We start from the raw sequence: 215,398 nt of genomic DNA, 5'->3' as shown, positions 1-215,398 counted from the left end.
GCCTCCTGCTTACCGACGCGCTCGTGTTTTCTATTGACTTTTTGGTGTGGCTTCTCGCCCCCCCCCCCCCCCCCCGCCCCCCCCCCCCCCCCCCACCACAACACGAGATCTCAAACATGGTCTGGCGGGTCAGGCTGTCGCGGCCGAGTCACCATCGTGATCGCGCGGCTTCCGGCTTCCCACGGCTGCGACCGGTGACGGACGCCAAGGCCGAAAACTCCCCGCCACCCCCTGGGGCGTTCAGCGACGGCTGAAAAACCGTTGCCTCCTGGTCGCCGGCCTGCTGGGATGCAGAGGCTTCGACGGCGGGAGGGGACGGCTTGGCGGTGTTCGGGTGTGCCGGCTGCGGTGTGGTACTAACGGCGGCGGTGTCGAAGGTGGCACTGCCGATCCATCTGAGCGACGCCTACTGGGAGACGCTGCACCCACCGCTCCTGGAGGCGGGGACCTACGCCGTCGACCCCGAGCCGTACGGGCCGCCGTGGCGGCCGTGGGAGGAGGTCGGAGCACAGGAGGCAGCCACACGGGGGGTCTTCGCACCGCTCGGCGCACTGTCCGACGGACCGCCGGACACCGTCCTGCTCACGCCCGGCGACATGCGCGGTACCGGGCTGATACCGGAGCGGACCGAAGGCTATTGCATGGGGATCAACGGGAGCGGCGGACCGAACCTCGCCTGCCTGGGCTGCCGGCTACCGGTCGGATCACGGATCGACGACTGCGGGCAGTGGCAGGTGGTCCGACTCCTCCCGCAGGCGGTCGGACGGCTGCCCGGTCCGCTGGAGCGGCCTGTCATGGACTGGGCAGACCTGTCTGCCGACGGCCCGCTGTGGCACGGACTGAGCGAGTACCGGGACATCCCGGCGGGCGTGGCCCTCGCCCACGTGGTGATGGCCTCCGAGGGCGGGCCGGTCGAGCCGGCGCCCGGTCCCGTCACCGAGCTCCTCGGCCGGGCACTCGCCGCGCTGCTGCCCTCCGGGGAGGGCGCGAAGTGGCTGGACCTGGCGGGGCCGGGGCTCGGCGAGCCGGCCGCCGAGCTGCTGCTGGTGCCGGTCCACCCGCAGACCGCAGAGGTGTGGCAGCCGAGAGGCGGCGCGGTGGCCGTGCCCGTCGAGGCCGCGCTCTGGGCCGAGCTGGCCTTCCCACCCCACCGGACCCAGCTGCCGGCAGTCGGCGGCCTGCCGGCAGGCGTGGAGCGGGACGATCCACTGCCGCCGCACCCGCGCATGCCGTTCTGGCCGTCCGGCGATGCGTTCCGGCATACGCTGGCACGGATGCCCACCGTCCAGGAACCATGGCTGCGGGCAATCTACGACCACAGGTATTGACCCGTCAGACTGCTCAACGGACCTATAGGTTGCGTTCGATGTACACGGCGTGGCCGTGGACAAGCCGCCGACCGTCTAGCGTCCGGGCCGGTGCACGTTCCACCCCCGCAACAGGGCCTCATCGCAGAAGACGCAGACGAAGTTGTCGACGGTCATGTACTTCCCCATCACGAGCGTCAGCTTCCCCGCCCAGACGTTCGCCCCGTCGTCACACCATCGTGGTCGTTTCTCGACCGACCGGGAGGTGTGGCGAGGGCCGGTCAGTCCCAGTCGGACGCCGGCTGGTCGACCCGGCCGCCTTTGTGTGGTGTGGGGATGTAGTCGCGAGCACCGCCAGGCAGCGCGGCGACACACGCCGCCGAGCAAACGTTGACCAGCAGGGGCAGTACGTCAGTGGCCACGTGCAGTGAGATCCACACCTGATGAAGTCCGCGCTGTTCGATCGGGCGGTCGCAGACACTGCAGCTATGGGTGACGGTGGCACCCCACCGTCGGGGATCCAGGTTTCCCGGATCGAGGCCCGCAACCGAGCCCGGGGAAGGCCGTAGCCGCGGGAACGGCGGTCGCATCTTGTAGTTGCCGAACAACGCGCGCGTGCTTACCGTGCTGCGGGCCGGCTTCCGGCATCGGGTGATCTCGTAGGGGAACCAGCGCAGCCGGTAGGAGGTGTAGGGGGTGAGCTCCTCCAGGCTGGTCACGGCCCCGATCTCGGGCGGGCTCCGGACCAGATTGCTGCCGTAGAGAACAAGGTGCTTGACCGCCGTCAGCTGGGCGATGCCAGGTGGCAGAGCGATGATCTACCGCCGCTCTTCCGGACTGAGCCCGGTCAGGGGGCGAAACCCCTCGCGCCCGTCGGCGGCGGCCTCGTCGATCAGCTCCAGCAGGTGGCGCCAGCCCTGAGCCGAGGTGTCCTGCCGCTCGGCGTGGAATCCGACTCGGGCTCGTGGACGCAGCCTGGACTGATCGAAGCACGAGCACGCGTCCTGGCGGGCACCCCGCTGCTTTGGGGCCGGGTCCGATGTGTCGCCCCAGCGGTTCAAATTGAGCCTCGGCCCGGACGAGTCAAGTCGAATACACAGCTCCTACCGGCGGTTTCCCACAGATGTGCCCAGTGCGGGGCGACGGGTGGTTCTGTGCCTGCAAGTCCGCAGGTTCTTCTGTCTGGACTCTGTATGCGGACGGCGGACGTTCGTCGAGCAGATGCCGGGGCTGACCAGGGGATACAGCCGTTGGACCGAACGTCTGCGTTCGCCCCTGGCCATGGTCGGCCTCGCTCTCGCGGGCCGGGCCGGTGCCCGGATGGCAGGCGTCTTCGGAGTGTCTGTCAGCCGCAGTACGGTGCTGCGGCTGGTCGACGTGTTGCCTGAGCCGGATGTGCCGACCCCGCGGGTGGTCGGCGTCGATGAGTACGCCACTCGCAAGGGCCGCATCTACGGAACTGTGCTGGTCGACTGTGAGACCCGTCGGCCGATGGACCTGCTGCCTGACCGGGAGGCGTCCAGCCTGGCCAAGTGGCTGTCGAAGCGGCCGGGCATCGAGGTGATCTGCCGGAACCGTGCTCCGTTCTTCGCCGAAGGCGCTTCGGTCGGGGCACCCCAGGCGATCCAGGTCGCTGACCGGTGGCATCTGTGGCACAACCTCAGCAAGGCCGCCGAGCGAACTGTTGCCCGCCACCGCCAGTGCTTGTGCGTCCTGGCCCCCGAACCGGTCGAGGACGGATGCGACGAGCCCGCACCCTCCATGGTGGACCCGGCCTCGCCCTGGAAGATCGACCGGATCGCCAACCGCATCCGGGCCAGACACGCCAGGGTCCACGCGATGCTGGAAGCCGGCCACAGCCGCCGTTCCATCGGCCGCCAACTCCATATGACGCACCGCACCGTCAAAAGCCTTGCCGATGCAGCCAGACCAGAAGACCTCTTTGCCGGTCAGTACCAGTTCAACCGAGCCTCCGCGCTGGACGAGTACAAGCCCTACCTCGACAAACGCTGGAACGAGGGCTGCACCAACGCCTGGCAGCTCTGGGAGGAGATCGTCCCGCTTGGTCACAAGGGCAGCTACGGCATCGTCAGCGCCTACATCAGGAAGAAGCGCACGTCACCCCGGCCAGTTCCCGCACAGCCCCCGGCACCCCGCCAGGTGGCCAGATGGATTCTCAGCCGCCCGGAAACGCTCACGGAGATCGAGCAGCTCCAGCTCAAGGCCGTGCTGGCCGACTGCCCCGAGCTTGACGCCCTCACCGGCCACGTCCGGTCCTTCGCCGAGATGCTCACCGAGCGCCAGGGCGAACTGCTCCCCGAATGGCTCGACGCCGTCCGCCAGGACGACCTGCCCAACCTCCACACACTCGCCGCAGGAATCGCCCGCGACGCCGTGATCGCCGACCTCACCCTGCCCTGGAACTCAGATGTGGTCGAAGGGCACGTCAACCGGATCAAGATGCTCAAGCGCCAGATGCTCTGCCGCGCAGGCTTCGCTCCTCCGCAAGCGAGTCCTCCTCGCATAACAACCTGGCCGAGCATCACGCGCATCCAGATCCTGGTCGTGGATGTCGCGCGAGTGCCAGGATGCGTGTCAAAGCGCAGACGGATACGGAGGGGAACGTATGCGACCGACGTTGGCAATGCGTGAGTGGAGTACACGACGCAAGGTGACTACTGCTGCAGCACTGCAAATGCTGTGGCTGGGTCTGCTGATCACCGCCGTGATCACCTGGGACCTCTCGCTCTCCGTCCCCGTCGCCATCGGGATAATGGCCGGTCCGGCCCTGGGAGGAGTGGTTGGTACCTGGGCCGCCTCGAAGACATCTGGTAGGTGACGATCAGTCACCGTTTCACGGAAGGTGAGCCAGAACCACAACTGCTCGATAAAGCCACACGGCAGTTCCACGCCCGCGAAGGGCATCTTCGATTGCGTCGCAAGCACGTTGAGGAGCACTGGATGCGGGTGCAGTCCCGACAGGCCGTCAGGATGGCGCTGACGCGGTTGTTGCGGTCAAGCTCGGCGCCTGGCTCGGCAACGTCCGCAAACGCGCCATGAAACTCCCCGAACAACACCGCACCGACCTCGACCAGCTGGGCATGCGCTGGTAGACGGCCGAGGGCGGGCAGATGGTCAACGTGAGGGCAGCAGTTCGATGACGGCGCCGTCATCGAACTGCTGCGACGCCTCAGAGGCATGGGTTGCGCAGGCAGTAACGGAATCGCCAAGGCGTTCGGTGATCCGGTGTGTTGCGAGTTCGGCGCACGACTGTTCAAGCCGGTCGTAGGGCCAGCAGCGGGCTCGCAGCGCTACTTGCTGATCAGACCGTGATCAACCACATCAACCTGCTTCTACCCGTCGGCGGAGGCAATTGCCGAGGTCACCGGTCTGCTGGGGCCCAGGGATGCCCGCCGCTGACGCTACGTCCAAGCGCCCTGGGGGGCTCATCACGCTCCTGGCGGCGTCCTGCTGCTCTCATCTGTCCAGCAGCCATGAGGCCCGTTGTTCGTCGACGCCTCCACGCCATCCTGCGAGTGGCACCGTGATGTCCGAGCGTGGCGCGCCGCGTAGCCTGCGGAATGCGGTGTGCCTCTCGGCAGTGGGGACGAACCGGTCCCACATCGGCGGCAGGGCTGGGCTGGGAAGCACCCCAATCTCGGCAAGTCCGATAAGGATGCCGTACCGCTGATACTTGTCAGTACCAGGCACGATCTTCGCCCGCGCGACCTCCTTCTCCAACTCGCTCGGTCTCATCCCCGCCGGCGCTGAGCGGATGAGACCGAGCAACGCGCGCAGCCGCTCGCGGTCGTCCTCTTCCGGCCGAGGCAGCCCTTCCGCTGCGGCGGCTTCCAGGTCCGGCAGATAATGCTCCGGCACCTCGTTCCACGCCCAGCCGAGTGCGAGACGCAGCAGCACTTCTGTGACGTCGACCTCGGACACCGGCTTCAAACCGCAATCAGGGACACCGTCTTCGTCTCGCGGCGCCGTGCTGAGGAAGCGCGCCCATCCGTAGGAGATCACCGTCTGCCGCCCGCGCGGAGCGGACCCCAACCCCGCGACGAACGCCGGGAGCACCGTATCCTCATTCAGCACCGCGGCCGCTGAGACGGCACGCTCGACGATCTCAGGCGCAGCCCACTGTTCGTGCTCATGCACCGGCCACCCCGCGCGGTGAGCTGCCGCAACGTCTGCGGGGTCGTCAGACGGTTCGGCTCCCCTGACCGTTCCGGCCCGAGTGAAGCGATACCCGTAGCAGCGCATCAACGGCCCCAGGGCCATTTCCCCAGGAACCCGTCGTGACATGGCACTCATAAAGATCAAGTCTACTGCTCGGATTTCCACCGGATGTGGCGCTCCAGTCGGCGGGACCCCGCACAGTCGGGGAAGACAGTCAGCCCTCTATCGAATCCCGGCACCACGCCGTGCGGCCGAACGGCACCCCGTACGGGGCTGCTGCCGGGACAGTCACGCGCGAACGAGCACGCCTGACGCCTGGACGAACAGCACAGATGGAAGCCGGCGCACGGCCGCCACCATCCGTCCACCTCAAGCCCGAGCACGACGGCGACGCCGCCCAGGCTGCCCACGATGCCCGCGTCTTGGCCCACGGGCCACCTGGTTCAGGCTACCGAGCTGCCCCGGGCCGCCCGGCGCAGCCGATCGACGCAGTGCCCAGGATGGCGTCCACATGGGTTGACCGCGTATGTCACTGCGTCACCGCTCATGCATCATCAGGGCCATGCCGAGTTACGTGCCTTCTCCTGATGAAGTGACCGCCGCGCAGACTCCCGACGGCGGCTGGACGAGGAAGCAGCTTGCGGAGTGGGGGGGTCCCTGGCCCCCGCCACAGGGCTGGCGCAAGCACCTGAAAGCAAAGTGGGAGGGCAAGGACGTCCCACCGCTACAACGCCAGGAACCCAACCAGGACTCCCTGTTCTGAGCCAGCCGCCCCGGGGCCGCTGTACGCCGTCACCGATCCGGCCCCGCTTCGGGAACGGCCGGGTGCCAGACCCGGCCCGCGCGCGGCCCCGCCAACGCGCGAGAGGGACTTGCCGGCCGCCGGCCCCGCGGCGCTCCGCCCGCCCCGCCCCCACCCTCTCCCTTTCGGCGGTTCGGGCGGCAGGAGGTGCGCAGAGGGGATGTCAGCATCCCGACCACGCTTTGCGGGCTTGGTGACCTGCGTAAACACACGACGCCCCGGAGAGAGGGGGGCAACAGATAGTGCATGGAATCATGCAGGAGAAAGTGCGAGCGAAAGTGCAGGAGAACTTTGGGCCGAACTGGCCCAGCCGGGAGAGAAGCAGATCTCAGCCGGGATGGTGGGGCGGTTCCTCGTCGGCGTGGCCGCCGGTTCCGAGGGTCCGCCGCGGGGACGGTGGCGCGGCCGGGCGCGTGCCGAGCACGCCTCGGGCACGCAGTTCGTCGAGATCGGACAGACGTTCTCCGGGAAGTACGTCGAGCAGGTCGGCCTGGGCGGCGCGGATGCTGGGCGCGGGAGCCTGAGGGCCTGCGCCAAGAGCGCGGCGGACTGTCACGTCGGCCATCGTACGGGCGGGCGGCAGCCGAGGGCGTGTTGGCCCTGGCCTGCGGTGGTCGGTTCTGTGGTCGGCCCGTGGTCGGGCCCGACCACAAACCCGACCACAAGCCGCCTAGTTGAGGATTTCGATGCACGGCCTTCCGCATCCGGACAGCAACGCGGCACGCCGGGCGATCGGCATCGCCGCGCGCCGTGTCGCGTGCGTCATGCACTTCAGTGCTGACGCGACTTTTCGAGGAAGTCGGGGTCGGAGGCGAGGACGCCGCCCTGCGCCCAGTACTTGACCGGGTTGGCATGGAACAGGACGAGGATCTTGTCGCGCGGGATGTTCGTGACGCGGTGCACGGTCTCGGTCACCTCGGTCAGCAGTTCCTGCGTCTGCTCGTCGCCGGCGCCCTCCCAGGCGTCGATGTTGATGATGGGCATCGTGTTTCTCTCCTTCGCTTCTTCAAGGGGATGCCGCCGCACCTGACGCGCAGCGGCATCCTTGGTACTGGTCGCGGCCACTCGTGCCGTCCGGCTCTGACCGAGGACTTCGGTCAGGGCCTCCACCGGCATACGAGCCGGTCGGAGTACGTCACGGGGTGGATGTGTCCTGGAACCGACGGGCGAGGTAGCTGAACCAGGTCTGCTGGAAGGTGGCCGCGAGCCGCGACTCGGGTGCGAACAGGTCGAAGGCGTGGTAGGCGCCCGGGTAGAGGTGCAGTTCGACCGGGACCCCGTGGGCGCGCAGGCGCGCGGCGTAGTCGAGGTCCTCGTCGCGGAAGCAGTCGAGTTCGCCGACCGCGATGAAGGTCGGCGGCAGCGCGCTGAAGTCCTGCGCGCGGGAGGGGGCCGAGTAGGGGGAGACGTCGTCGGTTCCGGTGCGGTCCCCCAGGACCGCCTGCCAGGCCAGGATGTTCGTGGAGCGGTCCCAGATGCCGATGTCGGTGATCTCGTGGCTCGACGCGGTCAGGTTGCGGTCGTCCAGCATGGGGTACGTCAGTGACTGGAACACGGGGGCCGCGCCGCCGCGGTCCCGGACCAGCAGGACGGTGGCCGCCGCGATGCCTCCGCCGCCGCTCTGGCCCGCGATGCCGATCCGGGTGCCGTCCAGACCCAGCTCCTCTGCTTCGCGGACGAGCCACTGGTAGGCGGTGAAGCCGTCCTCGGCGGCGCCGGGAGCGGGTGTCTCCGGGGCGAGCCGGTAGTCGACCACGGCGACGGCGCAGCCGAGCTGCGAGCACAACGGCTTGAGCCAGGCATCGTCCTGGGCGGCGAAGCCGAGTACCTGGCCGCCGCCGTGGAACCAGAGCATCACCGGCAGTGGTCCCGGCGCGGTGGCGGGCCGCAGCAGGCGGACCGTCACGTCGGGGCCGTCCGCCCGTCCGATGCGGTGTTCCTCCGTTGTGACCGACGGGTCGTCGGGCTCGCTCGCGGCGGTCGACTCGGCCTGCGCGCGGAAGGCCGCGCGCGTTGCGGGGATGTCGGTGAGGTCGAACGCACCGTTGGGCGTCATGGGGACGCCCTCGAGTGCCTGGCTCAGTTCCCGGTCCATCAGCAGACGGGAAACGGGCATGGTCGTGCCTGCTTTCTTTCCATGGGGGTGCCGCCCGCGGGCGGTGTCGGGCGGGACGGCTCAGGCCTGGAAGTCGTCGATGACGACCACGCCGGTCGGCCCGTAGGTCGCCAGGGACTCCAGCACCCCGCTCGCCTCGTGGAGGCCGACGGTGCGGGTCACGATCCGGCCGGGGTTGAGGCGGCCGGCGGCGATCATGTTCAGCATGGTGCCGAACCGCTGGCCCTGCATGCCGAAGGCGCTCAGGAACTCCAGCTCCTTGACCATCATGACGTCGATCGGCAGCGCGACGTCCCCCTTCTCCGCGGCGGTGGTGTGCCCGAGCTGGAGGTGGCGGCCACGGTTACGCAGGGACAGGACGGAGTTGCGGCAGGCCTCGGCGATCCCGACGGAGTCGACCGACACATGCGCTCCGCCCCCGGTAAGGGTCTTCACCGCCTCCGCCGGGTCGTCCGTGGCGGCGTTGACCGTGTGGACCGCGCCCAGGGCCCGCGCGGCCTCCAGCTTCTCGTCCGTGATGTCGATCGCGATGACGTTGGCGCCCGTCGCCGCGGCGATCTCCACCGTCGACAGGCCCATGCCGCCGCCGGCGCCGTAGACCGCGACCCATTCCCCGCCGCGGACCTTCGCCTGGTCGACGACGCCGTGGAAGGCGGTCATGTAGCGGCAGGCGAGGGCGGCGACGTCCGTGAAGCCGACGGACTCCGGTACCCGGACCAGGTTGACGTCAGCGAAGCGGACCATGACGTACTCGGCGAAGGCGCCCCAGTAGGACACCCCGGGCACGAGCGAGTCCACGTGCTCGCACACCTGCTGGTTGCCGCTGCGGCACATCTCGCAGGAGCCCTCGCCGGGGTTCATCGGGAAGAGGACGCGGTCGCCCTCCCCCCAGTCCCGCACGTCCCGGCCGACCTCTACGACGGTGCCGGCGAACTCGTGGCCGAGGACGAACGGAGGCTTGACGCTCGGCCCGCCGGTCCAGAAGTTCCCGGCCCACAAGGCCCAGTCGGTCCGGCAGATCCCGTTGGCTCCGACGCGCAGGATCGCGCCGTCCGGCGGGCACACGGGGTCGGGCACGTCACGGATGACGAGCGGCTTGTTGAGTTCCTCGATAACTGCGGCGCGCATGGAAGCGGCCTCCTTGTGGCTCGTGATACGACGAAGGAAATCCAAGTCCACCGGTTCAACCGGTGGACTTGAAAGCTAGGCGCTTGCCCGGCGCGATGTCAACCGCATAAAGTGGTGGACATGGATGACAAGGACGGTCGACGCGAAGGGCGCCAGCGCGCCAAGGCCGACTTCCGCTTCGACGACGCGCGGCTCTGCTTCGCCTTCGCCTGCACCCTGGCCGACCGCGGCACCGGCACGCCCTTGGAACGGCTCGCCCGGCCGGAGGACCTCGGCCGGTGGAGCATGGAGAGCGGCTGCACCACGGTGGCGCCGGCCTGCACCAAAGCCGACCTGGGCCACGCCAGACGACTGCGCGAGGCGATCCAGCGGACGGGCCAGGCCCTGGCGGACGAAGCCGCGCCCGCCCGCGAGGACATCGCGCTGATCAACAGCGCCGCTGCCGAGTCCACGTCCGTGCCCGAACTCTCGGCCGACACGGCCTCCGTACGCTGGCACGGGGACACTGTCTCGGCGGCGCTCTCCATGGTCGCGCGGGACCTGATCGAGCTCTGCCACTCGGAACACCGCACACGCGTCCGCATCTGCGGAAACCCCGCGTGCGGCACACCTTTCGTCGACACCTCCCGTGCGGGCGCCCGCCGCTGGTGCTCGATGAAGACCTGCGGCGCCCTCGCCAAGAAGCGCACCTACCGGGCGAGGTCGAAGAGCGGGTCCTGACCCCGACCCGGGAACGGTGGGTGTCCTGGTCGACGTCACCCCGGACATCGACGATCACGGACGTGGCGAGGGGATCCCCGAGTTCCGCCTCGGTCCGAAGCCGGCGGAAGCGCGCGTCGCTGCATTCGGGGCCGAACACGGCATCGTCCTGCCCGGCGCCTGCAGGCAGTTCCTCACGCACGTCGGTGGCTCGGGCGCGGTACCCGTTCTACCGAGATCCAGCCGCAGGTCACACCTACTACGAGTCCCGCAAGGCATCCCACACGCTCGTGTCCGACGAGAGCGGCCGGCCCCTGTCTCCCGACCACACACACGTCTCCTACTTCCGCGGCCCGCGCTTCCACGACATCGCGATGGAGTTCGTCCAGGCCGCCGACGGCTTCGACGCCGTCGCCCTGACCTCTGAAACGACGCGGGGACTGGCCCTGTTCACCGACAGGACCCTGGCGGAGCGCTGGCACACCCACCACCAGGAGCACGCCGTTCTCGCCCTGCTGTCGGCCAAGGGGAATCTCCGCCGCCCGCGAGTGCAGCGCCCTGTCTCCCACCGCATCTACATGCCAGCGCCCGGAACGGGGCGGCCGCACTGACCCGGGCCACCCCCTGGCCGATTGGCGTCCCCGTCAGCGGTCCCGGCCCACTCCCCTGCCCTGTCCTGCTCAGGCTGCGTGGTGTAATGCTGCTGCCGGCGGGCGGGGTCGTCCGCATCCTTGACCGGCTGCTTCGGCCGCGGTCCGTCCGCGACGATGCGGCTGCGGGCTTCGGCGGCCTGGGTGAAGGCGGCCAGCCGGCCGAGGTTCTTCGGTGTGTGCAGCCACGTCGCGGGACCGGTCGTACGGCCCTCCAGGTACTCCTCGGGCATCGCGGCCTGCTGATGCGCAGGCAGGATCGGGAGCCTCACCCGACTGATCCGCCGAGCCGCGATCACCAGCATTCCTGACGGCACCGAACGCATCACCGAGGCGTCCCTGGACCAGATCCGCCTGGACCACCTCGCCGAAACCCACCACCACACCACACGAGACTGCTCACCCAACCCACGCTGACCAGGCAAAACACCACTGACCAGCAAAGACACAAGCACGGGCGGGCGCGGCTTCGTCCGCCAGGGCCTGGCCCGTCCGCTGGATCGCCTCGCGCAGTCGTCTGGCGTGGCCCAGGTCGGCTTTGGTGCAGGCCGGCGCCACCGTGGTGCAGCTGCGGCTGCACCACGTGGCCGGTGCCGCCGCCGCTGGCGCCGCCCTGTGCCTGACCGCCGCTGCTGCCGCAGGCGCCGCCGATGCGCACAGCCACGCGGCCGGCACACCACACAGCGGGCCGGCGAGGTGATCACCTGCAGCACGGTCGACGCGGATGGGCCGATCGTCTTCGGAAACACCCTCAACACCAACCACTGGGGGCCGCTGTCGAACTTCATCATCAGCGACCGGAACAACAAGTACTCCTGTCAGGGCGGCTGGGCCGAGGGCACCCTGTGGGTGAGCGGCCAGAACTGCCGGCAAGCCTGACGGAGCACGCTGTTGTTCGCGGCACCCTCCCGAGAGTGTCGCGAACCGCTGGCCAAGTGATGTCCCGTAAATGATCTCCGGGTTGCCTCGGGCATGAACGGCCGCGGTGTGGCCCGCTCGCCTATCCGGCGAGGGCGAGGTTGTGCACCCGGGCGAAGACGTGCTCGACGCGGGCTCGGACCTGCGTGTGGGACTTGTTGTGTTCTTCTTTCCAATCCGGAAGTTCGGCCTGGCCGCGCTCGCGGCGGTGCGGGATGACGAGTCCGGTGCCCGGGTAGCCGCCGTCAGCGATCGTCGTGGTTTTGCCGACGGCGGCCTTGGCGCCGGACTCCTCCCACGCCTTGCAGTCGTTGCGGTTCCCTGAGGCCGGCCGGCCACGACGACCAGACAGGTGTCGGCGTCGATGACGACCTGGTGGTTGGTGGAGTACCGATAGTTCTTCGACCGCTCGGCGATGGTGTGGTCGCAGGTGGGAACCAGGGTGCCGTCCACGATGAGAACAGTGTCCCTTGGCGAACGTTTTGCGGGGCTGAAGCGCCAGCATCGGCCCGAGTTGGACAATGACACGGTCCGCCGCCGACTTGGACACCCCGAACATCGGAGCAATTTGCCGCATGGTCAGGTTCGTGCGCCAGTACGCCGCGACCAGCAGTGCCCGGTCCTCCAGCGGAAGACTCCACGGCCGGGCCTTGCGGACGGCGTCCGCACCCTGGCGCCGCAGCACGGTCACCAGCTTCCCGAACTGCCGCGGGCTCAGCCCGCTGAAAGGGGCTATCCAGGACGGCGACGCCGTGATCACACCAGCCACGGCGAGATCGTCTCATCCTGATCACGCTGCGGGGCCGCCAGCCTCTGACGGGACATATCTCGGTCGCCTGGACGGATTCGGCATGAGAACCTCACGCCGGTGGCTTCTGAAACCGAGGTGGGAGAGCTGTTGCACCAGCGTGGCTGGCGAACGGCGTTCACGGTCGCTGAAAGGGTGAACGCGTGGGCTGCCCTGGTGAGCGTCATCGAGCGCGGCTACGACGACAACATCTACGAGTACACCAACGACCTCTACTGCCGAAACTGGCTGCACGAGGCGTGGCTCCTGCTGGACGAACACGTCGTCCAGCTCTGGACCCCGCGGATCAAAGCTCTGGACGACCAGTACAAGGCCGTGACCATCGACGACGACGGCCAAGCACTCGATCAGTTCCACAGACTGCCCGGCCCCGACCTGTGGTGGTGGCGGCGCCACCCCCGCATCCTCACCGGAGACCTCGGGCGTTCGCTTCGCTCGGCCGGTGCCATCGGCGCCGCCCCGGACACGGCATGACCCTCAGCCTCGTGGGACTACGGGACAGCGCTTACTGATCTTTTCGTAAGTTCAGTGGGTGTGGTGGGTGGATGGTCAGGCCCATGGGCAAGGAATGACCACGGCAGTCGGGGGTTGGCGTCGATGCGGTGGATGCCTTGCTCGGTAGCGTCGGCGACATCGGCGAGGTGGTCGTCGGCGAGGTTGGCGAGTTCGCGCTTCTTGAGCGAGGACCACAGCGGTTCCACCGGGTTCAGCTCGGGAGCGTAGGCGGGTAATCGTTCCAGGGTGAGCCAGTCCTGTTCGGCGACCCAGGACCGCATCGCCCGGCTCCAGTGGGCGGACAGGCCGTCCCGGACCAGGACCACTCGCTCGCCGCGGTGGAACACCTTCATCTGCTCCGGGACCTCGATGAGTCCGGCGGTGTCGTAGCTGCCTGGCTTGAGGTGGAAGCACAGGCGCGCGCCGCGATGAGGATCGGTGGAGTGGTAACCCAAGGCCCCGGCCATCGACGCGCGCTTCCAGTTCAGGCGGTGCCGCAGGAGCGGAGTCCGCCCTCGGGGCGAGTAGGTGCGGCGGATCCGAGGGAGTAGGGAGACGCCTGATTCGTCGAGGAAGACGATCCAGGCACGTGTGTTCACGGCCCCCTTTTGATGCGCGGCCACTCGTGCGCGATCCAACGCGCGATCTCCGACTCGTTCAGCTCGACCGCCCGCCGCTCGGGCCGTTGCAGGCTCCATCCGAGCCGGCCGGTCAGCTGCACGCGAGGACCGGTTCCCCAGCCAGTGCACCGAAACCATCCCGCCCCGGTCCCGGCAGGCAGCCGGGTTCGAAAAACCATCGCCCCACCGCCCGTCATGACGTGGGCAGAGTGCTCGCCACCGGCGAGGCATACAGCAGGCCTGCGCACCACAAGGTCGGCACCAAACCCCGCAGGACAGGCTGACAGCGACGGCCTTGTGCGAGCGGTGCTCGACGGAGGGCATGACCTCACGGTGGGCCGCTCCGTAGAAGCGGAGCCTGTCCATGACGATCACCCGTGGCACTGCGCCGGTCTTCGTCATCAGCCTGCGGAAGAAGCGTCTGGCCGCGGCCTTGTCCAGTTGGTTCTGCACAAGGTTGTCGAGGACGTCGCCGTCCTGGTCGACGACCCGCCACAGGTACTTCTGCTCGCCATTGATCTTGATGAGGACTTCGTCCGGATGCCACTTGTCGCCGGGTCGGGGACGCCGGCGGCGCAGCGCGTTGGCGTACTGCTGCCCGAACTTGCCGCGCCAGCGCCGAACGGTCTCGCAGGAGACGACCATCCCGCGATCGAGCATCAGCTCCTCGGCCTCGCGAAACGACATGGGGAACCGGAAGTACAGCCACACGCGGCGCGCGATGATCCCGTCCGGGTAGCGATGCCCCTCGACGGCGGCGCACTCTCCACGACGCTCTCCCCCGACACGGCCAACCTCAAGATCATCTCCGCGCCAGCCAACGTGACAGTGCCCTGTTCAGGGCTGGTTGCGGAGCTTCTTCCTGTCCACCTTGCCCAGGGCGGTGAGGGGGAGCGAATCGGCGAGCCGGAGCAGTTTCGGGGCCCAGAGCGCGCCCTTGTGGGCACGGACGTGGTCCGTCAGATCGGCTGGGGTGGCCTGCTGTCCGGGGCGCAGGACCACGGTGGCGGTGACGGCTTCGCCCCAGTGCGGGTCGGGTGTGCCGTAGACGGCGCTGGCGGCGACGGCCGGGTGTGTGGCGAGGGCGTCCTCGACTTCGCGCGGGTAGACGTTGAAACCGCCGGTGATGATGGTGTCCTTGATCCGGTCGATGATTGTGATCAGGCCGGTGTCGTCCCGGCGGGCGACATCACCGGTGTGCAGCCAGCCTCCGTCGAGCGCGATTGCGGTCTGTTCGGGCTTGTTCCAGTAGCCGTCCATCACGAGCGGTCCTCGGACGCACAGCTCGCCGGGCTCGCCTGCCGGTACGTGCCTGCCGTGCGGGTCGAGCAGGGCGATCTCCACGCCGGGCATCGGCCGGCCGCAGCTGCCCAGGACGTTCGGGTCGTCGCGGTGCTCGGCGGGGTCCAGGACGGTCAGCGCGTTGGGGGCCTCGGCCTGTCCGTAGTGCTGGCTGAGCACGGGGCCGAGGAGCCGGTGTGCCTGGGCGAGGCGGGCGGGGTCGGCGGGTGCGGCACCGTAGAGGACCCAGTTCAGCCCTGACAGGTCGGCAGCGGGAGGACGGGGGTGGTCGAGCAGGGCGTACAGCATCGTGGGGACGACGAACGTGGCGCTCACGCCGTCGCGTTCGATCGCGTCGATGACGCGGTCCGGGTCGAAGGAGGGGTGGAGTTCGAAGCTGGCGCCGTGGAGCAGGCCAGGTGCGACGAGGAGCCCGGCGGCGTGCGACATGGGGGTGGTGATCAGGAAGTGGGTGTCCGGTGGCCAGGCCCAGGTGGAGGAGGCCCAGGCGTTGGCGAGCAGTGAGCGGTCTCGCAGCATCACGCCCTTGGGTTCGCCGGTCGTGCCGCCGGTGTAGAAGAGGTAGAGCGCGGGGCCGCGCGGGTCGTTCGGGCCGGGGGGTGTGGTGGCGGTGAGACGGTCGAGTTCGGCGAGGGTGATCGCCTTGGTGCCGTCGGGACGGGCGCGCGCGGCGAAGCGGGTGTCGTCCACGACCAGGCAGTCGGACGCGCTGTCGCGCAGGATGGTCCGGTCGGTGTCCGCGGTGGCAAGCGGGTGCAGAGCGGTGTAGCGCAGTCCGGCCAGGCAGGCGGCGGCCATGACGGTGAACGCCTGCGGGCTCGGGCCGCACAGCAGGGCGATCCCGTCGCCGGGCGTGAGACCCAGCTGTCCGAACGCGGCCGCGGTGCGTTCGATCCGTTCCGCGGTCTCGCCATAGGTCCAGGTGTGCTTGGTCCCGTCGTCGCCGGTGAAGCGGAAGGCAGTGCGCTCGGGCCGCCTGCGCAGCGCCGACAGGATCAGGTCCGCGTATCCGGCTGTCATCGTATTCTCCCCAGGATGGTCACGGCGGCCACCGCCTCCTCGATTCCGTAGAGGCCACCGCCGTTCTCGGCGATGGCGATGCGCGCGTCCGGGACCTGGCGCTCGCCCGCCCGGCCGCGTAGTTGTGTGACCAGTTCGTGGATCTGCGCCAGTCCGGTGGCGGACACCGGATGGCCACGCGATTCGAGTCCTCCCGACGGGTTGACCGGGAGGGTGCCACCGAGCGCGCCGGCGCCCGAGGCCGACCACGGTCCGCCGTCGCCGATCGGACAGAATCCCAGGTTCTCCACCTGCTGGATCTCGCCGAAGGCGGTGGCGTCGTGGACCTCCGCCACATCGATGTCCTGCGGAGCGATGCCGGCCTTCTCGTAGGCGGCAAGTGCGGTCCGGCGGCCGATGTGCCGCCCGGTGTCGTCCGCCTTCCGGTCGGTGCCCGACAGCAGGACGCTGCTCAGCACCGCCACGGCCGACTCGTCACGGGTGAGGTCGGCCCGCGTCACGACGACGGCTGCGGCGCCGTCGCTGACCGGTGAGCACATCGGCACCGTCAGCGGCCATGCCACCCGCCGCGCGGCCAGGATCTCCTGCGTGGTGAACGCCCGGCGGAAGTGGGCCCGGGGGTTGTGGACGGAGTGGGCGTGGTTCTTCGCCGCGACCGCGGCCAGGTGGGTTTCGGTGGTGCCGAAGCGCCGCATGTGGGCGCGGCCCAAGGAGGCGTAGATCTCCATGAACACCGACCGGTCGCCGTCCACGGTCAGTTCGGGCGGCAGGGGATCGGTCAGGGCGGCGAGCGCGGCCAGGGTCTCCTCGCGGTGGGCTACGTCCATGGCTCCGTCGAACACCGCCAGTCCCTGGGCGGGATCGGCGCAGACGAGCTTGTCCACGCCGACGGCCAGGGCGGTGTCCGACAGGCCTGCCTGTACGTGGGCGATCGCCAGCCACAGAGCTGTGGCGCCGCCCGCGCAGGCGTTTTCCACATTCACTACGGGTACCCCGGCAAACCCGTGCGGGCGCAGGGCGACCTGGCCGGGGATCATGTGCTGGCCGTCGATCGCCTTCTGGCTGACCGTGGCATGGAAGACGGCGCCGACATCGGCCGGGGTGAGTCCGGCGTCGCGCAGTGCCTCGTGTGCGGCCTGGCCGGCGAGATCGCCGGCGGAGCGGTCGAGGTGGCGGCCGAAGGGGGTGGCGCCGACGCCGAGGATGAGTGCTTCGCGGTTCATGACACGACCCGGTTGCGCAGCACGCCCAGGCCGGAGACTTCGAGTTCCACGGTGTCGCCCGGTTCCAGGAAGCGGCCGTGTTCCAGCCCGCAGCCGGTGGGCACGGTGCCCGAGCACAGGACCTCTCCGGTGTGCAGCCGGGTGGACCGGGAGGCGAAGGCGATCATGTCGGCGAAGCTGTGGTGCATGTCGGCGGAGGTGCCCCGGCTGACCTCCTCGCCGTTGATGCGGGCGGTCATCGTGAGCCGGTACGGGTCGCCGATCTCGTCTGCGGTGACGATCCATGGGCCGAGGACGTTCGCGTCGGTGAAGTCCTTGCTCTTGCTCAGACCCAGGCCTGTGGCGATCTCCTCCAACTGGGTGTCCCGGGCGCTGAAGTCGTTGAAGATCATGTAACCGAAGATGTGCGAGGGGGCGTCCGTCGCGGGGATGTCCGTGCCGCCGCGGCCGAGCACGCAGGCGAACTCCAGCTCGTAGTCCCGCACCGAGGAGTAGTCGGGCCAGTGGATGTCGCTGTCGTGGCCGGTCACGGAGAGCCGGTTGGTCACGTAGTACAGCGGGCGTTCGAGCATGATGGCGGGAAGTTCGACCTGGTCGGCCGGGATGCCCTGGATCCGGGAGCGGGCATTGCGGAAGTGATCCATGAAACTGCCGAAGTCCCGGATCTGCACGGGCTGGGGCAGCGGGGACAGCCAGCGCACCTCGGACGCGGCGACGACCGCTTCGGGCGGGGCTTGTTCGGCGAGCCGCTCCAGGGTCTGCCGCACGGGTTCGCCGCCATCGATGATCGTCTGCATGGTGGTCAGCGCGGGGGCGTGCTCACCGGTCACCAGGCGATGGGCGCGGTCGAGCAGCAGCAGGCGCTCGCCCTGGTCGAGCACGAGCGCGGTCCGCTCGACACGGTCGTGCTCCACGGTTGCGAGTTTCACAGCCGGTTCCTCTCCTCAGCAGGAGCCGGGGATCAGGTCCTCAGCAGGGGCTGGGGGATCAGATCCTCAGCAAGGGTCGGGGGTGTCAGACGAAGGCCACGACGCGGGCCGGGGCGGCGCTCGCACGGGCGATCTTGATGGGGAAGAACGCCACCCGGAACCCCGACGGGGGCAGCGCGGCAAGGTTCGTCAGCTGCTGGACGATGAAGACCTCCCGCTCGCGGCCGGCCCGGTGCCCGTCCCACAGCACGGAGTTGTCGCCGCTTTCACGGAACTTGCCCGCCATCACGGAGAAGCTCAGGTCCCAGCCCGCCGCGTCGGTGCCCAGGACCTTGGCCCCGAGGCCGGCCAGGAACAGCGTCGACTCGCGGCTCATACCCGGGTAGCGGAAGAACTCGGGGTCGGACAGCCCGTACCGCTCCTGGCCGGTGCGCAGCAGGATCGCCCCACCGGCCGGAACCGGGGCGCCGTTGTCGGCGAGGGCGGACTCCAGTGCCCCGACGGTGATCGGGGCGTCCGGTTCGCACCGGCCGCGCAGGTCCAGCACGAGCGCCTCGCACCACAGCTCGTCCAGGGCGATGTCGGTGATGGTGCGGGCGGGCCTGCCCTCGCAGGTCGAGCCGTAGTGCAGCGGGGCGTCGACGTGGGTGCCGAGGTGGGTGTTGAAGTCGGTGAGCAGTTCCGCGCCCCAGCCCTCGCCGTCGGGCAGGTCCTCGACGCTGCAGTGCATGGCCGCGGCGAACTGCTCGCGGCCCTCGCCCGTCGGGTGCGCGTAGGCCACGGCAGGCGCGATCACCGGGGCGAGGGCGCGCAGCTGCTCGGGAAGCCGTTCGCGGTCGGCGGGGTCCAGCGTCCGGGTGAGGTCGATCAGTGCCATGTCGAACCCTTCTTGGTTATTGGACGTTCAGCATAGAACTGGATGGCTAACATAGGCAAGGTTCGTCGACCCCGGGCGTCGCCCGGGTGGCGTGACAGAATCGGCTGCGTCAAGCAGCCGCAACGTTGGGAAGGACACCGCGTGGGTGCGACCCGCAAGCAGGAGATCTCCGCCGAGACCCAGCGCCGGCTGGTGGCCGCCGCATGGGAACTCGCCGCCGAGGGCGGGGCTGCCGCAGCGTCGATCCAGGCCGTGGCGGAGCGCTCCGGCATCAGCCGGGGCTCCGTGGCCTGGCACTTCGGCTCGAAGGACGGGCTACTGAAGGCGGTGGTCGAGGAAGCGTTCCGGTGGGGCGCGGACTTCATGCGCGAACGCCTGGACGGCGCCGGACCGGACGCCGGAATCGAGGCGCTGATCGAGGCGAACTTCGCCCTGATGTCCCGACCCGAGGCGCACATCTTCTCGACACTCCTGATCGAGGCGGTGAGCCGCGAGTCGCCCTTGCGCGCGACGTACGCCGAGGAATACGCGAAGATCCGCGGCCTGTACACCGACCACCTGCGCGCGGCGGGCGCGCGCGTCGCCGACCCGGAGGCCGTCGCGACGGCGCTGCTCGGCGGCACCCTGGGCATCAACATCCAGCACCACCTGGACCCGGCCCTGGACCGCCGGCAGGCCGTGACCGCGATGACGGACATCTACACCGCTGTGCTCTCCGGCACCGCACCCCACGTTCCGACCGGCACCTGACCCCTACCTGTTCGCCCGGGCGGCCCGGACGGGCCGGTACTCCAACGGTGCTTGCCGTGGAGGGTTGTTCGGGCCGGCGTTCCGGTCCGCCGCGATGGTCGGTTGGTGATCCCCTTCGCTGTCAGCACCGGGGCCGCTGTGCGGTCAGGGTTCCGACCAGGGCCACGAGGGCTGCTCCCAGCACCGCGCCGAGCACCGGAGCGATCAGGTAGATCCACAGGTGGGTGGTGTCCTGGGCCAGGAGCGCCGGACCGAACTGCCGTGCCGGGTTGGCCGATCCGCCACTGAAGGGACCGAACGTCGCGATGACGACCGTGGTGGCGAGGCCCACCGCGTAGGGGAGCAGTCTGCGGCCGGCCGGGTGTGCAAGGAGCACGGAGAGCATCATGGTCACCAGGACGAGGACTCCGGTCTCCGCCGTGAGGATCGCGGTGGCGCCCCATGACGGGTCGGCATGGACGGTCGCGTAGTCGACGGGGCCGCGGGAGACTGCCGGTCCCCAGACAAGTCGGCCGAGCGCCGTTCCTGCGACGGAACCACCCAGTTGAGCCGTGACGTACGGGACGACGGCGCGGGCCGGGAAGCCGCCGAGCCGCCACAGAGCGATGGTGACGGCGGGGTTGAGGTGTCCGCCGGACCGCCGGCCGGGCGGGGATGCCATGAACACCATGAGAAGCACCCCGATGGCGACGCCGAGGATGGCGAGAGCGTAGTGGGTGTCATGGACAGAGATCGGTGAGTCGGGTGCGATGAGCCAGCGCACGCCGGTGACGACGAAGAAAAGCAGAATGCCGGTGAGGCCGAATTCGCAGGCTGCGCGACGCAGGATGCCGGATTCTGCTGTGGTGGGCGGGTCGGCCTGTGCCGGCACGGCCGAAGTTGTGATTGCCATGGGCATGGTCCTATCGAGGATCGCTGTTTGCCGGGCCGCGCCGAGGAGAGCCCGGGGCGCGGGGTCCACCTTGGCGGCGGGGATCCCCTGATCGCCAAGGGACCCCCGCCTGCGTGGGAGCTCACGCCTGGGCGTGCGCGCCTTCCAGCCAGTTGGTGAATTCGCAGGCGAAGTGCCACTGATGTCCGACGAAGACGTGCTCAGGGGCGTTGGCCGGGAACTGGATGGTCAGACGGATGCGCAAGCCGTCGGGGCCGTCACCGAACTCATGCATGACGCGGGCGATCTCCGTGCCGTCACCGAGGCGTCCGGTGCCGCCGATGCGTACGGGGTAGTCCTCGTGGCCTTCGTCCGCGATCTCGACACCGTCGTGGAAGGTGAGGAAGAACCGGAGGGGGCCGGATCCTATGGTCTCGATGATCTCGACCACTCCGTCGCTGGAGTCGGCGAGGTAGTGCTCGGGGTTGGCGGAGAGCAGCGCGGACCGATCGCCGCCCGCGAGCCGGCCCTGCCACCAGGTGAGGAACCGGTCCGCGTCGATCCCGGCGGCTGTCATTTCGGTGACGGCCGACCGCCAGGCTCCTCCGGACCCGTTCGGAAGCGGTGCCATCACCGCGTCTGCCACAGCGAGTTCGGGGGCGAGGAGTTCCCGCATCCGCTCGTCCCCGATCCGCTGCTTCAGCAGGGTGAGCGCGGCCCGTGAACGGTCGAGCTCCCACTGCCGAACGGCATCGTCCCCGTACTCGACACCGTCGATGACAGTGCGGACATTCAGCGCGTCGGCGTTCATGGCGAAGCCCCTTTCAAGGGAAGCGGAGAGCTTTTCTCCGCATACGGCACACTAGCACAGGCGGAGAGAAGTCCTCCGGTTCGTTGATGGAAGGTGGGTCTGATGCGGGCGGACGCCGAACGCGCCAGACGACGGATCCTGGATGCCGCCCGCGATGTGTTCCTGGAGCGGGGCCCGGACGCCCCGCTGGACCTGATCGTGCGCCGGGCGGATGTGGGGCCGGCCACGCTCTACCGTCGCTACGCCGACCGCGAGGCGCTCGTGCGTGATCTCACCGGTGACCTGCTCGCAGGCCTTGAGATCGCGGCCCACCAGGCGGCGCGAGAGGAGGGTGACGCGTACGACGCGGTGCGGCGCTTCGTCCACGCGGCAGCCGACCTCCGCATGGGCGCGGTGATCCCGGTACTGCTCGAACGGCTCGTTGTCGACCAGGGGTTGACCGAGAGCCGGACCCGCACATCGAGGGCGCTCGACGGTCTGTCCGCGCGGCGCACGAATCCGGCCGACTACGCCCCGGGGTGGGAGCGGGAGACCTGATCCTCCTGCGATCCGGCTGTCCCGCCCCTACCCGTTGGTCTCGTCGCGGTCGATGTACGGGGTCAGGGTGGGTGGCGTGGTCGAGGATGGCACGCATGCGCGCCACCTGGCCGTCCTCGACGGCGGTGCCGGGGTCGTTGGCGAGCAGTCGCGGGATCCCGGGGACGGCGGCGACCACAGCCAGGAGGCGGACTGGCTGTGGTCGGGGGCGAGCCAGTGCGCCGGCTCCGGCACCGCGTGGACGAGTCCGGCGAGCGTCTCCGCGGTGTCGTCATCGATGCCGCCCTTGCCGTGCTGGTCCACGCCATCGCGGCAGCAGGATCGAGGGACGTCATCGCCTTCTCGACGGCTTCGGCGAGCGGGGGCCGATGATCCACCGGTCGGTCTCGGGGGCGGGCAGGACCCTGTCCCAGTCCGCCGCGCGTCGGCCGGCGACCGCCAGGACATCGGCCTCGCCCTCCCAAGGCTCGCGCGGAGCCGGAGCGGCCGGATCGATGGAGAGACGGAGGATCGTCATGTCCGGCCAGGAGCGGTCCGGGCGGTCATGTGGCCGTCGCTTGATCTGCTCGTTGTTCCCACTACGGGGCGGGGAGAACGTGGTGATCTGCCGGACGCAGAGTGGGAGCGGCTGCGGCCGTTCCTGCCGGTGAGCAACGGACGGTGCGGGCGGTGACGTGATCACCGGCAGGGTGATCGACGGGATTCTTCACGGCGGCCTGCTCGCCGAAGTGCTGCGCCGCCGGCCGGGCCTGCACGCGGTCCTCCACGACCAGGCGTACGTCCTGGCCCGGCCACCGGCCCGGCCCCGAGGACATCGCCGGCCGCTGGTCGCTGTCGCGGGGCGACTTCTTCTCGTCCGTACCGGCGGGAGACTTCTGTCTCCTCAAGCGGATCCTCCACGACTGGGACGACGACGAGTCGGCCACGATCCTGCGCAACTGCCGGCAGGCCATGGCGCCCGGCGGACGCGTCCTCGTCATCGACGCCGTCGTGTGGTCCGGGAACCGGCCCCATCAGTCCAAGGCCGTGGACCCGATGATGATGGCTCCCTCACGGGAAGGGGCGCACGGCAGAGGACTTCGCACAGCTCTTCGGGGCGGCCGGGCTGCGCCTGCGGCGAATCGTGCCGACGCGGACCGTACTGTCCGTGGTCGAGGCGGTGAGCGCCCGGTAGGGCCGGAGGCGACGCCGTCGCGCGAAAACCTCGACGCCAGACCCTTCGGGACGGGAAACCCGGGTGAAACATCCCGCCGCCCCCACCGCATCTATAAGGCGTAGGCGACGAGGCAAGGAGAGAGCGGCGGATGAGACGGTCCCAGGAGAACGCCTTCCGGGAGTTCGCGGCGGCCCGCATGGGGCACCTTTTCCGTTCGGCGTGCCTGTTGACCAGCGGCGACACTCATCTCGCCGAGGATCTGGTGCAGGAGACGCTGGGCCGGATGTACGTGGTGTGGGGCAGGCCGTCGAAGCTCGGCAATCCCGCGGCGTACGCGCAGACCGTTCTCGTACGGGCCTTTCTGGCGCACCAGCGGCGGCGTTCGGCGGGAGAGCGGCCGAGCGACGAGATCCCCGAGGTCCCCCAGGCGGCCGCGCAGGGCGACACCCCGCTGCGGCTCACCCTCCTGGACGCGCTGCGGACGCTGCCGGCGAAGGACCGGGCGGTGGTCGTACTGCGGTACTGGGAGGACCGGTCCGTCACGGAGACCGCGGACGTCCTCGACCTGAGCTCTGCGGCCGTACGCACCCGCAGCACCCGCGCACTCGCCCGGCTCAGGGCACAGCTGGGCGACATCGCCGAAGAACTCGCCGCGCACTGATCGGCCCGAGCGACCAAGACGAGGAATGGTGGTGATCCGGCATGTCCGGAACGCAGAAGGACCTGGACGGCTTCGAGGACGGGCTCGGTTACGCGCTGCGCCGTGCCGGGGAGGAATTCACCGCGGAGGGGCGCTCGCTGGTGGACGGCGGCGTCGCACGCGGCAGGCGGCGGCTGCGGCGCAGGCGGGCCGCGGCCATGACCGGCGGTGTAGTGGCGCTCGCCGTCGTGGGGCTCGGGGCGCCGTACGCCACGGGGACGCTCGGCGGCGATGACGGGCAGGGCGAAGCGGGCGTGGCCGCGCATCCGAAGGCGGGGGCGTCACCCGGCAAGGGGCCGCAGCTCTCGGCGCAGCAGGTGATCGCGACGCTGGAGGGTCTGCTGCCCAGGGGGAAGGTCAGCGAGCAGGGCGGACACGGTACGGCAGACCGGGACGGCCCGTCGGCGCATCTCGTCCTCGACGACGGCAGGGGCAAGGCCGCGGTCGGCGTCAGCGTAGGCGCCGTCGACCCGCACGGCGCGGAGGCGAAGCAGCGGCTCGCCTGTCCCGACAGGACCTACGTCCCGTACGACTCCTGCCGCAACGAGACGCTCGCCGGCGGTTCGCGCCTGATGGTGCTGCGCGGGTACGAGTACCCCGACAAGCGCGTGGACACCAAGTGGTGGCACGCCTATCTCGTGACCCCTGACGGGTACACGGTCGACGCCAACGAGTGGAACGCGCCCGCGGAGAAGGGCGCCGAAGTGACGAGGCCCGAACCTCCGCTCACCGTGGGGCAGTTGAAGGCACTCGTCACCTCGCGTGCCTGGCGGCCCGTGATGAACGCCCTGGAGAAGGCGGCCCCGGAGCCGGTACCTCAGCCGCCGGCGCGGGGGCAGGACGGCCGAACGATCCTGCGGAATCTCAAGGCGCTGCTGCCCGCCTCCGCGAAAGTGGTCTCCGGGCGCGGTGACGACGGTTTCGCGTACGTCGTCGTGGACGACGGCAAGGGCGCGAGCCTGGTGCAGATCAATGTGCAGCCGGGGATGTCGGACCTGGGGGACGAGTTGTTCGGGGCCGGGGCCGAGGTGCTGCCGGACGGGACGAAGGTCGTCACGCACCGGGAACCGGGCGAGAAGGGCGGCGAGGGCGTGGTCATGTGGACCGCCGACACCCTCCGTCCGGACGGCCTGCGGGTCGTGGTGTCCGCGTTCAACTCCGGCGCCCAGAACACGAAGGCCACGCGGGAGACGCCCGCGCTGACCATGCGGCAGCTGAAGGCGGTCGCGACGAGCGGGAAGTGGGCCGTGAAGTAGGGATACCGGCAACGGGAGGGGAGGGTACGGCCCGCCGTACCCTCCCCTCCCCCACGCCATCAGGTCGAACGCCGGTCTGGAGAAAGGTGCGTGGCGGTCCGCCGCTTCGGGTTACGACGTGACGCGGGGCCGACGACATCGAGCGTGCCGCCGCGACGGCCGTCGAGCGCTTCGGAGGTCTCGACGGCGCGTTCGACAACGCCGGTTGCGCCGGTTCCGTCTTCGGCCGGTCGCACGAGCTGTCGAAGGAGGACTTCGACCGCGTCATGGACATCAAACGTAGGCGGGCTCTGGCACTGCCTGCGCCGCCAGATCCCCGTCATGCTGGACGCCGGGCGCGGAGCGATCGTGAGAACCGCCGGTTCGGCTGGGCTCATCGCCATCGGCGCCCCGTCCCCGTACGTCGCGGCGAAGCACGCCGTGCCGGGTCCGACGAAGGCCGTGGCCGCCGAGTACGGGGACAACGGCATCCGCGTCAATTCCCTGATCGCGGGCACCACCCGGACCGAGATGATCGACGCGGCGGTGGAGCGCAACCCGGCCCTGGAGGAGGCGTTCGTCGCGCGCCGGATCCAGAAACGGATGGCCGCACCACGCGAGGTGGCGGAGGCGGCCCTGTGGCTGCTGAGCGACCGCGCCTGGTTCGCCACCGGCAGCCATGTGGCGGTGGACGGCGGCATCCTGGCCGTCCGAGCGGCAGGAGCCCTGACCGCACGCACTCCACGGCCGCGACGGGCCGGCCCGCATCGCGGGCCGGCCCGGCCCTCACTTCGTACGGCCACCGCCGCCCGCCGTCATCGACGGCACATCAGGCAGGGCGGACGCGTCAGTCGGTGCGGTCCACCCAGGCACTCGCGACGTATTCCGCGCCCCAGGGGTTGGAGGCGACCGAAGCCTGGCCGACCGGGGCCCAGTTACCGAGGACGATGCGCTGCGGCAGTCTGGGGTCGAGCGGGTTGAGCACCGCGTGGATCCGGTGCTGACCCGTACCGCTGGTGCAGAGGCTGGAGAGGGTGCCGCTCCCGGACGAGACGGTGCAGTCGCCGGGCGCCGCCTGGGCGGCGGGCGCCATGGCCAGTACCAGGCCTGCCGTGGCCGCCGCGAAGGCCACGGATCCGGTGACGCGCTTGTGGGAAGGGGACTTCATGAACATGGGAACTCCTTCGTCCGATGACGACACGTGATGGGAAGGGGCGCATGCGCGGATGGGGCGTGGAGCGGAACGGTCCGGCTTCTACGTGCGGATCCCATGGGGTGCCACGGACGCCGCAGACGCCAAAACGCGATAAATAATGAGAATGCAGGTGATCGCCTGCTTGGTCGCGAGTCAGATCCTGCCCAGGTCCACGTCTTCCGGCAAGAGTTTCGCCAGATCTGGTACAGACCAATTTCGCCGCCTGCCGGGCGGTCGCGTGTCCTTCGCGGTACGTGGGACGCGTCGACGGGAATGCCTTGGTCCGCTCGTGGATTGGGAGTGAGTGGAGCGGCGCCGTCCGGCGGCCGGTCCGCCCGCCGAAGACGTCTCAAGGAGTGTGCCGCATGTCCTCACCGTCCGACCCCCGCGTCCCCGAAGGACCGCTGAAGGACCGTACGGTCGTCCTGATCGGCGGCGGATCGGGCATCGGTCTGCGGGTGGCCCACCAGGCCGTCGCCGCCGGATCGCAGGTCGTCCTGGGCGGGCGTACGCCGGACCGCCTCGCCGCGGCCGCACAGGAACTGGGCGGCGCCGCCCGGTGGCAGACCGTCGACGTGACCGACGACGCGTCGCTGGCCGCGTTCTTCGACGGACTCGACCGGGTGGACCACCTGTTCACCTCCGCGGCGTCCTACCGCGTCGGTGCGCTGCGGGAGCTGAGCCCCCAGGACGCCGAAACCCCCTTCACCTCGAAGTTCTGGGGGCAGTACCACGCGGTGCGGCACGCGGCGCCGAAGCTGTCGCCCGACGGCTCGGTCGTACTCATGGCGGGCGCGGCCGGGGCACGCCCGCCCGGCCCCGCCCCCGCCTACGCGGCCTGCAACGCCGCGATCGAGGGACTGGGCCGCGGGCTCGCCGTGGAACTCGCCCCGGTACGGGTCAATGTCGTCTCGCCCGGCACCATCGACGGGAACCTGTGGGCGGGCCGGCCCGCGCCGGACCGGGAGGCCGCGTTCGCCCAGTACCGCCGGGACACCGTGCTGCAGCGGCTCGGCACCGAGGACGAGGTGGCACACACGGTCCTGTTCCTCTTCACCAACGGATACACGACCGGATCCACGCTCTACCCCGACGGCGGGTACACACTGCGCTGACAGCCTGGGCCCCGAACCCACGATCCGCGGTGGCACGGGGCCGCGCGAACGGCACACTGTCCCGCGTGAAACGACGGCTGGTGGGTCGCGGCGGCATGCGGGCTCGACGGCGACCGGCTCCAGACCTGGAGCCGGTGATCACTCCGCTCGCCGCCATCGCCCGCCTCGGCGACGGTGGCGAAGGGCCGGCGACCGACGAACTGCTCGCCTTGTCCCGGTGATCCGCGCCTGCCGCTCCGGTGGCTCCACGAGACCCTTCACGTTCTTCCTTACCCGAACCGAGGGCCGGTCGTGCTCCGCGACCCGAAGAAGAGCTCGACCCGGATGTACTGCGCCGACTCCGTCGCGGCCCTCGGGAAGATCCTCGAAACCGTGCTGGTGGAAACGCCCGTGGTGATCGGAACCGGCTGCACCACGGTGGCCAACCCGATCGTCATCCGGGGACCGGCCGAAAGCGCCCGCGGAAACAACCGGGAGCCGCGGGGCCGCGGGGGCTGTTCCCGCGCTCTGTCAGGTGTGAGGAGTTCTGCCGCCCAGCCAGGGGTTCCCCAGGTCGGGGTGCACCGCCCTCTTCCCGATCCGCCGGTCCGGTTGTCGACCGGGCAGGTGAGGAGCGGGAGGCCGCAAGGCACACTCTGTGTGTCAGATGTTCCTGGTCCAGAGGATGATTCACACATGATTACGCTCAAGAAGGAAGACGGACCGGCCGATCTGGACGGTGTGACCCACCTGTCCATCGGGGTGTCCTGGGACCCGACCGCGGGCAGCAGCGGCGGGATGATGGGGATGCTCCGCCGCAAGTCGGGTACCGACCTCGATCTGATCGCCGTCGCGATGCAGGACGGGGATCCGGTGCGTCTGGCGGGGCTCGACTCCCTCGATCCCATGGGCAACGGGTCCTTGGTCCACAGCGGTGACAACCAGACCGGACACGGCGACGGGGACGACGAGACGGTGACGGTCGAGTTCGCGCGGATACCGCCCAACATCACCTCGATCGTGTTCGTCGCCGCCGCCTACAAGAAGGGGAGTTCCTTCCAGAAGGCGCGGAACATCAGTTTCAAGGTGTACGACGCGACCGGGGGGAGCTCCCAGCAGGTCGCCGACATCTGGCCGAGCCTGCTCACCCAGGACAACGGCTGCGCGGTGGCCAAGGCCGTACGTGTCGGCGGCGCCTGGAAACTCGAAGTGATCAACACGACGGGGAAGATCAAGCAGGGCAGCGAGCACGCCCTGATGCGTTTCGCCGTCAGCAAGTGAACTGAGGAGGGCGATCCGCGTCGACCGGCCCGGCCGTGTCCCTGTCCGTCCGGTGGAGGGCCGGGCGGCAGGCCGCCCGCCGTTCCGGGGCGGTGGGCTGCCGGAAGGACGGGCGGGTGGTTGGTGCGGGCGGTCGCCGTGGGGTCCTGGCAGGTGCGGTGGCGGGCCGGGGCGCGGTGTCAGGCGCGGGGGTCCACCAGGATCTTGACGGCTGTCTCGTTGTGGTGGATCAGGGTGTCGAAGCCCTGGGTGACGAGGTCGTCCAGGCCGATGGTCCCGGTGATGAACGGGGCCAGGTCCACGCGGCCCTCCCGTACGAGTTCGATGGTCTGCGGGTGGGAGTTGACGTACGCGATGGTGCCGCGCAGGTCGATCTCCTTGAGGACGAGTTTCTGCATGTCGAGCGAGGCGGGCTTGCCCCAGATCGAGATGACGGTGATGACGCCGCCGGGCCGGACGGCGTCCATCAGGGTGTCAAGGACCGCGTTGACGGAGGTGGCCTCGTAGGCGACGTCCGCTCCCCTGCCGTCGGTGAGGCGGTGTACCTCCTCGGTGACGTCGGTGGTGGCGGGGTCGATGACGTGGTCGGCGACCCCGGTGTCCAGGGCCTTCTGCCGCCGCAGCGAGCTGAGTTCGGTGACCGCGACCTGGATGCCCATGGCCTTGAGCACCGCACAGGTGAGCAGGCCGATGGGGCCGGCGCCGCCGACGAGGGCGAAGTCGCCGGCCTTCGCGCCCGAACGCTGGAAGGCGTGGTATCCGACCGAGAGCGGTTCGATGAGTGCCGCCTGGTCGAGGGGGACGTCGCCGACCGGGTGGACCCAGCGGCGTTCGACGACGATCTTTTCCGCGAGTCCGCCGCCCCGGCCGCCGAGTCCGATGAAGTTCATGTCGGGCGAGAGGTGGTAGGTCGGGTTGTTCTCGCTGGTGTCGACGTCGGGGCGCAGGATGTAGGGCTCGACGACGACACGGTCGCCCGGTTTCAGGTCGTCGACACCTTCGCCGACCGCGTAAACGGTGCCGGACATCTCGTGGCCGAGTGTGACGGGTGCGGATTCGCCGGAGACCGGGTGCGGCCGGCCTGCCGGCGGGACGAAGATGGGGCCGTCGAGGTACTCGTGCAGGTCGGTGCCGCAGATCCCGCAGTACGCGACGTCGATGCCCACGGTGCCCGGCCGTACGGCGGGCTCCGGGACGTCCTCGATGCGGATGTCACCTCGGTCGTAATAGCGTGCGGCCTTCACCTGGGATCGCTCCTTCGGCTGTGTGCTGCTCACACCCACGGGGGCGTCCTCCCGCCGTGGAGCGGGGTCCGCGCCTCGCGCGTCTCGTGTACGCCCTCGGTCAACGTTACGGTCCGGTCCGTCCGGGCGCCCGTCGTGGCACGCCATCGTGCCGCCGGGCTGCCCCGTACGGGGCACGGGCACGGTCGGCGCCGAAAACGGTGCGTCCCCGGCATCCGACCGACGTTGTCGCGCTGGTCTGGCGGCCACCGGATGTCCCCGGCGCCGTGGAGGGCACGACATCCGCTCGGGAGCGCCGGTCCTTCCCCCGCACCCGGATCCGTCGCGACCTCACCACCCCGGTCTGCCGGATCCCGACCCCGACCGCCGACAAGGTCCGGTGGGCGCCAGGCGTACGGAACTGCGTCTGAAGACGTCCTGGAGACCTTGGGTGAGCGGATCGGCAACAGGCAACAAGGCGGAGTCCGTGACCATCGGCTCGGACAGGACCGAACCTTGGCACATGCAGCACTGCGAGGCTGATGGGTTGCAGACGGTCGATGGACAGCGGCACTCCCCTCGCAGCCGAACGCCGTCAAGGCCACTCCCATTGATCGCCGAGAACAGGGCGTCCCCGTCGGAGCCATCACGTGCGGCCCCGCCAAGTGGTTGTCCGAACTGAACCGCTCGCCCGAGATCGTGCGGCGCAAGAGGGTCGAGCTCATCTCCACCGTGCACGGCCTCACCGTGGTCCCCGCCCACCGGAACCAGGGCACGGGGTGGACCCTCGTCGATCTGCGTAGCAGGCGCGGACGAGCAGCGCCGGAGATGGCCGGCCGAAGGAGGGCGACTGGGGCCGGGGGCCTTCCCGTTGAGGGCCGGCGGGTGTGGGTGCGCTCCTGACATGGAACGGGGGCGTCGCGGCCCTGCGCGGAGACCTGCCACACATGTAACCGCGCCCCGGCTTGACCATGGCCGGCCCGACCAGCTGCCGAAGAGTGGCGGCCCCAAGGCACTCACCGACCGGGCCGGTGCCCGCATGCTGAGGGGTGTGACGGGTATCGGCTACGGGTGGGTATCACGTGCAGTGCGACGCCGGGCAGGGCTGATGCTCCGGCGCGGAAGGGGGCAGTATGACGGGGGACGGGTTGCGTGCCGGACGCGTCGCGCGGCGGGTGGGTCAGTGGGCATCGCACCGGCCGCGCCCGGTGGGGGCGGCACTGGGCCTCGGCGCGGCGCTGGTGGTGACGGGATGTGGGCTGGCGTTCATCGTGAACGTGCAGAGCAGGCCGCTCGTCGCGCTGCCGCTGTTCCTGGTGGCGATCATTGTGGCGGTCACGCCCTCGTTCGTGAGGATGGGCATGTGGTCGCTGGCTCTGGGGCTCTGCCTGATGTTCCTCCTGCTTGTGGCGTCGTTGGGTGTCGGTCAAGCCGTGTTGAACTGGCGCGGCGAAGAGATGTCCGCGACGGTCACCAAGATCGTCCACTTTGAGCGTTCGGCAGGCACAGGTGAGAAGTACCACTGCAGGCTCCGTCTCCCCAACGGTCGCACGAGGTTCTTGACCGACAGGGATGCCTGCGGCGTGTCCACCCGCGTCGGTGACCGCGTCCGCGTATACGTCGACCCGTACAACCGCCTGGACTTCCTGACCGCGACGCCCCCTTGGCCCTGGCTCACGCCCGCCGTCGTCGGGACGGCCCTCGGAGTGCTCACGCTGATGGCGGCCGTGATGGCGTCCCTGACGATGGGAAGCCGGTAGCGCACCCTCGACCAGTCACCCGGTTCGAAGTCATCCGTTGGGGACGAACGCGGTGAAGGAGCTGAGTGAACTCGACGTTCTCGATCAGGCCGGTGGGCCCAGGACGCGTTCACCGCCTCCCGCCCGAACCAGGCCCAGATCGACTTCCTGGTCAAGGGGTCGTTTTCTCCGAGTGTCTTGTCCCGGGATCTTCTGTTTGGTCTGTGGTGTCGGGTCGCGCCAGGAAATGGTGGCTTCGCCGGTGAGGCGGTGGGCCATGAGGTCGGTCATGGCGACGTGGATCATGGTTTCGGACGGGTGGGCAGGGCTTCGTAGTCGCGGGCCGGGCGGCGGTGGAGCATGAGCCGGCCATGGGTCCACTCGACCGCCCATCGCTTCGGAATGGGGGTGAAGCCCCTGGTTTTGGGGATGCGGGCTGTGATCTCCATATCGATACCGAGTACGGCCGCGTGTCCCAAAGGTGCCGGCGGTGGCCTCCGTCGACCCGGCCCTTGCGGATGCCGGGGTGTTCGGCGGAACCCTGGGGCCGGGTGCACCCACGGCTCACCCACCGGGCCGACCGGCTGGGCCATCAGGGCGAACTGCCCTTGGCAGACGGCACGTTGATCCGGTTGGAGGTTGAGCATCTGTCGAAGGACCGGGAGGCGCCGACGGTGTGGTTGTGGTCCTCGAAGTCCGGTGCCACCGAATGCGACGTCGACCGGGCCCGGCAGGCGTTCCTGCGGCGCTTCGATCCGGAGCACACCTTCCGGCTGTTCAAGCCGACGCTGGGCTCGACCGAACCGCGACTGCGATAGCCGGAGGCGGCCGACCGGTGGACCTGGCTGATCATCGCCGCCTGCACCCAGCTCCGGCTCGCCCGGCCCCTGTCCCAGGACCTGCGGCATCCCTGGGAGAAGCCGGCCGCCCCGGGACGGCTCACCCCGGCCCGGGTCCGCCGGACGTTTCGGCACCTCCGCCAGCGCATGCCCTGTCCCGCCAGTGCACCGAAACCCCACCGGCCAGGCCCGGGACGACCACCCGGTACCAGGAACAGGCGCCGGGCACGCCGCCACGACGTGGGCAGAAACGTCCACCGCGGGAAGACGCTCATCACTCTGCAACGGTTGAAGGGTTGAAGCACAAGCTGAGCGCTGCAGCGACCCCGAATGCCTTGCTCTGAGCCTTCAGCGAAGATCCGACTGGACCTCGGTCAGTCGATGCCTTCGACGATGCGGAAGTCGCGCTCGACGCCGTCGGAAAGGGCGACCAGCGCCTTCTGGTAGGCCGCACTTTCGTGCGCCGCGACGGCCTGCTCGAAGCTGTCGAACTCGATCAGGACGGTGCGCTCGGCGATTCCGGATTCATGCGCCACGACCCGACCGCCACGGGCGAGGACCCGACCGCCGCCGGCCTTGACGGCCGGAGGGGCCAGCTTGTTGTAGGCAGCCAGTTTCTCGGGGTCTGAAATGGTGCGGTAGACGCTGACCCAGTAGCCCTTGGGCATGGAACCTCCGATGTCGGGATGAGTGCATCTGACTTACGGGTTGGTCTCGGACGAGCGTCGGCGGGCGAGAGCGAGGCTTGTCAGCGTCGTGATCGCCATCGCGCCGATGCCGACCAGCGCCGCGGTGGTGTAGGCGCTGTCGTCGGGGAAGAGGTGGCCGGTGCCGGTGCCCGCGGCGAGGATCAGGCCACCGATGGCGCTGCCCAGGGAGTACCCGACGCTGCGGACGACGTAGTTGAAGCTCATGGCGCTCGACGTCTCGCTCTTGGGGGTGACGGCCAGGATGACGCCGGGCATCGCGGCCGAGAAGCCGCCGACGCCGAAGCCGAGCACGCCCATCGCCGCGAACAGTTCGGCCAGTTCCGACCGGGCCGCCGCGAACAGTGCGAACCCGCCGCCGACCACGACGGCGCTGCCGGCCAGGAGCAGGGGGCCGGCGATCCGCGTCCGGAACCGCGGCGTGAGCCTGCCTGCGACGAAACCCAGCACCGAGAACGGGATGAGGACCAGCCCGGCGACGAAGGTCGTCAGTCCGAAGCCGTAGCCGGCGCCGTGCGGCGTCTGCGCGTACCGGGTGATGAGTGTGAGCAGGAGATACATGCCGATCCCGCCGACGAACATGGCGAGGTTCGCCCCGGCGACCGCCGGGTGCCGCACCGCCCGCACATCGACCAGGGGCGTCGTGCTGCGCAGCTCGATGACGGCCCAGACGCAGAGCAGCACCACCGCGACGGCGGCGAGGCCCGCCGCCACGGCGAGGTGCCGGCTCCACAGATTCCGTTCGCCTGCGAGGAACAGCACCAGGAGCAGCGCAGCGGCAAGGACGACCGCGCCTGCCACGTCCACGTGGGCGGAGCGGCCTTCGGGGGCTTCGGGCATGGAGCGCCACGCGGTCAGGAGGGCGGCGGCGGTGACGACCAGGCCGAGGCCGTACGCGGCCCGTACCCCGCCGAGCTCGGCGAGCAGTGCGGCCAGTGGGTAGCCGACGCCGGCCCCGATGATCGAGACCACCGAGATCAGGGCGATCACCGCCGTGCTGCGCTCCTCGGGAAGGTGGTCCCGGGCCACGCCCATCATCAGCGCCGTCAGCCCGAGTCCGACTCCCTGGGCCGCCCTGCCGGCCAGCAGCCACGCGAACGGCAGCGGCAGCACGGTGAGCGCGCTGCCGGCGACGACGACCGTCAGCGTGACGAGGATCGTGGCCCGCCGGTGCGGGCCGGATCCGAGCCGGCCCAGGACCGGCGTGGCGACGGCGCCGCTGAGCAGCGCGATGGTCAGCGTCCACTGCGCGCTGCCGAGCGAGACGTGGAACGAGGTCGCCACGCTGGTGATGAGAGGTGTCCCGAGGCTGGCGACCGCCGCCACGACCAGAGCGATGAACATCAGGGCGGGGACCAGCAGCCGCGCCTCGGAACGCGCCACCGGGAACGCCTTCACCGCGGCCCCGTCGACCGGCTGCCCGGTCACTGCTTCGGCCCTTCGCGGTCCTGGCTTTCGAGCTCTGCCAGATGCTTCAGCGCCGGAAGGGCCGCCACCAGCGCCTCGACCTCGTCGCCGGCGAGCTCGCCGATCAACCGCTCGAACGCGTGGACGCCCGCCTGACGCCGCGTCCGGGCATAGGAGGCACCGGCCTCGGTCAGGCACACCAGCGTGACCCGCTTGTCGGACGCGTCGCCCCGCCTCTCGACCAGGCCGGACTCCTCCATCACCCGGACCAGGGCGGTCATCGCGGGCTGGGTGACGCCTTCGACCGCGGCCAGATCGGTGATGCGCCGTGGGCCGGTCCGGTCCAGGGTGGCCAGGGTGGCGGCGGACGTCAGGCTCATGTCCCGGGGCAGGCGTCTCGCGGCTCTGGTGGCCAGGCCGTAGAGGGCTGCCCCGATGGCGGCGGACGTGCCAGGAGCGGTGTCTTGACGACTCATGCCCGAAGCATAGCGTTTTTATATTCATAGTTTATGTAAATGAAAATGGTCGGCCCGGCCCGGCGCTGGCAGCCGCTCGCCCGACCGGACGAGCGGCCACGCGAAGGCCTTCTGCGGCCGACGGTCGCGTGGTTCGTAGCGGCGGTGGCGGGGGCACCGGCCCTGACGCCATTCGGTGAGGCGCCGACCGAGAATACGGCGGCTCAGCCGCTCCAACGCCAGTACAGTTCGGGCCGGGGCCGTGTGCCGCAGCCGGAGAGCTTCAGCTCGGGATTCTGCCGGTCGCGGTCGTCCCAGCGGGTGGGGAGTTCGCGGTCGTCCTGGAAGAGGCAGCGACGGTCACTGCTCGTGATCCGCCAGGCGCTACGTTTCCAGGTCGTGCTCTGCCACGGCTCACGGATCCACCGCTGGCTCCCGCGGCCTTCCTCGCACCGCTCAAGCCCGACAGCCGTCGAGTTCGCGGTCAGACAGGAGTCGAGGTCGATCCGGGGCCTGATCGTCCCGTCCTTCCTCATGTCCCACTTCTGCGCGGCCGACCCGTCACAGCCGCGGATGTCGGCTGTACCGGAGGCCGCCGGCCCGATGGCGGCGTGGAGGCACTGTGACGGGTCCCTGCCGGTGAAGTACGTCGTCCGGCCGACGTCCCCGAGGATCTCCCCGGCGCGTGGGGGCCGGTGGATCTGCTGGTACTGCCTGTGGATCCACAGGCTCCAGTCCTTCTGGAGCGGGCCTTTGTAGGTGGTGGCGTTCGCGCACGTCCCGGTGGCCCGGCACTTCCGGTTGGCGAGATACCAGCGCGCCACCTCGTCCTTCTCGGCCGAGGCTCCGGGGCTGAGATTCGGTGTCAACGGCGACATGGTGTAGCCGAGGTAGGCCGACACGGGAACCCCGAGCGCGTAGCCCACCCTGCGGAAGTACCGGGCGCCGACTCCGTGGTCGGCGTGGTCGACACCGCCGCCGAGCCCGAAGGCGAACGAGGCATTGTCAGGATCCATCGTCAGGATGCGCTCTGCCCGGCTCAGCCGGACCAGCGCGGAGACCACCGCGAGCAGCCGGTCCTCCGTGTAGCTCGCGGTGCTCTGGAACGGCTCAATGCTCTTCTTGTCCTGGTCGAACAGCCTGAGCAGGCTGTTCGCCTCCTGGCCGCGCGGCAGTCCGTCGTGGAGGTCGAGGAACGTCAGCCGCACATCGGTGTTTCTGGCGGCGTCCGCCAGCCGGTAGGACCTGACCCGGACGCCGTCCGCCCGCACATCCGACCGTTCCCAGCGGTTGGCCGCCTCCGCCATCTCTGCGTAGGCCGCCCTCACCCCGTACTCCCTGCGGTCCACGTACTCGAGTGCCTCGACCCGGTTCTTCTTGCCGCCGTCACCGGCGGTCAGATACACCGTGTCCACCGGGCACCCGGCGCGGATGGTCTGTCCGATCTCCGGATTCAGAAAGAACAGGTCGTCATCAGGATGCGCCACGCCGACCAGGGTGCGACGGCACTGCACCGGGTCTTTCGGGTGCGCGGCCGGACGGGACGACCCGGCTGTCGTGCCCGTGCCGGGAATCGAATCGGGCATGGCCGAGCAGGCGGACCCCAGCAGGGCACAGACGATCAGCGCCGCCGCAGTCTCCGGCGTGCGGGAGGGCCGGCCCGGGTGACGCCTTCTCCAGCCCACCGAGGGCTCCTTTCGCCGCCGCCGATCCCCTGAAGGAGGATCTTCCAACCGACCGAGCAGAAGCAACCGACACACCGACGAGCAGCCCGGCAACACGGAGGGGGCTGCTCAGGAGCCGAACGACGCGACACGTTCCCGCGATGGCTGCCCACCTGCAATCACCACCGCGGACACACCGCACTCGCAGGCCGCGTCCCCGACCTCACAGGGCAGTACACCTGGCCCTCGCCGACAGCCGGGCTGCCCGGATGCAAACGGCGTTCTCCGACGGGACGGTACTGATGGTGTCAGCGTGGTGCGGACGCGTACACCTCTCTCACATCGTCCACGAGCTCTGGCCTGTTCCGGCCACACGGGCCCGCCGCGAAGGCGTGGAGCAGATTCTCCGTGCTGCGGGTGACGAATGCTCCCGTACGGGCATCCATGCCGTGGTTGCGTCCGTTCTCGCGGGTTCCCGCCATCAGGGCCTCGACCCACCGCATCGTCCCGGAGGCGAAGACGCCCGCCCCGCTCGGCACGGTGTAGTAGGCGGAGTCGGCATAACTGGGCCTGCCATTACAGACGAGGGGGGAATGGGCGATGATCTCGATCGGTGCCGGGGTGGGCATGCCGGGGGTGACCCGGTCGTACTCCACCCCGACCAGATGGTCGAAGGAGGCTCCTCGCTTCACTCCTGTCCCCTCGAAGAGCCAGTGGTCGCTCCGGCGGACGACATACGGGGCGTCCACGGGATAGCCCTCGTAGAGGACGCCGGTCAGAGAGGACTCGGGGGAGGCGCCGGGTGGCCGGCGAAAGTCGTTGGTCGGCATGTCCGGGTGGTCGGCGAGGTGGGGGTCGTTCCGGTAGTCGGTCTTGTAACAGACGACGGTGCGGTCGGCGCCGGTGCCGTCCGGCTCCAGCCTGACTCTGCGGAAGCAGGCGTTGGCCCCGAGGAAGGCCACGTTCGTACCTGTGTCGCGTGCCCGGGTGACGCGCGCCCGTTGCTGCGGCGTCCAGTACTCGTCATGTCCCAGCGAGACAGCGCCGGCCGCGTTGTGGAGAATGCCGGGGTCGCGATGGATGTCCAGGCCAGTGGTGTAGGCGAGCGGGATACCCAGCTTCTCCGCCAGGACCACCACCGCCCGTTCGTAGACCATGAACTTCTCGGCGCCGATGCCGTCGTAGGGCCGGTCGAAGCTGACTGCCAGCGACCGCGTGCCGTACGCACCGTTCTCGCCCTGGTAAAGGCTGTAGCCGCCCCACAGGTTGTACGCCTGCCACGTTGCCGGGGCGTGCATCAACACGATTCTCCCGGCGGCGCTCGCCGAGCGGACGATCAGCGGCACGTAGCGCTGGTGGGCGTCTTCCGAGTCCAGCCGGAGCAGATACGCTCCCTCCGGCCAGCCGCCCGTATGGACGGGGAGTGTGCGGAGCCAATCCGCCCGTACGGTACGGGTTGCCCGGACCAGCCGGGGACTGGCCTGGACCGACCCGGTCACACGCTGCGAACGCCAGACCAGTCGCGCCTGCGCCCCGTCGTACCAGCCGACGCGGTAGGCCGAGACCCGGAACGCCGTGGCGGTGGTGGAGACGTACAGGCCGAACTCCTCCCCCGGCAACACGCTCACCTTGTCGGCATAGCCCTCGATGGCCCCGGGCAGACCCATCGAACGGACCCGCCAGTCGGCGTCCCCCGCCCGGGAGCTCTCCCTTCTCTCGGCACGGCGGCCGGCGCCCGGCGGGGTGGGCGCGCCTGCCCCGGCGGAGTGACAACCGGTCACTGCCACGCCGCCCGCCATCGCCCCGCTCGCTGCCGCAGCAAGGAAGTGCCTGCGGTCCAGCCGGCCAAAAATTCCGGCGTCCTGCCTTTCCCCGTGCTTCATAGCGTCCGCCGAACCCGTTCCTCAACGCTGTCACCAGCCATCGTCCCCCGCCCCGGGCTCGAAGACGACAAGGCAGCGCCGAACGGGGGCGCGCCGCGTCGTGGTATCGCACATCTCCCGACCCCAGGCTCTCGGCGCGCTCGCGGGGCACTCGCAGGTGCTTCTCACGGGCGTGGAACTGCCGCCCGGCTCCAGGCTGCGACTCGGCACCACATGGCTCGGCGAAGTCCTCGGAGTCCTGGCCCGGCAACAGCCCGGTGGCAAAGGGGCACTCCGCGGGAACGAGGACGATCAGTCGGCTCAGTATCTTGGCTCGGGTACGGATCCACTTCGTTCCGCCGATCTGGCGCGAATTCTGCGGAGCCCGGCACAACAAGCGCCGGTAGTCCGCCACCCTGCTTCGTCGACCGCCTCACTTTCAACCGCAGAAGCATTGAGGCCGACACTGACTCCTGCCGCCCCGCCGGCATCCGAGCTCAAGCCGAGGCCCAGGTGTGGTCTGCCTCTTGGAGATCGCGGAAGACCGGTTTGTGGCGAGCACCGCTTCAACGTGGAAGTCTGCCTGCGCGGCGCGGCGTGCGAGGTCGTGTCCGATGGTCGCGTGGCGGACCACTTCTGTGTGGACGCCGCCGACATCGAGCAGCACGCCCTGTCCCAAGTGCGCGCGCCGCCCCGGCTCTCCCTGCCGCTCGCGCCGCGGCGGTGCGGTCGTCTCCGCCCACCACACCCACGCTTCCACGTACGGCCCGCCTTCGAGGAAGCGCTGCGTACGGCGCGGGAGATCAAAGCTCCCACCCCGCGCCCGGGTCGCGCTCACCGTGTACGAGAGGAAGCGGCTCGGCCGCGAATGCCGCCGAACGCACCAATCACGGCATGCCTCGCCTCCCGGGCCGGCATGGCTGCGGCCCGTCCGTTCGGCCGGGGCCCTGAGTCTTCCGCTTCTCGGGAGGCCCTGCTCACAACAGGGCAGTAGGACCGTTCAGGGCAAACACATCTGAACTTTCCCAGAAGACGACCAAGCACCCCACGATTCAGCACAACATGAGCACACGTGCCGTTGATGGAGCCGAGTCTGCACAACTCTCCGCTCGGAGAACACCGCACTGCACAGGGAAGAAAACACCGCCGACCTGTCAGGCCGCACCGCCAAGGCCCCTTTCGGCCGGCGGCAAGACAGATGCTTCACCCATTCGGTGCCATCTCGTGTCGTGATTCGTCCGGAAGCATCGCCAAGAGCAACAGGGTCTACAGAATCGTTTGACGGACGCCAGGTCGAGATATTCCAGTAGACACGGACTCATGCTTGTCCTGACCACACCTGCCAGGGATGCGAATGACGGAGTGCCAGGTTTCGATCGTAGTTCCTTGTTTCAATGAGGATGAGGTGATCGGGCGATTTCACCGAACACTGATTGTCGTCCTCGGAACGACTCGACACAGCTTCGAAGTCTGTTATGTCGACGACGGCAGCCGGGACGCGACCGGGGATCAGCTGCGCGCTCTCGCTGCCGCGGATCCGCGGGTCCGCTACACCTCCTTCAGCCGGAATTTCGGCAAGGAGGCCGCGATGCTCGCCGGATTGCGTATGTCCCGGGGCAACGACGTGATTCTCATGGATGCCGACCTTCAGCACCCGCCCTCACTCGTTCCCCGGATACTGGAGCTGAGACAGCGGGGATACGACCAGGTCGTCGCGCGGCGGGACCGTTCGGGGGACGGCCTGGTGCGCAGCCTGGTCAGCACGGCCTACTACCGCGTGATGGGGCACTGGATGGATGTCGACATCACCGACGGCGAGGGAGACTTCCGGCTGCTGTCCCGTCCTGCCGTCGACGCGGTTCTCGCCCTGCCCGAAGCCAACCGGTTCTCCAAGGGAATCTTCTCCTGGATCGGCTTCGACACCGTCAGCTTCACCTACCACAACGTCAGCCGCGCCGCCGGTACGTCTAAATGGGGCGGGAGACGTCTGCTCAACTACGGCATCGACGGAATGATCTCCTTCAACAGCCGCCCGTTGCGCCTGGCCGTCTACATCGGTCTCACGCTCTTCTCTGCGGCGTTGGTGTACGCGCTGTGGATCATCGTCGGCGTCGCCCTGCATGGTGTGCGCGTCCCGGGATTCGCCACCCTGCTGACCGCTGTCGTCGCACTGGGCGGTATCCAGCTGGCCACGCTCGGCATCATCGGTGAATATGTTGGACGCATCTACCGCGAAACGAAACACCGGCCGCTCTATGTGGTGCGCGAGACGGAACTAGGTGCCCGACATGAGCACCACACCCTTACAGACCCTCAACCGTCTGAGATCCCGTCAGCAACCTCCGTGGAATCCTCCACGACCGGTTCGACCAAGGCGCGTACCGTGCGCCAATTCTTCGTGTTCGCATCGATCGGAATCGTCAACACGGCGGTCTATCTGGCGGTGTACGTCTCGCTGAACCGGTGGATCCCCTACCTGATCGCGCATGTCATCGGTTTCGCAGTCAGTATCGTGGGGTCATTCTTCCTCAATACGTACATTACCTGTCGCACGAAGCCGACATGGCACGGATTCTTCCGGTATCCCCTCTCCAGCCTCGTCAACCTCGCACTCACCGGCGTTCTTCTCTTTGCCGGTGTACATACCCTGGGTATGGGCAAGAACGTCGCCGCCGTAGCGGCGGGGCTCCTTGCGACCCCGCTCTCGTTTCTGCTCGCCCGATGGGCAATCAACTCCGGGGCCGACCTCGCCGAGCAACGGGCCCGCTGACCGGGAACCCACGCCGCCCGGATCCGCACGACGCCTCCATGAAGGGCACCAGGACGCATGACGGCAGACGAATCGAAGGCCCCTGCCCTCCCCCACCCGGAACGCAGGTCCAGTACAGGGATCGACAAAAGAACCGCGTCACGGGGGACGACCGTCTGGACCACCGTTCTCGTCCTGCTGCCGCTCGGCCTCCTGAGCGCGGCGGTCTGGATCGGCCGCCTGGTCCGCCCGGGAGCGGACGACTGGTGCTTCCTCCCCGTCGTCCGGGACGACGGTGCATCCGGTCTCATCGGCAAGTTCTACTTCCAGGACAATGGGCGTGTCGCCAACGCGCTGCTCGTCGTCGCCTACGCCGCGTTCGGGGTCCCGGGCCATAGATGGTTCGCACTGGTCACCGGCATTCTCATCCTGGGCATTCTCTGGGCAGTGACCGCCTCAGCGCTCCGCAGCGTCGGGATGCACACGGCCCGCGCGATCCCGCCGCTGGTAGCGGCGATGATGACAGTCGTCTTCCTTTTCGCCACGCAGAACACCTACAAGACGTTCTACTGGCCGGCTTCCTCCGTCTCCCACACTCTCGCGCCAGTTCTGGCCGCCGGCTCCGTCATTCCGCTGCTGCTCGCACGCACCCGGAAGGGCCGCGCCCTCGCCCTCGGGACCGCGCTCATGGCCGGAGTCTTCATCGGCACATTGTCGGAGGAGACAGCGGTCGTGTTGTTCGTCGTTCTCACCCTCGCACTGCTGACAAGTTTCTGGGTCTTGCCGGGCCGCGGCCGGACGCTTGCCCGCTGGTGGTGCGCGCTCGCCTTCATCGGTACCGCGATCGGCACTGTCGCCCTCTACACGTCGCCCGGCGCACGCACCCGGCGCGAGCGGTTCGGTGCCGACACCACGTCAATGCTCAGCCCGGACGCGCTCATGGCATCTCTGCGCGCGTTCGCGGACATCCTGGGAACGATCCTCTCGACGTGGCAGTACGCCGGGGCCGTCGCCGCCGGCCTCCTCCTGGGACTGCTGGCGCGCGGAGACGGTCCACGGGCGCATGGGCTTCTATGGCGGCGGCCTCTCATTCCGGTCGTCGTCGGGGCAATCGCGTTCCTGATTTCCGGATATCTCTGCACTGTCGTCGCCCGCCCGGCATTCGGAACGAACCTGACCAGCGCCTCCCGCACCTGGAACGACTATCTGCTGCTCTACGTCATGCTCCTGGTCACCGTCGGTGCCTTGCTGGGCCGCGTCCTGCGCACACGGCAACGGCTGTCCGCCCCCACGACGGTGGCCGCGGCAGTTGTCTGCGTCCTGGCCTGCACCGGACTTGCCATCCCTCTGGCCCATCTGGAGGGGGAGATGGCGGTACGGGCCCAGCGCTGGGACCGCCAGGACCAGTGGCTGCGCACCCACGCGGCACACGGCGACCAGGTCCTGCCCTACACACCGGTCTCGGTCAGCGGGCTGGGCGAACCATTCGGCCAGCACGGTCAGAAGCCGTGGCCGGCCAAGTGCGTCGCCCAGTGGTACCACCTCAAGCGCATCACCTACTCACCCCGGCTTCCCTGACGGGGCCCGGGGCGCTGTCACGTTGTCGGACGGCTGTGTCTGACGGTGTGTCGGGGTGTGGTGGGCTTGCGGACCGGGTCTGTGTTCAGGCTCTGGTGAGCCGCCCGACAGCGCCGGTGTTCTGGTCCCAGACAGCGAAGCGGACGGTCGTCTCGGCTCGCTCTTCTTGATGGCGTTTGAACGGTCGACGGAGCGAGCGTAACCCCTCGGTGAACCAGATCCGCGAGCGTCTGAGCAACGGCTTCTTTGTACTCCTTCGTGTTCCGCACCTTCGCATCGCAGGCGTGCTGAATCAGTTTGGGTGAGGTGGGGCTGGAGGAGATCGTCAAGGGCTACGACACCGGCGGCAAGTACGTGATCGTCGAACCCGAGAAGGTCGACGACATCGCGCCGGGACGATCCGAACAGCATCTTGCCGCATCAGCGAATGGCCATGTGAGACAGACCAGCGACCACCGCGGCCAGTGCTTCAGCATCCCGAAAGATCGCCCACACGTCCGCGTGACCACCGATCCATCGGAAGTGTTCAAGCGTCAGGTCACGCGCATTTGTAAGCACGAGCGGATGTCTTCCGATCGCCGAACAACGCAGCAAACCCTTGTCGACCACCCAGGCATCCGAGTCTCGACATCGACCCGAGCCCGAAGACAAAGAACAAGCTTACGAGCTGGTGCGTGATTGCATTGGAGACGTGGGGGCCTGAGCCGGGGGTATGTGTCAGCCGGTGGTGTTGCGGTCGGAGACGAGGCCGGCGATGGCCCGGTAGGTGACGGGCAGGGTCTCCCGGCGGTGAGTCCAGCGGACCAGCTGCTTCCAGCATTTGTGATCGGGCCCTCGCCCAGCTCATCCGCCAAGCTGCCATCACCGCCATCTGCGACGGCGCTGAACGGATCACCAAGGCCACACGAAGGCATCCGCCTCGATCACATCGACGAAACCCACCACCGCCCCCGCACCCGAGACCGCTGAACCCAGACAGCAAAAGCAACGTGCCCAGCACAACACCAACCAGGCCATTACGCGCTAGCACTGCCTACAACGAACGAACCCTTCCGCCCTCAACCCAGAACACATACCCCAGCTCTCTCCTCCCCGATCGAAGCACCAGTTCCGCCTCTCAGCGAACCAGCAACACACCAGTCCAGCCAACACTCGACACACCAGCACCCCCCTTCCAGCGTCAAGCCACTACCTCACAGCGGCCTCCCTGGCGGCCTGTTCGATCTTCGCGCAGTAGGCTGCACGGGCTTCCTCGTCGATCTGCTGCTCGTGTTCGGGGCGCACCCCGGTCCGGCCGTCGAGTCCCTCGCGCAGGATGTCGGCGTGCCCGGCGTGCCGGTTGGTCTCGCCGAGGACATGGACCAGGACGGCGAAGAGGTTCGTGTTGGGGCCGGGCTCCGGCCACCACGGCACGTGGCCGGGGGCGTCGAGGGGAAGCTCGTCGATCGTCGCGTCCGCGTGTTCCCACGTGCGCCGGTAGAACCCGATGATCTGATCTCGGGTCTCGTCCTCGGCCGCCCACTGATCATTGCCGTCGTGGTCCTGCCACCGGGGCAGCGGTTCCGGAGAAGGCCGGTCGAAGACCTCGCCGAAGTACCTGGCCTCGACGGCGGCCACATGTTTGACCAGGCCGAGGAGGTTGGTCCCGGTCGCTGTCAGAGGTCGGCGGACGTCGTATTCGGACAAGCCGTCGAGTTTCCAGAGCAGCGCCTCGCGGTCCCGCCGCAACCTCCTGCGCAGGTTGTCCTTCGCGAATTCATCGATCATGTGGCATGAACCTTCCATGAGCTGTTGGTGGTCTCAAGATCCCGTACGTGGTCCGCGCCCACCGGCAGAGCCGGGGCTCAGGACTCCTTACACAATGGGCTACCGGGAATGACTGTCTGTCGGGGAGGCGCGGGGGTGAAGTGGGGCGGGGTGTGTGACGGCTCGCGGCCGACCCGACCTGCGACGGTTACCGCGCAGGAGAGCCGCTCGCATGCTGTTCGGGACCGTTCTCTCATCCCGTCGAGTAGTTCGGGACGGGGGCCGGGGAAGTGGGCGGGTGCCAGGTGTGAATCCAGCCGGCGGTGAGCACCGCCGCGCCGCCTGCCAGGGCGATTGCGCCGCCTGTTCCGATGCCTGCGGCCACCGAGCCGAAGCAGGCCGGCCCGACGCCCTGCAGCGTCATGCTGCCGGAGCCGAGCAGACCGAATGCCTGGCCCTGGCCATCCTTCGGCAGGGCGTCCAGGAACGGCCGTTGCAAGCCGAGACCGTAGGCGAATCCGAAGCCGCAGAGCAGCAGCAGACAGGACGAGAAGACCACCCCGGGCTCGGCGGCGAAGCCGACCAGCGGCAGTCCCATCAGCGCGATCAACGGGACTACCAGCCGCTCCCGGGTGAGTGGCCGCAGCAGTCGGCCCACCAGCAGGTCGCCGACAAACATGCCGACCGGCAGACAGCCCATCAGCACCGCGTACCAGCCGGGCGCGAAGTGGCGTTCTCCCGCGTAGGCGACGATCAGGCCTTCCGCGCCCGCTACGCACGCGGCCGGTAGCCACTGGGCCAGCATCAGTCGTCGTACCGTGAGTCCGCGCAGCAGCAGGCCAGCACCGTGCAGGCTTGCCCGGACGGCCCCGCCATCGCCCCGAGCGCTGCCGGGTGTGCCGCCGGACTCTCCCGGCTCCAGCCGGGGCAGCCGGACGCGGATGGCGAGCGCGCACCCGAGGTAGAGGGCGGCGCTTACCGCCAGCGCCCGGTGCGGGCCGAGTACCGCGACAACCGCACCTCCCAACGCCAGACCGAACAATTGCGCGCCGGAGGCAGCGATGTTGTTCAGTGAACGGCCCAGTACATAGGCGTCACCCTCCAGCGACTGTGCGACCAGCCGACTCGACGCGCCGCTGAACACCGGTGTGGCGAGGGCGACCAGCGCCACGACAGCGAGGCTTGCCGCGATCGGCATCCGCACCAGGGCGAGCAGCAGGGCGGCGACGCACTCCACGGCGTAGCCGCCCGCGATGAACGCGCGGGGCGCCAGTCGGTCGGCCAGTGAGCCCAGCAGCAGCGAGCCGAACAACTGCGGGAGAAAGCCGATGCCGAAGGCCAGCGCGCTCAGCAGCGCGGAGCCGGTGGCCGCGAAGACCAGAACCGAGAACGTGGTGATCCGTAGCGAGCCCGCAGTGATCGCGACAGTGCGGGTCGAGAAGAGCAGCCGGAATCGCGGCTCGGCCAGCACCTCCCGATAGGTGGCGTGGTGGTTGACCTGCGCGGGTTCGGCGGTTGGGGTCATGACGCCCAGCCTCGCCGTGCGTCCACGCCACTCACCAATGATTCGTCGCTGGACGAATCGGAACAGACGTCGCGCGTAGCCTGGCAGGATGCTCCGCTTCGAAGTCTCCGTCGAGGACCTGCTGCGCAGCCGCTTCGCGCTGTCGCCCGCGCTGGACCTCTGCTTGCTGCTGCGCTCGCTCGCCGGCCAGGACCGGCCGCTGCCGCGAGCCTGGGCCACCCGGCTCCTGCCGGCCTTTGAACGGCTTCGCCGCGAGACCGAACTGAATGCCGCCCTCGCTCTGCAGACGCCGCAAGGCGGACCGAACTTCGTCGCCCCGCCCCCGCGCGGCCTCAACCAGACCTGGGCAGACGACCTGGCCATGATCCGGGCCACACCGCTGGAAGCGGCCCGCCACGAATTCGTCACCACCGCGACCGGCCCGTTGGCCCGTGATCCCCGCGTACGCGCAGTGCTGGACTCCACGGACGCCGTCTCCAGGGTCGCCGAGGCGATGGACCAGGCGTGGCACGAGCTGCTCGCCACGGACTGGCCGCAACTGCGCGCGATCTGTGAGCGCGATGTCGTCCACCGGGTGGGTGTGATCGGCGAACACGGATGGGCCTCGACCATCGAGAGCCTGCACCCGAGCGTCGCCTGGCGCGCCGGCGGTATCGAGATCGGCCACTTCCGGGACGGAACAGTCCGCCTCGCCGGCGACGGGCTCCTGGTGATCCCTTCGGTCTTCGTCGCGAATATCGGCGCGCACCTGGAAGATCCCTGGCCCAGGACCTTGGTCTATCGCGCCCGCGGCACCGCTGCCCTGTGGGGCGAACAGGAGACCGTCCGCCAACCGGACGCGCTGACCGCTCTGGTCGGCCGGGCCCGGGCCCGGCTGTTGTTGGCGCTGGACGCCCCGGCCAGTACCAGCCACCTCGCCCGAAGCCTCTCCATGGCACCCGGCGCGGTAGGAGACCACCTCGCCATCCTGCGAAGCGCGGGGCTGCTCGTCCGCGCCCGGTCCGGACGGTCGGTGCTCTACCGGCGCACCCCGCTCGGCGAGGCACTGGTCGCCGGTTCGGGCTGAGGGCTCAGATCAGCACTGGACACTGTCACGTTGACCGACCGGTCTGGGATGATCTCGGAGCGGCGTCTCGTGGTCTCCTTCCCGTCGCGGCCCCGCCGGTCGCCCCTCGTACGGTGAGGCCATGCCCAACCCGGTTCGTGAGCAGCGCCCGGCCCGCCGCGAGGCCCTGCTCGACGCCACCGTGCGCCTGCTCGCCCACGAGGGCGCCCGCGCCGTGACGCACCGGGCAGTCGCCGAGGAGACGGGCACCACCCACGGGTCGGCCCGGTACTGCTTCGGCACCCTCGACCGGCTCCTCGACGAGGCCCTGCGCCGACCGGCCACGCGTCAGACCGTCGAGGTACAGAACCGCCTGTCCCCCATCCCCCGGCGCTGCACCGCACGCCCACGCCGCCCACCTGGCTCACTACCTGGCCGGCGCCGTCGGCGACGACCGGGACCCGTGCACCGCCCGCTACGAACTGTTCCTGGAGGTCGCCCGGCGCCCGCATCTGTGCCCCGCCCTCGACGCGTGGGAGCGACGCGCAGCGCCGGGCGTTCGCGGTCGCGCCGGCCGCTGCGGAGGCCGACGACCCCGAAGGTGACGCCGCGCACCAGCTGACCCTGCTCGACGGGCTCATCCTGGAGCAACTGGCCGCTCCCGAGTTCGACTTCGAGCACGCCCGGCTGCGCGCGACGATCGAGCGCTACCCGGTCGGACCGGGATCCGGCGGCGCGATGTAGCGGGCGCCGGGAAACGCGTGCGCCGGTGGCGTGTACGCGCCCCGCTCCACCAGCCGCCGGATGTTCGCGCGGTAGATCTCGTCCGCCTCGGCGTGCCGGACCGGTTCGTCCGTCAGCCACAGGTTGGCCGGATGAATCGGTTCGTCGTACATCCGCCGGAAGACCTCGGTGCGCAGGTCCTTGAGCCAGTTGCTGTTGAGATTCATCGTCCGGAACTGCCGCAACGCCTCGATGTCGACGATCCCGGACACGAAGGAGTTGTACCCGGAGGCGGTGTGCCCGAGCACCGCCCCGTGAAAGTCGACGACGTGCGCGTTGCCGCCCGCGATGTCGTAGGGGTGGCGGGATTCGGGCGTCGGATATACCGGTCCCGCGTTCGGGCAGACCATGTACAGGCTGTTGAAGTGGGCGTGCGCCCGGTTCTGCAGTAGCCAGGTGCCTCCGGGGTCGGGACCGGCCTGGGTCATTGGCACCGCCTCGCTGGGGCGGTACACCACCTCGGCGCCCTGGAGGGCCAACGCCCTTACTGCCTCCGGGTATTCGCCGTCGCTACAGCAGATCGTGCCGAGGTTGCCGATGTCGTCGGTGCGCAGCACCGGGTAGAACGCGTCGATGCCGTCGCCGAAGAGTTCCACCCACCGGTCGTACACGTCGTGCGGCGTGCAGGAGCGTTCGCGGCACCATAGGTGGTTCTTTGCGGCACGGTGCACGATCTCGCCCGCCGGGGAGATGACGAACAGCGTGTTGAAGAACCGGTCGGGCAGGATCTCCGGCCAGCGCGCCTTGCACTGCGCGACGATGTAGGTGTCGTAGTGCCGGGCCAGTGTGGCCAGTCGCTCGGTCTCCGGACCGGGGATGTCGATGAACAGGTCGCGGGCCGCGGTGACGTGCGGGATGTCGAGGATCTCGTCCGCGAATCCGGTCAACGCGCCCTCGGCCAGCGCGATCAGCTTGACCGGCATGTTGATGCCGACGACGGAGACCGCGGCATGCACGGCCTCCTCGACGATGTCGAGGTTGTGCGCGATCTGGGCGCGCGAGGTGATGCTGCGGACCACCGTCGACAGGCCGACGGTCAGGTACGGTGCGACCGGCTCGCTCATGATCCGCACCAGTCCATCGCGGCCAACGCGTACGCGCGCGCGGCGCAGACGATCTCGTCCACCGCGCAGCGCTCGTCGTACGCGTGCGCCATCGCGAGTTCGCCCGGCCCGAGACCGACCGCGGGGACCCCGGCGGCACACAGCCACGTGGAGTCGGCCGCGGAGGGAAACGCCGCCACCGGCGGGCGGCCCGCCAATGTCGTTCCGGCGGCGGCGAGTTCACGGGCTTCGGTGACCGCGGCGCAGAGCGGATGGGCCGCGTCGACCCGCGAACCCGGATACCGCAATGGCCATTCCACCACCGGCGGATGCGCGCGCAGCCAGGGGTCGGTGGCGGCGACGTGCGCGATGTGGCTCTCGATCTCCTTGCGCACGACCGCCTGGTCCTCCCCCGGCGGGTGGAACACCGCGTACACCATGCTCATCGAGTCCGGGATGAACGCCCCACTGCGCGAGTGGCGCGCGCCGCCGTCCACGACGCCGGGCGCGAGGGTGAAGTGTCCCGGTTCGAAGAGCGGATCGAATTTGGTCACCGCCCAGTCGCTCTCCAGCCGGCGCAGCGCCTGGTAGATCACGAAGCCGCGGTCGATCGCGCTGGCCGCGACCGGCTCGGTCGTGCTGGGTCGGCACAACATCCGCCCGCGCATCGACGAGTGGGAGCTCTTGCCGGCCACCTCGATCCGCATCACCAGCAGGCCGGGGGTCGCGGCCATGACGGACAGCGGCCAAGCCCCGCCGGTCGGTTCGGAGACTATGGCCCCGTCTGCGGTGTAGCCGCGGTCGAGCACCGCGGAGGTGCCCAGGTGGTTCTCCAGGTTCTCCTCGCCGACGACCGCCTGGAGGATCAGGTCACCGCGCAGGCGCACTCCGGCCTCATGCAGCGCGCGGGCCGCGAACGCCTGCGCGACCAGGCCGCTCTTCATGTCGACGGTGCCGCGACCGCGGATCCAGCCGTCCTCTACGACACCGTCGAACGGGTCGCCCGAACGCCAGCCGGACGTGTCCCCGGGCGGGACCACATCGACGTGTCCGTTGAAGATCAGTGAACGCCCGCCCCCGGTACCGCGGATCACACCCACCGCGTTGTCGCGGCCGGGTTCAACGGCGAAGACGTCGGTCTCGGCGCCTGCTTCGGCGTAGACCTCGGCCAGCAGGCGCGAGACCTCCCCCTCGGCGCCGACCAGGTCGGCGTAGACCTCACCGGGGTAGGTCGGGGTGATGCTGGGGATCCGGACCGCGGCGGTGAGGGTGTCCAGCATCTCGTCGCGCAGCAGGTCGAGCCGGGTGAGCACCCGCTGGCGCGTGCTCGTTGCCGGGGACCCGGGCGCGCCCCTGTCGTGGTTCAGTCTCTCGTCCATGGTCACGCCTCCATCGATGCCGGCTCGTCGCCGACGGTCCGCAGGTCACCCGTGTCGTGTACGGTCCGCCCACCGAGCAGCGTGCGCAGAACCGTCGTGCCCGCGAGATCGTCCAGGTCGCAGCGCAGCGGATCGCGGTCGACGATCGCGATGTCGGCGTGGTGGCCGGGCACCAGCGCGCCGATGTCCGACCAGCCGAGCACCTCGGCCGCACCGGTGGTCCACATCGCGAACGCCTCGGCTCGGGTGAGCACTTGGTCCGGTCCGTCGTTGCGGTGGTCGCTGCCCGCGAACTCGTGCGTCTGGGCGAGCTTGATCTGTTCCCAGGGGTTCTTCGGCCCCCAGTCGGTACCCCCGGCGAGGTCGAGGCCGGCGTCCAGCAGCCGCCTGAGTGGCGTCAGGTCACGCCACACGTGGGTGCCGATCCGCTCGCCGTACATCGTGCCCTTGCCCCACGCGAAGCCGACCGACGTGGTGACCTGGAAGCCGAGGGCACGGTAGCGCCGCACCTGGGCCGGGGTGATGGTCATGGCGTGCTGAAGGATCCAGCGCCGGTCCCGGAAGTCGTGCTCGCGCACTACGCGTTCGGCGATCTCCAGGAACTCGTCGTGCTCGCGGTAGGCCCCCAGGCATACGTTCGCGCGGATGCCGTGCTCGGCGCAGTGGCGGACGAACGCCTCCTCCTTGTCGAGGGTGATGAAGCGGGTACCGCGCGCCGGCCGGCCGAAGGGGTTCGTGTAGGGCTCGTGGGTCGCGAAGTGGCCGGAGAAGCACGGGCCGCCGGGGCTGAGGGTGAGGCCGTTGAACCGCAGCAGGTCGTCGTCGAGGTCGACGCAGTCGGCGCCGAGGCGGTGCAGGCGCTCGGTGAACTCGTCGAGGCTCAGCGGATCGAACGGATAGAAGATGGCCGATTCCATGTCCCAGGTCGCCAGCACTCGGGCCGTGAGCGCGTCTGCGGCCCGAAGCCGGCGGTAGACGTCGATGTGCTCGGGCTCCATTGCGTGTGCCTCGTAGAGCGCGGTCACGCCCTGGGCCGTGAAGCGGGCCATCTCGTCGATCGTGCCCTGAACCGCGTCGGCGGGGTCCGGGCTGGGCAGCTTCATCAGGATCTGGCCCCAGAACGGGTCGTACGTGTAGTAGTTGGTGACCGGGCCGCGCAGGATGCCGGTCGGGTCGCCGTGCTCGTCCTTGTCGATCTCGACGTCGCAGACCCGGTCCGGCAGGAAGCCGACCAGTCCCACGGCGCGCATTCCCGCGCTGTTGAACGCCACCACGGCGGGCATCTTGGGCGCCCACGCCTGGATCAGCACCGGGTGGTCGGTGGTGGCCCGGTCCAGCGTGTAGCGGTCGGGCAGTCGTCGCTCCGCGAGATCCCGTTCGGAGCGGCGGATGAAGTAGTGCGGCTCGCCGACCGGGGTGCACATGATCCAGTCGCCGGCCGGCGTGGTGGCGGCCCTGGCCCGGATCCGCTCGACGATGTCGGCGTGGTCGACGGCGTCGGTCAGGTCGACCAGGCCGCCCGCGAGTCCCCCGAAGTGCAGCACGTGGGGGTGAGTGTCGATCAGTCCGGGCACCACCCAGGCGCCTTCCGCGTCGATCCGGTGCGCGGCCGGACCCGCGAGGCTGAGCATGTCGTCGTCCGGCCCCGCAGCGAGTACCCGGCCGTGCTCCAGCACGACGGCCTCGGCTTCGGGTGCGGCCGGGTTCAGGGTGTGTACGTGCCCGCCGGTGATGATCGTCCTGGTCGCCGGCTCTGTGGCCGGCCCGGCCGTGGTCCCAGTCATTGCCTCGGCATTCCCTTCCTCCGCTGCGACCGGTATTCCCGATCGCCGAGGTGAAGCTATGCCCGTCCCACGGCCCCGGACATCATTCCAATGTATGAGATCGCGCCTGTTTCGCTTTCCCGGGTTCCTGCTAGAATCGCGCAAATCCGCTTCGAGGTTGTGGCGACAACGATGCGACTTCTCCCTGAAAACGAAAGCCTCTGGAGCTTCAAGACCGAGGCAATGACGTTCCTGGCGAACATGGTGAACTGCTCCGGGATCGTCTTCTACTCCGTCGACGCGCGACTGAACGCCGTCGATCACGCGTTCCACCGGATTCGGCCTGTCGAGAACCGGAGCTACACCGCGCACTACCACCGCCTCGACCCGTTCCACCCGCGGCGCTTCGTCGGCCCCCGCCGCCCCCTGGTGACCATGCGCGACCTGCCGGAGCGATACGAGCGCGGCGAGTACTACCGGCGCTTCATGGCCCCGCTCGGGTTCCGCCACGAGACAGAGCTCTACCTTTACAGCGGCGCGCGGATCGTGGGCGGCCTGTCCCTGCTGCGGACTGCGGAGCTGGGCGAGTTCACCCCCTCCGACCTGGGCTTTCTCGACAAGGCCCACGCATTCCTGGAGCACACGTTCCAGGCCGGCCGCTGCCCCGTAGAGACCGGGCCGCCGGTTGCCGCGTGGGGGCTCACCCCTCGCGAGCGCGATGTGGTCCGCCTGGTCTGCGAGGGCGCCGCGAACGCCGAGATCGGTGCCGCGCTGTTCATCAGCGTGGCCACCGTCAAGACGCACGTGCAGCACGTCTTCGAGAAGGCGGGAGTCCGTTCCCGGACACAACTGATCGCGCGACTGCGGGACGACGGGTAGCGGTCCCTCACGGGTCGGCGGGCGGGAGAGATTGCTTCCCGTGCCCGCCGAACGAGTACACCGGGGGCGTATCGGCGTGGAATCCCCGAATGTTCGAGCGGGCGACATCGCGCATTATCGAGGTCGGACGGCGAAACGAAGTCCGTATGAAATACGCACCGTCCTGGAAATGCGCGCGTTCAAATCCGCGATGCCGCAGACCGAATTCCTGCCCGCCGATACCATAATCCACGCATGCCGACGAATGACGCACGACGAAAATGCGCACGCGACAAGCATACGATCGGTGGCTTTTCCGGTTCCCGTGCCTGCACCGAACGGTGACCGGCCGGTGGGCACCACGATCGGGTCGCCCCGGCCCACAGGTGCCGCCCGGTACTCCCGTGCCGGTTTCACCTCCTCGCCCGCCCTCCCCGTCGGGGCGGGTCGGCCGCGTCGTCCCCGACGGTGCGGTCCGGCCCGACGATGGCGAGCGTATCGCCGTTCCTCAGTTTTCTCCAGTCGGAGAAATTTGAGCGCATACGTAGGCAGCGGCCCGGATCTCTTCCCTGCCCTCCGGCTCCCGCATCCGGTTCTCCACCTGCCGCAGGGAGTACGACCCGCAGCGGACGCCGATCAGGCGCCGCCCGGCCGAGGTGGCCGAGCTGAGGGCCCTGCATCCGGATGACGCAGTCCAGTTGGGCCCGGGGAAGATCAGCGAGCGTACGCTGCGGCGGTGGGCGGCCGCATGGACCGGACAGGGAATCATGGGACTGGCGGACGGCCGCTTCACCCCGGTGCTGCGGGGGTAGCGCAAGATCACTCCCCAGATCGCGGAGGCGGTGGGATGACGGCGGGGCTGCCCGCCACTTACGGTGAGGGCCCCGCTGCTTCTGCGGGGCCCTCACCCAGCCTCCGCCGGTTCACCTGCGGCCTACTTCGGGGTCACTTTTGGCACGGTGTTCCTCAGAGCGGTGCCCGCGTGGGAGACCGGGACCCTGTGGCAGGCCCACATCTCACGTCCAGAGCGCGACCTCGGCCGGTGGGTCACCGCGCAGCAGGACGGATGGGTACAGCTCACGCCCGTCCGCGGTGGAGTGTGTCAGCGGCGGGCACACCGTGCGGTGACCACGGCGGCCAGGGGAGCTAGAGCGAACAGTGCGAACATCCAGCGTGCGGTGCTTTGCAGGTCGCCGGTGCTCGCGCTGCCGGAGAACCCGACGACATTGGCGACCGTCCCTGCGAGCGCCGATCCGAACGCCGTCGCGGCGAGCTGGATCGTCGTGACGGAGGAACCCGCGAGGTCCTGATCCGCATCCGGCGCCAACTGCAGGACCCGGGTGAGCAGATGAGGCCAACCCATACCGATCCCCCAGCCCAGCATGAGCAGTCCGAGGGATACCGCCGCAACCGCCGCGACCGAGCCCGAGTGCACCGGGCCGGCGAAGAAGAGTCCGGCGAGCCCGGCCAGGGAGAAGACCGGACTGATGCCGATGATCGATCGACTGCGGTGGGACATCCCACTGCACGCGATCGAGCCGAGCGTCCAGCCGGCGGCCAGGACGGCGCCCAGATAGCCGGCCGCGAGTGGTCCGAGTCCCTGCAGCTGCTGCCCGAAGTAGGGGATGTAGACCTCGACCGTGCTGGCGAGCACCAGGAGTGCCATGGTGAGGTAGACGAACCGCAACCGGGCGTCGGGTCCGAACGCGGTGGCCGGGATGAGCCGGTGGGTCGTACCGCGTTCGCGTCGCAGCCAGCCGGCGAGCAGCAGCGCCGCCAGCAGGATTCCGGCGGCATTGACCGCGAGCCGGGACGAGATGCTGGCCGCGGAGATGACGAGCACTGCCAGGCCGAGCAGGCTCACACTCGTCCAGGGAATCCGCGGGGTCGACCCATCCGTCCTTCCCCTCGGCAGGCGCATCGCCCCCCAGAAGCCGAAGAACAGCAGGAACGGCAGCAGGCTCCAGAAGGCGTCGCGCCAGGCGCCGAGTTGGGCACAGATGCCACCAAGGGCGGGACCGACGAGCGTCGCGACTCCCCACATGGCGGAGACGAGTGCCATGGCGCGTGGCCACAACGTCTCGTGCAGGGTGATCCGGACCATGGCGTAGGACAGGGCGAAGAGCAAGCCGCCCCCGAGGCCCTGGACAAGTCGTCCGGCCAGCAGGACCGGCATGCTGGGGGCAAGTGCGCAGACGGTGGTGCCGGCCGCGAGCAGGAGAGCCGCGAACCGGTAACTCGAACGCGGGCCCCGGGCCCCGAGGACGGCGGCCGCGGCCGCCGAGCCGAGTACGGACGCGAACACGAAGATCGTGGTGGCCCAGGCGTACAGGCTGGACCCGCCGATGTCGTCGACGACCGACGGCATGATGGTCGTCGCCAGGTAGACGTTCACGGCGTGCAGGGCGACGCCGGCGGCGAGCGTAACGGCGACCGGCCCGTGTTCGCGGCCGAACAACACTGCCCATCCGGCCGTCGACGCTCTTGGTTCTTCGCTGGCAACAGTCATGATCAGCCCCTTTCCCAAGTTACGTTACGGGTCGACCCGTAACGTAACCCTAGACTGGCGGGATGAGGCAAGTGAAACCAGCATCCGACAGCCGGGCCCCGGGCGGACGGCCACGAAATGCGGCCATCGACCGGGCGATCCTCGGCGCGGTGCTCGAACTCCTCGACGAGGTCGGTTACACGCGACTCACCGTTGAGGCCGTGGCGCGCCGGGCCGGTACGACGAAACCGGCGATCTACCGGCGCTGGGGCACCCTGCCGAACCTGGCACTCGACGCCCTGACGGCCCGTCTGGGCCGGCTCAAGGCACCCAGCACCGACTGCACGATCTGTGATCTCAGTGACGCGATCAAACTGCACGTCGCGGCGTTCCAGCGCATGCCGCCGGAGGCGCTCGCCTCATTGCTCGCCGACTGCGGGGACGATCCGCAGCGGCGGGAGGCCTTCATGGCCGCGCTCTTCGACCCGCCACGGGCCGCTGTCAGCAAGGTGCTCGACGGCGCTCTCGCACGCGGGGACCTGCGTGACGACATCGACCGCGGCCTGCTGCTCGACCTGCTCGCTTCACTTGTCCACTACCGCGCACTGTTCGGTCATGCCGTGACCAGCGACGACGAGGTGGAGCAAGCCGTGCACACATTGCTGCGTGGAGTCGCCGTCGACTATCCGAAGCTGGTGGAGATCAGCCGCAGGAAGGATGGGGATCCGCAGATCCACCACCGTCACGTGTGAAAGCGGTGGCCCTGGATGTTGAATGGCCCTGGTTCTCGAAGGGGTTCTTGGAGACTCTGCGGGCTCGTGCGGCCCCGCAGAGCCAGGGCGTGTGTCGGAAGTGATCCAGGTTGGCTGATGTGAGTGCGCGGAGGCGGAGATACCGATACGTCGGACCGGTCGAGTTGAAGGCTGCGATCCGGCCTGGCAGCGGTGGGTGCCGGATCAGCTCGGCAGCTGAGTTCGGCGACTGGATTGCTGGGCGGTCGGCGGCGGAGTTGGCCGAGCCGTTCACCTTCGTGGTCGGCACGGACGGTGCGCTTCGGCTGGCGCCGCGACGGAGCGAGCACGTGGCCTGTGCCGACGGATCCATGGTTCTGAGCGCCGGCGAGATCGGATTCGTGCGTGAGGCGGACCGGTGGGCCGTGAGCGAGGTCAGCAACCAGTCCACCGGCTACTGCCCCGACATCGACTCCTGGTCGGAGGTCGCTCGTGCTCTGGACGACATAGGACTGGAACGGCTCGTCGGCTTCACCCACGAGGTGGTGTTCCGTCGGTGTCCTGGCTGCCAGGAGCACAACATCGTGCGCGAAGACGACTTCGTCTGCGTCTTCTGCGGCAGCGATCTGCCGGAGATGTGGAACGTGGATCCCACCGCGTGATGGCCGAGGGTCACAGCCGCTCGTTGATGGCCGCGACGAGGACGGTCGCCTCGTAGCGGACCGCGAGCCTGTCGTATCGCGTGGCAACAGCGCGGTTCCTCTTGAGGCGGTCGATCCCGCACTCCACCGCATGACGCTCGCGATGGTCGTCCGGGGCGAAGCGTGGTGGCCGACCGCCGCGGGAACCGAGCCTTCTGCGGTTGTGCGCCTGGTCAGCCCTGTCGGGGATGGGGCAGCGGATTCCGCAATACTCGGATAGGCACGGTTCTTGCGGGAGGCGTGCACCTCGTCCACGCGGACCCGGTTGGGGCGGACGCGCGGCCGGCCCAGCCCGGCGCGAGGCACGCGGACCTTCTCCAGCACGGGCTCGAACCGCGGCAAGTCGCCTCGCCGCCCGGCCGTGACCACGATCGACATGGTCTCTGACCTTGCTCAACAGCCAGGCGCAGCTTGGTGAACCCGCCGCGCGAGCATCCCCGTCCGTGGTCTTCGGGCTCGGTGAACACACCGCCCGGTGGTTCCTTCTGCGAGTCGCCCTGCTTGCGTGCTCCGGCCGCGTGCTGATGGGCGCGGCACACCGTGGAGTGACACTCAGGTCGCACGTGATCGCCACTTTCCCGTCGGTCAGGGCCTGGAGCCGGGTGAGGATACGGTGCCAGCTGCCGCCCCCTGCCGTCGGCGGAACACGTCGTAGGCCCGGCCCCACGGCCCGTGCTCGACGGGCACGTCCCGCCACGGAATGCCGGCCCGGACCCGGAAGCGTATGCCGTCGATCAGCTGCCGCCGAGGCCAGCCGGGCGGCGTCCCGCCTTCGTGCCCCTCTGCACCAACGGCTCCAGCGTTGCCCACTGCTCGTCCGTGAGATCTCCCCGGCCCATGAACCGTGATCATTCACAGCCCGGGATCCACTTTCCATACACGGCCTGGCGTGAGTGCGCAGGGATGGAGGTACCGATTGTGTCGGTTGAGTCCGAGGTAGCCGGTCAGCCACGGCATGGTCCTTCCGATGACCCATCTGCGGCGTCCGTGCCGTTCGCCGGAGTCGATTCCTTTGCGGACAATGCGGACGCCGGTTCGTTTTCCGCGCAGCCGCTTCCACGGGTCAGGAATGTCGTACGCCTTGTCCTCGTGAAGCGTGCCGGTTTGTCATGCCAGCCCGCGGTGGGGATCGTGTCTCGGCCGGAGAGCGGCCACCATGGGCGTCAGACCTTGGCTGTCGTGGGTGTTGGCGGCAGAGACGCCGACGGCCAGGGGCAGTCCGGCCGCGTCCGACAGGCTGTGCGTCCTGGAACCCGGTCCACCCCGGTCCACGGGGCTGGGGCCTGTGAGTTCGCCCCCCTTCTTTTGGCCCGTACGCCCACCAGCACGTAAATGATCACCCCGAACAGGGTCTCATCAGGCATGTCCTGCGTCCCACCGCCCTGCGGACGAGGGCCTGATGGTGGACGCTCCCCCCCCTGCACGGGACAGCCTCCGGACAACTCCAGCCCGCGCGGAACAGCCTCCGGGCAAACCGGGCAAAGACACGGAGCGGCGGATGCCCGGCCGTGCACCGACACCCGCCGTCCATGCGTCGCCACCACCTGAGCCCTACTCCCGGAAGCTGCCGGCTCTCAGCCTCACTGAGGAGCGCGGCTCCCGGCAGGCAGCGCTCGCGGGCCCGGAAGTGCCCGGCAGCCAGGCATCAGGCGGATCCATGGCGGGCGCCGCCCTCGACGTGGATCGTCTCGCCGGAGACAAAACCCGCACGGAGAAGCCACATCACCGTGTCGACGACGTCGTCGCTCTCGCCGTGGCGTCCGACGAAGGTCCCAGCCGCGCTCCTACTGAGCAAGGCGGCCTTGTTGTCACCCAGGCGATCCCATGTGCCCGAGTCCACGACACCGGGCGAGAGCGCATTGACCCGTACCGGCGCCAGATCCGCCGCCAGGTGGCGCGCGGCGTACTCGACCGCACCGTTCGTGACTCCCTTGACGAGTGATCCCGGCCCAGGGCGCCAGCCGACAACACCGGAGAACAGCACCATCGACCCGGTCGGCCGCAGTACCGGCGCGAAGTGCTTGGCCACCAGCATCGGGCCGACCACCTTCGCGGTGAACGCAGCGAGCAGTTTGTCGCGATCCAGCTCGGTCGCGCGAACATCGTGCGGCGCCGACCCGGTCGTCACTATGTGGTCGATTCCTTCCTTCAGCCGTTTCGCCGCGGCCGCGAGCGTCGACTCGTCCTGCAGATCGACCCGCACCGCTGTGGCGCCGATCTCGCTCGCCAGCGCGTCGGCCGCGGCCAGATCGCGGGCACCGACAACAACGTCGTACCCGTCCTTCACCGCACGTCTCGCGACGGCCTCGCCAAGCGCCCGTGCACCGCCGATGACCAGGATCCGTTCCATGTGTCTCACGCCCTCTCGTAGGATCGGATTCAACGGTATGGATTTGATACCGGTATCTTCAACGGAACCAGGAGCAGCAATGGGCGAGGCGTACAACGTGATGGCAGCGACCTGCCCGAGCCGCACGGTGCTGCACCGTATCGGCGCCCGCTGGACCGTGTTCGTCGTCAACGCCCTCGAAGACGGACCTCGCCGCTTCAGCGCACTGAAGGCGCATATCCGGGGCGTCACCCCGAAGGTCCTCACCGAAACCCTGCGTTCCCTGGAAACGGACGGTTTGATCAGCCGTCACGAGTACGACGAGAACCCGCCCCGCGTCGAGTACGCCCTGACACCGCTGGGCCGCTCCCTGCTCATCCCACTGCGCGCCGTACGGATCTGGGCCGAAGAGCATGTCCAGGACATCGAGGCGGCCCGGGCCCGCCCGCCGATTCACCGGCCCATGAGCCGACTGCCGGAATGAACCGGAGCGGCAGGACCACCACCCGCGACGGGGCACGTCACACCACCCGCCAGATCGCCGCCCCACTCGGCCGGGCGGGGGTCTCCATCGCACAAGTCCTCCGTCTGGGCCACCGGGCCGTCCACCGCCGAAGCCCATGCGGAAGACATCCGGATGGGCGGGACGGACCTGGAGGCGGGTGCCGTCATCACCGACATGAACGGCACCCCCTGGTCTGACGGCGCCGGCGGCGTCCTGGTCACGTCCACACATCTGCACGGCCGGATGCTGGACATACTCACCGACGGTGATGTGCAACAGGGGTGACTCACGGGCCACCGGGCGGCACGGCGGCCGAGGCCGCCAGCGCGATCCTCCGCGGCGTCGTTGGCAGTGAGGAGAACGATGGCGCGCTCAAGTGGTGAGGGGTGGCGGTCCCTGTCCACGCGCGGGCAGAAGGAATGTTGGCCGGGCCGGTGCGGACGCGGCTGCCCGTGCAGGTTTCCGAAGTGATGTCCTGCTGGCGATCGAGGAGACGTGCACGACGACGCCGGAACCCCGCTCGGCCATTCCCGGCGCCAGGGCCCGGTCCAGCCCACGGCGCTGAGGAGGTTCATCTCCAGGTCCGCCTGCCGGGTTGCGTCGGACCGGCTCGGGGTCGGCGCCGGGGCGCCGACCGCGCCGGCGTTGTTCACAGGCTCGCCGGGCGACCCGCCGCGCGGCGAGCACCGAACTGGTCCTCGTCCGCACGACGACCTGCTGACCACCTGCCGGCCGTACCGCCAGGCCACCCCGCCCCGGCCTCAATTGCCCCAAGGTCGTTAGCTCGATCGGGGGTAGTGGACCCGATTCGCCGCGGGTGCGGGCCGACGGTGTGGATGATCTTGGCCGAGGTGCCTTCCGCTCCGGGGCACGTTCGGCCCTGGGCGTCTTTCGGAGATCCTGGAGGATCCATGCGCCACCCTGTCTCCCGCCTGCGCACGCGAGCACTGGTCGTCGGGCTCGCGCTGGCGGCGTCCGCGCTCGCGCCCGCCGGTTCCGCCGGTGCGGCTGACCAGTACGAGTGGGCCGCGCTGGGCGACTCGTACACCGCCGGGGGCTTCGTCGGTGATCCATTGCCCGCGCTGGGTGATCCGTCACGGGACGGCTGCGACCGCACCACCGACGCCTACCCCGGCGTTGTCGAGCGGGAGCTCGCCGAGTTCCCGCCGGGCAAGCCCGTCCACCTGACCAACGTCAGTTGCGGCAACGCCACCATCGCCAACATCGCCACGGCCAAGCAGACACCGATCAGCCCCGTTCAGCCCCCTGAGGGCGGCTGGCCCGCGGTGGACCTGCAGACCCAGCGGGCCGACCTCAACGATCAGACCGACATTGTGACCGTCGGCGTCGGCGGGAACAGTCTGCCCTTCGGCGGCATGCTCATGAAGTGCCTCGAACTGGGGGCAACCGGCAAGTCCTGCCGCGACCACTACACCAATCCCCCCGAGGGGGAGGAGAACATCGAGGACAAGCTCGCCCGGGTCCAGGACGAGTACATCCAGATGCTGGCCAATGTGCACCAGGCCGCGCCCAACGCCAAGGTGATCACGGTCGGCTACCCGGCCATCCTGCCGACCGAAGGCAGCACCTGCAACCGCCTCTCCCTCACCGAGCTCGGCTCGATCACCCACGCCGACGTCGACTGGCTCCGTGACGACGTCCTCAAGAAGCTGAACAGCACGATCAAGAACGTCACGGGCTTCTTCGGCGACCGCTACGTCGACGTCTACTCCTCCAGCGTGGGGCACGACGCCTGCCGGCCCGCGGGCACCAAGTGGGTCGAGGGCATCTGCGGCGACGCCGCGGACTACTGGCCCGCCAGGCTCCCCGGCACCCTGCTGAACTGCGGACTCATCGGCAAGCGCGTCACCCTGGTGCACCCCAATGCCGCAGGACACGCCAACACCGCCGCCCACGTCGAACGAGCCATCCGCATCGCCCTCCTCGAACGCTGACCACCAGGCGCGAACCCCGGCACCGGAGCCCCGGCCCGCGCGCAAGCACGGCCCGGGGCATCCCGGCCGGCGGGACCGAAGGGCACGCTTCCTCACCGGCGTCGTCGTCCCGCACGCGTCCCCGCAGCCGAAGGGCAGGTGGATCAAGCACCTGTACACCCAGCTCGGCTCCGTCGAGTCGACGCTCGACGTCATCGTTGACTACACCGATGCCTGACCGGCCGGCCCCGCCCGTTCTCCGGTGGCTTGGCCTGCGCGGCTGATGGCCCTGATGGCCAGGCGGCGCAGGGCTCGGCGGCCTTCCCGTCGAGACCGGTACGGGCGCCCTGACCGCGGCACGACGCGAAGCGCTGGAGGGGGTCGCCCCGGGATGGTGCCCTGTCCGGACGTTGGACGGCAGCGTCATCCCACGGCCGACCGTTTCCGCACCGCCCGTCGAATGTCGCGGACACCTTCCCGGCCGAGCCTGAGTATCAGCAGCGGCATGAGGATCACGAGCGCGAGTCCGACCAGGGTCAGCATTCCGTACCCCGTCCTGTCGCTCGTCACGGAGTGAGTGGTCGCCGTCTCTGGGCGGCCCGGCTCGTAGCGGACGCGGATCGTGTCGCCGACATCCGCGTCGCCGGCCTCCCAGAACTGGTAGGACGTCCCGGCGGCCGTGGTGAAACGGACTTCGATCCTCTTGCTGTGGCTTCCCTGGGGCTCGCTCACCTTGTCCTGCGCCAGGACGATTCCGTCGACGGACCGTTCACGTGCCGAGCCCGCGGAAGCGTCGTTCAGCCCGTCGAGTCCCGTACGGACGAACCCGTACCCCAGGACGACGAACAATGCTGCCAGAGCCGTCACGGCCACCCCGCCCACAACTTTCCCAACGACGCGCATCCACCCTCCGAACCAGTACGGCCACCGCCGCGCGCTCACCGGCTGCCACCCGCCCCCTGAGCCACGCCCCCTCCTGCCGGACCCGGTATCGGGCCGTGCAGAGAAAGTCCTGCCTGGCGTGCCCGTTGCTGCGCCGGGCTGTTCGAGTATGCCCAGTACGAGCACGCCTCTCCGCCGTGCGACCTGGTTCCGCCGCCGGATGTGGCAGGGCGCCGCACGCCATAACCTCCCCGCATGACTGCAGTTGACTCTCATCCCAGCGGCCCCCGTAGCTCGGAGCAGCGCAAGCGCGAGGCGCTTGAACGGCTCGCGCGGGACAACGACGTATGGGTCGCCACGGCCGACGCTACCGGCGAGCCGTGCCTCGTTCCGCTGGCCTTCTGGTGGGACGGCGAGGCGGTGTGGCTGTCTACCCGCGACAGCAACCCGACCGGGCGCAACCTGTGTTCCTCGGGCCGGGTCCGGCTCAGCTTCGGCCATAGCCGGGACGTGGTCCTGATCCACGGCACCACGCGCATGCTGACCCGCGAGGAGCTTCCGGCCGAGGTTGGCGACGCCTTCGCCGCCAAGAGCGGCTGGGACCCTCGCGAGGACCACGCCTCGTACGTTTTCTTCCAGGTCGCCCCACAGGTGCTGCAGGCGTGGGGAACGGTTCCCGAGATGGCCGGACGTACTCTGATGCGCGACGGGAAGTGGCTGGTCCAGGACTGGTCCAGGGCAGGTCTCGAACGGGGCACCGCCACTCATTGATGACTGCGACCAGGCCGGTTCGTCTGTATCCCTTCCGCCGGCCGAGGTTGTCGTTGATGCTGTCCGTGTGACTCACCGCATCAGCGCCCTGATCTCGGCCTTCGGCGTCCTTTCCGGCATGGTCCTGCTGTTTCTCGCGGTTCGTGATTACCGCTCCGGGGCATCGGCCCTGTGGATCGGGGCTGGAGCTGTGATCTTCCTCAGCGCTTCGTACACGCTCGTGCGGGATGCACGGCGGCTCCGCACCGGGCCGACCACCTGACGATCAGCGCCGTGCCGACCAGCCCCGCCGGTCGTTGTTCGTGTGTGCCGTTGACTGACACGCGGTGGGCGCGAACCGAGCTGTTGCTTCCAGATCGGGCACCGAGGCGGGGTGGCCGGTGGATGGACCACCGAGAAGTGATCGACGCGACGGCCTGGAAGTTCCAGACAGGATCGCAGTGGATCCCCCTCCGAGAAGTACGGCAACCGGCGAGGCGTCTGCAACCGGCTGCGGATGCAGGTCATCGACGGCGCCTGGGAGCGGGTGTTCACCGCGCTGCGCGCGCAGGGCAATGAGGTCGTCGCGAGTCACGCTGCCATCCGCTGGTGGCCGGCGATCGGGTGCGTGTGACAACCACAGCGCCCTTCTGGTGACGGTCCGGCTGCTCCGGCCTGGTTGCTGAGCAGCCGATGCGGCGCGGTCGGTGACAACTACCGAGCCTCGGCACCCGGGTGTGGCCGGGCGAGATAGTTGCCACTTGGGCGCGACTCCAGTCACTGAGCACCTGGAGCCCGCTATCGGCAGCAACGATGCCGGACGGAAGAGACAATGCTCAGGCGAGTCGTCGGTTCGGCCACCGGGCCCCCGTACGGCAGCCAAGCCTGGGGAATTCGGCGCATCCGGTGCCGGGTCAGACCCCCGCTGACGTCTGGGCGTCCTTGGCGGGTGTCACGGGCGCCGCCTCGGGGTCGGTGTCGTGCCCTTCCGGGGACCCGAACCAGGCCACTGCCACCGCGCCCGATACGGCGAGCACGAACCCGGTGATCGCCGCCCAGGCGAAGCCGGGACGGGAGGCATCCCCGAGCCACAGCACGCCGATGATGCCCGGCAGGACTGTCTCGCCGACGACCAGCGCGGCAGTGGCGCCGTTGACCGAACCGATCTGCAGGGCGATCGTGTGCAGGTACATGCCGCCGATGCCTGCCACCAGGATCGCGTAGAGCGCCGGGTCGCAGAGCAGCGCTCCAGGGTCGAAAGGGTCGATGCCGTTCAGCACACGGACCCCGACACCGAGGGCGCCGAAGCCCAGTCCGGACAGCAGGCCGGCCAGGATCGCGGCGCGCGCCCCCAGCAGGCGTACGAGAACGGTGCCGCCCACGATCAGGAGCAGCGAGATCCCGAGCAGCCACCAGTGCGTGGAGATCGGGGTGTCGCCGCTGCCTTCCGGGCCCGCCGCCGTCGCCAGAAGCACCAGCGCGGAGCAGACCACGGCAATCGAGGTTTGCTCGGCGCGGTTGAGCCGGATGCCGAGGAGCTTGATGCTCAGCACCGCCGTGATCACCAGGTTGGCGCTGATCACGGTCTGCGACAGGAACAGCGGCAGGAGGCGCGCCGCCAGTGCGCCGAGCCCGAAGCCGACGAAGTCCAGGACGGTCCCGACGATGAACTCCCAGGTCATCGCCGCCTTCGCAGTGGACGACAGGCTCGGGCCACCGTGTTGGGTCACGCTGCCCGCGGCGGCCTCCCGGCGGGCTGACTTCTGTGATCCGACGGCCTGGAGGACGGAGCCCGTGCCGTAACAGATCGATGCTGCCACGGCGGTGAGCAGTCCTATGAGCACCGAAAGCTCCGTTCATGTATGGGTCGGCGGGGTTCGTTCCCGTTCCCACTGGCAGACGCGGGTTTCGGCGCAAAAGTTGCTTCCGGCGAGTCAGTTGCCGGTGTATCTCCCTTCACAGGCCAACTGCGGTCTGCTGCTCGGCTGTGACGGTCCAGTGGCAGTGCGCGCAGAGGTGCGGGGGCGGGTGCGGCCGGCGTCTGCTCCGGTCCCGAATTTCCGGCCCCGCTTCGGAAGCGGCCGTACACCAGGCCCGGCCCGCGCGAGTCAGTCGGGACGGTGGGGCAGTTCGTCGTCGGCGTGCCGCCGGTTCCGAGGGTCCGTCGCGGGGACGGGGACGCTGCGGGCGTGTGCGTACAACGGGGTGCCGGCGCGGCGTCGGGGATCGTGGTCCAGGAGCAGGGCGTTGGCCCGGGCCTGCGGTGGTCGGGGCTGTGGTCGGCCTGCGCCGGCCCATGCTCGGGCCGGGCCGGCAGTTGAGGGCTCGGACCTCTCCAACCGCAGCGGTGAACACGGCCAGCAGATTGTCGCAGTACCGCTGGCGGGCCGGCACGCTCTCGAACGGAGAGAAGCCGGGGGCTACACAGGAAGTGCGGCACTCGCGGTGCCGGTGTGAGCGCTGTCACCGGCCGCAGACGAGGGTTCCGTCCGATCACCACCGCGCCGAACTCGTCGTCGGCGCCATCGACGTGGGCGCGAACCTGGGCCGCCTGCGACCGGGCTGCGTGCTCCACTCGGACTGCGGCTCGGAATGCGCCTTTGGCGACTCCGGCAGAGGTACGGGAGTTGAGTGGCCTGCAGAGCACGGGCAGGACCAGGATCTGCTTTCGGCAATGCAGCGGCCGAATGTTTCCGGGCCGTCCTCGAAGAAGAGATCGGCACCCGCTTCCGGCCCGACCCGGCAGGTCGTCCGTCGGAGGGACCGTGGGCCGGTGAGGTCTGTCTTTCGGTAGAGGGGGAATCATTCCAGGGGGTCACGCCCGTGTCCGGGGTGTGTGTCGATACTGGGGTCATGTCCCTGCTCAGCCGCGTCCTGCACGTCGTTCCGCGCGGCGTCTCAGCCCGTCTGCCCGGATGGGCCGGTGTGGGCCTGGAGGGGATCGCCGCCGCGGCCGTGACCGGTCTGCTCTGCCTTGCCGCCGGAGTCCAGTGGCAGCTCCCGCACCCGGGTGCCCAGGTGGTGGCAGTTCCCGTCGCCGCTGTGCTCTATCCGCTGCGCCGCCGCCACCCAGTGGTCGTCCTCGTGGCGTTGACCGCTTCGGTGGGCCTGCTGCCGTTCCTGGGAACGGTCACCGCCGCAGCCGTCTACACCGTTTCCAGGCTGCTGTCCCCCGGCAGGCGCCACGCCTGGTTGTGGGCCCTGGCCACGGTGGCGCCGGTCGTGACGGTGACGGTGGCCTCGACCGCCTCGTGGACGGGCCCGGCCCGTGCGACCTACGCGGTCGTCCTGGGCTTGGTCCTGTCGGTGGCCGCGGTGGTGGTGCCGGGCCTGGTGGGGACGGTCTTCGGCCAGGCGGACCGGTTGCTGGAGGCCCTGCGGGCCCGAGCGGACGCCGCCGAGCGAGCGCGGGCCTCGGCCGACAGCGAGGCCCGGACCCAGGAACGTTCCCGGATCGCCGCCGAGATGCACGATCTGGTCGGCCACCGGCTCAGCCTGGCCTCCTTGCACGTGGGTGGCCTGGAGCTCGCGCTGTCCAAGGCCGCGCCCGCTCTGCGCCCGGACGCCGCCGTTGTGCGGAGCACCATCAAGGACGCGCTGCGCGAGCTTCGGCAGGCGCTGGGCGTCCTCGACCCGCTGGGAGTGAACACGCAGGCCGAGGCCGCGTTGACCGAGGAGATCGGCACCCGGGCCGACATCGGGGAACTGGTCGCCCAGTCCCACGCGGGTGGGGTCGATGTCGCCCTGGAGTGGACGGGGCCGGATCTGACGGACGTGCCGGTGCCGGTTCGCCGGGCGGTGCACCGTGTGGTGCGCGAGTCCCTGACCAACGTGCACCGCTACGCGGCCGGCACCGGGGTCACCGTCGAGGTCTGCCGTGACGAGGACACCGTGAGGGTCGCCGTCCACAACACCGCGTTGTCACCGGGGTCGATCACCGAGGGGGTCGGCACCGGACGGGGCCTGCCCGCACTGCGCGAACGCGTCGGGCTACTGCACGGCTCCTTCACCGCAGGGCCGTCGGCCGACGGCGGATTCCGCCTCGCCGCGGACCTTCCGCTGCGCCCCGCCCTCTCACCGGCCACGACCCGGTCCGGTGCCTCTCCATGGGCCGGGGCCCATCCGTCGTGTTCCTCGTGCGGCCCGGTCCCGGAACCGGCCGAGCCCCGCCGCACTCGGGCGATCCGCGCCCTCGTGCTCGGCGGGGGACTGGCCGCGGTGACCGCGCTGATCCTCGCGGGGATCGGGTTCTCCTACTCCCCGCAAGGCCCACAGGCCCCTCCGGAACAGCCCAGGATCGGCATGACGCTGGAGGAGTTCCATGCCACGGGCCCCAGAGACTCCCAGGGTGCGCGCGCCGCCGCCGCGGGCCGGGAACCCGCCCGGCCCGCCGCGGCGGCCGGCTGCCTCTACACCTTCGGCCCGCGCCCCGACGACCGGCCGACCGACACCCTCCCGCTGGTCCGCTACTGCTTCGACATCCATCAGCGGCTGATAGCCATCGCCCCCTTCGCCGCCCCCACAGTGCGCGAGCCAGTCCCCTGGGAGAGCCCATGACCACCCCGACCGTCCCGATCCGTGTCCTGCTCGCCGACGACGAGACGATGATCCGGGCCGCCGTGCGGATGATCCTCTCCCACGCCGACGGCATCGAGGTCGTGGGCGAAGCCGCCGACGGCCGCCAGGCCGTGGCGGAGGCGGCCTCCCACCGCCCCGATGTCGTCCTCCTCGACATCTACATGCCCGTTCACGGCGGGCTCGCCGCCGTCGCCCCACTGCTGGCCCTGGATCCTGCACCGCGGGTGCTGATGCTGACCACCTTCGGCACCGACGACAACGTGCTGACCGCGCTGCGCGACGGCGCGGCCGGGTTCCTCCTCAAGGACGAAGGGCCCGAGGAACTGATCCGAGCGGTCCGCGCGGCGGCGGCCGGGGACTCCGTACTGTCCCCGCAGGTCACCGGCACCGTCGTCGCCCGTATGCTGAGCGGTGCGCGCCAGGGGACGGCTCCCGGCCCCACCGACGAACGCATTGCTCGCCTGACCGGCCGGGAACGTGAAGTCCTGAGACTCATCGGTGAGGGCTTGTCGAACCAGGAGATCGCCGGCCGGCTCCACATCACCATCGGCACCGTCAAAACCCACGTGGTCGCCATCTTCGCCAAGACCGACACCACCAGCCGCGTCCAGGCGGCCGTTCTCGCCCACCGCACCGGTCTCGTCCACTGATCCGGCTTTCACACTGCCCTCGGGCACTCCCCGAGTCGTCCGGCCCATCCCGTACGCCCCGGCGCGCCGGGAGGGACTCCATCCTTCGACAGAGACACCGGTCGTCCTGGAGAGGGAGACGGACCACCACTCCCCTGGATCGCCTCTGTCCGGCGACAGAGGCGAAACCACCGCCTGAGGACGATGTCTTCGCAGGTCAGACAGGGTGATGATGGTAAGCGTTCCCGGCCGGGTGCCCCCGGATGCCAAGCGCTCTCCCCTGACGGGGAGGCCCCGGGCCACCCGACCGTCCTCTTCTCACCCCTGTGCCGGAGTGTGTCCATGTCGCCGATGTCCTTCCCGCACCACGCCCCGTACGCGGGCTCCTCCGCTCCACGCCGGCCGGCGGCCCCTCTCGCCGCGAGCACATCCGGCCTGTCGAGGGTGTACGGCAGCGGGGACACACAAGTCGTCGCCCTGGACCGGGTGAGCATCTCCTTCGAAGAGGGCGAGTTCACCGCGATCATGGGCCCCTCGGGCTCGGGCAAGTCGACCCTGATGCACTGCGTCGCCGGCCTGGACTCGGCGTCCTCGGGTTCGGTGCGGATCGGCACCACCGAGCTGAGCCGCCTGAACGACCGGCAGCTCACCGAACTGCGCCGGGACCGGATCGGGTTCATCTTCCAGGCGTTCAACCTGTTGCCCACCCTGACGGCGGTGGAGAACATCACCCTCCCCACGGACATCGCCGGCCGTAAAACCGACCGCCAGTGGCTGGAGACGGTCGTGAACATGGTGGGCCTGTCCGGTCGCCTCGACCACCGCCCCAGCCGGCTCTCCGGCGGCCAGCAGCAGCGCGTGGCCGTGGCCCGGGCCCTGGCCTCCCGGCCCGCGATCGTCTTCGGTGACGAGCCCACCGGAAACCTCGACTCCCGGGCCGGTGCCGAGGTCCTGGGCTTCCTGCGGGAATCGGTGCGGCGACTCGGCCAGACGGTGGTGATGGTGACACACGACCCGGTGGCCGCCGGCTACGCAGACCGGGTCGTCTTCCTCGCCGACGGCCGGCTCGTGGACGAGATGCGGCAGCCCACCCCGGACCGGGTCCTGGACCGCATGAAGGAATTCGACGCCCGGGGCCGCACCAGCTGACCGGGCCGTCCCACCGGTGCTCCCGCCCCGGGGTCCGCTCACGTCGCACTCCCCCTTCCGCCCTCTCACGCCCCGGACACACACATGCTGAAAGCAGCCCTGCGCAACGTCCTCGCGCACAAAGCCCACCTGGTCATGACCGTGCTCGCCCTCTGCCTCGGCGTCGCCTTCGTCAGCGGCGCCCTGGTATTCGGCGAGACCTCCACCGCCGCCAACCGCGCCGCCGCCTCCGAGAACCTCGCCGACCTCTCCGTCCGCGTCAGCCCCATGCCCCCCGGACCCGGGGAGTCCTCGCCCAGGGGCCGGCCCCCGGCGCTCGACGACGCGGCCGTCGCCGAGCTCGCCGGTATCAGCGGCGTCGACAGCGTCCGGCCCTCGATCTCCGGCTCCGCCGTACTGAACACGGCCGACGGCAACCCGATGCGCAGCGCGAAGCGCGGTGGCAACCTGGCCGACGCCTGGATCCCCGGACCCGGCGGCAAGGACCCCCGCTTCCCGATCGCCCAGGGCCGTACACCGCGCACCGGCGACGAGATCGCCCTGGACGCCGGCACCGCCGCCCGCGGCAAGCACCAGATCGGTGACACGGTCACCCTCGCCACCGACGGCCCCGTCATGCACAAGCGGCTGGTCGGCATCGTCACCACCAAGGACACCCGTGTCAGCTCCGGCACCGGCACCCTCGCCCTCTTCGACAAGGCCACCGCCCGCGACATGTTCGGGCAGCCCGGCGCCTACTCGTCCATCGACCTGACGGCCAAGCCCGGCACCGGTGACTTCGACCTGGCAAGGCGCGTCACCGACACACTCGGCGCAGACCGGGTCGAGACCTCCACCGCGAGCGACCTCGTCGCCCAACAGGACCGCTACGTCAGCGTCCTGGTCCGTGGCAACGAGAAGGTCGCCCTGATCTACGCCGTCGTCGCCCTCTTCATCGGCTCGTTCCTGATCGTCAACACCTTCACCATGCTGGTGGCCCGCCGGAGCCGGGAGATCGCCCTGCTGCGGGCCATCGGTGCCTCCCGCCGCCAGGTGATCCGCTCCCTGCTGGTCGAGGCCGGTTTGGTCGGCCTGCTCTCCTCCGCCCTCGGCCTCGCCCTCGGTCTCGCCCTCGCCGCCGCGATGCCCCACTTGATGACCATCGACGGGAGCGCCGCTCCCACCGGGCCCCTCGTGATCGGGGCCACGCCCATCGCCGCCGCGCTCCTCGTCGGCGTCGGCCTCACCGTGCTCTCCGCGTGGCTCCCCTCCCGCAAGGCGTCCAAGATCGCGCCGGTCGAGGCGCTGCGGGCCATCCACCAGCCGCCGTCCGCCACCGCCTCCCGCTACCGGGCCATCGCGGGCGGACTCCTCGCCTTCGGCGGCGCCGCCCTGCTGATCTCCCTCTCGGGAGCCGAGGACGCCTCCGACGAGAACCTCCAGAACGCCGTGTTCGGCGCGTTCGGCCTGATCGTCGGCCTGTTGATGCTGGCCCCGACCCTGGCAGTCCCCATGATCCGGGCCGGCGGCAAGCTCACCACTCGCTTCGGCGTCGCCGGCCGGCTCTCCCGCGAGAACGCCCTGCGCGACCCGCGCCGCACCGCCGCCACCGCCTCCGCCGTCATCGTCAGCACCGCCCTCGTCGCCGGCCTCGCCACCATCGCCCACTCCAGCACGCAGGCCCTCGACCGCCAGGCCGCCGCCGGCCTCACCGCCGACCACCTGATCACCGCCGGCCAGATGACCGGCATCGATCAGGCCACCGCCCGCAAGATCGCCGGCACCCCGGGTGTGCGCAGCGCGAGCGCCGTCGCCGATGGGCAGATCCTCCTCGGCGGCGACAATCTGAGCGTCACCGGTGTCGATCCCGCCGGTCTCGACAACGTGATGAAGCTCGACTTCGTCTCCGGCTCCCTCAAGGGCCTCAAGACCGGTGCCATCGCCGTATCCGAGACCACCGCCCGCGAACACCGTCTCAAGGCCGGCTCCCGGGCCAAGACCACCCCCGGCTTCGGCCGCGACGACATCCGGACCTACACCGTCATCGGCGTCTACCGCGACAACCCCACCGCCGGCCCGGCCATCGGCGACCGCACAGAGATCCAGCGCCTGGACGAGAACAGCGGAGCCGGCCAGCACTTCACCCGGGTCCTCGTCGCCGCCGACAGGAACGGTGTCTCCAAGGCCGAGCTCCTGGAGGCCACCGGCAAGAACCCCCTCCTCACCGTCCAGAGCCGCGACGAGTTCGTCGCCGAGGCGTCCGGTGTCATGAGCATCGTCATCAACCTGATGTACGGCCTGCTCTTCCTCGGCGGCGCCATCTCCGCCCTCGGCATCGCCAACACCCTCGCCTTGTCCGTCACCGACCGCACCCACGAGATCGGCGCCCTGCGCGCCATCGGCATGCACCGCGCCGGCATCCGCACGATGATCCGCCTTGAGGCCCTCACCGTCGCCGCCTTCGGCACCATCCTCGGCGTGGTGAGCGGAACCTTCGGCGCCTGGGCCGTCAGCTCCCTCGCCAACGGCTCCATCAAGCAGTACGAGTTCACCCTCCCCTGGGGAACCCTCCTCGTGGCCTGCGCGCTCTCCCTCGCGGTCGGCATCCTCGCCGCAGCCCTACCGGCCCGCCGAGCCGCCCGCCTCAGCCCCCTGGAGGCCGTCGCCGAATCCTGACCCCGAGCCGCTCGGCAGCGCCACACCGGCGACCCGTACGGCCACGCCGCGTCCCCGCCCATCCGCCCGCCCCCCATTACCTTTTTCGTGGTCCCGCAATGGAGCTCCCGGCCTCCGGGATCGGCATGACTGCTCCCCCCTGTTGAACGTATGGCCCGGGGGGTGGTGTCACCGGTCCCGGAAGCACTGACAGACCGCTGATTAGGGGCATGACCACCGACTCCTCCGGGAGGCAGGGAGGCTCTTCGTAATGTGGATGTGGCGATCGGTGCCGACGGACGGCCGGGTGGGCACGACTGACGGACGCACGTAATCGACACCAGTGACATCGACGTCTACCTCGGTTTGGACGTCGGCAAGGGCGAACACCATGCCACCGCCGTCACCCCGGTCGGCAAGAAGGCGTTCGACAAGCGCCTGCCCAACAGCGAACCGAAACTGCGCGAGGTGTTCGCCAAGCTCCAGGCCAAGCACGGGACCGTGCTCGTCGTGGTCGACCAGCCCGCGTCGATCGGCGCCCTGCCGCTCGCCGTGGCGAGAGACATGGGCTGCCGGGTCGCCTATCTGCCCGGTCTCACGATGCGCCGGATCGCCGACCTATACCCGGGTGAGGCCAAGACCGACGCCCGCGACGCGTTCATCATCGCGGACGCCGCCCGCGCGATGCCCCACACTCTGCGGGCGATCGAACTCGACGACGAGACAGTCGCCGAGCTGGAGATGATCGTGGGGCTCGACGACGACCTCGCGGGCGAGGTGACCCGTGTCGGAAACCGACTCCCCGGCCTGCTCACCCAGATCCACCCTCACCTGGAGCGAGTGATCGGCCCGCGCATCCAGCACCCGGCCGTCCTCACGCTGCTGGAACGGTTCGGATCCCCGGCCCAGATCCGCAAGGCCGGACGCCGACGGCTGGTCAACCTCATACGCCCGAAGGCCCCGAGGATGGCCGAGCGCCTGGTCGACGACATCTTCACCGCACTCGACGAGCAGACCGTCATCGTCCCGGGCACCGATGCCGCCGCACTGATCGTCCCCAGCCTCGCCACCTCGCTGACCGCCGTGCTCGACCAGCGCAAAATCCTGGCCGCCAGGATCGAGGAACTCCTGGAGACCCACCCTCTTTCCCAGGTCCTGACCTCGATGCCCGGCATCGGCGTCAGGACCGGAGCCCGCATCCTCATCGACGTCGGCGACGGCAGTAACTTCCCTTCCGCCGCCCACCTCGCCGCCTACGCCGGCCTCGCCCCGGCGACCCGCAGTTCCGGGTCCTCCATCCGTGGTGAGCAACCATCCCGCCGGGGCAACAAGCAACTCAAAAGGGCCTTCTTCCTGTCCGCGTGCCGCCCTGGCCGACCCTGCATCCAGGACCTACTACGACAAGAAAATCGCCCAGGGCAAACACCACACCCAAGCCATCCTCTGCCTCGCCAGACGCCGAGCCGACGCCCTCTTCGCGATGCTCCGCGACGGCACTTTCTACGAACCACGGCCAGCAGCGGCGGTCACCTGACCAGAGGCTCCGCCAACAGCACCACCTGATCGGCCTCAACATCGAACCCGAGCACCGGATGACTGTGGTTACCGCCCTCGGCATCCATCAGCACCGGCTTGCCCAGCCGCCGCCCGACCACCCGCAAGAAGCCGCAGAACACATCCAGTCGCTCCTGGCCCTGGAGCTCTCGCAGATCAACATCGAAGTCGATCTCCTCCACCGCCCAGAACCGGAAAATCGCCAGCACATCGGCAGCCGGCCAGACCCTCAGCTCCGGGCTCTCAGCGTCAGCCGGGCGAGACAGAACTGCCTCCGCCCGAGGCACTGGCAGCACCGTCTCGCCTTCGGAGTACTGAAACGTCCAGCCGCTCACGCTGACGAGGTCCAAAAGCGCCTGCCAGTCCTCAACCGAGGCACCAGGAACAACCACGTCCGGCAGCGACCCCATCAAATCCGGGTCGAAGAAGCTCACTACGTCATCCCACAACAAGTCAGGCATCACGCCATGCTGCCCCGAACCCCGCCAGAACGCAGCCCGATTCCTTGACGAACCCCATAGGGGCACCCCCCGGCCAGGTACAGCCTCCGCCGCACCGTCTCCGACGACGTCAGCCGCTGCTCACACGCCTCGTTCCGGGGCCCGGGCTGGTTCGTACCGGGTGCCGGCTCCGGGCTGTCACGTGGGAGCCGGCCGGGGCCGGCTGTCGTGAGGGAACCGGATGGGGGAGGTCTTCCTCGCCCTGGGATGCGCACTCGTCTGCCGGCGCCGCCCGGCCCGTTCACTGCCAGAAGTTCGTTGACCGCGGCGATGCCACCACCTTGTTCGGCCAGGCCCTCCGCACCTGCTCGTAGTGCTTACGCAGGTCATCGGCCCAGCCGTGGCCCACGTCCAACCAGACTCGGACCGAAGAGGCCGAGTCGTTGTCGTCCGTCACCGTGACGACGGGCACGGGCACCGGGAACTGGCGGTCGATCTCAATCCGGATCTCGGGACTGCGCAGCCGGCGAAGCTGCTGAGGACGCCGTCGATCAGGACCGTGTGCAGGGCCGAGACGGGGAACAGGCCGTCGGAACCCCCGGTGAGCGCGATCGCCGGCCACCGGGCGAGGCACGCGGCCATGCCCGGCTCGGTCGGCGACGAGATCGGACCCGGGCGGGAGGAAGAGCCGCCGGCCTTTGATACGACCTGCCTCCCGCCGACGGGCCCGGCAACGACCAGCCGGCGCAAGCCCGTCCGCAGGACCTCGTTCGCACCGATGCGGTATCCGGGGCCCCGGGACTTCTCGTCGAACTGCGGCTCCTGCACCCTTTCCTTCTGGGACCGGTCGTCGACTGTCGTGCGCTTGACAGCCCGAGGCCCTGCGGCGGGCCTCCACCGGGCCGGCCCAGGTGCGTGCTTCGCGGGATGTGCCGACCGGTGCGGCGAGCTTCCGTGGGAGCCGGGGCCGTCGGCGCGGGGCCGGGTACACGCGCGCGACCTGTCGTCTCTGCGGCGGGACACGACGCCTGTCGTCTCTTTGGTGGGAATGGTCAAGCGGAGCTCCGGGTGATGATTCTCGGCTGGGCGATCTCAGCGAGGCCGGGGTCGAGTTCCTCGCCGCCGAGAAGCCGCTCTATCGAGGAGGCGACCGCGACAGCGCCTTCCACGGGGTCCAGATAGGTGGTGGTGAGGCCGGGACGAAGGGCAGCGCCGAGCGGATGGTTGTCGGTGCCGATGACGGCGATGTCCTCCGGCACCCAAAGGCCGGCGTCGGTCAGGGCCTGGATGAGGACGAGGCCGAACTCGTCGTTGTAGCTGTAGACGGCGTCCGGCCGCCGATGGGGGTCGCGCCAGATGCCGACCGTCGCCGCGAGGCTGTCGGTCGTCAGGGCGCAGTCGACCCGTTGGACCGGTACGCCCGCTTTTCCCGCGACCGTCGTCACGGCGTCGAATCGGTCACGGGCGAGGGCGGCGATGTCGCCGCCGGGAACGAGGCAGGCAAGCCGGCGGTGCCCTCGGTCCAGGAGGTACTGGGCGGCGAGTTCGGCCACCGAGACGCTGTCGACCACGATCGTCGTCGCGTAGGAAAGGGGGCGGCGGGCTTCGAGGAGAACGTGGTCGACGCCTGCCTGCCGGAGCAGTCGCACCGCTTCCTCGGGGCATCGGTCGGCCGCCACGAGCACGGCGGCGGGCCGGTGTTCGGCCCACAGGCGCGCTCCGGCCACTCCGCTCGCCTCACGGTCGCCATGGATGAGCAGCGTGAGACCGCGCGTGGTGAGTTCCCGGTCGAGGATCTCCAGGTAGGTGGTGCGCGCGGGGGCGAGCGGAAGGCGCGGCATGGGAAGCAGCACGATGTTGCTGCGGCCCGCTCGGAGCATCCGGGCCGAGGCATGCGGGGTGTAGCCGAGTTCACGTACGGCGGCAAGGACCCGGCGCCGGGTCTCGTCACCGATGGGCCGGTCCCGGTCGTCGTTCAGGACCGAGGACACGGTGGTGCGGGAGACCCCGGCGAGTCGGGCGACATCCGCGCTCGTCGGGCGGCGCTGGGCGGGGCTCACGTTCGGTCGGCTCCTGTTCGGTCGCGGCGGCCGCAGCGCGGCCGTCAGGCCAGGACGGCCCGCCACGAAAACGAGCCGGACACGTGTCCATCCTGTTGTCACCCATCTTACGAGTCGAGGGCAAGAATCTCACCTGCTTGCTCTTGTTTCTGCGTTCATTCACGTGTCACGCTGACGAACGACCAAGGTGGACACGTGTCCACCTGTTGTCCTTCCGGGCTGCAGCCGACCTCTTTTGTTCCCGTCCGCCACGCGCCCCGGCCCGATCCCCGCCGAGCAACGGAGGTGTCCGCATGGACACGGTCGAACCCGCAACGCCTGCCACCGGCGGCGCAGCCGCTCTCGCAGGCCCCGCGTCGGCGGCGCAGCCGCCCCGTGTCGGGGCCGGCTTCATCGTTGCCCTGACCGGTGCGTACTTCGGCACCTGGCTGGCTCTGCTCCCCGCCGTCCAGATCACGCTCGCGCTGCGGGTGCAGCAGATCGCGCCCGACGACAAGGCAGCGGTGCTGTCGACGGTTCTGGCCGTCGGTGCCGTCGTCGCGCTCCTCGGTCAGAACGTCTTCGGGCTCCTCTCCGACCGGACGACGAGCCGGTTCGGTATGCGGCGCCCATGGATCGCCCTCGGCGCCGTGTCCGGCGCAGTCAGCCTGGTCCTGCTCGCCACCGCGGCAAACACGGGCATGCTCGTCTTCGCCTGGGCACTGACGCAGTTGACGTTCAACATCCTGCTGGCGGGCCTCAATCCCGTCATTCCCGATCAGGTTCCCCCGTCCCAGCTCGGCCGGGTCACCGCGCTCGCCGGTCTGACCACCCAACTCGGCGTCGCGGGCGGCGCCTTCCTCGTCCAGGCGCTGCTGCCCAACCTGACCGCCGCCCTCCTGATCCCCGCCCTCTTGTGCCTGGTGGGCGCCGGTGTCCTGCTGCGTGTCCTGCCGGACCGACGCCTTGCGCAGGCCCGGCGCGCTCCGCTGACGTGGCGTACCTGGTTGCGCGCCTACTGGGTCGACCCCCGCAAGAAGCCCGACTTCGCGTGGGCCTGGCTCTCCCGTTTCCTGGTCGGCTTCGGCAACGTGACCCTGAGCAGCTACCAGACGTACTTCCTCATGGACCGCTTCGGATACGACGAGGACGCCATCGGGGGCGTCGTGTTCAAGGCTCTGCTGGTCAACGCCGTCTGCGTGGTTCTGGCCAGCGTGGTCTTCGGGGCGCTGTCGGACCGACTGCGCAGACGGAAGCCCTTCGTCCTCCTCTCGGCGGTCGTGCTCGCGCTGGCCCACGTCATGGCCGCGTTCGCGCCGTCCCTCGGCTGGTATCTCGTGGCGACCGCGATCGCCGGCATCGCCGGAGGCTGCTACCTGGCCGTCGATCTGGCGCTGGTCGCCGAGGTGCTGCCGTCGCGTGCCGACACCGGCAAGGACATGAGCGTGTTCCACCTGGCCCAGGTACTTCCCCAGTCGGTGGCTCCCGCCGTCGCCCCGCTCTTCCTCGCCGTCGGCGACGGGGAGAACTACGCGGCCTTCTTCCTCGGCGGAGCGGCCATCGGCCTGATCGGAGCAGTGTGCAACCAGCGCATCCGCTCCGTCCGCTGACCCCTCACACCTTCCGGTCCCCCTCATGGAAAGGCCCCCACGTGTCCCGCCCCAACTTCGTGATCTTCGTGCCGGACCAACTGCGCGCAGACGCGGTCGGCGCGTTCGGAAACCCGCACGCCCGCACCCCGCACATGGACGCCCTCGCCGCCCGCGGCACCCGGTTCACGCAGGCGTACGTACAGCACCCGGTGTGCTCGCCCAGCCGTGCCTCGTTCCTCACCAGCCTCTACCCGCACACCGCGGGCCACCGCACCCTGACCCATCTACTGAAGGCCCACGAGCCGAATCTGCTCAGGATCCTGAAGGACGCCGGCTACCACGTCACCTGGGCCGGAGCCCGCGGCGACACCTTCGCCCCGGGTGTCACCGAGGCGAGCGTGCACGAGTACGGCTTCTCCGTCGCCCCGACCGTCGGCTTCGGCGGCGAGTACCCCGACGGCGTCTGGTCCCGGCTCTTCTACCGCGGTCTCGTCCCGGACGACGGGCGTGTCGATCCCGACGAGGCCGCCGTGCGCACCGCAGAGGAGTGGCTGCGCGAACCTCCGCCGGCTCCGTGGGTCCTTTTCGTTCCCCTCGTCGCCCCGCACTGCCCCTTCCAGGTCCCCGAACCCTGGTACTCGCAGACCGACCGCGCGACCGTCCCCGACCCGGTACCACCGGGCGATCCGGCACGCGAGCCGCGGTTCATGGCCGCCCTGCGCGAGCAGTACGAACTCGGCGAGGTCACCGCCGAGCAGTGGCGTGAGGTCGCGGCCACCTACCACGGCATGGTGTCCCGCCTCGACGACCACCTCGGGCGCGTACTGGCGGCCGTCGACGGCGCGGGCGCGGCGGACCGCACGGTGACGCTGTTCTTCGCCGATCACGGCGAGTACCTCGGGGACCACGGGCTGATCGAGAAGTGGCCATCGGCCATGCACGACTGCATCACCCGTGACCCGCTCATCATCAGCGGCCCTGGCCTCGGGCTCGGCCGCGATGAGGTCTGCGAGGAGATGGTGGAGCTCGTCGACATCCTGCCCACCGTGCTCGAACTCGCCGGTGTCGAGGCCCCGCACTCCCACTTCGGACGCAGTCTGGTCCCGCTCCTGAAGGACTCGTCGGCCCCGCACCGTGAATTCGCCTTCACCGAGGGCGGATTCACCGTCGCCGAGGAACCCCGGATGGAGTATGCCGCCTTCCCCTACGACCGTAAGTCGGCCCTCCAGCACACGGATCCCACCCTTGCCGGCAAGGCCGTCGCCGTACGTGACCGGAAGTGGACGTACGTGTGGCGCCTGTACGAAGAGCCCGAGCTGTACGCGCGCGGCGAGGACCCGCACGAGCGGGTCAACCTCGCGGGCCGGCCCGAACACGCCGCGGTCCAGCAGCGCATGCACGACGCGATCCTGCGGTGGCTGGTCGAGACCGCGGACGTCATCCCCGCCGATGCCGATCCCCGGCTCCCGGCCGTCGACCTCCCCGTCCCGGGAGCCGCCGCACGACGCGGCGTGCCCCGGCCCTGACCAGCCCTACGAGGAAGCACACCACCATGGCGATTCCCGGTGACGTGACCACCGACGCATACCCGGACGACCCCACCAACAGCAAGGTGGTCGAGGCGGCGCTCGCCCGTCTCGACCTGGACTCCAAGGCCCGCCTGCTGGCCGGCCAGGACCTGTGGTCCCTGCCCGCCCTGCCCGAGATCGGGCTCGCCTCCCTCGTCATGTCCGACGGGCCGGTCGGCGTGCGCGGCTCCGGCTGGGCGCCGGAGGATCCGTCTCTGACGCTGCCCAGCCCGACCGCGCTCGCCGCCAGCTGGGACCCGGAGCTCGCCCGGCGGGCGGGGCGCGTCCTGGCCCAGGAGGCCCACCGCAAGGGCGTCCACGTGCTGCTCGCCCCGACGATCAACCTGCACCGCTCCCCGCTGGGCGGCCGGCACTTCGAGGCGTACTCCGAGGACCCGCTGCTCACCGCCCGGATCGGCGCCGGCTACGTCACCGGCGTGCAGGAGAGCGGTGTCGCCGCGACGCTCAAGCACTTCGTCGCCAACGACGCGGAGACCGAACGCTTCACTGTCGACAATCACGTCGGCGAACGCACGCTCCGAGAGCTGTATCTGGCCCCGTTCGAGGAGATCATCGCCACCGCGCACCCGTGGCTGCTCATGTCCGCATACAACTCGGTCAACGGCTCCACCATGACCGAGCACCGTGCCCTTCAGGTCGACGTGGTGCGCAGGGAATGGGGCTACGACGGTGTCGTCGTCTCGGACTGGCTGGCCGCCCGCGACACCGTGGGGGCCGTCGAAGGCGGTCTCGACGTGGCGATGCCCGGTCCGCAGACCGTCTTCGGCCCCGCGCTCGCGGCAGCCGTCCGCGCGGGGAAGGTGGCCGAGGCGACCGTCGACGCCGCCGTGCGCCGTGTCCTGCTGCTCGCCGCCCGGCTCGGGCTCCTCGCCGGCGCCGAACCGGCCGTCCCTGCCGCCCGCAGGCCCGCGCCGGTCAACGGGACGGCGTGCGCCCGCGAGATCGCCGCCCGCTCCTTCGTCCTGCTCCACAACAGACAGAGCATCCTGCCCCTGAAACCGGCCGGCATCGGTGGCATCCTGCCCCTGCACCCGGCCGGGATCGGCGGCATCGTGCTCATCGGCCACGCCGCCCGCCACGCCCGCGTCCTGGGCGGCGGCTCCGCGACCGTCTTCCCCGGGGCCGTCGTCTCACCGCTGGAGGGCTTGCGGGCCGCCCTGCCCGAAGGCATCCCGCTCACCTGGGTCCGAGGCGCCGACCTCAGTGACGGTCTCTCCCCCGCCGCCGAGGGCTTCGCCCTGCGCGCGGTCCTCCGCGACGCGCGCGGGACCGTGCTCGCGGACCAGCCCCTGCCGGACGGACGCATCCGGTGGATGGCCGAAACCCTGCCCGGCGGCGCCGACTTCGACGCGCTGGACACCGTTGAGATCGTCGGCACCTTCGTCCCCCGGACCGGCGGGCTGCACACGTTCGGCACCCGCGGTCTCGGCGCCTTCCGCCTCACCGTCGGCAGCGCGACGCTCTTCGACGGCGTCCACCGCCCGGCCGACGCCGACCCCCTCGCCGCCATCACCGGCCCCCCGGTCGAGCGCGGTGTCGCGGACCTCCCTGCCGGGGTGCCGGTCGAGGTCAGGCTCCTGGCCTCGGCGCCGAAGATGAGTTACGGATCTCTGCGGGGCGTGACCTTCGGGCTCGCCCACCGTGAACCCGTCGGCGAGGACGACCAGTTGATCGAGGAGGCGGTGGCCGCGGCGACGGCCGCCGGCACCGCGATCGTCGTCGTGGCCACCACCGAGACCGTGGAGAGCGAGGGCTTCGACCGCAGCAGTCTGCGCCTTCCGGGACGACAGGACGAACTCGTCGCCCGCGTCGCCGCCGCCAACCCGCGCACCGTCGTCGTGGTCAACGCGGGCGCCCCCGTCGAGATGCCCTGGCGGAACGACGTCGCCGCCGTCCTCGTGACCTGGTTCCCCGGGGAGCAGGGCGGCGCCGCCCTCGCCGATGTCCTCCTCGGCCATGCCGAACCCACCGGACGGCTCCCCACCACCTGGCCCGGCCGTCTGGAGGAGGCGCCTGTCCGAGAGGTCACCCCGCGAGCCGGTGTCCTGCGCTACTCCGAGGACATGTTCATCGGCTACCGGGCCTGGCAGCGACACGACAGCGAGCCCGCGTACCCCTTCGGTTTCGGACTCGGCTACACCAGCTGGGAGTACGAACACATCGAGCTCGTCGATGCCCGCACCGTACGCGTCCGGACCCGCAACACCGGCAGCCGTCACGGCCGCGCCGTCGTCCAGATCTATGTGAGCCCCCCGGACGCCACACCGGCCGGCGGGCCCCGGCGCCCCGAACGGTGGCTGGCCGGCTTCGCTTCCTTCACCGCGAGCCCCGGCCGGACGACCGAGGCGGACGTCACCCTGCCGGAGCGCGCGTTCCAGACCTGGGACACCACGTCCGGCTCCTGGGCCACTCTCCCCGGCCGCTACACCGTCCACGCCGCCCACGACGCGACCGCACCCGGCCTCTCCACCGAACTGCACATCACGGGCTGACCGCCCCACCGACCGCTGTGGGACCGGAACCTGACGGCCGGTCCCACAGCACCCCACCGCACCCTCCGCCCTGGCCACAGCGGCGGAAGAAGGAGACAGATCCATGGACGCCGACGTCATCATCGTCGGAGCCGGCCTCGCCGGTCTGGTTGCCGCACACGAACTCACCGCACGGGGACGGCGTGTCGCCCTCGTCGACCAGGAAGGGCCGACCGACCTCGGAGGCCAGGCGCACTGGTCGTTCGGCGGTCTCTTCCTCGTCGACTCACCCGAACAGCGCCGCATGGGCGTCAAGGACTCGTGCGAGCTGGCCTGGAACGACTGGCAGGGCAGCGCGCGGTTCGACCGGCTCGACGACGAGGACTCCTGGGCGGTCCGCTGGGCCCGCGCCTACGTCGAATTCGCAGCCGGTGAGAAGCGCTCGTGGCTGACCGGCCACGGTTTGTCCTTCCTGCCCACCGTCGGCTGGGCCGAACGCGGCGACCTCCGGGCCGATGGACACGGCAACTCCGTGCCCCGCTTCCACGTCACCTGGGGCACCGGCCCCGGTGTCGTCGAGCCCTTCGTGCGCCGCGCCCAGGAAGCCGCGGCAGACGGCGAACTCACCTTCCACCACCGCCACCGCGTGGACGAACTCCTCGTCGAAGCCGGCACGGTCAAGGGTGTGAGGGGTGCACGGCTGGCCGATGACCGTTCGCCGCGCGGGTCGGCCTCCAGCAGGGACGTCGTGGGCGAGTTCGAACTCACCGCACAGGCCGTCGTCCTCACCACCGGCGGCATCGGCGCCAACCACGACCTCGTACGGCGCCACTGGCCCGACCGCCTCGGCACTCCGCCCGCTCACATGGTGACCGGCGTCCCCGCCCACGTCGACGGACGCATGCTCGGCATCAGCGCGGCGGCCGGCGTGCGGCTGGTCAACCGCGACCGCATGTGGCACTACACCGAAGGGCTGCGCAACTGGGACCCGATCTGGCCCGGCCACGGCATCCGCGTCCTGCCCGGCCCCTCCCCGATGTGGTTCGACGCCCTCGGCCGGCGTCTGCCGGACCCCTGTCTGCCCGGCTACGACACCCTCGGCACCCTCCGGCACCTGCGCACCACACCGGACATCGCCGCCCATGACCACTCCTGGTTCATTCTCACCCAGAAGGTCATCGAGAAGGAGTTCGCCCTGTCCGGGTCGGAACAGAACCCCGACATCACCGGCAAGGACCGTGCCGCCTTCCTCCGTGCCCGGCTGCTCGGCAAGGGGGCGCCCGCACCCGTGGAGGCGTTCAAACGCCACGGCGAGGACTTCGTCGTCGCCGACACACTCGACGAACTCGTCGCCGGAATGAACCGCCTGACCGACGAGCCGCTCCTCGACCCGGCTGCGATCCGACGCCAGATCGAGGCCCGGGACCTGCAGATCGCCAACCCCTTCAGCAAGGACTCCCAGATCCAGGGCATCCGCAACGCCCGCCGCTACCTCGGCGACCGCCTCGGCCGTGCTGCCGCCCCGCACCGCATCCTGGACCCCGCCGCCGGCCCTCTCATCGGCGTGAAGCTCCATGTCCTGACCCGCAAGACCCTCGGCGGCATCCAGACCGACCTCGACTCCCGGGCCCTCGGCCACGACGGCCGGCCCGTCGAGGGTCTCTACGCCGCCGGCGAGGTGGCCGGATTCGGGGGCGGCGGCGCCCACGGCTACAACGCCCTGGAAGGCACCTTCCTCGGCGGCTGCCTCTTCACCGGCCGCCGGGCCGGCCGTGCCGCCGCTGCCCAGACAGGTGCCTGACCTCGGTGACGGTGCTGTCTCACCCGTCGGCGTCGTCCCGGCCGGCGGCGGCCCGACGGTCCAGTTCGTCCGTCAGAGCCGCAGCGTCGCGCGGACAGGTCCGGTAGAGGAAGGACACCAGCGCACCGTTGGCCAGCACCAGCAGGACCACGATCCACAGGAACGCGGTCTCAAGACCAAAGGCGTCACCGAGGTAGCCGACGAGCAACATGGTCAAGGCCCAGGCGGCTGCCTCGGCGGAGAACATGAGGGCGAAGGCGGCACCGCGCAACTCCGGTGCGACGACCGACATGACGATGGGCCGGTTGATGCCCGGGTTGCAGCCCTGAAGAGCGGCGAGCACGCCGAACAGCGCGAAGTACACGGCCAGGGACGACCAGGCGACCTGGGTGGCGAACCAGCCGATCAGCCCGTAGGCGACAATGACGATCTGCATCATCATGACCCGGCCCGTCCTCGGATCGCGCCGGTGCACCCGGTCGGTGACCAGCCCGCCGAGGAGGGTGCCGACAAGATACGCGAGGGCGTACGGCACGGTGACCAGGGACGCTTGGGCGTTGCTGAAGCCCCGTACGTCCACGAGGAAGGTGACACCGAAACTCAGCAGGACGAACTGGCCGTTCGTCAGGCGTTGCGCGTACATCACCAGCAGGGTGCGGTTGCGCAGCAGATGCCGGACGCTCGCCCAGCTCAGCGGACGTTTCACGCCGGCCGTCCGCTTCATGGCGGCGAGCTGGGGTTCACCGGCCCCCACGCCGGGGTCGCGCAGGAACAGCAACGCCAGGACGCCGAACAGGACTTGGATCGAACCCGTTATGAAGAAGCCGTAGCGCCAGCCGTCCTCGACATCGGAGAGCAGACCGAGCAGCGGCCCGGCGAGCCCCGAGCCCAGGGCGGCCAGACCGTACAGATATCCGGTGGCACGGCCGCGCGTCCGGTCGTCGTAGAGGTCGGCCAGGAGCGCGTTGGCCAGGGGGGCACCGCCCGCGACGCCCGCGGCGGCCATGCCGAACAGAATCAGCAACTGCACGTAGTTCTGCGCGAATCCCGATGCGATCGTCCACACCCCCCACAGACCGGAGCAGACCGCCAGCACGGTCGTGCGGGAGTAGCGCTGTGCCACGGCCACCCAGACGGGGGCGGTGACCATGCCCGCCAGCTTGCCGACCGCCCCCAGCAGACCGAGTGCGGCGAGCGGGAGTCCCAGTGCGGTGCGCAAGGCGGGAAAGAGCACCGAGACGACGCTGGACTCACCGTTGTCGGCGCTCAGGAGGCCGCCGAGCAGGGTGAGTTGGTGTCCGCGCCGCGGCTGCTCCGCCATGGCTGCGGGGGGTTTGCGGACCTGTGCCGGTGCAGGGGGTATTGCTTCGGTCGGCATGCTGCGACTCCTGTGGGTGCCGGGAGCTGATGCGGGGACGCGGAGATGCGGAGATGCGGGGCCTCATGACAGAGCGGGCCCCGGAACGTCGTGCGGCTGTGCCCCCGGCACACGCAGGATTGGCGCGTGGCTCGGCACGAGCACGCGTCAATGCCGGGAGGGAGGGGTGACCGCCCGCCGCCGGTGGGGCGACCGGCGCGGATGAAGCATTGGCGCCGGGCAGGGTCAGCCGTTGTCGCGAGCCTTCACACGCGCTTCGAGGCGTGCCTGGGTGAGCTGGAGCCAGGCGATGTACGAGGCGCCGAACGCGTAGCCGTGCTCGTGGGCCAAGGTGTGGGTCTCACGGGCCCAGTCGGCGTCCAGCTCAGGAATCTGCGGGTCGTACGGGTCGGGGAACGGCAAGGCCGGCGAGGTCGCCTGGTGTTCGATCCGGTACGCCAACTCCGTGCGGACCACGTCGAGCGCGATCCCGGGATCGAGCTGCCCGGCGAAGACGAAGCGCAGTTTGAAGTCGGGGTCCATGGGGCGCGAGGACGGTTCGAACGGGGAGCGGGCCCATTCCAGCAGAGCCGCGCGGCCTTCCTCCGTCAGCCGGTACACCTTGGCGTCGGGCCGGCCCTCGCGAGGATCGACATCGAAGGCCACCCGACCCTGCTCCACCAGTTTGCCGAGTCGGCGGTAGATCTGCGGCAGCTGCACGTCGTAGCCGATGTACCGGCCCGGACCATCCATCCACCGGCGCAGGTCGTAGCCGGAGAAGCGGCGCAGTGTCAGAACGCCCAAGATCACGTAGTCGAGCTGCATCCACGCCGCCTATGTTCGCAGGAACCTATGCGCCTCAGGTTCACCCTGGGGAGACGCGGTGTCAAGACTTCATGCCGACGCAACGCAGCGGAAACCCGCGTGGCCACTGGAGCTGTCCGGGGTGTTGGCGCTGCGAGCGGCCACGCGGTAGCGGTTGCAGTACGAGCGGTGACACATGTGCGAGCCGCCTCGGATGACCTTCGTCGTCCCGGCCGCCGGGCCCGCCGGATCCACCAGGGGACGCGTGGCAGGGTGGTCGGTGGTCCACCAGTCGGCGCACCACTCCCACACGTTGCCCGACATGTTGAAGAGGCCGTACCCGTTCGGCTCGAAGGCGTCGGCCGGAGCCGTGGCCCGGTAGCCGTCGGCGGCGGTGTTCTTCGACGGAAAGGTGCCGCGCCAGATGTTGCAGCGGTGGGCGCCGTCCGGGTCCAGCTCGTCGCCCCACGGGTAGCGCTTCCGGTCCAGACCGCCGCGGGCCGCGTACTCCCACTCGGCCTCGGTCGGCAGCCGCTTGCCTGCCCAGGCCGCGTAGGCGGCGGCGTCGTTCCACGAGACGTGCACCACCGGGTGGTCGCCCCGGTCGGCGATGTCGCTGCCCGCCCCTTCGGGGCACTGCCAGGTCGCCCCCTGTACGCCGCACCACCACGGTGTCCGCTCCGGGCGCGGGGCCCCGCGCCGCAGCGCGGCGGTGAGGAAGCCGGCGAACACGTACGACCAGCCGAACCGCTCCGCCTCGGTGACGTGCCCGGTGGCCTCGACGAACCGGGCGAACCGGTCGTTGGTCACCGCGCAGGCATCCATGCGAAACGGCTTGAGCCGCACCGCCCGCACCGGCCCCTCGCCGTCGGCGGGAAACCCCTCGGTGTCGTCGGCCCCCATCAGGAACTCGCCACCGGGCAGCGCCACCATGTCGTCCGTGGAGACCTCGCGACCAGGCAGTGGGCCTCGGAACGGCCCCGGCGGCGCGGCCGACCGGCCGGTGGAAGGGCCGCAGCAGGGGGCGGGGGACGGCGTGCGCTCGTGCATGGGGGTTTGCTCCTTCCGGGCTGCCGGGACTTCCCGACGCAGCACCTATGTTCTAACGTACATAACAACGTTTGATCGGCCCAGCGAGGAGGCGCCCATGAAGGCCGTCATGGTCATGTTCGACACGCTCAACCGCCGCTTCCTGCCGCCCTACGGCGCGGACTGGACGCACGCACCCAGCTTCAGCCGCCTCGCGCAGCGCACGGCGACCTTCGACACCTGCTACGCCGGGTCCATGCCGTGCATGCCGGCCCGCCGGGAGCTCCACACCGGGCGCTACAACTTCCTGCACCGAGGTTGGGGTCCGCTCGAACCGTTCGACGACTCGGTGCCGCAGCTCCTTGGCGACAACGACGTGTACACGCACCTGGTCACCGACCATCTGCACTACTGGGAGGACGGCGGCGCCACCTACCACGGGCGATACCAGACCTTCGAGTTCTTCCGCGGTCAGGAGGGCGACGCCTGGAAGGGACAGGTCGCCGACCCGGAGGTCCCCGACGCGATCCGTGCCCGACGCGACCACATCTGGCGCCAGGACTGGGTCAATCGGCAACACCTCACCGACGAGGCGGACCATCCGCAGACCCGCACCTTCGACGCGGGCCTGGAGTTCCTGCGCACCAACCACACCGCGGACAACTGGTTCCTTCAGATCGAGACGTTCGACCCGCACGAACCCTTCTTCAGTTACGACCGCCACAAGCAGCACTACCCGCATGCCTACGACGGCCCGCATTTCGACTGGCCCGACTACAAACAGGTCCAGGAGACCGACGAGCAGACCGAGCACGCACGCCGTGAGTACGCCGCACTGCTGTCGATGTGCGACCAGTCGCTCGGCCGTGTGCTCGACACCATGGACGAACTCGACCTGTGGGACGACACGCTGCTCATCGTCAACACCGACCACGGTCTGCTGCTCGGTGAGCACGGCTGGTGGGGCAAGAGCGTCCAGCCCTGGTACGACGAGACGATCCACACGCCGCTGTTCGTGTGGGATCCGCGCAGCCGCATCCAGGGCGAGCGCCGCCGGGCTCTCGTCCAGACCATCGATCTCGGCCCCACCCTCCTGGAGTTCTTCGGTGTCGACCGCACTCCGGACATGCAGGGCCGACCGCTGCGGCAGACGGTGGCCGACGACACCCCGGTACGCGAGGCCGGCCTGTTCGGCGGGTTCGGCGGGCACGTCAGCGTCACCGACGGCCGGTACGTGTACATGCGCGCCTGCGCGGACCCCGGCAACCGGCCGTTGCACGAACACACCCTCATGCCCACCCACATGCGTGGCCGCTTCAACCCTGCCGAGCTCAGGGAGGCCGAGCTGGTTCCCCCCTTCGCGTTCTCCAAGGACGTCCCTCTGCTGAAGGTGCCGGGACACCCCCTGTCCAACCCGTACGCCTTCGGAACCCTCCTCTTCGACCTGCACACCGACCCCGGCCAGGAGAACCCTCTCCTCGACGACAGCCTCGAACTGCGCATGGCCACCCTGCTCACCGAGCGACTGCGCGCCGCGGACGCGCCCATGGAGCAGTACGAGCGCCTCGGTCTCCCCGCGGCAGGCCCGGTGACAGCCGGGCACCTCCTCGCCCGCGCCCAGAAGCCGCAGGCAGACGCCTCCGTGCAGCCCCCGCCCCGCCCCGAGGAATTTCCCACGGGCCCCGTCAGCGTCCACGTGCCCCTGCGCGAGCTCCTCGCCCACCCTGAAGCCGAATCCGTCCTGCGCACTCACTTCGCCGCACTCCTCGACGGCCCCTTCGCCAGCGCCGCAGCAGGCCTCTCCCTCCTTCAGATCGCCGCCTTCGCCATCGGTCTGCTCCCGGGCGACCGGCTCCGGACGATCGCGGCCCGACTCGCCGAGATCGACACCACGGCGCTGAAGTAGCCGCCGTCGGTGGGCGCGGCCGGCGCTGCACCACGTCGCACCATTCGGTCCTGCGGAACACCACGTCTCCTCCGCGCTCGCTGTCCGGATGCGCGCCGAGGCTCCGGAAGCGGAGTACTTCCCCCGCGGCACTGGCCGCGGTCTCGGTTCCGGTCTCCTCTGCCGCCGTCCGGGACACCGGGAACCCACCAGCGAACCTCTGCGGGCACCGGCGGCGTGCTGGTGTCCCATGTGTGGCCACCGGCGAGTGCCGGGGAGGCCGGCGACGAGGGTGTGTGGCCGGAGGCCCGCACCGCGCTGCGTTGCGGGGCGGCCGAGCGCCTCGCAACGCAGCCCGGTGCGGGCGGATTGGCTGGACTACTGGGGTCCACCCGGTGCGCGGGAGGAGTGCAGGGCCCGGTTGAGTGCGGTCATGCGGTAGTCGGTGATACGGGTGCTGAGTTCCGCGTCGGGCGCGAGCAGTTCACCGGCGTGGATTCCCCCGGGATAGACGTGGAGTTCGACGGGGACGCCGGCCTGCATGAGCCGGCTGGCGTAGATGAGGTCTTCGTCGCGGAACAGGTCGAGGTCGCCGACGTCCAGGTACGTGGGCGGCAGTCCGCCGAGATCGTCGGCCCGGGCGGGGGCGGCGTAGGGGCTGACGCGGTCGGTGCCGATCCTGTCGCCCAGGAGGGACTGCCAGCCCTGGAGGTTGGCGGCACGGTCCCAGATGCCGATGTCGGTGATCTCGTGGCTGGACGGTGTCGTGTTGCGGTCGTCGAGCATCGGGTAGGGCAGCATCTGGAAGGCCGGGCGAGGGCCTCCGCGGTCGCGGGCTAGCAGGGCGACGCCGGCGGCCAGGCCACCACCCGCGCTGCCGCCGTAGAGGGCCAGTCTGCCGGGGTCGATGCCGAGCGAGGAGGCGTTGCGGGACATCCACAACAGTGCGGCGTAGCAGTCCTCGACGGGGGCCGGGTCGGGGTGTTCGGGTGCCAGGCGGTAGTCGACGGAGACGACGACCGCGCCGACCGCCTCGACGAGGGGCAGCACCTGCCTGTGGTCGGTCAGGACGCTGCCGGTGATCATGCCGCCGCCGTGGATGTACAGGATGCCCGGGAGAGTGCCGGCGTCCGTGCCGTCTGCGGGGCGGTAGATCCGTACGTTCAGCTCCGGGCCGTCGGCCGGGCCGGGCACGATGAGGTCTTCGTACCGCACCCGGTCATTGGGCGGCAGCGCGGCGAGGGCCGCTCGGTTCATCTCCTCGTACAGTTCGCGCTGGCGCGGGATGTCGAAGTTGATGAGGCCGCCGGGTCCGGTCAGCGCGTGCAGATTCCGCAGGCCCTGGCGGGTCTCGGGGTCGATGCGGTCGGTCGGGCTCGGGTTGGACATGTGTTTCCTTTCGGGGGCTGGGATGACGTAACGTAAAACCCTCACGTGAGCGTGAGGGTCAATCGGCGATGGCGTGAGGTAGGACACATGAAGATCGGCGAGCTCTCGCGGATAACCGGCGTCAGCGTGCGCGCGCTGCGCTATTACGAGGAGGAGGGGCTGATCCGGCCGACCCGGAGCAGCAACGGCTATCGCGACTTCTGCGACGGCGCCGACGAGGTGGTTCGGCAGATCCGCGGACTGATCGAGTGCGGGCTGCCCACCCGGATCATCCGCGACATCCTGCCGTACCTGGACGGTCCGTCGGATCTGCTGCCGCCAGTCCCCTGCGCGCAGATGCTCGACCAGGTGGCAGCCGAGCGGGAGCTCCTCGACAGCCGCATCCAGTGTCTGACCCGCAATCGCAACGCCGTCGACGCCTATCTGCGAGCTGCCCGGAGGGCCGCTCGTGCGACGGCGGACGGATGAGGTCGGGCTTGGCGGGCACCCGGATTTGACCTTCACGTAGACGTGAGGGTTTTAGCCTCCGGGCATGACCTCTGACGTCCACTCTTCACATACCGCCGGTCCCCCGTCCACCACCGCGAGTTGGCCCCTGAGCGGACTGCTGGTGCTGGCCGGATCCGCGTTCGTCACCATCCTCACCGAGGCTCTGCCGGCCGGAGTGCTGCCCGCGATGAGCGCCGATCTGGGCGTCTCCGAGGCACGTGCGGGGCTGCTGATCACCGTCTACGCGCTGGCCGCGGCCCTCACCGCGATCCCGATGACCGCCTGGACCCTGGTCCTGCCCCGGCGCACCCTGCTGCTGGCGCTGCTCCTCGGCTTCGCGGCCACCAACGTGGTGACGGCCGTCTCCACCGGTTTCGCCCTGACACTTGCCGCGCGGGTCGTCTCCGGAGTGTTCGCCGGCCTGCTGTGGGCAATGGTTCCGGCGTATGCAGCGCGGCTGGCCCCGCAGCGCAGTGGCAAGGCGATCGCCACCGCGCTGGCCGGCATGACGGTCGGGCTCTCGCTCGGCATCCCGGCGGGCACCGCGCTCGGCGGACTCATCGGCTGGCGCGCCACCTTCGGGCTGCTCACCGTGCTGGCCGTGGCCCTGGCCGGCACCGCGCTGTGGCTCCTGCCGCGGCTGGCCGGCGAGGCGGCGAGCCGCGGCACGGGGCTGATGCGCACCATCCGTACGCCCGGAATCCCCGCCATCAACGTCGCGTCGCTCCTGATGGTCCTCGGCTTCTACGTGCTCTACACCTACATCGCTCCCTTCGTGGAACAGTCAGGGTCGGGAGTCGGCACCAGCACCGTGCTGTTCCTGTTCGGCCTGGGTTCCATGGTTGGCGTCTGGATCGCCGGAGCCACCGCCGACCGTCGGCTGCGCGTCGCCACGATCGGCCTGCTGGCCCTGGCCGCCGGCTGCCTGGCGGTATTCGGTGCGGTCGGGCACAGCACCGTGGCCGTGGTGCTCGGTTCGGTGTTCTGGGGCGTGACGCACGGCGGTATTCCGACGCTGACACAGACCGCAGGGGTCAAGGCTGCCCCGCTCGATCCCGACACCGCCAACTCTCTCTGGGTCACCGGCTGGAACGTCGGCATGGCCGGCGGCTCCCTGCTCGGCGGTTCCGTCCTGGAAAGTGCCGGCCCGGGGGCACTGCCGTGGACGGCCTCCGCTCTGCTCGCCGCCTCCGTGCTGACGGCCATGCTGGCCCGACATGCTGGTTTTCCGTCCGCCAGCCGCATACAGGCCCGTGACCACGACCGCGCGCAGCGGGGCTCCGCCGCGCCCGAAAAGTAGAGCGGAATCCGGCTCGGCCGACCGTGGCAGTGGGATACCCGCGCCACTTCACCCTCGACAACACCAGCCGGTTGCTGTCCTTCGCCGGTCGCCCACTGCGATGCGGCGGAGCGCCAGGCCTCCTTGAGAGGGACGACGTGGTCGATGTCGATGCCGTCGGCATCGCCGCGTTCGCACATCAGCTCCTCGACTCCTTGGAAGCCGAACGGGAAGCGGAAGTGCAGCCACACCCGGTGCGCGATGACCTCCACCGGGTACCGGTGCCCCTCGCACAACGACGGCGCGCTGTCCACGGACGCCCCCTCCCGGCATGACCAATCAGAAGATCAACCCACCTGGCCGGTCAACGTGCCGGTTCGGTACGGGTGTTGAGCGGTTGTCACGGTCTCGACGCAAGGTCGTGGCCGATCCGTTGCTGGGGATGGCCGCACCGGGATCGGGGGGACAGCCGTAGTGAGCGGGGCTACTGCGGCACATAGCGTCTCCGGTGTGAGACATATACGGAACGGGGCGAAGAGATCCCCCTTCGACAGGCACCGGCCGGACCCGGCCGCAGCGGTGCCGGCTGTCCCGCCGAGTGTGGTGGCGGTCGGCCCGCCCACGGCGGACGCGGCGCATACGACCGGCACTCGCGACCACAACACCCAGCATCCCAAGAAGGCTTCGTGATCATCTCCAGCCCCACCTTGCGCCACACCTCCGCCGCGAGCCTCGCCCTCGTCACCTGCCTCGGCGTGGCCCCCGCCGCCACGGCCGCGCCGGACCCCACCATGTCGAAGTCCGAAGCCCGGCTCGACCGTTATTACGATCAGCGCCTGGGCTGGGGCAGTTGCGCCAAGAGCTCGGGTGACACCGTGGGCCGTGATCTGGATGAGGCCGGCGTGCAGTGCGCGGACGTCACCGTGCCGCTCGACTACGCCGACCCCCGGGGCCGTACGATCACCGTCGCGATCTCCCGGCTGAAGGCCACCGACACCCGCCACCGCATCGGCTCGATCCTGCTCAACAACGGCGGCCCCGGCGGCACCGCCCTCGAATCCCCGCCGGAATTCCACGCGTGGATGAAGAAGGCCGGCCCTCGTTACGACATCGTCGGCTTCGACCCTCGCTTCGTCGGCCGCAGCACCCCGCTGGACTGCGGTTTGCCCGTCGGCACCAATCTCTTCTCGGCCGGTCGCAGCCGGGCGAGCTTCGAGCGCCAGGTCGCCCTCCAGAAGGATCTGGCCGACAAGTGCCGGGCCACCAACGCCTCCGTACTGCCGCACGTCACCACCCGCAACACGGCCCGCGACATGGACGTCATCCGCGGCGCGCTCGGCGAGAAGAAGATCTCCTACTTCGGCTACTCGTACGGTACGTACCTGGGCACCGTCTACACCCAGATGTTCCCCGGCCGCACCGACCGCGTGGTCCTGGACGGCGCCATCGACCCACGCAAGTTCGGCCCCCGGCTGCTTCGGGAGGCCGTCGGCGAGAACGAACAGGCGCTCGCCGACTGGGCCTCCTGGGCAGCCGCCCGCGATGACACCTACGGCCTCGGCCGCACCCGCACCCAGGTTCTCGCCACCATCGACCGTGTCATCAGGGCATCCGCGCGCGCACCGCTGACCGTCGGCAGCGCCCCGGATGCCTTCCGACTCGACGACACCCAGACCCCGTTCCTCCTGCTCGCCGGCCTCGACAGCGACACCGACGCGTCCCGCGCGGCCCTCGGCGAGCAGGTGTCCGTGCTGAACGAGGCCGCGGCCGGGCAGCCGACCCGGCTGTCACCGCAGTTCGCCGGGCTGCTGCGGTTCGCGCTGACCGGCGAGCAGTCGCACTACGGCAGTGTTCAGTCCGCGGTCATCTGCGGGGATGTGGCGGCCCCTCGTGACCCCGAGGTCTACTGGCGGGCCATCGAGCGCAGCCGCGCCGCGTACCCGCACTTCGGCGCGCTGGCCGACAACATCGGCCCGTGCGCCTTTTGGGACCGGCCCCGCGAGAAGCCCACCCAGGTGAAGCACGACGCCAAGGCGCTGATCGTGTCGGCCACCGGCGATACTCGCACCGCCCACAAGGGTGCCGTCGCCCTGCACGGGCTGCTGCCGAGCTCCAGGCTGATCACCCTCAAGGGGGCGAACCGGCATGCGATCTACGGGCTGTACGAGAACGCCTGCGTCGACAACAAGGTCAACCACTACCTGGCCACCGGCCGGCTGCCCGCCAACGACCGGACCTGCTCCAAGCAAGCCGGGCTTCAGCCCAGGTGAGAGCAGATTCCTTGGTCAGGGACTTCCCTCAAGAGGTGCCGCACCCGGCTTGAGGGAAGGATCGACCGGAACGGCCCGCCCCGCACACCGGCTGTACGTGCGGGGCGGGCCCGTGAGTGGTCATCAGACCCGGTGTCCGGGCTCGGGGGCCCGCGGCGGTACGTGGTCGAGCGGGACGGTGACGTTCGCGCACTGCACACCGGATCGTGTTTCGACTGCCTGACCCAACCGCTCCGCCGCTGAATACCGATCAGGGCAGACCTGTCCGGCCGGGCTCGATTTCATGACTTGGCTTCCACGGGTGTTCCTGACGGCTCTTGAAACATCTGGTGGTTGTCACGGGCGTGCACGTTCCACCATGCGAGGCCACATCGGACAGATGAGGCGCTCACAGGTCACCTGAGCCGTTCGGCCGGTCCGCCGTCATGACCCGGTCGGGCTCCGGCGCAGTTGCGTTCGCACGGTGCTGCGGGCGGCCGCCCCTGGTGGGCCGCGGGCGGACCGGCCACCAGATGCTCCGGCCGAGGAGCGCGGCGAGGGCGGGAACCAGCACCAGCGAGAGGACGAGCGCGGAGAGCAGGATGCCGAGCGTCATCGCGAAGGCGATCTGCTCGTTGCCCGGGGTCGTGGCGAGGGTGGCGAAGGAAGCGGCAAGAACCAGGCCTGCGGTCGCGATGGCCGGTGTTGTGTGCCGCACCGCGCGGGCCACAGCGGCGCGGGCCGGGCCCGGTCGCTGCATTTCCTCCCGGATCCGGTCGCTGATCAGGATGTTGTAGTCGGTGCCCAGTGCCACGACGAACAGGAACAGCACGAGCGGGAGGGAGAAGTTGACGCCCGGATTGCCGAGGACGTGCTGGAAGAGCAGAGTGGCGGCGCCGAGGGTGGCGGCGAAGCCGAGCCCGACGGCGAGCATCAGGACCACCGGTGCGAGCAGGCTGCGCAGGAGCAGCAGGAGGATCAGCGCGATCAGTGCGGCCGCGACCGGGAACACGATCTTCAGGTCGTGGTCGACGGCGGTGGAGATGTCTGCGTAGATCGCCGCCGTTCCGCCCACGTGTGCCCTCGTCCCGGCGGGTGTGTGCTCGGCGACCGCTGCCCGCACGGGTCCGGAGGCCAGGTCGCGGCTCTGCCGGCTCTGCGGGTCCGCGGTCGGGTAGAGGTCGATCCGGGCGGCGTGGTGGTCCTTGTTCAGGACGGTCCGCGCGACCTGGCCCACGCCCTTGACCTGGGTGAGAGCGCGCGAAAGGCCGTCGAGCCGGCCCGCGGTGAGGGTTCCTCCGTCAGTGGCGGTGACGAAGACGCTCGTCGGGTCCGACACTCCGGCCGGCAGCGCACGGGCGATCTCGGTCGCGGTGGCCGCCGCGGGGGTCCCGGCAGCGGCGTTGCCCTGGCCGTAGTCCATCCGGATCCCGATCAGCCCGGCGGCCAGCGCGGCAAGCAGGGCGACGGAGGCGAACGTCATCGTCATCGGTCGTCGTGCGACCCGCGCCCCGAAGCGGGCGGCGCGGCCCTCGTCGGGCTCGTGGCCAAGGGCCCTGGAGGGCCAGAACATCTTGCGCCCGGCGGCCGCGAGCAGCGCCGGCAGCAGGGTGAGGCTGCCGAGCAGCATCACCAGGACCGCGACGGCGATGGCGGGGCCCAGCGAGCGGAACTGGCCGAAGGTCGCCACGCCCAGCGTGGCGAACCCGGCGACGATGGTCAGCGCCGCCGAGGTGATCGCGGTGCCCACCCGTCCCGAGACCTGCCCCGCCGCCTCGCGGGCGGACTGCTCCGGACGGGCACGCAGTTGCTCGCGGAAGCGGAACAGCAGGAACAGCAGGTAGTCGATGCCGATGCCGAGCAGGACCACACTGATCAGATCAGGGGTGCCCGCGTCGAGCTTGCGCCCCGTGAGTATCGCGGCACCCGCTACGGCGCCCCCCGCCACGCCGATGATCATGGCGACCGCGACCAGCGGCAGCAGGGCCGCCAGCACGCTGCGGAACACCAGCACGTTGATCAGCAGGATGAGCCCCATGAGGAGGGCGCCCCCGACCTTCGCGGCGGTCTCGTGGGCATCGGTGGCGTCGACGGTGTCAGCGAGACTTCCGGTGAATCCGGTGCGCATCCCCGCCTCGGAGAACTGCGTCCGGGCAGTGTCCCGGAAGGCCCGGTAGACGCCCTGGACCCCCTTGTCCGTACGGTTCCCGATCAGCTCGACGGAGAGCAGTTCGAAACTCCGGTCGGGTGCCACCATCGCCGGGGCTATCCGGGGTGTCTGGGAGCGGTCCGGGACCAGGAATTCCGGCCTGTCGTCCTCCCTGGGCATGATCACTCGGCGCTGCGCCAGCTTCGCCGCCTCGGCCTCGACCCGCTTCTGGTCGGCGGCGCCGAGAGCCTTTCCGTCGGACCGGGCGACCAGCATCGTCACGTTGGTGGCGTCGGGGTTCGTCCCGAACTGTTCCTCGGCGATCTGCAGGGCGGCGGCCGAGTCGTAGCTCTTGGGCAGGAAATCCCCGGTCTGGTTCTGGGTGACGTGGCCGATGAGTGTCGGGGCCAGGGCGCTCAGCACGACACCCAGCACCGTCCAGAGGGCGATGACCTTCCACGGGTGTCTGGTGGAGTATCCGGTCAGGGCGCGGATCATGATGTCCTCCGGCGGACGGACTTGCGTGCGGATGTCTGCCGGGGGCTCCCGGCCGGTATCCAGACCATCACCCCGAGGGGCCGGGAAGCGTCCTGGCAGCGGATGATCCGGGCCGGGGCCCTGGGTCCTGCCCGGCCACCGGACCAGGACCCAGGTCCTGGTCCCCGTCCTGGTCGTGGGTCTGGAGCTGCGGTCGCTGTGCAACTCTGTACCGGTGGTCGTAGGGCCGGACACAGGGAGAACAGACATGCGCAGGCGCCGACACATCGGGCCCGGCGATGCCCGGGAGCCTCTGCACATCGACAGCGCCGGGCCGCCGTGGTCCCGCAACGACGCGCTCGTGACCGGCGGGGCATGCGCGATGAACCTGCTCAGCTATGTGTTCTTCGACGACCCCGACGGCCGATACCCCGTGAGCGTGGCCGGGTTTCTCCTCGTCGCGCTGGCAGCCCTGCCGCTGCTCGTCCGGCGCAGCCACCCGGTGGTGGCGCTCGCTGCCGTACTGGCACTCGATACGACAGCCACCCTGGCCGCGCCGCTGCCCGGGCACTTCGGTGCCGTCCTGCTGGTCGCCCTGTACTCAGTCGCCAGGTCCTGCACCGGCCGAGTGACAGCGGTCGCGACCGTTGCGATGGTGTCGCTGACTCTGCTGAGCCAGAGCCATGGCCGGATTCCCCCCTGGCAGGACGCCGCTGTCACGCCCCTGTCCGCCCTGATCGTCGTCGGCACCGCCGTGGGGGTCAACCGCTGGCAGCGGGAGGTGGCGGCGAACCGCAGACTTCTCGCCGACCGTGCGGTGGCCGACGAACGCCGCCGCATCGCACGGGAGTTGCATGACATCGTGGCTCACCACATCACCACCATGCAGCTGATGGCCGGCGGAGCCCGGGCCAACCTCGCCCGACCGGAGGTGGTCCGGGACGCCCTGGTCACCCTGGAATCCTCCGGGCGGCTCGCCCTGCGCGAGATGCGCCAGCTCCTCGATGTACTGCGGGCCGGTGACGAACCGGAGTCCGCACCGTCGCAGCCCCAGCCGGGCGTCGACGACCTCGACCGTCTGGTGGCCGAATCCCGCCTTGCCGGACTGCCGACCGAGTTCAGCGTCCACGGGCCGCAGCGCCCGCTGCTGCCGACCGTCGGCCTCACGGTGTTCAGGATCACCCAGGAAGCCCTCACCAACACCCGCAAGTACGCGGGGCCCGCGAGCGCGTCCGTACGGCTGACGTATCACCAGGATCGGGTCACCGTCGAAGTGCGGGACGACGGTGGGAGCACACCGCCGCAGGAGGGGACGTCGTCGGTGGGCTCGGGCGGTTACGGCCTGATCGGCATGCGCGAGCGCGTCGCTCTGCACGGCGGCACCCTCGCCGTCGGCCCGCAGCCCGACGGAGGGTTCGCGGTGGTTGCCGACCTGCCGCTGACCACGGACGAGGCGGCCGAAGCAGCCGTCCAGCACGAGGGGGTACACCGATGACCGGGATCCGGCCGGACACACCGAGGATCAGAGTGCTGATCGCGGACGATCAGCCGCTGGTCCGGCGCGGCCTGTCGCTGATCCTCTCCCCCGACCCGTCCTTCGAGGTCGTGGGAGAGGCCGAGGACGGCGCGCAGGCTGTCGCCCTCGCCCGCCGGCTGCGCCCCGACGTCGTGGTGATGGACATCCGGATGCCCGTCCTCGACGGTGTCGGCGCGACCGGGGAACTCGCCGCCACCGTGCCCGGCTGCCGGGTCCTGGCCCTCAGCACCTTCGACATGGACGAGTACGTCGTGGGTGCCCTGCGTGCCGGAGCCTGCGGCTTCCTGCCGAAGGACAGCTCGCCGGAGGAGCTGAGCGCGGCGATCCGCACCGTTCACGCAGGCGAGGCCGTCGTCGCGCCGCGTCTGCTCACCCGGCTGATCTCCACCTACGTACGATCCCCTCACGGCGCGTCGCAGCCACTCCCCACCGACCCAGGCGAACTCACACCCCGGGAGGTCGAGGTGTGGCGTCTGATGGCCACCGGTCTCGACAACGCCGAGATCGCCCACGACCTGCACATCAGCGTCTCCACGGTCAAGAACTACATCACCAGCATCTTCGGCAAGCTCGGCGTCCGTGACCGCGCCCAGGCGGTCATCGCGGCCTACGAAACGGGGCTGGTCACCGCCCGCGCGGCAACCGGCAGCCCGCGCGGCGACGGAAACACCGCGTAGCCGGGCCGACCGGTGCGCTCGCTGCTTGCGCGGGGGGTGTCGAGGAGGGTCCGGTCGTCGGGCTCTGTCGGTGAACGGCAGGGCCTCCCGAAACTCCTGCGCGGCCGGCTTCTCCCGCCGCGGGGGCGGGTGCCCCCCGAGCCCACATGGCCGGGCCTGCCCCGGGGCGGGAAGGCGTCGAGAGCGTGGACTGCCCCGGACGCTGCCCCTCCGGGTTCGCGACGTCTGCCAAGCCCTCATTCACAAACCACTGCCGGGGGGCGCCGAAGGCGTCCGCACCGAGCTGAAACGCCTTGTCGAGCTCCACGTCCTCAGCTCACCGAGGTCGATCGGCAGCTTCGTCAGGAAGCAGTAGCCGACGGCAGCTCCGCGACCGGCAGCTTGCCCCGACCTCGTCCAGAAACGGACACCGGCTCACGGACCCGCCCTCTGAACACCTGGCACAAGCCTCACCTTGACGATCACGGAGGGCATCCGGATCCGCCTGCGTCGCGCCTCGGCTCAGCTCCCCCTCGGCACCTCGACGTCGTAGACCAGCGCATACACGATGTCCCGGGCCTGGCGCAGGTCGTAGCCCGTCGCGTCCAAGATCACCTTGAGCGCCCGGAAGGTGTCGCCACCCAGCATGAACATGCGCGCTTCGGCCTGCGCCTCGGCCGGAACCGGCAGGACACGGGCTCGCCGTGGATCCACGCTCCGCGGGATCCTCGGCAGCTCGCCCTTGTTCTTCCTTCCCCCGAACACCTTGCAGTCCCCAACCCCTCGACCGTACGACCAGTTCGTGGAACGCATCCTATTGTGGACGGGCGCTCCGGCAGATTCTGCGTCCTCGCCACAGCCGACGCCGGCGGCTTCGTCAGGGAGCGGCAGCCGACCAGGCCGACGACCAGTGGCCTTGCCCCGACCTCAGCCAGGCACCACCCCCGTACACGGCGGCCCTGACCGCGCCACCGCACCGACCAGGAGAACCACTGACCTGGACAAAGACACAAGTGTGTCATTGGAGGCAGAAGCAACAAGCGACAAGTACCCGCACTCTCAGCAAAGTTGACATGCTCTCAGGCCGGTCCCGCCCGGACCGAAAGAACACCGTCGGCACGCTCGCCATCATCGGCCTGTACTTCGGGATCGTGTAGGTTCACCCACGGTCGGCTACGTGCATTCGACCCGACCACAGCTGCGGGAAAGGCCGGTGACCCGCGTTGGGCAGGGTTTGCCGGCCGATACGCCACTCCAGCCGCACGGCCAGGGCCAGGTTCTTGTCCCAGGTCGGATGTCCCGCCGGGGCTCGTACCGGGGCTCTTGCCGGGTGAGCACGACGTTGCGGTGAACAGGCCGAGGGCACCTGCCGGGGCGGCTTCATGCCGTCAGTTGATCGCCGAGTGGGCTGCGCAGGTACAGCACGAGGTGTCCCTGCCGAGCCCGGGTGACCAGTCCTGCCCGGTGGAGAACACCCAGGTGCTGGCTCACTGTGCCAGGGCTGAGACCCAGCCGGTGGGCCAGGTCGGTGGTGCTCGCGGGCTCCGCGAGCTGGGTCAGAAGAAGGGCCCGGGTGCCGCCGAGCAGGTCGGCCAGGGCTTTTGGCGGGGTGACCGCGTTCGTGTGCCAGACCGTTGCGCGGCCCCGGGCGGGGTAGGCGATCCTGGGCGCCAGTGCGGGGTTGAGGAGTGTGCTGGCATGTTCGCAGAACAGGGACGGAGTGAACGTCACTCCGCGACCGTCCGCTGCGAGGTCACGGTGTTCGTCGCGGAGGGCGTCCACGGTGAGAGTGCCAGCCTGCCAGCGCAGGCCGGGGTCGATGTCGGGAAACACCGCTGCGGCACCGCCGTCGGCCAGCCGCCGGGCCCGGTGCAGGATGTCGGACCGCAGGACGGCCCGCATGCGCGGCCAGTGCGGTGCGACCACGAGCGCCCAGTAGGCGTACAGGGCGTCGGCGATGCGCGTGAGCAGGGCCAGGGGGTCCTGGAACACCTGCCGGAGTCCGGGGTGCAGCTCTGCACCACTGGCGGCCTGGATCAGCTCGGTTGTCACACGCTCGGCCGGCGTCGCCCGCAGAGCGGTGAATTCGCCGTCGACATCGGGGGAAGGGCCGGTGGGATGAGGGGTCAGGAAGTCGGCGATGCGCCTGCGCGGCCCGAGCAGGGATTGCAGCAGGAGCCAGTCGAGTTGCCGCAGCAGCGGGGCGCCTCGGCGCAGGAGGGGCTGATGCTCGGCGTACCGGACCGGGTTCTGCCACGCCCGCAGGCTAAGAACGGTCTCTTGCAGAGGGGAACACGCGAACCGGACCGAGGCGAGGGCGTCCAGGTCGAGCCGCAACAGCAACATTCGGCCCAGCCTAAATGTCTCGCACGGCAGGTGGTCAGCCTGGTGGGATCACCATCATGACTACTGCCGCTGCCCGGAGAGGCTCGGCGACGGCGACAGCGACGTACGACCGCAGCGGTGCTGCGCGTGAGTGTGGCCCGGACCGCCTCTCTGTCTCTTGTGCGTGCTGAAGTCGGTGGAGACATGGCTGTCGTTGGGTGAGAGGACGAGAAGGCGTGGATGTGTATGAGGCCGTGGACGGTCGGAGGGCCGTGCGGGCGTTCAGTGATGAGCCGGTACCCCAAGAGGTGCTCGAACGGGTGCTGACTACGGCAGCGCGGGCTCCGTCGAGCGGGAACCTTCAGCCGTGGCACGTATACGTGGTGGCCGGAGAGCCGCTGGCCGGGCTGAAGAGGCGTGCGACGGCCAGGGCACGGGCGGGAGATCCGGGTGATGAGAGGGAGTATCCGATGTACCCGGCCGAACTGGCCTCGCCGTACAGGGACCGCTTCGCTGCCGCGGCCGCCCAGCGGTACGGGGCGTTGGGCATCGAGCGCGACGACCCCGACAGACCCATGAAGATCGCCGCGTTGAACTCGGAGGCGTTCGGTGCGCCGGTCGTGCTGTTCTGCTACCTCGACCGGGCGATGGGCCCCGGGCAGTGGGCGGACGCGGGGATGTATCTGCAGACGGTCATGCTGTTGCTGAGGGCGGAAGGATTGCACAGCTGCCCCCAGGTGATGTGGACGATGTACCGCGAGACCGTCAGCCGGACGGTCGGAGCCGATGACGGGCTCGTGCTGTTCTGCGGTGTCTCGGTGGGATTCGAGAAGGAAGGCGTGCCACGCCTGCGCACCGGACGGGCGGACATGACGGAAACAGTGAGCTTCATCGGGGTGTGACCGCCAGGCGATCGCACCACAGATCCGATGAGCCGACCGGTCCTCACTTGGGGATCACGGGCACGGTCCGTCTCTTCCCGGGTTGACCTGCGCCCGCTCTGCGGCACGGGGCACCCGCCGATACACGAGACCGCCGCGACCGTCCTGAACTCCCCGCACGATGCGGTCCCGCACCCGCCATACCCCGTCGCGAACCGGGGCCCAGCCAGTCATGGATGCGAGAGTGCCCCAGTCCCCCAGCCAGCACGACGGACGGAGATGTCATGAGGGCCTGCATCGCCGGCACGGCCGGCGCCATCGGCAGCCGGCTCGTGGCCCAACTCGTCGTGCGCGGTCATGGGGCCACCGGCGTGACTGCCACGCGCTCATGGCCGGCTGCGGACTTCGGTGATCGGCACCTCGTCGCGAGCGGGGCGGGCCGATGACTCTGGCGCAGGCCCGCGGCTGGTACGAGCTGGAAGAACTGGACGACGGCCTCGTCCGCATCACCGAGCCGCACGTCGACAAGTTGGTGCGGGCCAACCTGTGGTGGCTGCGCGGAACGGACCGCGACCTCGTCGTGGACGCGGGCCTATCTCATCGACGACCTCCCCGGATCCGATCCGTCGGACTAGCGGCGCAGTTCGGCGCTCCTGGCCGACCTGGACGTATCGATCGCCCATCCGGGCCACGGCCGCAGCTTCGACAGGCGCCGCCTTCGGGAACTCGCGCACAACTACCTCGACGCGCCCTCTGCGTAGACCCGCCACGATGGTCTCGGCGCCACACAATTCCGTCGACGAGGGCCTCTCTTCGACATCACTCATGGATTCACCCGTCACTCGGCAGGAGCGCCCTGACAGGACGGAGCTCCCGGGACGGCCCTGCGGCCGCTTCGCACGTTCCGCAGGGCCGACCCGTCTTCCGGATGTGACCACCGGCCAGGCCGACAGCCCGCGCCCGCGGCCCTTGAAGGCACGGGGCCCGGGAAGGGCCCGGAGAGAGGGCGGGGCATCATCCGGTGAGGGTCGTGAGGGATCTGCTACTACGCAGCCTGGACTTTGTCGGCCTGCATGCCCTTCTGTCCCTGGACGGCCTCGAAGGTGACCGCCTGGCCTTCCTTCAGGGACTTGAAGCCGTTCCCTTCGATCGCACGGAAGTGGACGAAGAGATCAGGACCGGACTGCGGGGTGATGAAGCCGTAGCCCTTCTCGTCGTTGAACCACTTCACGGTGCCGTTCTGGCGCTCGGCCATGTCTCCTCCTGATCGTGTGTGCGGGTGGGCGCGCACCCCACGATCATTCCACTCTGAGCGATGGAATCGATACGAGAAGTGATGGTCTGTCAGGGGGAACGCCGCACGGAGCAGGAGTGCGCTGACAGCCCGGCGCGGGCCCGAGCCACCGGTTCACGTTGCCCCGCCGCCGCATCCTCACCTTCCGGCTCGGGTGAAGCCGGTGCTCCAGCCCCTCATCGGCGGTCCGTCGATGCCCCCGGACCCGAAGGCCGGTAGCCCCGTCGCGGAGCCACGAAATCAGCAACGGCGCGCAGGTAGTACTCAGGGCCCACGTCGGCTGCCCGTACTGCTGCGCCTGACGTACCGGCATTTCGTGCCGCACGGCGATGCGCGCGGGCGGGGTGCGCTGGAAGGCTCGACCTGCCCGGCCCGGACGCTCTCCGGACCAGCCGTGTTCGTCACCGTCAGGAGAAGCACCATGGTCACCCCCAGCACAGCCCTACGGCGCGCCTCGGCCGTAGGACTCGTCCTCGCCGCAGGCCTCACCACCGGCCTGGCCACCCCACCCGCCGCCACCGCGATGCCCGCGGCTGCCGACGCGGCCCCCGCGGCCGGGCTCGGCCGGTACTACCAGCAGCGCCCCCACTGGCACCACTGCGCCCAGGGTACGGACGACGAGACGGGCCGCGCCCTCGACGCCGCGGGCGCACGCTGCGCGGACGTGACCGTACCGCTCGACTACGGCAAGCCCCGCTCCCGGACCATCACCGTCGCCATATCCCGGCTGAAGGCCACCGACACCCGTCACCGGATCGGCTCCCTCCTGATCAACCCCGGAGGTCCGGGCGGCCCGGGTCTCGGCACGGGGCTCACCGTGCGCCCGCTGATGAAGGAGACCGGTGCCCGCTACGACCTGATCGGCATGGACCCCCGCTTCACCGGCCGCAGCACCCCCCTGGACTGCGGCCTGTCCTCCGGCCCCGGTCTGCTGTCGGCCGGCCCCGACCGGGCTGGCTTCGACCGCCAGACGGCCCGTGCCAGAAGCATCGCGGAGCGGTGCCGGGCCACCAACGGGTCGCTCCTGCCGCACGTCACGACACGCAACACCGCCCGCGACATCGACGTCGTCCGCAGCGTCCTCGGCGAGCGGAAGATCTCCTACCTGGGCTTCTCCTACGGCACCTACCTGGGCACGGCCTACACCCAGATGTTTCCCACCCGCCACGACCGGGTGGTTCTCGACAGTGCCCTGGACCCCGACCGCTACAACCCCCGCCTCCTGAAGGGGGCCGACGCCGAGAACGAGAAGGCGTACGACGACTGGGCCGACTGGACGGCCGCGCGCCACGGCACCTACGGTCTCGGCCGCACTCGCGAACAGGTACGCGCCACCCTCGGCGACGTGATCGCCGCCTCCGCCCGCGAGCCGCTCACCGTCGGCACCGCTCCCGATGTCTTCCACCTCGACGGCAGCCAGGTTCCCGCCCTGCTCTTCACCGAACTCGCCAACGAGACCGACCCGGCGCGTGCCTCGCTGGCCGAGCACATGTCCCTGCTCGCCCGGGCCGCCGAAGGCCGCCCCACTCCCCTGCCGGCCGCCTTCGCCGGCCTGCTGCGCACCGTGTTCACTCCCGCCGGTTCCTCCGTCGCCAGCGCCCAGACCGCGATCCTGTGCGGCGACGTCCCCGCCCCGCGCGACCCCGAGCTGTACTGGCGCGACATCGAACGGGGCCGCGCCGCCCACCCGTTGTTCGCCCCGCTGACCGAGAGCATCACCCCGTGCGCCTTCTGGGACCGCCCGCGCGAGGCGCCCGTCCGGGTCCGCCACGACACCCGGGCCCTGATCGTCGCCTCCACCGGTGACCCCCGCGTCCCCTACACCAACAGCGTCGCCCTGCACGACCGCCTGCCCAGCTCCCGCCTCCTCACCCTCGACGGCGCCAACCAGCACGTCAATTACGGCGTCTACGGCAATGCCTGCATCGACTCCACCGTCAACTCCTACCTCGCCACCGGCCGCCTTCCCGCCCGCGACCGCACCTGCGCCAAGTAGCCCGGCAGGGGCACCACGAGCCCTCGGCCCGGACGTCACCCGACGCCCGGGCCGAGCACCCCGTATCCGCGGTCCCGACGCGGCGAATCGAGGCGGTCGCCGGTCTTTTCTCCGGTCAGTCGTATCCGAGCAGCCTCTCGCCCTCGCCCGCGAGAGTCCGGTGAGCGGCACGCACAGCCTCTGTGCGTGCCGCTGCGCGTACCCGGCCCGCATTCGTTGCACACGGCTCGGACCATGGCCCCTCTGCTCGGCGCTGCTGACGTTGCACCGGCACGGCATCCGGCTCTCCAGAGCTACCGGAGAAATTGGCTCTCGGGCGTGATTCTTCTCCGGCCCGCATTTCTTACATTTTCTCGGAAGTAAGAAATCGCCGCCCCGGAAGAAGGCAATGGAAATGTCCGTAAGCAGCCGAGGAGCAGTTTCGGTACTTTTGGCCGGAGCCGTGGCCGCCGGAGTAACCGCACTGAGTGCCCAAGGCGGGCCACCGGGAACTGATGGTGTCGATGTATTACCCGGCACACAAGGCAACCCGACCCCATACATGAACGCCAAGGGCGCCGACGCCTTCCTGAAGCAAATGGGACTGGACGTGCCCGCGAAGATGCTCGCCGACACGAAGACCCACACCCACACCGGCGCCAGTCCCGCGAGAGGGAAGTTCCCCCTGGTCGTTCTCTCGCCCGGCTTCAAGACCCCGGGCGCCACGCTCACCGGGCTCGCCGAGGACCTCACCAGCCGCGGCAATGTCGTCGCCGTCGTGGACCACGCCTACGAAGCAGCCGGCGTGTCCTTTCCCGGCAAGGGCATCCTGCCGTGCGCGGCATGCGAAAGGGTCGGCCCCACCACCTTCCAGCCCGCCGCCGAGGGCCGGGCCAAGGACATCACCTTCACCCTGGACCGACTCCTGTCGGGCACCTCGCCCTGGAAGCGCGCCGGCATGGTGGACAAGAACAGGGTCGGGATGGCCGGACACTCCCTGGGCGGCGCCAGTACCGCCGCCACGATGGAGAAGGACTCCCGTGTGCGCGCCGGAGTCAACATGGACGGCCCCTTCATCAACTCCGGGAAGAGCTCCGGCCTGTCGGGGCGTCCCTTCATGATGCTGGGTACCAAGGCCGACCACAGCCCTGGCGACGACGCGACCTGGGACACTGCCTGGAAGCGGCTCGGGGGCTGGAAGCGCTGGGTCACGGTCACCGGAGCCGAGCACATGTCCTTCACCGACCTGGCCCCTCTGGCCGGACAGCTGGGCGCAGACGATCCCGAGGGGCTGCCCGGCAAGCGCGCAGCAGAAGTCACCCGCGACTACGTCGGTGCCTTCTTCGACCAGCAGTTGCACGGCAGGCACGAACCGATCCTCGACCGCCCCGGCAGGACCAACCCCGAGGTCACCTTCCAGCACCGCGCCGCTGAGAATCCCTCTCCGCGATCCTGACGTCCGCACACAGCAAGTCCCCGTCCCTCCCAGGTACGTCCGGGCGGGACGATGCGCGCAGGGGTCTGTGCCCAGGGCACGCCGATCGGTCACTCCGGTCATCGCACAGGCCAGGGCGGCCCCGGGGCAGCGTGAGGGAGCGGCCGCCGGTAGGCCTCATGCCAGGTAGCGGGCGCCGGCGGCGAGGAGGTCGTCGTAGAGCCCGGGCGGCGGGTCCGCCTTCTGGAGGCGTTCGGCGGCCAGGCGCATGGGCTTGAGGTTCCGGGCGACGGCCCAGGCTCGGCCGCCGCGTCGGTCGATCAGGTCCGCGACGGCAGCGACCTCCATGTCCCCGGGCTCGCCCCGGCCGCTGTGGAAGGCGGCGGGGAGCTCGCTGTCACGGTGCCCTGACGCGAGGAAGACCGTCACCACGGGCGTCATCCTGCGGCGGCGAATGTCGCCCCCTGTGGCTCGGCCCCTGTCGAGCGTCGGCCTCGGCCGTACGAGCATCAGTACGCGGGTCAGTGTGCACGCCGGTGCTCCCTTGCATTCCGAGACACCTGGCCGGCGCCGAACGGTTCATGATCGGCCGACGAGTAGCCGGCACCGGATGACACGGAACACCTGCCGGCGCCGAACAGCCGACTGGATCACGAGCGTCCGGTCCGGATGGCCGTCAGGTGGCCCGTCGCGCGGTGCGCTCGATGAAGGGGCGGGTGAGGAGGTGCCTGTCGAGCGGCACGAGGCACACCGCCTGCACACCCTCCGGCGTGTGTGGAGTGTCGTCTGAGGCTCTGGCCCGGTGCCCGCGGCGCCATCGCGGCCAGTTCACCGCATGGTCGTCGCCTCGTGCGGCAGGTGTCGACGGGGACCTGCCGGCAGACGCCGGGTGATGTGCCGGTGTCGGCGTACTCGCGCACGCGGCCCTCACCCGCCGTTGAAAAAGACCAACAGTCCCCGTGCCGAATCGGATGCGGTGGACAGGTTGGCGACCGCGAGAACGATCACGACCAGCGATGATGACGCCGACAGCACACCGCATGCCCCCAGCGCACGCCTGGTGCGCCTGTCGGACGGCCCCGTCCGCAGGAACCGCTTCCACAGCACCAGGCTCAGGGCGATGAGGGCGACCGCCACGACCATGGCCATCACCCCCAACGCCACGTGATATCGAGAGTTGTCACTGATCATCGCCTCAAGGGCGGGCGGAGACGAGGCGCCTGTGTTCAAGGAGTCGGCCAGTCGCTGCCGGACCTGGTCCAGTGTGTCGACGAGCCTTCCGTGGTGAGCCCCCACGGGCAGCATCGACAGCAGTGAGGTGAACGGCGCTACCGCACCCTGGATGTTGGCCACCGCGATCACCGACGAGAACAGGGCGAGCGTCGTGATGACGACCCCGGCCGTCGCGACGGCAGCCCTCCTCGCCGGCCCCGGCCCGCCGCTCCGCAAGTGGGCCCTGCGCAGAAGAACTCCGAGCACTGCGAGCACGATCAACAAGATGACGGCGATCGCCGCCTTGGCCACGTGGAAGCGGAACCAGTAGTCGACGACTCTCTCCATCCCCGGGGAGAGCACCCGGTCACCGGAGTTCCAGTACCGGACGAACTCCTCGCTGACGGTGTCGATGAGGTTGCGCTGGTCCGCGAAGCCGTCCTCCGAGCCGTTCGCCGCCAGCATGTGCGGCACCACGAACACGGCGGGTACAAGGGCCGCGGCGAGGGCGGCGAGCAGGGCGAGCGCGCGGCCCGAGACGCCTGCGAGTCGTGTGGAGGCCACAGGACCGGACAAGGGGACTCCCTGTGGAGAACGGTGCGGTTGGTCGGTCCGGCAATCCTGTCTCGTCCCGGCCGCCCGGTCCCTGGGGAACGCCCCCCTGTTTCGCCTGGGGTTTTCCCTACCGGCGACGAGGTGTTACGCAAGGTGCGGCGACACCGGAACTCCGGTTCGAGTTCGCCGTTGCCCAGCGCTCCGTCCGTTCGGCCACCGAGCGAGGGGCACATCTGCCGGCAGGCCATCCGGGGGTGGCCCGCCTCGCGGTGACGGGGATCGTCGAACACGGCCACCCTCTACTCGGGCCTGTCCCACACCCGCTCGGTGGATCTCCCGCCACCCATCCGGTGTGTGACCCGTGGTGCCGGTCGGCTCCCTACGCCCCGATGCGCTGCGCCAGGCCGTTCAGGATGAGGGCGAGTCCTGCTTCGAAGGCCGACTCGTGATCGATCGACGGCACGTCGGCCGGCAGATCCGCGCCGTTCCCCGGGCCGGTTTCTGCCTGTTCTTCCAGGACACTGCCGACGGTGAAGCGGCTTGCGGCCAGCATCGCCATCTGCGCGTCCCGCTCAGGGACACCGGAGGCCATGAGGAAGTCCATCTTGCGGCGGATCCGGTCGAGGTCGGCGGTGGGGGTGCTGCCGGCGTGGAGCCGTGCGCCGTCCCGGCGCATCAGCAGGGTGCGCCTGAAGCTGCGCGTGTTGTCCGCGAACCAGTCGCGCCAGTCGTCGTCGGGGGTCGGCAGGGACGCGGTCGCATGGGGTGTCATCGCAGTATCCGCCATGGCGGCGAGCAGGTCCTTCTTCGTGCGGAAGTACCAGTAGAGCGACGGCTGCTCGACGTTCAGCCGCTTCGCCAGCCTTCTCGTGCTGACGGCGTCCAGCCCCACCTCGTCGAGCAGGCCGAGCGCCTCGGCGATGACGACCTCGCGGTTCATCTTGGTCATGTTGACAATCTATCGCCGATAGATGACTCTGAAAAGGAATCTTTCACTGATAGATTTTGGAGGGACGGGCATGGCGAGAGGATCGGACAAGCAACCCCTGAGGGTCCTCGTCGCAGGTGGTGGGATCGCGGGGCAGGCCCTGGCCCTCTGGCTCACCCGGGGCGGCCACCGGGTGACCGTCGCCGAACGCGCTCCGGCGCTGCGGGCCACCGGGGCCCAGGTGGATCTGCGAGGTCAGGGCATCGAAGCCGTCAAGCGAATGGGGCTTCTCGAAGCCGTCCGCGCCAAGCTTGTGGACGAGGCGGGCGTCACCTTCATCGACTCACGCGGCAAGGCCGGGGCGACGATCATGGCCAACACCTCGGGGAAGGGCCGGCAGACCCTCACGTCCGAGTACGAGATCATGCGCGGCGACTTGGTGCGCATCCTGCACGACGCCACCAAGGACGACACCGAGTACGTCTTCGGTGTGGGCGTGGACGGCTTCGAGCAGGACGCCCACAAGGTCGTCGGGCACTTCTCCGACGGGTCCTCCGGCGAATTCGACCTCCTGGTCGGCGCGGACGGGCAGGGATCGCGCATCCGGCGAGCGATTCTCCCGGAGGGGCTCGACCCGTACTGGCGGGTGGGCATCCACATGGCCTACTGGTTCGTTCCTCGCATCGCGTCCGACAGCAATGTCCGGGACACCTGCATGGTCCCGGGCGGCCGTCAGATCATGCGCCGCAGCCACAACCCGACCGAGACCCAGGTGTACTTCGTCATACGGGAAGACTCCGAGGAAGCCTCGGCAATCCACCGGGCGCCCGTCGAGCGCCGGCAGGAGTTCTGGGCGAGCAGGTTCCGCGATGCCGGATGGCAGACCGAGCGCTTCATCGAGGGCATGAAGACCAGCCCGTTCTTCTACTCCCAGGAGATCGTCCAGGTCCGCACCGACACCTGGTCGAAGGGCCGCGTGGTCCTGGCCGGTGACGCCGCGCACTGCGCCTCCCCGTACAGCGGCATGGGCGTCTCCGGCGGCCTGGTCGGCGCCCACGTCCTGGCCGGTGAGATCAACCGGCACCCGGGCGACCTGCCGACCGCGCTGGCGGACTACGACCGCGTGCTGCGGCCCTTCGTCAACGAGATCCAGGGCGAAGTCAACCCACGCCTGCTGCGCCTGGGCCTGCCGATGACCCAGCGTGCGATCGATGTCTTCCAGGCCACCACCGCGCTGGCCTGCCTCCTGCACGTCCCCGACCTCGTCGCGCGCCTTTCGACACGGGACCGCGGTGGCAACTGGCAGCTCCCCGAGAACCCGGCACCCACCGGCGCCGCCTGAAAGCGAGCGCGCACTTCGCACCGGCATCCGCCACGACCACGCCCGGCCGACCGTACGATGCGGCGGGACGAAGGCTCCTACGCTTGTTCGGAATCGCTCGCCACCTTGAGCCGGGAACCACAGAGACGTTTCGAGACGTCACAACCGGTACTCGGAAGGGCCGTTGGGCCCCTCACCGGAGTGGACACCTTCATCGCGACTCACCGCGCATACGGGGGATGTGTCACCGTGACTCACCGCACTCGGCACCGCCTGACGACAACCGTCGGCTCCATCACCGCCGCCTTCGCCCTCACCCTCCCGCTCGCGGGCAGTGCGGCCTTCGCGTCACCTTCCGCCGCCGCCCGCCCGGCCGCGGGCCGGCCGGACACCACCGCCACACCCGTCTCGGCACCCGCCCTGCAGGCCGGCGTACCGGACAGCGGGAAGCTGCCGTACTACGAAGACAAGCTCATGAAAGAGCTTCTGATGATCCGGCTCGCCATGGAGAAGGGGCAACCGGGCAGGGCGTTCAGCGAGTGGTCCAACGTGGCCTTCGCCCTCGTCGACCCGACGGGTCTGAGCGAGGAACAGTTGGACGTCATCGTCGGCAACCCGCCCCAGGGCAGCGGCCCGCTGGTCGTCTACCGAAAGGTCGACCTCTTCGAGTTCCGCGACTACCTGCCCGAGGGCGCGTACCAGCGCGTGCGCGACGCGGGTCTCGACCACCTGCTGATGGTCGGCGGGATGAGCTTTCCCAAGCACCGGAACTCCGACGAGACCAACGACCCCGGCAGCCACTCCGAGACCCTCGTACTGCGCGCCCTGGAACGCCTGAACGCCGACCCGGGCCACGGCGGCGCCTCCTTCGATGAGCTCACCTGGGCCTCGGAGCGGGCCTTCTGCCAGCAGTGCCGCCTGCTCGTCGACGGCGACGCCCGCCGCTTCTACTCCTACGACTACGACCTCACCGATGCCGAGCTCTCCGAGCGCAACCAGAAGATCGCCGTGGCGATGAAGAAGCACACCACGGACGAGGCCCGGGAACGGGCGGTGAAGGCGATCAACGCCAAGTACAGGAAGATCGCCTCGAAGCGCAACGAGGAAACCCGGCTGCAACTGGGCAAGGACGTCCCCAGGGCGAGGAAGGAGTACGGAGAGGAGCAGCAGCGCGAGAAGGAGTACCAGGAGGCGACCAAGGACACCATGAAGGTCCCGGGCACCCCGTGCCCCGGTACCGCTGTCAACAGCGCGTCAACGCACGGAAGTTCGCGTGGCACTCGGGCGAATCCCGCGGTCTTCACCCGCTTCGGCGCCCTGCGCTCCCAGCCCTGCGATGAGGACGAGGGGAATTCAGCACCGCGCAGCAGCGGCCTGGCGCAGGCCCTGGCCGACCCGGCCTCCGCACCGGGTGGCATCGACTTCACCACCCTGGAGCTGCGCTACCTCTCCGACTCCGGCAAGGGACTGCAGTACGCCTTCAGTGCGGGCCCCGGCGGGCCCGGCAAGGAGAAGAACTCGGCAGCAGGTGTGAAGGCCGTCAAAGAGAGCTCGGACGCATTCTTCGTCTGGCTGTCCATGCCTCGCTCCACGTTCTGGGTGAACCTCAACCCGACCGAGCCGGACCGTATCGTCGACGCGGACCTGGGCCGCACCGACGCGGGCCGCATCCTGCTCCAGGCCGACCTTCAGCTGAAGAAGACGACGGCCGCCCTGATACACCCGAAGACCGCGCTGGGCAAGAAGTTCTGGAACCGGATCGACGGCAGGTGCATGTCGTTCCGCACCTGGATCGTTCCCGGTCAGGCACGCGTCAACGAGCAGGACGACCAGCTCTACATCCTCGACGCGCCGCTGAAGGTGAAGATGGAGTCGCAGCATCTCTCCGGGCAGGGCAGTGGAGGTGCCGCCTCCTGCAAGGACCGCGGCTCCCCCGGGTCCGAGAAGCGCAACGAGAACACCTTCCGGGACCTGATCCTGCCCGGCATCGAGCGGGCTGTGAACCACGCGTCGCAGTACGCCGCCCTGCGCCGCGTCTATCTCTCCAGGGTCGCCGCGGAGTGGTACCGCGAACGCGCCCCTCAGGGCCCGTCCACGTACGGCGACCTCATCGACCGGGGCGACGTGAGCCGTTGGAGGACGCGGACCACGTGGAAGCCGCGCGACACCTTCGACGCCTACGTGCACTCGTACAAACACGGCGAGTTCAAGGTCACCGAACGTTCCCGCAAGGGCAACTACATCTACACGCACACCTACATCTACGGCGGTGTCGACCTCTCCCGGCTCCGACTGCGGAAGGTCGCCTCCACCGAAGCCTTCCGCGACCGCTGGGCCGGCATGCGGCAGGACACCGCCCGGTCCGCTCGGACGGCACGCCCCGCCGCCAACGGCAGGCAGATCTGGATGGGCGGCGACAACTCGTCGGCCAGCAAGGGAAGTTCCGGAACCAAGGACGACAAGGGCTCGGGCAACGGCTACGGCGGGGGCAGCGACAAGGGCCGGATCTCCACGCAGTCCGCCGGGGATTCGTCCGGCGTCCTCGGAGGCCGGCTGGTGCCGCTGCTGGTGGGCGGTGCCGGGCTGTTGTTCGTCGCGGTTCTGGTCCGCAGGCGGTCCGGACGGGTACGGCCGGGGCCGAAGCCCGGCAGGTGAGAAGAGGGCGTGCCCCGGGTCGGGGCACGCCCTCATGCCACTGTCGCTGCCCCGCACTCTCCCGGGTGTCCCGCGCGGCGCCGTGCGATCTCCTGCTGCTCGGCTGCGGCAAGGGCTGCGCGGACGTGGCCGGTCCAGGTGGGGAGCTGCTGCTCCATTCTGTGGAACAGGCTGCCGCAGGTCCGTCGGTTCTGCGTTTGGTCTGGGGCAGCTTTACCGGTCGGGTGGGGCGCAGGGCGGTGGCCATGGGCCGGCATCGCGTTTCAGCACCGTCACCTGCCACTGGTGTGAGCCACTTGCCGTCCGTCCGTCCCGATCGGCATTCGCGTCCTCGGCAGGTGGGCTCTTCTCCCCGCTCTCGTCCGTGTGGTGGTCTTCGGCCACGGGCGCAGCGTTGTTGGCCCTGGCCCACGACGGTCGGGGCTGTGGTCGGCCTACGCCGGCCCGTGGTCTGAACGGGAGGGTTCGCCGGGTGGTGGCGAGCAGTACAGCGTTCGCGAAAATCCGTTTCAGGCCTAGCCGCCGTGCCTCTACCGTCGCGCGGTGATGACTGAGGTGATCGTTCTCAACGGCGGTTCCAGCTCGGGGAAGTCCGGGATCGTTCGGTGTCTGCAGGCAGTCCTGCCGGATCCGAGGCCGGCCCTGGCGACAGACACGCTGGTTGATGCGATGCCCGCGGCCATGCAGGCATCGGATGCCGGGATCGAGTTCGCTCCGGACGGACAGGTGATCGTCGGGCCGGAGTTCCGGACGCTGGAAGCGGCATGGATCGAAGGGGTCGCCGCGATGGCCCGTGCGGGCGCCCGGGTCATCGTTGACGAGGTGTTCCTCGGCGGGGCGGATTCGCAGAAGCGATGACAGAGGGCCCTGGGTGAATTGCGGGTGCTGTGGGTCGGTGTCCAATGCGACAGGGCGGTTGCCGCAGGCCGTGAGGTCGCACGCGGTGATCGGGTCATCGGCATGGCCGCGTCCCAGGCGGACGTGGTCCACCGGGGCATGGTCCATGACCTGGAGGTGGACACCACGCGTGCCGAGTCGATGGAGTGCGCACGGATCATTGCCCCGCACATCAGCTGATCAGCGGCCCGGCTCTTCCACCGGGGCCGGCAGCATCATCGTCCTGCGGAACCGCACCGTGCTGTCGGCTCGCCGCACGATGCGCCGCCGCTGCCGCCCTTCCTGGTCGGTCCGCCCGCGAACCCCGGCCGGCTCCGCCGTCCCGCCTCCCCATGTCGGTCGGACGGTCATCGGCCCTGCCGCGAACGAGTCCGGCCGCGCAGCCGCCCCGTGCGGGGGACCATGACGACGAGGTGTACGACCGCGTGACGGGCGGCGTGCGGGACGCCCGGCCGGATCCGCCGTGGCCCGGCAGCCCCACCGGAAGGATGAGACGGTTCCCGTCCGCCGGACGGGAACCGGCCATCCGGCGGATGCCCGGCGGCCTGCGCTCCGCCGAGGGTGGGGCATGGACAACGAAAGCTCCCTGCCCACCTCCGGTGCCCGCCCCGTCGGACGCCGTCGTCACCGGCGGCGCCGTCCGGTGCCCGCGAGCGTCGTCAACGCCACGGGCTGGTGGTGGGTGCTGGAGACACTCGCGCTGCTCGCGCTCCCGGTGCCGACGGTGCGTCGGATGAGCGGAACGGCCGGCGTGATCGCGTACGCCGCCGTGCGGGCCGGGGCGATCGCGGCGCTGCCCCTGCGGATCGGCCCGCGTCTGATCCGGCCTGGCCCCGACCGACCGGATCTGAGGGCTGATACCCCGGCGGCCGGCGTACGACCCGGCGGCCGCCGTGAGAGAACCGACACCACCGCACCGGGAAGTGAAATGGCGGTGTCCCGGGCAGTCACGTCCGCCGGGACTTCCGTGCAGTCGAGGGCCGGGCCTCATCGTGGCGCCGCTCTCGGTGACGCGCCACGGCGTCGTTGTTGGCGCAGCGCACGGAGCAGTAGACGCGTCGGCCGTTGCGGGAGGTGTCGACGAATGCCAGACCGCAGTCGTGGCGCGTGCACCGCCCCAGCCGTTCGGCGCCGGCGGAGCACACGACGTAGGCGAGTCCGGCTGCGGTGACGGCGCGGATATGCGCGGCTGCGTCGGCACCGGTGGCGCTGTAGTGCAGGTGGGGCCGGCCGTCGTGCAGGGAGATCCGGGGACTGCTGGAGGCGTCGGCAAGGAGTGTGTTGACCGCCCGGCACCGCTCTTCGAGTTCCTGCCGACCGAAGCACGCGGCCAGGCGCCGACTCCATGTCCAGATCGTCTCGGCCTGTGCTGCGGTGAGCGTGCGGTGCACCACGCCGTGTGTGGCGAGCAGTGGTTCCAGGTGCTCGGGTCGTGGTGGCGCGGTCAGGTTGCTCAGGTCGGCGGCCAGCCGGGCGGCCTCTCCGCCGTAATGGTTGAAATGCATAAGGCAATTACATCATCGTGTGGGTCCGGGCTGCGGTGGCGCGCGGCGGCGGGCCCGGTGGCCGGCGTGGACGTCACGGCAGGGCCTGGCGGCACGGACCGCGGAGAGTCTCCGAAGGAGTACGACGGTGAAGATGCCCCGCCCACCTGGGCAGGACAGCGCGACGGCACCCGCTTTGATGTTGGCCCAGATCATCAGCCTCCAAGCGGGTTCGGCCGTGGCCAAGGAGGCGTATGCGATCGTCGGTCCCACCGCGCTGGCCGGTATGCGGCTGCTCTTCTCGGCCGCGATCCTCTGGACGTTGGTCCGGCCGCGGCTTCGGGAGATCACGGCTGTGCAGTGGCGGGCGGCGATCTCGCTCGGTCTGGTCCTCGCGGCCATGAACCTGGCGTATTTCCAGGCCCTCAACCGCCTGCCGATCGGGGTGGCCGCGACGTTGGAACTGCTCGGACCGCTCACTTTGTCGATCGTCCTGTCCCGTCGGCTTGAGCACTTCGCCGTGGCGTTGCCGGCGCTCGTGGGTGTACTCCTGCTGGCCACCCCAGGGGCCGCGCTCCCCGCCGCCGGACTGCTGCTGGGGGGTGCCGCCGCGCTGTGCCGGGCCGGATATGTGGTCCTGAGTCAGCGGGTCGGGCGACTGTTCCCCGACTGGACGGGCCTGACGCTGGCACTGGCCTGCGGCGCCTGCGTGATGACTCCGATCACCCTCGTCACAGACGGTGGCACGGTGGCGGCCCACCCTGCCGTCCTCGCCACCGGGCTCCTGGTGGCCCTCCTGTCCTCCCTGATCCCGTACTCGCTGGACATGACGGTCCTGCGGCGCATCGATGTGCGCGCCTTCGGAGTGCTGCTCGCACTGAGTCCCGCCGTGGCGGCGGGAGTCGGTTTCGCTTTGCTGAACGAGCAGCTCACCGTTCGTCAACTGTGTGCCATGGCGCTGATAGTCCTGGCCGGCGCCTGGTCGGTGCGCCGTTCCGCTCGGCACGTCGGACCTGCAGACCGCTCCGCCGCCCGTCCCACGTGAGCCATCCACCGATGTAATGGTTGAAGTGTCTTAGACCATGACGCCATGTTGGTTGCATGACTCCCCCATCCGTGGCCACGCCGCCGGACGACAGCTGCCCCGTCTGCCACGAGCCGACTCGGGCGGAAACGCAGTTGTGGAAGCTGAGGTCCCACCACCGCACGTCTGAAGGTGAGGTCGAATACTGCGTCGGCGGCTGCGGCTGTCTCGTCATTCTGGTCAACGGCGAGATGATCAAGAGCTTCCGCGCCGGCCGTCGATAGTCCGGCGATGGAGCCACCTCGCCACGCGGAGCTCTCCATGGGCCCCACCGCGGGCACCCGGGCGGTGCGGTGGCTGCCGCAGGACGTTCTCGGGATCGAACCCGCCATCGAATCCGCCCGGGAAAGCAGCGCGGCCGACGAAGCAGACACAGGACGGCGTGTAGACGGTGACCCGGCAGCGGCACCGCAGTTCCGTGCCGCTCCCGACCGCCTCGGCATGCACTGGCGGCGGCGGTGAGGGCGAGGGCGCGAACCGGTTCTCCCTGAGGTCAGGGTGTGTCGCGAGACGCGAGAGCATGCCGGATTGCCGCGAGGGTTTCCTCGTCAGTGGCATCGAGCTGCCTGGCGGCGGCCGCGTAGCTGCTTGCGTGTGCCGCGAGCTTCGCTTTGATGTCGGTGGTGGCCGCAGGGGCGACGACCTGGGTACCGGAACCTCGGCGGCTCTTGACCAGGCCCGCGTTCTCCAGTTCGCGGTATGCCCGCACAACGGTGTTGTTGGCCAGCCCGAGGTCGGAAGCAAGCTGGCGCACGGACGGCAGTCTGTCTCCCTGGGTCAGCCGGCCGATGGAGATCAGATCCGCCAGTTGTACGCGGAGTTGCTCGTACGGTGGGACAGGGGAAGCGTGATTGACGCTGATGCTGATGCCATTTGTCGTCATGGTCGACCCTTGATGTAGGCCTGCGGCAGCAACAGGACACCCAGACAGTGACACGCGGTCAGTGCGGAGGTGAGGGCCGTGACGGCCAGCCCCCACAAGGCCACGTCCTTCATACCTCCCGCGCAGGACAAGCCCAGCACCACAACACCCATCGTCAAGGAGACGGCGAAGAGAGGGGCGGTCACCAGCACTCCCCATGCGCCGACTGCCGCCCGGACGTTCGTGCGGCGTCGGTCGTCGCTCGCGCACCGCGCGGTGACACGGCGCAGAAGCAGCGCGCAGGCAACGGTGCCGAGGGCGAGACCGCCGAGGGCCGGCCATGCGTAGTGGGGGCCCGGCCAGGGCGAGAGCAGCTGGGCGCCCTCCGGGCACGTGACCGACAGAGCACGTCCTGGACGACCGTCGGCGTCCGACGAGCCCGTCGTGGTGGAGACGATCAGGAGGGCCAGCAGGACAACAGCCTGCGCGGCCAGGGCAGCGGTCAGGAATCGGGGCAGGTTGTCCCGGATCCGGCGCGGTGCGACCTCGGCCACTCGTAGTCCGCCGGGGCTCGGGCGCGCGATCACATGTGCCGCGAACACGCCGCCCATGACGCACAGGCCGAACACGGGGAACCCGTACAGCAGATCCACGTCGGACTCGGGGCTGAAGGAGACCAGGGCGTTGACGGTCAGACCGGTCGCCGCGCCGGCCCATCGCACGGGAGTCTCAAGCCTCGCCCGCCTCGCACCTTCCGTTCCTGCGGCAGCAAACATGCCGGGCCCGTCCCCTCCCACGATGTGTATCAACCATGTGACACACTGCCCGGCGGATTGAAGTGTGTCAAGCAAGTAACACACTTGGTCCGTCCGCTTCAGCCGTCCTCATCCGCCCCGTGGTCCCACGGCACCGGAGGGCGCCCCACCGACCGTCCTCGCCGCAGCCGGTCGCCGCCTCGTCCGATCCAGTCGGGCCTGAAGTCCGAGGAACGTCCGCCCCCGGCCGTCACCGGGCCGCTACCCGGCCGGCCACCCCCGGTGCGGGCCGACCGTTCGGTCTCGGTCCCGGTCTCCTACGACGTGGACCGGGGTCGGCATCACGAAGGACTTCCCACGGGGACGCAGGGTGACGGCGGCGCTTCCGCCCCACCGGAGGCCCGCCCCGGGGCTGCGGGCCGTGCCGGTGGCGCCCGGAGGCCGGCCACGGAGCGAGGGGCTTCGCTCCGTGCCGAAGCTCAGGGGCGCCCCGAACCCCGCCGACCGGGCTGCCGGCGTTCGCCGTCTCCTGGGCTGCTCCGCCGTATCCGGTCCACTCCTGACATGGGCCCGCGACTGCGCGTATGGGCCAGGCCCTGCCACCGCGCCGCGATGTCCGCGGTGCCCACCGGGAGATCGAACTGGTCGAGGATCCGCATCACGATGTGGTCCACGAGGTCGCTGATGCCGTTCGGGATGTCGTAGAAGGCCGGCATCGGGGGGACGATGCGGACTCCCATACGGGAGAGAGCGAGCATGTTCTCCAGGTGGATCTCGCTGAGCGGTGTTTCCCGGGGGACGAGAACCAGCGGACGGCGTTCCTTGAGCGTGACGTCGGCCGCGCGGGCGATCAGGTTGTCGGCCATGCCATGCCGTACCGCCGCGAGCGTCTTCATGCTGCACGGGACGATGACCATGCCCGAGACCGGAAAGGAGCCAGAGGAGATCGTGGCACCCAGATCGCCGAACTTATGTGTCACATCGGCGAGTTCGGCGCAGTACCTGCTGGTGCGGGACGTTTCCACCTCGATGGTGGAGCGGGCCCAGGTGCTCAGCACCAGATGGGTCTCCACTTGCGGCACCTCCCGCAGGATTTCCAGCAGGCGGACAGCGATCGGTGCCCCGGTGGCGCCGGTGACTCCGACGACGAGGCGGGTGGGGGAAGCGGTTGTCACGGCGGGCTCCTGTTGCGGTGGAGTGGAACGGGCTGGCGGGGAGGGGGCGCGCTGCCCCCTCCCTTGCTGTGCCGGGCTACATCGACAGGACACCCGCCCAGCGCTCGCGCAGCTCCTCCCGGGTCTTGTCGTCGACCCGATTGGCCGCCGGGTACTGGTCCTTCCACGCGAACGGCTTGCATGCGTCAATCAGCACGATGCCCATCGACAGGTCGCCGGCGGCGCGTTTGTCCGGCGACAACCGCGGGTCGATGGCAGTGGTGGGCGCGCGCAGCACCTGGATGGACTCGGACGGGTCGACGCGGGTGAACATCGCCCACAGGACGTGGTTGATGTCGGTGATGTCGATGTCCTCGTCGACCACGACGAAGTACCGCTCCATGCCGCCGGTGCGCTTGCGCCCGGCCGCCGCGAGCAGTGCGTGCATGGCGTCGCCCGCGCCGGTCTGCTCGATGGAGACGACCATCATGAGCTGGCGGGCATAGGCCCACACGCCCTTGATGTTCTGGACGCCGGAGGCCTCCAGGTGGTCCCAGGTCACCGATGCCGAGTACAGCGGGACAGCCTGGTCACCGGCCGGGACGGTCGGGAGCATCGGCGGGGCGCCCAGGATGATCGGGTCGTTCCGGTGCATGATCCGGTTGACCCGGACCACGGTCTCCTGGCCCGAGTGCGTGTAGTAGCCGGTCCACTCCCCGAAGGGTCCCTCCAGCACGGACTCCTCCTCGACCGGCGGCAGTTCGCCCTCGATCACGATCTCCGCGTACGCCGGGACCGGCAGGTCGCTGCCCGGTGCGTACAGGACCTCGACGCCCTGCCCGCGGAGTCCGCCCGCCAGGTCGTACTCCGACATCCCGGACGGCGCGGCGATCGCCGCGGCTGTCGACAGGATCGGGTCCTGGCCCACCACCACCGCGATCGGGCAGGTCCGGCCTCGCTTCCAGTACTTCTCGGCGATCGCCTTGGCGTGCCGGTTGCCGAGCATCCACAACGAGAGCCGGTCCGGGCCCTGGACACAGGCCCGGTAGGTGCCGACATTGACCCAGCCGCTGTCGGGGTCGCGGGTGATGACCATGCAGGCAGTGCCTATGTAGCGGCCGCCGTCCCCGTCGTGCCACTGCGGCGCGGGGAAGATGCCCAGGTCCACGTCGTCGCCGACCAGGACGTTCTCCAGGACCGGTCCCGTGGCGACCTCCACCGGAGGGATGGGTTCGAGCCGCTTGCTCAGGTCCTTCCAGGCCCGCACGATGTCGAGCTTCGGAGTGTCGTGGGGCAGCCCGAGTGCCACCGCGGTCCGGGCAGCGGTTCCCATGAAGTTGGTGAACACGCGGTGCCCCGCCGGGTAGCCGGGAATGTTGTCGAACATCAGCGCGGGGCCTTCCTTCTCCGCCATCAGTTCGGTGATCCCGCCGATGTCCAGGTCCCGGTCCGCGCCGTCGATCCGGAGGACCTCGTCCTTCCCGAGCGTCTGCGTGATGTGGTCGATGTAATGCCGAAGGTCACGGAATGCGTTCATGTGTCGTCGGGGAGCCGGGCAATACACCCGTGCCTCCCGTCCTCCTCTTCTCTTTCGTGACGGCGGCGGCTGCGCATGGAGCGGTTGCCCACAGAGGGCGGCTTCGCGAGGGCAGTCACCGCGCGGGCCTGCATCGCCAGGATCCGGACCGGCCAGGACCAGGCGCAACGAGCCTGGACATGCATGCCGGATATTGCGCGAGCTAGAGTCGGGATACGTGGAATACATCGATCTCCAGCTCATTCATGCACTGCAAATTGATGGCCGCGCGCCACTGCGCCGGATTGCTTCGGTGCTGGGCATCTCCGATCAGATGGCCGCCCGCCGCTACGCCCGGCTGCGTGAGACGGCGGGGCTCCGAGTCGTGGGCCGGCTCAATCCGCGTCCCGTAGGGCAGACCGTGTGGGCGCTTCGGCTGCAGTGCGTCCCCAGCGCCTCGCTCGGCCTGGCCCAGGCACTGGCCGAGCGCGAGGACACACGATGGGTGCAGCTCGCCTCCGGCGGCACCGAGATCATCTGCCACCTCGCAGTCCACCGTGACAGCGACCGGGACGCGCTGCTGATGGACAGGCTTCCTTCGAGCCGCCGGGTCACCTCGATCACCGCGCACCGTATGCTGCGGCTGTTCAAGGGCGGACCGACCACCTGGGACGGTCCCACTTCCGCGCTGAGCCGGGAACAGATGGACGCACTCGCGCCCTCGTACCCGCCGCCTCGTTCCCAGGCGGCGGCGGTGGAACTCACCGACCTCGACCACGTCCTGCTCGCCGCGTTGAACCGCGACGGCCGCGCGCCGCACGCGGCGCTCGCCGTGGAGGCCCGATGCCATGAGTCGACGGTGCGCCGCCGCATCGCGCACCTGCGCACGGCCGGAGCACTCTTCTTCGTGCTGGACGTGGACGAGCGTCTCCTGGGCAACCCGGCCGGCACCACCATCTGGATGTCCGTGCAGCCCTCGCAGCTCGCCGCCGCCGGAGCCGCGCTGGCGGGCCACCCCGAAGTGGCATACGCCGCCGCCACCACGGGGCGCACCAACCTCCTGGCCAACGTCCTCTGCTCCGACGACGAGTCCCTCTACGTGTACCTCTCCGACCGCATCGGCGCGCTCCTGGGCATCGACACGGTCGAGACCGCCCCGATCATCCGCACTCTCAAACGCGACGGCTCCGTCACACGCAACCACGGCCCCGGGACGGGTGAGCGCCGTTGATCGTGTGGCCGGGGCCGCCGGCATGCCACGCGCTGACCGCCCCCGCATCGATGTGATCGGCTACACGGAACTCATCCGCCACGGTGTCGAACGCCTGCTCCTCCTCCAGCGGATTCGGTCTCACCTTGACGGGCGGGGCCGTACTTTGGGAATGAGCAGCCGAGTTGGCCCGTGGGCGACCGAGGTGGCCCGGCTGAGTACCGAGGTCGATGCACCATCTCTAGAGCAGTGCCGTGTGCTCGTTTCCGTTGCCTCCAAGAGTGTGTGCGATCTTCGCAGAGATCTCCGCGATGTCGGCGGGGCGACTGGTGTCGACGATCAGCAACGGCCCGCCCAGGTCGAGTGGGCCCGGGTACGTGGCACGGATGGCGGCGACGCGCTCGGCGACCTGCTGGGAGCTGAGTTGCGGATCGAGGTGGCCGGGGTGGCGGGTGCGCGCCTGAAAGCGTTCGGCAGCAAGGGCGGCGTCGCAGTCGCAATGGACTTCGATCAAGAGGCCGGCGAGGCTCTGGAGTCGGCCGGGAGCGGTGTCGTGATGCCACCCCCGTCGAAGGCCGCACCGTCGACGACCTGACACTGAGGTCACGGTCGGCGGGCGTCCGGGGACGAGGTCCGGCCGGCGGCCGCGGCCCGGCGAAGGCCGACGGCCGGCCACGGCACGGAACAGGTACGGGCGGCCGCTCCCCGCATCGATCACACCCTGGCCGCGCCACGCCCGTGAGCCGGGTCAGTCGAGTGCGCGCAGTACCAGCCTCGCCACTCCCGTGATCCCCCGCCCGATCCACCGGAGCAGTCCCGTCTCCACCGCCAGCTCGACGGCATCCGCAGCTACGTCCGCACGATCCTCACCGGAACGGGACCGCGAACAGGAACGAGGCCAACTCTTTTTTTGCGCACTGCACTTCCTACATATAGCCATATCCGCATTCTGCCCTGGCCGGCCTGCGGGCCGGGCCACAGCACCGACCGCCCCTGCACCGCACCGGGACCGGCCCTCGCTGCGGCCTCCTCCCCCGCTGCCACCCGAAGAACGGTCGTTACGCCTCCCGGACCCGCTCGGCCCCCGGACCCGCGCCGAATCCGGTCGCCTACGTGCGCAACCGGCGCGGGTAGAGGGCCGAGGGCGGGGTGTCGCGGCTGGTCACGAGTATGGACGGGGTCAGCAGCCCCAGTGTTCGGCCCTGTGGCGTGCAAGCCGAAACTGTCGGCGCTCCGCAAGCATGCCGCGCAACTGGAGATATGCGCCTGCCCCGGCCCGGCCGGGGCCGGGGCAGTATGCGTTACGGGCGTGCTATCTCTGTGGTGACCTGGTCATACCGAACGAGACGAGGGGTGAAGGAGTACGAGGGATGTCTCGCCTGGAGACGTGCCGTGGCATCGTCGAGATACGCCCACATGTCGGCGGGGTCGGCGCCGACGCCGAACGTCGCATCGTTCAGCACCTCCATGTCGGGACTCGCGATGTATGCCACGTACTTGAGGGTCTGACTGCCGCCGGCCATGGATGCTTCGGTCTCCTTCAAGGTGCTGTGCGGTGTGTTCTCGTCCTTGCCGCCCGTGGTGTCCGCGGCCTGTGCTGCGGCGGTTGTCGTGAGAAGTGTCGATGCGGCAACTGCGCCGGTGGCACTCAGGAGTGCCCGCCGGGAAATGTCTGACACAGTCCTCCCCCTGCCTTGGTGGCCCCTTCCTACGGGGCTCGCGGCTGACGTTACAGCCACGTCTTCGCAGTGGAAGGGCCAATGCGGTGACTCGGATCCCGGTTCCGGGAGCTCTTCCACGAGTGGCTCCGTACGCGGCGGGGGGTCCGGCCCGGCTTTCATTCAGTGGCCACGGTGGATGACGGCTGAGCGCCCGGGCGGCTTGCGAAGTCGCCCGAGAACAGGCGGTGGTCAGTACGGCTGGTCCGACAGTCCGGGCCGTGGAGGAGGCCGTGCCCCGGTTGAAGGAGCTGTTGATCCCGGCGATCACGGACACCGCGATGCGGTCGGTGGACGTGAATATCGAGATGGGGCGTGTTGGCGGGCAACGCATCACACACGAGAGCCGCGACCGGCCCCCGACAACCGGCCGGGGATCTCCGGAGCGTTGTTCAGCCGGCCGGTTCCGTCGCCGCGTGCGGCCGTACCGCCGGTTCGAGCAGCGACAGTGTCCGCTCCCGCGCGTCCAAGCCCGCGCGGATGCCGACCGGCATCGGCAGATTCGGGCCGGCGTGTCCGAACTCGACGTTGCCCAGGACCGGGATGTCACGGTCTCCGAGGACGTCGAGGACGATCTCGGAGAGGGTCGGGGACGCGCCGGGCGCGTCGAGCCCGTCGATCGCGTGCGGGACGCCCACGACCATGCCGGCGATCCGATCGAGGATGCCGCAGTGTCGCAGTACCTGCAGGTAGCTCCACACATGCGATGCCTGGCCGCCCGCCTCCTCCCAGAACAGCACCGCGCCGTCGAACCTTTCGAGCGGCAGCGCGTACGGCGTCGCCTGTGCCAGCACGATGCGATTGATCACCCCGCCGATCAGCCGGCCTTCGGTGCGACCGGCTCGCCAGCACTCCCACGACGGGGTGGTCGGCAGCGCACCGATCGCCTCGTCGCTGGTCAGCAGCCTCAAGTAGAGCTTCTCAAGCGCCGCTTGGCGTGCTGCGGGCGCGGCCTGCCAGTGTCCACCGAGTCCCGGGGTGGCCAAGTCGGCATGGAAGCCGACCAGACCCGTGCGCGCATGGAGCACCAGATGCAGCAGCGAGATGTCGCTGTGGCCGAGGATCGGCTTGGGGTCGGCAGCGATCGCCTCGACGTCGATCAGGTCGAGGTAACCGAGCGCCGTCTGGCCGCCGTCATGCGCGATGATCGCGCGCACCTCCGGATCACGCAGCAGTCCGTTGAACTCCTCGGCGATCTCCGCCGGCCGAGCCGCACTCCACCAATGGCGCCGTCCTGCTTCGAGGAGCGGTGCCCGGCGCACACGGAATCCCATCCGCTCAAGCACGACCACCGCCTGCTCAAGATCGGGCTCGTATGCGGTGTGGAGCGGCCCGGACAGCGACGCGACGACGACGAGGTCTCCGGGCCCGAGAGCGCGAGGCCGAAGCAGTTGAGGCAGTACGGAACCGGTCACCGACGCAGTGTTCCAACACGCGAAACAAACCACTACTCATTTTCCGACGCACCGACCCCGGAGTCTCTGTGCAGCCGGCATTCGCACTGTAGCGGCTGTTCCGCACCGTTGATCACGGGGAGGATTCCGGGCGACGCGGCGCGATCGGATTCCGGTCGACGTCGCCCAGGAAGAGGAACCTCTCCGGCTCAGGGCTCGTCCGCTCCTCGGCGAATTTCCCGTACGCCTCGGGCTGATCATCAGTTTCAGTCGAGGAACCACCGGAAGACGGCACCGGATTTCCCCACGAAAGAACACCCATCGATGCTTCGACCCTCCTCACCACCGCCCAAGACCCCAGCCCACACCCCATGCCAAGCAATTGGGGACCCACAACACCCATCACGAATCAATCCGCCCGCCCAATTCCGCGAAGAGAAACCAGGCGATTGTCTGTGCTGAACAACTCACGCCCGCGCGACAGAACCGAACGCGACCACCGCCCCCGCACCACGGGGAGGTCGGCGCACGACACCGCCGGCCTCACCAGGCAGCGAGGAACACCCCTAGAGCCGCGATGAAGCTACCCACCATGGTCAGCATCAACATGAGACACCCGCTGCCGCCACCACTCGGCCTGCCCCGCACTTCATGTCGTTCCAGTTCCTGGATGCTCCGCAGACGCTCAAGAGGAGGCATGCTCTGGATCTTGGCCACCTCTTCCGGGTGCTCGGCGACCGAATGATGGTGGATCTCCTCCGCGCCGGCTCCGGACTCCCACTCCTCGAACCAATCGGTGGCGAATCCGCATCGGCCGCACCGGAATCGTCCTTGCTCAGCCATGTCTCGCCCCTTCACCAGAGGGTGACCACCAGTCCGCATGGTACGCATTCCGGGTCGGCTCATATCCACCTTCACGCAAGGTGGAGACCAGTACTCATAACGACCTGGGAACTCTCACTCCCCCGACCGGGTGGTCCTCACCCAATGACCAGCCGATCCTCACAACTTGTCCAACACCTGCGCCCGCCTGTCAACGCTCAACGCCCCATGGAACAAGCCGAGTCGTCCGGTCCACAGCGCCCAGAACGGTACTCCGGGCCGAGGGCCACGCCGGACAAGGCAGCGAAGACTCTCAGGGAAGTCCCGGGGCCTACCCTGAAATCGCGCCCCGCGGCCTGTCGCTGCTGTGGTCGGGATGCCGGCCTCGATGAATGAGCTTCCCATCGTCGAGCGCAGATGAGGTGTCCGAATGCTCGGCGGTGACACGGCCGCGGAGACGATGGCGGAGGATCGCCGCATCCTCGCCGGAGTCAACCTGGACGGCGGCATCAACGGAGCCATCGCGACCACCGGTCCTGACCGCCCTTTCCTGCTGATGGGCAATGCCGGCCACGGACGCGACAACGACCCGTCCTGGGCGGAGTTCTGGTCGCACCTGCGCGGCCGGCGCCTCGACCTGCGGCTGCGCCGCTGCGGACACCGGACCTACACGGATCTGTCCCCGCTGGCACAACAGTTGGAAAAGGCGCTCCCGATGCCGCCGGAGGTGGTCACCGCCCTGACCGCCGCCGTCGGAACGATCGGGGCCGAGCGGGCCGTCGCCGCCGAACGCGCCTGCCTGAGCCCCGCGTATGCCCCTACGGCGCCGGTGGAGCCGAGTCGCGTCCCGCCTGCGGGGTCTGCTGCGGGGACTGCGTGGCGAGGCCGGCGAGCATGAGGCCGAAGGCCCGGGCCACGCGTGCGTCGAGTTCGTCGACGGGGATGCCGGTGTCGCGGGCGTAGGCCTCCCGGAAGATGACATAGCCCATCTGTGCGGCGGCGGTCATGACATGGGCGGCGAGGACATCGGCGTCTTCGGGCAGTGAGCCGTCGGCCTGGTCGCGTTGCAGGGCCTGGATGGTCAGGGCGAGACGGGGCAGCGGGCTGAAGCTGTCGTCGCGGTCGAGTGCGAGCAGCGCTTCGAGTTTGACGAGCTCCGGCTCGCCGAGGCGGTGGCGGAACATCGCGAGGCGCCGCTCGGTGAACGGCTGCTCCCAGTGGCTGTCGCGGTCTTCGGTCTGGTTCTCGACGAGGTCGGCGGCCGCGGCGCGGAGCAGGGACTGGCGGGTGCCGAAGTACTGGTAGATCTGTCCGTGGTTGACGCCCGCCTCGGCGGCGATCTCGCGGAGGTTCACCCCGGCAAGCACTCCGTCGCGCTGGAGCAGGGTGCGTGCGGCGGCGAGCAGATCCGCCTCGGTCTCCTCCCTGCTGCGACGACGGCGCCGCTTCTTGCCCGTCTCGGCCCGATCGGCCTCGCGCGTGTGGCTCTCGGTCATGTGCCGCTCCCCGTCCGTCCTGGATGAATCTTCGCGCCTCAGCCCTTGCCGCGCCGAGATGACCACTCTATGGTCCCACTAACAACGTTTCGTTAATAACGAAACGTGAATAGTGTGCGAAGGGGCACCCATGTCGACACTCCCTCTGGCGGGCATACGCGTCCTCGACCTGTCCACCGTGCTGGCCGCACCGGTCACCGCGACGTTCCTCGGAGACTTCGGCGCCGAGATCGTCAAGGTCGAGGATCCCGGCCGCGGCGACTTCACCCGCGGCACGACCCCGGGCGCCCGGTCCCCGTACTGGGCCCAGGAGGCCCGCAACAAGAAGTCCGTCACTCTCGACCTGCGCACCGAGGCCGGGCAGCAGATCGTGCGCCGGCTCGTGCCTCACTTCGACGTGGTCATCACCAACTACCGGCCGCCGACACTCAAGGCCTGGGGCCTGGACCCGGACACCCTGCGGGGACTCGCTCCGGACACGGTGCTCGTGTACGTGACGGGATACGGGCTGACCGGGCCGTACAGCGACCGCGGATCCTTCGACCGGATCGCGAGCGCGTTCGCCGGCCTGACCTACGTCACCGGGGACGAGGACCGTCCGCCGGTGCGCAGCGGGTATTCGACGATCGACTACATGGCCGCCTATCTGGGGGCGTTCTCGGTGGTCACCGCGCTGTACCACCGGGACACCACGGGTGGCGGTGGACAGGTGATCGACCTGGCGCTGTACGAGGCGGGTTTCAGAGCGTCCGAGGACGCTCTCGCCGCGTACGCAACGACCGGCAAGGTACGGGAGCGCCTCGGCAACCGGAACCCTCAGATCGTGCCCGCCAGCGACTTCACGGCCTCCGACGAGCGGCGCGTGTCGATCCACGCCGGCACCGACACCCTCTTCGGGCGGCTCGCCGTCGTCATGGGCCGTCCGGAGCTGGCGGCGGATCCCGCGTACGCCACACGAGCGGCACGCGCCGAACACGCGGATTCCCTGTACGCGCTGATCGCCGACTGGGCCTGCGGTCATCCGGCGGACGAGGTGACGAAACTGCTGAGCGATGCCGGGATCCCGGCATCACCGCTGATGAGCATCGCGGACATCGCCGCCGACGCGCACTACCAGGAGCGGGGCACGCTCGTCACAGTCGAGGACCCCGAGTTCGGGCAGCTCCTGATGGTCGCCCCCCTGCCGAAGATGTCGAAGACTCCAGGCAGCATCCGCTCCACCGGCCCGGTGCTCGGCGAACACAACGCCGAGGTCTACCGGGATGTGCTCGGCCTCGGCGAGGACGAACTCGCCGAACTGTGCGCCCGCGGCGTGATCTGAACCTCCCATCTTCCCGCCCCCTTTCCTTCGGGAGGTCACGCGCCCATGGCCGTCACCTTGCAGTCCTCCGCGCTCGGGATGCGTCTCGACCGGCTCCCGCTCAGCACGTTCCACCGTCGCCTGGTCGTCGCCCTGGCCGGGATGATCCTCTTCGAGTGGGTGGAGACGTACGCTTTCGCGTTCGTCGCCCCCGCCCTGCGCGAGCAGTGGGGCATGCCACTGTCCACGGTCGCCGTCGTGGCCGGTATCGGTCAGCTCGGCGCCTTCGCCGGGGGTGTACTCGGCGGCTACCTCGCCGACCGGATCGGCCGCCGGCGCACCATGCTGGCGTGCGTCACCCTCTACTGCGTCGCCACTGTCGGCTGCGCCCTGGTCCAGAACCCGTGGCAGCTGATCGCCGCCCGCACCGCGGCCCACTTCGGCGCCCAGGGGATGGCCGTGGCGGCCATCGTCGTCCTCGCCGAATTCGTCCCCGCCGCGGCCCGGGGGCGCCTGCAGACGTACAAGGTGGCGGTCGGCTCGCTCGGCATCCCCATCGCCGCCTGGGCCGGCTACTTCCTGGTGCCCATGGGGACATGGGGATGGCGAGTCGTCTTCGGCCTCGGACTGTTCGGGGTCGTCTTCGCCTGGCTGATCCGCCGCTGGGTTCCGGAGAGCCCTCGCTGGCTCGCCTCCCGCGGCCGGATCGCCGAGGCCGAGGACATCGTGCGGTCGATCGAACTCCAGTGCGGCATCCGGTCTCCGGCCGACGGGCCGGCAGCCCCCTCGGCAGCCGGCCCCGCCACACCCGCGACGTCGCCCGCACCGGTCACCGCCGCCCCGCCGCGCCCCCGGATCGCCGAGCTCTGGGCCGGTGCCAATCGCCGGAACTTCCTCGTCGTCACCACCATGTGGGTGACCGGCCTGCTCGCCTACTCCGCCTACAACACCTGGACACCCACGCTCCTCGCTGAGACCGGACTCGACCTCGACGACACCCTGCTGCTGTCCGCCGCCCTGGCCACAGCCGCCCCGCTGGGCGCGCTGGCCGCCGTACCGCTCATCGACCGCTGGGACCGGCGTCGTAGCCAGCTCGTCCTCGGAGTCCTGTCCGCCGGCGCTCTCGTGCTGTTCTCGGCCGTCCGCGCTCCCGCCGCCGTACTGGTGTTGGGCTGCCTGGTCAGTCTGCTGTTCCAGATGGCCGTGCCCTTCCTCCAGGTGTACTCGGCCGAGATCTTCCCCACCCCGATCCGGGCCCTGGGCTCCGGCACCGCCAACGCCCTGTCGCGGATCTTCAACTTCGCCGCGCCCATGCTCGTCGCCGCCGTCTACACCGGCGCCGGCTACACCGCCGTCTTCGTCCTGCTCGCCGCACTCAGCGCCACCGGCGGCCTCGTCGCCGCCCGTTACGGCCCCCGCACCACCGGCGTCAGCCTCGAAGCCACCACACCCTGACGCCGCCCAGCTGCACAAGGAGCACACCACGCCATGACCGACCTGTCCTTCGCCTCCGCCACCGAACTCACCGGTCTGATCCGCAGCCGGAACCTGTCACCGACCGAGCTCGTGCGCCACGCCCTCGACCGGATCGCCACCGTCGACACGACGGTCAACTCCGTCGTCGCCCTCGCCCCCGAGCGGGCGCTCGCCGAAGCCGCCACCCTGGAACGGCGCCTCGCCGGCGGCGAGGATCCGGGGCCGCTTGCCGGCCTCCCGATCCTCGTCAAGGACCTCGAAGACGCGGAGGGCCTCCCCACCGCCCGCGGTACCCGCGCCTACCGGGACCGCCCGCCCGTCGCACGGGACAGCGTCCACGTCGCCCGGCTGCGCGCCGCCGGTGCCCTGGTGATCGGCAAGACGAACACGCCGCCGCTCGGAGCGGCCGTCCACACGACCAATGAGGCCTTCGGCACCACCCGCAACCCGTGGAACCCCGAGCGGACACCCGGCGGCTCCAGCGGCGGCTCGGCCGCGGCCGTCGCCGCCGGAATCGTCGCCCTGGCCACCGCCGGAGACGGCGGCGGCTCCACCCGCATCCCCGCCGCCCTGTGCGGGATCGTCGGCCTCAAACCATCCCGCGGCCGTATCCCTCACGGCCCCTGCCGGATGCCGGTGTGGCCACAGCACGCCTGTCTGACGGGCATGGCCCGCACCGTGCAGGACACCGCGCTGCACCTCGACGTCGCCGCCGGCCACCACCCCACCGACCCCAACTCGCTGCCCGCGCCCGTCCTCTCCTACCGCGACGCCCTCAGGACGCCGCTGCCCGCCCTGCGCATCGGCGTCCTGCGCACCCTCGGCATCGCCACCCCCCGACCCGAGATCCTCGGGGCCCTCGACCACGCGGCCGGCCTGCTGCGCGACCAGGGGCACGATGTACGGGACGACGAGTCGCCCCTGCCAGGTGCCCACGAGTTCCCCGCGCCGTTCCAGCTCCGCCAGCAGGTCCTGGCGTACGCCCGGCTCCTGGACGTGCACGACGACTTCACCCGGCGCCGCGACGCCTTCGAGCCGTGGTTCGCCGACCTCCTCGACGCAAGTCGCTCCCTGACTCCGGCCGACCTGGCCGCCTACTGGGCCCACCGCGCCCACCTCGACCACTGGGCCGCCGACCTCTTCGACCGGTACGACCTGCTGCTCATGCCGACCACCCCCACCACCGCGTGGCCGGCCGAAGGCCCCGACGTGGCTGCGGCCGTCCGGAAGAGGGTCCTGCCCATCTCCTACACCGCCGTCTTCAACGACACCGGCCACCCCGCCATCAGCATCCCCGCCGGAACCGCCCCGGACGGCCTGCCCCTGGCCGTCCAGCTCATCGCTCCCCACCACCGCGACGAACTCGTCCTCACCACCGCGCACACGATCGAGACCGTGCTCGGGACACCCCGCCCTCCCGCCTTCACCTGAAACACAACGGGCGGCCCGCCTCGGCTCTCGGGCCGGCGTACCTCGTCGTGGGTGGCACCCGCCGCAGCCGACGCCGGGTCGCCGGACGACATCTGATCTGCAAGGGGCGTTGCGGGAAGGGGTGCCCGGCCCCTGTCACCGGAGTGTTCCATCGAACCTCCGTCAGAGGCGGACGACGACCAGTGCGATGTCGTCACGGCCGCCGCTGGAGAGGCCGAGGCGCGCCAGAACGGTATCGGCCACCTGCTCCGTGCCGAGTCGGCCGCACTCGCTGAGCACACTCGTCAGGCGGGCCAGGCCGACGTCGATGTCTTCGCCCCGGCGCTCGATCAGTCCGTCGGTGTAGAGCACGAGGGTGTCCCCGGACCTGTAGGAAAGGCTCGCCTGGGGCCGGGGAACGTGCTGGGGACGGGCGCCGAGCGGCGGGTCGGTGGCCTGGTCCAGGAGTTCACAGCCGCCGTCCGGGCCCACGAGTACGGGCGGCGGGTGACCCGCACTGCTGTAGGAGATCAGGCGGCTTCGGGCATCGACGATCGCCTTGAAGGCGGTGGTGCCCAGAGCCCCTTCGACGGACCGGGCGTACAGGCCGAGAACCTCCAGGGCCTGGGCCGGGCGTTCCAGGGCACGGATGGCAGCGGACAGTGCGCTGCGGAGCATCCCCATGACGGCCGCAGCCTCAAGGCCGTGGCCGATGACGTCGCCGACCGCGAGGGCGAGCCGGTCGGGCGGAATGTCGACGACGTCGTACCAGTCGCCGCACACGTTCAGGGAGCCGGTGGCGGGCAGGTAGCGCACCGATACGTCACGGTGGTGGGCCAGGTCGGGGGCGTGGAGCATGGCTTCCTGCAACGTGACGGCAACCTCGCGTTCGCGGGTGTGGGCCTGCCGCAGCTCCTCGTTCAGCCGCTGCAGCTCCCGCGCCCGTGAGTACAGCTCCGCCTCCAGCGCCTGTGCCTCCTCCAGACGCTCCCCCACCCAGGCACGGGTGGGGTGTGTGGCATGGTGCGCCTTGACGAACTCGGTGACGTCCTCGACCCGGTGGATGATGTAGGCCACCTGCCCGTCCGGGCCCAGCACGGGGGTGTTCACCGGGGACCACCAGCGTTCCTCGAACGTTCCCGGCCGGCTCACGACGGGGATGTCGTACTTCTGCAACGCCATCGTGTCGGCCAGACGGGTGGCCAGCACCCGGTGCAGGGACGCGCCGAGATTGCGGACGCCGTCGGCTTCCGGGTCGGCGGGATTGTCCGGGAACGCGGTAAAGATATGGAGGCCGAGCAGGCCCTCCCGTGTGCGTCCGGTGACCTCCAGGTAGGCATCGTTCACATCGACGATCACCATGTCCGGCCCGAGAACCAGATAGGGGCTCGGCGTGGCGGCGAACAGAGCTGTGTGATCAACCGCTGGGACCACGCGTGCCACGCTCCCTTCCCGCCCTCGCCTGCTCCCCTCTTCAATCTACGGGCCGCCCTCCGACCGCGCCCACTGTCACCCGCCGGGCGTCCACGGGAAGGGCGGACGGGCCAGTGGCTGGGCGGGGCGTGCTTTGCCGGGCCGCGTCGAAGGGTCTCGCTCCGCGGCACCCTGCTCCCGGGGGCGGGCGGGCGCGGAACCGTGGTGGCTGCGGATCCTGCGCTCCGGCCTCGCGGATCCCGTGCTCCGGCGTCTTCGTCGTCGAGTTCCCGAAGCGCGACGGCTCGGACCGGGCATCGATCCGTTCACCGGTCGCTGGCCGACGCTCGCAGCGATCATGGTTGAGGGCTGGTGCCCTCGGGAGGCAGAAGCGGGCGGTCCCGCCAGGCGCGCTCCCACTGACGGGTCAGCGCCGGATAGACGATCCAGTAGCGGAACGGTGCGACAAGGGCCATGTACAGCCGTCCGAACCAGCCGTTGGGTTTGACCAGGACCGCCATCCGTAGTTCGTGGTCGCCGTCACCGGACAGCACCCATCCGAGGTGCATGAGGGTATGGACGGTCTTGTTCGCCAGTTCGTGGACGGACTCGTCGTCGAGCTCGTACACGGGGGTGAACGGGCTGCCGCCGGAGTCGGGCCCGTCCACGGTCTCGCGGAGGTCGTCCGGCAGGCGGTCACGCAGCGACCGGACCCGCGTGCCGAGGCCGGACTTGGGCTTGTCCCATCCGAGCAGGGCGCCCAGCTTCCAGCGCACCGCGAACAGGAACCGGACCGCGGGGGTCTGCTTGGCGGAGCCGCTGCCCGATCGCATCGCGGAGAGCATCACGGGGAAGTCGCTCGGCCCGGCGCCGGGGGTGCGGAAGGACCACACGTCCTCGGTCTCGAAGTCGCGGGTGAGCGCGTGGATCCGCCACGGCTGATCGGTGTGGGAGGTGTGCGGAAGTTTCATGGCCGCTGCCGCCGTTCCTGTCGCGGGCGCCGTCCGGCACCGCCGTTATACGCTTACGTATAAGGCGAGGCTAGAACGGTTGTACGGTTGCGTATATCCGGTGGATGAGTGAGGTGGGACACAACGTGGGCGCTGCTCGCACACCGCGCGACGCGTGGGTGGAGGAAGGGCTGCGGGCGCTTGCCGGTCATGGACCGGACGCCGTCAGGATCGAGGCGCTGGCGAAACGGCTCGGCGTCACCAAAGGCGGTTTCTATGGGTACTTCGCCGATCGCGACGCGCTGCTGACGGCGATGCTGGACGCCTGGGAGCAGGAGAGCACCGACGAGGTGATCGCCCGGGTGGAGCGTGAGGGCGGCGACCCGGGCACCAAGGCCCGGCGTGCCGGCATGCTCACCTTCTCCAGCGACCGACTGCTCCCCATCGACCTCTCGGTCCGTGACTGGGCCCGGCGCGACGAGGCGGTGGCCGAGCGCCTGCGGCGGGTGGACAACCGGCGCATGGACCTGTTGCGCGAGATGATCGGCACCTTCTGCTCCGATCCCGACGAGGTCGAGGCCCGCAGCCTGATCGCCTTCTGCGTGGCGATCGGACGCCACTCACTCGCCGCCGATCACGAGGGCCGCACCCGGGCCGAGGTTCTCGCCCGCGCCGGCGACCTCATCCTCAACCGCACCAGCACACTGTAGGACCGCCCGCCCTCGCCCTGCGGAGCCATCCCGGGACACCGGTGACCGGTCGGCAGCGGCACCTTTCCCAACAGCGCCCGATCGTGCCGCGCCGGCGCCCATCCCACAACTCCCCGCCCGGCAGCCCGTCTTCAGCAGCTGGAGAAGCGGCTGTCGCAGGCGCCGGGAGTTCAGGTGCGGCCGGAGTCCGGGCTCGGAGCACCGGCGGACACCGACGGACTTCCACGGAAGAACACGAGGCTGGAGAACCACGACATCGAGCCGGCCTCCGTGCTGGAGGAAGCCGGCGGGTACGCCGGGCCCCAGGCACGATGTCCATCCGGCCGGCCCCCGTTCGAGACGGGGTGTATGCCGGATGGCCGGTGCCCCTCGCAGTTCCTAACCTCGCATCATGGTCTTTCGTCGTTCGTGGTTGTCAGCCGCGGTGCTGGCGCTGGCTGTGTCGTCTCTGCCGTCCGTTGCGGCCGCAACCGCGCCACGCCCATCCGGCACGGCGTGGTCGGTGCAGCGTGACGCCGACGCGCTGCGGGACACCGGCGTCACCGGGGTGGCGGTCCGCCTGGAGACCCCGCGCGAGACGGTCACGGCCCGCTCCGGGGTGGGGGACCTGGTCACTGGCCGCCCGGTACCGAAGGACGGCTTCCTGCGTCTGGGCAGTACCACCAAGACGTTCGTCGCCACCGTCATGATGCAACTGGTGGGCGAAGAACGGATCTCCCTCGACCAGACGGTGGAGGAGCTGCTGCCCGGAGTCGTGTCCGGCACGGGAAACGACGGCCGGAGCATCACCGTCCGCGACCTGCTGCGGCACACCAGCGGCCTGTCCGACTACGTCTACGATGTCTTCCCCAGCCCCAGCGCCCAGACCTACTTCGCCGACCGTTGGCGCGCCTACGAGCCCGAAGAACTGGTGGACCTGGCCCTGCGCCATGAACCCGCCTTCCCGGCAGGCACTCGCTGGGCGTACTCCAACACGAACTACGTGCTCGCCGGAATGATCATCGAGAAGGTCACCGGCCGCACCTGGGAACAGCAGGTCCACAGCCGCATATTGCGCCCGCTCGGCCTGCTGCACACCGACACTCCCGGTACCCGGCCCTTCCTTCCGTATCCGCACGCGGCCCACCATCAGCAGTTCACCGTGGACGAACCACTGGTCGACACCACGATCCCCTACCGCCCCTTCGACAGCGGCGCCGACGGCTCGATGACCGGAACGGCCCGCGACCTCAACCGTTTCTTCGCCGCACTGGCGAGTGGGCGGCTGCTGAAGCCCGCCGAGCTCGCCGCCATGCGGTCCGCCGTGCCGCTGCCGCAGGACAGCGGTCACCCGGAAGGCACCCGGGACGGCCTGGGCCTGTTCTTCACACCCCTGTCCTGCGGCGGCGGCTACCTCGGACACGGAGGAAGCGGCTTCGGATATGTCGTCCGGGCAGCGACGACCGTGGACGGCCGGCGGGCCGTCACCGTCTCCGCTCACAGCCGCTCCGCGGACCCGCGAACCGCAGCCCGTCAGGAGGACGCACTGCGCACGCTCATCGACCGCGCCCTGTGCCGCACCGCCTGAGCCTCCACTCGCCACAACGGTGAAGCCCGGAACGAAGGGTGCAGAGCGCAGGGCGAAAGGCACGATCACTACGGAGGCGGGGCGCCGCTCATACTGCGTGGTGGGGCAGGAGAGCAGCGGCGAGTTCGCGCCACTCGCGCTCGGGCAGGGAGGTGGCGTCGGCGGTGAGCACTTGCAGGCAGACGTGGTCGGCTCCCGCGTCAAGGTGCTCCTGAACGCGTCGGCGGACTGCTTCGGCGTCCCCTTGGGCCACGAGCGCGTCCACCATCCTGCGGCTCGGTCCGCCGACGATGTCCTCGTCGCTGAAGCCGAGTCGCCGGACGTTCGCTTCCTGATGCGGTGCCGAGAGATAGCCGGCGACGTGTTCCGTGGCCACTTGGCGGGCGCGGCTCAGGTCGGCGTCGAGCACCACTGCCTGTTCCACGGCGAGGAAGGCGTCCGGTCCCATGATCCGGCGCGCCCGTGCGGTGTGCTCGGTGGACACGAAGTAGGGGTGTGCGCCCCAGGTGTGTTCGGCGGCCAGTTGGAGCATCTTCGGACCGAGGGCGGCCAGTACGCGACGCGGGGCCGGGTCCGCCAGGGGTCCGTGGGCGGGTACCGCGTCCATGGCCTGCAGGTAGGCGCGCATGGTGGACACCGCTCTGCCGCGGGCCGGTACGGGATAGCCGTCCAGTTCGTGGACGGTGTCGTCGACGCGATGTCCGCCCAGGCCGAGTACGTAGCGTCCGGGGAACGCCTCGCCCAGCGCACGTGTCGCGGTAGCGGTGGCGATCGGATCCCGGAACGCGATGTTGGCGATGCCGGAGGCGACGACGACGCGCCGTGTCGCCGACAGTAACAGCCATGCCTGGCCCACCGTGTCCCGGCCGAAGGCCTCCCCGAACCAGATGGCCCCGTATCCCAACTCCTCGATCTCCGCGGCCGATTCCCGTACCCGCCCGGCCGGCTGCCCCTCGTAGGCGAAGGTCCAGATCCCGACCCGTCCCAGCTCGGTCTGCCCGCTGTTCGTCATCCGTACTCCTCAGGCCACGCATTCCGGAGAGGTTCTCCGTTTGGCGGGCGCTACTATACGGAGAGCCACTCCGCTTAGCTAGCCCGAACTCGACCGGAAGACGGGACGATGACGACCACACACGGACACGTCCCTGAGCGGCGGCCGCGGCGTACCGATGCGCGGCTCAACCGGGAACGTCTCATCGCCACGGCGCAGGAGGTATTCACCGAAGCCGGACCGGAGGCGTCCCTCAACGAGGTCGCCCGCCGGGCCGGCGTCGGCCCGGGAACCTTGTACCGTCACTTCCCGAACCGCTCCGCACTGCTGACCGCAGTCCTCAGGGACCGGATCGAGACGCTGTGCGCGCTGGCCGGGACGCTGTCCTCCTCGGAATCCGCCGACGACGCGCTGGCGCAATGGCTGCGCGCATTCCTCACCCACGCCAGGGTCAACCAGGGGCTGGGAGGCGCATTGATGGTTGAGGAGCCGGTCGCGCCCGGGTTCGACTGCCATCGGCTGATCCTGAACACGGCAGCCGAACTTCTTGCCCGGGCCCAGCTGCGGGGAACGGCACGCGCCGACCTGACCGCCGACGACCTGGTCCAACTGGTCGTCGGGATTGCGCTGTCCACAGCTCGCAGCCACGACGCGGAACAGCCCGACCGGCTGCTCGCCCTGGTGCTCGATGCCACGTACGGGACGCCGCTTCAGAACGAGTGAGCCGGAGCACGGCAGTTGTCACCCGGGCGGAGTCCCTCTCTCAGGCACCGTGTTCCCGGGCCGACGCGATACCTGCCCGTACCGCTTCCAGCAGGGCTTCCAGGCCCTGCGCCCGCAGCCATTCCTCGGCCGAGTGGTGCCATGTGTGCTCAGTCGCCGGGGCTTCGGGAGAACCGGCGACGACCACGACGGTCCACCTCCCCTTCCGGTCGGGGCCCGTGACCCGCAGGTCCATGTTCAGGATGTGGAACCGCCGTGGATGGCTGCCGAAGACCTCCAGGATCCGGCCGTCGAACGTGTAGAACTCCCTACCTGCCCTGGCCGTGATCTCGTCGGTCATGGGGTGACGCTACACGCAGGAATCCGCGACTGTCAGGCCCCCGGCCGCCGGGAGCGACGACCGTGGCCGAGACCGTGCCGACACCCGCGAGGAGCTTGCTGCGGCTCCCGTCGTTTTCGCGCGGGGCGGCGCTGAGGGCCACGTCCCTGGTGTGGTGCGGGGACAGCCCGTCGGGGTGCCGAGGTGTGTGGACCCGGGGTGCTCCGCACCGGGCCGCGGTCACCGAACGCAGTGCCCTCCGGGGATGTGGATACGCGAATCCCAAGGGGCACTGCGTTCGAGTGAGGTGGCCCGCGTCAGCCGTTGCGCGCCTGGTCACCGCCTCAGGCCGTGGCGGCCCGGGCTGCGACCGCGTCCGCCGGGTCCCAGCCGGCTCGTGGCACCGAGGCCAGCAGCAGCCGGGTGTACGGGTCCTGCGGAGCGGCCAGCACCTCGGCCGTCGGCCCTTGCTCCACCACCGTTCCGCGGCGCATCACCAATACCTCGTCCGTGATGTGGTGGACGACCGCCAGGTCGTGGCTGACGAAGACCAGAGCCACCCCGGTGTCCCGGCGGATCTCGCTCAGGAGCTGAAGGATCTGTGCCTGGATCGACACGTCCAGCGCGGCCACTGCCTCGTCGAGGACCAGGACCTTCGGGTCGACCGCCAGCGCCCGTGCGATGGCCAGCCGTTGCCGCTGGCCGCCGGAGAGGCCGTGTGGCCTGGCCTCCGCCTCCCGGGCGCCGAGCCCCACCCGGTCGAGCAGCCCGTCGGCCACGGTCGTCGCCCGGCCGTGCAGACGCAGGGCCGTGGTGAGGCACTGGCGGGCGGTGAGCCGGGGGTCCAGGGAGACATAGGGGTCCTGGAACACCATCTGGATCTCCCGGGCCCGTGCCAACCGGGCCTCCCGGCCTCGCGGGGTGCGGGTGGCGCGGGGCCGTCCGGAGACGGAGATGCTCCCCGCGTCCGGCTGTACGAGACCTACCAGCATCCGGGCCACGGTTGTCTTGCCGGACCCGGACTCGCCGACGATTCCGAGTGAGCCGCCCGCCGGGACGGTGAAGCTGATGTCGTCGGCTGCGGTGAGGCGGCCTCCGCCGGGCAGCCCGTATGTCTTGCGCAGTCCGTCCACGGCCAGCAGCGGTACGGTTTCCGGTAGTGCGGTGGTCATCGGTCGTTCCTCCTCTCGGTGCCCGGCCCCGACAGCACGGGCAGGCGGCGGCAGGTCGCGGCGCCCTCGCCGTCCAGCGTCACCGGCTCGGGCCGCCAGGTCGAACACTCCGGTTCGGCATCCGGGCAGCGGCCGGCGAACTCGCAGCCGCCGAACGCGTCCGCGAGCGACGGCGGGCGACCCGGGATCGGGAGGATCGTCCGCTGCCCCTCCCCCAGCGTCGGGGAGCAGGCCAGCAGTCCCTTCGTATACGGGTGGCGGGGCCGGTCGAAAAGGCTGCCGGCGGGCTGTTCCTCGACGATCCGCCCCGCGTACATCACGTACACCCGGTCGCAGTACGCGGCGGCCAGTTGGAGATCGTGCGTGATGAACAGAAGGCCCAGGTTCCGATCGGCCCGCAGGGTGCGCAGGAGGGCGAGGATCTCGGCCTGAGTGGTGACGTCCAGGGCGCTGGTCGCCTCGTCGGCGAGGAGCAGCCTGGGTTCGGCGGCCAGCGCGCCCGCGATGACGACGCGCTGGAGCATGCCTCCCGAGAGCTCGTGCGGGTGCTGGCGGAACCGGCGTTCCGGGTCGGAGAGGCCGACCGTGTCGAGGAGTTCGACGGCTCGGGTGCGAGCCGCCTTCTTGTCGAGTCCGGTCCCCGTCAGCCGCTCGACCAGGAAGTCGCCGATGCGGCGGACCGGGTTGAGAGCGGAACGCGGATCCTGGTGGACCATCGCGACGGTACGGGCCCGGTGCCGGCGCAGTGCGTCGCCGGTGAGCGCGAGGACGTCCGTGCCGTCGACGCGGACCGAGCCGGAGACGGCCGTTCTGTCGGGGAGCGTACGCAGCGCCGCCCTGGCGGTCGTCGATTTGCCGGAGCCGGACTCGCCGACCAGGCCGACCACTTCGCCGCCTGCCACCCGCAGGGAGACGTCGCTGAGGACGGGCCGGGCGGTGCCCGGGAGTTCGAGGGTGAGGTTTTCGATGTCGAGGAGCATGCGGCTACCTCCTGCTGCCGAGTCGGTCGGCGGCCCAGACCCCGACGACGTTGAAGGACACCACGACCAGGGCGATGGCGAAGCCGGGCACCAGGGCCGGCAGGAGCGCGCCCTGGACGACGGCAGCCTGCCCCTCCTGCACCATCAGGCCCCAGTCGGAGCTGGGCGGCTGGGCGCCGAAGCCCAGATAGGAGAGCGTGGCCAGGGACATCAGGGCCTCGCCGAACAGCACGACCAGATAGCCGATGATCGAACGGCCGAGGTTGGGGACGAGGTAGCGGGCGCAGATCCTGGCTCCGCCCATGCCCTGGACGCCATAGGCGTCGATGTAGGGCTTACGGCGTTCGGAGAGTGCCACCGAGCGGGTGTACTTGGCGACGGTCGGCGTGTAGGCGAGACCGAGCGCGAGCACGGAGGTCGTCATCCCGGCGCCGAACACGGCGATGATCAGAACGGTGAACAGCAGCCCCGGAAAGGCGTACATGACGTCGGTGAGGCGGGAGACCACGGTGTCGACCCAGCCGCCACGCCATGCGGCGAGCGTGCCGAGGGTGACACCGAGGACCGCGGCGATGGCCAGCAGGAGGATCGGGGCGACGAGGCTGGTGCGGGCCCCGTACAGCACCCGTGAGAGGAGATCCTGCCCGGAGGAGTCGGTGCCGAGCAGATGTTCCGGGCCGGTGCCGACCAGGGACGCGGAGAGGTCGATGGCGTCGGGGGCGTACGGAGCGAGAAGCGGGGCGAGAAGCGCCGCCAGGACGACCACGACGAGCGCCCCGCCGGCGATCACCACACCCACCGGGCGGCGCTCCTTCCCGGTCTGCGGACTGATGCGGTCAAGGGTGGGCGCGCTCATGCGGTGGCCTCCTTCACCCGCGGGTCGAGCAGGGGGTGCACCAGGTCGACGAGAGTGGTCACGACGATGTAGCCGGTGACCATGAGCAGGAGTACGGCCTGTGCGACGGGGAAGTCGTGCGTGTTGATCGCGCCGACGAGCAGCGAGCCGATGCCGCTGATCCCGAAGGCGGTCTCCACGACGACGGTGCCGGCCAGCATGCCCGCCATGACCAGGCCGCACATGGTGACGATCGGGCCGAGCGCGTTGCGCAGCACGTGCCGGACCACGATCTCCCTTTCGCGGATTCCGGAGGCGCGGGCGACCTCGACGTGGTCGGCCGCGCCCGCGTCGACCATCGACTGCCTGGTCACACGGCTGATCAGGGCGAGCGCGCCGAGCGCCAGGGACAGGGCGGGCAGCGTCAGGTGGTGCACGGTGCCCGCGAACCCCTCGCCGCTGCCGGTCACCGGGAACCAGCCGAGCCGGACACCGAAGACCGCGACCAGGGCGATGGCGGAGACGAAGGAGGGCACGGAGGCGGCCAGGGTCGTGCCGCCGACGACCGTCGAGTCGATCCAGGTTCCGCGGCGGACGGCGGCGAGCACGCCGGCGCCGACCCCGAGGACGACGAAGAGCACGGTCGCGTACGCCACGAGGGTGAGCGTCGTCGGGAAGCGGGCGGCCAGCAGATCGGCGACCTGGTCGCTGTACTTGAAGGAGCGGCCGAGGTCGAGCTGGACGCAGTCGCCGAGCCAGCGCCCGTACTGCACGACGAGGGGCTCGTCGAGGTGGTACTGGGCCCTGACCAGCTCCAGCTTCTCCGGGGAGAGCTTGTCGCGGCCCCCGGCGAGGAAGACCGCGGGGTCGCCGGGCGCCGCGTACACAGCGGCGAAGATGACGAAGGAAGCGGCGAGGAGTGTGGCCAGCAGTCCGGCCAGCCGCCGGGAGATCCGGGCGAGCATGCGCGATCAGCCCTTCTTCGAGCCGAGTTCGGCGGCCCACGGGTAGTAGAGGTAGGCCATGGAGGCGGGCGGTCCGGTCAGTTTCTCGTTGAGGACGAGGACGGAGGGCACTTGGGCGACCGAGATCCAGACGGCGGCGTCCGTGAACGTCTTCTGGACGTCGACCGTGAGCTTCGCGCGCTCGGCGTCGTCGAGCGTGGAGAGCGCCTTCTTCACCTTGGCGTCGTACGCGGCGTCCTTGAAGCCCACCCAGTTGTTGGAGGAGTCGGAGAGCGCGTTGTCGTAGAAGCCCATGGGGTCGGCCTTGGAGATGTACCAGTCACCGACCAGCACATCGATGTCGGCGCGGGCCTGCGGATCGCTGTAGAACTGCTCGAACTGCGAGGTCGGCACGGTTTTGATCTGCCCCTTGAGGCCGATCCGCTGGAGCGCGGCGCGCACCGCGTTGGCGACGACGGAACGGCCCTGGCTGGCGTCCGTGCCGATCACCACCGGCGCGGTGGGGTCGGCGGCCGCCTCCTTCACCAGGTTCTTGGCCTCGGCGAGATCCTCGGCGGTCGGGGCGGCGGGGGCGTGGGCGACGGCCTTCTGGGCGGCTTCGAAGACGGGCTTCTCGTAGCCCCAGGCGCCGGAGCCGACCGGGGTGCCCCAGGGCTGGACCATGCCGCCGTAGCCGGATGCGGCGATGCCCTTGCGGTCCAGTGCGAGGGAGAGCGCCCGGCGGATCTTCGGGTCCTTCAGTCCGCCGCGCTCGGTCGGGATGAGGACGAGGGAGGCGGTGGAGGGGCCGTAGTGCTGCTCGATGCCCTCCTTGCCCTGGAGAGCCGCCGCGGTGTTGGGCGATTCGGCGTAGGCACCGTCGGCGGCGCCGGTCGTCAGGGCGTTGACGAGGGCGCTGTCGGCGGCCCAGCGGAAGGTGACCCGCTTCGTCAGGGGCTTCCTGCCCCAGTACGCGTCGTAGCGCTCGATGGTGATGGAGTCGCCGGACTTCCAACTGCCCAGGCTGTACGGGCCGGTGCAGGCGTCGGACTGTCCCGGCGTACCGAAGTCCTTGCCCGCCTTCTCGACCTGCTCCTTGTTCCAGACGATGCCCGCGTCACCGGCGAGTGCCTTGAAGAACATGGCGTCCGGCGCCTTGAAGGTGATCGTGATCCGGCGGTCGCCGGTCTTCTTCATCGAGGCGATGTTGCCGAACTCGTCGCCCTGTTCCATGTCCGGGTCGGCGTGCCGCTTCAGGCTCCAGAGCACGTCGTCGGCGGTCATCGGGGTGCCGTCGTGGAAGGTGACGCCGGAACGCAGGGTCAGTACGAGGGTCTTGTCGTCCGGGGTTTCGGCCTTCTCGGCGAGGAACGGCTTCGTCGACATGTCCGGCTGGAGCTGGTACAGCCGCTCGCAGACGTTGGTGAGGACGACGCGGCCCGCGCTCGATCCCTGGGTGTCCAGGTCGAGCGAGTCCGGCTCGTCCTCCAGGAGCCAGTCGGCGTTGGTGAGTTCGCCCTTGGCCGGCGTGGTGGTCGGGGTGAGGTCGAGCGTGGCCGCGTCGGCGGTCCGGGATGCGCCTGTGGTGTTCTGGGTCGCTCCACTGCAGCCTGCGGCGGCGACGACGGTCGCCGCGACGAGGGCCGCGGCCAGGACCGGCCTTCTTGAAGAGGTGTGCGTCATCACTGAGTTCCTGTCAGTTCTGGCCGTACGGGCCGTCGTAGAGGTTCCAGGGGAGGTGCTGGTACTCGCGGTCGCAGGGGGTGCCCGCGGTCACGTGATAGTCACCGGAGGTGAGGTCGGCCAGGGAGGAGACGAGGGTGGTCCACTGCTCCAGCTCCGGCCGGCGCGGATCGGGGTGGGTGCACAGGGATTCGGGGTGGCCGAGGTGGTCCGACATCGCCCGGCGGATGATCCTGCGCGACTCGTCGGGGCCGGCGGAGCCGCGCAGCGCCTTCAGCCCTTCGGCGGCCCGGGGGACGCGGACCAGGGAATCGGACGACATGGGCCGGTAGCCGGCGGCGGCCAGCTGTGCGGGAATGCCTGCCTGGTAGTGGTTGCCGTGCACCAGCAGGCCATCGGTCGGATACATCCAGCCGTGCCCGGCCGGGGTGGTCTCCAGGTCGATGGCGAAGCCCTCACGGCAGGTGAGCAGGGCGTTGCTGGCGATATGGGCCCGGGTTCGGCAGAGCACATCGAGGGCATCGGTGATGTTGCTCTGGTCCAGGACACTTCGGCGTACGACGGTCTGGGGCAGCCCGATCGCGTCGCTGAACCGGCCGCCGAGGCCGTTGGCGTTGAAGGCGAGCCCGGCGGAATTGGCGCCCTGGCGGCCGATCTGACCGGCCTCGACCTGCATGATCAGGGTGGGCTTGGGGGGTTGGACAATCCTGATCATGACGACGGTGTCGGCGACGCCGGCCCGCCAGTCCCAGTTCTGCCCTGCGTAGACGTGCCCGTCGCCGCTGGCCTCGCCGTGGACGGCGAAGGAGGTGCAGCCCTCGGCGGGTTCTTCCTCGCTCGCCCGCCCGTCGGCCTCCATCTGCGCGAAGGACTTGTCGTAGATGACCTCGCCGCGGGCGTTCAGGGCGAGAACGTCCAGCAGACCGACGCCGGCGCCGTCCGCGATGCCCTGCATCTCGTCGACGAGGTGGGGTGCGTAGTCCCGTACCGGCTCCAGCCAGTGGGCGGCCCGGGCGGTGACCCGGTCCCAGGCCAGTCCCGCGGACCGGCCGAAGGCCTCCTCGTAGTAGCCGAGCGCGGCCTGTACCTGGGGCCGCACGGCCTCGCCGTACTGGCGGCCGCGCTGGAGCGGGCTGCCGGAGATCTCGATGACCGGGAGGACCCGGGCGGGCCCGGGGGCCGTGGGGCGGGGTGCCATGCTTCTCCTCGCTTGGGAACGCGCTCCGAACAACGCCACAGGACAACGACAATCCTGTAACGTCGATTACGAGTTGCGTTCCGATTGGAACGTACTGCCCAGGAACAGTAACGTCGGTCACACGGAAGTCAATGGTTGTAATGGAGATTCCAGAGAATGGGGCCGGAGCGACTCGGCTGCGTGCCGCGATTCGCGACCAATGGGACGGTCTGTCCACATCTGAGCGAGCCGTCGCGCAGCACCTGGTCAGCGCTCCCGTGGGGCAGCTGCTCTTCGTCAGCGCCCAGGAGCTGGGGACCGCCAGCTCCACCAGCAACGCCACCGTCGTACGAGCGCTGCAGCGCCTCGGGTACGCGGGACTCCCCGCCCTGAAGCGCGAACTGGCCAACGACTTCACCGCGGCCGTCGCCCCCGAGGAGCGTCTCAAACAGCGCATCGCGCACGTGGGCCAGGACCTGGAGTCCATTTGGACGGATGTCTTCGACGAGGCCCAGGACCGCATCGACCACACCAGGCGCCTGACCGAACCTGAAGCCCTGAAGCGCTCGGTGACCGCCCTCGCCGAGGCCCGCGAGGTGTTCTGTTACGGAATCGCCGCCTCCGAACCGGGCGCCCGCCACCTGGCGTTGGCGCTCGGCCGGATCGGCCGGCGGGCCCGCTTCGTATCCGAGACGGGCTTCGCCCTCGCGGACCAGTTGCTGGCTCTGGAGCAGGGCGACAGCGTGGTGATCTTCCAGCCGGGCCGCAGGCTGGTGGAGCTGACCGTCATGATGGAGCGGGCCCGTGCGGTCGGCGCCAAGGTCGTGCTCGTGACGGACGAACTGGGCGAGGCGTACGCGGACCGCGTCGAGGCGGTCCTGACCGCACCGCACACCCCGACCGGGATCACGGCGGAATCACTGACGGGGCTGCTCGTCGCGGACGCGCTGCTGCTCGCACTGACCACGCTCGACGAGACCCGGGCGGTGGAATCCTCGCACCAGCTCACCGCGTTGCGTGAGCAGTTGCTGGATCCCAAACGGCGAGCCTGAGGGAGCGAGCCGAGGCCCAGGGGGCCGTGGAGGTCGGTCGGTCCCGGGAGACGGTGATGCGGGTTCGCGGGGTGGCGGCCGTGTTGTGGTCCAGCGCGGAACGAGGCACAGCGGGCTACGGGTGCCGTACGTGCACGTCACGCCCGGGGACCGGTGCGGGGTGGACAGGAGGCGGCCTGGGCAGACCAAGTCTCCGTCGCCCGCACACCCATCGGGCCCCCTCCCCCGACCGGTGCGGTGTGGGAGGGGCACCCGGTTGGCATGTGGATGGAGAGCGCCCGCGCCGGGGTGCGGAAGGAGATGGCGGCATACGGAGTTCCACGCAGCCGGGCGTCCTGTGCCGCGGGCGGCCGGGACGGTGGCCGAGGCGTGGCGGAATGGACTGAATGAGGTCGATCCGGGGTGGTGACCTTCGTGGGAGACACCGGACAGCAGCGATGCCGCCGTCCCGGGGCCGGCTAGCCGGCACCGACGGCCGCGGGAACGCGCCGCCGACCTCACCCGTCGGCACCGGGTCGGCCTCGACCGGCCGACCATGCACGGGCGGGGGCGCCGACACCGATCCCGCGAACCCACCTGTCAGTGTTCTGGCGATCAACAGCGGAAACCTCTTGGGCCGAGCGATCACACAGACGTCGCCGCGCCAGAGTAGGAAGCGAAATGCTCGGCGCCCTCTGCCGCCACAGCCACCGCGTCGAGCGTCCCGTCGACTTCGATGATGCTCCTCCGGCGGATCCAGGCCGAGGCGGGCGGACGAGTCCAGGTGGGATTCGCGCTTCGTCCGCTACCTGTATGACGGTCCCGCCCCACACGACACGGTGTGGCTACGGCCGCAGGTGCGGACCGCGCCCGCGTTGTCAGCGGCAGCCCATAAGGTGCGCTCACCATCTCGGAGGAGGAACTGCCGTGGGATTCTCGGGTCACCTGGTCTTTGCCCGCAGCAATCGCCCTTTGTCGGAAGCTCCCGTGTTCGACAGCCTCGACGAAGAACTCAAGGCGACCATGCGCACGTGGGAGTCACGGTCGGGCGGCTGGCAGACGCTCCAGATCGGTTCCGGGACATGGGACGACGCGGACCTGCCCGCCCTGGTCGAGTGGAGCAGGGCACCGGCCTGCGTCGCCGACGTCTCCGGCGGTTCCCTCGCTCTCGTGACCGGGTTGGACACCGCCGGACGGCGCTGGCAGGCATGGCTCAACCTGGACATCGCCGCCGGCCTTCTGGCCGAGGAGCCCGAAGACCTCGAAGACCAACTCCTATGGCTGGAAACCCCGGAGTTCCACGAAGCCGTCAGGAACAAGCGCGCCGAGCTCGATGCCGAGGTACCTACCGCCGCCGAGGGAGCCATCGCCTGGGCCGCATCCGCCGGCATCCGCCTCACGCCGGAGACAGCCAGGATTGAAGAACTGCTCCGCTCACACGAGACCTTCGCAGAAGACCTGCTCAGCACGTTGCTCGACCGGTTGGGCTTTCCTCAAGCCTCCGCCCTCACCTGAGCCATAACGACCTGGGGAGCGATCGGGCTCGACGTCACGGTTGTTGTGCTGGACGACGTCTCCCTCTGCTGAGCCCATTGCTGCCTGGTGCTGAGCTCATTGCTGCCTGGTTCGCGACTTCGAGGCCGCCCAGATCAGCTGCAGCTGGGTACGCAGATCCTTTAGCCAGCGACGGTCGCCGGTCCGTTGCCGGGCCAGGTGATGTCGGTACGCTTCCGGGGCATGCATCCCTGTGCGCCGCCCGACGTGCCGGCTCACCCAGCAGATGGTGGGAACGGGAAGCGGGGAGGCATCCGGCCGACCCGCTCGGTCACCCACAGGGCCGGGTGCCGGTCCGGCGAGAGCCGCGGGCGAAGCTGGTGCACCCACTCGTCGAACATGTCGGCCGCCCAGTCCGTCTCGGGGACCAGAAGCACGGTCTGCCGCTTCGGCGGTATCCCTTTGGAGGGCGTGCCGTGCCGGACGGCCATGCCGGCCGCTTGCCCGGACTGCGGCGCCTTCCTCCGCCGTCGTGGATCCACCAGGTCGGCCTTCGACGCCTCGGTCCGCCGGGTGCCGTGGGCGTAGATCGTCTTGTGTACGTCCGCATCGCGTGGCGCGGCAAGTGTGCCCTTGTGGCCCTGCCCGTGAATTCGTCGAGGCCGTGCATCGGCGGCATCGATCAGCGCCGGGACCTCGTCGTAGGCCAGAGGCCGACGGCGGGTATCGCCTGCATACGCCACCGGTCGGAGAACGGAGTCGGCGGGACACCGGGGAGGCGCGAACCGCACGTTCCCCGGCCCTGGCAGAAGACCCGCACCCGACCGGCCGGAAGTGGTCCGCCGCCCCGGTCCGTGCCGCAGTTGCCCTCGCAGCGTGCGGGGACCAGAGTGAGAAGAGCACAGAAACCAGAGCCCCGAGCAGCCCGTGACCGTTCGGGAAAATTCCGGGCCGCCCCGGGATTCGCGATCGCCTTTCCTTCGCCGGAGATCCCTGATCATCCGATCAGGGCTCGACGGTATTTCATCGACGAATCCGGTTGCTTCGGCCTGCCGCTCGGCGTCGTCACTGTTTCCTTTTCCATGGGGAGCCGCCAGAAGAACGACCCGGCCGGGGAAGGAGAAGGAGATTATCCGGTCATTCTTTATTTCTCGGCAACTACAAGCGGAGGAGTCATGTCGACCGGGACCCTCATAGCCATTATCGTGCCCATCGTGGTCGTGCTGTTGATTTGTGCAGTAGTGACCTGGACCGTCTCACGTCGGCGCCACCTCAAGGAACAATTCGGCCCGGAGTACGAGCGGGCCGTGGAGGAGAAGCAGAGCCGTCCGGCGGCCGAGCGTGAACTGCGCGAGCGGGAACAGCGACACGACGCGCTGGAGATCAAGCAGATCCCGGCAGCGGAGCGGGAGAAATACTCCCAGTCCTGGAGCCGCGCGCAAGAGCGCTTCGTCGACCAGCCCGACGAAGCGGTTCATGATGCCGACCAATTGGTCACCGCACTGATGGGAGAGCGCGGTTACCCGACCAAAGGCTTTGAGCAGCAGGTCAGCGACCTCTCAGTGGAGCACGGCCGCACACTGGAGCACTACCGCGCCGCCCACGAGGTCACTGCCCGCAGCGACCGGCATCAAGCAACAACAGAGGAACTGCGGGGCGCGATGGTTCACTACCGCGCCTTGTTCGACGAGCTTCTTCACAACGGCCAGCGGCCACGCGAATAACGGCTGCGAGAACGCGAATGCGCCAGGATCGGGGGAATCCGGCCTCAGACGATGGCGACGCCAACAATGAGGGAAAGGCGGAGAGGCGGAAATGGGACGCAGGGATCTGCCCGAATCCGACGCCGCCGGTCTGTCCACCGAGGATCTGACCGGCACGAGGCCCGAAGCGAAGAAGACGGAGACGGAGACGGAAGGACACGAGCCCCTCTCTGTTCCGCCGACCTTTCCCGGCGAAGCCACGCAAGCACAGCCGGGCCGGCCCTCCGGAGAAGATGACCGCCCTCCCCCGTCAGGTACGGACCGGAGCGCACCGGAAGAACGGGAAGAGCCGCTGCTCGGATCCGAGCAGGCGGGATTCCGCGACCGGTGGCAGAGGATCCAGGGCACGTTCGTGGATGATCCGCGGGAGGCGGTCGGTGCCGCGGACACTCTCGTCGCCGAGGTGATGCAGGCCCTCGCCACGACGTTCTCCGAGCGCAAGCAGGGGCTCGAAGGCCAGTGGCAGCGAGGCGAGGAGGTCCCGACCGAGGAACTGCGCATCGCGCTCCAACGCTACCGTTCGTTCTTCAACCGCTTGTTGAAGACCTGAAATCCTTCGTGCTGCCGTACGCCCACCGCATGCCGGACCGCGCACAGGACTCTCAGACGGTGCAGAGCGTGTGACGTACGTGTTCTCCTCATCCCCGGCTCAATGCGGCTGACCGCGACCGTGCAGCAAAGGCTTGCCTCGGCCGACGACTCCGCCCGTAGGGTGTATTCCTGCGCATGTCGTCTCAGGAGCCCCGGTCATCGCATTCCGTGCTGATACCAGCAAGGAATGCCCAGGAGATCGCATCTGCAGCCCGAGATCACGCACTCCGAACGGTCATTCGACGGACGGAGGCTTCGGATCCGCACGCCGTCGCGCCGGTCGCTGCGCGGGCTCCCCCGCCCCGCGATGCGGAATCCCGTCAACGGGCACCGGTCCAGAACGCCGTACGAGCCGCAGGTGAACCCCGCGCTGCGGACGACCGCCGCCTACGCCTGGCGCATCCTCGTCGTGGGTGCCGCGGTGTATGCCACCTTCTCGGTGCTGGGGCGATTCCACGAGGTGGCGGTGGCCGTCTTCCTCGGTCTGGTCGGCACCGCGATACTGCGCCCGGTGGCGGATCTCCTGGCTCGTGCGATGCCACGCCCGCTCGCCGTGACCGTGGCGCTGCTCGGCAGCATCGTCCTCGTTCTCGGCGTCCTGACCCTGGTCGGCGAGGCGGTCGCCGGGGAAAGCGCCGGACTGGAGAAGGAATTCGGCGAAGGTCTGCGCCGGATCGAGCAATGGCTGGAGGGCCCGCCCTTCCGGCTGGACCCCAAGACCCTCGACGATCTCCAGTCCCGCACCGGGCAGTTCCTGTCGAGCCACCGTTCCGCGCTGATCAGCACGGCCCTCAGCGGCGTGGGACGGGCGGTGGAGGTGGTGACGGTGTTCGCGCTCGCCCTCTTCTGCTCGGTCTTCTTCATTCACTCGGGCGACCGCCTGTGGAGCTGGTTCAGCGACCAGCTTCCGCGGCCGGCCCGGGCCCCGGTGACGATCGCGGGCAGTGCGGCGTGGCGGACATTCACCGGATACACCCGCGGAATCGTCCTGGTGGCTGCGACCAACGCGATTCTTGTGGGACTGGCGCTGTTCGCCCTCGGCGTGCCGCTGGCCCTGCCCCTGGCCCTGCTGGAATTCTTCGCCGCTTTCGTCCCGCTGGTCGGCTCACCCATCGCGCTGGCAGTCGCCGCCGTGGTGGCTCTGGCGTCCAGGGGTGTGCTCGTGGCCGGCGTCGTCGTGGCACTGATCGTGATCATCGGCCAGATCGAGGGCCACCTGCTGCACCCGCTCGTGCTGAGCTGGGCCGTCCGCCTGCATCCGGTCGTGGTCGCACTCGCGGTGATCGGGGGCGCCATCACGGCAGGAGTGCTGGGCGCGGTGGTGGCGGTGCCTCTGGTGTCCGTCGCCTGGTCGGTGTACCAGGCTCTGCGCCAGGCCCGTGATCCCGCGCGGCAAAAAACATGATCGAGGCCGTCGGGATCACCGTCGCCACAAGTGATCAATCACTGGAACCGGAGTTCTGCCGGGCGCCGGCCGGCGCCGGCTGACGTGCCGCACGGCTCGGGCTGGAATCCCCCGACGGTCGCATTCCGGAGAACCTGACCGACGTCGTGATCCAGGTCGGTCGACGACCCCGCGTATCCGCGCGTCCAAGAACGCGGCAACCACTGGGGCGTGAAGAAGAGCAGAACCGGCGGAGCGTGGCCTGCGCCACCGGCCCCGTACCCCCTCCGCCGGGCGGATCGCCAGCGGCAGGGGTCGTGCCGGCTCGTCAGCGGCCGATCGGGAGCACTCGGTCCAGGCCGCTCCCGCGCGGGACCTGCCGCGGCGGACGACTTCCCCGAGGCGCTGTTGCAGCGGACCACGATCAGGCGCGTGTCCTGCGTTCCCGCCACGCCCGGCACATGCTCAGTCGCGGATGATCAACTGCACCGGGGCCGCGTTGAAGTGGTCCCAGTCCATGACCAGTCGGAAGCGCTGGTGTGCCTCCAGGCGTTCCACGTCGGCCGGCTCCTGGCCCCGCCGCACCTGGGCGTCGCCGGACTCCACAAGCTCCGCGACGGCGAGGCGGACGTCATCGGCATCGTGGCCGGTCGCGGCCGCGAGGCGGTCCAGGGAGGTGAGGACCTCCTGCGGTTCACCCAGATGGTCGACCAGGTACGTGGTGAGGGTGTTGACGAGCGAGCCGATGTCCGTCCCCCTGCGGATCCGGTCGAGCTGTCTGGTGAGTTCGGCGTCCAGGGGCAGCAGATCGCCGGGAAGCGGCAGTACGGCGGGCATCGACCACCGGGTGCCGTCCGGCGTCTCCTCCCGGCCGGCCAGGCCCCATGCCAGGTAGAGCTCGGACAGGTCCCGCACGGTCGTGGGAACCGGGAAGCCGGCGGCCGAGAGCATGGCGCCGAACTCCTTCCAGCGGTTCGCCTCGAATGCTTCACGGCCCTCCGGGGCCTCCTCGTAGTCCCATTCCGCGTCGGGCCACGAGAACGTGAGTGCGCTGTCGAGATCGCCGCCGATCATGTCCCACTGGCCTGCGAAGACCTCCTGCAGGAGGTCGTCCAAGGAGCCGGTGCAGCCGGGTTGGCTCGCGGTGCCGATGAGCATCGTCAGCGCGAAGCACTGACGCGGCAGGACGTGGGCCCAGCCCGACGCCCACCAGTCGTTGTGGATCGCCAGGTCCCGGCGCGACTCGGGGACAGACGCATTCTCGGTCATCATCAGCTCTTCCTCGAAAGACAGCCAAATGCTCGCAGCGTACGCACAGTTGAGGGGTCCGGTCCGGCTCCCGGCCGGGGGACGCGCTGCGGATTGTGATGGCCACGGTCCTGGCCCTCCACGCGGAACCCGAATGCCGGGGTGAGCGAAAGTGACGCCGGTGTGGAAGCCTCCGCAGTTCTGGCGTGGGGTGGCATGGAAGGGCGGGCCGCGGCGGAGGAAGTCGGCCTCCGCGCCGGTCAGGTCGCGGAGAAGCACGCCGTGGCCCGTCAGCCGGGCACCGGGTCGTGGAACCCCCGCCGCCGGGCAGCTCCCGGCCGGCACCGCAGAAGACGTCCCAGAACCAGCCGGCCACCACGCAGGGCACCGTGCCGGTGCAGCGCCTTGACCGCGTACGTGGAACAGCTCGGCGTGTACGGACAGCACGCGGGCAGCAGCGGACCGGCCTTCGTCCGGTAGTGCCGGACGACCTCGTACAGCGCTCCCGCCGCCCGGCCGCCCGGGCAGGGCGCCGCCGGATCATCGCCGGCGGGTCTCAAGGGCCCGGCTGCCCTGGGCGGCAGGACGACCGGGAGGAGGGCCACGAACCACATGTCGGGGCAGCACGTACGGCTCCAGAAGCAGCTGTCGGCACACGCGTCGCCGCGGTCGTCCTGCCGGCTGCCGTCCCTGCCGTTCTTGCTCCGCCGAGCCATCCGGCCTCCCTCTTCTCCGACTTCGCCATGATCCTACGCAGCACCCGTGGAGCCCTCGCGAGCACTGCCACGGCTTCCCGGTGAGGACCGTTGGAGTCGGAACTGACAGACCACCGGCCTCCGCACTCACCGGCGGAGCCAGTCGTGCGGCTGCTGGTCCGCCACATACGATGCGTGCGTGCCCGCACTTCAAGAGGAACACATCGTGCAGTTGTTGCGGCCGCTGATGCGGACACGCACCGTACTTGAGCCGGTCCCGAGCCCGCCCGGGACAGGCGCGCGTGAACGCCGCCGACGGCACGACGCTCCCCCGCCCGTGCCTGCGCGGCCCCCTGTGACTCGGGAGTTGGTCACCACGCGGTTCGGCGGGTTCCCGACCGCGGAGGAGGGCGAGACCTGGCCGCTGTGCGACGGCTGTGCCGACGACCTCACGTTCGTCGCGCAGGTCGACCACTCGCGCGACGGCCTGCACGACAGGCTCCCCATCTCGTTCTTCACGTTCTTCTACTGCTGGAAGTGCCACCCCTGGGGGCGGAAACGTGAACAGGGCGGATGGCTCGTACGCTCCTACACCGCACTGCGGCGCCCCAGAGTTCTCGTTCATGGCACCGAGCCCGACTTCGAGGAGTGCTACGCAGTGCCACGCCTGGAGAAGTCGCTGCCCGACGCGGTGGGACTGTGTCTGCACTGCCCTGAGCTCTGGGACCTTGTACCGGGCGACAGCGGCTCGCCCGAGGCATGGGCGAACTGGCACATCGTCGATCGCGCCGCGCTCGGTCTGACTCAGGGGCGTGCCCGCGCGCCGCACCTGCGCAATGTGGCGGTGGCGCTGGGCGGATACCCGCACTGGGCGAACGGCGCGGACGCGACGCCGGTCTGCACACAATGCGCCCTGCCCATGGAGCTGCTGCTGCAGATTTCACCGAGCGAGCTCACCGACGCGATGTGGGGTGACGTCGGAACCTTGTATCTGTTCATGTGCCGCATACACACCTCACAGACCGGCCTGCGGATCCAGTGCACATGAAGCAACGGGGCGCCCCGGATGGGGGCCCCGCACCGGCCCGACGGCCGTGCCCCTGACGCCGTTCAGCTGCACGGCCGTAAGGGGAGGAGCCGGATCGATCCGCGGCATCCCGGTCGTCCGGTACGGGAGCCGGGCGGTGGGGACACTGAAGTGACCTGGGGTGACAACGACGACGGGCGGAAGGCCCCGCTCGCCGGTGGCGAGCGGGGCCTCGGCCGGGAGGGGCGGCGGTCGGCGTTTCGGAACGGTCATCACCGCGGCAGTCGTGACCACGGCGACCGGGGGCTGCGGCAGCAGCCACCGTCGCTGCCGCCGGATCGTGGTCACGGGGCGGCGGGACGGGACGGCCTGCTGCCGGGCGGCGCCCCGCCGCCCTGCCCCACCGTTGGCCCCGCCCCCGGTTCAGGGCCTCAACGAAGTCCGTAGTAGAGGGAGTTGTGCGCCGTGTCCGGCAGGTACAGCACGTCATTGCCGTCCGAGTCCCGCCGGACCGCGAGCCGGTCCGCGCTCACGCCCGGTGCCGCGGACTCCGCGGTCCAGGTCCCGTCGGCCGTCTGCGTCGCGGCGAAGACGCGGTCGGTGCCGGAGCTCGTGACGTAGTAGATCCGCTTGGTGTCCGTCTCGTCCCAGGTGATGCCGATCGCCGCGGCGGTCTGGCCACCGGAGTAGACGGTCTTGCGGACCCAGTCGCTGCCGCTCGGGTACGCGTAGTACACACGGAAGTTGCCGCCGCTGTCGGCCGAACGGTACCGGTAGGCGACCTTGGGGGTGGAGCCGTCGAGGGTGAGCTTGGCACTCTGCACCGCCGGACCCGTGTAGGTGTTGTCGCTGCTCCACACCTCGTCCGCGGTGAGGTCCTGGATCACGTCGGAGGTGGCGGGCGTCACCGGGGTGGTGACGGCCGCGCCCGTGCTGTCCGCGAAGGCACCGGTCGACGGGTCGTAGCGCAGGTAGGAGAGCTGATGCCGGAACGCGCTCGACGGGGCCTTGGACCACTCGTACAGGATGTGCACGCGCCCGGCGGCGTCCACCATCAGGTCGTCGGGGTACACGGCGCGGTTCAGCGCGCCGGCGAAGGTGGCGACCACGCTCCAGCGCGCGGCGGCGTTGTCCCAGCGGTACAGCTTGCCGGGGCGCTGGTCGGCGCCGGAACCGGTGCGGACGGTCAGGTACAGGTCGCCGTTGGGCGCGGTGGTCACGACCGGGTAGGTGATGCCCACGCCCTGGTCGGGCAGTTCGGACGCGTGATCCGTGACGTCCCCGCCGGGGGCATCGGTGCGGAAGTAGCGCCAGGAGTCGGTGTGCATGGAGGCGAACACATGCAGACGGCCGCTGCCGTCGCGCGCGACGGACGACTGGTTGTGACCGTTGTCGTCGGGGAACTCGGCCTGCTGTCCGCTCTTGTCGAGGAGCGGCAGACGGCTCCACACCCCGTCCGGGTCACGCCGCGCGATGGCGGGACGGTGCGTGGCGGCCGTCGAGCCCGGCTCGTTGAAGGCGAAGTACGTGTACTGACCGCGCCCCTTGTACGTGGCGACCGGCGTCCACCAGGCGGCCTGGTTCGACGAGTCCATGGCGTACGGGACCTTCTCGATCGCCGTCGCCGCGACTGCCGCAGTGGCCGCGGTGGCGGTGCGGTCCGTGTCGTCGGCCCGGGCGGCGGCCGGGACGAGCGCGAGCAGGGCGGCCAGGGACGCGGCTGAGGCCGCGTACGCGCGTGCCGTGGGACGTCGCAAGGTGAACTCCTTCGTGGGGGTGTGGCATGTGGCGGTGAGGCGAACGGGGTGTTCCGGCAGGTCGGAACACCCTCCACTGCGCCCGGAATTTACAGCAGTTCCCAGATCATGAATAGAGGTTGCACAATGCGGAAATTGAATACGCCATAGGGAAGGTGTGTGCGGCATGACGAAGGGCCCGGTGATGGCCGTTTCGACCTTCACCGGGCCCTGAGCGCCGCGTCCGATCAGCGCCGGATGAGGGCGGAGACGTCCTCCTTGGCCTTCTTCATCGCGTCCTTCGGCTTCGACTTGCCGACCAGGACCGCCTGGACCTGCTTGGCCACGGCCTCCTCGATCTGGGCGTTCTGTGCGAACTGCCAGAACGGGCTGCCGGTCGCCGTGTCGGTGATCTTCTCGGTCCACTCGGTGGTGAAGGTGTCCTGGGCGACCTTCGGGTCGGACAGGCCCACCGTGGTGGACGGCGGCAGGGCGCGGGAGGCGAAGTACTCGGTGGTGGTGGCGCGGTCGGAAGTGGTGTGCAGCGCGAACTGTGTCGCCGCGTCCTGCCCCTTGCCCTTGACGATCGCGATCACGCCGCCCCACAGCAGCGCCTGCGGTGTGTCGCCGGCCTTCAGCACCGGACGCTTCATCGGCTGCATCGCGTCGGCCAGCGTCTTGTCCTTGGACTGCGCCGAGGTCACGCCCTTGCCGATGATGGCGTCGTCGTAGAAGGCGGCCTTGCCCTGCCCGAACAGGGCGCGCGCGTCGAACCGGTCCACGTCCGAGGCGATCAGCTTCTCGTCGTGCAGCTTCTTGTACCAGGTGACCGCGTCGATGGAGGCGTCGTCGCCGATGGTCACCTCGTCACCGTCCATGAGCGTGCAGCCGAAGGTCTGCATCCACGGGAAGATGTCCTTGAGCTGCGCGACCTTCGTGGCCGCGGCATACGGCACGATGCCGTTGCCGAGCCCCTTCAGCTCCCGCAGCGCGCCCTCGAACTCCTCGATGGTGGTGGGGTGCTTCTTGATGCCCGCCTTCTCCAGGAGCTTGGAGTTGGCGATCACGCCGATCGAGCCGGTGTTCCACGGCAGACCGTACTGCTTGCCGTCGTACATGCCGCTCTCCAGCGCCACATTCGTGTATCCCCCCTTCATGGCCGCGGAGTCGAGTTCGGCGAGCTTGCCCATCTGCGCGATCGCGGCGAGCCACGCGATGTCGAGGTGCACCGCGCCGGTCGTCTCCCCACCGCCGAGCTTCAGGGTGAGCTGGCTCAGGTACTCGTTGTACGGGTACGAGACCGCGCGGATCTTGGCGCCCTCTGCCTTCTCCCAGGCCTTGATGATCTTCTCGATGGAGGGCTTGGCGGCCTCCTCGTTGAGCGACCAGGAGGTGAAGTCGAAGTCCTTGGACTTCGTGTCGCCTCCGTTCGAGGAGGTGCTGGCGCCGGACGGTGCGCAGGCGCCCAGCGCACCCGCTCCGGCCACACTGAGCGCGCCGATGCCGAACATGCGCAGCGCGCCGCGCCGGCTGATGCCAGAGGTGGTCATGGTCTCTCCATGGGGAGTGAACGGAAGGGAAGGGTGTGGGGGGAGGGTGCGGGAGGATCCCGCGGACTCAGCTCTTGACCGAACCGGCGGTCATGCCGCCGACGAGGTAGCGCTGCAGGAACATGAAGGCGATGACCACGGGGATGGAGACGACGAGCGAGGCGGCCATCAGCTCCGGCCAGGCGGTCTGGAACTCACCGATGTAGGTGGAGACGAGGCCGGGCGGCAGGGTCTGCTTCTCCTTGTCGGCCAGCGTCACCGCGAAGATGAAGTCGTTCCAGCCCCGGACGAAGGCGAACAGTCCGGCGGCGATCATCCCGGGCGCGGCCAGCGGCGCGACGATCGAGTGCAGCGTCCGCCACCGGGACGCGCCGTCGATGGAAGCGGCCTCCAGCAGGGCGTCCGGAATGGTGTCGAAGATGCCCTTCAGCATCCAGACGCACAGCGGCATCGTGAACGTGGTGAAGGAAAGCACCAGAGCGGTGTACGTGTTCAGCAGGCCGAAGCTGGAGAAGACGGCGTACAGCGTCACCAGCAGGACCGCCTGGGGGAACATCTGGGAGGCCAGCACCAGGTGCATCAGCGACCGACGCCCGCGGTAGCGGAACTTGGAGAACGAGTAGCCCATGTACGTGGCGACGACCACGCTCAGCACGGCGGTGATCGAGGCCACGATGAGGGAGTTGACCAGGTACTTGATCAGCTGGTCGTTCTCGGCGAGGGCCGTGAAGTTGCTGAAGGTGATCTCGGTGGGTATGAGCTTCGGAGGGAACTGGAAGGTCTGTTCGGGGCTGCTCAGGGCGGTGGCCAGCAGCCAGTAGATCGGCAGCATGCCGAAGGCGCCGATCACCAGGACGGCGGTCCAGGCGGCGATCCGCGAGCGCAGCAGGTCCTTGCGGATCCGGCGCCGCGAGGTGCGCCCGGCAGACTTGGCCTGCGGCCTCAGCCGCTCGGTGCCCGACAGCGGGGTGGAGGTCGTGGAGGTCATCGGGCGTCGCCCTTCCGCTCGGTGATCCTGAGGTACACGGCGACGAGGATGAGCAGGAGCAGCATCCACAGTCCGCCCAGCGCGGTCGCCCGGCCGATGTCGAAGCCCTTGAAGGCGGTCTGGTACACGGCGGTCGCGAAGGTCTCGGTGGAGCCGGCCGGGCCGCCGCCGGTGAGCACGTAGATGGTGTCGAAGTGCTGGAAGTTCCAGATGAACTCCAGGAGCAGCACGATCGAGGCGACCCCGCGGACCTGCGGCCAGGTGACCGCGAAGAAGCGCCGGATCGAACCCGCCCCGTCCATGGAGGCCGCCTCGTGCAGTTCCTTGGGAACGGTCTGCAGACCGGCCAGCAGCATCACCATCATCCAGGGAAAGCTCGCCCAGGTCTTGGTGATGATGACGGCGAGCATGGCGGTGCCGGGCTGGCCGAGCCAGGAGATGGACTCCTCGATGATCCCGGCCTTCATGAGGATGCCGTTCAGTACGCCGTAGTTCGCGTTGAAGATCCACATCCACAGGAAGGAGATCACCACGCCGGGGATCACCCACGGGAACAGGAACAGACCGCGCAGGAAGCCACTGCCCTTCAGACCCGAGTTCAGCGCGAGCGCGAGCGCGAAGCCGATCACGAAGGGCACGACCGTCGCGCCGACGGTGAAGACCAGCGTCTGCTTGAGGATGGTGAGGAAGTCGCCGTCCAGCCAGTAGGCGAAGTTCTCCAGGCCGACGAATTCCCGGCCCGGCAGCCGCAGATCCTGCTTGAAGAAGCCGGTGAACAGCGCAGAGACCAGCGGGTAGACGATGATCGTCGCGAACAGCGCGATCCCCGGGGCCGTCAGCAGCAGTGCGAACGCGCCGTTGGAGAGCCGCCCGCCGGCCCGCTCACGGCGTGGAGCGGCCTTCTGGGGAGGTGCGGCCGTACTCATGGGTGTGTCCTCTCAAACGGGGCGGGAGCGGTGTTGCAGGGCGTGGCACGGAAGGCCGTGCGCCGGCAGCCGGATGCGAGGCGGCCGGGCGCGAGTGATGAGTCGTCCCGTCCCCTGTTTCGCCCGAGGCCCTGTGTGAATGCCATTGCATGCTCCATTGAACGCAAGTTGCAGCATGCGGGATCGTTCTCCATATCGTGCGACGGCGTCAACCCTGTCGGTGAGTGAATCGCCGGTTCTGTGCGGGACCGGCGAAGTCGCCGCACTTGTCATGAGCTGGACCGTCGGCCCGCGGCGACGGTGTCGTCGGCTGCGCTGGAAACTTACAACACATCCCACTGGCTGAACAGTGGTTGCACAATATGGATGTGATGTACGTTCAAGGCCGCTCCGCTGTGGCGGAGAGAGTCCGAGCTTCACATCAAGGAGGCCGCCCCGTGCGGGAAGAAGAGGTCCATTACGACATCGCCGTCATCGGCGGCGGCCTGGCGGGGACCTGTGCGGCCATCGCCGCGGCACGGCTCGGCCGGCGTGTCGCGCTGGTCAACAACCGCCCCGTCCTGGGCGGCAATGCCAGCAGCGAGGTCCGGGTATGGGTCTGCGGCGCCACCGCCCACGGCGTGCACCGCTGGGCCCGGGAGACCGGCATCATGGGCGAGCTGTACACCGAGAACCAGTTCCGCAATCCCGAAGGCAACCCGTACTACTGGGACCAGGTGGTCCTCGATGCCGTCCGGGCCGAGCCGAACATCGATCTGTACCTCAATACCGATGTACGCGAGGTCGAGGCGAGCGGCCCGGACGACGCACGCGAGGTGCGCTCCTGCACCGGGTGGATGATGGGCTCCGAGCGGCGCATCACCTTCCACGCGCGTCAGTTCCTCGACTGCACCGGCGACGGCCTGCTCGGCCACCTCGCCGGCGCCCGATACCGCATCGGCCGCGAGGCCCGTGCGGAGTTCGGCGAGCCCTGGGCACCCGAGGCGGAGGACGAGGCGCTGCTCGGGTCGACGATCCTGTTCCACACCAAGGACATGGGCCGGCCGGTGAAGTTCGTGCCGCCCGCCAGCGCCCGCGACCTCACCACCACGCCCATCCTGCGCAACCGCGTCCTGCGCACCGGTGACAACGGCTGCGACTACTGGTGGATCGAGTGGGGCGGCGAGCTCGACACCGTCCACGACAACGAACGCATCCGCGACGAGCTCCAGTCCGTGATCATGGGCATCTGGGACCACATCAAGAACTCCGGCCAGTTCCCGGACGCCGAGAACCTGACCCTGGAATGGGTCGGCAGCCTCCCCGGCAAGCGCGAGTACCGCCGCTTCCTCGGCGACCACATGCTGACCCAGCAGGACATCCTCGAACAGCGACAGTTCGCCGACCGCGTCGCCTTCGGTGGCTGGTCCGTGGACCTCCACCCGGTGCAGGGCATGTACGCCGACGAGCCCGGTGCCCGCCAGCGCTACGCGGACGGCATCTTCCACATCCCGCTGCGCTCCCTGTACTCGGTGAACGTCACGAACCTCCTGTTCGCCGGGCGCAACATCTCCGCCACCCACATCGCCTTCGGCGCCACCCGCGTCATGGCCACCTGTGCCACGCTCGGCGAGGCCGCGGGCACGGCCGCCGCGCTCTGTGTCGCCGAGGGCCTCACCCCGCGCGAACTCGCCGCGAAGCACCCAGAACTGGTACGCCGCACCCTGCTGCGGCAGGACGCCTCGGTCATCGGCCTGTGCGACGACGACCCCGAGAACCTGGCGCGCACGGCCCGCGTCAGCGCCTCCTCGCACCTGAGCCGCCTGGCCGCCGAGCCCACGCGGAGCGCGCCCGGTGAGCCGTACCCGCTCACCCGCGACCTCGCGTTGCTGCTGCCCGTGGACCCCGCGCTGGAAACGGTCGACCTGCTCGTCCACGGCGCCCCGGGCGAGCGGGCGAGTGAACTCACCGTGGAGCTGTGGAGCACCGGCCGCCCGGAGAACGCGGTCCCGGTCGACCATCTGCTCACCACCACGGTCACCGTGCCGGCCGACGGCCCCCACTGGGTCACGGCCCGCCTGGACCACCGCCCGGACGCCCCGGAGAACGTCGTCCTGATCGTGCGCGCCTGCCCGGGTGCCGCGCTGGTCCTCGTCCCCGAGCGCACCGACGGCGTCCTCGCACTGCGCAGCAGGGCCGAGGGGGACGCGGCCGTCGACCACGACATTCCGGAGGAGGACGGCCAGCTGGTCCTGGAATGGCAGGCCCGCGGCCTGCGCCGGCAGACCTTCGGCTTCCGCGCCGCCCCGGACACCGGTGCGTTCCTGCCCGAGCGGGCCGTCGGCGGCTTCCAGCGCGCTTACGGAGGCCCGCAGATGTGGTCGTCCGAGCTGCTGCCCGACCCGGACCGGGCCGAGCAGTGGCTGAGCCTGGACTGGGACGAGGAGCAGCAGCTCAACGAGGTCCGCGTGGTGTTCGACGACGATGTCGACGAGTACCTCAACAACCTGCACCGCCACCGCACCCCGTTCGAGGTCATGCCGGAACTGGTCCGCGACTACCGCGTCCAGAGCCGCGAGACCGACGGCACCTGGAGCACGCTGCTGACGGTGGAGGGCAACCGCCGCCGCCACCGCGTGCACCCGCTGAACGGTGCGGACGGCGGGCCCCTGCGCACCGATGCGCTGCGGCTCGTGGTGGACGCGACGCACGGCGCGCGGCGCACACACGTGATCGCGTTCAAGGCGTACGGCGCGTAAGCGGCACGGCGAAGGGGCCCGGTGAAGGTTGTTCGACCTTCACCGGGCCCCTTCGCGGTGTGTTTCAGAGGACGCCGAGTGCCTGGCTGATGGCGTCGGCGGCTTCGATGACCTCACGGGTGAGGGCGAGCCGCTGCCCGTTGGTCTCGGTGTGGTTTCCGAGGAGGGAGGCCGGGCCCCACAGGGAGATGGCGGCGACCACCTCACCCGAGGCATCCCGGACGGGCGCGGCTAGGGAGGCACGGCCCAGGGCACGTTCCTCGGCCTCGATCGCGTAGCCGGTGCGACGGACCGTGTCGATCTCGGCGTCGAGGAGGTCGTGGCTGGTGGTCGTGTAGTCGGTGTGCGCCGCGAGCGGCTCGGGAAGCAGCTTGCGGCGCTCTTTGGGCGTGAGGCCGGTGAGAAGGCACTTGCCGATGCTGGTGGCGTGCAGCGGAGCCGTGTGCCCGGCCTGCGTATAGGACTTCGGGGCGCGGTGTCCCTCGAAGTTGCACAGGAACATCAGCTCGGAGTCCCGGCGGACGGCGACATTGGCCCCCAGCCCGGTGCGGGTCGCGAGGTCCTGGAGGACCATGCGGGCCGCACGGTGGACGGGGTGGCGGTTGGTCGCGGTGGCGGCGAGCGGGAGAATCCCGAGGCTGAGGCGGTAGAGGTTGCTGACCGGGTCGCGTTCGACCATGTCGAGCCGTTCGAGGGTGGACAGGAGCCGAGAGGTGGTGGAAGACCCCAGTCCGGTGAGTTCGGCGACGTCGGAGACGCGTAGTTCGGCGCGGCCGGCGTCGAGTGCGCGCAGTACCGAGACCGCTCGTTCGACGCTCTGATTCGTCCCGGCATCGGTCGCCCGCGTAGCCATGACCCTCCTCATTTTGCAAATGGCTTGCACAATCTGCATCAGCATATCGCGTCGATCTGGAGGATGTCCCTGAGTTCCACCGGCTCGCGAAGGACCGGATCCGGGCCCGCGCCGTCCCCCGGGGGACGGCGCACGGCCTGGTACGGCGGCACGACCGACTCCGGCCGAGCGTCCGGTTGACGCGCGTTTCGGTCCGATCCGATGGCGCGGGCCTCGCCTGTCGAGGCGTCCACCAGCTGCGGGACGACGTGGTGGCGCGGGGTGCGCGGCCGGCACCCCGTGGGGGCACTCGCACACCGTCGCGTGCCGTGCCGGTCACCCGCCAACTGGTGTGTTCCGCCGGGCTGGTTCCGCGTCGACGCGTCATCGGCGTGTGCGCCGCCGCGGCTCTGCCCCACTGTTCCTCCGCCATGACACTGCCCTGGCCTGCGCTGGCCTGCCCAGGCCAGGCCAGGCCTGCCCAGGCCAGGCCAGGCCAGGCCTCGGAGTGTGGTGACCGGTCCGGCAGAAGTGCCGGCGGGCGTGGGTGGACGCGCGGGCCCGGACGACCGGGGCGGGCCCGTCGCCCCCGAACCGAAATCCTCAGTGGCCGGGACCGGGAAGGGGCAGACTGGCCCGTATGAAGCGACTATCGGTGGATGTGGACAGCGTAACCACGCGGCTGGTTCGTAGATTCGGTCCGCAGGTTGCCGAATGGTGCGCTGACACGCCCGACCTGATCGCGCGGTCGGCGTCCCGTTGGGGCCTTTCCCTCGGTGAATCCCTCCCGGATGGTGCTTCGTCGGTCGCGTTGCGGTGCACATGGGCCGACGGCACGCCCGCCGTACTGAAGCTCAGTCCGGATCGGGCCCTGCTGGTCGAGCAGGTCGGAATGCTGGGGTGGTTCGCTGCCTCGGGCCGGGTGCCCGCAGTGCTGGCCGTCGACGGGGACGCGGGGGCGATGGTGTTGGAAGAGGTCGTGCCCGGCACACCGGCGGAGGACATGCCTGCGGATGCGCTTCCCGGACAGTGGTCGGATCTGCTCGCCGCGTTGCACGGGGTCGCTCCTCCGCCCCGGCCGCCTCGTGTGCTGCGTGAACGGTGCGAGGAGGCCTTCGCTCGTGTCGGCAGGCGGCTGTCGGAGCCTGCGATCAGCGCACGTATCGATGTCACTGCGTGGGACAGGGCCGGACAGCGGTGTGAGCGGTTGCTGGACACGGAAGCGACAGCCGTGTTGCTCCACGGTGACCTGCACCTGGGCAACGTGCTCGACGGTGGCGCGGAGCGGGGCCTGATGGCCATCGATCCGAAGGCATGTGTGGGTGATCCGTGCTTCGACGCTGTGGACTACGTTGTGGCCGGCGCCGGGCTGGAGGGTGTCGAGACCCGCTGTGCGCGCGTGGCGGCGGCGTGCGGGCTCGACGGCGACCGGCTTCATGCCTGGAGTCGGGTGATCGCCCCGTTCGCGGCCATCGCCCACCTCGGTAACGGTGGTGAGGAGCCGGTGATCGATGAACTGCTCGCGTTGAGCCGGTGAGACACCCTGCGTTTCCCTCGTGCCCGCTCTGCGGGCTGTCCGGCCGATCGGGCTCGTGGCCGGACGGCGAGGGCTGTTGTGGTGCCTGTGCCGGGCCACAGCCCCATGGAGACGCTCGACGAGAGGGCCGCATTCGCTCCGGGCCAGGTGTGGTGGAGGTCGGCGAGGAGGGGATCCGGACCGTTCTCGTCCGAGGGTGCCACGGAGCGGGGCGATGGACTGCGCCAGGTCATCGAGGGCGTGGCAGCAGCTCCATGGCTGCCTCGGCGGTCAGGTCCGGGGTCGGCGCTGCGTCCAGCGTGGCTCCCCATTCGTCCGGTTCGAGCGGTTCGAGCGTGGCCAGTTGAGAGTCGAGCAGCACCTCCGGCATGAAATGGCCGGTACGGTGGCCGATCCGCTCCGCCAGCAGTTCGCGGTCGGCTGTCAGGTGCAGGAAGAAGATGTCCGGGCACGCGGCCCGCAGTGTGTCCCGGTAGCGCCTCTTCAATGCGGAGCACGCGGCCAGGCAGCCGGTGCCCGCAGCGTCGCATTCGTGGAGCCTGCGGCCGATGGACTCCAACCAGGGCTGACGGTCGGTGTCATCGAGCGGGACACCGGCCAGCATCTTGGCGATGTTGGCCGGCGGGTGAAAGTCGTCGGCCTCCGTGAAGGGGATGTCCAGCCGCTCCGCGAGCAGTTGGGCCACCGTGGACTTGCCGGTGCCGGAGACCCCTGTGACGACGACGCAGGGAGACCGGCGTTCGGTGCTGGAGGACATCACGTGCTCTCCCTCGGAGATCGACCACGGCAACGGTCGTACGGCGGGGCGGGGTCCGAAAGCCGCTCCGCGCCCGGCAGGACTCCCCCGCCTGTCCGACGCGAGGGGTACGGGCAGGGCTGTCCGTGAGCCGGGCGGTGGTATCGGCATGAAGTGGCCAACGCGCGCCCACGGGCGGACCGGGGGCGGCTGTCAGGTGTCGTCCGGTGTCGCCGGTCGATCGCCGAGCACGTCTTTCTGCCGCCGTCGGCCGTCTCCGTACCGTCGGCGCGAGGGCGGGCCCTCCGATCCGGCCGGATACTCCTCCAGCGGCACGAGATCCCTCTCCCAGGCGGAGAGTACGGGTTCGACGACCCGCCACGCCTCCTCGGCCTCGTCGCCACGGATGGACAGGGCGGGATCCCCTGTCAGGACGTCCAGCAGGAGCCGGCCGTAGGCGGGCAGGCCCTGGGGTTCCGTCCGAGCGGTCAGCGAGAGCGGGACGAGCTCGTGGGCGTGGGCACCGATGCCCGTCAGGTCCAGACTCAGCCCCTCCGGTTCGAGTGCGAAGCGCAGGACGTTGGGCAGGGCCACTCCGCTGTGGCCGAACGGCAGGTGGGGTACGGAGCGGAAGCGCACCGCGACCTCCTTGCGGTCCGCCTTGAGCGCCTTTCCGCTGCGGAGGCGGAATGTCGTTCCGGCCCAGCGCCAGCTGTCGACCTCCAGTTCCACCTCGGCGAAGGTCTCGGTACGGCGCCGCGGGTCCACGCCTTCCTCGTCGACGTACGCGGGAACATCGCGGTCGCCGATCCGGCCGGGCAGGTAGCGCGCCCGGCGCGTACGGTGCACGACATCGTGCTCGGTCAGGAACCGCACGGACCGCAGTACGTCGACCTTCCGGTCGCGCAGGTCCCGCTCGCCCAGAGTGATCGGCGGCTCCATGGCCACCAGGCAGAGCAGCTGCAGCAGGTGGTTCTGGAGCATGTCCTTGAGCGCCCCGACATGGTCGTAGTAGCCGGCCCGGCCCTCCAGTGCGAGAGTCTCGTCCCAGACGATGTCCACCTCGGCGATGTGGGTGCTGTTCCAGATGGGCTCCAGAACACGGTTGGCCAGGCGGCTGCCGAGTACGTTCTGGACGGTCGTCATGGCCAGGAAGTGATCGACCCGGAACACCGACCGCTCCGGCACGAGGCCGGCGAGCAGCCGGTTCAGTTCCTGCGCGCCGGCCAGGTCCTCGCCGAACGGCTTCTCCAGCACGATCCGGCTCCCTGCCGGCAGACCCGCCTCGTGCAGTGCGGTGACCACGCGCGGGAAAATCACCGGAGGGAGGGCGAGGTAGACGGCGACGGGCCCGTCACCCGCGATGGCTGCGGCGACGTCGGCCGGGTCGGTGGCATCGGCTCGCAGATAGCGGGCCGAGGCCGCGATCGACTCCTTGGCATCGGACGGGCAGGCCCCGCCGTGGCGGTCGAGCTGGGTGGCGATCCACTCCCGGTACTGCTCGGTGTCCCAGTCCTGCCTGCTTGCTCCGATCACCTGCGTCCCGTCGCCGAGGTGCCCCTCGGCCCGCAGAGCGGCCAGCGCCGGCAGCAGATAGCGTGCGGTGAGGTCTCCTGTCGCGCCGAAGACGGCGAGCCGGTTGATCATCCTTGTACGCCTGCCTTCGCTCGGGCGAGATTCACGCCGCTGGCGATGATCCCGATGTGGCTGAACGCCTGAGGGAAGTTGCCCATGAACTCCCCGGTGGACGGGTTGATCTGCTCCGACAGCAGCCCCAGCGGGCTCGCCCGTGCGCACAACGAGGCGTACAGCTCTTCGGCTTCCTCGATCCTGCCTTGGCCGATCAGGTTGTCGACCAGCCAGAAACTGCACAGGACGAAGGCGCCCTCGTCACCGGGCAGGCCGTCGGAGGTCTCCTCGTGCGAGTAGCGGTGGAGCAGCCCGTCACCTGCTGACAGGCGCTCGGTGATGGCCTTGGTGGTGGCCACCATGCGCGGGTGATCGGCGGGCACCACCTGACGCAGCGGGAGCGCGAGCAGGCTCGCGTCCAGAGTGCCGCCGCCGTCCAGGTGTGCGCTGAGGGTCTGTGCTTCCTCGTCCCAGGACTGTTCCAGGACGAGCCGGCGCAGTCGGTCGGCGGAGGCCCGCCAGCGGGCGACTCCCGTGGACAGGCCGAGCCGCTCGCCGATCCGGGCGGCCCGGTCCAGGGCCACTTGGCACAGCCCGGCCGAGTAGGTGAATACCCGGGCCTCGCTGCGTACTTCCCAGATTCCCTGGTCCGGCTGCCGCCAGGCCTCTTCCGCGGCGTCTGCCAGGCCGGCGAGGCCGGACCACAGCGCGGGCTAGATCTCGCCGCCGGAGAGCAGCCACTGGTCGGCGCAGTCCAGGATCTCGCCGTAGACATCGTGCTGGCGCTGGTCGGCGGCGCCGTTGCCCCAGCGCACCGGGGCGGAGCGCCGGTAGCCTTCCAGCTCGCCGTCCTCGGTCTCGTCCGGCACCGGACCGCCGTGGAGGTCGTACATGATCAGGGGTCGCCGGCTGTACTCGAAGGCGTCGAGGACCCAGCCGAGGAAGGCGTCGGCCTCGCCTCGGAAGCCGATGCGGCGCAGAGCGAACACGGCGAAGGCCGCGTCGCGGATCCAGGTGTAGCGGTAGTCCCAGTTGCGGATGCCGCCGATCGGCGCGGGCAGGGAGGAGGTGGGTGCCGCGACCAGCGAGCCGTTGGCCCAGTCGTCGCACAGTTTCAATGTGATCGCGGCGCGTCTGACCAAGGCGTTCTCGGGACCGCTGTAGTGGAAGTGCTTCATCCAGCTGCGCCACGCGTCGGCGGTTCCCCGCAGGGTGGCGTCGGTGTCGAACCTGTGGTGCCGGTGGAAGCGGCCCCAGGACAGCACAAGATCGATTCGGTCGCCCTGCCGCAGGTCATAGGTGTTGTGCAGGCCGGTCAGGGGGCGGTTGGACCGCAGGTGGAGCCGCAGGTCCGGTTGCCGGGACGGTCGCACTTCCAGTCCGCTGAACAGCGTCTGCGCCCGTGCACCGCCGCGGGGTTCGAGATCCGCTCGCAGGCGCACGTTCCCGGCCAGCACCACCGCCGAGCGCACGAGTTCGGACCGGCCTGCCGGTACGTCATCGGTCAGATCGGCGCCGGAGCGCAGGGCCAGGGCGTCGGTCACGCGTACCAGGCCGCCGGAGCTGCGCATCTCGGTCGTCAATACGCCGGTGTCCGGTTCATAGCGCTGCCGGGCTTCCACCAGATCCTCCGGCGCCACGGTGAAGTGCCCGCCGCCTGCGTGATCGAGCAGTCCGCAGAACAGTGGTTCGGAATCGAACCGGGGCAGGCACATCCATGTGATGGAGCCGTCCAGGCCGACCAGCGCGGCGGTCGTGCCGTCCCCGATGAGGCCCAGATCCTCCAGCGGCAGGTAGCCCTCCCGCTTGCGGATCGGCCGGAACGGTTGATCGGAATCGTGCATGTCGCCTTGCTTCCGCGGCGTCGAGGACGACGGTGCGGCCGTATGGCCACACACCTGGACGGAGGCCGTCCGGGGACGTCGTCCGGAAAGGGTCGGTCGGACGGTGCTCGGCTGGAAGGTGCTGGGCTGGAAGGCGGTCGGTCAGAAGGTGACCATCACCTTGACGACGTCTTCGAGCTTCTTGTCCGCGATCTCGAAGGCTCGTTGCATCTCGTCGAAGGCAAACTCGTGGGTCGTCATGTGCGAGGGGTCGACGCGCCGTGTCTCCAGCAGGCGCAGAAGGCGCTCCATGCGCAGTCGCCCTCCGGGGCAGAGTCCCGTCGCGATCGTCTTGTCGGCCATGCCGACGCCCCATTCGACGCGCGGGATGCGGACGAACTCGCCCTCGCCGTAGTAGCCGGTGTTGGAGATCGTGCCTCCGGGCTTGGTGATCTTGACCGCGGTCTGGAATGTCACGTCCGCGCCGAGCGCCTCGATCGCGGTGTCGACCCCCTCCCCCCGGGTCAGCTCAAGGACGCGCTCGACCACGTCTTCCTTCGAGAAGTCGACGATCTCGTCCGCGCCGTACATACGTGCGAGCTTCTGCCGGCTGGGGACCGATTCGACCCCGATGACAAGGCCGGCGCCGCGGAGTCCGGCCCCCGCCGTCGCCATCAGGCCGACCGGTCCCTGCGCGAGTACGGCCACGGTCCCGCCCAGCGGAATGTTTCCGTGCTCCGCGCCCATGAATCCTGTGGAGAGCATGTCGGCGCAGTAGACCGCCACCGCATCGGAGATTCCGTCGGGGATTCTCGCGAGGTTGGCGTCGGCATCGTTCACATGAAAGTACTCGGCAAACACCCCGTCCTTGGAATTCGCGAACTTGAACCCTCCCAGCGGTCCGCCGGACTGCGAGGGAAAGCCGTTCTGGGAAGCCGGATCGCCCCAGTCCGGAGTGATGGCGCCGACCAGCACACGGTCACCGGGCCGGAAGTCCTTCACCTCGCTCCCCACGGCGTCCACGACGCCCACTGCTTCGTGCCCCAGGGTCAGATTCTCCCGTGGGCCGATGCCGCCCCGGACGGTGTGGGAGTCGGAAGTGCAGATGAGGGCCCGCGTCGTCCGCACGACGGCGTCGCCCGGCCCCGGCTGCGGTACGGGCTTCTCCATGAAGCCCACGCGCCCGATCTCCTTCATCACAAAGGTCTTCATCTGCTCCGTCACTCCTGGAATGCGGCACGGACACGCCGAACGGCGGCAATGGGCACAAGGATCGATTCCCCGCCGGGCATGCGGCGCCCGGCCGTGACGCTCTCGCTCTCACATTCCCAGGGATCGTGCCGGATCGCGATCCGACCACTGGGGCAGTGGTGCTTTCCGGTGAGAGGCGGAAGTTGCTCCGCCGGAGGCGGAGGGCGGCCCGAAGCGGACCGGAGCCCCGCCCGGCCGTGTCGTTCGCCGCGGGCTCAGCTGCCACCGTCACGGATCACGACAACCGGACAGGCAGCGTGCTGCGTACAGTGCTGGGCCACCGATCCCAGCAGCAGACCCGCGAAGCCCCCGAGACCTCGGCTCCCGACCACCAGCAGGGACGCGCCGCGGGACGCGTCGAGCAGCACACTGGCAGGGGTGCCGTAGCGCGCGTCCGTACGCACCTCGACCGGCGGCTGCGATCCGACGGTCTCCTCGACAGCGTTCGCGAGATCACTGCGTGCCCGGTCCTCCAGAGCTGCTTCGTCGCCGCTGGTCGGGGGCAACCAGCCGAGCGCGCCGTGGAACTGCGGAAAGTCCCAGGCGGTCACCGCCTCCACCACACCACCGGTGAACTCCGCCTGACGCACGGCCCAGCGAAGGGCCTGCTTCGACGAGTCCGACCCGTCCACCCCCACCACGATGCGGACTGTCTCCTCGCGCTGGTCAGCCATGGTTCCTCCTCTGCTCGATGGCGGAGGAAGACCGCACGGGCCCGTGGTCCGCCACCACGGGGCTCGGTCTCCAGCCTCACGCCGACCGCACCGTACGCGCAGCCCGAGAGGTCCAGATGGGGCCGCCGGCCGCAGGCGCCCGCTCCACAAGGCCGATGACGTGGGTCATGACGAGGTGCTTCCGCGGTCCTCGGGCCCTGGCCCTTCGTCGGGCAGCCGGTCCCCACGTCCGATGCGATGTGCTGCCTCTCATCCCCTCCGGAGGTCCTGTGGAGCGCCACCGGAGCTCATGTGCTGCTCGCGCACCGCGATCCGGGCCAGCTTCGTCAGCATCATGCCGTTACGAATCGAGACGATGTAGTCCACAGGCAGCCCGTGCATCCGGACGCCCGGGCCCCGCAGCGGATGCCAGTCGAGAACACAGAGAGTGTTCTCGCCCCAGGGGATCAGGTTCATGGCGATGCGGGCCGCACCGAAGGGATCCGCCTTCGCTTCCAGTTCCAGACGGCGTTCCGGCTCACAGATGCGTACGACACACGTGTCGTCGAGAGCCAACGGACCGACGCCGACCCGGACTTGGAGTCGGGCGCCCACTTCGGGCCAGTGCGGGTCGGCCGCGGTGACCTGCTGCGTTCCTGAAACCCACTCCCAGTAGCGAGGGCCGTCGGACAACAGGCCCCAGACTGTGGACGGCGAGCTCAGGATCAACCGGAGATTCCGGGCCACATCAACCACGCTCCCTCTTTCCGCTGCCCCTGGACACCGGCTCGCGCCGTACGCCTCCAGCATCCCCGCCAGGGGCAGGGCCCGGCACCCGCGCGGCATCGTGCGCGACAGGCCGGCAGGCGGGATGGCAGCCCCCGGTCGGCGTCGCCTGTCCAATGGGCGCCGAGCTGCGCACTCCGCCGATCGAGTGAGTCGCGCGAGTGGGATTCAAGTGTGGGCGCGCACCTGGGCCGCACCGGTCCGCACGGATTCCGGGGTGGCCCTTGGTCCTGTACCGGCGCCTACGCCGCCTTCGGCGTCGGGCTTCGACCGGTCACTCGGTCGATGGCCTCGTACGCGGCAAGTCGGCGCCCCTGCGCGTCTGCGCGTCTGCGCGTCTGCGGACACCGTCTCCCCCTCTTCGCAAGCCTGTCCGCGGACGAGCGCCTCGGGGCAGTGGTCGACGCCGCGCGGCGCGTGAGGGTCCCGACGCCTTGCGGGCGCTCGTCGCAGCCCGCGCCCGCCCCACGGGATGCGGCGGCACCGGCTGCCGGAGCTCAGCGGCGGTAGGTGGCTGTCGCGATCTCGACGAAGGATCGCACCAATGGGTTGGTGTCGCCTTCGTTCCACGCCGCCACCACTCGGCTCGGCGCCAAGTCGATCAGTGACACCACAGCCAACTCAGGGGGCAGATCGTGTCCGAGCGGGGCCAGTCCGACCGTGCCGTTCCACAACACGGCTTGCCGGCATTCTTGAACGGTGCGCACCATCGGCCCCTCGCGCGGCCTGCCGCCGTTCCAGTACGACTGCCAGACGGGGTCGGTGCCCTGCGGGAACTGGAACCAGCGGCGGTCGCTCAGCTCGGCCAGTCGCAGCCGGTCATGGCGGGCCAGCGGATCGTCGCTGCGCAGGACCACTCCTACCGGATCGGTTCGCAGCGCACGCACCGTCAGGGCGGTCTCGTCGAACGGCGCCCGGGTGAGGGCGACGTCGACCAGTCCGGCGCGCAGCCCGCACGTCGGGTCGGTCAGATCGGTGTCGCGGATGCGGATGTCGATGCCGGGGTGGCTCCGGCGGTAGGCGGCGGCCAGCCCGGACATTCCCGGGTCGGTGCCGTCGCCCAGGATGCCGACGGTGATGGTCGCGGCGCCGGCCGCCCCACTGACGCGTACCCGGACGCGGTCGGCGTGGTCGAGCAGAGCTCGCGCCTCGTCGAGCAGCACCGTGCCCACCGGCGTGAGCGTGACTCCGCCGGGCGAGCGGGCGAGGAGCAGTGCCCCGATGTCGGTCTCCAACTGCTTGATCGCCCGGCTCAGCGGCGGCTGACTCATGTGCAGTCGGGTGGCGGCCCGGCCGAAGTGGAGTTCCTCGGCGACCGCCACGAAGTAGCGCAAGGTCCGTAGCTCCACGCTGCAACGATACCCACGAGGTATCGGTGCTGCGCGATGGGTCTTGGACACCTGAGGGGTTCCGGCGGTGCACTGGTGAACATGACCGAAGAAGCGAAGACCAGCGAGCCGCATGCCTGCCCCGCCGTGTCGGTGGTGGGTCCGGGCGACGGCGAGACGATCGTTCTGGGAACCACCCGCATGCGCGTCCTGGAGGACGGCAGCCACACCGGGCACCGCCTGGCGATCGCCGAGTCCGTCCTCGCCCCGCACACCCAGGGACCGCCGCAGCACCGCCACGCACAACACGACGAGGGCTTCTACGTCCTCTCCGGCACCGTGCGGTTCACCGTGGGGAACGAGGACTACGACGCCACCGCGGGCACACTCGTGATGGTTCCGCCAGGCACCCCGCACACCTTCGCCAACCCGACCGACCAGCCCGCCGTCATGCTCAGCACATTCACCCCCGACCTGTACGTGCAGTACTTCCGTGATCTCCAGGAGGTGTTCGCCGACGGCCGGCAGCCGACCCGACAGGCCAACGTCGATGCGATGAGCCGCTACGCGACCGAGCCCGCCACCGGCCTCGCCTGAAGCCGACGGGACGGTACGGCCCGGGCGTCCTCCTGCAGACCGGCGCGATCGCCACGCATCTCACCGGCGGGAACCGTCGGATCGCACTCGGCATCGGGCTCACCGCCACCGCGGCCGTGACCACCTGGACGGCCACCCGGCTGTGACCGAGCACGGTCTTCGGCCGTGGATGCGACCGGCCGCGCCGGCTTCGAGCTGCCGCGCAAGCGGATTGCGCCGGCCTGACCCAACATCATGTGGGAAGCCGGAATCCTGGTTGGTGGCCCCACACCCGGAGGAATTCCGCCGAACCGTACGCACCAGGCCCCGGATCGGTCGGCGATGCCACGATGCCCGTCGACACCCCGGTGCCTGTGATGATCCCCGCGGGCCGGTTCCGGGCACGGTCGGCGGGTGAGCGGCACTTCACTCCCGGCAGGCAGCCGGCAGGCCGGCGTCTTGGCCTCGGCTGCCCGCCGCGGCGTGAACGAGGCGGGACAGCCGCAGCGTTGAGGGTCTTCGAGCCCGGGCAGGCCCGTCCGGGCGAACCGGCCACGCCGGGCGAACCGATCTGCCGAAGCGGTTCACCGGTACCTCGCGGCCGGCTCCGCCCGTCACCGCCCAGCCCCCGGGATGACCAGTGCGGGAAGCCACTTGGACAGGGAAAACGCAACTTCGACATCGCCCGCAGAGGGAGCTACCTTCATCTCGTCTTCGGCGATCGCCCACGGTCGCACAGGAGTTCCCTCAGGCTGAGCCACCCGCGACAGGGTGAGTCGGTCACGCTCCACGAATGCCCGCCTCCATGCCTGGGCCACCGAACCGGGTCCACGCCAGGCCCCCAACCAGGGAGAGACGCATGCCCCATCTTGCGCTGTACACATTCGGCGTCCTGAAGTCGCCGCTCGCCGATCCCGCACCTCTCACGCGCGAGTTCCACGACCGCGCCGAACCCATCTACCAGAAGATCAGCCGGCACCCCGGGTACCTCGCTCGTGCTGAAGCGGCAGACGGCGACCGGGGCACACACTTCGAATTGGACTGGGGCGCATGGGGAGAGTTCACCGTACCGACCTGGTACGGCAAGGGCCACACGGCGGAGACCACCGCCCTGGCCACGACCCTCTCGCTCTGGACCGACCTGCGCCCCGCCTTCGACGCCATCTACACCGGTCTGCACCGTGAGGCGCTGAACAGGCGTTACGACTGGTTCGAGCGGACAGGACACCCGGGCCATGTGTTCTGGTGGGTCTCCGACGGCGTGATACCCACCTGGCAGGACGGGGTTTCCAGGCTGGAACACCTCCACGACCACGGCGCCGCGCCGCACGCCTTCACCTTCCACCACTCGTTCGCCCCGGACGGAACTCCGGCCAGGATCAAAGGCATCGGGCCGAAGAGCGACCGGGTTCACTGACAAGAAGGCCCGAACGACCGGGTTCGCTGTCGAACGCCTCGATCGCATGACGGCGGACAGATGTGTCTGCGCTGCGGCGGATCCGCCGTCGCCCGGGGCTTCGCCCTCTCCCTCGCGAGCACCGATGAGCGCCGGGACGCCATCCGGGCCACCGGCGGCTTCGCCGGCACGAGGACCTGCCCAGCCCCGAGCGGTCCTCGCCGGCTGCGCCCACCGGGCCGCCACGAGCAGTACGGGCGAGTCGGCGAAGAGAGCCGGACGACCGGACGAGTACCGCGCCAGTACGGGGATTGCGGCGAAGTCCCGTACTGGCGTCAGCGAACCGTGGCACACTGCGCGCGACCGGCCCCGTTCCGGCCACGTCCGCGCGGCCGGCGCGCCTCCGAACAGCACGGTGGGGCCGGGGCGTCCGGACCGGGCTCGGGCGCCGCTGTTCATCCGCCGGTCGCCGGCGACACCGCACCATCGGGCCGTTGGTCCGCCGCTCTCAAGGAGACTCCCATGTCCTCTCCCGCCGTCGGAAGGCGAACAGTCGCGGCGGTCCACGCCGCACCGGTGTTCATGGACACCGAGGCGACGGTCGACAAGGCCGTCGCCCTCATCGAACAGGCCGGCCGGGAAGGTGTCGACCTGCTGGTGTTCCCGGAGACCTTCGTGCCCGGCTACCCGTACTGGATCGAGGCGTACGCCCCGCTGGACCAGCAGGGCGCCAACGCCGCCTACGCCGGGGCGTCCGTCGAGGTGCCGGGACCTCAGATCGCCCGGATCCAGTCGGCCTGCCGACGGGCCGGCGCCGGGGCGGTCCTCGGCGTCAGCGAACGCCTCGAAGGCACCCGCACCTGCTTCAACAGCCAGGTCTTCATCGACCCCGACGGGGCTCTGCTCGGTGTACACCGCAAGCTCCAGCCCACCTACGCGGAACGGATCGTGTGGGCCCAGGGCGGCGGCGCCACGCTCCGCGTGTTCGACAGCTCGCTCGGCCGGATCGGCGGACTGGCCTGCTGGGAGCACACCATGAACCTGGCCCGGCAGGCCCTGATCGCCCAGGGGCAGGAGATTCACGCGGCGGCCTGGCCCGGGCTGTCCACCATGGCCGGATTCGAGGCCGTCGCCGACGTACAGATCGACGCGATGATGAAGACCCACGCGCTCACCGCCCAGGCGTTCGTCGTCTCTGCGGGCAACCCGGTCGACGGGACGTGTCTGCGCTGGATGGCGTCCACCCTCGGCCCACAGGAGCACATCACCGCGGGCGGCGGCTGGTCAGCGGTGATCCATCCCTTCACCCAATATCTGGCAGGACCGCACACCGGCCCCGAGGAGCGGCTCGTCACCGCCGTGATCGACCTCGCCGACCTCGACGCCGTCAAGGTCTGGGTCGACTCGCGCGGCCACTACGCACGACCGGAGATCCTCGGCCTGCGCGTCGACGACCGGCCGCTCTGGCACGACGAGGGTGCGCGCCGGTGGCCCGTCTCCCCGGGTGACGACGGGCCCGGGACAGCGGACGGGACGGACTGGGACAAGGCCTGAGCCACGGACGCAGGTACGGTACGGTCCCGGTCGAGCAGGTGGAGCCGGTGGACAGGGGCGCGGCGCCCGGCTACCGGTCGTCAGTCGCCGCGGCCAGTTTGTCGAGCAGGTCGGTCACGGCGGCGCCCGTCATGCGGTACCCGTCGGCGGTCCCGGCGATCCGTCCCGAGGCGACACTGGAGTTCCACCAGTCCTCGACGAAGCCGGGGGCGTATCCGCCGGTGCTGAAGTCGTAGGGATCAGCGACGAGACCGAAGACGATCATGAGCTCGTAGTCCGGCAGCGCATAGGAACGCTCCTGCCCCGCAGCCGCCTTCATGTACCGGTCGAGGGAGTCGACCCGGTTGAAGCTGGTGAATAGCCAGAACAGGCAGTCGTACATCAGCGTGGAGCGCTCATCGGCGTGCAGGGCGAAGAAACCCTTGTCGTGCACGATGGCCTCCGCGAGCCTCCGCAGGCGCCGGTCCGCGTCGGGCAGGACATCGGCGACCTCGCGGAAGGCACGGGACAGCACCGGGGAGAAGCCGCCGTCGCGGACGGTGGCCAGGGCGTCGATCCGGTCCTGCTCCGAGGTGTCGTAGACGGACGCGTCGACCAGACCCGTGATGAAGGCCTCGAAGTTCTCCGCCACCGGGGTGATCGCGAAGTCGTCCTCCTGGTCGATGTGGACCACGGTCGGTTCACCGTGCCTGCCGCAGGCGCGGTAGTCGAGGGCGAGCATGTCGTGGCCGGCCGAGGGTGTGTCGGCGAAGTAGACACCGATGTCGGGGTACTCCCACATGTCGATCCAGAACCGGCTGCCGTACTCGCCGCCGAGCGACTGCGGCCGTGTCCGCCCCACGCCCCTGATCCCGGTGATCGCGATGTGGTCGTCGGCCCAGGAGGTCGGCTCGGCCATGGGGAAGTGATCCCGGTTCGGAATGCCGCCGTTGTACGCGGTCATCAGAGCGATGTACGAGTCGGGCAGCCGGTATCCGCCGATCTCCTCCTCCACCGACTCGATCAGCTCCGGTGTGGGTGGGGCCTCCTCCACGTACTCCCCCAGCGCGTATGCCGAGTCGTCCCAGAATCCGGCGACGTCGAAGCCCTCGAAATTTCCCATGTGGCCTCCCAGGCCCGCTCGCCCGGCGATCGTAGTCCCGGGCCCGAACGCGAGCACGACCGCCCCCGGCTTCGGGGAGGCCGTGGACTCCGCCGGGGCGGCCCGGCACGGTGTCCTCGCCGAGCGCCTGCCCCGGCCCGGGTGCTACCCGCCGCTCGCCGTGGGATTGCCCTGGTGCGTGAACGCCGCCCAGTGGTGCAACCGGTGCAGGTCCGGTCTGGCGGCCTCGGAGCGGAGGGGGCCGTCGAGGGCGGGCGGGGGTGTGCGGTGCCGGTCGAGCATCCAGAGCTGGGCGGCACGCAGGGCGTCCGGCGGGGCCAGACCCCGGGCGGTGAGGTGGTGGTGGAAGACCGCCATCATCACCGAGGTCGGGCCGTCGCGCACCGCCCACCGTGAGCCCACGACATCGGCGGCCCCGCCCGTGACCAGTGCGGTGGCCAGGGTCAGTGCCTCGTCGTGGTGACCCGCGCTCAGGTCGGTCTCGCAGGCGCTGAGAACGATCAGGGGGCCTGCCGTGCCGGGCCCCCGGTCGGCAGAGGCGTCCAGGATGTGGGCGACGGTGAGCCTGCCCTCGTCGGCTGCGGCACCGGGCGGCACGGCGAGCCGCAGTTCCGAGTCGGTGGGCCGGGGCGCGGCGACGGCGTGGCAGGACAGGTGGACCAGGGAGGCCGGGGTCGTGCCGCCGGGCAGCACGGCGAGCAGGTCCTCCGGTGTGCCCGCGGCATCCCGCTCCCCGTCCGCCGTGAAGAACTCGCCGTAGCGCAGCGCTCCGGCATAGCAGGCGGAGCGCAGTGCCGCCGTCTCCAGTTCGGCCCAGGGCAGGGTGAGTTCCGGGTCGGCGACGAGGACCTGCGGTCCTGTGGCGGGGGACATCCGGTGCCGGCCGGCAGCCGCCAGGAACTGGACGCCGGAAGGGGCGTAGCTGAGGACCGCCTCCTGGCAGGCGTACCGGTGGCTGTGCTCGCCGAGGCCCCGGATGCGTGCGGCGTGCCACGGGACGACACCGAGCGGGCCGCAGGGTACGAGGACGATCCGTGGCGGCCGGGCCAGGGGCCCCTGGGCCGCGAGCAGCGGCCGGACGGTGCCGAGCACCGGTCCCATCACGGCCCGCCAGGCCCAGTCGCACAGCGTGCCCAGTGCCTCCTGCCAGCGCCCTTCGCACGCGGCGAGCTCCGCCGGTCCCTGCTCCGGGTCGGTGAGCACCCGGGAGCGTTCCGCCGCCACCTCCAGATAGCGGTCCAGCGGTGGGCTGCCCGACTGGAGCAGCTCCGGCAGCGCGACCGCGGCCGGGGCCGCGCCCGGACGGAGGATCAGCGCACGGCCGGGGAACTCTCCGTTGGCCATCGGCACCCCGGCCACCAGGTACACCAACGCGTCGGTGCCCGTGGCGGCGAGGCCCGCTGACAGTTCGGCCGGGCCGGTGGCGCCGAGGAGTGGCCGGGCTCCCGGCCCCTCCGTGGCTCCCCGGCCTGCTCCGAGCGCCTTGAGCGCCTTGCGCCGCAGACCGCTGGGAATCGGCGGGGTGCCGTCGGGGACCTGCGGCACCCGCGCCCCGGGGGCCGTCGCCGCGGTGGGGCGGATCGGGTGTGCGAAGACCTGGGCCCGCCACTGCCGGGCGAGTCCGGGGTGGCCCGCGGCATCGAGCAGTGCCGGGATGCCCCGGGTGGCGGCGGCCGACTGCAGCACCAGGGCACGGCCCCGCTCCAGGTCGGCCACCGCGTCCGCCGGCCGGCCGACGCGGAAGGCGATGAACGCGAGGCGCCGCGACAGCATGGCCCCGTTGAGCGCCGCGGACAGGCCGTGGTCGGCGCCGGACTGGAGCAGGACGTCGGCGGCCAGTTCACCCAGCGCCTCGCGGAAGACCTCGACGCAGGCCCGCTGGTCGGCGGCGCGGTGCGGGCCGCCGCGCGCGGCGCGCATGAGGTGGGCCTCGGCCAGCTTCGTCAGGACGTCCACGCGGTGTGTCTGGCCATGCCCCTCGGTGATCAGCACGCGGACACGGGTCAGCTCGGTGATGGCTTCGTCCAGCAGTTCCCCGGGCCCCTCGCCGCGCACCACGTCGAACAGCATCCGCAGACCGAGCACGCCTCGTCGGTCGTACTCATGGTCGTGGTGGAGCCGGGGACCGTCGAGATCGCGGCGGAAATCGGAGATCGCGCGATGGAGGATCTCCGGTTCGGCCGCCTCGGGCCGCGCGGGTTCAAGGGCGCCCTCGGGTGTCCGCCCCGCCGGTCGGGCGGGTGACAGGAGGGCGTCCAACTCGGTGATCCGTTCTTCCAGTGCCCCGCGACGGTCGCTGTCCGGCGGCAGGGCCGCGTACCGGTCGCGCAGTTCCTCGGCCAGGCGGGGCAGTTCCCCGTGGTCCCCGGTGCGCCGGGCGTGGCTCAGCTCGGCGCCGGCGGCGGAGAGCGCGAGGTCGAGGACGAACGGTGAGTCGGGCGGCACCGAGCCGTCACGCTCCAGGGCGGCGCGCAGTTCGCGCAGGGTGGTCAGGGCGACGTCGGCGTCGTGGAAACTGCCTCCGTGCACGGCGACCTGCTCCAGGATGGCGACCAGCTCCGCGTGCAGGGAAACGCCCCACCAGGAGCCGTCGGGGCTCGCGTCGATGGCTTCCCTGAGCAGCGCGGCGGCGTCGTCCAGATAGCCGGGGTCGCCGGTGCGGTAGGCGAGGAGCCGGTCCAGACGGGCGGCCAACTGCCGTTCGCGGATGCCGGTGTGCGCGACGAAGTCCCGTAGGTGGCTGTCGAGATACGGGAGGACGCCCGGGTCCACGGCCGTTCCGATCGGCCACTCGGCCAGCCGGTCCGCGCTGTCGCCGTCCGGCTCGGGCGTGGGCCGTTCCGCCTCGGAGAAATCGGCCGGTTCGCTGGTCAGGAACTCCCATTGGAGCAGCAGATAGGCGTGGAGCCTGGCCACCCGGGCTCGCCGCGGAGTGTCCGGCGGCAATGCGCGCAGACTCGTCAGCACGAGGTCGGCGGCCCGGCGTACGCCGTCGGCGCCGGCCGCGCGCCCGGCGCCCGCCCGGTGCACCAGCCGCACCGCCTCCGGGTCGAGGGTCGGGTTGTCGGGCGTGGGGTCGCCGCCCCGCTCGGCGGAGAACTCGACGACCAGCCATGTGAGTACGCGGGCGAATCGCGCCGTGCCGCACGAGCCGGCCAGATCCACCAGTCCCCGTACGGCTTCGAGAAGTTGGTTCTGCGCCGAGAGTGTCGGGGCGGTGCTGTCGCGGGCCGCCGTGGCGTGATCCGCCCCGTCGGCGGACCGGTCGGACACGGACCGGGCGGAGCGGGTGGACCCGGGCGCGAGCATCTGCTCGATGATCTCCCGGTTGCTCTCCGTCTGCCGGCGGAACTCCTCGTCGACCGGTGCCTCGGCGATCCGGTCGACCACCTCCCTGGCCTCGGTGAGGTCGCGGCGTACTGCCTCCGTGAGGACCCGCCCGTCGGCCACGTCGAGCAGCGCGTTCTGCAGGGCGGTGCGGCTGCCGTCGACCCGGGGCAGAGCCCAGGGTGTGAGCAGGAAGATCAGCATCATGCGGGACAGCACCGCGAAGGGGGCGTCGACGGGTCCATGACGGTCCACCCAGCGCAGGCGCCGCAGCGCCTCGGCCCGCTCGCCGGTGTCGAGCGTCGTGTCGTCGCGCCGCAGCTGACAGCGCGCACCGATCAGGAGGGCCACATACACGAAGACCTCGGAGAAATTCTCCTCCTGCTGAATCAACTCCCTTTCCATGGCGCGAAGTTCATCGATCGCGGAGCCCAACCGCGCCTCGTCCTTCCAGCCCTCTCCCTCCATCAGCCGCCCCGCGGCACGGACCGCCTCGGCCGCCCGGCCGCGCAGTTCCTCAGTCATCGGCTTCTCCCCTCAGCCCCCGCGCCCGGCGATACGCTGATGGTCGGTACAGCCCGGGGCCGTCGAGCGGCGGACCCGCCGAGCACTCCGGGAAGGGGCACCGTGCACGACGCCAGGACGAGGATCGCGGACGCACTGACGGATTCCGGGCGTTGCGAGCGGGAGACGGCGCTCCTGGTGCTGGGGCACGCCGTGCGCTGGGCCGCCCGCACACTCGGCGGGAACGGCACACCGTGCGCCGACGAGGACATCGACGGAGCCGATGCCCTGACCGCCCTGTACGCGTTGGACGACGCGCTGGCCGGCGCCCAGGACCTCGCCGACGCGCTGCCCGCACTGCTCCGGGCGGCCCGGGCGGGCGAGCGGCTGGGGCGCGACATCCAGGACCTGATGGCCGAACTCACCTCGCTGGCCGGGCGGATCGGGGTGGAACGCGCCGCCCTCGACGAGTTCCTGGCGCGCGAGGCCGAGCTGCGGCAACGTCTCGCGGAGCACGAGAAGCTGCGCCACGAGGTCGACGAACTGCGGCGGCTCGAAGCGCTCGTGGCGGAGCTGGACGACGTACGGGAGCAGCGCGCGGCGATCGACGGACGGCTGCAGGAGCTGCGCGGCCAGGAACCCGACGCGGCCGACGAGGAGTTGCGCACCGCTGCCGACTCGCTGCTGCGTCTCACCGAGCAGCAGCTCTCGGCACTCGCCCCACGGACCCGGCAGTCCCTGGAGCAGGTGGCCGCGGCACAGCGAGAGCTGGAGGACACCCGGCGCAGGATGAGTGAGAGCACACAGGAGCTCTCCTCCTTGCGGGAGACGTTGGAGAGCGTCCGGACCGAGTACAGCACAGTACTCGCGTCGCTGACCCGCCACGCCCGGGCCGACCGGGAGCTGGCGAACGCCCTGCACGAGGCCGCGGACGGCGATGGCGAAGGGCGGGCACCGGGGTTGACCCCGGCCGAGGTGGCGGTGCTCACCGAGACCGTCGAGCGGCGGCTCGCCGAGGCGGACCGCGCTCTTCGCCGTGCCCTCGTGGACCGGGGCGGCCCCGACGCCGACGGCCAGAGGAAGATCACCAGCAGTCCGGCCTGAGACGGGGCCGCCCGGTGTACGGCCGGGCCGCGGGCCCGTATCACCCGGAACGCACCGGTGGTTCCCCGGCGTTCCGGCCCTCCGCCGGATCCGGTACGTCCTCGGGAAGGAACTCCGGGCTCTTGTCCCCGGTGCCCCAGCGCGCCGCCTTCAGAGACTCCATGATCTCCATCAGCCGCCGCACCTCACGGGCGTTGCCGAACGAGCGCGGGTCGGCCCTTCGGGTCTCCTCCAGCCATCGGCGGGCGCGTTCCCCGGTCCCGGGGCCGAGGGCGTAGTCGCCCGCCACGGCCGAGCGTCGCAGGATCTCCACGAGGTCGTCCATGGAGAACTCGGGGAACGGCACCGTCGTGGTGAACCTCGACCGCATTCCCGCGTTGAAGCCGAGCAGTTCCTCCATCTCCCCCGGGTACCCGGCGGCAATGACGACGAATTGGCCCCGCCGGTGCTCCATCTCCCGGAGCAGGGTGTCCACCGCCTCCGCGCCGAAGCCCGCGTTCCCGCGAGCGTCCCGGACCAGGCTGTACGCCTCGTCGATGAACAGCACCCCGCCCAGCGCCCGCTCGACGGCCTCACGGACCCTTGGTGCGGTCTGCCCTACGTACTGGCCCACAAGGTCGACACGGGTCACTTCCACGACATGGCCCTTGCGCAGCAGTCCGAGTGCGCGGAACAGCTCCCCGACCAGTCGGGCCACCGTGGTCTTCCCGGTGCCCGGTGGCCCCGCGAACAGCAGGTGCGGCGGGTCGAAGGACGCGGCGCCCCGCTCCTGGCGCATCCTCAGCCGCTGGGCCAGGCCGGTCAGCTCCGCGCAGACCGGCCCGAGGCCGACGTACCGGTCGAAGGAGGCGAGGAGTTCCGCCGGGTCCGGTGCGGGCCGGGGCAGGTGCTCGCGGTAGGTCTCCGGGATGTCGTCGCCGACGACGGGCTGTTCCACGTCCCGTCCTACGCGTACGGACCACCGGGAGCGGACCGCGTCGGCGAGGGTCCGCATCTCCCGGACGTTCCCGAATGCGGCGTCACGGCCTCGGTGCATGCTCTCCACGATCTGCCGCAGCGCCGCCGCCGCTTCGTTCTCGACCGTCAGGCCGCCCTGATCCAGCCGGTTCATGAGGGTCGTGTGCAGGGTGCCGGGGTCGTAGTCGGGGAAGGTGACGATGTTGGTCTCGGGGAAACGGCTCCTCAGACCCGGGTTGGCGTCGAGGAACTGGTTCATCTTGTCCGGGTAGCCGGCCACGACGACGACCAGTTGCCCGCGGTCGTCCTCCATGCGTTTCAGGAGTGCCTGGACCGCCTCGTCGCCGAAGCCGTCCCGTTGGTCGCTGAGCCCGTAGGCCTCGTCGATGAACAGCACTCCGCCCAGGGCCCGGTCGATGACCGCGTCGGTGCGCTGCGCGGTCTGTCCGATGTAGCCGGCGACCAGGTCGCTGACCTTGGCCTCCACGCAGTGGCCCCGGTCCAGCACGCCGACGTCCCGGTACATCTCCCCCACCAGTCGGGCCACGGTGGTCTTGCCCGTGCCGGGGTTGCCCGTGAACACCAGGTGCCGGGACGGTGGTTCGCCGTCCCGTGACCGGCCTCGGGCCCGGAGTTCCTCGCTCGCCGCCAGCTCCGCGCGCAGGTTCTCGAAGCGGCGCATGAGCTCCTGTGTACCGGGCATCACGGCCAGCCGCTCCCAGGGAGAGCGGTCGTCGGCGACGCTGCCGCCCAGCCAGGGCCGGACCGATTCCCGGTCCAACACGCGCCCGGCAGACAGGAGTTGTTCGAGGCGTTCCCGCCAGACGCGGGCGGTCTCGGGCTGGCCGGCCATCGCCCGGACCACCCGGTCCAGGTCCCCCCACTCGACCGGCAGCCCCTTGCGCAGCCGTACCGAGTGCACCAGCCGCTCCAGTTCCGGCCCCCGGGGAAGCCCGATCCGGTGCGTGCCGCCACGGGCGGGCTCGGCGCGTCGTTCGGCGACGAAGGTCTCCAGCTGCGGGCAGCGTCCCAGTCCTTCCAGGAACGCGGCCACCTGGCTCAGGGAGGATCTGTTGAACACGAGGATCCACTGGTTGCCCTCGACGCCGTCGGCCGCCCATTCGGCCAGGGCTCCGGCGAGCTGGCGCGGGGCCTGGTTGTGCAGCAGGAACTCGTCCGCGTGCGGGAACACCACCGCGGTTCGGTGTTCGGTGCTGCGGAGATACCCGATGAGCGTCATCACTCCGAACGGGTCGGCGATCCCCGACGCGCGGGCGGCGCCCACTCCTGACGTGGAGCTCGGCTCCGGCCCCGCGGCGGGCGCGGTGGCCAGGAGCTGGGCACCGCCGAGCGGGCCGCGCAGACCGGCGTGGCGCATGCCGCCCGTGCGGGTCCGGCCGGCCGGCCCGGATGTGCGGCGGGCGGGGCGGCGGGACCGTTCCCAGGACTCCTTGTCGCGGAAGTAGACCGGGTCGTGCAGGGTGCTGAACACGATCCGCTCGAACCCTTCGGAGCGCAGCATGCGCCAGAGTGCCTGTTCCATGGAGCGGACCTGTCCGGTGCCGTCGACGAAGACGTCGCCCACGCCCGGCCCGTAGAACACCGTGAAGGGCTCCCCGGTACGGACGGCCTCCGGGGCGAGCCGCTCCGCGCCCGGTGGGCACCCGGGCGCGGGGGTCCCTTTCGTCAGGCTCCCGCTCATGTGCCCGCCCCGGGCCGGCCGGCCCGGCCGCCCGGCTCTGCGGGGCCCGGGATCCGGGTGTCCCCGGCAATGACCGTCGGCTCCGAGGGTTCCAGGCCCATCGGCACGCCCTGGTCCCGCAGCGCCCGGTGCACCGCGTCGGCCCGGCTGCGGAGTTCGGCCTCCGCCGTGACGTCGTGGTCGCTCGACTCCACGCGGATCACGCACTGGTCCGAGTCCCTGTCCTCCTGGACGATCTCGACCCTGATCTCGTTGCCGTTGGCCGCGTTGCGCAGCCGGGCGTGGAAGGCTCCCCGTTCGTCGTCGGCGGCGTAGCCGGACTCCTCCTCCACCAGGTCGTAGTAGGCGACCTCGGCGAGGGTGTGGGCCACGACATCCGCGAGGTTGACCCGCATCTGCGAGGTGAGCTGGCGCATCCCGGCCCGCTCCACCACCTGGCCCAGGCCCCGTTCGAGCCGGGGCGCCTCCTCGTCGCGCAGCACACGCAGGTCCTGTACGCCGGTGTGCGGGTCGCGGGCGCGGGAGAGCGCCTCGGCGGTCTCGTGCAGCACCTGGTCGAACTCTCCCTCGGACCAGTGCACGACGTCCAGCGTGCAGTCCGGGACCGGCCGGGCGTCCGGGCCGATGACGGGGCGGTGCCGGTTGTCCTCCGCCAGGGTCTCCACCTGCACCAGGGCCTCCACGGCCTCCTTCTGGGCCAGGCAGCGCTCGAACTCCCGCTGCTCGATATCCACCCGCAGGTCGCTCAGCTCGTGGAAGGTCTCCTGTGCGACGGCGAGCGCGGCGTCGAAGCGGCCCTCGCCCGCGGTCGCGTCGGCCGTGGCGATCCGCCGGCGCAGCCGGTCGAGGCGGCCGGGGGCGTACCGGTCGTGGGGCAGTTCCCCGTCGATGAGGTCGGCCATGGTGCGGGCGTCGGCGAGCCAGGCGCGTACGGTGTCCTCGGCGCGGGCCCGGTCGGCCTTGAACGCGTCGATCTCCTGGGCCAGGCGGGCGGTCTCGGCCCGGCGCTCGGCGCGCTCCGCCGCGAGGGCGCGCTCGGCCTCCCGGCGCTGCTCGTCGAGGCGCTGCCGGGTGTTCTCCTCGATGCGGCCCGCCGTCTCGCGCAGGTCCTGGTGCAGGCGCTGGGCCTGTTCGCGCAGCTTGCGGTTGGTGTCGGCCTCGACCTGCCGGGTCCGGTCGCTGAGCCGGTCGATCGCCGCGTCCTGGCGGCGCTGCCGGGCCTGCACCGTGGCGAACGCCCGGTCGACGTCGGCCCTGGTCTGCTTCCGCACATCGGCGACCAGGCGCGGGATGTCCCGTTTGACGGACTGGAGCTGTCGCGCCTTGCGCTGCAGGCGGTGCCACTCCGCCTCGTCGATCTGGATCCTCTTCCTGCCGCTCATGACTGTCCTTTCTGCTGTGGAATGGCGTCCGGACCCGCGCCGGAGCCGTGGGGGTGTGCTCCCGGGGTCCGGGCGCGGACCGTGTCGACCGCTCGCTCGAAGGCGGCGGGGAAGTCTCGCGGAGGCACCCCGATGAGCAGGGCCTCCCGGCCGTCGACGGCGATCTCGACGTCCCGCGCCCGGCCCTCGAAGTCGTAGCCGCTGTCCACGAGGCGCGGGGTGAGGTGGTGGACCCGCTGGTTGCTGCTGCCGCGCAGGCCGCGCCCGTCGTTCAGGGCCGCCACGTACGTGCCGTCGATCAGTACGTCGACGGCGGCGAGCAGTTCGGGCACGTCCGGGGACGGGGGCCGGGTGCGCAGCCGCTCCAGTCGGTGTCCGGTGAAGCAGACCACGGACACGTCCCTGATCTGCCGGGCCCGCCGGACGAGCCGGGCCAGCCCCGCGGCCTGGCCCATCGGTTCGCCGCCCGAGAGGGTCAGCCCGGTGACCCGGGGGTCCGTGAGCAGTTCGGCCGCGAGGTCGTCGGGGTGCGCCGGGCGTGCGGGGCGTTCGGGGATCCACTCCGGCGCGAGGCAGCCGGCGCAGTGGAACGGGCAGCCCTGCACCCACACCACGGAGCGCACGCCGGGGCCGAGGGCGCAGGTGCCGACGCGGGTGGCCGCCACATTCAGCGGCTGCCGCGCCGTCATCGGGGCCCCTCGGCGCCTGGCCGGGCGGTGCCCGGTGCGGGTGCCGGGCCGCTGTCCTGACGGTGTGTGAAAGCCAGCCCGCCGACCACGGCACGGGTGCCAGGTGCGCAGACCACCCGGTCCGGTCGGCCGGTCGAGCCGTCCGGGACATACCGGATCATCAGGTCCGTCCCGGGCCCGTCGGCGGTACGGCGGCGGCGTCCGTGCACCGTTCCGCGTCCGCCCTCACGCGGCTGGAACGCCACCCGCCTCCCGGAGAGCGCGATCCGGCCGGGAACACCTCCCTCGAACACCGGGACGACGATCAACGCCCCGGACAGGACCGGACGGTTGACGCTCCGCCAGCGCAGCCAGCCGAGCACCGGGACCGCGAGGAGGCCCAGCAGGATCCCCGGCAGCAGGAGGGCGGAGCCGGTGTCCGCGCGTACGGTCAGCGGGGCTCCCCCGACCGCGACCGCCTCAGGCACCTTCGGATCCACGTCGGGCGCGAGGGCCCGTTGCCATGGGGACGTCACCTTTCCGGACACCCGCAGCACGGCCGAGGCTTCCACGGTGTGCCGGTAGGGCAGGCCGCTTCCGTCCGGTCCGCCCGTGAGGCGCACGGCGTACGTCCTGGACTCGCCGGGGCCCAGGGTCAGCCGCGTCGGCAGACCGCTGATGCCGAGCGGGGCCCCGGTCGCGGAGAGCCGCGCGTCGCTCACGGTCAGCGGCAGGTGCCGCGCGGCCGACCGGAAGGTGACGGAGGCGGCCGCGGAGCCGGTGGTGAGATCGCGGGGGCCGGTCCGCTTCCAGGACGCGGTGACGCCCTTGCCCCGGTCCTCGGCGAGCAGTCGCGCCGCCGACCTGGCCCGGGTGCTGTCCCCGGCGCGCTGGAGGTAGGAACCCAGGTCCTGGATGCTTCCCGGGCGCAGGACGAGCGTGTTGCCGACGACGTCCCCGAGCCGTTCGGCACCGCTCGCGCCGGTTGCCAGCGGCAGTGCGTACCCGGCGAGTTCGGTGCGTGCGCCGATGGCTTCGGCGCGCTTTCGCAGCGCCTTCCAGGCAGTACCGGAGGACTTGGGGTAGCCGGACCCGCGCGGCGGTTGGTGGCGGCCGTCGGTGAGCATGACCACGGAGGCGACGCTCGCGGCGTCGGTCCGCTCCAGCTCGCGCAGGGCCTGGTCCAGGGCGGCGCCGATGTCGGTGCCGCCGTCCGGGTCGGGAGCCCGGGGCAGCCGGGCGACGATCTTCGCGGGGTCACCGGCCGAGCCGATGTAGCGCGCCTCGGGACGGTCGTCGAAGGCGATGAGGGCGACGTGGTCGGCGCGGGTCAGGCCGCCGAGGAAGGTGCGCAGGGTCGAACGGACCGTGTCGTAGCGGCCCTTGGCCTTCATCGAGCCGGAGGTGTCGACCAGGATGACGTAGTCCACGGGCTGGTCGGCGACGCCGAGTTCCCGGTAGATCTCTTCCCTGCTCGGTCCCTCGGCTGCGGTCGCCGGAACGGTGGCCGCAGCCAGGGCGGCCAGCAGGACGGCTCCCACGGCCGCCGCACGCCGCAGCGTGGTGGTGGCACGTGGTGACCGGGTGGTTCGCTTCACGGACGGGCTCCCTGGGTGTCGGGCGGACGGGCGGGCTGCCGGGCGTAGCGGGCAGGGGTCACCCCCCGGGCGGAGGCTGGGAGACGGGCCGCCCCGGGCCGGCCCCGGGCACGCCGGCCGGCAGGACACCCAGCGGGAACTCCTCGGGCGGGAGTCCGTCCCCTGGCGGGTGCGCACCGGTCCGGCCCCGGCCGATCGGCTGGAGCACGAGGTGCGCGGCCCCTTCGGCAGTGACCCGCATCCCGACGTGGAAGCGCTCCTCGGCCACCGCGGGGACCGTCACGACAGCCGCGGGTACGCCGCTCTGCGCCCCGGGCCCGCGGACCAGGAGCCGGACCGTGCGTACGCCGCTCCCCCCGGCCGTCGCGGTCCCGAACCGCACCCGCTCCCCGTCGGTCTCGGCGAACACGGTGGCCCCGCCCGGAACCAGCGTGTGCGGTGGACTGATCAGCAGTTCGCCGTCCCGGGGCCGTCCGTGCACGGTGCGGTGGACGCGCACGGCGACCGCGTGCGGGTACCGGTCGGCCGCGTCGGCGCTTCCCGCGGCCACCAGCGCCGCCCCCAGCACCGCGGCCAGCGCGGGATCGGTGCCCTCCGGCAGCGGCACCGGGGGGCCGAGACGGTCCGCGAGGTGCCGTGCCACCGTTCCCGACCGGGCCGCGCCGCCCACCGCGACCACGGGCGTACGGTCCGGGCCGGTGCGGGCGACCGCGAGGGCCCGGTCGAGGCCCTCCGTGAGCCGGGCGAGGGCCCGGTGCACGACACCGGCGGTGATCTCCCGGCCCGCCACCTCATGGACCACGGTGTCCGCGGACCGCTCGGCGCGGTCCGGGCGTGCCGCCATCCGGTCGAGGGCGACCTCGGTGCGCCGGGTGTTCTCCGCCCTGGCCAGGTCGAGACCGCGCAGTACGTCCGGGTCGTCGACGGCAAGGCCCGCACCGTCGAGCACCGCCCCGTCGAACGCGGCACCGTAGCCGTCGGGCTCCGGCCCGTGCCGGGTCACCCGGGAGACGGTGACGGTCCCGCCGACGAGCGCGCACCGCGCGATGTCGATGCCGGCCGCGCCCAGGTCGCACACCAGCACCGGCCACACGGGCGGACCGCCCGTGTGCCGCAGCAGGGCCAGCACCGCGTGCGGGGCGCCGACGAGCCGGGACGGCGGGCCACCGAGTTCCGGGGAGGAGCGCGCCTGTTCGCCGTGCGGGACGACCAGAACCAGCCGTCCCGGCGTGCCGCAGTGATCGCGGTACGCGGCGTACGCCACGCCGAGGGCGGCGTCCCGGTCGCCGCGTACCCCGGCCGGGGTGGGCAGACCCTCGCCCGGCACCGCGCCGGGCAGGTCGACCAGACGTGGCGTCCCGTCCGCGTCGACCCGCGCCACCCGGAGGAAGCGCGAGCCCGCGTCGATGGCGACGGCGGGTTCGGCGGGCGCCGTCATCGGCGTTTCCCGGGCACGATCCGCCCCATCTTCCCCAGGACGCCCCGGCGTTCGCCCTCGGCGGCGGGCTCCGCGGCCGTCGGCGCGTCGGGGCCGTGCCCCAGCTCCGCCACGATCCTGTCGTGCCGGGCCCTCTGTTGCCGGCTGTGTTCGGTCAGCAGCGACCGCAGCCCCGCGTACCGGTCGTCCCGCACCAGGGCCCGGTACAACCGGAGGCCAGGCAGGTCCGCCGCGAGTTCGTCCATGAAACGGGTGACCTGCTCCAGACCGTACGGCCCTCGCGCCACGGTCCATCCGGCGACGGTGTCGAGGAGCTGCACCGGCAGCCGCAGCGGCGCGCCCGCGGCCAGCAGCAGACTGGCCAGCCGCTCGTACGACGCGTGGTCGTTCACCGCCCTGCGGAACTCGTGGACGGGCCGCAGCCAGGCCATGTCGTACCGCTGCGACACCTGCTCCATGAGGTACTCGGGTACGTCGAGGTCGTTGAGCGGGCGTCCATGTCCGGTGAGCCGCCGGTGCAGCACCTCGCACACCGGCTGCAGAAAGTTCCCCGGCAGTACGATGCCCAGCTGCTCGATCACCCGCCAGCCGCGCTGCCCCGGCGTCCCCGCCAGGAGGGCGTCGACGGCGAGGCGGCGCAGTTCGCCGTCCGAGCCGAGCCGGTTGATCAGTACGGCCATGTACACCCGCAGTTCCGAATCGTCGGCGAGCCGTTCCAGGCGGGGCATGCCCGGCGTTCCGGTGCGCGTGGCCGCGCAGAAGAGGTCCGCGTCGGCCGCCACGGCGCCCCGGGCCCGCTCCTCGACCGGCACGAGGCGTCCCACGGCCTCGCCGAGGCCGCGTTCGGTCCGGGCGATCCGCCACAGCCCGGGCCACATCGGGCCGAGGACCTCCGGCCGCCGCCGGAGCCGGGCGATCTCCAGCGTGGTCCGCCAGCCTTCCTCGAAGGCCTCGGCGAAGTCGGCGGCGTCCGTGGCGGTGGTCCCGTCCGGTGAGTCGCCGAGCAGCACGGCCGCGAAGCGCAGCCAGCCGGGGGTGATGTCGGAGGCCAGCTCGGTCCGTGCCCGGCGCACCAGCCGTTCGAGCGGCTTCAGGTCGCGCCGTTTGTTCTTCAGCAGGTACCTGAGCCAGGTCTTGCCGACGGCCGGTTCACGGAACAGGATCCGGTCGGCCCGTTCGGTGCTCCGGCCCCACTGGTCCTCCGCCATGTAGATGAGTGACCCCGCCCAGCCGCCGGTCGGCTCCTGGGCCTCCACCAGCGCGTGGAACAGCTCGTCGAAGGTTCCGGGTCGGCGCAGCTCGACCACGTTGTGGACGAGGCCCAGATATCGCTCGGCCCGTTCGAAGGACCGGGCCGGTTCCCCGGCGGCCAGGACCTCCCCGACGAGAAGGGATCGCAGGCGGTCGGACCACTGCTCGGCGAGCAGCGCCCCGGCGCGCGTCTCCCGGCCGTGCGCGCCGTGGACCAGATAGCCCGTCAGGACCGTGAGCTGCCGGTCGTCGAGAGAGGCGGCCGGGTGCCGGTCGAGGACCCGGGCCACCTCGGTCAGGTCCCCCTCACCGGAGCGGACCTCCTCCACCACCGTGTCCAGCAGGTCGGCCTCGCGCAGGGCCTTGAGGACACCGCCCGGGCCGGGTGCGGGCGTGGCCGGTTCCGTCGCGGCCAGCAGGTGCCGAACGAGTGGCCGGGTGTCGTCGGTCTTCGCCCGCAGCACGCGCAGGCCCTTCAGATAGCCGCGGGCCGCCGAGCCGCGCGGCTCCTGCGGCGGGGCCCCGCCGAACACCGCCGCGCACTGCCCCGCGCGTGCCGTCGGCGCGAAGAACAGCCGCAGGTCGTGCTGTGCCTCGCCGATCCAGGTCGCGGCGCTGAGCCAGGACCGGCACGCGTACGGCAGGAGCGAGCAGATCGCGTCGAGTGCCCGGACACGGTCGGTGACGTCCGGCAGCGGCCGGCCCGGGCCCGGGGTGATGGCGACCTGCCGGTCGTCCAGCAGCAGCGCGGCGACACCGGACGCCCATGCGAAGCCCAGGTCGTCGACGACGGCGGCGAGTTCATCTGCCGACGTGTTCGGCACGCCGACCTCGGTCGGGGCGTCGTCGTCCGGTGGGGCCGGTGGCTCCGCCGACAGTGCGCGGTCGATGCCGGACCAGGTCAGGGCGGAGCGGGAGACGTCCGGCCAGTCGAACAGGGTCAGCCGCCAGGTGTAGCTGGGGGCGCCGGTGCCGTCGGCCGTCCCGTCCCACATGGTGTCCACGCAGGCGCAGACGGGGGCGGGATGGGTGTCCGACGCGCCGAGGAACACCCGCCAGGGCAGGGCGCCGTCGGGGTCGTTGCCCTCGGGCGCGCCGGTGGCGGCCGCCCGCCAGAGGTAGGTGTCGGCCCGATTGCCGGGGAGGCTGCTGCGCAGCACCCTGTACCCCATGGTCCGCCCCGGATACTTGCCGAGCACCGCCCGGTGCGCGGTCAGTCGTTCCTCCCCGAGGCTCTGGTTCACCGCCGCTTTCCCCCGAGCCGGCCGCCCAGACCGCGCTCGCGGCCCCGGTCCCGGTAGATGCGTTCCTCCAGGTCGATCAGTGGTTCGAGTACGTTGATCGGCTCCGGGGAGGTACGCAGACGCGACATCCCGTCCACCTCGACCGGCTGGACGTAGTCCCGGTAGTCGAAGACGTGCTGCGGGGTGAGCCGGAAGCCCACGGCGGAGGTCGCGTAGTACGAGATGCGGCGCCGGTCGAAGTAGGCGTGCAGGGCGTCCCGCACCAGACGTGCGTTGGCTCCGCGGAAGTCGTCGCACATCCACTGGAAGAACTTCTCGCCCTGCTCCGCCGGCACCCGGGGCAGTTGCGCGCCCACGGTGTCCTGGGTGACCCAGCCCGCCTCCACGGCGGGCCGGAAGATGTCCGGGTGGTCGAACTTCGCGACGCAGACGGCCACGTAGTGCGGCAGCCGTCCGTCGACGAGCCCCTGGCGGTTGCGGACCTGCGCGGTGAGCTGGGTCAGGGTCGACTGGAGGAAGTTGAAGCTCTCGGTCGCCGTCTCGGCGTCACCGAGCGGGTCGAAGAGGTAGATGAGCCCGTGGGAACGGGCGAGCTGGCCGACGAGCTGGGCCTGCTGGGGATGGCCGTCACCGAAGACCTCCCCGGCCGCGTCCTGGATGTCGAGGACGAAGCTGGGCCGCCGGCCGCTGATCCCCAGCTTCCCCTTCCGCTTGGGCCCCTGGATGGACCAGGCCATCTCGCGGACGCCCATGGTGGCCTCGGGGAAGGCCCGTTGCCGGGTCAGCAGGTCCATGCCCCGGCTGAGGAACGCGCCGGCCTCCGCCGTCATGCCGCTGATGTTCCAGCCGCCGTCGTGGTACCGCTGGTGCTGCATGGCGGCGAGGGGCAGTGCGGTCAGGTAGGTCGTCTTGCCCGAACGCGGCGCGCCCCACAGCCCTATGCGGATGCGATCCGCGTCCGGGCCGCCGGACGGGATGCGCTCGGGCGTCGAGTTCGGCACGGTGTCCGGTACGGCCGGCGTAGGTACGGCCCCGGGGTCCTCGCCGGTGGGTGCGTCCCCCCGGGCGCCGTCCCGTGACGCGCCGTCCGGCCCGCTCCTGTTCGGGTCGTGCCCGTTCAGGCCGTTTCCGGTCGGCTCGTTCCTGTTCGGGTCGTTCCTGTTCGGGTCGTAGAGATCGTCCATGGGCTCTCCTCGTGCTGGGGCCACGTCGTGGGGTGGTGTCACATGAGCGGGGCGGCGAAGGCGAACGGGCATTCCGGGCCTTCGTGCCGCCAGGGCGGGTCGAGGGCCCGGACCGCGTCCTGGGCCGAGTCGGTCCCCGGACGGAGCACCCCGTCGGCGCCGAGGGCCCGCCAGGCCTCGGCCGCGTAGCGCCTGGCCTGTCTGCCCGCCGCGTCGGGCGGCGGCGGTCCGGTCGCGGGGTCAGCCCGGGCCAGTACGCGAAAGCCGTCCGCCCTCAGCCGGTCGAGCGCCGCCCGCCAGTCCGTGCCGTGCGGGCAGGCCCGTACGACCCCGTGCTGACGGGACGGGGCGGGTGGCCGGCGGCCGACGATCAGGAGGACGCGGCACGCCCTGGCGGTACCGGAGTGCACGGCGGGCAGCGAGGCCACCGCGTGCAGCGCGTCCTCCAGGGACGACACGGTGTCCTGCCTCCGCAGCGCCGGCGCCCAGTCGGCCAGTGCCCGGGGCAGCTCGGCGGGCGGGCGGGCGACGACCGGGGCCCGCAGCAGCGTGCCTTCCTTGGCCCAGGTGCTCTCGTAGTCCGCGTGGTCGTAGTGGCCCACGGCTCCGACCCGGACGGCTCCGCCGGTGTGGTCCCGGCGGGCCAGAAGGGCGGCGACGTCCCGTACGAAGGCGAGGCGTTCCTCGGTCTCGGCCAGGTCGGCACCGCTGAGTTCGACGGTGAACAGCAGATCGAGGCGGGGCGGGCGCACCATCCGGCGGGGCAGCCCGGACAGCAGTCGGGGCACGTCGACGGAGGTCTGCTCGGGCGGCCGCTCACTCGCGGGGGCGACGAGGTCCACCTCGCCGGGGCCGCGCAGCACGAAGGTGAGCCGTGCCGGTTCCAGCGCCCCGACCTTGAGCCGGTGCACGGTCACCGTCGGTGCGCCGTTGCCGTCGGCGGCCGGGGTCCCGGCGAGGACCGGCAGGTGGAGAGGGGTGCTGCCGGTGGCTCCGCCGTACACGGTGACCTCGGCGGTCGCGGTCTCGCCCGGTGCCAGCCGGGAGCCCGCGGGAAAGAGCACATGGCTGTGCGGGCGCACGGCGCCGGTGTCCCGGTCGGCACGGGCCAGCAGCAGGGTGTGATCGGCGAGGAGCGGCAGCGTACGCAGGTGTCGCCGCACCCGGTCGGCGGCGCCGCGGCGGGCGGGCGCTTCCTCCGGGTGTCCCGGTTCCACCGGCGCGGTGCGGTCCGACGACAGTTCGAGGCGCACGGCGTGGTCCCGGGCCACGACGGCGGCCGCGCGCCGCAGCAGTTCCCAGCCGGGCGCCGGCCGCAGCAGCACGGCCGCGGTCCCCGGGCCGGCCGGCAGGCTCGGGGTGAGCCATCCCCGTACGGCGTCGTCGAACGCCCGGCGGTCCACGGGCGGGAGGGTCCCGTTGCCGCCCGCCAGCTGGAAGCGGCGCAGGACGGCGTCGGCGTCGAGGGCGGGCACGACCGTGCGCCAGGCTGTACTGTCCGCGTCGCGCAGGACCGGGATTCCGGCTTCGGTGAAGGTCACCCGGGTCAGGTGGAGCCCGTCGGGCGCGCACTCCACGAACGCGAGTTCGGCGCGGCTGTGCCGGAGCTCGTCGAGCGGTGCGCCGGGTCCGGCCGTGGGAAGGCCGTCGGGGGCGCTCCGGCCGCTGGGGAGTACCGCCCCGGACCGCACCGCCTCGTCCTCCTGCGGCGGGCCGCCCCTGATGACTGCGGCGAGGCACGATTGATCGCCCGTGCCCGGTGCGGCGAGTGCCGCAGCGCGCAGGTCCCAGGTGTGTTCCGCCGCCCGGAGGGCGGTCTCGGCGGCTGCCAGGTCCGCTGCCGTCAGTTCGCCGAGCACCGGGTCGTCGTGGAGGCGCCAGCCGCAGACCTCGCAGATGTCCCGTCGGTCCTCCGGAGTCGCGCACACCGGACAGGCATCAAGCACACCACAGCCCCCCGTAGTCCGTCCGTGCCCCGGCTCGCCGTGACGGTCCGGGCGCTGCCGAGGCCACGCGCCGGTGGCCGCCGTGATCACCCAACCCCCTTACGGGGGAGAAATGATGATTCCACGTCAGATTTGCGTACGGGTGAGTACCAAGAACCGCGGACAGAACTCGCCGGATACTCCATCAGCCGGCCACGACCGGACCAATCCCCTCCGTTCCTCGTCGGCGGCACCCCGTGCACACCCGTCCGCCGGCCACGCCGCCCGTGCGGCCCCGCGCCGCCGGCACGGCACCCCTCGATACCGGCGCGACCGACCGGACGCCACACCATCAACCCGCTCATCGACCCGCTCACCACCCCGTCGCTCATCGACCGGTGCCGTTGGGCGGAGCCACGACCGTGCGCGTCCCTAGGGCGATTCCGGCGACATGAATGCGCCACGCCGCTCTCGCCTCGCCATCTGCCGGGCGGAGGGGCTCAGTTACATTCCAACGGGTCGGCCGGTCGCGGACCGGGCACGTTACGGGCGGATCCTGGACCCGATCCGCGCCACCAGGGCGGCCGCCTGCGGCGTACGCACCACGAAGTGGACGTCCCAGTCCGCGCCACGTGCCAGTTCCGCTTCCACGGCGGCCCACACGGCGCTCAGACTCACGTGGTACGGCAACCCGCCGCGGCCCGAGCCGAGCAGGGGGAAGCACACCGACCGCAACGGCGGGACGGTCCGCCCGGACTCCTCGGCCAGCACCGCGAAGGTCCGCGACACCGCCGTCGTGACATGGGCGGGCAGCACGTCGTAGTCGTTGGTCCCGGCCCGGGGCACCGCGATCGCGGCGTGGTGGATCCGTCGTACACCCTGCCCGGCCAGGGCTCCCGAACCGGTGGTGACGACGGTCCCGGGCAGCACGGCGCGCCCCGACGTGTTGTGCCGGGCCGCCCACTCGCGCAGCCCGTCGTGGACCGGGTCTTCGATGACATCACCGGTCACCCCCCACACGGTCGCCGCCCGCCGCAGCGACGCGGCGACGGAGGACTTGTACGCCTCGGGCAGCGCGAGGTGGACGTTGATCGGCGAGACCACCACGTCCACGTCCCGCAGCAGGTCCACGGGGTGCATGTGCACGGTGAGGACCACGTGGCGGCTCCCGACGAGCACCCGCACCGCCCGGTGCGTGACGGCACCGCGCTCCCCCTCACCGCCCGGGGGCGCCCCCTCCCCCGCTTCCGGCTCCGCCGGCGCCGTCGCCAGACGTACGACGTGCTCGGCGACCTGCCCCAGGACCATCACCTCGTGGTCCTTGCGGAAGCGTTCGACGCTCACGCCGTACACCGAGGCCGCCCTGGCCCGGCGCGAGGACGCCGGCCAGTCGCGGGTGCCCTGCGCGAGACCCAGGGTGTACTCGGCGGTGGTGCGGAGCGTGCCCTCGTCCAGGAGCGACACGGCGCGCCGCAGCAGCGACTCGACCGCCGCACCCGGGGTACGGGCTCCCGTCGCGGCCACGGCCGCCGCCGCCTCCAGTTGCGGCAGCGGGCGCCCGCGCAGCCGGACGAGGCCGATGCGCCGGACTTCCCTGATCTCTTCGAGAGTTGACGCAAGGTCAGGTTGGGGCGATGCCATGCGATCACCATGGCACCGCGTCCCTCTGCGGACAAGCCGGTCCGGTCTCTCGCGGGCGTCACTCCCGTCGCGGCCGTGAAATCTCCGCGCGCAGGGGTTCGAGGTACCGGTTCGCCCGGTCGATGCCCGCGTCGGAGTCGAGTTGCGGGATCCCCGAGGTGGGAACCACGTCCAGCGGTTTGCCGTCGCAGTGTGCGAACCGGTCGTGGAAGAGCACCAGGGCACGCTGCGGCCGGTTGTGCCGGGACTGCCAGATCAGTCCCATGGCCTCGGGTGCCTGCGCCCGGATCTCGCTCGCCCAGCGACGGGCGGACACATAGTTGCGCTCGTCCTCCAGGAGCGTGGACTCCTGGCAGACGGCGGCGAGGTCCTTCGCCTCGATCAGGGAGACCAGGGTCAGCTCGCACCGGGTGCGCAGCACGCTCAGCGTGCGGTGCAGGACGGTGGCGTACGGGATGCGCCGCCGCCCGGAGGGCAGTTCGAAGGGGCGGGAGCGCAGCACGCTTTCCGCGAGGGCCGTGGTCGCGGTGTCCCCGAGGTACAGACAGTGGTACGGGTCGAGCGGCGTGCCGTCGAAGCGGCTGCCGTCCTTGAACTCGAAGGGATCCGCCAGTTTCGGATTGAACTCGTCCGGCGCGTAACGGATGTTGTGCACCCGCCACAGCTCGGTCCCGGCCGGGAGCACATGCGGGACGGGCCGCAGTTCCAGCGAGGTCATGGGAAAGACGCCGGTCATCAGTCCCCCTCCACCAACGCGGTGGCCGCGCCCACCAGTTCCCGGTCGGGCAGCCGGCCAAGGAGCGCCGCGGGTGTCCCGCCCAGCCAGGTGTTCCCGCTGAGCCACCAGGCCGCGGCCCCCCAGGGGTCGATGTCGGCGAGGAGCAGCCGGTTGACCTGGATGACCACCTCGTACGGGCTTCCGCAGCCGTCGGGGAACTGGAACTCCGGGTAGCGTTCGCCGCCCCGGGGGTCCGCGAACCTGATCAGTTCCGGCGGCGCCGCTCCCCCGCACCGGGCGTGTGCCTCGTCCCTGGAGAGGGCGGGGGCACGGAGGATCTCGTCCGAGGTGCCGTCCGGCATGTCCGGTGCCGGTGGCCGTGCGGGCGCCAGCAGTGCCATCAGCTCCTGCGCGCCGACGACCACGGCGGGTTCGGGTGACGCGGCGACCAGGCGTACGGCGTCCAGGGCGGGACGTACGGGATGGTCGAACGGCAGCGTCAGCAGGGCGAGACGGACACCCTGGCAGGCTCTGCGGACGGCCATGCCGTCGTCGGGTTCCACCGCCGCGAGCGTCTCCAGCCGGGTGAGCAGCAACGCGTACTGCTCCTCGTCGAGCGCCGCGCGGACGGCTGCGTGATGTTCTCCGATCAGTGCGAGCAGCCGGCCCGCCGGGCCCTCACCACTCGTGTTCATCCGGTCCCCCTCCTTCGTGTGTCTTCCTCGTCCCTGCCGGGCCGGGGTGCCCCTGGTGAATGAACGCGGCCCACAGCGGGACCCGGTCCAGGTCGGTTCTCTCCGCCTGGCGCAGCAGCACGCCGCTGAGCGAGCCGGGGTTCTCGCGGCCGGGATCGAGCATCCACAGCTGGGCGGCCCTGAGCGCGTCGACGGGACTGAGCCCTTCGGCGTTCAGACAGTGGTGGAAGACCGCCATCAGCAGGGCCGCGGTGCCGTCGTCGGCCGCCCACCGGGATCCGACGACGTCCCGTGCGCCGCCCGAGACGAACGCCGTGGTGAGCGTCAGGGCCTCGTCGTGATCGCGGGTGCTCAGATCGGTCCGGCAGGCGCTGAGAACGACCAGCGGACCGTCTGCGGGTTCCTGTTGGCGTACCGGCTGGTCGAGCAGCCGTGTCACCGTGAGGTCGCCCGGGACCGTGCCCTCGGCTTCGGTGGGCGGGTCCTCGGCGGGCTCAGCGGCCAGGCGCAGGGCGGAGACGGTGGGCCGGACACCCGCCGATCCGTGCGAGGCGACGTGCAGCAGAGAGGCCCCGTCGGTGAGGAACCCGAGGACCTCGGCCGGGGTGCCGGGTAGCAGTTCGTCCTCGGGGACCTCGAACATCGTCCCGCACAGCCGGGCCCCCGGGTAGAAGGTGTTCCGCAGGGCCAGGACTTCGACCTCGGCGTACGTCAGGCTCAGGGTGGGATCGGCGAGGAGCACGGGAGCGGCCGACGGGTTCCGCGGCGCGCGCCGCACGGTGCGCAGGAACTGGCTGCCGGACGCCGCGTAGCTGAACACCGTGGTCCGGCACAGGTAGACGGGCGAGGTGCCGCCGGGCCCGCGCGCGGCGTGCCAGGGGACGATGCCGAGGCGGCCGCAGGGCACCAGGACGAGGCGGAGCGGCTCCTCCGCCCGGCTGTCACCGGGCCTCAGTGCCTCCTCCAGGGCGCTGACGACGGGGCCGAGCACGTAGTGGGCCCAGTCGCACAGCGCCCCCAGGGACTCCTCCCAGCTCCGGGCTGCGGCCGCGTCACCGGGGACCGCGGCGTCGCGCAGGGCGGTGGCGTCGAGGTAGCGCTCCAACGGGCCGTCCCCGGCGCCCGACAGGAGCGGCAGGACCTTCATGGCGACGCCGCGCTCGGGCGCCACGATGATCGCCACTCCGGCTTCCGCGTCCTCCCCCGGGACGAGGTAGACCAACGCGTCGGCACCGCTCGCCGCGACCCCGTCCGCGAGGTCGGCCGGCGTGGGTGTGCCGAGCAGTCCGCCCCGTTCGCGGTAGCCGAGGGCTTCGAGGGCGCGGCGGCGCAGGGTGCTCGGGAGTGCGCCGGGCAACCCTTGCTCCCGGGCGTCGCCCGGCCCTCCGTCCGCCCCTGGTGCGAGGGCCTCCCGCCAGGCCCCGGCGAGTTCGTGGTGGCCGTCCGCGTCGAGGAGTTCGGGTACGGCGGACGAGGTGGACGCGGCGTGCAGCACCAGGGCCCGCCCCAGTTCGAGCACGGCCACCGCCTCGTGCAGCCGCCCCTGCGAGGCCGCCCACAGCGCTGCCTGGACGCCCCGGTTCGCCCCGGAGCGGGCGGTGAGAAGGCCGTGTTCCGCACCGGCCTGGAGGAGCACGTCGGCGGCGAGTGCCGTCAGTGCCTCCTCGGCCGCGCCGAGCGCTCTGATGTCCTGGACGTCCTGGTCGCGGACACCGCGCTCGCGGTAGGCCTCGGCCAGTTTCCACAGCGCCTCCGCGGCGATCCGGGGCGCCCTGCCCTCCCGTACGGCGTCCCGGACGCGCTCCAGTTCCTCGATGTAGGTGTCCAGGACGGCCTGGTCGCGGGTGAGTGCGTACTGCATTCCGGCGGACATGGCGGCGGAATAGACGTCGTCCGCGGAGGCGTCCGCCGGCGGGGGGACGTGGTCGACGTCGGGCGGCGCTCCGCCGGAGAGGGCGGCACGCAGCAGCGCGAAGTCCGGGCCGGTGGGCAGGGACGTCATCTCCGCGATCGGGAAGCCGCTCGTACGGACACCGGTCATCCCCGCTTCCAGGAAGGAGGTGCCGCGCCGGACCGGTTCCAGATCGCCGATGACAGCGCCGAGCTGGGTCAGTGCCGCTCCCAGGGTCAGTTCGACGACGAAGCGGAGCGGATGCTCCTCGGGGACGGTCCGGGCCAGCTCCTCCGCGTCGTCGACGAGGCCGCGGAGCGTTTCCCCGTCGTCCGCGTCGAGCACCTTGGTGTAGAGCGCCTGCGCCCGTCCGACGACGGCCGGGTCCCGGACCCCGGGAGGCAGCGGGCCGTCGTAGTTCTCGAAGTAGCGGGTGACGGCGTCCACGTGGGCGCGGCCCGCGGACCGATCCTGGATCGTGCCTCCGACTCCGGCGCTGACGTTGAGCAGCAGCGCCATCAGGGCCTCTGTGCCGGGCGTCGGGTCGGGGCCGGGCGGCGGTCTGTCCTGCACGGAACGCAGCTTCCGGAGCATTTCGTTGAACGCCTCGCTGTCGCCGTTCCTGAGCGCCTCGCCGAACCCTTGGGTGGTGGCGTTCACCGCGTCCTGGGCGGCGGCGAGCCGCCGGATGTCGTCGAGGGCGAGCGGGGGTCCGGGCGGGTCAGGGGCGGGGGCGGCTTCGGTCTCCTCGGCAGGCGCGGCCGCTCCGTCCCCTGCGAGCGCGGCTGCCTTCTCCTTCGAGGACGCGGCTGCCTTCTCCTCCCTGGACGCGGCCGCCTTCTCCTCCCTGGACGCGGCTCCGGTGTCCCGTTCGTCCCCCGCACCGCCGGCCGCGGCCTTCTTCTCCGCCTCGGGCTCTTCGGGCCCCTCGGCTCCCGGCACCCCGCCGCCGGACATCCGCCCCATCGTCTGCCGCAGCACATCCGCGAAGGGGTCACCGACGGGCATCATGTTCGCGAGAACCTCGGTGAAATCCGGCCCCGTACTGGCCGAGAACAGCTCCCGCATACGCCGGTACTCCGTGAGGAACCCGGACGGCAGCGGCAGCTCCGCGATGTCGTCGGTCAGCTCGTGGATCTCCGTGGCGTAGGACATCACCCCGGCGCACCCGGACCGCGTGACCCAGTCGACGAACGCGGCGAGATCCGGCACGTTCCCCGGCACGCCCGGCTGCGAGCGCATCGGCGTCAGGAGCGTCAGAAGAAACAGCGCCGCCCACCGCCGCTCCTGCGTCTCGACCGTGGCACCGAGCGCCGTGCGGCGGTCCCGCGCGTCCCGCAGGAGCCGCTCCGCCCGTTCCCGGTCCGCATCGGTCCCGGCCCCGGCGGAATGCCGCAGGGCGAGCGCGCCACCGAGCCAGACACTCACCGCGCTACGCAGCACCGGATCGTGGTCCAACAGTCTTACGAGTTGGTCGAGTTCGCCGATCGACCTGTCGTACGCCGCCGATGGCACCGCTCGTGCCCCCATGGCCGGGATCAGTGCTCTGACCCTCTCCGCCGCCTCCGCCGACCAGGTACGCAGCCCCTGGAATCCGCCGCTCGCCTGGTCGCTCATCGACACTTCCTCTCCCTCGGAGTCCGGACCGTCCTCGGCGACAACACCACTATGCCGATCCGTCGGACATGGGACGGCGGCTTCCCGGGCTTCGACCACGGAACACCCGGGGCACGCCCAGTTCGGCCCGCATCTCCCGGCGCATCTCCCGCAGTCGGCGCCAGAGCACGTCGATGCGCTCCTGGACGGCGGCCGTCGAGTCCCCCTCACGCGGCACGCCGCCGTCGAGGCGTCGCACCATCCCGTAGGCCGTGCCCAGTTCGCGGCTGAGGTCGCCCGCGAGGTCGAGGACCCGGTCCGGCACGCGCAGTTGGGCCTCCGCGTACACGTCGCGGTGCTGGTCTCGCGCCTCGGCCAGCCGTTGCCGTACGGGCGTCGAGTCGTCGCGGCTCAGGGCGTGCACCTGGTCGGTGAGCGCGGCCAGATACTGCCGAGCCGCGGTGTTGAGGGCCACGTAGCACGCCCGCAGTTCCTTGACCTCGCCGCGCCGTTCCCTCGCCATCTCGGCGCGCTCCTGTTCGTGCTGTCGGCTGCGGTCTGCGGCCCGCTGGGTCAGCAACGCGGACAGCAGCGTCCCGACGACGCCCACGACGGCGGCCGACAGGGCGGTCGCACTCCCGACGTCCACACATCCCCCACTCCGGTGCCCGATCACGTCACGACGGTCCGGTCATGTCATGGGTCCAGCGAAGCAGGGACCGCGGGGCCCGGGAACAGCGCGACCGGAAGTCGCCCAGGGGACGGCCGGGAGGCGACCAGCCGGAACGACAGGGGCCCCTCGCCGGTCCATCGTTCGAATCGGCCGGACCAGCCGTCCGGAGCCCACCGGTCCGGCCCGCTCCGGGCGGAGCACGCGCTGGACGGCGATGCGGTCGTTGGAAAGCTGTTCGAGTGTGTCGTTCGAAATCGTGGCACCATGTACAGCATGACGGTCAACGGAAAGGCCCGTGCCGCGTAGCCGGCCGGGTCGTGTCCGGGCCGGAATACCGGACCGGAACCAGTCGCAGAACGCAAGGCCGGCCATCGACCGTCTTTCCCCACGAACCCACGCAGCGCGCCCCTTCGGCACCGCGGCCGCTTCGGCGCCCGGCCTGAACGGAGCCCGGTGGCTCGGGGCCCGGACGCCGGAGCGGCCCTCACGTGCGGTGACCCCGGCGCCCCACCGGCCAACGTTCTCTGCCCTCGGGGACCTGGCCCAGCACTGTACATCCCAGGTATGCAGGGAAAGTTCACCCCGTCCAGCCGGAAGGCCACGCCGTATGCGTCCCCACGCCCACAGTCCCGCCCGCGACGGCGCAGAGAAGGACCGTTCGACGGCGCGCAAGCCTTCTCGTGCACCTGAGCAAGCCGAAAGCAGCGCCCCACAGGGGCTGTTCGGGCTTCAGAGCACGACGGGAAACGCGGCCGTGGTCCAGATGCTGCGGCAGGCGGGCCACCCGTGGGCCGAGGAGACACACCAGCACGGTGCGGGCCGCGGGCATGAACAGGGCGGGCGGCCGTCGGTGCAGCGTTCCGCCGTGCACGAGGTACTGCGCTCCGCCGGGCAGCCCCTGGACGGCGGAACCCGTGCGGACATGGAGGCCAGGTTCGGCGCCGACTTCACCGACGTACGCGTCCACGACGACGGCGCCGCACGCGCCTCTGCCGCCGAGATCGGCGCTCGCGCGTACACCTCGGGAAACCACATCGTGCTGGGCGACGGCGGGGGTGACCGGCACACCCTGGCCCATGAGCTGACTCACGTCATCCAGCAGCGTCAGGGCCCTGTGAGCGGCACCGACAACGGCGGCGGCCTCCGGGTGTCGGACCCGTCCGACCGGTTCGAGCGGGAGGCGGAAGCGCATGCCACGCGCGTCCTGTCCGGTCACGCCCCGGCCCGTGAAACCGTGGAGGCGAAGGCCCTCGCGTCCGGCTCGGGCACCCCCTGCGTACAGCGGATGCGCAGCGACAACCCCCACGCCGCCGGCGACACGCACAACGGGTGGGAACTGACCGCGCATCACATCGTTGCCCACTCCCAGCTGACCGGCGCGCTGGACTCACTGGATCGCGGCAAGCAGGCGGCCCTGCTGCGCCAAGCGGTTCCCGAGGTGATCACCGACAAGATGCTGACGAATCTGAAGGTCGAGATTCCGCCGCACATGAACCGGGACGACTTCAAGAAACGGCTCCGCGCCGCGCTCGTCAAGACGGGCGGGGGTGACACAGCCGAATTCCAGGGAAACAACCTCAATGAAATTCGCTACGCCTTCTACGAGTGGCAGGGGGGCAATCAGTTCCTCGGCCCCAACACCGGCCTCCGCGCGGAACCGACCAAGAGCGGTGACGACACGGACTACGACGGCCGGCACTTCTCTCCGCTCAACGATGACCGGTTCACGAATCTCACCTCCCTGGGAGACGAGTTGAAGGAGGCGAACGCGGCCAACGACCGGAAGGGACAGGCACGCCTGCTGCGCGAGATCCTCAGCATTACCGTGAACGCCACCCCGCATCCGTTCGACGCCGGGGCCTGGGCCGAGGTGACCTCGGTGGGGGAAGTGGACCGGCTGGCAGGCGCCCTCGGCAGGGACCACATGCGGGACTACACGTACTTCATGATCCGGATGGACGAGATAGAGAGGGGGAGATACCAAGGGATCTCCCAGAACAAGGAGAAGACGAAGTTCTTCTACTACGGTGAACCGATCCACCCCATGGAGATCAAGGGCTCGTTCATCTACATCAAACTGAACACCGCGCAGGAGACAGTCGTCTCGAAGGAAAAGGTGCCGCTCACCGCACTCCTGCCCAACGCCCAGGAATCCGGCGGGGACGTGGAATTCGATATGCCCGCCTCCGGCCGCATCGACAATGGGGCCCTCACGCTGGACGGGTACACCGGATCCGTCCCTGTGGAAGAGGCGTCGACCGGCCGGTTCCGGGTGAAGCAGCACATCTACAGGAACCGGAAGCTCGATACCGACGCCGCGGGAATGAAACTGTCCGACTTCTGCGTGGAGGTCGGTGTCCCGACCTCCACCTTCCTGCCCCGCGTTCTGGTGGAGGCGCTGGGCTGAGGACTGCCCCATAAATGATCTTCAGGTCACCTCGGGGGGCCGGCCATTGTGCCGCCCGCCGAGCCGTGCGGCGGGGGCGAGGTCATGCATCCGCGTGATGCCGTGCATGGCGTGGCGGCTGGTCCAGCGGTTCGCCTCGCACCAGCGTCTCCACAGGCGTGCTCTCCTCCCGTTCCCAGGCCCTCCGGCAGCGTTGCCGCGCGGCCGACCCGCAGAGGGGGCCGGACCGGCGGAGGGTCGGACCGGCGGGAGATCGCCGGGGTGCCCGGTGCACGCCGGCCGTTACGGCGGACCCGGGCGCGTGGGTGAGGGGTCACCCACGCGCCGCATGCCAACAGCGAATTGGAGCGGTTCGGCGACACCGGCTTCGTGTGCCGCCGTTGCGGCCGACGCGCTCCTGGGGCTCCCGGCCGCGCGCAGTCACCCGCGACCGGCGGCAGAAGGGCAGGTGGCCTCCCAGGCCGCCTCGATCATCCGGAAGACCTCGTCCACCGCGGACTGCGGATCGGGCGCCTCACGGGCGAGCGAATAGGCGTCGATCACGAACCTCGCGATCGCCCGGCAGGCCGTTGTGGTCCGGGACGGGCCGAGACCGGCAGCGATGGCCGTCGCCAGCGTCTCCGCATGGCGCAGCCTCATCGATTCCTCGTACTCCCGCAGCGCGGGCGATGCCTCGATCATGCGCCGGATCGGCGCGGCGCCGTCCGCCGTGCAATGCCGCACGAGGGCCTGGACCTCGCGGCGCAGCGCGGGGATGAGCGGCTCGTGCGGCTCCCGGTCGGTGGCCGCCCGCGTGAGTCGTTGCTCGAAGTCGTCGTCCCGTTCGAATATCAGGGCCTCTTTCGAGGCGAAGTGGGAGAACAGCGTGGTGACGGCCACATCGGCCTCGGCGGCCACGTCACGGATTCCCACTGCCTCATACCCGCGTTCCAGGAAGAGCCGCAGGGCGGTGTCAGCGATCTTTTGACGGGTCGCGGCCTTCTTGCGCTCACGACGTCCGGACGGCACGGTCATGCCCTGACACTACCAAATACAAAACCAGAACTGTTTTTAAACACTAACGGTTAGTGCTACGGTCGCTCACATGAAGAGAATCAGCTTCGCCGAGTTCGGCGGCCCGGACGTTCTGCACCTCACCGACGTCGAGGAACCCCACGCGGGCCCCGGCCAGATACGCATCGCCGTACGGGCGGCGGGCGTGAACCCCGTCGACTGGAGGATCCGCGAGGGCCAGTTCCAGAAGACCCGTCCGATCGAGCTGCCCGCCGGAGTCGGGCAGGACGCCGCCGGGGTGGTGGACGAGGTCGGCGAAGGTGCCGAAGGGGTCGAGGCGGGCGACCGCGTATTCGGGCGGGGCTCAAGCACGTATGCCGAGTTCGCCGTGCTGTCGGCCTGGGCCCGTATGCCCGAGGACCTGACCTACACGGAGGCGGCCGGGTACCCCTCCGTGGTGGAGACCGCGCTGCGCATCATCCGCGAGGCCGGTGTGCAGTCCGGACAGACGCTGCTGGTCAGCGGCGCGTCCGGCGGAGTGGGATCGGCGGTGCTGCAGATCGCCCGTGACCGCGGCATCACGGTGATCGGCACGGCCGGGGCCGCGAACCAGGACTATCTGCGCAGCCTGGGCGCCCTCGCCACGACGTACGGCGAGGGCTGGGTCGAGCGGGTGCGGCAGTTCGGCCATGTCGACGCGGCCCTCGATCTGGCCGGCTCGGGTGTCATCCGCGAGCTCGCCGAACTGACCGGGGACCCGCAGAAGGTGATCTCCATCGCCGATCTCGCCGCGCCGGGGCTCGGTGCGCGGTACTCCGGTGTGACCGGGAACGTGCCGCAGGCCCTCGCCGCGGCCGCCGACCTCATCTCGCGCGCGAGGCTCCACATCCCGGTCGAGAAGTCGTACCCGCTCGCAGAGGCCGCGGCCGCGCACATCGACAGCCATGCCGGTCATACGCGCGGGCGCCGGGTCGTAGTCGTCTGAAGCCGATTCCCGCGCAGTGAAGCGGCCCGGCAGTCCGAGTCCCTCCCCACGATCCCGGCGCGGCCCTCCGGGGAGGTGTGCGCCGCCCAAGGAGCCCCGCGCACACTCCCGTCACTGGTTTCGTTCACGTTCAGCCGCAACGTTGGCCGACGAGCTTCAACAGCAGTTGGCGGTCAGTGCACTCGCGGTTGTTCGCGGGAAGGGACCGCACTGCCGTCGGTGAGGGGTTTCGCGCCGATCGCGGAGCGGCCAGAGCCGCTCCGCGGAGAGAACAGTAGTCTCGGACCATGACCGAGACATCGGTGGCGCACTTCTATGACGAACTGGCCGACGACTACCACCTGATCTACTCGGACTGGAACGCGAGCATCCGCCGGCAGGGCGACGCTCTGGACGCCCTGATCGGGCAGGATCGCGCGGCGGTGCTCGACTGTGCCTGCGGCATCGGTACGCAGGCCATCGGCCTGGCGATGCGCGGGCATCATGTCACCGGAACCGATCTCAGCCCCCGGGCCGCCGCCCGCGCTGCCCGTGAGGCCGCCCGCCGGGGCCTCGATCTGGGCACGGCCGTCGCCGACATGCGACGTCTCCCGTTTCCCGATGGCCGGTTCGACACCGTCGTCTGCGCCGACAACTCGCTGCCCCACCTGTTGACAGAACAGGATGCGCACGCCGCCCTGGCCGAAATGCGCCGCGTGCTTCGCCCCTCCGGCCTGCTACTGGTCAGTACCCGCCCCTATGACGACCTGGTGCGTGACCGCCCGGCTTCGACACCGCCGCAGGTCCACCGGATCGCCGACCCCGCCGGCGACAGCGAACGAACCGTCACCTTCCAGCTCTGGCACTGGCACGACGACGGCGAGCACTACGACTTGGAGCACTTCCAACTCCTTCCGGCAGGCGGAGAATGGCGCGTCCAGGTCCGCCGGACCACCTACTGGGCACTCGGACGGGACCGCCTGACCGGCCTCGCGGCCGAGGCCGGGTTCATCGGCCTCCGGTGGCGGATGCCGCAGGAGACGGGCTTCTTCCAGCCGCTGCTCGTCGCCCGCGCCGGCGAGTAGGTGAGCCCGGATCGGTGAACCTCTCGGTGAATCTCTCGGTGAACGTCCCGGTCCGGCCGCCGAGGAATCGGGAGCGCTGGCGGCGCAGCACCACGTCGGCGTCGGCCCCGCCGGACTTGGGCGCACCCCGCGAAGCGAGAACAACCCGAGAGGAAAAGGCGACATGATCTGTCGTGTTTAACGGGCATTGTGGTGCCATGAACAGGAACAGAACCACCCAGCACACCGGCCGGGGCGGCCCGCTCGCCGACCGGATCGCGCTCGTCGCCGGAGCCACCCGCGGCGCCGGACGCGCCCTGGCCGTCGAACTCGGCCGGGCCGGCGCCACCGTCTACGTCACCGGCCGCACCACCCGCGAGCACACCAGCGAGGTCGGCCGGACCACGGAAACCATCGAGGAGACCGCGGAACTGGTCACAGCGGCCGGCGGCACCGGCATCGCCGTCCCCACCGACCACCTGGACGAGGACCGGGTACGTGCTCTCGTCGAACGGATCGACCGCGAACAGGGGCGGCTCGACATCCTGGTCAACGACCTCTGGGGCGGCGAGCACCTGCTCGTCGGCTCCGTCTTCGGCAAGAAGAGCTGGGAGACACCGCTCGCCGACGGCCTGCGCATCCTGGAGCTCGGGGTGCGCTCGCACGTGATCACCGCGGCGCTCGCTCTCCCCCTCCTGGTCCGCTCCGACGCGCCCCTGCTCGTGGAGGTCACCGACGGCACCGCGGTCTCCAACCGCCGATACCGCGAGAACCTCTACTACGACCTCGCGAAGAACGCCCCGATCCGGATCGCGTTCGGGCTGGGCGAGGAACTGGCGGAGTACGGGGGCACGGCGGTCGCCGTCACACCGGGCTTCCTGCGCTCGGAACAGATGCTCGCCCACTTCGGCGTGAGCGAGGAAAACTGGCGCGACGCCATCGCCCAGGAGCCGGGCTTCGCGATCGCCGAGTCACCGCACTACCTCGCCCGCGCGGTCGCCGCGCTCGCCACCGACCCGGACCGGGCCACCCGCTGGAACAGGAAGTCCACCTCCAGCGCGGAGCTGGCCAGGACCTACGACGTACGCGACGTCGACGGCAGCCGGCCGGACGCCTGGGCGTACTTCGAGGACATCACACACGGCGGGAAGAAGGGCTCCGCGGACGACTACCGCTGATCCCCCGGCCCGCGACGTACAAGGCAGCGCGGCTCCGGGCACGCCCGAAGGGTTACTGCCGGACCGCGGTTCCGGGTCGGCGGCCGCCGGATCCGTTCAGCCGGAACCGGCGGCACGTACGTGGCCGCGGTGGGTGCACGCTACGGCGCGGGCCGGCGTGCGGTGTCACTGATGCGGATCAGAATGCCGATGAGGGCCCAGTTGGCGATGACGGAGGAACCGCCGTACGCCAGGAACGGCATCGTCATTCCGGTCAGCGGGATCAGGCCCATCACACCGCCGGCAACGACGAAGACCTGCAGGGCGAACGCGCCTGACAGACCGATGGCGAGGAGCTTTCCGAATGGGTCACGGGCGGCGAGGGCGGTGCGCACGCCGCGCTCCACGATCAGGCCGTAGATCAGCAGGATCGCCATGATGCCCGTCAGGCCCAGCTCCTCGCCGAAGGTCGCGAGGACGAAATCGGAGTTGGAGGCGAACCGGATGAGGTCGGAGTGGCCCTGGCCGAGGCCGGTGCCGAGGGTGCCTCCGGAGCCGAACGCCCACAACGCCTGCATCAACTGCTCGGAGTGACCGACCACGTTCTGGCGGCTGAGCGCGTACTCGCGCATCGGGTCGAGCCAGGCCTGGACACGCTGCTGAACATGCGGCTCGAAGGAGGCGACGCCTACGGCACCGGCCGCAGACATCATCAGACCGAATACGGTCCAGCTGGTCCGTTCGGTGGCGACGTACAGCATGATGACGAACATTCCGAAGAACAGCAGTGACGTGCCGAGGTCCGTCTCGAAGACCAGGATGAGGATCGAGAGGAACCAGATGACCAGGATCGGGCCGAGGTCGCGGCCGCGCGGCAGGTACAGGCCCATGAAGCGGCGGCTGGCCAGGGCAAGTGCGTCGCGCTTGACCATCAGGTAGCCGGCGAAGAAGACGGCGAGCACGATCTTCGCGAACTCGCCGGGCTGGATACTGAAGCTGCCGACGTGGATCCAGATCTTCGCTCCGTATATGTCGGCGCCCAGGCCCGGGACCAACGGCAGCAGCAAGAGAACCAGGGCGCCCACCATGGAGATGTAGGTGTAGCGCTGCAGGACGCGGTGGTCCTTGAGGAAGACCAGGACGACGATGAAGAGGGCGATGCCCATCGTCGTGTACATCAGCTGCCTCGGAGCGGCCGTTCCCGCCTGCTTGATCGACTGCAGCAGCTCGGACTGGTCCAGCCGCCAGATGACGACCAGGCCGAGTCCGTTGAGCAGTGTGGCCAGCGGCAGCAGCAGCGGGTCCGCGTACGGCGCGGTCTTCCGTACGACGAGATGGGCGACGCCGGCCAGCAGGCCCAGGCCCGCGCCGTAGCTCAGCAGCCCGGACGGCACCTGGTTGTTGATGGCCAGGCCCGCGTTGGCGTAGGCGAACGCCGTGATGGCGACCGCGAACACCAGCAGCGCCAGCTCGGTGTTGCGCCGGTTCGGTGCACCGATCGCGTGTGTGTGGTGCGTCGATGTGTCAGTGGGACTGCTCATCGTGTGGCGGGGCCTCTCACGGCTTGCACACTGCTGGCCGCACGGCGGGGAAGCAGCCTTCTGCTCTCCTCCGGAAGGCCGGGCCGGAGCCGGGGCTGGGGGCAGGTGCGGTAGTCGTCTGGAACGGCGGCTTCGAAACCGCCGTGGTCGTCGGCGTTGTTGCCTCGACCATCGCCATAGACGTGAAGGAAGCGTGTGCGGTTCCTGTGGCATCTGTGGCACTACCGGCCTCGCTCATGCCTGCCCCTGTCCGGTGCGGCGGCCGCGATCACGGCCCAGGAACGTCGGTGGCCCCGGCCTGCGGTGATCGGCCCATCGGCCTGTGATCGGGTCGTCGGGGGCGGCCCGAAGGAAACAACGACTCCCCGCCGGCGCAGACTCCCGCAGCCGATGACGACGCGGCTTCTACCTCACGCAGAACCCGACTCGTCCGGCTCGTCGCACAGGACACGGCTCAAGCGCCGACGCGCAGCCGCGGGCGCCGTGCGTGGCTCCTCCTCCCGGCGACTCCACACACGACGCTCGCGGGTCGGCGGCCCCGTGTGGCGACAGAGCCGTCGGATCAGCCGGTCAGGGCGTTCTTCAGCCAGGGGGCGATCACGGCCATCGCCTCACCGAAGCGCGAGATGGCGCAGTGGCCGGTGTCCGGGATCAGTTCGACCCGCGTGTCCCGGCGGCCCTCGAACACCAGGGTGTCGTCCAGTGGGACGTGGACGTCCTCGGTGCCGTTGACCACCAGCATCGGCCCGTTGGCGTCCTGGTCCAGCAGCGGGCGCAGGTCGAAGGCCGCGAATGCCTCCTCACGCTCGGCCGTGCTCGGCATGGCGTCGAAGCCCAGGGCGTTGCCGACGATGCCGTCCATGCCGAAGGCGAAGCCGCGGCCCGGAGCGAAGGAACGCTCCACCGGGCCGCCGAGCACCACGGAGGCATCCACCGCCCCCGTCAGCCCGGTCCGGGCAGAGTAGTAGCCGCCCATCGAGATCCCGAAGTGGCCGACCTTCCCATTGCCGATCGTGCGGGCGAAGGAGACCAGCCCGGCGATCACCTCGGCCCCGCCCTCCGGGGTCATCGGCAGGTGGGCCGTCTCCCCGGTGCCGGCGATGTCGAACAGCAGCAGCCGTGCCGGCAGCGCGAGCGCGAGCTGCTCCCACATTCCGTGCAGGTCGGTCTTCCAGGAGTCCACCCCGCCGCTGGCCAGCACGACCGGCGCGTCGGCGGGCAGGCCGGGGGCGGCGATCAGGTGGACCGGCAAGGTGGCCTCGCCCCCGCGGTACGGGACGGTGAGCGTGCGGCGCTCGAACTCCACCGGGAAGCCAGGCGCGGCCAGGGTGTACTGCTCGACCTGGCGGGCGAGCGCGGTGCGCTTCGGGTCGTCGGCCAGTGAGGGGAACTTGGCCCAGCCGTACGCCTGCGCGGCCAGGCGGTGGTCGCCGGCCCCGGCGTACCGGGCGGCGAGAGCGGACCACTCGTACACCCAGCTCCCGGGCCGGTCGGGCCACATCTCGGTGACGGTGGCGCGGACCGCGTCCACCTCGTCGGCGGGGAGGCCGAGGGTCATCTGCGGGTAGCGCTCGACGAACAGGTCCTGCGGGTCCAGGGGCCAGGTGAAAGACATGGTGGTGCCTCCTGCTGCACTTAAAGCCAGAACTATTGCTTTAGTGACTATGCACCCGGGCGGCAGTTAACGCAAGCGTGCCTGCGTTAAGGTGGTGATCGAGGTGATCGACACATGACCGAGGAAGAACCGGACCCGATCCGTCGCCGTCCCGGCGGCCGCGCCGCACGCGTCCGCCAAGCCGTTCTGGCGGCCGCCATGGAAGTACTGGCCGAGGAGGGCATCGCCCGCCTCACCATCGCCGAGGTCGCGGCCCGCGCCGGGGTCAACGAGACGACGGTGTACCGGCGTTGGGGCAGCAGGGAGAAGCTCGTACTGGACGCCATGCTGGCCGGCAGCGACGAGGGCATCCCCGTCCCCGACACCGGAGCCGTCCGCACCGACCTGGCCGCCTTCGCCCACGCACTGGCCGAGTACCTGGCCACTCCGGCCGGCCGCTCAGTCGCCCGGGCGGCCTCGCTCAGCGCCGACGACCCGGACCTCGCCGAGGCTTGGCAGACCTTCTGGAAGTCCCGCCTCGATCAGGCCGGCGCCATCGTCAGCCGGGCCGTCGAACGCGGAGAACTCCCGGCGGACACGGACGCGGCCCTGGCGCTGGAACTGCTCTGCTCCCCCCTCCAGACCCGCTCCCTGCTCGGCCACAGTCCGATCGAGCCGGAACTGCCGGAGCGCTTGACGGACTTGGTGCTGAACGGGCTGAGAGGGAGGAACTAGACCGGGGAACCGCTCCCCGGCGCCGCCGCAGGCACAGCGCGCCTTCGACGGCCTGAAACAAACTGTTGCCCGGCTCCGCAACAGCGCACGAGAAGGGCCGGCCGGCCACCCGCCGGTGATGTCCGGCCGGTACATCCCTTCACGATCTCCTGCTCGGGCGCGGCTTCCGGCCCGCCGTTGACGAGCTCCGCTTCCCCCTCAGGTGTGAACTCAGCGCGCCGCTACTGCTGACGGCTTCGCGAGCGCGCAGCCCGGGGCCGACAAGTTGAGCTTGTTGCCCGTCGTGAAGCAGGCGGGGATGCCGTAGGTCTCCTGGGCGTACCCGGTCCCCTCATGGATGGTGACGGCCCCCTGTTCGTCCACCTCGCAGGGGTTGTCAAGGGTGCAGCTTCCGCCGCTCTCGTTGATGGTGTTGTTGATCGCCGCGACCTGCCCGGTTGCCGTGTCGATGACCGGGGAACCCGAGGTACCCCCGATGACCTGGCACTCCGGGGTGTAGCGGACGGCGTCCTTCCACGTCCACTGCCCCTCCTTCAGACGGTACGCGAATCCGTCGACCGAGCAGGAGTAGACCCGCTTCCAGTAGGCGGAGACCACGTCGATCGCGTGCCCCTGCACCGGATGGCTCGCGGACAACGTCAGCGGCGCGATTCCCGTGGACTGCTGTATCTGGGCATAGGTCTTGGTCAGTTGGTAGAGCGTGACGTCCGTGTCGGTCATCGTCGCGTAGACGACCTTGTTCGCCTTGAGTGTTCCGGCGGTGCCGGCCGAGGCGTTGAGCAGCGTGAAGCTCCGGGTGGAGGACTGGTTGGTGATGACCTGCCCTGCGCTCGGCATGCCCGTTTCGAGGCAGTGGCCGTTCGTCATGACCAGTCCCGGATCCGTCGCCTGCGAGTTCGGCATCCGGATCAAGGAGCCTGAACAGTTGCTGAGCGCCACGGTGCCGGCAAAGGAGGAGGCCGTCACCGAGGCGGACGCACTGTCAGGTTGCACAACGGCCGTCACGGCAGTGGGGGTCGCCCCGCTCACACGGTCGGGTGCAGCGGCCGCCGCGCCTGTGGCGCCCGTCAAGACGGCGGCGCCGAGGGCAGCGGCGGCGAGGGTGGCGAGGAGAGGTTTGCGCATGGTGGTGGTCGGTCCTCTCGGTCCGGTCCGGGAGCCTGGCGGCCCCCGAACGGTGAAGGGTGACCGCATTGTCGGCGTACAGCCAAGTTCTCCGCTACCCCGCAGCCCCGACCTGGCTCCTTTCGCCCTCTTGACGCCCACGTACCGCTGCCGCCTTCC

Annotated in this window: 176 protein-coding genes and 15 pseudogenes; 83 read left to right on the top strand and 108 right to left on the bottom strand. The window is 70.3% G+C overall.

The features are described 5' to 3' along the window. Window positions 1-368 precede the first annotated feature (368 nt). Window positions 369-1,328 carry a hypothetical protein gene (locus ACGF8B_RS25720; RefSeq protein ID WP_392742833.1) on the top strand — a complete coding sequence of 320 codons (960 nt, stop codon included), beginning with the start codon at window positions 369-371 and terminating at the stop codon, window positions 1,326-1,328. 260 nt (window positions 1,329-1,588) lie between these two features. Here ACGF8B_RS25720 and ACGF8B_RS25715 read toward each other — a convergent pair whose 3' ends face one another. Next, on the bottom strand, window positions 1,589-2,026 hold the full coding sequence (locus ACGF8B_RS25715) for a hypothetical protein (RefSeq protein WP_392742830.1): 438 nt from the start codon (window positions 2,024-2,026) through the stop codon (window positions 1,589-1,591). 322 nt (window positions 2,027-2,348) lie between these two features. On the opposite strand from ACGF8B_RS25715, the gene ACGF8B_RS25710 reads away from it, so the two are divergent. After that, window positions 2,349-3,959 carry an ISL3 family transposase gene (locus ACGF8B_RS25710; protein WP_392742828.1) on the top strand — a complete coding sequence of 537 codons (1,611 nt, stop codon included), beginning with the start codon at window positions 2,349-2,351 and terminating at the stop codon, window positions 3,957-3,959. 19 nt (window positions 3,960-3,978) lie between these two features. Further along, window positions 3,979-4,146, top strand: a complete 168-nt coding sequence (locus ACGF8B_RS25705) for a hypothetical protein (protein WP_392742826.1) — start codon at window positions 3,979-3,981, stop codon at window positions 4,144-4,146. A gap of 638 nt (window positions 4,147-4,784) precedes the next feature. Here the strand turns inward: ACGF8B_RS25705 and ACGF8B_RS25700 are convergent. The 5 genes from ACGF8B_RS25700 to ACGF8B_RS25680 all read right to left on the bottom strand — a co-directional run bounded on the left by ACGF8B_RS25700 (window position 4,785) and on the right by ACGF8B_RS25680 (window position 9,532). Beyond that, window positions 4,785-5,465 (bottom strand): hypothetical protein, encoded by a 681-nt coding sequence (locus tag ACGF8B_RS25700; protein ID WP_392742824.1) that lies wholly within the window; start codon window positions 5,463-5,465, stop codon window positions 4,785-4,787. A gap of 1,151 nt (window positions 5,466-6,616) precedes the next feature. Further along, the gene (locus ACGF8B_RS25695) at window positions 6,617-6,844 is read right to left on the bottom strand and encodes a hypothetical protein (RefSeq protein ID WP_392742821.1); all 228 of its coding nucleotides are present in this window, start codon (window positions 6,842-6,844) and stop codon (window positions 6,617-6,619) included. A gap of 215 nt (window positions 6,845-7,059) precedes the next feature. Continuing rightward, a complete protein-coding gene (locus ACGF8B_RS25690) occupies window positions 7,060-7,272 on the bottom strand; it encodes a 4-oxalocrotonate tautomerase family protein (protein WP_383726140.1) in 213 nt (70 codons plus the stop codon). 151 nt (window positions 7,273-7,423) lie between these two features. After that, window positions 7,424-8,404: an alpha/beta hydrolase gene (locus ACGF8B_RS25685; RefSeq protein ID WP_392742817.1), complete on the bottom strand. Its 981-nt coding sequence runs from the start codon at window positions 8,402-8,404 to the stop codon at window positions 7,424-7,426. A 60-nt stretch (window positions 8,405-8,464) separates the two neighbouring features. Next, the gene (locus tag ACGF8B_RS25680; protein ID WP_392742814.1) at window positions 8,465-9,532 is read right to left on the bottom strand and encodes an alcohol dehydrogenase catalytic domain-containing protein; all 1,068 of its coding nucleotides are present in this window, start codon (window positions 9,530-9,532) and stop codon (window positions 8,465-8,467) included. A gap of 120 nt (window positions 9,533-9,652) precedes the next feature. Between ACGF8B_RS25680 and ACGF8B_RS25675 the strand changes: the two genes are divergently transcribed. Both ACGF8B_RS25675 and ACGF8B_RS25670 read left to right on the top strand, forming a co-directional pair. Continuing rightward, entirely contained in the window at window positions 9,653-10,252 is a 600-nt protein-coding gene (locus ACGF8B_RS25675; protein WP_392742811.1) for a CGNR zinc finger domain-containing protein, read from the top strand. 269 nt (window positions 10,253-10,521) lie between these two features. Continuing rightward, a complete protein-coding gene (locus tag ACGF8B_RS25670) occupies window positions 10,522-10,842 on the top strand; it encodes a hypothetical protein (protein ID WP_392742808.1) in 321 nt (106 codons plus the stop codon). On the opposite strand, the gene ACGF8B_RS25665 is transcribed toward ACGF8B_RS25670, so the two are convergent. Continuing rightward, window positions 10,806-11,153 (bottom strand): hypothetical protein, encoded by a 348-nt coding sequence (locus tag ACGF8B_RS25665; RefSeq protein WP_392742806.1) that lies wholly within the window; start codon window positions 11,151-11,153, stop codon window positions 10,806-10,808. The two genes, ACGF8B_RS25670 and ACGF8B_RS25665, sit on opposite strands and share 37 nt — an antisense overlap. A gap of 424 nt (window positions 11,154-11,577) precedes the next feature. Here ACGF8B_RS25665 and ACGF8B_RS25660 point away from each other — a divergent pair, with 424 nt between their 5' ends. Then, on the top strand, window positions 11,578-11,760 hold the full coding sequence (locus ACGF8B_RS25660; RefSeq protein ID WP_392742803.1) for a hypothetical protein: 183 nt from the start codon (window positions 11,578-11,580) through the stop codon (window positions 11,758-11,760). A gap of 121 nt (window positions 11,761-11,881) precedes the next feature. Here ACGF8B_RS25660 and ACGF8B_RS25655 read toward each other — a convergent pair. Further along, window positions 11,882-12,568 (bottom strand): annotated as a pseudogene (locus ACGF8B_RS25655) (transposase). A 99-nt stretch (window positions 12,569-12,667) separates the two neighbouring features. On the opposite strand from ACGF8B_RS25655, the gene ACGF8B_RS25650 reads away from it, so the two are divergent. Then, a complete protein-coding gene (locus ACGF8B_RS25650; protein WP_392742802.1) occupies window positions 12,668-13,081 on the top strand; it encodes a hypothetical protein in 414 nt (137 codons plus the stop codon). 17 nt (window positions 13,082-13,098) lie between these two features. Here ACGF8B_RS25650 and ACGF8B_RS25645 read toward each other — a convergent pair whose 3' ends face one another. The 6 genes and pseudogenes from ACGF8B_RS25645 to ACGF8B_RS25620 all read right to left on the bottom strand — a co-directional run bounded on the left by ACGF8B_RS25645 (window position 13,099) and on the right by ACGF8B_RS25620 (window position 19,073). Then, window positions 13,099-13,800: a transposase gene (locus ACGF8B_RS25645; RefSeq protein WP_392742976.1), complete on the bottom strand. Its 702-nt coding sequence runs from the start codon at window positions 13,798-13,800 to the stop codon at window positions 13,099-13,101. 210 nt (window positions 13,801-14,010) lie between these two features. After that, window positions 14,011-14,460 (bottom strand): annotated as a pseudogene (locus tag ACGF8B_RS25640) (IS6 family transposase); the annotation flags it as partial. A 99-nt stretch (window positions 14,461-14,559) separates the two neighbouring features. Next, window positions 14,560-16,044, bottom strand: coding sequence for an AMP-binding protein (locus ACGF8B_RS25635; protein ID WP_392742800.1), 1,485 nt, complete (start codon window positions 16,042-16,044; stop codon window positions 14,560-14,562). After that, the gene (locus ACGF8B_RS25630) at window positions 16,041-17,267 is read right to left on the bottom strand and encodes a thiolase family protein (protein ID WP_392742797.1); all 1,227 of its coding nucleotides are present in this window, start codon (window positions 17,265-17,267) and stop codon (window positions 16,041-16,043) included. The genes ACGF8B_RS25635 and ACGF8B_RS25630 overlap by 4 nt, the downstream gene beginning before the upstream one ends. Continuing rightward, window positions 17,264-18,196: a fumarylacetoacetate hydrolase family protein gene (locus tag ACGF8B_RS25625; protein WP_392742794.1), complete on the bottom strand. Its 933-nt coding sequence runs from the start codon at window positions 18,194-18,196 to the stop codon at window positions 17,264-17,266. The genes ACGF8B_RS25630 and ACGF8B_RS25625 overlap by 4 nt, the downstream gene beginning before the upstream one ends. An 85-nt stretch (window positions 18,197-18,281) precedes the next feature. Then, a complete protein-coding gene (locus tag ACGF8B_RS25620; protein ID WP_392742791.1) occupies window positions 18,282-19,073 on the bottom strand; it encodes a cyclase family protein in 792 nt (263 codons plus the stop codon). 141 nt (window positions 19,074-19,214) lie between these two features. On the opposite strand from ACGF8B_RS25620, the gene ACGF8B_RS25615 reads away from it, so the two are divergent. Continuing rightward, a complete protein-coding gene (locus ACGF8B_RS25615; protein WP_392742788.1) occupies window positions 19,215-19,823 on the top strand; it encodes a TetR/AcrR family transcriptional regulator in 609 nt (202 codons plus the stop codon). A gap of 121 nt (window positions 19,824-19,944) precedes the next feature. On the opposite strand, the gene ACGF8B_RS25610 is transcribed toward ACGF8B_RS25615, so the two are convergent. Together ACGF8B_RS25610 and ACGF8B_RS25605 are read right to left on the bottom strand one after the other, a co-directional pair. Beyond that, the gene (locus ACGF8B_RS25610; RefSeq protein WP_392742787.1) at window positions 19,945-20,715 is read right to left on the bottom strand and encodes an MIP/aquaporin family protein; all 771 of its coding nucleotides are present in this window, start codon (window positions 20,713-20,715) and stop codon (window positions 19,945-19,947) included. Between the two features lie 121 nt (window positions 20,716-20,836). Next, window positions 20,837-21,505 (bottom strand): hypothetical protein, encoded by a 669-nt coding sequence (locus ACGF8B_RS25605; protein WP_392742784.1) that lies wholly within the window; start codon window positions 21,503-21,505, stop codon window positions 20,837-20,839. A 102-nt stretch (window positions 21,506-21,607) separates the two neighbouring features. On the opposite strand from ACGF8B_RS25605, the gene ACGF8B_RS25600 reads away from it, so the two are divergent. Continuing rightward, entirely contained in the window at window positions 21,608-22,042 is a 435-nt protein-coding gene (locus ACGF8B_RS25600; protein WP_392742781.1) for a helix-turn-helix domain-containing protein, read from the top strand. A 27-nt stretch (window positions 22,043-22,069) separates the two neighbouring features. Here the strand turns inward: ACGF8B_RS25600 and ACGF8B_RS25595 are convergent, their stop codons facing one another. The 3 genes from ACGF8B_RS25595 to ACGF8B_RS25585 form a co-directional block, all read right to left on the bottom strand. Beyond that, window positions 22,070-22,345 carry a hypothetical protein gene (locus ACGF8B_RS25595; RefSeq protein ID WP_392742778.1) on the bottom strand — a complete coding sequence of 92 codons (276 nt, stop codon included), beginning with the start codon at window positions 22,343-22,345 and terminating at the stop codon, window positions 22,070-22,072. A 28-nt stretch (window positions 22,346-22,373) separates the two neighbouring features. Next, a complete protein-coding gene (locus ACGF8B_RS25590) occupies window positions 22,374-22,559 on the bottom strand; it encodes a hypothetical protein (protein ID WP_392742776.1) in 186 nt (61 codons plus the stop codon). Between the two features lie 61 nt (window positions 22,560-22,620). Further along, window positions 22,621-22,929: a hypothetical protein gene (locus ACGF8B_RS25585; RefSeq protein WP_392742774.1), complete on the bottom strand. Its 309-nt coding sequence runs from the start codon at window positions 22,927-22,929 to the stop codon at window positions 22,621-22,623. Here ACGF8B_RS25585 and ACGF8B_RS25580 point away from each other — a divergent pair. From ACGF8B_RS25580 to ACGF8B_RS25560, 5 genes and pseudogenes are all read left to right on the top strand, one after another. Beyond that, window positions 22,856-23,320, top strand: coding sequence for a methyltransferase (locus tag ACGF8B_RS25580; protein ID WP_392742974.1), 465 nt, complete (start codon window positions 22,856-22,858; stop codon window positions 23,318-23,320). The two genes, ACGF8B_RS25585 and ACGF8B_RS25580, sit on opposite strands and share 74 nt — an antisense overlap. Before the next feature lie 26 nt (window positions 23,321-23,346). Next, window positions 23,347-23,859, top strand: a complete 513-nt coding sequence (locus ACGF8B_RS25575; protein ID WP_392742771.1) for a SigE family RNA polymerase sigma factor — start codon at window positions 23,347-23,349, stop codon at window positions 23,857-23,859. Between the two features lie 41 nt (window positions 23,860-23,900). Beyond that, window positions 23,901-25,154 (top strand): hypothetical protein, encoded by a 1,254-nt coding sequence (locus ACGF8B_RS25570; protein ID WP_392742769.1) that lies wholly within the window; start codon window positions 23,901-23,903, stop codon window positions 25,152-25,154. 137 nt (window positions 25,155-25,291) lie between these two features. After that, window positions 25,292-25,372 (top strand): annotated as a pseudogene (locus tag ACGF8B_RS25565) (short-chain dehydrogenase); the annotation flags it as partial. A 103-nt stretch (window positions 25,373-25,475) separates the two neighbouring features. Beyond that, a pseudogene (locus ACGF8B_RS25560) lies at window positions 25,476-25,775 on the top strand (SDR family oxidoreductase); the annotation flags it as partial. A gap of 205 nt (window positions 25,776-25,980) precedes the next feature. Here the strand turns inward: ACGF8B_RS25560 and ACGF8B_RS25555 are convergent. Then, window positions 25,981-26,301: a hypothetical protein gene (locus ACGF8B_RS25555; RefSeq protein ID WP_392742766.1), complete on the bottom strand. Its 321-nt coding sequence runs from the start codon at window positions 26,299-26,301 to the stop codon at window positions 25,981-25,983. 392 nt (window positions 26,302-26,693) lie between these two features. Between ACGF8B_RS25555 and ACGF8B_RS25550 the strand changes: the two genes are divergently transcribed. From ACGF8B_RS25550 to ACGF8B_RS25540, 3 genes are all read left to right on the top strand, one after another. After that, complete coding sequence (locus tag ACGF8B_RS25550) at window positions 26,694-27,443, top strand: SDR family oxidoreductase (protein ID WP_392742763.1); 750 nt, start codon at window positions 26,694-26,696, stop codon at window positions 27,441-27,443. Window positions 27,444-27,508: 65 nt separating this feature from the next. Then, complete coding sequence (locus ACGF8B_RS25545) at window positions 27,509-27,664, top strand: hypothetical protein (RefSeq protein WP_392742760.1); 156 nt, start codon at window positions 27,509-27,511, stop codon at window positions 27,662-27,664. Between the two features lie 454 nt (window positions 27,665-28,118). After that, window positions 28,119-28,703, top strand: coding sequence for a TerD family protein (locus ACGF8B_RS25540; RefSeq protein ID WP_392742757.1), 585 nt, complete (start codon window positions 28,119-28,121; stop codon window positions 28,701-28,703). A 179-nt stretch (window positions 28,704-28,882) separates the two neighbouring features. Here the strand turns inward: ACGF8B_RS25540 and ACGF8B_RS25535 are convergent, their stop codons facing one another. Continuing rightward, the gene (locus ACGF8B_RS25535; protein WP_392742755.1) at window positions 28,883-29,947 is read right to left on the bottom strand and encodes a 2,3-butanediol dehydrogenase; all 1,065 of its coding nucleotides are present in this window, start codon (window positions 29,945-29,947) and stop codon (window positions 28,883-28,885) included. 1,112 nt (window positions 29,948-31,059) lie between these two features. On the opposite strand from ACGF8B_RS25535, the gene ACGF8B_RS25530 reads away from it, so the two are divergent. Next, window positions 31,060-31,686: a DUF3592 domain-containing protein gene (locus ACGF8B_RS25530; protein ID WP_392742752.1), complete on the top strand. Its 627-nt coding sequence runs from the start codon at window positions 31,060-31,062 to the stop codon at window positions 31,684-31,686. Between the two features lie 180 nt (window positions 31,687-31,866). On the opposite strand, the pseudogene ACGF8B_RS25525 reads toward ACGF8B_RS25530, so the two are convergent. Beyond that, window positions 31,867-32,209, bottom strand: a pseudogene (locus tag ACGF8B_RS25525) (IS5/IS1182 family transposase); the annotation flags it as partial. Here ACGF8B_RS25525 and ACGF8B_RS25520 point away from each other — a divergent pair. Beyond that, window positions 32,199-32,804: pseudogene (locus tag ACGF8B_RS25520) on the top strand (transposase); the annotation flags it as partial. The pseudogenes ACGF8B_RS25525 and ACGF8B_RS25520 sit on opposite strands and share 11 nt — an antisense overlap. Window positions 32,805-32,878: 74 nt before the next feature. Here ACGF8B_RS25520 and ACGF8B_RS25515 read toward each other — a convergent pair. The 4 genes from ACGF8B_RS25515 to ACGF8B_RS25500 form a co-directional block, all read right to left on the bottom strand. Next, window positions 32,879-33,172 carry a DUF1330 domain-containing protein gene (locus ACGF8B_RS25515; protein ID WP_392742750.1) on the bottom strand — a complete coding sequence of 98 codons (294 nt, stop codon included), beginning with the start codon at window positions 33,170-33,172 and terminating at the stop codon, window positions 32,879-32,881. Window positions 33,173-33,205: 33 nt separating this feature from the next. Beyond that, window positions 33,206-34,639, bottom strand: a complete 1,434-nt coding sequence (locus ACGF8B_RS25510; RefSeq protein ID WP_392742747.1) for an MFS transporter — start codon at window positions 34,637-34,639, stop codon at window positions 33,206-33,208. Next, a complete protein-coding gene (locus ACGF8B_RS25505; RefSeq protein WP_392742972.1) occupies window positions 34,636-34,998 on the bottom strand; it encodes a MarR family winged helix-turn-helix transcriptional regulator in 363 nt (120 codons plus the stop codon). Before ACGF8B_RS25505 ends, ACGF8B_RS25510 begins: the two co-directional genes overlap by 4 nt. Before the next feature lie 299 nt (window positions 34,999-35,297). Further along, a complete protein-coding gene (locus ACGF8B_RS25500) occupies window positions 35,298-36,560 on the bottom strand; it encodes a ricin-type beta-trefoil lectin domain protein (protein WP_392742745.1) in 1,263 nt (420 codons plus the stop codon). A gap of 306 nt (window positions 36,561-36,866) precedes the next feature. Here ACGF8B_RS25500 and ACGF8B_RS25495 point away from each other — a divergent pair. Next, a pseudogene (locus tag ACGF8B_RS25495) lies at window positions 36,867-36,977 on the top strand (IS481 family transposase); the annotation flags it as partial. Between the two features lie 68 nt (window positions 36,978-37,045). Here ACGF8B_RS25495 and ACGF8B_RS25490 read toward each other — a convergent pair. Next, window positions 37,046-38,404 (bottom strand): N,N-dimethylformamidase beta subunit family domain-containing protein, encoded by a 1,359-nt coding sequence (locus ACGF8B_RS25490; protein WP_392742743.1) that lies wholly within the window; start codon window positions 38,402-38,404, stop codon window positions 37,046-37,048. A gap of 1,549 nt (window positions 38,405-39,953) precedes the next feature. On the opposite strand from ACGF8B_RS25490, the gene ACGF8B_RS25485 reads away from it, so the two are divergent. The 3 genes from ACGF8B_RS25485 to ACGF8B_RS25475 all read left to right on the top strand — a co-directional run bounded on the left by ACGF8B_RS25485 (window position 39,954) and on the right by ACGF8B_RS25475 (window position 43,604). Then, the gene (locus ACGF8B_RS25485) at window positions 39,954-41,369 is read left to right on the top strand and encodes a glycosyltransferase (protein ID WP_392742741.1); all 1,416 of its coding nucleotides are present in this window, start codon (window positions 39,954-39,956) and stop codon (window positions 41,367-41,369) included. A gap of 57 nt (window positions 41,370-41,426) precedes the next feature. Then, window positions 41,427-42,926 carry a DUF6056 family protein gene (locus tag ACGF8B_RS25480; RefSeq protein WP_392742738.1) on the top strand — a complete coding sequence of 500 codons (1,500 nt, stop codon included), beginning with the start codon at window positions 41,427-41,429 and terminating at the stop codon, window positions 42,924-42,926. A gap of 306 nt (window positions 42,927-43,232) precedes the next feature. Further along, complete coding sequence (locus ACGF8B_RS25475) at window positions 43,233-43,604, top strand: hypothetical protein (RefSeq protein ID WP_392742735.1); 372 nt, start codon at window positions 43,233-43,235, stop codon at window positions 43,602-43,604. Between the two features lie 39 nt (window positions 43,605-43,643). Here ACGF8B_RS25475 and ACGF8B_RS25470 read toward each other — a convergent pair. The 3 genes and pseudogenes from ACGF8B_RS25470 to ACGF8B_RS25460 form a co-directional block, all read right to left on the bottom strand. Beyond that, window positions 43,644-43,754 (bottom strand): annotated as a pseudogene (locus ACGF8B_RS25470) (IS5/IS1182 family transposase); the annotation flags it as partial. Window positions 43,755-44,114: 360 nt separating this feature from the next. Further along, a complete protein-coding gene (locus tag ACGF8B_RS25465) occupies window positions 44,115-44,693 on the bottom strand; it encodes a DinB family protein (RefSeq protein WP_392742733.1) in 579 nt (192 codons plus the stop codon). Between the two features lie 232 nt (window positions 44,694-44,925). Continuing rightward, on the bottom strand, window positions 44,926-46,197 hold the full coding sequence (locus ACGF8B_RS25460) for an MFS transporter (RefSeq protein ID WP_392742731.1): 1,272 nt from the start codon (window positions 46,195-46,197) through the stop codon (window positions 44,926-44,928). 88 nt (window positions 46,198-46,285) lie between these two features. Here ACGF8B_RS25460 and ACGF8B_RS25455 point away from each other — a divergent pair, with 88 nt between their 5' ends. The 3 genes and pseudogenes from ACGF8B_RS25455 (at window position 46,286) to ACGF8B_RS25445 (ending at window position 47,847) form a co-directional block, all read left to right on the top strand. Next, the gene (locus ACGF8B_RS25455; RefSeq protein WP_392742728.1) at window positions 46,286-47,263 is read left to right on the top strand and encodes an ArsR/SmtB family transcription factor; all 978 of its coding nucleotides are present in this window, start codon (window positions 46,286-46,288) and stop codon (window positions 47,261-47,263) included. A 121-nt stretch (window positions 47,264-47,384) separates the two neighbouring features. Continuing rightward, window positions 47,385-47,555 (top strand): annotated as a pseudogene (locus ACGF8B_RS25450) (TetR family transcriptional regulator); the annotation flags it as partial. Window positions 47,556-47,661: 106 nt separating this feature from the next. Continuing rightward, window positions 47,662-47,847: a hypothetical protein gene (locus ACGF8B_RS25445; protein ID WP_392742969.1), complete on the top strand. Its 186-nt coding sequence runs from the start codon at window positions 47,662-47,664 to the stop codon at window positions 47,845-47,847. 102 nt (window positions 47,848-47,949) lie between these two features. On the opposite strand, the gene ACGF8B_RS25440 is transcribed toward ACGF8B_RS25445, so the two are convergent. From ACGF8B_RS25440 to ACGF8B_RS25430, 3 genes are read right to left on the bottom strand one after another with little or no spacing between them, the layout of a single operon-like run. Continuing rightward, a complete protein-coding gene (locus ACGF8B_RS25440; RefSeq protein WP_392742725.1) occupies window positions 47,950-49,089 on the bottom strand; it encodes a nitrilase-related carbon-nitrogen hydrolase in 1,140 nt (379 codons plus the stop codon). After that, a complete protein-coding gene (locus ACGF8B_RS25435) occupies window positions 49,086-50,447 on the bottom strand; it encodes an ArgE/DapE family deacylase (protein WP_392742722.1) in 1,362 nt (453 codons plus the stop codon). The genes ACGF8B_RS25440 and ACGF8B_RS25435 overlap by 4 nt, the downstream gene beginning before the upstream one ends. Before the next feature lie 2 nt (window positions 50,448-50,449). Then, window positions 50,450-52,231, bottom strand: coding sequence for an amidohydrolase (locus ACGF8B_RS25430; RefSeq protein ID WP_392742719.1), 1,782 nt, complete (start codon window positions 52,229-52,231; stop codon window positions 50,450-50,452). Window positions 52,232-52,453: 222 nt separating this feature from the next. Here ACGF8B_RS25430 and ACGF8B_RS25425 point away from each other — a divergent pair, with 222 nt between their 5' ends. Continuing rightward, entirely contained in the window at window positions 52,454-53,089 is a 636-nt protein-coding gene (locus ACGF8B_RS25425; RefSeq protein ID WP_392742716.1) for a response regulator transcription factor, read from the top strand. A 7-nt stretch (window positions 53,090-53,096) separates the two neighbouring features. On the opposite strand, the gene ACGF8B_RS25420 is transcribed toward ACGF8B_RS25425, so the two are convergent. Next, window positions 53,097-53,357 (bottom strand): hypothetical protein, encoded by a 261-nt coding sequence (locus ACGF8B_RS25420; protein WP_392742713.1) that lies wholly within the window; start codon window positions 53,355-53,357, stop codon window positions 53,097-53,099. A gap of 813 nt (window positions 53,358-54,170) precedes the next feature. Beyond that, window positions 54,171-55,577, bottom strand: a complete 1,407-nt coding sequence (locus ACGF8B_RS25415; RefSeq protein ID WP_392742711.1) for an MFS transporter — start codon at window positions 55,575-55,577, stop codon at window positions 54,171-54,173. 149 nt (window positions 55,578-55,726) lie between these two features. Here ACGF8B_RS25415 and ACGF8B_RS25410 point away from each other — a divergent pair, with 149 nt between their 5' ends. Together ACGF8B_RS25410 and ACGF8B_RS25405 are read left to right on the top strand one after the other, a co-directional pair. Further along, the gene (locus tag ACGF8B_RS25410; protein ID WP_392742708.1) at window positions 55,727-56,308 is read left to right on the top strand and encodes a TetR/AcrR family transcriptional regulator; all 582 of its coding nucleotides are present in this window, start codon (window positions 55,727-55,729) and stop codon (window positions 56,306-56,308) included. A gap of 176 nt (window positions 56,309-56,484) precedes the next feature. Further along, window positions 56,485-56,949, top strand: coding sequence for a hypothetical protein (locus tag ACGF8B_RS25405; RefSeq protein WP_392742966.1), 465 nt, complete (start codon window positions 56,485-56,487; stop codon window positions 56,947-56,949). Window positions 56,950-57,573: 624 nt separating this feature from the next. Here ACGF8B_RS25405 and ACGF8B_RS25400 read toward each other — a convergent pair. The 3 genes and pseudogenes from ACGF8B_RS25400 to ACGF8B_RS25390 form a co-directional block, all read right to left on the bottom strand. Continuing rightward, window positions 57,574-57,840 (bottom strand): transposase, encoded by a 267-nt coding sequence (locus ACGF8B_RS25400; protein ID WP_392742705.1) that lies wholly within the window; start codon window positions 57,838-57,840, stop codon window positions 57,574-57,576. Between the two features lie 72 nt (window positions 57,841-57,912). Continuing rightward, window positions 57,913-58,394 (bottom strand): annotated as a pseudogene (locus ACGF8B_RS25395) (transposase); the annotation flags it as partial. Window positions 58,395-58,633: 239 nt separating this feature from the next. Beyond that, window positions 58,634-59,338 carry an SDR family oxidoreductase gene (locus ACGF8B_RS25390; RefSeq protein ID WP_392742702.1) on the bottom strand — a complete coding sequence of 235 codons (705 nt, stop codon included), beginning with the start codon at window positions 59,336-59,338 and terminating at the stop codon, window positions 58,634-58,636. A 79-nt stretch (window positions 59,339-59,417) separates the two neighbouring features. Between ACGF8B_RS25390 and ACGF8B_RS25385 the strand changes: the two genes are divergently transcribed. Together ACGF8B_RS25385 and ACGF8B_RS25380 are read left to right on the top strand one after the other, a co-directional pair. Beyond that, on the top strand, window positions 59,418-59,801 hold the full coding sequence (locus ACGF8B_RS25385; RefSeq protein ID WP_392742700.1) for a winged helix-turn-helix transcriptional regulator: 384 nt from the start codon (window positions 59,418-59,420) through the stop codon (window positions 59,799-59,801). Between the two features lie 153 nt (window positions 59,802-59,954). Then, a complete protein-coding gene (locus ACGF8B_RS25380) occupies window positions 59,955-60,107 on the top strand; it encodes a hypothetical protein (protein WP_392742698.1) in 153 nt (50 codons plus the stop codon). Window positions 60,108-60,239: 132 nt separating this feature from the next. Here ACGF8B_RS25380 and ACGF8B_RS25375 read toward each other — a convergent pair. Further along, window positions 60,240-60,475 (bottom strand): annotated as a pseudogene (locus ACGF8B_RS25375) (SDR family NAD(P)-dependent oxidoreductase); the annotation flags it as partial. A gap of 258 nt (window positions 60,476-60,733) precedes the next feature. Here ACGF8B_RS25375 and ACGF8B_RS25370 point away from each other — a divergent pair. Further along, complete coding sequence (locus tag ACGF8B_RS25370; RefSeq protein ID WP_392742695.1) at window positions 60,734-61,777, top strand: SGNH/GDSL hydrolase family protein; 1,044 nt, start codon at window positions 60,734-60,736, stop codon at window positions 61,775-61,777. Window positions 61,778-62,179: 402 nt separating this feature from the next. Here the strand turns inward: ACGF8B_RS25370 and ACGF8B_RS25365 are convergent, their stop codons facing one another. After that, window positions 62,180-62,659 (bottom strand): DUF3592 domain-containing protein, encoded by a 480-nt coding sequence (locus ACGF8B_RS25365; protein WP_392742693.1) that lies wholly within the window; start codon window positions 62,657-62,659, stop codon window positions 62,180-62,182. Window positions 62,660-62,893: 234 nt separating this feature from the next. Here ACGF8B_RS25365 and ACGF8B_RS25360 point away from each other — a divergent pair, with 234 nt between their 5' ends. The 3 genes and pseudogenes from ACGF8B_RS25360 to ACGF8B_RS25350 all read left to right on the top strand — a co-directional run. Beyond that, window positions 62,894-63,409: a pyridoxamine 5'-phosphate oxidase family protein gene (locus ACGF8B_RS25360; protein WP_392742690.1), complete on the top strand. Its 516-nt coding sequence runs from the start codon at window positions 62,894-62,896 to the stop codon at window positions 63,407-63,409. A 67-nt stretch (window positions 63,410-63,476) separates the two neighbouring features. Continuing rightward, the gene (locus tag ACGF8B_RS25355) at window positions 63,477-63,671 is read left to right on the top strand and encodes a hypothetical protein (protein WP_392742687.1); all 195 of its coding nucleotides are present in this window, start codon (window positions 63,477-63,479) and stop codon (window positions 63,669-63,671) included. Next, window positions 63,581-63,856: pseudogene (locus tag ACGF8B_RS25350) on the top strand (transposase); the annotation flags it as partial. The gene ACGF8B_RS25355 and the pseudogene ACGF8B_RS25350, both read left to right, overlap by 91 nt. A 446-nt stretch (window positions 63,857-64,302) precedes the next feature. Here the strand turns inward: ACGF8B_RS25350 and ACGF8B_RS25345 are convergent. Beyond that, window positions 64,303-65,232: a hypothetical protein gene (locus ACGF8B_RS25345; RefSeq protein ID WP_392742685.1), complete on the bottom strand. Its 930-nt coding sequence runs from the start codon at window positions 65,230-65,232 to the stop codon at window positions 64,303-64,305. A 1,009-nt stretch (window positions 65,233-66,241) separates the two neighbouring features. Between ACGF8B_RS25345 and ACGF8B_RS25340 the strand changes: the two genes are divergently transcribed. The 5 genes and pseudogenes from ACGF8B_RS25340 to ACGF8B_RS25320 all read left to right on the top strand — a co-directional run bounded on the left by ACGF8B_RS25340 (window position 66,242) and on the right by ACGF8B_RS25320 (window position 73,912). Next, complete coding sequence (locus tag ACGF8B_RS25340) at window positions 66,242-67,945, top strand: sensor histidine kinase (RefSeq protein ID WP_392742682.1); 1,704 nt, start codon at window positions 66,242-66,244, stop codon at window positions 67,943-67,945. Further along, the gene (locus ACGF8B_RS25335; protein WP_392742679.1) at window positions 67,942-68,616 is read left to right on the top strand and encodes a response regulator; all 675 of its coding nucleotides are present in this window, start codon (window positions 67,942-67,944) and stop codon (window positions 68,614-68,616) included. Before ACGF8B_RS25340 ends, ACGF8B_RS25335 begins: the two co-directional genes overlap by 4 nt. A gap of 330 nt (window positions 68,617-68,946) precedes the next feature. Beyond that, window positions 68,947-69,744 carry an ABC transporter ATP-binding protein gene (locus ACGF8B_RS25330; protein WP_392742965.1) on the top strand — a complete coding sequence of 266 codons (798 nt, stop codon included), beginning with the start codon at window positions 68,947-68,949 and terminating at the stop codon, window positions 69,742-69,744. An 84-nt stretch (window positions 69,745-69,828) separates the two neighbouring features. Then, complete coding sequence (locus ACGF8B_RS25325; RefSeq protein WP_392742677.1) at window positions 69,829-72,399, top strand: ABC transporter permease; 2,571 nt, start codon at window positions 69,829-69,831, stop codon at window positions 72,397-72,399. Between the two features lie 312 nt (window positions 72,400-72,711). Continuing rightward, window positions 72,712-73,912: pseudogene (locus ACGF8B_RS25320) on the top strand (IS110 family transposase). Here ACGF8B_RS25320 and ACGF8B_RS25315 read toward each other — a convergent pair. The 3 genes from ACGF8B_RS25315 to ACGF8B_RS25305 all read right to left on the bottom strand — a co-directional run bounded on the left by ACGF8B_RS25315 (window position 73,905) and on the right by ACGF8B_RS25305 (window position 76,432). Next, window positions 73,905-74,393 (bottom strand): hypothetical protein, encoded by a 489-nt coding sequence (locus tag ACGF8B_RS25315; protein ID WP_392742674.1) that lies wholly within the window; start codon window positions 74,391-74,393, stop codon window positions 73,905-73,907. The pseudogene ACGF8B_RS25320 and the gene ACGF8B_RS25315 sit on opposite strands and share 8 nt — an antisense overlap. Window positions 74,394-74,673: 280 nt before the next feature. After that, window positions 74,674-74,994 (bottom strand): DUF5959 family protein, encoded by a 321-nt coding sequence (locus ACGF8B_RS25310; protein WP_392742671.1) that lies wholly within the window; start codon window positions 74,992-74,994, stop codon window positions 74,674-74,676. Window positions 74,995-75,424: 430 nt separating this feature from the next. After that, window positions 75,425-76,432 carry a LacI family DNA-binding transcriptional regulator gene (locus ACGF8B_RS25305; protein ID WP_392742669.1) on the bottom strand — a complete coding sequence of 336 codons (1,008 nt, stop codon included), beginning with the start codon at window positions 76,430-76,432 and terminating at the stop codon, window positions 75,425-75,427. Between the two features lie 293 nt (window positions 76,433-76,725). Between ACGF8B_RS25305 and ACGF8B_RS25300 the strand changes: the two genes are divergently transcribed. The 4 genes from ACGF8B_RS25300 to ACGF8B_RS25285 all read left to right on the top strand — a co-directional run bounded on the left by ACGF8B_RS25300 (window position 76,726) and on the right by ACGF8B_RS25285 (window position 83,864). Beyond that, the gene (locus ACGF8B_RS25300; protein ID WP_392742668.1) at window positions 76,726-78,021 is read left to right on the top strand and encodes an MFS transporter; all 1,296 of its coding nucleotides are present in this window, start codon (window positions 76,726-76,728) and stop codon (window positions 78,019-78,021) included. Window positions 78,022-78,062: 41 nt separating this feature from the next. Then, window positions 78,063-79,529: a sulfatase-like hydrolase/transferase gene (locus ACGF8B_RS25295; protein ID WP_392742666.1), complete on the top strand. Its 1,467-nt coding sequence runs from the start codon at window positions 78,063-78,065 to the stop codon at window positions 79,527-79,529. A 26-nt stretch (window positions 79,530-79,555) separates the two neighbouring features. After that, window positions 79,556-82,084, top strand: a complete 2,529-nt coding sequence (locus ACGF8B_RS25290) for a beta-glucosidase (protein WP_392742664.1) — start codon at window positions 79,556-79,558, stop codon at window positions 82,082-82,084. Between the two features lie 103 nt (window positions 82,085-82,187). After that, complete coding sequence (locus tag ACGF8B_RS25285) at window positions 82,188-83,864, top strand: FAD-binding dehydrogenase (protein WP_392742662.1); 1,677 nt, start codon at window positions 82,188-82,190, stop codon at window positions 83,862-83,864. A gap of 19 nt (window positions 83,865-83,883) precedes the next feature. Here ACGF8B_RS25285 and ACGF8B_RS25280 read toward each other — a convergent pair whose 3' ends face one another. From ACGF8B_RS25280 to ACGF8B_RS25270, 3 genes are all read right to left on the bottom strand, one after another. Next, entirely contained in the window at window positions 83,884-85,242 is a 1,359-nt protein-coding gene (locus ACGF8B_RS25280; protein ID WP_392742659.1) for an MFS transporter, read from the bottom strand. 225 nt (window positions 85,243-85,467) lie between these two features. Then, window positions 85,468-86,046, bottom strand: coding sequence for a PadR family transcriptional regulator (locus tag ACGF8B_RS25275; protein ID WP_392742657.1), 579 nt, complete (start codon window positions 86,044-86,046; stop codon window positions 85,468-85,470). 69 nt (window positions 86,047-86,115) lie between these two features. Then, on the bottom strand, window positions 86,116-87,075 hold the full coding sequence (locus ACGF8B_RS25270) for a formylglycine-generating enzyme family protein (RefSeq protein ID WP_392742654.1): 960 nt from the start codon (window positions 87,073-87,075) through the stop codon (window positions 86,116-86,118). Between the two features lie 97 nt (window positions 87,076-87,172). Between ACGF8B_RS25270 and ACGF8B_RS25265 the strand changes: the two genes are divergently transcribed. Further along, a complete protein-coding gene (locus ACGF8B_RS25265; protein WP_392742652.1) occupies window positions 87,173-88,960 on the top strand; it encodes a sulfatase in 1,788 nt (595 codons plus the stop codon). 357 nt (window positions 88,961-89,317) lie between these two features. Here the strand turns inward: ACGF8B_RS25265 and ACGF8B_RS25260 are convergent, their stop codons facing one another. Then, on the bottom strand, window positions 89,318-90,328 hold the full coding sequence (locus tag ACGF8B_RS25260) for an alpha/beta hydrolase (protein WP_392742650.1): 1,011 nt from the start codon (window positions 90,326-90,328) through the stop codon (window positions 89,318-89,320). Between the two features lie 87 nt (window positions 90,329-90,415). Here ACGF8B_RS25260 and ACGF8B_RS25255 point away from each other — a divergent pair, with 87 nt between their 5' ends. The 3 genes from ACGF8B_RS25255 (at window position 90,416) to ACGF8B_RS25245 (ending at window position 94,366) form a co-directional block, all read left to right on the top strand. Continuing rightward, on the top strand, window positions 90,416-90,796 hold the full coding sequence (locus ACGF8B_RS25255; protein WP_392742647.1) for a MerR family transcriptional regulator: 381 nt from the start codon (window positions 90,416-90,418) through the stop codon (window positions 90,794-90,796). A 64-nt stretch (window positions 90,797-90,860) separates the two neighbouring features. Then, a complete protein-coding gene (locus tag ACGF8B_RS25250; RefSeq protein WP_392742644.1) occupies window positions 90,861-92,117 on the top strand; it encodes an MFS transporter in 1,257 nt (418 codons plus the stop codon). Window positions 92,118-92,782: 665 nt separating this feature from the next. After that, on the top strand, window positions 92,783-94,366 hold the full coding sequence (locus tag ACGF8B_RS25245) for an alpha/beta fold hydrolase (protein WP_392742641.1): 1,584 nt from the start codon (window positions 92,783-92,785) through the stop codon (window positions 94,364-94,366). Window positions 94,367-94,754: 388 nt separating this feature from the next. Here ACGF8B_RS25245 and ACGF8B_RS25240 read toward each other — a convergent pair whose 3' ends face one another. Then, window positions 94,755-96,992, bottom strand: coding sequence for an MMPL family transporter (locus tag ACGF8B_RS25240; protein ID WP_392742638.1), 2,238 nt, complete (start codon window positions 96,990-96,992; stop codon window positions 94,755-94,757). 247 nt (window positions 96,993-97,239) lie between these two features. On the opposite strand from ACGF8B_RS25240, the gene ACGF8B_RS25235 reads away from it, so the two are divergent. Further along, window positions 97,240-98,466, top strand: a complete 1,227-nt coding sequence (locus tag ACGF8B_RS25235; RefSeq protein WP_392742635.1) for a sensor histidine kinase — start codon at window positions 97,240-97,242, stop codon at window positions 98,464-98,466. Further along, window positions 98,463-99,185 carry a response regulator gene (locus ACGF8B_RS25230; RefSeq protein ID WP_392742632.1) on the top strand — a complete coding sequence of 241 codons (723 nt, stop codon included), beginning with the start codon at window positions 98,463-98,465 and terminating at the stop codon, window positions 99,183-99,185. Before ACGF8B_RS25235 ends, ACGF8B_RS25230 begins: the two co-directional genes overlap by 4 nt. 501 nt (window positions 99,186-99,686) lie before the next feature. Here the strand turns inward: ACGF8B_RS25230 and ACGF8B_RS25225 are convergent. Together ACGF8B_RS25225 and ACGF8B_RS25220 are read right to left on the bottom strand one after the other, a co-directional pair. Then, on the bottom strand, window positions 99,687-99,878 hold the full coding sequence (locus ACGF8B_RS25225) for a hypothetical protein (RefSeq protein ID WP_392742630.1): 192 nt from the start codon (window positions 99,876-99,878) through the stop codon (window positions 99,687-99,689). A gap of 666 nt (window positions 99,879-100,544) precedes the next feature. After that, complete coding sequence (locus ACGF8B_RS25220; protein WP_392742628.1) at window positions 100,545-101,510, bottom strand: DUF5937 family protein; 966 nt, start codon at window positions 101,508-101,510, stop codon at window positions 100,545-100,547. A gap of 215 nt (window positions 101,511-101,725) precedes the next feature. Here ACGF8B_RS25220 and ACGF8B_RS25215 point away from each other — a divergent pair, with 215 nt between their 5' ends. Continuing rightward, window positions 101,726-102,391 carry a nitroreductase gene (locus ACGF8B_RS25215; RefSeq protein WP_392742625.1) on the top strand — a complete coding sequence of 222 codons (666 nt, stop codon included), beginning with the start codon at window positions 101,726-101,728 and terminating at the stop codon, window positions 102,389-102,391. 1,024 nt (window positions 102,392-103,415) lie between these two features. Here the strand turns inward: ACGF8B_RS25215 and ACGF8B_RS25210 are convergent. After that, window positions 103,416-103,625, bottom strand: a complete 210-nt coding sequence (locus tag ACGF8B_RS25210; RefSeq protein WP_342281024.1) for a cold-shock protein — start codon at window positions 103,623-103,625, stop codon at window positions 103,416-103,418. Window positions 103,626-104,085: 460 nt separating this feature from the next. Here ACGF8B_RS25210 and ACGF8B_RS25205 point away from each other — a divergent pair, with 460 nt between their 5' ends. After that, the gene (locus ACGF8B_RS25205; protein WP_392742622.1) at window positions 104,086-105,660 is read left to right on the top strand and encodes an alpha/beta hydrolase; all 1,575 of its coding nucleotides are present in this window, start codon (window positions 104,086-104,088) and stop codon (window positions 105,658-105,660) included. Window positions 105,661-106,201: 541 nt separating this feature from the next. Further along, window positions 106,202-107,095, top strand: a complete 894-nt coding sequence (locus tag ACGF8B_RS25200; RefSeq protein WP_392742619.1) for an alpha/beta hydrolase family protein — start codon at window positions 106,202-106,204, stop codon at window positions 107,093-107,095. Window positions 107,096-107,251: 156 nt separating this feature from the next. On the opposite strand, the gene ACGF8B_RS25195 is transcribed toward ACGF8B_RS25200, so the two are convergent. The 3 genes from ACGF8B_RS25195 to ACGF8B_RS25185 all read right to left on the bottom strand — a co-directional run bounded on the left by ACGF8B_RS25195 (window position 107,252) and on the right by ACGF8B_RS25185 (window position 109,790). After that, complete coding sequence (locus ACGF8B_RS25195; protein WP_392742616.1) at window positions 107,252-107,506, bottom strand: hypothetical protein; 255 nt, start codon at window positions 107,504-107,506, stop codon at window positions 107,252-107,254. Window positions 107,507-108,001: 495 nt separating this feature from the next. Beyond that, a complete protein-coding gene (locus ACGF8B_RS25190; RefSeq protein WP_392742613.1) occupies window positions 108,002-108,862 on the bottom strand; it encodes a hypothetical protein in 861 nt (286 codons plus the stop codon). A gap of 358 nt (window positions 108,863-109,220) precedes the next feature. Then, window positions 109,221-109,790: a TetR/AcrR family transcriptional regulator C-terminal domain-containing protein gene (locus ACGF8B_RS25185; protein WP_392742610.1), complete on the bottom strand. Its 570-nt coding sequence runs from the start codon at window positions 109,788-109,790 to the stop codon at window positions 109,221-109,223. Between the two features lie 70 nt (window positions 109,791-109,860). Between ACGF8B_RS25185 and ACGF8B_RS25180 the strand changes: the two genes are divergently transcribed. From ACGF8B_RS25180 to cpt, 3 genes and pseudogenes are all read left to right on the top strand, one after another. After that, complete coding sequence (locus ACGF8B_RS25180) at window positions 109,861-111,111, top strand: FAD-dependent monooxygenase (protein ID WP_392742607.1); 1,251 nt, start codon at window positions 109,861-109,863, stop codon at window positions 111,109-111,111. A 228-nt stretch (window positions 111,112-111,339) separates the two neighbouring features. Continuing rightward, entirely contained in the window at window positions 111,340-113,745 is a 2,406-nt protein-coding gene (locus ACGF8B_RS25175; protein WP_392742604.1) for a hypothetical protein, read from the top strand. A 546-nt stretch (window positions 113,746-114,291) separates the two neighbouring features. Beyond that, window positions 114,292-114,822 (top strand): annotated as a pseudogene (gene cpt, locus ACGF8B_RS25170) (chloramphenicol phosphotransferase CPT). Window positions 114,823-115,589: 767 nt separating this feature from the next. On the opposite strand, the gene ACGF8B_RS25165 reads toward cpt, so the two are convergent. Then, the gene (locus ACGF8B_RS25165) at window positions 115,590-116,147 is read right to left on the bottom strand and encodes a CGNR zinc finger domain-containing protein (RefSeq protein WP_392742602.1); all 558 of its coding nucleotides are present in this window, start codon (window positions 116,145-116,147) and stop codon (window positions 115,590-115,592) included. A gap of 133 nt (window positions 116,148-116,280) precedes the next feature. Between ACGF8B_RS25165 and ACGF8B_RS25160 the strand changes: the two genes are divergently transcribed. After that, window positions 116,281-117,171, top strand: coding sequence for a DMT family transporter (locus tag ACGF8B_RS25160; protein WP_392742963.1), 891 nt, complete (start codon window positions 116,281-116,283; stop codon window positions 117,169-117,171). A 270-nt stretch (window positions 117,172-117,441) separates the two neighbouring features. After that, on the top strand, window positions 117,442-117,672 hold the full coding sequence (locus tag ACGF8B_RS25155; RefSeq protein WP_392742599.1) for a hypothetical protein: 231 nt from the start codon (window positions 117,442-117,444) through the stop codon (window positions 117,670-117,672). Window positions 117,673-117,703: 31 nt separating this feature from the next. Here ACGF8B_RS25155 and ACGF8B_RS25150 read toward each other — a convergent pair whose 3' ends face one another. The 4 genes from ACGF8B_RS25150 to ACGF8B_RS25135 all read right to left on the bottom strand — a co-directional run bounded on the left by ACGF8B_RS25150 (window position 117,704) and on the right by ACGF8B_RS25135 (window position 121,518). After that, entirely contained in the window at window positions 117,704-118,093 is a 390-nt protein-coding gene (locus ACGF8B_RS25150; protein ID WP_392742596.1) for a GntR family transcriptional regulator, read from the bottom strand. Then, on the bottom strand, window positions 118,090-118,794 hold the full coding sequence (locus ACGF8B_RS25145) for a hypothetical protein (RefSeq protein ID WP_392742593.1): 705 nt from the start codon (window positions 118,792-118,794) through the stop codon (window positions 118,090-118,092). The genes ACGF8B_RS25150 and ACGF8B_RS25145 overlap by 4 nt, the downstream gene beginning before the upstream one ends. Window positions 118,795-119,306: 512 nt before the next feature. Continuing rightward, complete coding sequence (locus ACGF8B_RS25140) at window positions 119,307-120,002, bottom strand: UbiX family flavin prenyltransferase (RefSeq protein ID WP_392742591.1); 696 nt, start codon at window positions 120,000-120,002, stop codon at window positions 119,307-119,309. Between the two features lie 76 nt (window positions 120,003-120,078). Beyond that, window positions 120,079-121,518, bottom strand: coding sequence for a UbiD family decarboxylase (locus tag ACGF8B_RS25135; protein WP_392742590.1), 1,440 nt, complete (start codon window positions 121,516-121,518; stop codon window positions 120,079-120,081). Between the two features lie 217 nt (window positions 121,519-121,735). Between ACGF8B_RS25135 and ACGF8B_RS25130 the strand changes: the two genes are divergently transcribed. After that, window positions 121,736-122,728 carry an Lrp/AsnC family transcriptional regulator gene (locus tag ACGF8B_RS25130; RefSeq protein WP_392742587.1) on the top strand — a complete coding sequence of 331 codons (993 nt, stop codon included), beginning with the start codon at window positions 121,736-121,738 and terminating at the stop codon, window positions 122,726-122,728. 220 nt (window positions 122,729-122,948) lie between these two features. On the opposite strand, the gene ACGF8B_RS25125 is transcribed toward ACGF8B_RS25130, so the two are convergent. The 4 genes from ACGF8B_RS25125 to ACGF8B_RS25110 form a co-directional block, all read right to left on the bottom strand. Beyond that, the gene (locus ACGF8B_RS25125; protein WP_392742584.1) at window positions 122,949-123,221 is read right to left on the bottom strand and encodes a hypothetical protein; all 273 of its coding nucleotides are present in this window, start codon (window positions 123,219-123,221) and stop codon (window positions 122,949-122,951) included. 787 nt (window positions 123,222-124,008) lie between these two features. Continuing rightward, window positions 124,009-124,506 carry a hypothetical protein gene (locus ACGF8B_RS25120; protein WP_392742583.1) on the bottom strand — a complete coding sequence of 166 codons (498 nt, stop codon included), beginning with the start codon at window positions 124,504-124,506 and terminating at the stop codon, window positions 124,009-124,011. Window positions 124,507-124,817: 311 nt separating this feature from the next. Further along, window positions 124,818-125,840 carry an LD-carboxypeptidase gene (locus ACGF8B_RS25115; protein WP_392742581.1) on the bottom strand — a complete coding sequence of 341 codons (1,023 nt, stop codon included), beginning with the start codon at window positions 125,838-125,840 and terminating at the stop codon, window positions 124,818-124,820. Window positions 125,841-126,362: 522 nt separating this feature from the next. After that, on the bottom strand, window positions 126,363-126,662 hold the full coding sequence (locus ACGF8B_RS25110; protein ID WP_392742579.1) for a hypothetical protein: 300 nt from the start codon (window positions 126,660-126,662) through the stop codon (window positions 126,363-126,365). 409 nt (window positions 126,663-127,071) lie between these two features. On the opposite strand from ACGF8B_RS25110, the gene ACGF8B_RS25105 reads away from it, so the two are divergent. After that, a complete protein-coding gene (locus ACGF8B_RS25105) occupies window positions 127,072-127,539 on the top strand; it encodes a hypothetical protein (protein WP_392742577.1) in 468 nt (155 codons plus the stop codon). Here ACGF8B_RS25105 and ACGF8B_RS25100 read toward each other — a convergent pair. Then, on the bottom strand, window positions 127,460-128,137 hold the full coding sequence (locus ACGF8B_RS25100) for a TetR/AcrR family transcriptional regulator (protein ID WP_392742574.1): 678 nt from the start codon (window positions 128,135-128,137) through the stop codon (window positions 127,460-127,462). The genes ACGF8B_RS25105 and ACGF8B_RS25100 overlap by 80 nt on opposite strands. A 130-nt stretch (window positions 128,138-128,267) precedes the next feature. Here ACGF8B_RS25100 and ACGF8B_RS25095 point away from each other — a divergent pair, with 130 nt between their 5' ends. The 3 genes from ACGF8B_RS25095 to ACGF8B_RS25085 are packed head-to-tail and all read left to right on the top strand — an operon-like array spanning window position 128,268 to window position 132,344. After that, a complete protein-coding gene (locus ACGF8B_RS25095) occupies window positions 128,268-129,458 on the top strand; it encodes a CaiB/BaiF CoA transferase family protein (protein ID WP_392742572.1) in 1,191 nt (396 codons plus the stop codon). A 45-nt stretch (window positions 129,459-129,503) separates the two neighbouring features. Next, complete coding sequence (locus ACGF8B_RS25090) at window positions 129,504-130,892, top strand: MFS transporter (RefSeq protein WP_392742569.1); 1,389 nt, start codon at window positions 129,504-129,506, stop codon at window positions 130,890-130,892. 33 nt (window positions 130,893-130,925) lie between these two features. Continuing rightward, window positions 130,926-132,344, top strand: a complete 1,419-nt coding sequence (locus ACGF8B_RS25085; RefSeq protein ID WP_392742566.1) for an amidase — start codon at window positions 130,926-130,928, stop codon at window positions 132,342-132,344. Between the two features lie 162 nt (window positions 132,345-132,506). Here the strand turns inward: ACGF8B_RS25085 and ACGF8B_RS25080 are convergent, their stop codons facing one another. Beyond that, a complete protein-coding gene (locus ACGF8B_RS25080) occupies window positions 132,507-133,757 on the bottom strand; it encodes a PP2C family protein-serine/threonine phosphatase (protein ID WP_392742564.1) in 1,251 nt (416 codons plus the stop codon). A 335-nt stretch (window positions 133,758-134,092) separates the two neighbouring features. Further along, complete coding sequence (locus tag ACGF8B_RS25075; protein WP_392742561.1) at window positions 134,093-134,707, bottom strand: DUF2867 domain-containing protein; 615 nt, start codon at window positions 134,705-134,707, stop codon at window positions 134,093-134,095. Between the two features lie 104 nt (window positions 134,708-134,811). Here ACGF8B_RS25075 and ACGF8B_RS25070 point away from each other — a divergent pair, with 104 nt between their 5' ends. Both ACGF8B_RS25070 and ACGF8B_RS25065 read left to right on the top strand, forming a co-directional pair. Continuing rightward, complete coding sequence (locus ACGF8B_RS25070) at window positions 134,812-135,396, top strand: TetR/AcrR family transcriptional regulator (RefSeq protein WP_392742558.1); 585 nt, start codon at window positions 134,812-134,814, stop codon at window positions 135,394-135,396. A 502-nt stretch (window positions 135,397-135,898) separates the two neighbouring features. Then, on the top strand, window positions 135,899-136,963 hold the full coding sequence (locus tag ACGF8B_RS25065) for a serine hydrolase domain-containing protein (protein WP_392742555.1): 1,065 nt from the start codon (window positions 135,899-135,901) through the stop codon (window positions 136,961-136,963). Window positions 136,964-137,051: 88 nt separating this feature from the next. Here ACGF8B_RS25065 and ACGF8B_RS25060 read toward each other — a convergent pair whose 3' ends face one another. Beyond that, window positions 137,052-137,975, bottom strand: a complete 924-nt coding sequence (locus ACGF8B_RS25060) for a TIGR03620 family F420-dependent LLM class oxidoreductase (protein ID WP_392742552.1) — start codon at window positions 137,973-137,975, stop codon at window positions 137,052-137,054. A gap of 108 nt (window positions 137,976-138,083) precedes the next feature. Between ACGF8B_RS25060 and ACGF8B_RS25055 the strand changes: the two genes are divergently transcribed. After that, entirely contained in the window at window positions 138,084-138,677 is a 594-nt protein-coding gene (locus ACGF8B_RS25055; RefSeq protein WP_392742549.1) for a TetR/AcrR family transcriptional regulator, read from the top strand. 40 nt (window positions 138,678-138,717) lie between these two features. Here the strand turns inward: ACGF8B_RS25055 and ACGF8B_RS25050 are convergent, their stop codons facing one another. The 7 genes from ACGF8B_RS25050 to ACGF8B_RS25020 form a co-directional block, all read right to left on the bottom strand. Further along, the gene (locus ACGF8B_RS25050) at window positions 138,718-139,017 is read right to left on the bottom strand and encodes a hypothetical protein (RefSeq protein ID WP_392742547.1); all 300 of its coding nucleotides are present in this window, start codon (window positions 139,015-139,017) and stop codon (window positions 138,718-138,720) included. A gap of 323 nt (window positions 139,018-139,340) precedes the next feature. Beyond that, on the bottom strand, window positions 139,341-140,168 hold the full coding sequence (locus ACGF8B_RS25045; RefSeq protein WP_392742545.1) for an ABC transporter ATP-binding protein: 828 nt from the start codon (window positions 140,166-140,168) through the stop codon (window positions 139,341-139,343). Beyond that, window positions 140,165-141,148, bottom strand: a complete 984-nt coding sequence (locus ACGF8B_RS25040) for an ABC transporter ATP-binding protein (protein WP_392742543.1) — start codon at window positions 141,146-141,148, stop codon at window positions 140,165-140,167. Before ACGF8B_RS25040 ends, ACGF8B_RS25045 begins: the two co-directional genes overlap by 4 nt. A 4-nt stretch (window positions 141,149-141,152) precedes the next feature. After that, the gene (locus tag ACGF8B_RS25035; protein ID WP_392742540.1) at window positions 141,153-142,004 is read right to left on the bottom strand and encodes an ABC transporter permease; all 852 of its coding nucleotides are present in this window, start codon (window positions 142,002-142,004) and stop codon (window positions 141,153-141,155) included. After that, entirely contained in the window at window positions 142,001-142,948 is a 948-nt protein-coding gene (locus ACGF8B_RS25030) for an ABC transporter permease (protein WP_392742538.1), read from the bottom strand. Before ACGF8B_RS25030 ends, ACGF8B_RS25035 begins: the two co-directional genes overlap by 4 nt. 6 nt (window positions 142,949-142,954) lie before the next feature. Further along, window positions 142,955-144,610 carry an ABC transporter substrate-binding protein gene (locus ACGF8B_RS25025; RefSeq protein ID WP_392742536.1) on the bottom strand — a complete coding sequence of 552 codons (1,656 nt, stop codon included), beginning with the start codon at window positions 144,608-144,610 and terminating at the stop codon, window positions 142,955-142,957. Between the two features lie 13 nt (window positions 144,611-144,623). After that, window positions 144,624-145,808, bottom strand: a complete 1,185-nt coding sequence (locus ACGF8B_RS25020) for a C45 family autoproteolytic acyltransferase/hydolase (RefSeq protein WP_392742533.1) — start codon at window positions 145,806-145,808, stop codon at window positions 144,624-144,626. Window positions 145,809-145,948: 140 nt separating this feature from the next. On the opposite strand from ACGF8B_RS25020, the gene ACGF8B_RS25015 reads away from it, so the two are divergent. The 5 genes from ACGF8B_RS25015 (at window position 145,949) to ACGF8B_RS24995 (ending at window position 152,071) form a co-directional block, all read left to right on the top strand. Further along, window positions 145,949-146,839: a MurR/RpiR family transcriptional regulator gene (locus tag ACGF8B_RS25015; protein ID WP_392742531.1), complete on the top strand. Its 891-nt coding sequence runs from the start codon at window positions 145,949-145,951 to the stop codon at window positions 146,837-146,839. 906 nt (window positions 146,840-147,745) lie between these two features. After that, window positions 147,746-148,333 (top strand): hypothetical protein, encoded by a 588-nt coding sequence (locus ACGF8B_RS25010; RefSeq protein WP_392742529.1) that lies wholly within the window; start codon window positions 147,746-147,748, stop codon window positions 148,331-148,333. A gap of 869 nt (window positions 148,334-149,202) precedes the next feature. Continuing rightward, window positions 149,203-150,036, top strand: a complete 834-nt coding sequence (locus ACGF8B_RS25005; protein WP_392742527.1) for a hypothetical protein — start codon at window positions 149,203-149,205, stop codon at window positions 150,034-150,036. Between the two features lie 391 nt (window positions 150,037-150,427). After that, window positions 150,428-150,625 carry a hypothetical protein gene (locus ACGF8B_RS25000; RefSeq protein WP_392742525.1) on the top strand — a complete coding sequence of 66 codons (198 nt, stop codon included), beginning with the start codon at window positions 150,428-150,430 and terminating at the stop codon, window positions 150,623-150,625. A 348-nt stretch (window positions 150,626-150,973) separates the two neighbouring features. Continuing rightward, window positions 150,974-152,071 carry an AI-2E family transporter gene (locus ACGF8B_RS24995; protein WP_392742523.1) on the top strand — a complete coding sequence of 366 codons (1,098 nt, stop codon included), beginning with the start codon at window positions 150,974-150,976 and terminating at the stop codon, window positions 152,069-152,071. Between the two features lie 444 nt (window positions 152,072-152,515). Here ACGF8B_RS24995 and ACGF8B_RS24990 read toward each other — a convergent pair whose 3' ends face one another. Together ACGF8B_RS24990 and yidD are read right to left on the bottom strand one after the other, a co-directional pair. Beyond that, the gene (locus ACGF8B_RS24990; RefSeq protein WP_392742521.1) at window positions 152,516-153,322 is read right to left on the bottom strand and encodes a DUF6042 family protein; all 807 of its coding nucleotides are present in this window, start codon (window positions 153,320-153,322) and stop codon (window positions 152,516-152,518) included. Window positions 153,323-153,588: 266 nt separating this feature from the next. Beyond that, complete coding sequence (gene yidD, locus ACGF8B_RS24985) at window positions 153,589-154,014, bottom strand: membrane protein insertion efficiency factor YidD (protein ID WP_392742518.1); 426 nt, start codon at window positions 154,012-154,014, stop codon at window positions 153,589-153,591. Between the two features lie 346 nt (window positions 154,015-154,360). Here yidD and ACGF8B_RS24980 point away from each other — a divergent pair, with 346 nt between their 5' ends. Further along, window positions 154,361-155,041, top strand: coding sequence for a DUF1963 domain-containing protein (locus tag ACGF8B_RS24980; RefSeq protein WP_392742516.1), 681 nt, complete (start codon window positions 154,361-154,363; stop codon window positions 155,039-155,041). A 410-nt stretch (window positions 155,042-155,451) separates the two neighbouring features. Here the strand turns inward: ACGF8B_RS24980 and ACGF8B_RS24975 are convergent, their stop codons facing one another. The 4 genes from ACGF8B_RS24975 to ACGF8B_RS24960 form a co-directional block, all read right to left on the bottom strand. Then, window positions 155,452-156,777, bottom strand: a complete 1,326-nt coding sequence (locus ACGF8B_RS24975) for a BNR-4 repeat-containing protein (RefSeq protein WP_392742514.1) — start codon at window positions 156,775-156,777, stop codon at window positions 155,452-155,454. A gap of 227 nt (window positions 156,778-157,004) precedes the next feature. Further along, on the bottom strand, window positions 157,005-158,306 hold the full coding sequence (locus ACGF8B_RS24970; RefSeq protein ID WP_392742511.1) for an extracellular solute-binding protein: 1,302 nt from the start codon (window positions 158,304-158,306) through the stop codon (window positions 157,005-157,007). A 67-nt stretch (window positions 158,307-158,373) separates the two neighbouring features. Further along, window positions 158,374-159,294: a carbohydrate ABC transporter permease gene (locus tag ACGF8B_RS24965; RefSeq protein ID WP_392742509.1), complete on the bottom strand. Its 921-nt coding sequence runs from the start codon at window positions 159,292-159,294 to the stop codon at window positions 158,374-158,376. Continuing rightward, a complete protein-coding gene (locus ACGF8B_RS24960) occupies window positions 159,291-160,220 on the bottom strand; it encodes a sugar ABC transporter permease (RefSeq protein ID WP_342280977.1) in 930 nt (309 codons plus the stop codon). The genes ACGF8B_RS24965 and ACGF8B_RS24960 overlap by 4 nt, the downstream gene beginning before the upstream one ends. 437 nt (window positions 160,221-160,657) lie before the next feature. On the opposite strand from ACGF8B_RS24960, the gene ACGF8B_RS24955 reads away from it, so the two are divergent. Beyond that, window positions 160,658-162,958: an FAD-dependent oxidoreductase gene (locus ACGF8B_RS24955; RefSeq protein ID WP_392742506.1), complete on the top strand. Its 2,301-nt coding sequence runs from the start codon at window positions 160,658-160,660 to the stop codon at window positions 162,956-162,958. 64 nt (window positions 162,959-163,022) lie between these two features. Here the strand turns inward: ACGF8B_RS24955 and ACGF8B_RS24950 are convergent, their stop codons facing one another. After that, window positions 163,023-163,811 (bottom strand): IclR family transcriptional regulator, encoded by a 789-nt coding sequence (locus tag ACGF8B_RS24950; protein ID WP_392742503.1) that lies wholly within the window; start codon window positions 163,809-163,811, stop codon window positions 163,023-163,025. 619 nt (window positions 163,812-164,430) lie between these two features. On the opposite strand from ACGF8B_RS24950, the gene ACGF8B_RS24945 reads away from it, so the two are divergent. Continuing rightward, window positions 164,431-165,327, top strand: a complete 897-nt coding sequence (locus tag ACGF8B_RS24945; protein ID WP_392742500.1) for an aminoglycoside phosphotransferase family protein — start codon at window positions 164,431-164,433, stop codon at window positions 165,325-165,327. A 229-nt stretch (window positions 165,328-165,556) separates the two neighbouring features. Here the strand turns inward: ACGF8B_RS24945 and ACGF8B_RS24940 are convergent, their stop codons facing one another. The 7 genes and pseudogenes from ACGF8B_RS24940 to ACGF8B_RS24910 all read right to left on the bottom strand — a co-directional run bounded on the left by ACGF8B_RS24940 (window position 165,557) and on the right by ACGF8B_RS24910 (window position 173,539). Further along, on the bottom strand, window positions 165,557-166,084 hold the full coding sequence (locus ACGF8B_RS24940) for a gluconokinase (RefSeq protein ID WP_392742497.1): 528 nt from the start codon (window positions 166,082-166,084) through the stop codon (window positions 165,557-165,559). Between the two features lie 192 nt (window positions 166,085-166,276). Further along, window positions 166,277-167,710 carry a glucose-6-phosphate dehydrogenase gene (locus tag ACGF8B_RS24935; RefSeq protein ID WP_392742494.1) on the bottom strand — a complete coding sequence of 478 codons (1,434 nt, stop codon included), beginning with the start codon at window positions 167,708-167,710 and terminating at the stop codon, window positions 166,277-166,279. Then, window positions 167,707-169,536 (bottom strand): annotated as a pseudogene (locus ACGF8B_RS24930) (glycoside hydrolase family 15 protein). Before ACGF8B_RS24930 ends, ACGF8B_RS24935 begins: the two are co-directional and overlap by 4 nt. 141 nt (window positions 169,537-169,677) lie before the next feature. Beyond that, window positions 169,678-170,727 (bottom strand): NAD(P)-dependent alcohol dehydrogenase, encoded by a 1,050-nt coding sequence (locus ACGF8B_RS24925; protein ID WP_392742491.1) that lies wholly within the window; start codon window positions 170,725-170,727, stop codon window positions 169,678-169,680. 254 nt (window positions 170,728-170,981) lie between these two features. Next, the gene (locus tag ACGF8B_RS24920) at window positions 170,982-171,440 is read right to left on the bottom strand and encodes a universal stress protein (RefSeq protein ID WP_392742488.1); all 459 of its coding nucleotides are present in this window, start codon (window positions 171,438-171,440) and stop codon (window positions 170,982-170,984) included. A 249-nt stretch (window positions 171,441-171,689) separates the two neighbouring features. Beyond that, entirely contained in the window at window positions 171,690-172,166 is a 477-nt protein-coding gene (locus ACGF8B_RS24915) for an SRPBCC family protein (RefSeq protein WP_392742485.1), read from the bottom strand. A 536-nt stretch (window positions 172,167-172,702) separates the two neighbouring features. Further along, complete coding sequence (locus tag ACGF8B_RS24910; RefSeq protein WP_392742961.1) at window positions 172,703-173,539, bottom strand: LysR family transcriptional regulator; 837 nt, start codon at window positions 173,537-173,539, stop codon at window positions 172,703-172,705. 96 nt (window positions 173,540-173,635) lie between these two features. On the opposite strand from ACGF8B_RS24910, the gene ACGF8B_RS24905 reads away from it, so the two are divergent. The 3 genes from ACGF8B_RS24905 (at window position 173,636) to ACGF8B_RS24895 (ending at window position 177,059) form a co-directional block, all read left to right on the top strand. Continuing rightward, window positions 173,636-174,130, top strand: coding sequence for a cupin domain-containing protein (locus ACGF8B_RS24905; RefSeq protein ID WP_392742482.1), 495 nt, complete (start codon window positions 173,636-173,638; stop codon window positions 174,128-174,130). An 838-nt stretch (window positions 174,131-174,968) separates the two neighbouring features. Continuing rightward, window positions 174,969-175,526 (top strand): DUF3291 domain-containing protein, encoded by a 558-nt coding sequence (locus ACGF8B_RS24900; protein ID WP_392742479.1) that lies wholly within the window; start codon window positions 174,969-174,971, stop codon window positions 175,524-175,526. 501 nt (window positions 175,527-176,027) lie between these two features. Next, entirely contained in the window at window positions 176,028-177,059 is a 1,032-nt protein-coding gene (locus tag ACGF8B_RS24895; RefSeq protein WP_392742476.1) for a carbon-nitrogen hydrolase family protein, read from the top strand. Between the two features lie 70 nt (window positions 177,060-177,129). Here the strand turns inward: ACGF8B_RS24895 and ACGF8B_RS24890 are convergent, their stop codons facing one another. Together ACGF8B_RS24890 and ACGF8B_RS24885 are read right to left on the bottom strand one after the other, a co-directional pair. Continuing rightward, on the bottom strand, window positions 177,130-178,161 hold the full coding sequence (locus ACGF8B_RS24890; protein ID WP_392742473.1) for an SMI1/KNR4 family protein: 1,032 nt from the start codon (window positions 178,159-178,161) through the stop codon (window positions 177,130-177,132). Between the two features lie 144 nt (window positions 178,162-178,305). Then, on the bottom strand, window positions 178,306-182,013 hold the full coding sequence (locus ACGF8B_RS24885; RefSeq protein ID WP_392742470.1) for a CHAT domain-containing protein: 3,708 nt from the start codon (window positions 182,011-182,013) through the stop codon (window positions 178,306-178,308). A 102-nt stretch (window positions 182,014-182,115) separates the two neighbouring features. Between ACGF8B_RS24885 and ACGF8B_RS24880 the strand changes: the two genes are divergently transcribed. Next, the gene (locus ACGF8B_RS24880) at window positions 182,116-183,096 is read left to right on the top strand and encodes a hypothetical protein (protein ID WP_392742467.1); all 981 of its coding nucleotides are present in this window, start codon (window positions 182,116-182,118) and stop codon (window positions 183,094-183,096) included. Between the two features lie 40 nt (window positions 183,097-183,136). On the opposite strand, the gene ACGF8B_RS24875 is transcribed toward ACGF8B_RS24880, so the two are convergent. From ACGF8B_RS24875 to ACGF8B_RS24815, 13 genes are all read right to left on the bottom strand, one after another. Beyond that, a complete protein-coding gene (locus ACGF8B_RS24875) occupies window positions 183,137-185,755 on the bottom strand; it encodes an AAA family ATPase (RefSeq protein WP_392742464.1) in 2,619 nt (872 codons plus the stop codon). After that, window positions 185,752-187,137 carry a hypothetical protein gene (locus ACGF8B_RS24870; RefSeq protein WP_392742461.1) on the bottom strand — a complete coding sequence of 462 codons (1,386 nt, stop codon included), beginning with the start codon at window positions 187,135-187,137 and terminating at the stop codon, window positions 185,752-185,754. Before ACGF8B_RS24870 ends, ACGF8B_RS24875 begins: the two co-directional genes overlap by 4 nt. Next, complete coding sequence (locus ACGF8B_RS24865; RefSeq protein ID WP_392742459.1) at window positions 187,134-187,826, bottom strand: 4Fe-4S single cluster domain-containing protein; 693 nt, start codon at window positions 187,824-187,826, stop codon at window positions 187,134-187,136. The genes ACGF8B_RS24870 and ACGF8B_RS24865 overlap by 4 nt, the downstream gene beginning before the upstream one ends. Then, window positions 187,823-189,403, bottom strand: coding sequence for a VWA domain-containing protein (locus tag ACGF8B_RS24860; protein ID WP_392742458.1), 1,581 nt, complete (start codon window positions 189,401-189,403; stop codon window positions 187,823-187,825). Before ACGF8B_RS24860 ends, ACGF8B_RS24865 begins: the two co-directional genes overlap by 4 nt. Before the next feature lie 58 nt (window positions 189,404-189,461). Further along, entirely contained in the window at window positions 189,462-190,841 is a 1,380-nt protein-coding gene (locus tag ACGF8B_RS24855; RefSeq protein ID WP_392742455.1) for a sugar kinase, read from the bottom strand. Beyond that, a complete protein-coding gene (locus ACGF8B_RS24850) occupies window positions 190,838-193,336 on the bottom strand; it encodes a hypothetical protein (RefSeq protein WP_392742452.1) in 2,499 nt (832 codons plus the stop codon). Before ACGF8B_RS24850 ends, ACGF8B_RS24855 begins: the two co-directional genes overlap by 4 nt. Beyond that, window positions 193,333-194,520: a hypothetical protein gene (locus tag ACGF8B_RS24845; protein ID WP_392742449.1), complete on the bottom strand. Its 1,188-nt coding sequence runs from the start codon at window positions 194,518-194,520 to the stop codon at window positions 193,333-193,335. The genes ACGF8B_RS24850 and ACGF8B_RS24845 overlap by 4 nt, the downstream gene beginning before the upstream one ends. A 38-nt stretch (window positions 194,521-194,558) precedes the next feature. After that, window positions 194,559-196,448: a hypothetical protein gene (locus ACGF8B_RS24840; RefSeq protein ID WP_392742447.1), complete on the bottom strand. Its 1,890-nt coding sequence runs from the start codon at window positions 196,446-196,448 to the stop codon at window positions 194,559-194,561. A gap of 540 nt (window positions 196,449-196,988) precedes the next feature. Continuing rightward, window positions 196,989-198,086, bottom strand: coding sequence for a hypothetical protein (locus ACGF8B_RS24835; RefSeq protein WP_392742444.1), 1,098 nt, complete (start codon window positions 198,084-198,086; stop codon window positions 196,989-196,991). A gap of 58 nt (window positions 198,087-198,144) precedes the next feature. After that, window positions 198,145-198,822, bottom strand: a complete 678-nt coding sequence (locus ACGF8B_RS24830; protein ID WP_392742441.1) for an RES family NAD+ phosphorylase — start codon at window positions 198,820-198,822, stop codon at window positions 198,145-198,147. Then, on the bottom strand, window positions 198,822-199,499 hold the full coding sequence (locus tag ACGF8B_RS24825; RefSeq protein ID WP_392742439.1) for a hypothetical protein: 678 nt from the start codon (window positions 199,497-199,499) through the stop codon (window positions 198,822-198,824). Before ACGF8B_RS24825 ends, ACGF8B_RS24830 begins: the two co-directional genes overlap by 1 nt. Then, a complete protein-coding gene (locus tag ACGF8B_RS24820) occupies window positions 199,483-203,007 on the bottom strand; it encodes a CHAT domain-containing protein (RefSeq protein WP_392742436.1) in 3,525 nt (1,174 codons plus the stop codon). The genes ACGF8B_RS24825 and ACGF8B_RS24820 overlap by 17 nt, the downstream gene beginning before the upstream one ends. Before the next feature lie 49 nt (window positions 203,008-203,056). Continuing rightward, the gene (locus ACGF8B_RS24815) at window positions 203,057-203,635 is read right to left on the bottom strand and encodes a hypothetical protein (protein WP_392742434.1); all 579 of its coding nucleotides are present in this window, start codon (window positions 203,633-203,635) and stop codon (window positions 203,057-203,059) included. A 787-nt stretch (window positions 203,636-204,422) separates the two neighbouring features. On the opposite strand from ACGF8B_RS24815, the gene ACGF8B_RS24810 reads away from it, so the two are divergent. Then, the gene (locus ACGF8B_RS24810; protein WP_392742958.1) at window positions 204,423-206,066 is read left to right on the top strand and encodes a DUF4157 domain-containing protein; all 1,644 of its coding nucleotides are present in this window, start codon (window positions 204,423-204,425) and stop codon (window positions 206,064-206,066) included. 420 nt (window positions 206,067-206,486) lie between these two features. Here ACGF8B_RS24810 and ACGF8B_RS24805 read toward each other — a convergent pair whose 3' ends face one another. Next, window positions 206,487-207,080: a TetR/AcrR family transcriptional regulator gene (locus ACGF8B_RS24805; RefSeq protein WP_392742432.1), complete on the bottom strand. Its 594-nt coding sequence runs from the start codon at window positions 207,078-207,080 to the stop codon at window positions 206,487-206,489. Between the two features lie 70 nt (window positions 207,081-207,150). Between ACGF8B_RS24805 and ACGF8B_RS24800 the strand changes: the two genes are divergently transcribed. The 3 genes from ACGF8B_RS24800 to ACGF8B_RS24790 all read left to right on the top strand — a co-directional run bounded on the left by ACGF8B_RS24800 (window position 207,151) and on the right by ACGF8B_RS24790 (window position 210,265). After that, on the top strand, window positions 207,151-208,044 hold the full coding sequence (locus ACGF8B_RS24800; RefSeq protein ID WP_392742429.1) for an NADP-dependent oxidoreductase: 894 nt from the start codon (window positions 207,151-207,153) through the stop codon (window positions 208,042-208,044). Window positions 208,045-208,331: 287 nt separating this feature from the next. Next, a complete protein-coding gene (locus ACGF8B_RS24795; protein ID WP_392742426.1) occupies window positions 208,332-209,108 on the top strand; it encodes a class I SAM-dependent methyltransferase in 777 nt (258 codons plus the stop codon). Between the two features lie 197 nt (window positions 209,109-209,305). After that, a complete protein-coding gene (locus ACGF8B_RS24790; RefSeq protein WP_392742423.1) occupies window positions 209,306-210,265 on the top strand; it encodes an SDR family oxidoreductase in 960 nt (319 codons plus the stop codon). Between the two features lie 140 nt (window positions 210,266-210,405). Here the strand turns inward: ACGF8B_RS24790 and ACGF8B_RS24785 are convergent, their stop codons facing one another. Beyond that, window positions 210,406-211,785 (bottom strand): FtsW/RodA/SpoVE family cell cycle protein, encoded by a 1,380-nt coding sequence (locus ACGF8B_RS24785; protein WP_392742421.1) that lies wholly within the window; start codon window positions 211,783-211,785, stop codon window positions 210,406-210,408. A 562-nt stretch (window positions 211,786-212,347) separates the two neighbouring features. Further along, window positions 212,348-213,400 (bottom strand): alpha/beta hydrolase, encoded by a 1,053-nt coding sequence (locus ACGF8B_RS24780; protein WP_392742419.1) that lies wholly within the window; start codon window positions 213,398-213,400, stop codon window positions 212,348-212,350. Window positions 213,401-213,514: 114 nt separating this feature from the next. Here ACGF8B_RS24780 and ACGF8B_RS24775 point away from each other — a divergent pair, with 114 nt between their 5' ends. Then, entirely contained in the window at window positions 213,515-214,114 is a 600-nt protein-coding gene (locus tag ACGF8B_RS24775; protein ID WP_392742416.1) for a TetR/AcrR family transcriptional regulator, read from the top strand. A gap of 210 nt (window positions 214,115-214,324) precedes the next feature. Here the strand turns inward: ACGF8B_RS24775 and ACGF8B_RS24770 are convergent, their stop codons facing one another. Further along, window positions 214,325-215,239, bottom strand: coding sequence for a serine protease (locus ACGF8B_RS24770; RefSeq protein ID WP_392742414.1), 915 nt, complete (start codon window positions 215,237-215,239; stop codon window positions 214,325-214,327). Window positions 215,240-215,398 lie beyond the last annotated feature (159 nt).

It is taken from the genome of Streptomyces sp. NPDC047917 (assembly GCF_043204345.1).
Taxonomy (GTDB): domain Bacteria; phylum Actinomycetota; class Actinomycetes; order Streptomycetales; family Streptomycetaceae; genus Streptomyces; species Streptomyces sanglieri.
The sequence above is the reverse complement of the archived record's forward strand: the minus strand, read 5'-3'. Positions and strand labels throughout refer to the sequence as shown.

Coding starts and splice junctions, on each gene's coding strand:
- ACGF8B_RS25180 (WP_392742607.1), top strand. CDS start 109,861: ATGGCGAGAGGATCGGACAAGCAACCCCTGAGGGTCCTCGTCGCAGGT.
- ACGF8B_RS25440 (WP_392742725.1), bottom strand. CDS start 49,089: ATGAGCGAGCCGGTCGCACCGTACCTGACCGTCGGCCTGTCGACGGTG.
- ACGF8B_RS24790 (WP_392742423.1), top strand. CDS start 209,306: ATGAACAGGAACAGAACCACCCAGCACACCGGCCGGGGCGGCCCGCTC.
- ACGF8B_RS25085 (WP_392742566.1), top strand. CDS start 130,926: ATGACCGACCTGTCCTTCGCCTCCGCCACCGAACTCACCGGTCTGATC.
- ACGF8B_RS25185 (WP_392742610.1), bottom strand. CDS start 109,790: ATGACCAAGATGAACCGCGAGGTCGTCATCGCCGAGGCGCTCGGCCTG.
- ACGF8B_RS25220 (WP_392742628.1), bottom strand. CDS start 101,510: ATGTTGCTGTTGCGGCTCGACCTGGACGCCCTCGCCTCGGTCCGGTTC.
- ACGF8B_RS24920 (WP_392742488.1), bottom strand. CDS start 171,440: ATGGCTGACCAGCGCGAGGAGACAGTCCGCATCGTGGTGGGGGTGGAC.
- ACGF8B_RS25575 (WP_392742771.1), top strand. CDS start 23,347: ATGAGACGGTCCCAGGAGAACGCCTTCCGGGAGTTCGCGGCGGCCCGC.
- ACGF8B_RS25250 (WP_392742644.1), top strand. CDS start 90,861: ATGACCTCTGACGTCCACTCTTCACATACCGCCGGTCCCCCGTCCACC.
- ACGF8B_RS25635 (WP_392742800.1), bottom strand. CDS start 16,044: ATGACAGCCGGATACGCGGACCTGATCCTGTCGGCGCTGCGCAGGCGG.
- ACGF8B_RS25680 (WP_392742814.1), bottom strand. CDS start 9,532: ATGCGCGCCGCAGTTATCGAGGAACTCAACAAGCCGCTCGTCATCCGT.
- ACGF8B_RS25365 (WP_392742693.1), bottom strand. CDS start 62,659: ATGCGCGTCGTTGGGAAAGTTGTGGGCGGGGTGGCCGTGACGGCTCTG.
- ACGF8B_RS25620 (WP_392742791.1), bottom strand. CDS start 19,073: ATGGCACTGATCGACCTCACCCGGACGCTGGACCCCGCCGACCGCGAA.
- ACGF8B_RS25030 (WP_392742538.1), bottom strand. CDS start 142,948: ATGCTCGCCCGGATCTCCCGGCGGCTGGCCGGACTGCTGGCCACACTC.
- ACGF8B_RS24890 (WP_392742473.1), bottom strand. CDS start 178,161: ATGGGAAATTTCGAGGGCTTCGACGTCGCCGGATTCTGGGACGACTCG.
- ACGF8B_RS25205 (WP_392742622.1), top strand. CDS start 104,086: ATGGTCACCCCCAGCACAGCCCTACGGCGCGCCTCGGCCGTAGGACTC.
- ACGF8B_RS25300 (WP_392742668.1), top strand. CDS start 76,726: ATGGACACGGTCGAACCCGCAACGCCTGCCACCGGCGGCGCAGCCGCT.
- ACGF8B_RS25055 (WP_392742549.1), top strand. CDS start 138,084: ATGACGACCACACACGGACACGTCCCTGAGCGGCGGCCGCGGCGTACC.
- ACGF8B_RS25335 (WP_392742679.1), top strand. CDS start 67,942: ATGACCACCCCGACCGTCCCGATCCGTGTCCTGCTCGCCGACGACGAG.
- ACGF8B_RS25460 (WP_392742731.1), bottom strand. CDS start 46,197: ATGACCCCAACCGCCGAACCCGCGCAGGTCAACCACCACGCCACCTAT.
- ACGF8B_RS24780 (WP_392742419.1), bottom strand. CDS start 213,400: ATGTCTTTCACCTGGCCCCTGGACCCGCAGGACCTGTTCGTCGAGCGC.
- ACGF8B_RS24900 (WP_392742479.1), top strand. CDS start 174,969: ATGCCCCATCTTGCGCTGTACACATTCGGCGTCCTGAAGTCGCCGCTC.
- ACGF8B_RS25485 (WP_392742741.1), top strand. CDS start 39,954: ATGACGGAGTGCCAGGTTTCGATCGTAGTTCCTTGTTTCAATGAGGAT.
- ACGF8B_RS25690 (WP_383726140.1), bottom strand. CDS start 7,272: ATGCCCATCATCAACATCGACGCCTGGGAGGGCGCCGGCGACGAGCAG.
- ACGF8B_RS25425 (WP_392742716.1), top strand. CDS start 52,454: ATGACGTTCCTGGCGAACATGGTGAACTGCTCCGGGATCGTCTTCTAC.
- ACGF8B_RS25610 (WP_392742787.1), bottom strand. CDS start 20,715: ATGGCAATCACAACTTCGGCCGTGCCGGCACAGGCCGACCCGCCCACC.
- ACGF8B_RS25675 (WP_392742811.1), top strand. CDS start 9,653: ATGGATGACAAGGACGGTCGACGCGAAGGGCGCCAGCGCGCCAAGGCC.
- ACGF8B_RS24770 (WP_392742414.1), bottom strand. CDS start 215,239: ATGCGCAAACCTCTCCTCGCCACCCTCGCCGCCGCTGCCCTCGGCGCC.
- ACGF8B_RS25235 (WP_392742635.1), top strand. CDS start 97,240: ATGCGCAGGCGCCGACACATCGGGCCCGGCGATGCCCGGGAGCCTCTG.
- ACGF8B_RS25390 (WP_392742702.1), bottom strand. CDS start 59,338: ATGGAACGGATCCTGGTCATCGGCGGTGCACGGGCGCTTGGCGAGGCC.
- ACGF8B_RS25290 (WP_392742664.1), top strand. CDS start 79,556: ATGGCGATTCCCGGTGACGTGACCACCGACGCATACCCGGACGACCCC.
- ACGF8B_RS25570 (WP_392742769.1), top strand. CDS start 23,901: ATGTCCGGAACGCAGAAGGACCTGGACGGCTTCGAGGACGGGCTCGGT.
- ACGF8B_RS25160 (WP_392742963.1), top strand. CDS start 116,281: ATGCCCCGCCCACCTGGGCAGGACAGCGCGACGGCACCCGCTTTGATG.
- yidD (WP_392742518.1), bottom strand. CDS start 154,014: ATGGCTCGGCGGAGCAAGAACGGCAGGGACGGCAGCCGGCAGGACGAC.
- ACGF8B_RS24875 (WP_392742464.1), bottom strand. CDS start 185,755: ATGAGCGGGAGCCTGACGAAAGGGACCCCCGCGCCCGGGTGCCCACCG.
- ACGF8B_RS25210 (WP_342281024.1), bottom strand. CDS start 103,625: ATGGCCGAGCGCCAGAACGGCACCGTGAAGTGGTTCAACGACGAGAAG.
- ACGF8B_RS24835 (WP_392742444.1), bottom strand. CDS start 198,086: ATGGCATCGCCCCAACCTGACCTTGCGTCAACTCTCGAAGAGATCAGG.
- ACGF8B_RS25360 (WP_392742690.1), top strand. CDS start 62,894: ATGACTGCAGTTGACTCTCATCCCAGCGGCCCCCGTAGCTCGGAGCAG.
- ACGF8B_RS24935 (WP_392742494.1), bottom strand. CDS start 167,710: ATGATCAACCGGCTCGCCGTCTTCGGCGCGACAGGAGACCTCACCGCA.
- ACGF8B_RS25275 (WP_392742657.1), bottom strand. CDS start 86,046: ATGCAGCTCGACTACGTGATCTTGGGCGTTCTGACACTGCGCCGCTTC.
- ACGF8B_RS25415 (WP_392742711.1), bottom strand. CDS start 55,577: ATGACTGTTGCCAGCGAAGAACCAAGAGCGTCGACGGCCGGATGGGCA.
- ACGF8B_RS24810 (WP_392742958.1), top strand. CDS start 204,423: ATGCTGCGGCAGGCGGGCCACCCGTGGGCCGAGGAGACACACCAGCAC.
- ACGF8B_RS25455 (WP_392742728.1), top strand. CDS start 46,286: ATGCTCCGCTTCGAAGTCTCCGTCGAGGACCTGCTGCGCAGCCGCTTC.
- ACGF8B_RS24990 (WP_392742521.1), bottom strand. CDS start 153,322: ATGATGACCGAGAATGCGTCTGTCCCCGAGTCGCGCCGGGACCTGGCG.
- ACGF8B_RS25435 (WP_392742722.1), bottom strand. CDS start 50,447: ATGGACGAGAGACTGAACCACGACAGGGGCGCGCCCGGGTCCCCGGCA.
- ACGF8B_RS24870 (WP_392742461.1), bottom strand. CDS start 187,137: ATGAGCGGCAGGAAGAGGATCCAGATCGACGAGGCGGAGTGGCACCGC.
- ACGF8B_RS25230 (WP_392742632.1), top strand. CDS start 98,463: ATGACCGGGATCCGGCCGGACACACCGAGGATCAGAGTGCTGATCGCG.
- ACGF8B_RS24785 (WP_392742421.1), bottom strand. CDS start 211,785: ATGAGCAGTCCCACTGACACATCGACGCACCACACACACGCGATCGGT.
- ACGF8B_RS25600 (WP_392742781.1), top strand. CDS start 21,608: ATGCGGGCGGACGCCGAACGCGCCAGACGACGGATCCTGGATGCCGCC.
- ACGF8B_RS25015 (WP_392742531.1), top strand. CDS start 145,949: ATGGAGATTCCAGAGAATGGGGCCGGAGCGACTCGGCTGCGTGCCGCG.
- ACGF8B_RS25285 (WP_392742662.1), top strand. CDS start 82,188: ATGGACGCCGACGTCATCATCGTCGGAGCCGGCCTCGCCGGTCTGGTT.
- ACGF8B_RS25110 (WP_392742579.1), bottom strand. CDS start 126,662: ATGGCTGAGCAAGGACGATTCCGGTGCGGCCGATGCGGATTCGCCACC.
- ACGF8B_RS25515 (WP_392742750.1), bottom strand. CDS start 33,172: ATGCCCAAGGGCTACTGGGTCAGCGTCTACCGCACCATTTCAGACCCC.
- ACGF8B_RS25380 (WP_392742698.1), top strand. CDS start 59,955: ATGGGCGGGACGGACCTGGAGGCGGGTGCCGTCATCACCGACATGAAC.
- ACGF8B_RS25090 (WP_392742569.1), top strand. CDS start 129,504: ATGGCCGTCACCTTGCAGTCCTCCGCGCTCGGGATGCGTCTCGACCGG.
- ACGF8B_RS25340 (WP_392742682.1), top strand. CDS start 66,242: ATGTCCCTGCTCAGCCGCGTCCTGCACGTCGTTCCGCGCGGCGTCTCA.
- ACGF8B_RS24855 (WP_392742455.1), bottom strand. CDS start 190,841: ATGACGGCGCCCGCCGAACCCGCCGTCGCCATCGACGCGGGCTCGCGC.
- ACGF8B_RS24830 (WP_392742441.1), bottom strand. CDS start 198,822: ATGACCGGCGTCTTTCCCATGACCTCGCTGGAACTGCGGCCCGTCCCG.
- ACGF8B_RS25155 (WP_392742599.1), top strand. CDS start 117,442: ATGGAGCCACCTCGCCACGCGGAGCTCTCCATGGGCCCCACCGCGGGC.
- ACGF8B_RS25605 (WP_392742784.1), bottom strand. CDS start 21,505: ATGAACGCCGACGCGCTGAATGTCCGCACTGTCATCGACGGTGTCGAG.
- ACGF8B_RS25040 (WP_392742543.1), bottom strand. CDS start 141,148: ATGCTCCTCGACATCGAAAACCTCACCCTCGAACTCCCGGGCACCGCC.
- ACGF8B_RS25070 (WP_392742558.1), top strand. CDS start 134,812: ATGAGTGAGGTGGGACACAACGTGGGCGCTGCTCGCACACCGCGCGAC.
- ACGF8B_RS25630 (WP_392742797.1), bottom strand. CDS start 17,267: ATGAACCGCGAAGCACTCATCCTCGGCGTCGGCGCCACCCCCTTCGGC.
- ACGF8B_RS25325 (WP_392742677.1), top strand. CDS start 69,829: ATGCTGAAAGCAGCCCTGCGCAACGTCCTCGCGCACAAAGCCCACCTG.
- ACGF8B_RS25555 (WP_392742766.1), bottom strand. CDS start 26,301: ATGAAGTCCCCTTCCCACAAGCGCGTCACCGGATCCGTGGCCTTCGCG.
- ACGF8B_RS24905 (WP_392742482.1), top strand. CDS start 173,636: ATGACCGAAGAAGCGAAGACCAGCGAGCCGCATGCCTGCCCCGCCGTG.
- ACGF8B_RS24960 (WP_342280977.1), bottom strand. CDS start 160,220: ATGAGTACGGCCGCACCTCCCCAGAAGGCCGCTCCACGCCGTGAGCGG.
- ACGF8B_RS25060 (WP_392742552.1), bottom strand. CDS start 137,975: ATGACGAACAGCGGGCAGACCGAGCTGGGACGGGTCGGGATCTGGACC.
- ACGF8B_RS24795 (WP_392742426.1), top strand. CDS start 208,332: ATGACCGAGACATCGGTGGCGCACTTCTATGACGAACTGGCCGACGAC.
- ACGF8B_RS24970 (WP_392742511.1), bottom strand. CDS start 158,306: ATGACCACCTCTGGCATCAGCCGGCGCGGCGCGCTGCGCATGTTCGGC.
- ACGF8B_RS25315 (WP_392742674.1), bottom strand. CDS start 74,393: ATGCCTGACTTGTTGTGGGATGACGTAGTGAGCTTCTTCGACCCGGAT.
- ACGF8B_RS25045 (WP_392742545.1), bottom strand. CDS start 140,168: ATGACCACCGCACTACCGGAAACCGTACCGCTGCTGGCCGTGGACGGA.
- ACGF8B_RS24925 (WP_392742491.1), bottom strand. CDS start 170,727: ATGAAGACCTTTGTGATGAAGGAGATCGGGCGCGTGGGCTTCATGGAG.
- ACGF8B_RS25480 (WP_392742738.1), top strand. CDS start 41,427: ATGACGGCAGACGAATCGAAGGCCCCTGCCCTCCCCCACCCGGAACGC.
- ACGF8B_RS25050 (WP_392742547.1), bottom strand. CDS start 139,017: ATGACCGACGAGATCACGGCCAGGGCAGGTAGGGAGTTCTACACGTTC.
- ACGF8B_RS25550 (WP_392742763.1), top strand. CDS start 26,694: ATGTCCTCACCGTCCGACCCCCGCGTCCCCGAAGGACCGCTGAAGGAC.
- ACGF8B_RS24825 (WP_392742439.1), bottom strand. CDS start 199,499: ATGAACACGAGTGGTGAGGGCCCGGCGGGCCGGCTGCTCGCACTGATC.
- ACGF8B_RS25260 (WP_392742650.1), bottom strand. CDS start 90,328: ATGTCCAACCCGAGCCCGACCGACCGCATCGACCCCGAGACCCGCCAG.
- ACGF8B_RS24865 (WP_392742459.1), bottom strand. CDS start 187,826: ATGACGGCGCGGCAGCCGCTGAATGTGGCGGCCACCCGCGTCGGCACC.
- ACGF8B_RS25645 (WP_392742976.1), bottom strand. CDS start 13,800: ATGGAGCCTGCAACGGCCCGAGCGGCGGGCGGTCGAGCTGAACGAGTC.
- ACGF8B_RS25430 (WP_392742719.1), bottom strand. CDS start 52,231: ATGACTGGGACCACGGCCGGGCCGGCCACAGAGCCGGCGACCAGGACG.
- ACGF8B_RS25685 (WP_392742817.1), bottom strand. CDS start 8,404: ATGCCCGTTTCCCGTCTGCTGATGGACCGGGAACTGAGCCAGGCACTC.
- ACGF8B_RS25540 (WP_392742757.1), top strand. CDS start 28,119: ATGATTACGCTCAAGAAGGAAGACGGACCGGCCGATCTGGACGGTGTG.
- ACGF8B_RS25020 (WP_392742533.1), bottom strand. CDS start 145,808: ATGGCACCCCGCCCCACGGCCCCCGGGCCCGCCCGGGTCCTCCCGGTC.
- ACGF8B_RS25270 (WP_392742654.1), bottom strand. CDS start 87,075: ATGCACGAGCGCACGCCGTCCCCCGCCCCCTGCTGCGGCCCTTCCACC.
- ACGF8B_RS24950 (WP_392742503.1), bottom strand. CDS start 163,811: ATGGCTACGCGGGCGACCGATGCCGGGACGAATCAGAGCGTCGAACGA.
- ACGF8B_RS24800 (WP_392742429.1), top strand. CDS start 207,151: ATGAAGAGAATCAGCTTCGCCGAGTTCGGCGGCCCGGACGTTCTGCAC.
- ACGF8B_RS25165 (WP_392742602.1), bottom strand. CDS start 116,147: ATGCATTTCAACCATTACGGCGGAGAGGCCGCCCGGCTGGCCGCCGAC.
- ACGF8B_RS25530 (WP_392742752.1), top strand. CDS start 31,060: ATGACGGGGGACGGGTTGCGTGCCGGACGCGTCGCGCGGCGGGTGGGT.
- ACGF8B_RS24775 (WP_392742416.1), top strand. CDS start 213,515: ATGACCGAGGAAGAACCGGACCCGATCCGTCGCCGTCCCGGCGGCCGC.
- ACGF8B_RS24940 (WP_392742497.1), bottom strand. CDS start 166,084: ATGTCCTCCAGCACCGAACGCCGGTCTCCCTGCGTCGTCGTCACAGGG.
- ACGF8B_RS25025 (WP_392742536.1), bottom strand. CDS start 144,610: ATGACGCACACCTCTTCAAGAAGGCCGGTCCTGGCCGCGGCCCTCGTC.
- ACGF8B_RS25330 (WP_392742965.1), top strand. CDS start 68,947: ATGTCCTTCCCGCACCACGCCCCGTACGCGGGCTCCTCCGCTCCACGC.
- ACGF8B_RS25490 (WP_392742743.1), bottom strand. CDS start 38,404: ATGGGTCTGCCCGGGGCCATCGAGGGCTATGCCGACAAGGTGAGCGTG.
- ACGF8B_RS25200 (WP_392742619.1), top strand. CDS start 106,202: ATGAACGCCAAGGGCGCCGACGCCTTCCTGAAGCAAATGGGACTGGAC.
- ACGF8B_RS25240 (WP_392742638.1), bottom strand. CDS start 96,992: ATGATCCGCGCCCTGACCGGATACTCCACCAGACACCCGTGGAAGGTC.
- ACGF8B_RS25100 (WP_392742574.1), bottom strand. CDS start 128,137: ATGACCGAGAGCCACACGCGCGAGGCCGATCGGGCCGAGACGGGCAAG.
- ACGF8B_RS24805 (WP_392742432.1), bottom strand. CDS start 207,080: ATGACCGTGCCGTCCGGACGTCGTGAGCGCAAGAAGGCCGCGACCCGT.
- ACGF8B_RS24995 (WP_392742523.1), top strand. CDS start 150,974: ATGCGGAATCCCGTCAACGGGCACCGGTCCAGAACGCCGTACGAGCCG.
- ACGF8B_RS25075 (WP_392742561.1), bottom strand. CDS start 134,707: ATGAAACTTCCGCACACCTCCCACACCGATCAGCCGTGGCGGATCCAC.
- ACGF8B_RS24820 (WP_392742436.1), bottom strand. CDS start 203,007: ATGAGCGACCAGGCGAGCGGCGGATTCCAGGGGCTGCGTACCTGGTCG.
- ACGF8B_RS25465 (WP_392742733.1), bottom strand. CDS start 44,693: ATGATCGATGAATTCGCGAAGGACAACCTGCGCAGGAGGTTGCGGCGG.
- ACGF8B_RS24945 (WP_392742500.1), top strand. CDS start 164,431: ATGAAGCGACTATCGGTGGATGTGGACAGCGTAACCACGCGGCTGGTT.
- ACGF8B_RS25135 (WP_392742590.1), bottom strand. CDS start 121,518: ATGAACGCATTCCGTGACCTTCGGCATTACATCGACCACATCACGCAG.
- ACGF8B_RS25105 (WP_392742577.1), top strand. CDS start 127,072: ATGCTCGGCGGTGACACGGCCGCGGAGACGATGGCGGAGGATCGCCGC.
- ACGF8B_RS25370 (WP_392742695.1), top strand. CDS start 60,734: ATGCGCCACCCTGTCTCCCGCCTGCGCACGCGAGCACTGGTCGTCGGG.
- ACGF8B_RS25590 (WP_392742776.1), bottom strand. CDS start 22,559: ATGACGATCCTCCGTCTCTCCATCGATCCGGCCGCTCCGGCTCCGCGC.
- ACGF8B_RS25385 (WP_392742700.1), top strand. CDS start 59,418: ATGGGCGAGGCGTACAACGTGATGGCAGCGACCTGCCCGAGCCGCACG.
- ACGF8B_RS24885 (WP_392742470.1), bottom strand. CDS start 182,013: ATGACTGAGGAACTGCGCGGCCGGGCGGCCGAGGCGGTCCGTGCCGCG.
- ACGF8B_RS25095 (WP_392742572.1), top strand. CDS start 128,268: ATGTCGACACTCCCTCTGGCGGGCATACGCGTCCTCGACCTGTCCACC.
- ACGF8B_RS25400 (WP_392742705.1), bottom strand. CDS start 57,840: ATGATCACGGTTCATGGGCCGGGGAGATCTCACGGACGAGCAGTGGGC.
- ACGF8B_RS25035 (WP_392742540.1), bottom strand. CDS start 142,004: ATGAGCGCGCCCACCCTTGACCGCATCAGTCCGCAGACCGGGAAGGAG.
- ACGF8B_RS25265 (WP_392742652.1), top strand. CDS start 87,173: ATGAAGGCCGTCATGGTCATGTTCGACACGCTCAACCGCCGCTTCCTG.
- ACGF8B_RS24845 (WP_392742449.1), bottom strand. CDS start 194,520: ATGGACGATCTCTACGACCCGAACAGGAACGACCCGAACAGGAACGAG.
- ACGF8B_RS25255 (WP_392742647.1), top strand. CDS start 90,416: ATGAAGATCGGCGAGCTCTCGCGGATAACCGGCGTCAGCGTGCGCGCG.
- ACGF8B_RS25150 (WP_392742596.1), bottom strand. CDS start 118,093: ATGACGACAAATGGCATCAGCATCAGCGTCAATCACGCTTCCCCTGTC.
- ACGF8B_RS25280 (WP_392742659.1), bottom strand. CDS start 85,242: ATGCCGACCGAAGCAATACCCCCTGCACCGGCACAGGTCCGCAAACCC.
- ACGF8B_RS25505 (WP_392742972.1), bottom strand. CDS start 34,998: ATGAGCCTGACGTCCGCCGCCACCCTGGCCACCCTGGACCGGACCGGC.
- ACGF8B_RS24895 (WP_392742476.1), top strand. CDS start 176,028: ATGTCCTCTCCCGCCGTCGGAAGGCGAACAGTCGCGGCGGTCCACGCC.
- ACGF8B_RS24965 (WP_392742509.1), bottom strand. CDS start 159,294: ATGACCTCCACGACCTCCACCCCGCTGTCGGGCACCGAGCGGCTGAGG.